Below are 226,836 nucleotides of genomic sequence, written 5' to 3' on the forward strand. Positions count from 1 at the left end.
GGCCGCCTTCCACGCGATGCGCTGGTCCACGGGCCCGGGCATCATCTGGCCGGGCAGCCACTCGTGCGCGTCGTAGACCCACGGCACCGGCGACAGCCCGCGCGCGGCGCGGTAGCGGTCGTAGGCGGCCGCGGCGGGCAGGGGATGGCGGTCGTGCACGTGGACGAGGTCGGGCGCGAGGTCGATCAGGGCACGCAGGAAGCCGTCCTCGTAGTCCGCGATCAGGGGCCAGACTTCGCGCCAGGCGCCGGTCCGCCCGGCGGCGAAGTTCTTCAGCGCGCGCCGGCCCCGCGCTGCAGCCCGGCCTCGGCGGCCCCGCGCCGGGCCGAGGCGGCCCAGGCGACGGGCGGCCCGGCCGAGTCGGCCGCGGGCCCCGTCGGGCAGGGCGTGGGGCGACAGCCCGCGCACCACGGCCTGGGGCAGGCCCGCCCCTGACTCGTGGGCGAGGTCCCAGGCGGTCATCGCCGCGGCCTCCTCGGGGTCCAGCACGGCGGACCAGTCCGTCGCGTCCGGCCGGGCGGTCCCGTGCAGGGTCTGCCAGGCCAGGTGCCGCCGGAACGTCACGGGCACGCGCAGGATGGGCACGGACCCGTACCGGCCGAGATTGAACGTGGTGCGGTGGGAGACGCCCACCACGACGACGTCGTAGCCGGCGCGCACCGCAGAGACCGCGGCCTTCTCCACGCGCGAGTCTCCGACGACCTGGTTCCCCACCAGCATCGCCATCCGGGGTCGGCGGGGGGCGGGCGTGGCGACGGGCATGGGGCTCCTTCTCAGCAGGGTCAGGTGGCGGCGCTCCCCAGGATCCGACGGACCAGCCGAGGCACGACGTTATCCTCAGCATAGGTGTGCGCCACGTCTCGCCGGGCCTGGGCCACGGCGGACCGCCAGGCCCGCGCGTCGGCCGTCGCCTGGCGAAGGGCCTCGGCCATGGTGGCCACGTCCGGGCTCAGCCACGCGGCGGGGTAGAGCAGGTCGGCGCCCGCCCACGCGAGTGCGGCTGGCAGACAGCCGTGCGCGGCGCCGTCGGGCAGCGTGAAGTGGAACGACTCGAAGTCCGAGACGGAGAGCGCGACGCCCACCCGGGCATACCACGCGGGCATGTCCGGCCCGTGGGGGTCCCAGGCCACGGTTCCGGCGAGCATCGGGTCGGTATCGATGCGGCGCAGCTGCGCCCGGTAGTAGGCCGCCGCGGTGGGGCGCTGCGCCATCCAGCCGACCTCCTCCGGGTGGTGGCCGCGGATCCGGAGCGTGTGGCGGGGCTCGACCCGCCGGAGCGTGGCCAGCAGGTCGAGGGCGCGGTGCAGTCCCTTCCGCTCGGGCAGCACGCCCACCAGCCCGAGCACGAAGCGCCGCTCGTCGTCGCCGTCCGGGAGCGTGGGCGGCACGGCCACCGCGTTCGGCACCACCGAGGTCCGCGCGGCCGGGAAGCGGATGTCCCGCAGCACCTGGGCGCGCACGTGCTCGGCCACGAACACCCACTCGTCCAGGGCGTCCTGACGCACCCGGGACGGGAACGCGGTGCCCGCCTCCTGCAGGTGGAGCCTGCTGGTCAACCGCGTGGTGCGGTGCGGAGAGTCCAGGTGCCGGGAATACCAGGCGAGATTGCCGAGGCTCCATTCGCAGTGCACCACGTCCGCCCACGCGGCCAGGGCGCGGCTGCGCTCGACGTCGTGGCGGGCATGGCCCCGCCAGGCGTCCACGCGCACCTCGTGCCCGTCCGCCCGCAGCCGGTCCATCAGCGCGCCCGCGAACTTCAGGTCGTGGCCCGCGACGACGACGCGGCGCGGCTCCGCGGTCACCCGCACCCGGGGTGCCGGCGCGGCGGGTGGGCCGGCGGCCTCGGCGGGCGTGAGCGAGTCCAGGCGCGCCGCCCGGCCGGCGGCGGCCAGGCGCTCCCACGTCTCAGCTGCCCGGTCCGGTCCGATCACGGCGCGGCCCGCGCGTGCGGCCGCGCGGGCGAGCGGGGGGTCCAGCCGGGTTCCCTCCGGGGCGAGGACCGCGTCGACGAGCCCCAGTGCGGCCAGGACCCGCGCCCGGCCGGTCGCCGTCGCCGGGTCCGGGCACGCGACGACGAGCACCCCGGGGAGGCGGCCGCCGGCGGTGCGCAGGGCGGCGGTCAGGGCCCGGCGGGAGGCCGGGTCAGACATCAGCACCGTGTGCAGGCCGGGCGCGCCGGCGGGCATCTCCAGCTCCGCGCAGCGCCGGCCGGCCAGCTCGGCGGCCGCCTCGACGGACCAGCCGCGCCCGGCCGGCCCGTCCACCGGCAGGAGCAGGACGGCCGGCGCGTCGGCCGGCCGGGGCCCGAGGGGGGAGAACGCGTCGAGGGAGGGGACGCGCGCACCCGTCAGGGCGCGGCGCAGCGCCGCCGCCGCCGGGAGCGGGAGCGCGGCCGACGCGTCCGGCACGTGCACGTCCGCCGCACGCCAGGTGCGCTCCGGGAGGGTGGCCAGGCTCCGGGCGCCGCGTGCCGCGCGGAGGGCCGAGGCGCCGGCGTCGCCGGCCGTGGCGGCCGCGCGCTCGCCCACGATGCGGGCCCGGCCCGCCCAGCGACGCAGCCGCGGTCCGGCCATGTTCACAGCGCGGTGATCCCGGTGGGCCGCTCGCCGCCGGTCCACGCGATGCGCTCCCGCACGAGCTCTGACTGCTTGCGCTCGAGGATTTCCTGGGCCTCCTCGGTCCGCCCCTGGGCCATGGCCCGGGCGTAGAGGTTGTAGCCGCGCGTCACGGCGCGAGGGCTGCCGTCCATCGTCAGGACGCCCCGCTCGATCCAGATCACGCGCTGGCACATCTCCTGGATGGTGCTGAGGGAGTGGCTGACCAGGAACACGCAGCCGGCCTGCTCGCGCAGCTCGTCGAGCCGCTGGCGCGTGCGCTCGCGGAACTGGGCGTCGCCCGTGTTGAGCGCCTCATCGATCACGAGGATGTCCGGGTCCACCGAGGTGGCGATCGCGAACTGCAGGCGCGCGGCCATGCCCGAGGAGTACGCCTTGAGCGGCAGCTGGAGCGCGTGGTCGTCGAGGCCGGACAGGGCGACGACGGCGTCCCGCTTGGCCTCCGCCTCCGCGCGGGACATCCCCATCGCCAGGCAGCCCAGACGGATGTTGTCCTCACCGGAGACCTGGCGCACGAGCGCGGCGTTGACGCCCAGCATCACGGGCGTGGAGGTCGCGTAGATGTGGCCGGTGGTCGGGCGCATCTGGCCGGTGATGAGCTTCATCAGGGTGGACTTGCCGGACCCGTTCGTGCCGATCACGCCCACGGACTCGCCGCGCCCCACCACGAACGACAGCGGCTGCAGCGCCTGGACCTCCGTGGTGCGCACGCCGCGGGCGGCGCGGACCCGACCCCGCAGGCCCCGGTGGGGCTGGACCGCTTCGGCCGAGAGGACGCGGTAGGTCATGGACGCCTCGTCGACGACGACGGAGGGGGTCAGCGGCTCCGCGCTCATCGTTCCTCCCCGTAGGTCTCCTCGGCGCGCCAGAACACCACGGTCCCCACCACGAGCAGGGCCGCCGTCCACGCCGCGAGGACGATCCACCGCATCGGGTCCGCGTCGGAGGCGTACAGCAGGGACTGTCGCGCGATGTCCAGGACGCAGAACAGCGGGTTCAGATGCATGGCGGTCATCATCGGCGGGAAGTCCGCGAAGCGGTCGGCGCTGAAGAACACGGCGGACACGTAGAGCCAGATCCGGGTGCCGAACGCGATGAGGTTGGACAGGTCGGACCAGCGGGCCACGTAGCGGGCCAGCAGGAGGGAGGCGCCGACGTTGAACAGCGTCTGCAGCGCCAACAGCGGGATCAGCAGCAGCCAGCGCCACGTGATCTGCTCCATCGGCGGGATGGCCAGGACCAGCACCAGCATCACCACCAGTGTCGGGCCGAAGAGCATCAGCTCGCGGATGTTCGTCGCGATCGGCAGGGTGGCCCGCGGGAAGCGGAAGGCGCGGACGATGGAGAGGTTGGTCGAGATCGAACGCGACCCCGCCGTGATCGCGCTCGAGGTGTAGCGGAACAGGAACACGCCGATGATCAGGTAGCCGAGGAAGTTCGGCACGCCACGGCCGGTGCCCAGCAGCAGCCCGAACACGAGGAAGTACGCCGCGCCGTCGAGGATCGGGTTGAGGACCATCCAGACGCGGCCGAGCGCGTTGACGGAGTTCGCCCCGGCGATCCGGGAGCGGGAGTCGAACAGGATGAACGAGCGGTACTCCCAGAGGGAGGCCAGGTAGCGCGCCAGGCCCGGGCGGGCGCCCACTCGGCGCAGGGTGGCTCCGTCCACGGTGAGGACCGCGGTGCCGCTCGGGACGCGGGGATCGCCGGTGTCTGCCATGCCGTCGCGGCCTCTCTTCATGCAGGCGGGAAGGCGGGCCGGGGCGGCCCGCCGCGAGTCGCCACTCTAGCAACCGGCGGTGCCGCGGCGCCGTCAGTAGACTGGCGACAGCTCGCGCCCGCGTCGAGCCTGATCGGGCCGCGGTCCGTCGTCCACTCAAGAGGAGCAACTGTGCCCAAGGTCATGCCCATCTACGGAACCCGCCCGGAGGCGATCAAGGTGGCCCCCATCGTCAAGGCGCTGCAGGCCGACGAGCGGTTCGAGTGCGTGGTGACCGTCACGGGGCAGCACCGCGAGATGCTGGACCAGGTCAACGAGCTGTTCGGCATCGTCCCGGACCACGACCTGAACATCATCCAGCCGCGCCAGACCCTCAACGGCGTGTTCGCCCGCACCCTCGACGGGCTCGACGCCGTCCTCGAGCAGGAGCGGCCGGACGCCGTCGTCGTCCAGGGCGACACCACGACCTCGACGGCGGGCGCCGTCGCCGCCTTCAACCGCGGCATCCCCGTGGTCCACGCCGAGGCGGGCCTGCGCAGCTTCGACATCCTCTCCCCGTTCCCGGAGGAGGCCAACCGCAAGATCACCAGCCAGATCTCGGCGCTGCACCTGCCTCCGACCACCGTGAGCCGGGACAACCTGCTGCGTGAGGCCGTGGCCGCGGAGGACGTCTACGTCACGGGCAACACCGTGATCGACGCGCTGCTGGAGGCCGTCGGCCACCAGGTGCCGTTCGAGGACGAGCGTCTGGCCGAGCTGGAGTCGTCCGGCCGTCGCGTCGTCCTGGTGACGACCCACCGGCGCGAGAACCAGGGCGACGCGATGCGCGGCGTCGGGCGCGCCCTGGCCCGCCTGGCCGCGGACCACCCCGACGTCACCTTCGTCCTGCCGGCGCACCGCAACCCGGTGGTGCGCGAGGCGATCCTGCCGGAGATCGAGGGCCGCGAGAACGTGCTCGTGACCGAGCCCCTGGCCTACGGCGAGTTCACCCACCTGCTGTCCGTGGCCACCGTCGTGCTGACGGACTCCGGCGGCGTCCAGGAGGAGGCCCCGTCGCTGGGCAAGCCCGTCCTCGTGATGCGCGAGAACACCGAGCGTCCCGAGGCCGTGACCGCCGGCACCGTGCGTCTGATCGGCACGGACGAGGAGGTCGTGGTCACCGAGGTCACCCGCCTGCTGACGGACGAGGCCGCGTACAGCGCGATGTCCCAGGCGGTGAACCCCTACGGCGACGGCCGCGCGGCCGAGCGCACGGTCTCGGCGATCGCCGAGCTGCTCGGCGTGGGCGAGCGGCTGCCGGCCTTCGACGGCGCCTGAGCCGCACCACACCCCCGGACGGGGACACCCACCCCGTCGACGCCACGAGGCCGCCGTCCCCGCGGGGACGGCGGCCTCGTGCGTGCCCCCGACTTCACCCGTCCTCGCGCGGGGTCACCCGGGCGTCCTCCGGGCGGACCAGCGGCAGGGACCCGGTGCGGGGCCCACCGGGCACGATCGGCAGATTGGTCTCCGGGGCACGCCACCACGCGAGCGCGCCGAGCAGGATGACACCGCCGGTGAGCGCGAACGCCCATCCGTAGCCGGCGGTGTCCACCACGAGCCCGGCCAGCAGCGGACCGGAGATGGCGCCCAGGTCGGCGGACATCTGGGCGGTGGACATCACAGCGCCGGAGCGCCGTCCCTGGCCCACGACGTCGGCGATGGCCGCCTGCTGCGGGGCGTTCAGGGTGCCCGTGCCCGCGCCGGCCAGCAGGCACGCGAGCAGGAAGAGCGCGGGCGAGCTCATCCAGCCGATCACCCCGGTGGTGACGGCCATGACGAGCAGGCCCGTCAGGATCAGCGGCCGGCGTCCATGCCGGTCGGACAGCCGCGAGCTGAACGTCACGGCCGTGACGTTGCCGAGCGCGAACACGGACAGGGCCAGGCCCGCCATGAGCGCGCCGTCCACCTCCCAGCCCAGCAGCGCCGTGCCGGCGAACGCGCTCGCCGCGAACAGGGGCATCACCGAGTTCCGCACCCCGAACGTCGCCCAGCCGTTGGCGAAGAAGGAGACCAGCGCCGCCCGGTAGGACGGGTTGGCCAGGGCCTCCCGGACCGGCATGGCCGGGCGCGCGTCCCGGACGGCGCGGTCCGCGAGCCGGGTGTCCTTGAGCAGGAAGAACACGAGGGCCGCCGCCACCACCAGGGAGCTGCCGTAGATGAGGAACGGGGCCCGGTACCCGAACACGGACAGGGCGGAGCCCACGATCGGACCCACGATGTTGCCGATCAGGAACGCGGACGCGTAGGCGCCCGAGATCCGGCCGCGCATCGTGGGCGGGGACTTGCGGGCCAGGAACGCCATCGCGGACACGGTGAAGAGGGTGGAGCCGACGCCGCCGAGCGCCCGGAAGAGGAGCAGCTGCGGGAAGGTCTGCGCGAAGGCGACCAGGAACATGGACGCGGCCACGATCAGCACGCCCGTCATGTACACGGGCGTCTCGCCGAGCCGGTTCGTCAGCCTGCCGGAGACCGGGGCGAACAGGAGGCGGGTCAGCCCGAACACGGACACGACGGCGGCCACCCCGACGGCGGACGCGTCGAACGTCGCCGCGTACTGCGGCAGCAGCGGGGCGATGATGCCGAAGCCGATCGCGATGACGAACGCGGCGGCGACGAGGACCTTGATCTCACGGGGCAGGGGGACCCGCAAGGAGCGGGCGGACGACGACGGCATGACCGCCATCTTCGCACGGCGCCGGGTGGGCGGCCCGGGGCGACGTCCGCCACGCCTCGTGGGACACTGGTGAGATGGATCACCGGTCTTCCTCCGGCCGTCGTCGCCGGATGTTCCGCGTCTGCGCCGGCCTGTTGGCCGCTGCTGTCGGGTTGGCGGGCTGTGCACCTCAACCTGCCGCGGCGCCCGGCGACGAGTCCGGGGATCCTCCCCAGACAGCTGGCCACCCCATGACCGCCGTCGAACGCGCAAGCCTCTCTCCGTGTCGAGGCTATGGGCAGCTCCAGAGATTCAACACCGTGGAGACCAACGCGCGGGACGTTTACGGGTGGCGCCAGTTCGATCCCGTCGCGGTGGGTGACGGATCGGGTGACATCGACTGGGATGTAGATCCTTACCAGGACGAAGGCTGGCGTCTGTGGCTGTCTTCCCTCAAGTGGATCGGGCCCAGCATCGAAGCCGGCCGGGAAGGCGACGAGGAGGCCCTCGGTGTCGCTGAGCGGGTCATACGCGATTGGCGGGCTGACCACGAGGGCGGATGGGGCGGCGACCATGATGATGCGGAGGCCAACCATCATCGCATGGGGGTCCTCCTCTGCTTCCGTGAAGTGGTCGCCGACCGCGCAGCACGTTCTGTTGAACTTGCCAAGGACGGCAGTCTGCCGGAGGAGTATGCCTGGCTGGATGATCTGATCGGCCAGCACGCAGCGCAGAACATGGCGCGCTACTCGAAGCGGCACAATCACGGGTCGATGGAGAATCTGGCTCTTCTGGGCGCCGGGTGCGTTCTGGGCCGACCGGACTGGATGGAGCACGCCATGGAGCGCGCCGAAGGAGATATCCCCTTCCAGGTGGACGACCAGGGCCTCAGCAATGAAGCGGCACCGCATTACGCGCAATTCAACTATGTGCTCTTCCAAGCCATCGATGAGACGGCAGCCCGATGCGGGGTCGAATCCGGCGCCTTCGAGGATGGGGTGGAAAAAATGGGTCAAGCCCTTCCTCATATGGTTGATTCGACGGGCTCATACTGGCAATACGGGGACAGTGCAGAGTTCCCTGTCAAGCCATTCGACGGCATGAGCGATGAGCTGCGCTACGCGGCCACCGACGGGGCGGAGGGCGTCGCGTCTGCCGACCGTGTCCGGGCTTTCGACTCCGGCCCCGTATTCGGCCGGTCATCCTGGGGAACTCCCGACGACGGCTTCGCGGACGCCGCCGCGTGGATGCTGCGCACGGGCACGGGGCGGGAGACGAAGTCCCACCGCGGTGATCTGATGCAGTTCCTGTACACGGCGCGCGGTCGCCAGATCGTCGAAGACGGGGGACATCCCGGCATCGTCGAGGACAGCTGGCGACCGTGGGGTCTGGGACCGACTGCGCACAACGTGATCCACATTCCGACGCTCGACGAGTACCCGGGCGCGGGTCCTGCCGAGCGGGGTGATGTGTGGGTGTCGTCGGATGGCTCTGCCGACGGTGCGACGGCGCGCCAGAATCTGGACGTCGGCGGGGAGCGGGCCCGTTCTGTTCTCGTGCTCACCGACCCGGACGCCGCCGTCATCGTGGATCGCACTCGCATCCTCGACGGCCGGACGGACCATGTGGTCGAGACGCTGTGGAATCTTCCGGCGGAGTTCTCGGCGGAGAGGGTCTCCGAGGACACCGTCCGGGCGGTGGACGCAGACTCCGGCGAATCGACGACCCTGGTGCAGGTGCGCATGGACGGTGAGCCGGTGTCGCGTGGCGGCGTGCACCTCCGCCGGGGCGAGACCGACGTCGAGGGCGGCCACGCCCACCACGGATGGCACTACCCCGCAGAGCAGGAACGGGAGGAGGCGACGCAGGTCGCGTTCCGTTCGACCGGAGCCGAGTCCGCGATCGTGAGTGTGCTTGTCCCCGCCGCCGCGGGCGACGCCGTGCGGGTGGACAGTGAGAGCGCCCCCGACGGCTCCGTCATCCTCACGGTCCGGAGCGAGGATGGGCACGCCCGAGTCTTGGTGCAGCAGGACGGCACCCTCTCCCGCCTGACGTGAGCGGTGCGACCCGGGGCGGGCGACGGCCCGTGTGACAGACTGGGCCCGTGGAAATCGTGCTCATAGTCTCAGTCGTGGCCGCCCTGCTGCTGGGCGGCGTGCTCGTCGGCCTGCTGGACCGGCGCCCCGCCCCGCCGAAGGGGTCGTACCAGGAAGTGCGGGACGCGGACGACCCGCGCCCGAGCCCGCGGCACGCGGCCCCGTCGGGCTCCACCGCCGTCCTGGAACGCCCCGAGGTCGACGAGGCGCCGCCCGTCGTCGCCGAGCCGGAGCCCGCCGTCGTCGAGGAGGCGGAGACCGCCCCGGCGAAGCCCGAGTACGAGCGGCCCGAGGCCGCCGGCTCGCGCCTGGCCCGCCTGCGGGCCCGCCTGCTCAAGTCCAACAACGTCTTCGGCAAGGGCCTGCTGGCGCTGCTGTCCCAGGACCGCATCGACGACGACGTGTGGGACGAGATCGAGGAGACGCTGTTGATGGCGGACCTCGGCACCGAGCCCACCCTGGAGCTCGTCGACCGCCTCAAGGCCCGCGTCACGGTCGAGGGCACGCGTGACCCCGAGCAGGTGCGCACCCTGCTGCGCGAGGAGCTCGTGGCGATGGTGGACCCCTCGATGGATCGCCGTCTCGCCGCGACCCGCAGGGGCGACCGCCCCGCCGTGACCATGGTCGTGGGCGTCAACGGCGTCGGCAAGACCACCACCGTGGGCAAGCTCGCCCGTGTGCTCGTGGCGGAGGACCGCACCGTCATGCTCGGCGCCGCGGACACCTTCCGCGCCGCCGCCGCCGAGCAGCTCGCCACGTGGGGTGCCCGCGTGGGCGTCGAGACCGTCCGCTCCGAGAAGGAGGGCGCCGACCCGGCGTCCGTCGCCTTCGAGGCCGTGGAGCACGGCATCGCCGAGGGCGTCGACGTCGTGCTCGTGGACACCGCGGGCCGTCTGCAGAACAAGGCCAACCTCATGGACGAGCTCGGCAAGATCAAGCGCGTCATCGAGAAGCAGGCCGAGGTGGACGAGGTCCTGCTCGTCCTCGACGCCACCACGGGCCAGAACGGCCTGACCCAGGCGAAGGTGTTCGCCGAGGTCGTGGACGTCACCGGCATCGTGCTGACCAAGCTGGACGGCACCGCCAAGGGCGGCATCGTGATCGCCATCCAGCGCCAGCTCGGCGTGCCCGTCAAGCTGATCGGCCTCGGCGAGGGCCCCGACGACCTCGCACCGTTCACCGCCGAGGGCTTCGTGGACGCGCTGCTGGCCGACTGACGTCCCGCACCCCGGTCCAGGGCCCCTCCCGACGACGTCGGGAGGGGCCCTGTTCAGTCACGGAGACGTCATCGACGTGTGGCGCGGCCCACGCCTCCGGTATCTTCCTTGCATCGGCCCCGATCGGGGCCGGGCAGCGACGCCGCGGGACGGGCGTTCGCCCCCGGCTCGCGGCCCGGACCGAAGGAGACCCCCATGGAGGAGTCGAACGTCCTGGACGCAGGGACAGTGTGGATGGTGACGAGCGCGGCGATGGTCCTGCTCATGACACCCGGACTGGCCATCTTCTACGGCGGCATGACCCGCGCGAAGTCCTCGCTCAACATGATCATGATGTCCTTCGTCTCGATGGGCCTGGTCGGCGTCGTCTGGGTCCTGTGGGTCCACGGGATGACCGGCGGCGACGGGTGGGCCGGGGTGGTGGGGAGCCCCGCCGGTGACCTCGGGCTGACCGGCACGATGGCCGAGGGCGGGCTCGTCGCGGCGGCCTACGGCGCCACCTTCGCGATCATCGCGGTCGCCCTCATCTCCGGCGCGGTGGCCGACCGCTTCAAGTTCGTCACGTGGTGCGTCTTCGTGCCCGTCTGGACCACCGTCGTCTACGCCCCGCTGGCCTACATGGTGTGGGGCGGCGGGCTCCTCTCCGAGGACGGCGCCATCGGCGCCCGCCTGGGGGAGGCCCTCGACTTCGCCGGCGGGCTCGTGGTGCACATCAGCGCCGGCGTGGCCGCCCTCGTGCTCGCGCTGATGCTGGGCAAGCGCCACGGCTTCGGCGTGGACCCCGGCCACCGGCCGCACAACGTCCCGTTCACCATGCTCGGCGCGGCCCTGCTGTGGTTCGGCTGGTTCGGGTTCAACGGGGGCGCTGCGGGCGGTGTCGACGAGCTCGGACTGATCTGGGTGGACACCCTCGCCGCCGGCGCCGCCGGCATGCTCGGCTGGGTGTTCGTGGAGTGGCTGCGCCGCGGTCGGCCGACCTCGATCGGCACCGCCTCCGGGATCGTCTCGGGCCTGGTCGCCATCACGCCCGCGTGCGCCTATGTAAGCCCCCTGGGGGCCGTGGTGATCGGCCTGGTCTCCGGTGCGGCCAGCGCGCTCGCGGTCAACCTCAAGTACCGCCTCGGCTTCGACGATTCGCTCGACGTCGTCGGCGTGCACCTCACCGCCGGCATCCTGGGCACCGTGCTGATCGGCTTCTTCGCCCTGCCGGACGAGGGCCGGGCGGGCCTGTTCTACGGCGGAGACGCCGGTCTCCTGGTGGCCCAGACGGTGGCCGTGCTCGTCGCCGTGGTCTTCACCGCCGTGGTGACCACGGTCATCGCCCTGGTCCTGCGCGGGACCATGGGCCTGCGGGTGAGCAAGGAGGACGAGGAGCGGGGCGTCGATCTGACCCTGCACGACGAGTCGGCCTACGACGTCGGCTTCGGCGGGGTGCCCGTCCCCGCGGAGGCGCGGTGAGCCGCCGCGGACGGGTGAGGCCGGTCGGTTGCTAGGCTTGGCGGGCGCCGCAGTGGATGCCGCGGCGCCCGCGACCGACCGCGTCCGGATCAGTCGACCCCGCTTCGAAGGATCACACCCGCCGTGTTCAACTCCCTGTCCGACCGCCTCACAGCCACCTTCCGCAGCCTCAAGGGCAAGGGGCGGCTGAGCGAGGCGGACATCGACGCCACCGCACGCGAGATCCGCCGCGCCCTCCTGGACGCCGACGTCGCCGTGCCCGTGGTCCGCCAGTTCATCGCGCAGATCAAGGAGCGCGCCCTCAGCGCCGAGGTCGCCCAGGCCCTGAACCCGGGCCAGCAGGTCGTGAAGATCGTCAACGAGGAGCTCGTGGGCATCCTCGGCGGCGAGACCCGGCGCATCCAGCACGCCAAGACGGGCACCACCGTCATCATGCTCGTGGGCCTGCAGGGCGCCGGCAAGACGACCCTCGCCGGCAAGCTCGCCCACCTGCTCAAGTCCCAGGGCCACACCCCGCTGCTCGTGGCCTGCGACCTCCAGCGCCCGAACGCCGTGAAGCAGCTGCAGGTCGGCGGCGAGCGCGCCGGCGTCCCGGTCTACGCGCCGCACCCCGGCGTCTCCTCCGAGTTCGAGGCCGCCACCGGCGACCCGGTGCAGGTGGCCCGCGACGGCGTCGCCGAGGCCAACACGAAGTACCACGACGTGGTCATCATCGACACCGCGGGCCGCCTCGGTGTGGACGCCGAGCTCATGCAGCAGGCCGCGGACATCCGCGCCGCCGTGGACCCGGACGAGGTGCTCTTCGTCATCGACGCGATGATCGGCCAGGACGCCGTGGCCACGGCCCAGGCGTTCAACGAGGGCGTCGGCTTCACCGGCGTCGTGCTCACCAAGCTCGACGGCGACGCGCGCGGCGGCGCCGCGCTGTCCGTCCGCCACGTGACCGGCAAGCCGATCATGTTCGCCTCCACGGGCGAGGGCCTGAAGGACTTCGAGGTCTTCCACCCGGACCGCATGGCCTCGCGCATCCTCGACATGGGCGACGTGCTCTCCCTGATCGAGCAGGCCGAGCAGAACTGGGACCGCAGCGAGGCCGAGAAGATGGCCCGCAAGTTCGCGGACCAGGAGGACTTCACCCTCGACGACTTCCTCACCCAGATGCAGCAGCTCAAGAAGATGGGCTCGCTGAAGAAGATGCTCATGATGATGCCGGGCGCCCAGGGCATGCGGCAGCAGCTCGAGCAGTTCGACGAGTCGTCGATCGGCCGCGTCGAGGCGATCATCCACTCGATGACCCCGCACGAGCGCGTGGCCCCCAAGATCATCAACGGCTCGCGCCGTGCCCGCATCGCCCGCGGCTCGGGCGTGAGCGTGTCCGAGGTCAACGGCCTGCTCGAGCGCTTCGCCGAGGCGCAGAAGATGATGAAGCGCATGGCCGCCGGCGGTGGCATCCCGGGCATGCCCGGGATGCCGGGCGGCGCCTCCCGCAAGACGAAGGGCAAGGGCAAGAACGCGAAGCGCGATCGCGTGAAGTCCGGCAACCCGGCCAAGGCCGCGGCCGAGCGCAAGGCGATCGAGGAGCGGCGCGCCCGCGCCGCCCAGGCGCAGGCCGGGGCGGTGTTCGGCCGCGACGGCGCGGGCATGGAGGGCTTCGACCCGTCCACCCTCAACCTGCCGGCGGGCTTCGAGAAGTACCTCAAGGACCGCTGAGCCGCCCGCTGCTCGGTCGCGGCGCGGCGGGTGTGCACCGGCCCGCCCGATCTGGCAGAATGGCACGGTACTGAGCGTGAGCCCGGACGACCCTCTATCCTCCGCTGCGCTCCGTTCCGTGTGCCAGGTCGTCGACGCCCGCTGCCCCCACGCGGCGTCGTGCCCCGGCCCCCCAGATCCACTGAAGGAGAACCACACTCGTGGCTGTCAAGATTCGTCTGAAGCGGTTCGGCAAGATCCGCGCCCCGTTCTACCGCGTCGTCGTCATGGACTCGCGCACCCGCCGCGATGGCCGTGCCATCGAGGAGATCGGCAAGTACCACCCCACCGAGGAGCCCTCGTTCATCGAGATCGACTCGGAGCGCGCCCAGTACTGGCTCTCCGTCGGCGCCCAGCCGACCGAGCAGGTCGCCGCGCTGCTGAAGGTCACCGGTGACTGGCAGAAGTTCAAGGGCGAGTCGGGCGCCGAGGGCACCCTGAAGTCCAAGTCCGAGAAGGAGGCCTTCGTGGCCCCCGAGAAGGGCTCGGTCATCCTGCCGGAGGAGCCGAAGCAGGAGGAGGCCCCGGCCGAGTCCGAGCAGGCCGCCGAGGCTCCGGCCGAGGAGGCCGCTGAGGCTCCGGCCGAGGACGCCGAGAAGTCCGAGTGACCATGCTGACCGAGGCCCTCGAGCACCTGGTGCGCGGCATCGTGGACACGCCCGAGGCGGTCCGCGTGGACGCCCGCTCCCAGCGGCGCGGCGACATGCTGGAGGTCCGCGTGGCCCCCGAGGACCTGGGTCGCGTGATCGGCCGCCAGGGTCGCACCGCCACCGCGCTGCGCACCGTGCTGGACGGCCTGGCCGGCCACCCCGTCCGCGTGGACGTGGTGGAGACCGACCGCCGCTCCTGACGGCCCGTGACGCACGGCCCGCCCGCCCCTCACCGGGCCGGCGGGCCGTCGTCGTCTGCGGCCCCGCCCCCTCCCGCCACCGACCGTCCCACCCAGGAGAGCCCATGAGTCCCGCAGCCCAGGACGACCTCGTCCGCGTCGCCCGCATCGGCAAGCCGCACGGCATCCGCGGCGAGGTGACCGTGCAGGTCTTCACCGACGACCCGGACGCCCGCTTCGCCCCCGGCGAGCGACTCGTGGTGCGCGACGGCGCCCCGGGCCTGCCGGCGGAGCTCACCGTCACCCGCGCCCGGTGGAACAAGCAGATCCTCGTGGTCGGCTTCGCGGAGTCGCCGGACCGCAACGTCGCCGAGACCCTGCGCGGCGCCCAGCTGTTCGCCGTTCCGGCCGTGCCCGAGGAGTCCGACGAGTGGTACGAGGAGGACCTCGTGGACCTCGAGGTGCGGGTCGAGGGCGAGCGCGTCGGCGTCGTCACGGCCCTGACCACCGGGGCGGTCCAGGATCTGCTGCACGTCGCGTTGGACGGCGTCGAGGAGGAGGCCCTGGTGCCCTTCGTCGAGGAGATCGTCCCGGAGATCGACTCCGAGGCCGGCGTGCTCGTGCTGACCCCGCCGCCGGGGCTGCTCGAGCTCGCCACCGGCGAGGACGAGGGCGCCGTAGACGGGCCCGCCGATGTGGATGCGGAGGACTGAGCGGTGCGCTTCGACGTCGTCACGATCTTCCCCGAGTACCTCGCGGTGCTCGACGTCTCGCTGCTGGGCCGTGCCCGCCGCGAGGGCCTCGTGGACGTGCACGTCCACGACCTGCGCGACTTCACCTTCGACCGGCACCGCACCGTGGACGACACGCCCTACGGCGGCGGCGCCGGCATGGTGATGAAACCGGAGCCGTGGGCGCTCGCGCTCGAGCACGTGGCGGCCCAGGGGCCCGTGTCACCGGCCCCCGCCGAGTCGTCGTCGGCGGAGCCGGGGGACCGCCCCGTGCTGCTCGTGCCGACGCCCTCGGGGGAGCGCTTCACCCAGCGGTTCGCCCGGGAACTGGCGGGCCGGGAGCACGTGGCGATCGCGTGCGGCCGCTACGAGGGGATCGACGAGCGCGTCTTCGGCTGGGCAGAGGAGCTCTTCGAGGTGCGGCTGGTCTCGCTGGGCGACTACGTGCTCAACGGCGGCGAGGTCGCGGCGCTGGCGATGATCGAGGCCGTCGGCCGCCTCGTGCCGGGCGTCGTGGGCAACCCGGCCTCGCTCGTCGAGGAGTCCCACGAGGACGGCCTGCTGGAGTACCCGGTCTACACCAAGCCCGCGGACTGGCGGGGCCGTGCGGTGCCGCCCGTGCTGCTCTCGGGCGACCACGGCAAGGTCGCGGCCTGGCGTCGGGCCCAGCAGGAGGAGCGCACGCGCGAGCGGCGACCGGACCTGTGGGCGGCGTACGGCTCTGAGGCCTGACCCGTCGCGCCCGACGGGCTGGAGGGGCGTCGCGACGTCGTCGGCTGTGGCATAATGGATCCTCGTGTCCGCCGGACGCCCGACCTGCCACAGGGGGCGCGCGTCAACGGATCGGACCCCGGGACCGCACCCCACGTGCGGAGCCCGGCCCTCGGCTCGGGACCCGGCCCCCTCGTCATGCGGACGTGGACGGGCCGTGCGCCCGCATACCACGCGGTTGACCTGTGGCATCCGCCAGGAGAGACGACATGCACATTCTCGACTCGTTCGACAAGAAGACGCTGCGCGACGACATCCCGGAGTTCGCCCCCGGCGACACCGTCAAGGTGCACGTGAACATCATCGAGGGCAAGACCGCCCGCGTCCAGGTGTTCCAGGGCTACGTCATGGGCCGTCAGGGCTACGGCGTGCGCGAGACCTTCCGCGTCCGCAAGGTGTCCTTCGGCATCGGCGTGGAGCGCGTGTTCCCGGTGCACTCCCCGGTCATCGACAAGATCGAGGTCGTCACCAAGGGCGACGTGCGCCGCGCGAAGCTGTACTACATGCGCGACCGCCACGGCAAGGCCGCCCGCATCCGCGAGAAGCGCGCCGACGCCAAGTGATCATCCCGGTCGGCCCCGCCGACCGGTGATCGACCCATGCGCACCTCGGAGCCCCGTGACCCCCGCCGGTCACGGGGCTCCGTCGCGTCCGGGGCCGGCTCCTCCTCGGGCCCGACGGCGGCCCCCGCCTCCGGCACGAGCCGCTGGTGGGCGTGGCTCGGCCTGACCGTGGTGGCCGCCGTCGTGGTGGCCGCGGTGCTGCGAGCCCTCACCGGCCCCGTCTACCTCATCCCCTCCGGGTCGATGGAGCCGACCCTGCAGCCCGGCGACCGCGTGCGGGTGGACGCCGCCGCGGCCGGCGGGCAGGGCCTGCACCACGGCGACGTGGTGGTGTTCGACGGCGCCGGCAGCCTGGCGCCGTACCGTTCGGCCGGATCGCTCGAGCGCGGCCTCGAGGACGTCGCCCGGTGGTGGGGCGTCGGCGCGGCCGAGGACGTCTTCGTCAAGCGCGTGCTGGCCCTGCCGGGGGACCGCCTCGAGTGCTGCGCCCCGGACGGCCGGCTGCTGCGCAACGGCGAGCCGCTGGACGAGCCGTATCTCGGCAGGCCCGTGACCGCAGACGAGCCGGCCGCGGCGGGGACCTGGTCCTTCGAGGTGCCCGACGGGCGCATGGTCGTCCTGGGCGACCACCGCGCCGCCTCCCGGGACTCCCGCGCACTGCTGGGCGCCCCCGGCGGCGGGCTGATCCCGCTCGAGCGGGTCGAGGGCCGGGCCGCGGAGATCGTGTGGCCCCTGTCCCGCCGCGGGACCGTGGACGCCCCCTCCGGGGACACGCCGTGACGGGGCGCCGCACCGCGCTGATCGCGGCCGCCGTGACCGTACTCGCCTGCGTGCTGGCGTGGGCCTTCCTGGCGCGCATGTACGCCATCCCGTCCTCGTCCATGGAGCCCGGGCTGCGGGCCGGCGACCGCGTGGTCGCCACGCTGCTCACCCCGGATCCGTTCCCGGTGCGCCGCGGTGACGTGGTGGTGTTCGAAGACACGAAGGGCTGGCTGCCCGGGGGCGGCCACGTGATCAAGCGGGCCGTCGGGCTGCCGGGGGACATCGTCTCCTGGACACCCGGCGAGGAGACGCTGCGCGTGAACGGGGTGCCCGTGGAGGAGCCGTACCTCGCGCCGGGGGAGACGCCCGCGCAGGAGGCGTTCGAGGTGACCGTGCCTGCGGGGCGACTGTGGGTGCTCGGTGACCATCGCTCGGCGTCGGCGGACTCCCGCGCGCACCGCGCCGGGCCCGGGGGCGGGTTCGTGGCCCTCGACGACGTGGTGGGCCGCGCCCGGTTCGTGGTCTGGCCGCTGGACCGGATCGGCGGCGCCGGCACCGACCCCGACGCGTTCGCCACCGTGCCGGACGCGCCCGCGCCGGAGGCTCGCACGTGACCGCCCGCCGGGGCGGTGGCCGGCCGACGGTGCGCGCCGGCCTGGACGTCGAGGCGGGGCTGGCCGCGCCGGCCCTCGCCGCGCGGGGAGCGGACCGGGTGCTGGTGGCGGGCATGGACGAGGTGGGCCGGGGCGCGCTGGCCGGGCCCGTCGTCGTCGGGGTGTGCGCCGCGTGGCTGCCCGCCGCCGGGCAGATCCCTCCGGTGCGCGACTCCAAGGCGCTCACGGACCGACGCCGGCGCGCCCTGGTCCCGCAGATCGAGGACTGGGCGGCCGGGGTGGCGCTGGGCGAGGCCGGCCCCGCGGAGATCGACGCGCTGGGGATCTCGGCGGCCCTCGGCCTCGCCGGGCGACGGGCGTGGGCGGCGCTGTGCGCCGCGGTGGGGCAGGAGCCGGTCGCCCTCGTGCTCGACGGCCGGGACGACTGGCTGAGCCGCTCCGATCCCGACGCCGGCCCCGCGCCCGCGCCGCGCCCGCTGCCGCCCGAGCCCACGATGCTGGTGCGGGCCGAGGACCGGTGCGCGACGGTGGCGGCCGCGTCGATCGCCGCGAAGGTGGCCCGCGACGACGTCATGATCGCCCTCGACGCGGCGCACCCGGGGTACGGATGGGCCGGGAACAAGGGGTACGGCTCGGCCGCGCACCGGGCCGCCCTGGCCGAGCGCGGGGCGAGCGAGCAGCACCGGCGCAGCTGGAACCTCGGGCTGCCGGGCGCGCCCGCGCAGGCGCCGCCCACGCTGTTCGACTGAGCCCCCGGGGCCGGGCGAGGCCGCCCGTTCGACGTGCGACCCCCGGACGGGGGAGGATGGAGGCCGTGCGTGCCCGGACTGTCGCGGGTGCGCGGCGAACACTGAGGAGGCATGTCATGAGCGCAGACGACGTCGAGGACTTCGAGGCCGAGGCCGAGCTGCTGCTCTACCGCGAGTACCGGGACGTGGTGGGCCTGTTCCGCTACGTCGTGGAGACCGAGCGGCGCTTCTACCTCGCCAACGACGTGCGGCTGACGCCCCGCCAGGCGGACGGGGACGTGTTCTTCGAGATCCTGCTCGAGGACGCGTGGGTGTGGGACGTGTACCGCACGCAGCGGTTCATCAAGCGCGTGAAGGTGCTGACCTTCAAGGACGTGAACATCGAGGAGCTGCCCACCGAGGACCTGACGGTCCCGCCGGACGGCCAGCTGCCGAGCTGACCCACCCCTGATCGGCCCCGAGGGCGGGACGCCGACGTCCACTCCTGCACAGGCGTCCGGCCCCGCACAATCCCCGCCGCCACCCACCCGGCGACCCCGCCCGGGACCACCCTGGTGCCCAGGAGGTGGTCGGGATGACGGGGACCGCGGAACGGATCGGGGCACAGCCGCCCGGAGACAGGCGCGCCAGCCGCGCGCACACGGCACTGGGCCGGTTCGGCGAGGACGCCGCCGCGCGCTGGCTCGCCGAGCGCGGTTACGTGATCGCCGACCGCAACTGGCGGGGCGAGGCCGGAGAGCTGGACATCGTGGCCCACCACGCGGGCTGGTGGGTGGGCGTCGAGGTGAAGACCCGCTCGGGCCTGGCCTTCGGCGACCCGTTCGAGTCGATCGACCGGCGCAAGCTCACCCGGCTGCACCGCCTCACCGCGGCGTGGGTGCGGGCCCACGCCGCGGACCGCCGGGGGACGCCCTGGCGCGTCGACGCCGTCGCCGTGCTGGTGCCGCGCACGGGCGGGATCCGCTTCGATCTGCTGCAGGACGTGCGGCCGTGAGCGGCATCGGACGCACCCGCTCCATCACGCTGGCGGGTCTGCGCGGGGAGGTCGTGCACGTCGAGGCGGACATCGCCCAGTCCCTGCCCGGGTTCACCCTCCTCGGCCTGCCGGACCAGGCGCTGCAGGAGAGCCGGGACCGCATCCGCTCCGCCGCGCGCAACGCCGGACTGCCCCTGACCCGGCGGCACCTGACCGTGAACCTGCTGCCGGCGGGGGTGCACAAGCGGGGTGCGTGCCACGACCTGGCGATCGTCCTGGCGGCCTACGCCGCGGACGGGCGGGTGCGGAACGTCGAGGGGCCCGTGTTCCTGGCCGAGCTCGGCCTCGACGGCGCCCTGCACCGCTCGCCGGAGACCGTGGCGATGGTGATGGCCGCCGTCGACGCGGGGTGCTCCGAGGTGGTCGTCGCCGAGGATGCGGAGGCCGAGGCCCGACTGGTCCCCGGCGCCGAGGTCCGCGGCTTCGCCCATCTGCACGACGTCATCCGCGCCTTCGGCGGGGAACCGGACGGAGAGCCGCCCCACCGCCCGGCCCGACGGCAGGTGACAGCCCCGGAACCGGAGCCGGCCCGTGCGGTGCCCGACCTCGCCGAGGTCGCCGGACAGGCCGAGGCCCGGTTCGCGCTCGAGGTCGCAGCCGCCGGCGCCCACCACCTGCTGCTCATGGGCGCCCCGGGGGCGGGCAAGACCATGCTCGCCGAGCGCCTGCCCGGAATCCTGCCTCCCCTGGACCGGCGCACCGCGCTCGAGTGCGCCGCCCTGCGCTCCCTCCGCGGCGGCGACGCCCGTGTCCGGCGCAGGGGCGGGACGGCCCAGGGGTTCGACGGTGACATCGACCGGACCCCGCCGTTCGAGGCACCCCACCACTCGGCGTCCCGCTCGGCCCTCGTGGGCGGCGGCAGCGGCCTCGCCCGGCCGGGAGCGGCCTCCCTCGCCCACGGCGGCGTGCTGTTCCTGGACGAGGCCCCCGAGTTCGAACGGCGCACCCTCGAGGCGCTGCGCCAGCCCCTCGAGTCCGGGGAGGTGCTGCTGCACCGGGCCCTCGGCGCCGTCGTCTACCCGGCCCGGTTCCAGCTGGTGCTGGCCGCCAACCCCTGCCCGTGCGGCAAGGGCGGTGGCACGGGCGTCGAGTGCCGGTGCAGCGTGCCCGAACGCCGCCGCTACGCCCAGCGGCTCTCCGGGCCGCTGCTGGACCGCGTCGACCTGCAGGTCACCGTGCGGCCCGTCGAAGCGCGGCAGCTCACGGGGGCGCCCGCGTCCGAGACCACGTCGCAGGTGGCCGCCCGGGTCGCCGCGGCCGCCGACCGCCAGGCCCGGCGCTGGGCCACCGCCGCCGAGCGCGGGCTCGCCCCGTCCGGGCTGCGCCGCAACGCGCACGTCCCCGCCGGGGTGCTGCGGCACGGCCCGTACGCCGTGCCCCGGGCGGCCCGCCGGCCCGCGGACGACGCCGTCGACCAGGGCCTGCTGAGCGCGCGCGGCCACGCCCGCGTCCTGCGCCTCGCCTGGACCCTGGCAGACCTGCGCGGCGCCGAACGGCCCGCACCCGAGGACACCGACGTGGCACTCACGCTGCGCCACCAGAACGAGGAGGACGCATGACCACCTACGTCACCCCGGCGGCAGACCACGTCGCCGGGCCGCGCCGGCCGGACGCCGCCCGGCTCGCCCGCGCCGCCCTGACCCGGCTGCTCGAGCCCGGGGACGCGCTCGCGGTGCAGACCGTCACGGCGCTGGGGCCGGAGCGGGCGCTCGCCCTGCTCACGGGCCGGGAGACGATCCAGCCCGCCGAGCGCGATCTGCTCGCCGATCGCGCCGGCGCGCCCGACACGCTGCCCCGGCGCTGGGCCGCGGGGCTGGCCCGCTGGGCGCCCCGGGCCGCCCGGCTGGAGCCGGAGCGTGACCTCGTGACTCTGCACCGGCTCGGGGGAGGCCTGCTGATCCCCGAGGACGACGCCTGGCCCGCCGCCCTGGCGGACCTGGGCGAGGAGGCGCCCCTGGGCCTGTGGTTCCGCGGCTCCGGAACGCTGCCTCCCGCGGACCGGATGCTCGCCGTCGTCGGCAGCCGGGAGGCGACCGCGTACGGGCGGACGGTGACCGCCCGCTGTGCCGCCCACGCCGTCCAGCAGGGCGCGTGCGTGATCTCCGGCGGCGCGTACGGCATCGACGGCGCCGCCCACCGGGCCGCGCTGCAGGCGCTCGCCGCACCGGAAGACGCGGCGGATCGCGACGGCGTCCCGCCCACGGTGGCGGTGCTGGCCGGCGGCCTCGACCGGTTCTACCCGGCCGGCCACGAGGACCTGCTCCGCGCGGTGATGGCCGCCGGGCTGCTCGTGTCCGAGATGCCGCCCGGGGCGAGCCCCACGCGCTACCGGTTTCTGCAGCGCAACCGAGTCATCGCCGCGCTCGCGGGGGCCGTGCTGGTGGTCGAGGCGCGCTGGCGGTCGGGAGCGCAGAACACGGCGGGCCACGCGTTCGGCCTCGGCCGCGAGGTGGGCGTCGTCCCCGGCCCCGTGACCTCGCCCAGCTCCGCCGGCTGCCACCGTCTGCTGCAGGAGAGCCCCGCCCGTCTCGTGACCACCGAGCAGGAGGCCCTCGCCCTGCTCGGTCAGGCGCCCGCCCGGAGCGGCGGCGCGGGCGGGCGGGCCTCCACCCGGGCAGCTCCCGAGTCCGCCGCGCGGCCCACCGACGGGCTCACGATGGAGGAGGCCCTCGTCCACGAGGCGCTGCCCCTGCGCCAGGCCGTGCCCGCCGACCGGATCACCGTCAGCGCCGGGCTCGCGCTGCCCACCGTCCTGGCCTGTCTGTCCCGGCTGCAGCGGGCGGGCCTGGCCGAACGGGTCGAGGACCGATGGCGGCGGGGATGACCTCCGGCCGCGTGCTCCCGGGCCCCGTCGCCCGGGGCGCGGATGGCAGAGTGGGGGGATGACCCCGTCGTCCTCCGCCCGTCCCGCCCCGGCCCCGCGCGCCCCCTCGCCCCGGGACACGGCCTGGCTCGAGGCGTTCGAGGAGCACCTGCGCCACGAGCGAAACCGCAGCCCCCAGACCGTGCGCGCGTACCTCGCCGATCTGCGCGCCCTCATCGACCACGTCGCCGGCACAGCCGGCACCGCGGCGGCGCCCGCCGCGGACGACGACGCCCCCGCCCGCCACGTGCCCAGCGCACCGGACGTCCTCGCCGAGCTGGACATCGAGGACCTGCGTGGCTGGCTGGCGGCCATGAGCGGGGCCGGCCTCGCCCGCGCGACCCTGGCCCGACGGGTGGCCGCCGTCCGCACCTTCACGGCCTGGCTGCGCCGCGAGGGCCTGCGCTCGGACGACCCCGCCCTGCGGCTGCGCTCGCCCCGACCCGAGGGGACGCTGCCCCACGTGCTCCAGGAGCAGCAGGCGACCCGGCTCCTCGCGGCGGCCCAGGACCGGGTGGACGCCGCCGCCGCGGGGGACGACCCCGCCGCCCACGCGCTGGCCCTGCGGGACGCCGCCCTGCTCGAGCTGCTCTACGCCACCGGCGCCCGGGTGGCCGAACTCTCCGCCCTGGACGTGGACGACCTCGAGGCCGGCCGCGGCGTCGTCCGGCTGACCGGCAAGGGAGACCGGCAGCGCACCGTCCCCTACGGCGCACCCGCGGGCCGCGCCCTCCAAGCGTGGCAGCGGCTCGGTCGCCCCCGCCTGGCCCGTCCGGACTCCGGCCCCGCCCTCTTCCTCGGCGCGCGCGGCGGCCGGCTGGGGGTGCGCCAAGCGCGCACCGTCGTCGACCGGGCACTCGAGGGCCTGGGGGACACCGCGGCGCGCGGGCCGCACGCGCTGCGCCACACGGCCGCGACCCACCTCCTCGACGGCGGCGCCGACCTGCGCAGCGTGCAGGAGCTGCTGGGCCATGCGTCCCTGCGCACCACGCAGGTCTACACACACGTCTCGATCGATCGCCTCCGCGAGGGCTACCGGCAGGCCCACCCACGCGCCTGACGCCTCCCCGGAGCACCCCCGGCCCGTCCCCTCCGCCGCCACGACACGCAGGGCGCCGCGCCGCCTCGTTGCCGGCCCAGCATCCCTGGTGCACAATGGCCCCAGGATCCACCGGAGCCGCGACGTGGTCGTAGGGGAAGACGCACCGCATCGCACCCTCGGAGGCATCCATGACCAGCACCCATACCCGCGGCGTGGTCCACATCCTCTCCGCCCCCACCGCCCTCTGCCCCCACGTCGAGTGGGCGCTGAGCTCCGTGCTCGGCCCCGCGACCTCGGTGGAGTGGGAGGGTCAGCCGGTCGCGCCCGGCCAGCACCGCGCCGAGGTGCACTGGACGGCGCCCGCCGGCACCGGCGCGCGTCTGGCCTCCGCTCTGCGTGGCTGGCCGCACCTGCGCTTCGAGATCACGGAGGAGCCGTCCGCCGGGGTCGACGGCTCGCGCTGGTCCCACACCCCGGACCTCGGCATCTTCCACGCCACCACGGACGTCTCCGGCAACATCATGGTCTCCGAGGACCGCATCCGGTACGCCTACGAGGCCGGTGCGGGCGACCCCAGCGTGCTGATGCACGAACTCTCCCTCGCGCTCGGCGAGGCCTGGGACGATGAGCTCGAGCCGTTCCGGCTGGCCGCCGCCCACGCCAACGTGCGCTGGCTGCACCGCGCTGTCTGAGCCTTCGCCCGGCCGGCGGCGCTCCGGCTCAGACGCTGCGGAACACGGCCACCGCGTTGTGGCCGCCGAACCCGAACGAGTTCTTCACGGCCACGCGCGGCCCCTCGGGCAGGCGGGCGGGGGAGCCGGTGACCACGTTCAGCGGGATCTCCGGGTCCTGGTGGTCCAGGTTGATGGTCACGGGCGCCTGGCCGTGGTGCACGGCGAGCACGGACAGGATCGACTCGATCGCGCCCGAGGCGCCCAGCAGGTGGCCGGTCTGGGACTTCGTGGCCGAGACCTGCACCTGATCCAGGTGCTCGCCGAACACGGCCCGCATGGCCAGGTACTCCGGGGCGTCGCCCTTGGGCGTGGAGGTCGCGTGGGCGTTCACGTGGCACACGTCCTCGGGGGCGATGTCGGCCGACCTCAGGGCGGCGCGCATCGCACGGGTCGCGCCCAGGCCCTCGGGCTCGGGCGCGGTGATGTGGTGGGAGTCGGAGCTGACGCCCGCGCCGGCCAGCTCGGCGTACACGCGGGCGCCGCGGGCCTTCGCGTGCTCCTCGGACTCGATCACCATGACGCCGGCGCCCTCGCCGAGGACGAAGCCGTCGCGGTCCACGTCGTAGGGGCGGGACGCGGCCTGCGGGTCGTCGTTGCGCTTGGACAGCGCCTGCATCGCGGCGAACGCGGCCATCGGCAGCGGGTGCACGGCGGCCTCGGCGGCGCCGCAGATCACGACGTCGGCCTGGCCGGAGCGGATGAGCAGCAGCGCGGTCTCGAGCGCCTCGGTGCCGGCGGCGCACGCGGACACCACGGTGCGGGCGCCGGCACGGGCGCCGAACTCGAGGGAGAGCGCGCCGGCGGCGCCGTTGGGCATGAGCATCGGGACGGTCATGGGCAGCACGCGGCGCGGGCCGCGCTCGCGCAGGGTGTCCCAGCCGTCCAGGAGGGTCCACACGCCGCCGATGCCGGTGCCGAAGGCCACCGCGAGCCGGTCGCCGTCGACCTCCGCGCCCTCGAGGCCGGCGTCCTTCCAGGCCTCGCGCGCGGCGACGGTCGCCATCTGGGTGGCCGGGTCCTGGCGTTTCTGCTCCACCTTGGAGAGGACCTCGGAGGTGGGCACGGCCAGCTCGGCCGCGAAGGTGACGGGCAGCTCGTACTTCTCCACCCAGTCGTGTTCCATGGTGCGCGCACCGGAGACGCCCTGCAGGGCGTGGGACCAGAAGGTGGGCACGTCGCCGCCGATGGGCGTGGTGGCGCCGAGGCCGGTGATCACTGCGGTGCGGGTCATGGGTCTGCTGCCTCTGGGTCTCGAGTGGGGATCGGGCGGAGGGGTGTCGTCGGCACGATGCGCGGCGCTCGCCGGGGTACCGGAAGTCGAGGGTGTCGGGGGCCGGGGGCGCTCACGCGCCCCCGGCGCTCACCGAGGGGACGGGGCGGGCCGGGCCCGCCGCCGTCGTGGGCCGATCAGGCCTGGGCGCCGTCGATGAAGTCGACGGCGTCCTGGACGGTCTTGAGGTTCTTGACCTCCTCGTCCGGGATCTTCACGCCGAACTTGTCCTCGGCGTTGACCACGATGGTCATCATCGAGATCGAGTCGATGTCCAGATCGTCCGTGAAGGACTTCTCCGGCTGCACCTCGGCGGCGTCGAGGCCGGTCTCCTCGTTCACGATCTCGGCGAGGCCGGCGAGGATCTCTTCCTTGGAAGCCATGGGGCGTCTCCTTCGGTAGGGGTGTGGGGTGTACGTGGACAGTGAATCAGACGGCGCCGCCTCAGGGGAGGCGGACCACCTGGGCGCCGTAGACCAGCCCGGCGCCGAAGCCGATCTGCAGGGCCAGGCCGCCGGAGAGCTCGGGGTTCTCCTCCAGCAGACGGTGCATGGCCAGCGGGATGGACGCGGCCGACGTGTTGCCGGCGTCCGCGATGTCCCGGGCCACGACGACGGACTCCGGCAGCTTCAGCTGCTTGGCGAACTCGTCGATGATCCGCATGTTGGCCTGGTGCGGGATGAACGCGGCGAGGTCCTCGGGCTCCACGCCCGCGGCGTCGAGGGCCTCGCGGGCCACCTTCGCCATCGACCACACGGCCCAGCGGAAGACGGAGGGCCCGTCCTGGCGCAGCGTGGGCCAGAGCATCCCCTCCGCGCCGGTGATCGCCGAGGCGTCGCCCGTGGTGCGGGCGTGCTCCACGGCATCGCGCAGCTCCAGCTGCGAGTGCGTCATGGAGATCGTGGACCAGCGCTCCCCGTCCGAACCCCACACCGAGGGGGAGATGCCCGGCTCGTCCGCGGCCGACACGATCACGGCGCCCGCGCCGTCGCCCAGGAGGAAGGAGATGGAGCGGTCCGTGGGATCCACGACGTCGGAGAGGCGCTCGACGCCGACCACGAGCACGTGCCGCGCGGTGCCGGAGCGCACGAGCGCGTCGGCCTGCGCGACGCCGTAGCAGTAGCCGGCGCACGCGGCGGAGACGTCGTAGGCGGGCGCCGGGGTGGCGCCGATCTCGTGCGCCACGAGGGCCGCGGCCGAGGGGGTGGCGTGCGGGAAGGTGACGGTCGAGACGATCACGGCGTCCAGGTCCGAGCCCTGCAGGCCGGCCCGCTCGAGGGCCTCCCGGGCGGCGCCCACGGCCATGACGGGCACGGTCTCCTCCGCCGTGGCGCGCTGGCGCGTGACGATGCCGGTGCGCTGGCGGATCCACTCGTCCGACGAGTCGATGGGGCCGACGAGGTCCTCATTGGGGACCAGGTTCGCCGGGCGGTAGGCGCCCACGGCCACGATGCGGCTGGCCGCGGGGCGCTCGTGCTGCTTCAGGGTGACGGTCATGGTGCTTCTCTCTGCCGGGCGGTGCGCGGGGTTCAGGCCGAGTGCTCGGCCAGGAACGCCCGCGCGGCGTCCAGGTCCTCGGGGGTCTTCACGGCGAGCTGCGCGGTGCCCTTGAGACCGCGCTTGGCCAGTCCGGTCAGTGTGCCACCGGGCAGCAGCTCCAGGACGCCCGTGACCTGCCGCGTGGCCATGGTCGCCATGCACAGGTCCCAGCGGACCGGGCGGGTGACCTGGTCCACGATCCGGGCGAGCACGTCCGTGCCGGACTCGACGGCCTCGCCGTCCCGGTTGGACAGCAGGGGCAGGCGCGGGTCCGAGGGGGAGAGGCCGGCGACGTGGGCCGCGAGGTCGTCCACGGCGGGGCGCATGTGCTCCGTGTGGAACGCGCCGGCCACCTTGAGCGGGATCACGCGGGCGCGGGCGGGGGCGGACTCGGCGAGCGCGCCGAGGGCCTCCGCGGTGCCGGCGGCGACGATCTGGCCGGCGCCGTTGACATTGGCGGGCGTCAGGCCCGCCGCGTCGATGGCCGCGAGGACCTCGTCCTGGTCCCCACCCACGACGGCGGCCATGCCCGTGGGCGTGGCCGCGGCGGCCCGGGCCATGCCGGTGGCGCGCACGCGCACCAGGGAGAGGGCCTCGGCGGGGGACAGCACGCCGGTGACGGCGGCCGCGGTGACCTCGCCCACGGAGTGGCCGGCCACGACGGTCGACTTCGGTGCGGCGGCGTCCGCTTCGAGGGCCGCGGCGGCCACCAGGCCGGCCGCCACGATCAGCGGCTGGGCGACGGCGGTGTCCTTGATGGTCTCCTCGTCCGACTCGGTGCCGTGGCGGATCAGGTCCACGCCCGCGGCGTCGGAGAGGGACGCGAGCAGGTCGCGGGTCCCGTCCAGCTCGAGCCAGGGGGCGAGGAAGCCGGGCGTCTGGGACCCCTGTCCGGGGCACACGATGGCAAGCATTCCTCCATCGTGTCAGGATCGGCCGCCATCCCGGGCAGATCGCGCCACGAAGCACGGCGAGTCGGTTTGGAGGGTTTCTACAAGTGGGGGGTGTGTGCCGCCCCGGCTCAGTCCGACCCTGCCCCGGTCGTCGGCCGCGCCCCCGCGAGCCGGCCCAGGGTGATCGCGGTCTGCAGGACGTACGCGTCGCGGGGGACCAGCGGGTCCCAGCCGGTCACCTCGGCCACCCGCTTGAGGCGGTACCGCACCGTGTTCGCGTGGACGAACAGCTCGCGGGCCGTGCCCTCGAGCGAGTGGCCCAGCGCGCCGTATGCGTCCACGGTCTCCAGCAGGGAGGTGCCGGCGTCGGCCAGGGGCGTGAACACCCCGTCCACGAGGGCCTCCCGGGCCGTGGGGTCGCCCAGCAGCGCCCGCTCGGGCAGCAGGTCCTCCGCCGGGGTGGGCCGGCTCGCCCGGGGGTGGGCGGCCGCCGCGCTGAGCCCGGCGAGGGTGTGCCGCGCCGAGACGTGCACCGAGACCAGCGAGTCCACGACGGGTCCAACGATCACCGGTCCCGGCGCGAACCAGGGCGCGAGCGCCTCGCCCACCGCCCGCGCGTCCCGCACCGAGCCGACCACGAGGACGAGCCGTTCGGACTGCACGCCCACGAGCAGGTCGCAGTCGAGCCTCGCCGCGGCCCGCCGCAGGTCCGGGATGAACGCGGGCTTGTCCTGCCCCGGGGCGAGACCCGCCATGACCATCACGTCGTGGTCCCCACGCCAGCCCAGCGCCGTGGCCCGATGCCGGATCTCGTCCGGGTCCTGCCCGCGCAGCACCGCGTCCAGCAGGACCGACTCGAGCCGCGAGTCCATCGCGCCGCGCATCTCCGCGGCCCGGGCGTACACGTCTGCGAGCGCGAACGCGACCTCGCGCGAGTAGTGGAGGATGTGCTCGCGGACGGGCGCCTGGTCGCGCTCGGCCAGCAGCTCCGGCACCCGCGTCTCGACGACGTCCACCATCGTCCGGATGAGCTGGAGGGCCCGCTGCAGCGAGATCGCCCGGGTGAGATCGGTGGGCGCGGGCCCGAAGACGTCCTGCAGGACGTGGCCCGTGGAGGTGGGCCGCTCGAACCACGTGAGGAAGCCCTGCAGGGCGCGCTGGGCCACGAGCCCGAGGGCGCTGCGCTCGTCCGGGGTGAGTCGGCGGTACCAGGGCAGGGTGGCGTCCAGCCGCTGCAGCACCGCCGTGTTCAGTGCCCCCAGGTGGCTCCGGAGGCGGGCCAGCCCGTCGGTGCTCACGGGGCGAGGGGCGGCGGGGCGGGGCTCGGGCATGCGCTTCATCCTAGGCGCGTGTTGTGGGGTTCCTACAGCGACGACGCCGGCCGCCCGCCTCCGTGGCGGAGGCGGGCGGCCGGCGTCGGGACGGGAGGGCGTCGGCCTCCCCGCGGCATGCGGGTCAGGCGTCGCCACCCGCGATGCCGGTGGTGCCGGCGTTGACGTCGTCCAGGCGGTACTTCTCGTGCGCCTTCGCGGCCGTGCCCCGCTCGACCTCGCCCTCCTCCTCGAGGAGCTGCAGCGCGCGGACCACCATCGAGTGGGTGTCGATGAGGAAGTACCGACGGGCGGCGGCGCGGGTGTCCGCGAAGCCGAACTCGTCGGCGCCGAGCGCCGAGAAGCGGTTCGGCACGAACGGGCGGATCTGGTTCGTCCACGAGGTGGAGTAGTCCGAGGTGGCCACGATCGGGCCCTCGGCCCCCTGCAGCGCCTGCGTCACGTAGGGCACGCGCGGGGTGGCGGACGGGTCCTTCAGTGCGTCCTTCTCCGCCGCGACGGCGTCGCGGTACAGCTCGTTGTAGGAGGTCACCGACCACACGGAGGCGTTCACGCCCCACTCCTCGGAGAGGATCCGCTGGGCGTCGAGCGCCCACGGCACGGAGACGCCGGAGCCCAGGAGCTGGACCTTCGGGCCGTCGCCCTGGCCCTCGGAGAGACGGTAGATGCCCTTGAGCAGGCCCTCCACGTCGAGGCCCTCGGGCTCCTCGATGTGGGTGATCGGCTCGTTGTACACCGTGAGGTAGTAGATGACGTTGCGGACGTCGTCCCCGCGGTCGTGGTCGCCGTACATGTCCTCCAGGCCCTGGCGCACGATGTGGGCGATCTCGTACGAGTACGCCGGGTCGTAGTGCTTCACGGCCGGGTTCGTGGACGCCAGGACGGGGGAGTGACCGTCCATGTGCTGCGTGCCCTCGCCGGCGAGGGTGGTGCGCCCGGCGGTGGCGCCGATCATGAAGCCGCGCGCGAGCTGGTCGCCTGCGGCCCAGATGTTGTCCGCGGTCCGCTGGAAGCCGAACATCGAGTAGAAGATGTACACCGGGATCATCGGCTCGCCGTGCGTGGAGTACGCCGTGCCGATCGCGTTGAACGCCGCGGTGGCGCCGTCCTCGTTGATGCCGACGTGGTAGATCTTCCCCTGCGGGGACTCCTTGTAGGACAGGAACAGGTCCCGGTCCACGGACAGGTAGTTCTGGCCCTTGGGGTTGTAGATCTTCGCGGTCGGGAAGAACGAGTCCATGCCGAAGGTGCGGGCCTCGTCCGGGATGATCGGCACGAAGCGCGGTCCCATGTTCTTGTCCCGCATCAGGTCCTTGAGCAGGCGCACGAACGCCATGGTCGTGGCGGCCTGCTGCTTGCCCGATCCCTTGCGGGCCTGCTTGTACGCGGACTCCGGGGGCAGCGGGATCGCGTGGTAGTCGCTGCGCCGCTCCGGCACGAAGCCGCCCAGCTCCTTGCGCCGCTCCATCATGTACGTGATCTCCGGGGCGTCGGCGCCCGGGTGGTAGTACGGGATGTTGTACGGGTCCTTCTCGATCTGCTCGTCCGAGATCGGGATGCGGTGGCGGTCCCGGAACACCTTGAGGTCGTCCACCGTCAGCTTCTTCATCTGGTGCGTGGCGTTGCGGCCCTCGAAGGACTTGCCCAGGCCGTAGCCCTTGATGGTGTGGGCCAGGATCACGGTGGGCTGGCCCTTGTGCTCCATGGCGGCCTTGTAGGCGGCGTAGACCTTCTTGTAGTCGTGGCCGCCGCGCTTGAGGCCCCAGATCTCGTCGTCGGTCATGTCCGCCACCATCTCCTTGGTGACGGAGGACCGGCCGAAGAAGTGGTCGCGCACGAAGCCGCCGGACTCGGCCTTGTAGGTCTGGTAGTCGCCGTCGAGCGTCTCGTTCATGATGCGCACGAGCTCGCCCTCGTCGTCGGCCTCGAGCAGCGGATCCCACTCGCGGCCCCACAGGACCTTGATGACGTTCCAGCCGGCGCCCCGGAAGTAGGACTCCAGCTCCTGGACGATCTTGCCGTTGCCGCGCACCGGCCCGTCGAGACGCTGCAGGTTGCAGTTGATCACGAAGGTGAGGTTGTCGAGCTTGTCGTTGGCCGCGACGTGCAGCTGACCGCGCGACTCGGGCTCGTCCATCTCGCCGTCGCCGAGGAAGGCCCACACGTGCTGGTCGGAGGTGTCCTTGATGCCGTTGTTGTGCAGGTACCGGTTGGTCTGCGCCTGGAAGATGGCGTTCATCGGCCCCAGGCCCATGGACACGGTGGGGTACTGCCAGAAGTGCGGCATCATCCGCGGGTGCGGGTAGGAGGGCAGGGCGTGGCCCTGGCGGGACTTCTCCTGGCGGAAGCCGTCGAGGTCCTGCTCGGTCAGGCGGCCCTCGAGGAACGCGCGGGCGTAGTTGCCCGGCGAGGAGTGGCCCTGGAAGAAGATGTGGTCGCCGCCGCCCGGGTGGTCCTGGCCGCGGAAGAAGTGGTTCAGGCCCACCTCGTAGAGGGTCGCCTGGCCCGCGTAGGAGGAGATGTGGCCGCCGACGCCGACGGCGTCGCGCTGGGCGCGCTGCACGAGGGCCATGGCGTTCCACCGCAGGTAGTTGCGGTAGCGGCGCTCGAGCTCCTCGTCACCCGGGTACTCCGGCTCCTGGTCCGCCGGGATCGTGTTCACGTAGTCCGTGGTGGTCACGTAGGGCAGGGCGACGGACTGGGCGCTCGCGCGCTGCATGAGGGAGCGCATGATGTACTGCGCCCGCTCCGTGCCGCGCTCCTCGATGAGTCCGTCGAGGGACTCGATCCACTCCGACGTCTCCTGGGGATCCTTGTCCGGGAGCTGGTCGGTCAGACCGCTGCGGATCTGCGAGCTCTCTTCGGCTGCGCTCACGGTGCCTCCTGGTTCTCGTGCGGAGGGGTGCTCCGCGGTGGGCTGCGGGCAGACGATCCGGTCCGGGCCCGCGACGCCGAGCCGGGCGCGTCGCCCGGAGAGTGCGTCTGTTCCTCCCCAGAGTAGACCGGAGCCGTCGCGTCCGCCCGGCCGGAGGCCCCGGAACGGCGGCGTCCACGGCGTATGGTGGTCATCATCACCCGCTCGACGGCGCGGGCCGCAGTGCCCGCCACCATCAAGGAGGACCGGACACTATGCAGGCTGGGTCGACGCCGACCTCGACGGACAGCGCCCTGCTGGCGGAGCTCGCCCTCTCGAGGGGCGACCTGGTGCAGGAGTGGGGGTACGACGACGACGTCGACGTCACCTTCCGTGACGCGCTCGAGGACGCGCTCGGCGAGGAGCTGCTGACCGAGGAGGATCAGGAGCCGGCGGACGCCGTCCTCTTCTGGTGGCGCGCGGACGACGGCGACGTTATGGATCTCGCGGACGCCCTCGTGGACGCCCAGCGCTCCCTCGATGCCGGCCCCGTCTGGATCATGACCCCCCGCAAGGGTCGCGCCGGCCACGTCAGCCCGGCGGACGTCGCCGAGGCCGCCTCCACCGCGGGCCTGCACGCCACCACCGGGGCCGGCGCCTCCGAGGACTGGGCCGCTCAGAAGCTCGTCCAGAAGCGCGGTGGCTGAGGCTCCGTCCGGCGGGACGCGGGGCGCCGACGACGTCCCCGCGCTGCGCGACGACCACGGCCAGACGTGGCCGTGGCCGCCGACGCGCGGGCCCGAGGACGCCGCCGGGCCGCGGGGCACGTGGCTCGTCTTCCTGCCCGGGGCGTTCACGCCGGTGTGCACGGACGAGCTCGGCTGGATCGGGGCGCTCGCCGAGGACGTGGCGGTCCACGAGGTGACTGTCCGCGTGGTCTCCTGTGACGCCGCCCCCGTGCTGCGCCGCGTCCGCGAGGAGCTGGCACTGCCGGAGCCGCTCACCCTGCTCTCCGATTTCTGGCCCCACGGCGCGGCCTGCCGTGCCCTCGACGTCTTCGACGCGGAGACCGGGCGGCCCCGCCGCGTCTCCGTGCTGCTCAACGCGGACGGGGTCGAGGCCGCGCGCGTGGTCGCCGCCCCGGGACAGGCACGCACCCGGAGCGAGCACGAGGCGGCGACGCGCGACCTGCTCGCGGACCGGTAGCCTGGACGGACACCGGCACCCGTAGCTCAGTCGGTCAGAGCATCTCGTTTACACCGAGAGGGTCGGGGGTTCGAGTCCCTCCGGGTGCACCGATCGCGGGGCCATGACACGGCGTGACGCCGCGGCTCCGTCATGCCGACCGCCCGTCAGGCGCCTATGAGAGCATGCTCACCATCATGGGCTCCTCGTCAGCGTCCTCGCGCGCCTCCGCTCCGCCCTCGCGGTGGGCCGAGGTGCGCTCCGGCGTCGCCGTGACGTTGGGCGCCGGCCTCGGCCTGTTCCCTCTGGGCATGGCCTTCGGGATGCTCGTGGTCCAGGCCGGGCTGCCCGCGTGGGTCGCACCCCTGTTCTCCGTGGTCGTGTTCGCCGGGTCCGTCGAGCTGCTGCTCGTCCCGCTGGTGGTGGCGGGCACGCCGCTGCTCACGATCGCCGTGACGGTGTTCCTGGTGAACTTCCGCCACGTGTTCTATGCGTTCAGCTTCCCGCTGCGCGTGGTCCGGGGGCGCCTCGCGCGGATCTACTCGATGGGTGCCCTGATCGACGAGGCCTACGCCATCGCCGCCGCCCGGCCCCGCGGCTGGACCGGCCCCCGACTGGTGGCCATGCAGGTCGCTTTGCAGGCGTACTGGGTGCTCGGGGGCCTCGCCGGGGTGGCCGTGGCCTGGCTGCTGCCCGGGCCGGTGGAGGGCCTGGAGTTCGCGCTCGTCGCCCTCTTCATCGTGCTCGCCATGGACGCCGCCCGCACACGCGCCCAGCTGCCCCTCGTGCTGGCGGCCGCGGTCGCCGTCGGGGTGGCCCTGCTGCTGGCACCGGCACAGGTGCTCGTCGTCGCGTTCGCCCTCTACGCCGCGGTACTGATCGCGTTCCACGTGCTCGCCGCGCGCGGGACCGCCCTGCCGCTGCCCGAGCCCGTGCCCGTCACCGGACCGGTGCCCGTCGTCGCCGCGGTGGGGGAGCGGGCCGTCACGGATGCCGAGCCCGACGCCGAGGAGGATCCCCGATGACCGGCGCCGCCTACCTGGTGGCGGCGGCCGTCGTCGCGGGCCTCGTGACCTTCTGCCTGCGCGCGGTGCCGTTCGCCCTGCTGCAGCCGCTGCGGGAATCCGTGCTCGCGGCGCGGCTGGCGGTGTGGATGCCCGCCGGCGTGCTGACCATCCTGGCCCTGGTGATGCTGCTCGACGCCGCGGCGCTGGCCCCCGGAGAGCCCGTGGACGGGACGCGGGTGGCCCACGCGCTGTTCGCGGCTGCGGTGACCGTCGTCGTGCATCTGCTGGCCGGGCGGCGGACCCTTGTCTCGATCGCCGCCGGCACGCTGGCCTACGTGCTGTTGGTCAACCTGGCCTGACCGGCGGCGGGGCGGGCTCGCCCAGGCGTTCGGCCCATGCGCGGCTCGCCGCGGCGAGGCGCCGGCCGTAGGCGGTGACCCCGTCGGACAGCGTCCCGGCGTTGTAGAGCGTCCCCGCCCGGGCGATCCCCTCCGCGGAGAGGTCGCCGCGCAGGTGACCGCGCAGGATCTCCAGCCCGAAGGCCAGGTTGTCCTCCGGCTCCCACAGGTGGAGGCCGTGCTCCGCCGCCTGCGCGAAGTACGGCGGCCACGTGATCTGCGCGGGCCCCACGCCGTTGGACTTCTCACCCTGCGCCACCCGGGCCACGAGCTCCTCGTAGCGCTCCCGGGTTACGGGGACGTCCGTCCCGCGCGGGGCGCTGTGCACGCCGCCGGCGTCGTGCCCGAAGACGTTCCGGCCGCCGGACTCGAGCTCGGCCAGGGCCGCCGCCACCGCGAGCGGAACGTCCGCCCGGCGTGCGGCGGCCACGATCGCCGCGGCGTTGTCGAGGTGTCGGCCGAGCGTCGCCGGCGGGTCGGAGGAGCGGTCGCGGGCGGAGCGGCGGGTGAGGAGGTCGCGGAGCAGGCCCATCGGCCCACCCTCCCGCATCCCGGGTTGAGTTGTCGCGGGTGACGGGCCCGCGCACCCGCGACAACTCAACCCGGGATGCGGGGCAGGGGCCGGGCGGCGGCGCGTCGTCGGCGTCCGGGGCGCACTAGGGTGGAGCGCATGTCCGCGACCCCCCTCGGCTTCTGGAAGCTGCCCGCACGTCCCGACGGCGCCGCCCGTCACCTCGCCGTCATCACCGGGGGCGAGGCGCAGCAGACCATGCTCTTCCTCCAGGACGGGCAATGGTCCATCCTCGCCCTCTTCCAGGACGAGCTGGCCGGCAAGGCCGCCGCCCGCACCCTGGACGCGCTCCTGCAGTCCGTCACCTGTCTGCGCATGGGCGGCCGTGACGTCCTCGACGGTGCCGACACCCCGCGGCCCGGTATCGAGTGGGCCGGCTACGACCGCGAGTTCGAGGAGGCCGACGTGGCCGAGCAGCGCGACGTCGAGCCGCGCGGCCGGATCTGGATCCTCCCCGCCACGGACGGCGCCTCCGTCGGCCTCAAGCTTCCCGGGCACCGCCGGTACGACGACGCCGTCGCGCAGTTCGCCGACGTCGACGCGGCGCGTGCCGCCGTCGCGGCGATCGACGAGCTCCTGGGCGTCGGCCCGCGCGGCTGAGCAGGCCGACACTCGTCGGCCCGGGGCCGCGACCGTTCGCCTCCCAGGGTTCACCTGCTGTTCACGCGGCTGCGCTGCCGGGCCCGGCTTCCTCGTCCGCCGCCCGCCCATAATGGTGGACAGAGCACAGGCCGCGGCCCGCCGCCGTCGTACCGAGGAGGGGGACGGACGGGCACGGTGACGCACCCAGTGAAGGAGACGGTCCATGGAGCTGCTGCAGCCCGACGCCCCCCGCGAGAACCTCCGCGAGTTCATCGACAAGCTGCGCGACGGCGGCTACACCGTCTCGGACGGCCACACCAACGATCCCGACCTGATCGATCCGCAGGGCCGTGCCGTGGAGACGTGGAGGGAGGACTACCCGTACGAGACGCGCATGACGCGCGAGGAGTACGAGCTGGAGAAGTACCGCCTGCAGATCGAACTGCTCAAGCTGCAGTACTGGGGCGAGGACACCGGCCAGCGCCACATCATCGTCTTCGAGGGCCGCGACGCCGCCGGCAAGGGCGGCACCATCAAGCGCTTCACCGAGCACCTGAACCCCCGCACCGCCCGCGTCGTGGCCCTCAACAAGCCCTCGGACCGCGAGCTCGGCCAGTGGTACTTCCAGCGCTACATCCAGCACTTCCCCACGGCGGGCGAGATCGTGCTGTTCGACCGATCGTGGTACAACCGCGCCGGCGTCGAGCGCGTGATGGGCTTCGCCACGGACGAGCAGTACCGCCGCTTCATGAACCAGGTGCCGCTGTTCGAGAAGATGCTCGTGGACGACGGCATCCACCTCACCAAGTTCTGGTTCTCCGTGACACAGACCGAGCAGCGCACGCGCTTCGCGATCCGCCAGATCGACCCGGTCCGCCAGTGGAAGCTCTCGCCCATGGACCTCGAGTCCCTGGACCGTTGGGAGGCGTACACGGAGGCCAAGGAGGCCATGTTCCTCCACACGGACACGGACCACGCCCCGTGGATCTCCATCCGCTCCAACGACAAGAAGCGGGCCCGCCTCAACGCGATGCGCTACTTCCTGTCCCAGTTCGAGTACGAGGGCAAGGACCACGAGGTCGTCGGCACCCCGGACCCGCTGATCGTGCGCCGCGGCCGCGACGCCGTGGGGGACTGACCGCGGTCGACGTAGGCTGGGGGCGGGTCCGTGTCCGGCACGGCCCGTCCCACCGTCCGAGCCACAGGAGGCCACCCGCGATGACCGAGCAGACCACCACCGTCCCCGTCGGCGCCGCCGACATCGGCGTCACGGGCCTGGCGGTGATGGGCGCGAACCTCGCCCGCAACTTCGCCCGCCACGGCTACACGGTGGCCCTGCACAACCGCAGCCGGGCCCGCACGGACCAGCTCGTGGCCGAGCACGGTGACGAGGGTGCGTTCGTGGCGACGGAGACGCTCGCCGAGCTCGTGCAGTCCCTCGCCGTGCCGCGCCGGGTGCTCATCATGGTCAAGGCGGGCGCCCCCGTGGACGCCGTCATCGACCAGCTCGTCCCCCTGCTGGACGAGGGCGACATCGTCATCGACGCCGGCAACTCCCATTACGAGGACACCCGCCGCCGCGAGGCGGCCCTCGCCGAGAAGGGCCTGCACTTCGTGGGCGTCGGTGTCTCCGGCGGCGAGGAGGGTGCCCTGCACGGTCCGGCGATCATGCCCGGCGGTCCGGAGAAGTCCTACGAGGCCCTCGGTCCGATGCTCGAGAAGATCTCCGCGCAGTTCGAGGGGGAGCCGTGCTGCGCCTGGGTCGGCACGGACGGCGCCGGCCACTACGTGAAGATGGTCCACAACGGCATCGAGTACGCGGACATGCAGGTCATCGGCGAGGCCTACGACCTGCTGCGCCGCGTGGGCGGCCTCGAGCCCGCCGAGCAGGCCGAGGTCTTCACGGCGTGGAACCAGACCGACCTGGCCTCCTACCTCATCGAGATCACGGCCGAGGTGCTCGCCCAGGTGGACGCGGCCACGGGCCGCCCGCTCGTGGACGTGATCGTGGACGAGGCCGGCCAGAAGGGCACCGGCCGCTGGACCGCGATCTCGGGCCTCGACGTCGGCTCCCCGGTGGCGGCGATCGCCGAGTCCGTCTTCGCCCGCTCGCTGTCCTCCCAGCGCGCGGTGCGCGAGGTCGCCCGTGAGACCCTCGCGGCCGGCGTCGACGAGGAGGCGCAGCGCGCCCCGCAGGACACGGACGCGTTCGTGGAGGACGTGCGCCAGGCGCTGTTCGCCTCCAAGCTCGTGGCCTACGCGCAGGGCATGGACATGCTCGCGGCCGCCGCCGAGGAGTACGGCTGGTCGCTGGACCTGGGCACCATCGCCTCGCTGTGGCGGGACGGCTGCATCATCCGCGCCGACCTGCTCGACGTGATCATGCAGGCCTTCGGCGGCCGCGACACCTCCCGCCATCCGGCGCCGGGCACCCGCGCCCCCGGCCAGCCGCTCAACCTGCTCTTCGCCCCCGAGTTCGCCCAGGCGATCGCCGAGGCCCTGCCGGCCTGGCGCCGCGTCGTCGGCACCGCCGTCGCCGCGGGCGTGCCGGTGCCGGTGTTCTCCTCGGCCCTGGCGTACTACGACGGCCTGCGGGCCGACCGCCTGCCGGCCGCCCTCGTGCAGGGCCAGCGCGACTACTTCGGCGCCCACACCTACCTGCGCGTGGACCGCGAGGGCTCGTTCCACACGCTGTGGTCCGGCGACCGCACCGAGGTCGACGGCGAGGGCGTGCCCGTGGTCATGCCGCAGCCGACCGAGGGCGACCCCACGCAGGACTGACCCGGCGGGGGCCCGGCCCTCAGATCCAGAGGGCCGGGTCCACGTACTCCGCGGGGTCCACGAGCGGCTTGCCCTCGGACGGGCCCTTGCGCGGTCGGACGGTGGCCGGCACGCCGGTGGCGATCGCGTCGGCGGGGGTGTCCTTCACGACGACGGCGTTGGCGCCCACCGCCGTTCCCTCCCCGATCTCGACGGGTCCGAGGATCTTGGCGCCGGCCCCCACCACGACGCCGTCGCGCAGCGTGGGGTGCCGCTTCACCTTGGCCAGGGAGCGGCCGCCGAGGGTGACCCCGTGGTACAGCATCACGTCGTCGCCGATCTCCGCGGTCTCGCCGATCACGACACCCATGCCGTGGTCGATGAAGAACCGACGACCGATCGACGCGCCGGGGTGGATCTCGATGCCCGTGGCCGCCCGCGTGACCTGCGAGAGCACGCGGGCGGGCATCTTCAGCCGGTCATGCCGCCACATCCGGTGCGCGACGCGGTGCGCCCACACTGCGTGCAGACCCGAGTAGACGAGGGCCACCTCGAGGTCACCGCGCGCCGCTGGGTCATGGCTGCGGACGGTCGCGATGTCTTCCTTGATGCGGGAGAACAGTCCCACGGGCGGCCCCTTCGGGTCGGTGCGGTCGGTGAGCGGGCGGCGGTCAGCCGCGGATGTCCTCGAAGAGGGCGGTGGAGATGTAGCGCTCGCCGAAGTCACACACGATGGCGACGATCAGCTTGCCCTCGGACTCGGGCTTGGCGGCCTCCTTGAGGGCGGCCGAGATGATCGCGCCGGTGGAGATGCCGCCCAGGATGCCCTCCTCGGTCCCGAGCCGACGGGCGGTCTCGATGGACTCCTCGAAGGTGGCCGGGTAGACCTCGTCGTAGAGGTCGGTGTCCAGGATCTCCGGCACGAAGTTCGCGCCGATGCCCTGGATCTTGTGCGGGCCGGCCTGGCCGCCGGAGAGGATGGGGGAGTCGGCCGGCTCGACGGCGATGAGCTTCACGTCCGGCTTCTGCTCGCGCAGGTACCGGCCCGCGCCCGTGATGGTGCCGCCGGTGCCGACGCCGGCGATGAACACGTCCACGGCGCCCTCGGACGCGTCCCAGATCTCCGGGCCGGTGCCCCTGTAGTGGGCCTGGACGTTGGCCTGGTTCGCGAACTGCTGGGCCCAGATGGAGTTCGGGGTGCTGCGGACGATCTCCTGGGCGCGCTCGAGGGCGCCGCGCATGCCGTCTGCCCCGGGGGTCAGCACGATCTCGGCGCCGAACGCCTTGAGCATCACGCGGCGCTCGGTGGACATGGTCTCGGGCATGGTCAGGATCACGCGGTAGCCGCGTGCCGCGCCGACCATGGCCAGGGCGATGCCGGTGTTGCCGGAGGTGCCCTCCACGATGGTGCCGCCGGGGGTCAGCTCGCCGGCCGCCTCCGCGGCGTCGACGATGGCGGTGCCGATGCGGTCCTTCACCGAGTTGGCCGGGTTGTAGAACTCGACCTTCACGGCGACGTCGCCGGGCAGGTCCTTCGCGAGGCGGTTCAGCCGGACCAGGGGCGTGTTGCCGACCGCCTGGGTGATGTCGTCAAGGATGCGGGCCATGGTGATACCTCCGGTGGTGGTGCGCCTCGGGGCGCGGGCGATCTAGTGGGTGTTCCTGCGTCAGGCTATCGAGCCGCGGCGGCGCTCAGGCGTCCACGAGCCACGCGGAGTAGTTCCGGCGCACCTTCGCGAGCTTCGGATCGATGACCACACGGCAGTATCCGTTGGAACGGCGCCGCGCATAGAAGTCCTGGTGGATGTCTTCGGCCGGGTGCCACGCGGACGCCGGCTCGACGCGTGTGACGATGGGGCTGTCATAGTTCGCCTGTGCCCGGGCGATCTCGTCCGCGAAGAACCGGGCCTCGGCCTCGTCGTGGGCGAAGACGGCCGATCGGTACTGGGTGCCGACGTCGGCCCCCTGGCGGTTCAACGACGTGGGGTCGTGGCCGGTGAAGAACAGGTCCATGATCACCTCGGGCGGCACGACGGCGGCGTCGAAGCGCACGCGGACCGCTTCGGCATGGCCGGTGGTCCCGGTGCACACGGACTCGTAGCTCGGGGCGGGGTCGTCGCCTCCGGTGTAGCCGGACTCGACGGCGAGCACGCCCCGCACGCGACGGTAGACGGCGTCGAGGCACCAGAAGCAGCCGCCGGCGAGCGTCAGCTCGCGGACGTCGGCGGGCGCGTCGGAGGCGCCGAGGGGCTCGGTACGGGGGGAGTCGGTCATGGCAGGCACAGCAACGCGGCCCGCGCTTTTCATTCCCGACGTCGCCGCGCCGTGCCCTCACCCAGGGCAGCCGGGTCGTGCGTGCCCGGGCCGGGTGGGCCATCATGGCCGGTATGACCGTGTCCCGTCCCACCGTCCCCGCCTCGCCGGAGCACGCCCTGGCCCCGCCGACGCTCGGGCAGGTCCTCGAGGTCGTCCAGGGGCTGTGGCCGCGGGAGCTGGCGGAGCCGTGGGACGCCGTCGGGCCGGTGGCCGGGCGCCCGGAGGCCCCGGTGCGGACCGTCCTGTGGGCGCTGGACCCGGTGCAGGCCGTGGCCGACGAGGCCGTCGCCCGCGGGGCCGACCTCGTGGTCACCCACCACCCGCTCCTGCTGCGCGGGACCTCGTCCGTGGCCGCCGTCGGGCATGCCGCCGCCGCGAAGGGCCGCCTGCTGCACACCCTGATCGAGCACCGCGTCGCCCTGCTGGCCGCGCACACCAACGCCGACGCCGTCGTGGGCGGCGTCTCGGACGTGCTGGCCCGTGCCGTCGGCGTCACCGGAGCGCTCTCGCCCCTGACGACCTCCGCCGCCGGTACCGGGGCCGAAGGCATCGGCCGGGTGGGCGACCTGCCCGAGGAGACCGACCTGGCCGCCTTCGCCCGCGCCGTGCACGCGGCGCTGCCCGCCACGGTCGGCGGCGTACGCGTGGCGGGCGACCCCGCCCAGCGCATCCGCCGCGTCGCCGTGTGCGGCGGCGCCGGAGACAGTCTCTTCGACGCGGTCCGCGCGTCCGGCGCGGACGTCTACGTGACCGCCGATCTGCGCCACCACCCGGCCTCGGAGGCCCAGGAGACGGCGGTGTCGGGGGGTGGACGTCCCGCGCTCGTGGACGTCTCGCACTGGGCGAGCGAGTCCCTGTGGCTCGAGCACGGCGCCCGCGCCCTGGAGGCCGCCCTGGCGGAGCGGGGACTGGGCGTCACCACCCTGTTCTCAGATCACCGCAGCGACCCCTGGGACTTCCTGGTCGGGGGAGAGCGGGCCGACGAGGGGAGTCACGCATGAGTGAGGTCACCGCACCGCCGGCCGTCCAGGCCCGGCTGCTGGAGCTGCAGGAGCTCGACACGGCCCTGGACCAGGCCCGCGCCGCCGTCCGTCGGCTCAAGGCGGACCCGGAGCACGCCCGGCTGCGCGCCCGCGCGCAGGAGTTCGAGGAGGCGCTGCCCGGTCTGCAGGACGCCGCCCGCACCGCCGACCGGGCGGGGGCCGAGGCCACCGAGAAGGCCGCCGCCACCCGCGCCCGTCGGGACCGGACCCGGGAGCGGCTCGAAGCGGGCCAGGGCGGGTCCAAGGAGCTGCAGGCCATGCAGCACGAGGACGACACGCTCACCGCACTGCTCGATGACCACGAGGCCGCGGCGCTCGAGGCCATGGAGGCCGCCGACGCCGCCGAGTCCCGGCTTGCGAAGGGCCACGCCGCTCTGGAGCAGGCACGGGCCGAGGTCGAGGCCCGCGCGGCGGAGGTGCGCCGCGAGGGGCAGGCCGTGACCCAGCGTGGCCGGGACCTCACCCAGCGCCGGGAGGCGTTGGCCGCCGTGTTTCCCGCGTCGTTGCTGTCCCTGTACGAGCAGGCGCGGGAGCGCAACGGCGGCATCGGCGCGGCCCGGCTCGTCGGGAACCGGTCCGCGGCCGCGGGCACGGAGCTGTCACCGGCGGAGGTCGCGCGCATCCGAGCCCTCCCGCCGGCCGCCGTCGCCCGCTGCCCCGAGTCCGGCGCCATCCTCATCCGGGACTGACCCCGGGCCCCGCCCCCGCGCGGTCAGTAGAGTGGGGGGCCGCGTCGGACGGCGCGACCACGGACACGAGGAGGCGCACGGTGAGCGGACGAGTCCTGCAGGTGGAGGCCGACGGCGGGTCGCGGGGCAACCCCGGCGTCGCCGGCTACGGCGCCCTGGTGCGCGACCCGGCCACAGGCGAGATCCTCCGGACCGACGCCGCCCCGCTGGGGAAGGAGTCCAACAACGTGGCCGAGTACTCCGGGCTCGTGGCCGGGCTGCGGATGGCCCGGGACCTCGACCCGGAGGCCCGGGTGCACGTGCTGATGGACTCCAAGCTCGTGGTGGAGCAGATGTCCGGGCGGTGGAAGATCAAGCACGAGGACATGCGGCGCCTCGCGGCCGAGGCCCGGGCCGTGCTGCCCCCCGAGCGCGTCAGCTACGAATGGATCCCGCGCAACCGGAACAAGGACGCCGACCGCCTCTCCAACGAGGCCATGGACGCCGGCGCGCGGGGCGGGCAGTGGGACGCCGGCGCCTCAGAGGTGCCCGTTGCGGCCCCCACGGCCGCGGGGTCGACCGCCGCACAGGCGTCCACGGCCTCCGCACCGGCGGTGGCCGGGTCCGGCCTCGACGCGGACGCGGACGTCCGGGCCGTGGAGGCGGACGGGCCCGACGCCGTCGCCTCGCCGGAGGGTGCGACCCCGGCGCCCGCGCCCACGGGCCGGCTGCATCACGTGGAGATCTGGGTCGCCGACCTCGCGGCGGCCGAGGCGAGCCTCGGCTGGCTGTTCGGCGAGCTCGGCTACGTGCCGGGCGAGGGGTGGGCCGAGGGCCGGACGTACCAGGGGGCGGGGGAGTACCTCGTGCTCGAGGCCGGGCCCGACGTCGCCGCGGGCGCCCACGAGCGCACCCGCCCGGGCCTGAACCACCTGGCCTTCCGGGCCGGATCGCGCGCCCGCGTGGACGAGCTCACCGCCGCCGCGCGCGACCGGGGGTTCCGCCTGCTCTTCGAGGACCGCCACCCGCACGCCGGGGGAGCGGACCACTACGCCGCCTACCTCGAGACCGCGGACGGCTTCGAGGTGGAGCTGGTGGCCGTCGAGGACTGAGGCCGCGTCCGGGCAGACCGCGCCTCGCCCGGGGTCACCCCTCGGGCAGGATCACCCTCAGCGCACCGGGCTTCGCGCCGGACGGCCGGGCCAGCTCGACCTCCCAGCCGGGGCCGTCCCCGGCCCGCGCGACCACGTCCGCGACGCGCTCCAGCGTCGAGGTCTCCCGCGCCCCCGCCTCCAGCAGCGCGCGGGCCACGAGGCCGCGGGTGTGCTTGGCGAAGTGCGAGACGACCGTCCGCTGGCCGTCGCGCAGCTGGAGCACGTCGACCGCGAGGGTCCGCTCCGCCGGTGCCCGCCACTGGGCCGCGTAGCCGCCGGAGCGGCAGTCGACGACGGGCCCGCCGTCCTGTGCGGCGAGCGCGTCGAGGGCGGGGGTCAGGACGGGGCGCCAGTGCGCGGCCAGCCCGGGCAGCCCCGGCAGCTTCGCGCTGACGGACAGCCGGAAGGCGGGGATCCGGTCCGCCAGCGCGGTGGCGCCGAACAGCGCGGAGAAGACCAGCACGGACGCGCGGGCGCGGCGCTTGGCCGCCGCGGACAGGGAGGCGTGGTCGAGCGCGTCGAAGAGCACGCCCGTGAACACCCGGTGACCGGGCGCGGCAGGGGCCGAGGCCAGGCGCGTGTTCGCCTCGACCTCGCCGGTGAGCGACGCCCCGACGCCGAGGGCCGCCAGGGCATCCGGGGCGGCCGAGACCGCGGCGAGCCGCGTGAGCAGGTCCGCGCGGGCGCCCGTCACCGCGGCGTCGTCGGCCAGCGCGAGGGCGTCGAGGTCGAGCGGGGCCCCGGAGCGGGGCGCGGTCTTGCCCTCGGAGGGCGGCAGCAGGATCAGCACCGGGCCAGCCTAGCCAGGCGCCCCCGGACCGACGCGCGGACGGGCCGGGCCAACGTCGTCGTCCGGACCTGGCACAGTGGTGGGGTCCGCACAGCCGCCCCGCATCCCAGGAGTCGCCCGATGACCGCCATGAACGTGTTCGGCGTGGTGTACCCGTTCGTCCTGCTCGTGATCGCGGCCGCCGTGTGGCTCGGGGTCCGCTCCAGCGGGCGGGAGCGCACGCACGCCTCCGCTCTGGAGCACCGCCTGCGGGAGCGCACCTTCACGGGGCAGGACCGCGTGACGCTCGAATGGCCCCGGGACCGGCGACGCCCGAGCCTGGCGAAGGTCGTCTCGATCGGCGAGTCGTACGGGTACCGGTTGCTGGACAAGCGGGAGCGCGAGCACGTGGTGGAGCTCGAGTTCGAGCGGATCCTCGACGACGAGGGGTTCTGACCCTCGCCGGGGGCCGTGAGGCGGGACGGACCGGCTGTAAGCCGGGTTCTGTGCCTCGCGCGCGTTGCCCCGCGCGAGGTGACGGCCATCCATCTGGGCCCGCCATCGCTGACGGGCTCGAGCGGCCAACCCGGACGCTGGGGCGAGCAGCCCTCGTGACGCGTCCTGTTCGGCCTTGCACCGGATGGGGTTTACCGAGCCGGCCCCGTCACCGGGGCCGCTGGTGGTCTCTTACACCACCCTTTCACCCTTACCGCCGCGCACACGGCGCGGAGGCGGTCTTCTCTCTGTGGCACTGGCCCGCGGGTCTCCCCGGGTGGATGTTGTCCACCATCCTGCTCTGCGGTGCCCGGACTTTCCTCGCACCCCCGCAGGGGCACGCGGCCGTCCGCCGATCCGTCCCGACCGACCAGTCTACGCCCCGCCGAGGCCGCGGAGGCGCTCCGGACGCGTCCTCACCTAGAATGGAGGCGCCCGCCGACAACGAGGTCGGGGGATGGGGCCTGCCCAGGACGGCCCCGCCAGGTTTCAAGGAAGGACTCCCGTGGCAGACACCGCCTCGACCCAGACCCCCGAGTGGAACACGCAGCAGAAGCTCGCGGAGAGGATGGTCCCCCTGCTGGGCACCCTGTACCGCGAGCACAACGTGGTCACCTCGATCTACGGGCGCTCCCTCGTGAACCGCGGCGTGATCGACATCATCAAGGCCCACCGCTACGCCCGCCGCGTGCAGCAGGCTCCGCTGAGCGTCGAGTCCACCTACCCGCTGGTCGAGGCCATGGCTGCGATGGACCTGGGCGCCGCCACCATCGACCTGGCCGAGCTGGCCGCCAAGCAGAAGGCCTCGGGCCAGGACGTCCAGGCCTTCCTGGACGCCGAGCTCGCCGAGGTCAAGGGCAAGGCCGGTGAGGGCCTGGGCGAGACCCAGGACGTCGTGCTCTACGGCTTCGGTCGCATCGGCCGCCTGCTGGCCCGCATCCTCCTCGACCACGCCGGCGGTGGCTCCAAGCTGCGCCTGCGTGCCGTCGTCGTGCGCAAGAACTCGGAGGACGACCTGATCAAGCGCGCCTCCCTGCTGCGCCGCGACTCGATCCACGGCCCGTTCGACGGGACGATCGTGGTGGACGAGGACCGCGACGTGATCACCGCCAACGGCACTGAGATCCAGGTCATCTACTCGAACGACCCGACCACGGTGGACTACACCTCCTACGGCATCAAGGACGCGCTGGTCGTCGACAACACCGGACGCTGGCGCGACGACGAGGGTCTGTCCCAGCACCTGCAGGCCAAGGGCGCCGCGAAGGTCCTGCTGACCGCCCCGGGCAAGGGCGAGATGAAGAACATCGTGTACGGCGTGAACTCGGACGACATCACGCCCCAGGACACCATCATCTCGGCGGCCTCCTGCACCACCAACGGGATCACCCCGGTGCTCAAGGTCATCCAGGACGACTACGGCATCGACCACGGCCACGTGGAGACCGTGCACGCCTACACCAATGACCAGAACCTCGTGGACAACTTCCACAAGGGCGCCCGTCGTGGCCGTGCCGCCGGCATGAACATGGTGCTCACCGAGACCGGTGCCGCCAAGGCCGTGGCCAAGGCCCTGCCCGAGCTCAAGGGCAAGCTCTCCGGCAACGCCATCCGCGTCCCCACCCCGGACGTGTCCATGGCCATCCTGAATCTCGAGCTGACCAAGCCCACCTCGGTGGAGGAGCTGAACGCCCGCCTGAAGCAGGAGTCCCTCACCGGCCCCCTGCGCGGCCAGGTCGGCTACGTGGACTCCCCGGAGGTCGTGTCCACCGACTTCGTCGGCTCGGACCGCGCCGGCGTCGTGGACGGCCTGGCGACCCTCGTGAACAACGACGGCAAGAACGCGATCCTCTACGTCTGGTACGACAACGAGTACGGCTACTCGCACCAGGTGATCCGCGTGGTGGAGAAGATGGCGGGCCAGCAGGTCCCCGCCTTCCCGCAGGCCTGACCCGCCGATGACCGATGGCCCGTCCCCGCGGAGGGGACGGGCCGTCGTCGTGTGCCGACCGGGTCGGACGTGGAGCCGAGGCTCAGGCCTCGTCGTCCCCGTGGTCGCCGTCGGGGCCGTGCTCGTGGTCTTCGTGGTCGTCGGCGTCGTGGCCGAAGGGGTCCTCGTCCGTGCCGGGCAGCCACGTCACACCGGGCACGTTCAGACGCTCGGCCCGCTGCGCGCGCTTCCAGCGCCGCTGCCATTTGCCCTCGAGCCGGTTCACGTAGAGGGTGCCGTTGAGGTGGTCGTACTCGTGCTGCATGATGCGCGCGAACCAGCCCTCGGCCTCGAACTCGAACATCTCGCCGTCCACGCGCTGGCCGGACAGGCGCACGCGGGTCGGGCGCTGCAGGGGGAAGCCGAGCCCGGGCACCGAGAGGCAGCCCTCGGTGTGCTCGTCCGGGTGAGGCTCCTCCCGCGGCGCCTTGTCCAGGTGCGTCAGCACCGGGTTGATCACGTGGCCCACGTTCGGCGCGTCGCCGGAGTCCGGGAACGTCCACGTGAAGATCCGCAGCCCGACCCCGACCTGCGGGGCGGCCAGGCCCACGCCGTGCGCGGCGTCCTGCGTGACGTACATGTCCTCGATCAGCTCGCGGATCTCGTCGTCGATCACCTCCACCTCGGCCGCGCGCCGGTGCAGCACGGGCTCGCCGTAGACGGTGATGGGACGGATGGAGGCCATGGCACTGCGCTTCCCGGCCCGGGCTGCGGGCCTGCGTGGGTGGGGGGACGGGGGAGTCCCCAGCCTACCGCCGGGGACACCACGACGACGGCCGTCATTCCGCGGCGAGGGCCTCCAGCGCATCCGGGTCCAGCAGCGTCACCCGCGGGCCCGCCATGGCGATCAGGCCGTCGTCGGCGAGGCGGCGCAGCCCGCGGCTGAACGCCTCGGGGGTGGTGCCCAGCAGCGAGGCGACGTCCTTCTTCGGCGCGGCCAGCACCACGACGAGGTCGGCCTCGTCCCGGAGGGCCGGCAGGCCGAGCAGATGTCCGGCGATCCGTGCGGTGACAGGCTGATGCTCCCGGGCCAGCCGTTGTTCCGCCTCGGCCAGGCGGACGGCCAGCGTCCGCATCACGCGTCCCCCGATGCCCGGATGCTGGGCCAGGAGTCGGGCGACCTCGGCGTGGGAGAAGGTGCACAGGCGGGTCGCGGCCACGGCGCGCGCCCCGTGCCGGGCCGGCTCGCCCGTGAGGAACTCGTGCTCGCCCACGGAGTCCCCGGGCTCGACCATCCGCACCACGCGTTCCCGGCCGGTCGCTGAGCCGAGCGTCAGCGCCAGGCGGCCGCTGTGCACGACGCACAGGCGGTCCGTGCGGTCACCGGCCAGGTGCAGGGCATCGCCGGCCTCGAGCACGAGCGGCCGCGCCAGGGCGGAGACCCGGCGCAGCTGCTCCAGATCCAGCCCGGTGAACAGCGGGACCCGGGCCGCGCACGGCTCTGGTTCGTCCATGGGGGCGAGGGGCAGGTCCATACGCACGCCATCAGCCTCCCACACGGCGGCTTGACCGCGGTCAAGGCGGGCCCGCCGTCCCCTTCGTAGCGTCAGTGACATCCCCGGAGGCCGGGGATCGGACCGGGCACCCGCCCGTCCGCTCAGCCTCATCGGCGGCCGCGCCGGTGACGACCCACAGGAGTGACCATGACCGCCACCACGCACACCCTGCTCCGCGCCGAGGGCTTCAGCTGCCCCTCGTGCGTCCGGAAGATCGAGAAGGCCCTCGACGCCCTGCCCGGCGTGACCGGCGCGCAGGTCCACTTCGAGACCCAGCGCATCGAGGTCGACCACGACCCGCAGACCACCACTGCCCAGGACCTCGTCGAGGCCGTCGCCAAGGTCGGCTACACCGCCCGGCCGTCGGCCTTCTGACACCGCCCCGCCCCCGACGAACGGAGTCCGCCATGTCCACCCCCGCCGTCACACGTCCGGGCCGCCCTCGTGCCCGGTTCGCGTTGTCCCGCCGCTGGCGGCGCCCCGTGGTGGCCGGCCTGCTGATCGCCGTCTCGCTCGTGCTGGCGCCCGAGCAGCTGGCCCACGGGACCGGACACCTCGTGGCGGCGGGCCTGATGCTCGCCGCCGCCGTCGTGGCCGGCCTGCCGATCGCGCGCGACGCGATCGCCGCCCTGCGGGTGAAGACCGTCGGCATCGACCTGCTCGTCGCCACCGCCGCGATCGGCGCGTCACTGCTCGGCAATTTCTGGGAGGCCGCCGCCGTGACCTTCCTCTTCGCCCTCGGCCACGCCCTCGAGGACGCGACCCTGTCTCAGACTCGCTCGGCGCTCGCGGACCTCGTCTCCACGGCGCCCGAGACCGCCGTCGTCGTGGACGCAGACGGGACCCAGCGCACCGTGCCTGCCCACGAGGTGGCCCCCGGCGCGACCGTCCTCGTCAAGGCCGGCGCTCGGGTGCCGGTGGACGGCGTGGTGCTCACCGGGGTCGGCGCCGTGGACGAGGCATCCATCACGGGCGAGTCCATCCCGGCGGAGAAGACCGACGGTGACGCCATGTACGCGGGCACCGTCGCCACGGCCGGCCTGCTGCAGGTGCAGGCCCGGGGCGTCGGCGCCGACACCACGCTGGCGCGCATCATCCACCGCGTCGAGGCGGCGCAGGAGGCCCGTGCGCGGACCCAGCAGTTCATGGACCGCTTCTCCCGCTGGTACACCCCGGCGATCATGGTGCTGGCCTTCGCGACCGGCCTGATCACGCGGGACGTCCCCCTGGCCCTGACCCTGCTGGTCATCGGCTGCCCGGGCGCCCTCGTGATCTCCATCCCGGTCGCGATCGTGGCAGGGATCGGCCGCGGCGCCAAGGACGGCGTGCTCATCAAGGGAGGGGAGTTCCTTGAGCGCTCCGCGAAGGTCGACGCCGTCGCCGTCGACAAGACCGGCACCCTCACGTCGGGCACCCCCGAGCTGACAGACGTCGTCGCGTTCGAGCCCGGGGCCGAGGACGAGGTGCTGCGCTGGGCCGCACGGCTCGAGGCGGCCTCGGACCACCCGCTGGCCGCGCCGGTCGTCGCGGCGGGCCGGGACCGCGGCCTGCTGGACGGCCCGCTGGCCACGGATGTGGACGTCGTCCTCGGCCGCGGGCTCACCGGAGAGGTGGACGGCCGCGTCGTCGCCGTGGGCAACGTGGCGATGCTGCGCGAGCGCGGCGTGGATCCGGCCGCGACCGACCGGGTCGAGACCGTCGCGGCCGAGCTCGCGGAGGCGGGCCGGACCCCGGCGGCGGTCGTCGTCGACGGCATCCCGCTCGGCGTCCTCGCCATCGCAGACACCCTCCGGCCCGAGGCCGCGGGCATGATCCGGGCGCTGCACGGGATCGGCGTCCGCGAGGTCGTGATGCTGACCGGCGACCAGCCCGGCGTCGCGCAGGCCGTGGCCCGGCAGGTGGGCGTCGACGACGTGCGGGCGGGCCTGCTGCCCCAGGACAAGCTCGAGGCGATCGAGGCCCTGCAGGCCGAGGGCCGCGTCGTCGCGATGGTCGGTGACGGCGTCAACGACGCCCCGGCCCTGGCGACGGCGGACATCGGCGTGGCCATGGGCGCGGCCGGCTCCGGTGTGGCCATCGAGACCGCGGACATCGCCCTGATGGGCGACCGGCTCGAGCGGCTGCCGCAGGCGCTCGATCTGGCCCGGCGCACGGTGCGGGTGATGCGGCAGAACATCGCGATCTCCCTCGTCACCGTCGCGGCCCTGCTGGCCGGCGTCTTCACCGGCGGCGTCACGATGGCCGTCGGCATGCTCGTGCACGAGGCGTCCGTGCTGCTGGTCATCGTGAACGCGATGCGCCTGCTGCGGCGCCGCGATTAGCCCAGGTCCACGACCTCGAATTCGAGCAGGTCGGCGCCCGTGGCGACCGGCGCCGGGCGGCCGCCCTGCTCGGCGGCGTGAGCGGCGGGCATGCGCCCGTCCCGCCAGCGCCGGAAGTCCTCCTCCGACGCCCACGTCGTGACCACGAAGTAGCGGTCCTCGCCCGCAGTGGGCCGGAGCAGCTGGAAGCCCTCGAATCCCGGCTCCTGGTCCACCGCGTGCTTGCGGGCGGCGAACCGCTTCTCGAGCTCCGGGCCGGCGCCCTCGGGGACGCTGATGGCGTTGATCTTCACGACGGACACGGGGAGGCCTCCTCGTCGGCGGGGGTGCGGCGTCGGGTCGACGCCCTCACCGGCCGACTCTACGCCCGGCTGCGGACCGGGAGTCCGTCGATCGGTTGAGGCCCGGCGGCGTCGTCCCTGCGAAGTTGGAGCCGTGGGACCGGCCGCCGTGGGACCTCGGGCGGTCCCGCTCGCCATCATCGGCGACCTGCACTTGGACCTCACTGACGCGCAGTGGGTGAACAGCCTCTATGCCGTGCTGCTGGCCGCCCTGTTGCTCTCCACCGGCAACCTCGCGGACCGATGGGGTCGCAAGCGGCTCTTCCTCACCGGGTCCGCGCTGATCGCCCCGTATCCGCGCCGCCCTGCGGCACAACACCCCCTTTGTTGCTACCGTTTCGGTGTCCACTTCCACGCAACAGCGGGTGTCCGAGGTCGGTTGCTCCCTTTGGCATCGCACCGCAGATTGGTCGCCATGAACGACATGCACTCGCTGGGCCGACTGATCGCCTCAGCCCAGGAGCGGAACGGCTGGTCCCTCCGCGACCTCGCCGCCCGCGCCGACCGCGCAGGGTACGACATGAGCCACACCAGCTTCGCGCGGCTCAAGTCCACCCCGGTCACCTCGATCAAGGGCGAGAACATCACGATGCTCGCGCTCGTGCTGAAGGTTCCCGTGGCCCACGTGGCCACCGCAGCGCTGGAGTCCATGGGGGTGGAGCTCGACTCGGCTCTTCACCCGTCGGTCCTCGACGACGTTCAGGAATCCCCTGACCTATCGACGTATGACCAGGAGCTGCTCACCGCAGTCCTCCAGGTCATGCTCGACCGACGTAGGACGTACCACCATGATGAGCATGTCCACGCAGACCAGCACCAGGACCGCGAGCGCGGCACGGCCGAGCGCGGGGCAGCGCGCTGCGGTGACGCTGGCGCTGAACAGAAGACCGCCGCGGCCGGCGCGCCGGCCGACTTCGATCTGGCAGCACACGCCGACCTCGAGCCGGCCCGCGACCGGCAGGCCCGGGAGTGGGGCGACGTCGGCGAGGAGAACCAGGACCCCGGCGACGAGGCCGGCGCATGAGCGCCAACACGAACTTCTTCACGTCGCAGCAGCCCGCCGCGGTCTTCAAGCTCAAGGTGCTGGAGGACTACCTCACACCGTGGGCCATGAAGGTTGCTAGCAAGGCCCCTCGGGAGGTGGCCTATGTCGATGGCTACGCCGGCGCGGGGCAGTACGACGACGCGCACAAGGGGTCGCCGCTCTACGCGGTGGACATCGCACGCAAGCTTGCAGCGCAGAACCGCATCATGCACATCCACCTCGTGGAGCGAGATAGGGCTCATGCGGAGACCCTCCGGCACGCGGTCGCCGCGCAGGGGCAGGGGGCCGGTCCCGTCTATCTGCACCACGGCGCCGTGGAGGAGCAGATCGACGCGATCCTCAACGACATCGGCACCCGCCCAGCTCTGTTCTTTCTCGACCCGTTCGGCACGGCCCTGCCGTACGACGTCGTCGCCTCGAAGCTGCTCCTGCGGCCAGCGCGGTCGACCGAGGTCCTCTTGAACTTCAGTCTCTCCACCGTGTGGCGCATCGGAGGGATCGTCCGGAAGGGAGCCTCCGCCTCAAGTGGCGAGACCGTCACCCTCCTCCGCGGTGACCGTTTTCTTGGTGGGCCGTGGTGGCGGGAGGTCTTCGCTGAGGCTCGGCGGCAGGCTGACGTGAGTGGCGACAGCTCCTCCGCCGCTACAGCCGCCTCCTACGTGGCGCGCGAGTACATGCAGCGCATGACCGGAGAGACCGCCCACAACGTCATCTCCGTCCCAATCCGCCGGACCCCGTCTGAGGGGCCGATCTTCACGCTGATGCTCTTCTACCAGCACTTCGCTGCGCCCATGCTCTTCGCTGACGCCGCGGCTCGGGCTCACAGGAAGTGGCGGCAGGTCAACTCCGAGAACTACTACCAGGGACTGCTCGACGACACCCAGGGGTCGCTCTTCGACCTGCAGGAGACGTTCGACCAGCAGGTGGTCGCAGAGCAGACCGACGTCAGAAACCGGGCCATCGCCGCTATCCAGACGAGGCTCTCGTCTCACCTCGGTCAAGGCCAGGCGGTGCGGATCTGCGACGACGTGCCCCACTGGCTAGGCGAACACCTCGGCACGGCAGGCGCCTCAGAGGTACGGCAGGCCATCAAGAATCTCCAGAAGGCCGGGATCACCCAGGGCTACACCAAAGACATGGTGGATGGGCGCGCGGTCATCCTGCCAGCGCGGCGCGGGAGGTAGGCATCTCGTCCCAGGTGCGCCCCTCCAAGAGCCGCCCGTTGGCCTTAGGCGTCCGCCCACCCCACTGCTTGAAGAAGAACGCCACGTCGGCAGACACGCATTGGTCGCGGATGTCCTCCACCCAGGCCTGGTCCATGGGGCGATGGTTCGCACCAGACTCGCCGCCCGCGATGACCCAGTCGATGCCGGCCAAATCCAGATCCCGCAGGGGTCCGATGAGGGGCTCGCAGGAGAGGAACCGGACCGCTGCCGGCACCTCGCGGAGATGGTCGATGCGGCCCGTCACAGTCTCGTCCTCCACGGAGACGCCCATCCACAAGTTGGCCGGCCAGTCGAGGCGATCGGCTAGACGGGCCATCCGCAGTGAGCGCTTCGTCAGCGCCTGATATGTGTGCTGCGGCGTCTCGCGCATGACGTCGAAGATGTCCCGGATGAACCCCAACGGAACTTTGGCGTGGAAGAGATCGCTCATGGAGTTCACGAACACCACGCGCGGGGCCTTCCACGAGCGGGGCTGGCCCAGGGCCTTCGGATGGAGGGTGACGCCAAACCCGGGGCCGGACGTCACCGGGTTCCCATCGTTCTGGTACTTCTCAGCACCCATCGCCTTGAGCCGCTTGGCTAAGGTCAGCGCGTAGCAGTTGTCGCAGCCGGCCGCCACGCGGTCGCAACCGGTCACGGGGTTCCACGTCACCTCGGTCCACTCAATCGCTGAGGTGTTCGCCATCGCGATCGCTCCTTCCCTGGAAGACCTGCTCCAGTCGAACAGATGTTCGACCCTTTGTCACGCAGGCGCGCTCAGTCCACCACAGTCCAGCTCGTGCTCACCCATACCGTGTCCGTCCCCACAACGACGATGGTCGCATGTTCCACCCCTGGCGGGCGCTGCGCACGCTGACGTACGTCGTCGTGGTCTGGGCCCGCCCACACCCGACGGCGCCAGCCGCGACCGATGGCGCGACGGTGATCTGGCTCGACCCCCGCATGACGCAGGCCGAGCGGCGGTGCGCGCTCACCCACGAGCTCGTGCACCTCGAGCACGGCCACCGCGGCTGCCAGCCGCCGGCCGTCGAGCACGCCGTACGCGCGGCCGCGGCCCGGCAGCTGATTACGCTCGAGCAGCTCGCCGACGCCCTGCCTTGGTCCATGAGCCTGGACGAGCTCGCCGACGAACTGTGGGTGACCCCGCTCGTGCTTACCGACCGACTGGCCGGCCTCACCCGGACCGAGCGGGAGCATCTCGCCGCGTTGGCCACCGAGCACTCTGCCTGAGCGCCTGCTAGGCGGGGGCCATCGGCTAGGTCAGAATCAAGGCAACGCGCCGCGCAGGGCGCACCACCAAGGAGGGCGACATGGCGAAGACGACCAAGTACACGGCGGAAGTGTCAGAGGGGCGAGACGAGCTGCTCGACGGCAAGACGATCGCACGCCTACGCACCATCGCAGTGAAGAACCAGCGCGGCGAGACCGTACGGGAGCTCAAGGCCGCGGACAACGACGAGGACGTGCGCGCGAAGCTGCGCGCCGCGGGCTACACCCTCAAGGACTGGGCCGGCGGCACTACGCCCGCCACCCTGGAGCGTGGGCGCAACCCGCTCGTCGCGGGCTGCCTCTGGCCCCTCGTGGCCGTGATGGCACTGCTCGCGTGGGCAATCTTCTCTGCCTTCAGCAACGCCAGCCCTGACGAGCCGGAGGAGTGGGACGCGAAGATTGCCTGCCAGACCCTCGTCAAGGAGAAGCTGCGCGCCCCCAGCACCGCCAAGTTCTCCCGCGAGACGGCATCCGGGGGGCCGAAGGCATGGACAGTGACCGGAGCGGTCGAAGCGGAGAACGCGTTGGGCGGCACGGTTGGGCACCGGTACTCCTGCTCGGTGACCTTTACCGGCGACGACGAGTACCGCGGAACGGCCACCATCACGGACCGCTGATCCCACGTACTACGTCCACCCCCGGGCGTACCGTCCCGACATGACCACCACCACCCAGGCGCCCGCGTGCGCCGGCCACCTGTCCGTTCGTGACCACATGGCGCTGCAGCTGTGGGGGCGGCGGTGGCGGCACGGGGCCGCGCGTGACCGGGCCGCTGAGCATCTGGTCGGGTTGCAGGGCACGGCGCTGGCGATGCGCGTGGCCACGCTCGCCGAGGACCCGGTGGCGATCGCCGCCTACCCGGTGATCACGCGGCGGGCCCGGGAGGCTCGGCAGACCCGCGAGCGCGCGGTACGGGTGCCAGCTGCTTAACGTGTCCGCCCCCTCGGGGAGCGTGGAGGCCGCGAAGGGAAGCGCAAGAGAGGCCCCGTCCAGCAGCCAGCTGGACGGGGCCTCTCGCTGCGCCAGGGGTCAGGCGCCGGGGGGAGGCTCCCAGCCGATCGCGTCGACCGCGGCACGCTGGGCGTCCAGCAGCAGGTGCGCGTACACGCGGGAGGTGGTCTGCAGCGACTCGTGACCGAGGCGGTGCTGGACGACCTGTGCGGGGACCCCATCCATGAGGGCCCACGAGGCGAACGTGTGCCGCAGGCTGTGCGGGGTCAGGTGCTTGGCGATCCCGGCGGCCGCGAGCGCCGGCTTCCAGTGGCGCTCGACGAAGTTCGTGCGGTGGATGACGCCGCCGCCGGGGGCGGTCAGGAGGAACTCGTCGGCGGCACGGCCGGCGGCCAATGGCTCGAGTGTTTCGACGGCCCAGTCGGGGAGCATGATCGTGCGGCGGCCGCGGGCGGTCTTGGGGACGCCGAGGACGGCGCCCTCCTTGCCCTTCTTCCAGGCGCGGCGCACGTGGATGACGCTGGCTGCGACGTCGAGGTCGCGGACCTGCAGGGCGGTGGCCTCGCCCCAGCGGGCGCCGGTGACGAGCAGGACGATCAGCAGCGGCTGGTACGACTCGGATATGGCTGCGTAGAAGCGCGCCCACTCGGCTCGGCTGAAGATGCCGCGCTCCTCCTCGACGTCGTCGTCGGGCAGGTCGGCGCCGCGCGCGGGGTTGGCTGGCAGGATGCCCTCCTGGACGGCGAGGCCGAGGACCGCGGAGAGCAGGGCGTGCGCGTTGCGGACCGTCTTCGGAGACACCGTGGCCAGCGGCGGCTCGGGCCGCGGGGGAGTGGCGGCCGCGGCGCGGGCGGCGGCCGCGCGCCAGCGGGCCGTGGGCTGCTGCAGCTGCCACCGGATCCACTCGGCCACCGTGCGGCGGTCGATCATGTCCACGGGCAGCTCGCCGAGGCGGGGCAGGAACGTGCGCGCGGCCTCTGCCTCGTACCCGGCCAGGGTGCCCGGGGTGCAGCGGAGCCCGCGGTGCTCGATGTACCGCGGGAAGAACTCGGCGAGCGTGGGCATGCCCGGGGCACTGTCCACCTGGGCCTCGAGGATCCGGCGGGCCACCGTGGGCCCCTGCCGCGGGTCCTCCACGATCGCCTTGACGCGCTGGGCGCCGGCCTCGCGGGCGAGGGCCGGCAGCCACTGGAACCGGCCGGCCTCGTAGAAGCCGACCCGGTACGTGGTCCGGCCGGCCTTGTTCGTGCGCGTCTGGATGGTAGCCAACGCATCTCTCCTGGTGCTCTCCGATGATGTGCGTACCCCGTGGGGACCGAGCACTACCCAACAGCACTACCAAGACGAGATAAGGCCCGGAATCATCCGCATGATTCCGGGCCTTACGGTGGGGTGAGCGACGGGGATTGAACCCGCGACCTTCTGGACCACAACCAGACGCTCTGCCGACTGAGCTACGCCCACCATGCCTGCTCCACACGGACGGATCCGCGCGGCGCAGCGGGGTCCACAGTACACGAGATCCCGCGCAGCGCCGAATCGGGGCGGCGAGGCCGGGGTGCCGGCTCAGGCCTGCGCCCCGGACACCACCTCCGCAATGGCGCGGGCCTCCTCCGTGGTGGGGCCGGGGGCGGGGGCCATGACGGCGGCCCGGTAGTAGCGCAGCTCGGTGATGGAGTCCTTGATGTCCCCGAGAGCGCGGTGGCCCCCGGTCTTGGCGGGGGCCTGGTAGTAGGCGCGCGGGTACCAGCGCCGGGCCAGCTCCTTCACGGTGGACACGTCCACGATCCGGTAGTGCAGATGGTCGACGACGGCGGGCATGTAGCGGGCGAGGAACAGCTTGTCCTGGCCCACCGTGTTGCCGGCCAGCAGGCCCTTGCCGGCCGGCACGCGGGCCGCGATGTACTCGAGGACGCGCGCTGCGGCGTCGTCGAGCTCGAGGCCCTCCGCCAGCTCCGGCAGCAGGCCGGAGGTGGTGTGCATGTCCCGGACGAACGGGTCCATCTGCTCGAGGGCCGCCGCGGAGGGACGGATCACCAGGTCGATGCCCTCGTCCAGGATGTTCAGCTCGGCGTCCGTGATGAGCACCGCCACCTCGACGAGCTCGTCGACCTGGGGGTGCAGGCCGGTCATCTCGCAGTCGATCCAGACCAGGGGGGCGCTCTCCGGCGCGGGGGTGCTCGTCTCGCTCATGCCCCCAGGCTACTCGCGTGTCACGATGGTAGATTCGAGCGAGCCGCGCCCTCGCGCGCCCTCGCAGGACCGCACGGAAGGACCCGTCGCATGAGCGTGTCGACCCCGCGTCCGTCCGGGTCCACGGCCCACCGGCCGGAGTACGTCGGCGTCGGCGGCCTCCGCGCGGACCCCCAGGTCGCCGGCGCGGACTGGTGGCCCATCCTGGTGGGGACCCTCGGCTCCCTCCTCCTGGTGGTGGGCTCGTACTCCGTCGGCTGGCTGGCCTCGGCCTCCCCGATCAACCGCTGGCAGTGGCTGATCCCGTGGCGCACCCAGGAGACCGGCGTGCTCGCCGGCACAGCGCTCCTCACCCTCGGCTGCTGGGTGATGTTCTGGGCCTGGCTGCGCCTGGGCCAGACGATCCGCCCCTTCGGTCGCGGCGCCCTGCGCACGGTCAACCTCGCCACCGTCCTGTGGTGCCTGCCCCAGGTCGTGGCCCTGCCGATCTTCAGCCGGGACATCTTCGCCTACGTGGGACAGGGCCGTCTCATGGAGGCGGGGCAGGACCCCTACGTGGACACGATCTCCTCGCTGTCCAACTGGTTCCAGCTCGGAGCGGACGCCACCTGGGCGGACTCCGAGACCCCGTACGGTCCGATCTTCCTCTGGATCGAGCAGGCCGTCGTCGCGATCTCGGGGGACATGAACCCGGACCTGGCGATCTTCCTGTTCCGCCTGGTGGCGGTGGCCGGCGTCGCGCTGATCATGGTCTTCGTGCCGTTGCTGGCCCGCCGGCTGGGCGTCAACGGTGCGTGGGCGCAGTGGATCAGCGTCGCCAACCCGCTCTTCACCATCAGCTTCGTCGCGTCCGGGCACAACGACGCCCTCATGGTCGGCCTCGCCCTGGCCGGCACGTGGTGCGCGCTGCGCGCCGGGCATCCGCTCCGCCCCCAGCGGCCCGGGCAGTCCGTCGCGTGGGGGGTGGCCGGCGTCGTGCTGGTCACCCTGTCCCTGGGCATCAAGCCCATCACGCTCGTGCTGCTCCCGTTCATCGGCCTGCTGTGGGCCGGCCCGACGGCCCGATGGCCGCGCCGGTTCGCCTTCTGGGCCCTCACCGCCGGGATCTCCTTCGGCCTCATGGCCCTGGTGGGGGTGCTCAACGGCTTCGGCTTCGGCTGGGTGGCCGTCATGGTCGGCACGGGCACGGGCACCGTGCCGTGGGGGCCGATCGGCATGCTGTCCCTCATCACGGTGGGGGCGAGCGAGCTCTTCGGACAGGGGGCGGACGTGCAGGCCGTCGAGGGCGTGTACAAGACCGCCGGACGCGCGCTCTCGGTGCTCATCGTGCTGGCCCTGATGTTCCTCGGCCGCCAGGACCGCGTGATGACGCGCATGACCTGGGCGTTCACCGCGCTGGTGATCCTCTCGCCCATCATCCAGCCCTGGTACCTGCTGTGGCTGCTGCCGTTCTTCGCCGTGCTCGGCATCCGGGACAACTGGCAGATCAAGTGGGTCGTGTTCACGGTCGGCTACTTCCTGGCGTTCGGCGCCGCGGACCAGCTCTTCACCTGGCAGTTCCTGGACATCGCGGACCAGGTCAAGGCCGTGTCCCTGATCGTCTCCGCCGTGTGTCTGCTGTGGATCCTCGTCGTGGACCGCCGCACCAGCCGGTTCGTGAAGGACCACTGGCACGTGCGCCCCGCCGTACGCGCCGGCCTGGCCCGGCTCCGTGGCGCCCCTCGACCCGCGGAGCCGGCGGAGTGAGGCCCGCCGCCTCCGCGACGACCGGCGCCCGAGGGCCCCGTCCGAGCCGCGTGACGGCGCAGCCCGAGCCGGAGGCGGCCGTCCGCCGGGGCACGTGGGCGTCCGTGCTCATCACGGTGGGCTCCTGGGGCGTGGGGTGGCTGCCGATGACGCCCGACTCGGTGTTCTCCGGCACCACCCTGCTCAACCCGCTGCGGGTCTACCTTCCCGGCGTGCTGCTCAGCACCGTGCTGCTGGCCGCCGGCTCGCTGCTCCTCGTCCGATCCTGGCTCGAGCTGGGGCGCGCGCTGCGGGGCCGCTGGGAGGAGCACGGCCGCCTGGTGGCCCGGGCCGCCTGGTGGTGGTCCGCCCCGCTGATGCTCGCGCTGCCGATCTTCTCCCGCGATGTGTTCTCCTACCTCCAGCAGGGCCGGCTCCTCGCGTCGGGTCTCGACCCGTATTCCCAGGGCGTGTCCGCCCTGCCCGGCTGGTTCATGCAGGGAGCGGACTCCATCTGGGCCGAGTCCCCGTCCCCCTACGGGCCGCTGTTCCTGCTGTTCGCCGAGACGACGTGGCGGGCCACGGGCGGCAACATCGAGCTCTCCGTCACGGCGTTCCGGCTCCTGGCGCTCGCGGGCCTGGCGCTGTGCCTGTGGGCGGTGCCGCGGCTGGCCGCCGTCGCGGGCCGATGCGGGGTGTGGGCCACGTGGGTGGCCGTGGCGAACCCACTGTTCCTGCTCTACATGATCGCCGGCGCCCACAACGACGCGCTGATGTCGGGGCTGATGCTCGCGGGCATCCTGCTCATGGTCCGCCCGCCCCGCCGCCGCGTGCATGCGCTGTGGGGGATCGTGCTGATCGCCCTGTCCGTTGCGATCAAGCCCCTGACAGCTTTGGTGCTGCCCTTCGTGGCCCTGCTCCTGCCCACCGGCTGGGCCCGGTTCCGCGCGGCCGATCCGCGCCTGCGCCGGCGGGACCGGCTCGGCCCGTGGTTCACGACGGCGGTGATCTCCCTGGCCGTCCTCACGATCCTCGGCGCCGGCTCCGGCCTCTGGTTCGGCTGGGTCCCGGCCATGCTCACGAGCGGGGACGCGGCGTTCCCGTATGCCCCCGTGGGCCTGCTCGGCCTGCTGCTCGGCGCGGTCGTCGAAGCCGTGACGCCCCTGGGGGCGCGCGACGTGGCCGCGGCCTTCTACACCGCGATGACGGTGTCGGCCCTCGGCTTCACGGCCTGGCTGGCCCTGCGCCGCCGGCCCCTGGACCCGGTGTTCAGCGCGGCGGCCGTGCTCGTGGTGGCCGTCGCCACCGCCCCGATCGTCCAGCCGTGGTACCTGCTCTGGGTCCTGCCGCTGCTGGCGTGCGCCCTCCGCCCGCTGCCGTGGGGCGCCGACCATCCCCGCTGGCTCGGGTGGGTCACCGCGCTCGCGGTCCTGTTGCTCACCGGCGTCGGCGTGGTGGACCAGCTCTCCGTGGCGCAGTGGCTGCCGGTCCTGGCCGTCCGCGTGTTCACCCTGGTCCTGATGCTCGCGGGGATCGGATGGATCATCCACCGCGATCCCGTCACCGCGCCCCTGTTCCCCGGGCGGCGGCGTCCTCCCCTGGAGGTGGTCGAGCCGCGGGCCGCGGCGGCGTCGCCGACGCCTCCGGAGGCGGGCGTGCCGCCGGACGCGCCGCCCGACGGGCCGCCGTCGACCGCCGCGCACCCCGCCTCCTCGTCCACCCGCATCCCCCAGGAGAGACCGTGACCTCCCACCCCCGCAGTCCCGCCCCGTCCCGTCCGAGCGGCCGCTGGGTCGGCCTGCTCGTCGGCCTGACCGTGGTGGCCGCCGCCGTCGGCGTGCTGACCAAGCAGTGGTGCCGCGTGAACGGCTGGGCGGCCCCCGGCGTGCACGCGCACATGTGCTATTCGGACTTCGCCCAGCTGTTCCCCACGCGGGGCCTCTCGGACGGCCACTTCCCCTTCTACACGCCGCTGCCGCCCGAGCAGTGGATGGAGTACCCGGCGTTGCTGGCCGTGGTCGCGGGTGTGACCATGTGGCTCGTGCCCGCCTCCGGCGACCTGCACGAGCGCACCGTGACCTACTTCGACGTGAACGCGATCGGCGTGGTGCTGTGCTGGATCGTGCTGGTCGTCGCGACCGCGTACACCGCGCGCGGTCGCTCCCGGGACGCCCTGCTCGTGGCCCTGGCCCCGGGGATCATCCTGACCTCGATGCTCAACTGGGACCTGTGGGCCGTGATGCTGGCCGCCCTGGCCCTGTGGGCGTGGACGGCGGGCCGTCCGACCCTCGCCGGCCTGCTCATCGGGCTCGGCACCGCCACGAAGCTCTACCCGCTGTTCTTCTTCGGCGCGATCTTCGTGCTGGCGCTGCGCACGGGCCGCTGGGCCGGGTTCGTGAAGGCGGCCCTGGCCGGGGCCGCGGCCTGGCTCGCGGTGAACCTCCCGTTCATGCTGACGGCGTTCGACCAGTGGTCGCGCTTCTACACGTTCTCGGGGGACCGCGCGGTCTCCTTCTCCTCGACCTGGCTGGCGCTGGCCTGGACAGGATGGTCCGGGGAGACGTTCACGACGCTTCAGAACGGCCTGTTCCTGGTGTGCTGCGTGGGGATCGCCTACCTCGCCCTCGCGGCGCGGCACCGTCCGCGCATGGCCCAGCTGTGCTTCCTGATCGTGGCGTCCTTCATCCTGTGGGGGAAGGTGTACTCGCCGCAGTTCGTGATGTGGCTGATCCCGCTCGTGGTCCTCGCGACGCCGCGGTGGCGCGCGTTCTGGATCTGGCAGGCCGTGGAGGTCTACCACTGGGGCGGGGTGTGGATGGAGTCGGCGCGCATCACCTCCGACGGGGCGTTCGCCGGCGGCGCCTGGTGGATCACCGCCTGGTATGCCTCGGGGATCGTGGCGCACATCGTCGCCCTCGTGTGGCTCATGACCACGGTGGTCAAGGACATCCTGGACCCCGTCCGCGACCCGGTGCGCCGCACCGCACTCGACCAGGGGGCCCCCGAGATCGCCCCGGGGGTGGCCGAGGACCCGCACGCCGGCGTCTTCACCGGTGCCCGTGACCGACTGCTCCTGCCCCCGGCCGGACGCGGCCTGCAGCCACTCGGCGAGTCCGCGGGCCGCTGACGGCGGAGCGGGTCCGCCGGCGCCGTGGGGTTCCGCTCAGCGGTGCTCGAGGTACGTCGTGCAGGTGGGCGAGACCGCGCGGTCCGGGTGGTGCAGGACGACGACGTCGCCCGCGGACCAGACCCGCTCGAAGCCGAGCCGCTCGGCGCGGGCCAGCGCCTGCTCCGGGGTGAGGGGGTCCCAGCCGCCGAGCTCGGGCACCGAGGTGTCCACGATCATCCACGTGGCCAGCTCGTCGCCGATGTCCCCGTGCAGCCCGACGTGGGTGCGGGCCGTCAGGTGCGGCACGGCGTTGTCGGCGGCCTCGACGCACACCCCGTCCGGGATCAGCCCGACCGCGTGGTCGAGGTCGCGGGCGTGCTGCGTCATCGTCATGTCGCCGGCGATCGTGCGGTGCAGCGGGTACACCTGCGGGAAGAACGCGGTGCCGATCAGACCGGCGGCCAGTGCCGCGGAGACGAGGACGGCGGGCAGCCGGCGCAGCGTGTCCCGGCGTCCGGCCAGCCGGTGGGCCGCCTCGAGCGCGGCCATGAGCAGCAGCGGGGCGAGGATCGCGTCGTACTGGTACACGGGGGCCCACACGTTGAGGCGGTCGTTGAACAGCCGCGAGAGCAGGATCGGCAGGGCCATCAGCGTGAGCGGGCTCAGGACCGGCAGGAACAGCAGCGGGACGAAGTGCAGGAGCCAGAGGGCCACCTTCAGCGGGTGGTCGAACAGCACCGCGACGGCGTTCCACGGCTGGGTCAGCAGGAACAGGACCGAACTGCGCATGTCCGGGCCCAGGGCGGTGAACTGCCAGTAGCCGAACGCGCCGGTGGGGGAGTAGTGGGGGATCACCACGGACGTGGCGAACCAGTAGCCGAGCACGCCCAGCACGGCGGTGACCGCGGCCTGCGGCCAGAAGCGACGGATCGCCATCACCAGGGCCACGGCCAGCAGGGTCACGCCCATGTCCTCTCGGACCGTGAGCAGCAGCGCCGCCAGGCCGGTGGCGAGCCACGCCCGCTGCCCGTCCAGGGCCCACACGAGCCAGGCGAGGATCGGCACGCCGAGGGTGACCTCGTGGAAGTCCCAGTTCACCATCGCCTGGAAGGGCCAGGAGAGCAGCAGGGCGGCGACGGCGGCCAGGGCCACCCCGTGTCCCGCGCGACGACGGGCGAACAGGTACACCGGCACGGCGGACGCGGCGAGGGCCAGCGCCATGACCACGCCGAGCATGCGGGGGTCCGGCCATACCCAGTAGAAGGGCGCCAGCAGCGCGAGGATCGGGTGGAAGTGGTCGCCGAGGATGTGGAAGTCCACGCCCTTGACGGAGCTGAGGGGGGCGTTGAACAGCGCGTACTGCCGCACCACCTGGTCGAAGATGCCCAGGTCGTAGCCCTTGGCCTCGTAGGTGGCGTACCGGAGGAAGGAGTGCGTCACGTACAGGGCCGCGGCCGCGACGAGCAGGGCGGCCAGCTGGACGCCCTCGCGACGGGTCACACGGACCTCGGGGACGGCGGGTCGCGGGGCGCGGAGCCAGGAGCGCAGACGGTCCAGGACGGTCTCCTTCGGGCGGTCGTCGGGCGTGCTCGGACGGCTCCGCCCCTGGTCTGGGTGCCCCAGGAGGGATTCGAACCCCCGACCGGCGGATTAGAAGGCCGCTGCTCTGTCCAGCTGAGCTACTGGGGCTGGGCCGTGTCAGTCTAACGGCCGCCGGCCGCGGCGCCGTCGGCTCCTGCACAGTCGCCCGGGGACCTCCGCGCGTCCCCAGACCGGCCCCGATCCTGCCGGGGTGCCCCGCGGTGGGGTTGTCTGGCCATGGCGGATCAGCCGATGCGCCGACGACCCGCCCCGGCGCCCACCGGGGCCCAGCCCAGGAGGCACACCATGCAGGACCTCATCACCGTGCGCGGCTTCGTGGCCACGGACCCCGCCACCCGCCACACCGCATCGGGGGCCGCCGTGACCGGCTTCCGCCTGGCCACCACCGAGCGGCGCTTCGACCGCGAGACCGCTGAGTGGGTGGACGCCCACACCAACTGGTACAGCATCTCGGCGTTCGGCCAGCTCGGCTCGAACACCGCCCAGTCCGTGAAGAAGGGCAACCCCGTGATCGTCACCGGTCGACTCCGGGTCCGCGACTGGTCCTCGGGCGAGCGCTCCGGCACGTCCGTGGACGTGGTGGCGGACGCCGTCGGGCTGGACCTGGGCTTCGGCTCGGCGGCGTTCCAGCGCAGCCAGCGCGCGGCCGTGCCGCGCCCCGAGTCGGCCCCGCGCGACGACGACGCGTCGGGCGGGCGGGCCGGCGCGGTCGGCGACGGGTTCAGCGCGGGCCTGCCGGACGGGTTCCAGGGTGGCGACGCCCCGGCCTCGCCCGGCCCGGACGAGTCGGACGCGGGCGCCCCCGGGCGCGAGCCGGCGGCGGCCGGCGTCGCCTGACCACGGGGCGGCACGGAGCACGGAGGGGGAGCGGGCTCGGTGGTCGCGGGATCGGCACGATGAGTGGAATCCCGCGGCCACCGACTAGCCTGGGCCGCATGGCGGAATTCATCTACACGATGGTCAAGGCCCGCAAGAAGGTGGGCGACAAACTGATCCTGGACGACGTCACCATGTCGTTCTACCCCGGGGCGAAGATCGGCATGGTCGGCCCCAACGGCGCCGGCAAGTCGACGATCCTGAAGATCATGGCCGGGCTGGACGAGCCCTCGAACGGCGAGGCGCGGCTCTCTCCCGGCTACTCGGTGGGCATCCTGATGCAGGAGCCCAAGCTGGACGAGTCCAAGACGGTGCTCGAGAACGTCCAGGAGGGCGTCGGCGAGATCTACGGCAAGATCCAGCGCTACAACCAGATCTCCGAGGAGATGGCGAACCCGGACGCGGACTTCGACGCCCTCATGGAGGAGATGGGCGAGCTGCAGTCCGCCATCGACGCCGCGGACGCGTGGGACATCGACTCCCAGCTCGAGCAGGCGATGGACGCCCTGCGCACGCCCCCGGGGGACGAGCCGGTCACGAACCTCTCCGGCGGCGAGAAGCGGCGCGTCGCACTGTGCAAGCTGCTGCTGGAGAAGCCCGACCTGCTCCTGCTCGACGAGCCCACCAACCACCTGGACGCCGAGTCCGTGCTGTGGCTCGAGCAGCACCTGGCCTCCTACCCGGGCGCCGTCATCGCCGTCACCCACGACCGGTACTTCCTCGACCACGTCGCGGAGTGGATCGCGGAGGTCGACCGCGGCCGCCTCTACCCGTACGAGGGCAACTACTCCACCTACCTGGAGACCAAGCGTGCCCGCCTCGAGGTGCAGGGCAAGAAGGACGCCAAGCTCGCCAAGCGCCTGGCCGAGGAGCTCGACTGGGTCCGCTCCAACACGAAGGGCCGTCAGGCGAAGTCCAAGGCCCGCCTGGCCCGCTACGAGGAGATGGCGGCCGAGGCCGAGAAGACCCGCAAGCTGGACTTCGAGGAGATCCAGATCCCGCCGGGCCCGCGGCTGGGCACCGTCGTGATCGAGGCCAAGGACCTGAAGAAGGGCTTCGGGGACCGCGTCCTCATCGACGGCCTGTCCTTCTCCCTGCCCCGCAACGGCATCGTCGGCGTGATCGGCCCGAACGGCGTCGGCAAGACCACCCTGTTCAAGACCATCGTCGGCCTCGAGCCCCTGGACGGCGGTGAGCTGAAGATCGGCGAGACCGTGAAGATCTCGTACGTGGACCAGTCTCGCTCCAACATCGACCCCGAGAAGTCGCTGTGGGAGGTCGTCTCGGACGGCCTGGACTACATCAAGGTCGGCAACGTCGAGATGCCCTCGCGCGCCTACGTGTCCGCGTTCGGCTTCAAGGGCCCGGACCAGCAGAAGAAGGCCGGCGTGCTCTCCGGCGGTGAGCGCAACCGCCTGAACCTGGCCCTGACCCTCAAGGAGGGCGGCAACCTGCTGCTCCTCGACGAGCCCACCAACGACCTCGACGTGGAGACCCTGACCTCCCTCGAGAACGCGCTGCTCGAGTTCCCGGGCTGCGCCGTCGTCGTCTCGCACGACCGCTGGTTCCTGGACCGCGTGGCCACCCACATGCTGGCCTACGAGGGCACCGCGGAGGACCCGGCCAACTGGTACTGGTACGAGGGCAACTTCGAGTCCTACGAGGCCAACAAGGTCGATCGGCTCGGCCCCGAGGCCGCCCGCCCGCACCGGATGACGCACCGCAAGCTCACGCGCGACTGAGCCGACGCGCCCCCGGGCGCCGCGCCGACGACGGCCCGCCGCGATCACGTGATCGCGACGGGCCGTCGTCGTGTCGGGGCGGGGTCAGCGCCGCCAGCTGCGGCGCAGCACCGTCCGCAGGGCCATGCGCTGGGCCGCGCCACGCACGCGCGCCCGCCGGGCGGCGGCCCCCTCGGGCAGGCGGATCATGCCCTCCTGGGCGACCGTGGCCACGAGCGTCCCGTCCTCGGTGAACACGGCGCCCGTGCCGAGGCCGCGCGCGCCCTGGGCGCTGGGGGAGTCCTGGACGTAGAGCAGCCACTGGTCGACGCGGGCGGGCCGGTGGAACCACATCGCGTGGTCCAGGGACGCCACGGACATGCCGGGCTGGATCCAGGCGACGCCGTGCTGCCGCAGGATCGGCTCGAGAAGCGTGTAGTCCGAGGCGTAGGTGAGCGCCGCCCGGTGCAGCGCGGGGTCGTCGGCCAGCGGCGTGAACGTCTTCATCCACACCATGTTGCGGTTCTCGGTCTCCGGGGCCGGGTCCACGTAGAGGGCCGGGGTGACGTGACGGATGTCGAACGGCCGGGCCCACGCCCACTCCTGGGCCACGGGGTGGTTGATGCCGCCCAGCACGTCCGCCGTCGTGGGCAGGTCCTCGGGCCGGGGCACTCCCTCCGGCATGGCCACCTGGTGGTCCAGCGCGCTGCCGGCGGGCTCCTGGAAGGAGCAGGTCAGGGCGAGGATGGCCTTCTCGTTCTGGGAGGCCAGCACCCGGCGGACGGAGAAGGAGCGGCCGTCCCGCAGCGTCTCGACGGTGAACGTGATGGGCTGCAGCGCGTCCCCGGGGCGGATGAAGTAGCCGTGGAGCGAGTGGGCGGGGCGGGCGCCCGGCACCGTGCGGGAGGCGGCCGCCAGCGACTGGGCGAGCACCTGGCCGCCGAACACCCGGCCGCGCGTCTGCCGGGGAGTCGTGCCCGTGAAGCGGACCTGACCCGTCACCGGGTCCGGCGCGGCCGGCGTCAGCTCCAGGATCCCGCGCAGCACGTCGGTGGGGTCCTTCGGGGCCGAGGCCGGACGGCCCGGTGCGCGACTGGGGCGGGGACGGGGATGGCGCTGCGGCACGAACGGCTCCTTCGACGTGGATGGACCCCGCGACGGCGGGGCGGCCCGGGACGCGACGGACCTGGGACAATGCTTGCATGACCGAGCACTCCGCCGCCGCACCAGTCCTCCGCTTCGTCGACGACCGCGCTGTGCGGGACCTCGAGCAGCTGGCCACCCGCGCCCGTCGCGTCGCCGACACGGGGATGCGCCTGCACGTCGTGCCTGAGGCAGGGCGCTCCCGCACCCCGATGCTCGCCCAGTGGGTCTCCGTGCTGCAGCCGGCCGGGCTCGGAGACGGGGTGCCCGTCGTCCTGGGGCTGCGCACCGTGCCCCTGGCGACCGCCGACGGCGTGGCGGACCTGGACGCCGTCGTCGCCCTGGGCTCCGTCACCGAGCGCACCGCCCGGATGCGCGGCCAGGACCCCGTCGACCTGGCGTTCGCCGTGCCGCCGGGCCGCGAGCACGTCACCTGGACCGCGCTGACCCCGCCCCGCGGCGGCTGGACGCCCGTGGCCGAGGTCGCCGACGAGGAGCTGGCCGAAGTGGCCACGCGCGGCGCCGACGCCGTGCGGGACGCCCTGCCCGAGAACCCGGGGGAGGCGCTGGTCCGCAAGATCCGGGCGCAGATGTGGGGACCCCTGCTCGGGGGCGACGCTCTGCAGTTCCCGGCCGGCATGGCCTTCGGCGCGCACGCGCTGGGCTTCCTGCGGCCCGGCGGCCGCGCCCGGCTCAGCACGGCGGGGCCATGGACGCGCCTGGACGCCCCCGGCGGCTTCGTACTGGGCCGCCCCGCCATGGCGGTGTGAGCCCGCGCCCCATGTCGGGGCGCGGACCGCGGGCCGGTCAGGCCGAGTTCTGCAGGGAGTGGGCGGCCCGCTCCAGGTAGTCCCAGAGTTCGGCCTCGTGCAGCGGTGACAGCTCCAGCGTGTCCACGGCGGCGCGCATGTGCCGCAGCCACGCGTCGCGCGCGGCCGGGTCGATCCGATACGAGGCGTGGCGCATGCGCAGGCGGGGGTGGCCGCGCTCCTCGGAGTACGTCCGCGGTCCGCCCCAGTACTGCTCCAGGAACATCAGCAGCCGGCGCTGGGCGCCCTCGAAGTCGTCCTGCGGATACATCGGGGCGAGGATCTCGTCTTCGCGCACGCGGGCGTAGAACTCGGCGGTCAGCCGGTCGAAGGTCGGGCGGCCGCCGACGGCGTCGTAGAAGCTGGTGGCCTGACCGGGCGCGGCCGGGGTCCCCGGGGTCGCACCGGCGGGGCCCGCCGCGGCGTCGCGGGCGCGCACCTGCTCCACCGGGGCGGGCGTGCCCTCCTGCATCACCGGCTCGACCTCGGTGGGCCGCTCCGCCAGGCCCGTCACACGGGACGGGCCCTTGGCGACGCGCGGCCGCAGCACCGCCAGGGGGGCGCCCAGGCGCGCGGAGTGGTCCGGCAGCGTCGGCGTGCCGGTGGGCAGGGCCTCGGGGCGGACCGGCTCGACGGTGACCGGGGCCGAGAGCGAGTTCGCGATGAAGCACAGCCGGTGCGCCTCGGCGTGGAGGGCCTCGGCCCGCTCCCGGTCGGCCTCGTCCTGCAGCGTGACCTCGGGCCGCAGCGTGATCGCGATGAACCGCCCGGCGCCGTCGCCGTCCACCTCGAGCTCGCCCTCGACCCCGCACGTCATCCCCGTGACCACGACCCCGGAGGTCGCCGCGACATGGAGGTACGAGAGCACGTGGCACTCGGCGAGCGCGCCGAGCAGGAGGGTCTCCGGGTTCCACTTCGAGTCGTCGCCGCGGAAGGGGCGGGCGGCCGAGGCCTGGATCTCGCCGACGGCGGCGTCCTGGATCACCACGGAGCGGTCGTAGTCGCGGACGCCGGAGGTGCCCGAGCCGCGGTCGCCCGTCCACTCGGTGCGCAGGGAGAAGGTGTGCTTCATGGGTTCCAGCCTAGCCAGCCCGCGCCTCGACGGCGGCCGGGGCGGTGCTGGAGGGCATCTTCCGTGGAATGCCCACCAGCACCGCCCCGCAGGCGCCAGCAGAGGCGTCAGCCGCGGCTGCCGCCGCCGTCCGGCTCAGGCCCCGGCGTGGACCTGATGCACGTGCGCCGTCGCGTGCTCGCGCGCGGCCAGGGCGCGGACGGTCTCGTCCCGGCCCTCGGCGAGGACGCGGGACAGCCCCGCGCGGGTGCCGGCCAGCCGCTCGGACAGGGCGGTGGCGCGGTCGGCGATCTCCCGGGTGACCTGGGCGGTCGGGTAGCCCAGCGTCGCGGCGGTCTCGGCCATCTCGTGAGAACGGGAGTCCCACATCGCCTCGACGCCTTCGAAATAGGAGTCCGCGAAGGGCGCGATCAGCGCGGCGTCGTGGACCCGCGCGAACCCGATCAGGGCCTGGCGCTGCTCCGTGTTGGACAGCTCGCCGGCCATCACTCGGTCCCAGGCCGCGCGCTTGGCCTCGGCCGTCGGCACGGCGGCCCGGGCCTGGATCGCGGCGAGCGCGCCCGTGGCGGTCGCGTCGGCGCGCTCGGCCTCGGCGATCTCGGCCTCCCCGGCACGGCTGGCCGCCACCAGCGCAGTGAGCAGCTCCCAGCGCAGGTCCGTGGTGAGGTCCAGCCCGGGCACGGTGCGGGTGCCGTCCACGAGGGCCGCCAGGCGGTCCAGCTGCGCCGTGGTGCGCGCGTGCAGGGCGAACGCCTTGACGAACTGCAGCTGGTTGTCCGAGCCGTCCTCGGCCTCCGCGACGAGGCCCCACAGACGGTCGGCCGCCGCGACCCGCACGGCCTCGGCCTGGTCCTCGGGCAGGTACAGGCCGATCGCCGTCGCGAGCTGGCGCAGCAGCGTCTGCACCACGGACGAGTCCCGCTCGTGGCCGACGTTGGCGAGGACGAGGTCGACGAACCAGGCGGCGGAGGCCTCGCCGTCGCGCACGGTGTCCCAGGCCGCCCCCCACAGCAGCGTGCGCGCCAGCGAGCCGTCCACATCCTTCAGACGGGTGGACGCGGCCTCCCACGAGGCGTCGTCGAGGCGCAGCTTGGCGTAGGCCAGGTCGTCGTCGTTGGGCAGGATCACGGCGGGACGACGGCGGCCGGCGGCCTCGGCGACCTCGGTCACCTCCCCGGCCACGTCGAGCTCGAAGCGCTCGGTGCGGGTCAGGCGGCCCGTGGCCTCGTCCACGTCGTAGAAGCCCACGGCCAGGCGGTGGGGGCGGAGCACGTCGTCGCCGGGCGCCGACGGCGAGCCGTCCGGGGCGCTCTGGCGCAGGCGCAGCGCGGTGATGGTGCCGGCCTCATCCGTCTCCACCTCCGTGCGCAGCGTGTTCACGCCCGAGGTCTCGAGCCACAGGCGGGTCCACTCGGACAGGTCTCGGCCGGACGCGGCCTCGAGCTCGGACATGAGGTCCGGCAGCTCGGTGTTGCCCCACGCGTGCTGGGCGATGTACGCGCGGACGCCGGCCATGAAGTTCTCCTGGCCCACCCAGGCCACGAGCTGGCGGAGCACGGAGGCGCCCTTGGCGTAGGTGATGCCGTCGAAGTTGACGAGCACGTCGTCGAGGTCGCGGATCCGGGCCTTGATGGGGTGCGTGGAGGAGAGCTGGTCCTGACGGTAGGCCCAGTTCTTCTCCATGGAGGAGAAGGTGGTCCAGGCGCCGGTGTACTGCGTGTTCTCGGCGGCGGCGAGCGTGGACATGAACTCGGCGAAGGACTCGTTGAGCCACAGGTCGTTCCACCAGCGCATGGTGACCAGGTCGCCGAACCACATGTGGGCGAGCTCGTGGAGGATCGTGATGGCGCGGCGCTCGATCAGCGCCTCCGGCACGGTCCCGCGGAAGACGTACGACTCGAGGAAGGTCACGCAGCCGGCGTTCTCCATGGCGCCGGCGTTGAACTCGGGCACGAACAGCTGGTCGTACTTCTCGAACGGGTAGGCGTGGCCGTACTGGGCCTCGAAGAACTCGAAGCCCTGGCGGGTGAGCTCGAAGACGTTCTCCGCGTCCAGGTGCTCCACCAGCGACGCGCGGCAGTAGACGCCGAGGGGGATCGTGCGGCCGTCGGCGCTGGTCAGCTCCGAGTGCACGGAGGCGTACGGGCCGGCGACGAGCGCGGTGATGTAGGAGGAGATGCGCGGGGTGGGGGTGAACTCCCAGACCGCGGCATCCACGCCCTGCGGGTTCTCCTCGGTCGCCACGACGCCGAGGGTGCGGCGGGAGGCCTCCGGCTGGTTGGACACCACGGCCCAGTGCGCCGGCGCGGTCACCGTGAAGCGGAAGGCGGCCTTGAGGTCGGGCTGCTCGAACACCGCGAACATGCGGCGGGAGTCCGGCACCTCGAACTGGGTGTAGAGGTAGACCTCCTGGTCCACGGGGTCCACGAACCGGTGCAGGCCCTCGCCGGTGTTGCTGTAGTCTCCGAGCCCGTCGACCACGAGGGTGTTCTGCGCCGCCAGCGGGCCGATCCGCAGTCGGGCGCCGTCGAAGTCCGCCACGTCCAGCGCCTCGCCGTTGAGGGTCACCGTGGGAGCCTGCTCCGCCACGAAGTCGATCCACGTGTGGGTGCCCACCGCGTCCTGCGTGGCCGCGAACGTCACGGTGGTGGCCGTGCGGAAGTGCTCCGCTCCGCGGGTGAGGTCCAGGCTCACCTCGTACGCGTCCACGGTGAGGGCGGCCGCGCGCGCGGCGGCCTCTTCACGGGTGATGTTCATGGCGGCGGCGGTGGTCACGGTCGGACTCCTCCTGGGGTCGGGTGGATGCGGCACGGCCGGGCGCCTGTGATGGGGGCCATGGCACGGTGCTCCCCAGTGTGCCACCTGGCCCGGGCGTCGTGGACGGCCGCGGAAGGGCGGGCCAGCCGGCGTGCTCAGCCCCCGATCTCGGCCAGTCGGGTCGCCGCCGCACGCAGCACCTCAGCCACCTCGGGCACGCGTGCCGGTGGCATCCGCTGCTCGGCCGCCGAGGCCGTGAGGGACACCTGGGGGATGCTTCCCGTCCGCGCCGGAACGCCACAGGCGACTCCGGCCACCCCGGGCACGACCGGCACACCGCCGCACCACCCCTGCTCGTCCATCTGACGCAGCAGGGTGTTCAGCAGGTCGTGCAGGGCCCCGTCATCCGTCAGGTTCCAGCGGCGGGGAGGCCGGGCGACGACCGCGTCCACCTCCGCTCGCCGGCGCTCGGGCGGCAGGGCGGCCAGGAGCGCGATGCCGGCGTACCCGGCGGCAAGCCGCTTGACCTCGCCGACCTCCACGGTGAAGACGCGCACGGGGGAGTCGCCGTCGCATCGCAGGAGGTAGGCCACTCCGCCCGCAGCCCGTGCCGCCAGGTAGACCGTGTCCCCCAGCTCGTCCGCGGCGGCCTGGACCACGGCCCGGCTGGCCTCGCGTTCGATCAGGCACCGCGGCGTCACCGGTTCGAACCCGACCGGGCCCCACCGATCACCGAGTGCATAGGCGGCCCCGCGCCGGGTCACAGCACCCTGCTCCGCCAGGTCGGCCAGCAGCCGATGGGCGGTGGGCTGGGGCAGACCCGTCCGCTGGACGAGCTGGCTCAGCCGCAGGCCGGCGGGTCCGGCCTCGTGCAGCAGACGCATCACGAGGGCGGCACGGGGCAGGACGCCGGTGGGCGGGGGCAAAGGGGTCACCGGTCCATCGTGCCGCAGCTCCGGCGTCAGAGCTAGTTCCATTAGATGGACTGAGCGACCTAGCCCCCTGCTTGCATTGCTGGGCCTGATAGCGCCATGCTGGGAAATGTAGGGCGCGTCACATCGCAGGTGTCGGGCCCCATAGTCCACATATCGGTTTCCAGGAGGAGCCTCATGCCACTGACCGCATCGACCGTCACGCGCACCGTCAGCGTGGACGGTGCCTCCGTCACCTGCCACGACTCGGTGACACCCGGGGAGCTCGACCGGCCTCTCGTGCTGGTCCACGGCACGGGCGGGACGACCGCCTCGCACTTCGGCCACCTGTTCCCGATGATGGCCACGCGGACGCGCGTCATCGCCGTGGACTGGGCGCCGACGGCCGACCCCGCCGCAGACCTGACCGTCGACCTGCTGGTCGGCCAGGTGCGGGCTGTCGTCGACGAGCTCCTCGGCCCCGACGCCGCGTTCGACCTGCTGGGCTACTCACTCGGCGCCGTCGTGGCCGGGCAGCTGGCCGCCGACCTCGGTCGCCGTGTGGAGAACCTCGTGCTCGTGGCCGGCTGGGCGACGACGGATGTCCACCAGCGCCTGCGCAACGAGGTCTGGCGGCACCTGTACGCCACGAGCCCTGATGCCCTGGCCCGTTACACGGCCTTCTGCGGCCTGTCCCCGCTGGCCCTGCGCTCCCTGACCCCGGCCATGCTCGACGGGGCGCTCGCCTCCCTGACCGCGGACGAGTTCACCGCCCGGCAGATGGACCTGAACGCCCGCGTGGACGTCGCCGACCGTCTCTCCGCCGTCACCGCGCGGACACTGATCGTCTCCTGTGCCGAGGACATCATGGTCCCGCCCCATCACCAGTACGAGCTGCTCGGCATCATCGACGACGCGCGGCTGACGACCATGACGAGCGGCCACGCCTTCTTCCTCGAGCGCCCGGCCGAACTCATGCAGATCGTCGACCTGTACCTGCGCGAGCCCGACCGCCACCCGGCCGGCGCGATCATCCCCGAGACCCACGCCTGAGAGAGGGGCCAGCCATGACCACCGCCATGACCACCACCACCGACGTGCGCCCCGCACCGCGCGACGAGTCCGCCGAGATCCTCATCATCGGCTCCGGATTCGCCGGCCTCGGCATGGGCGCCCAGCTGCGGCGTCACGGCCGCGAGGACTTCCTCATCCTGGACCGCGCCCAGCAGGTCGGCGGGACCTGGAGGGACAACACCTACCCGGGTGCCGCGTGCGACGTCCCGAGCCACCTCTACAGCTTCTCCTTCGCGCCGAACCCGCAGTGGTCGGGCTTCTACACACCGGGTCCGGAGATCCAGGACTACCTCGTGCGCTTCTCCGAGGACGAGGGCCTCACCCCGCACCTGCGTCTCGGGGCGGACATGCTCGAAGCGCACTGGGACCCCGAGACGGAGCGGTGGACGGTGCGGACGCCGCGCGGGACCTACACGGGACGCTGGCTCATCATGGGCACCGGGCACCTCGCCGACCCCCGCCTGCCGGACGTCCCGGGTCTCGACGCCTTCGAGGGCGAGGTCATCCATTCCGCCCGCTGGGACCACACGGTGGACCTGAAGGGCAAGCGTGTCGCCGTCGTCGGCACCGGCGCCTCCGCGATCCAGGTCATCCCCGAGCTGGCGGCGACGGCGGCCGAGCTCGTCGTCTTCCAGCGCACCCCCGCGTGGGTCACCCCGCGCGTGGTCAAGCCGTACTCCGCGGCCGTGCGCCGCATGTTCGAGCGCGCCCCGCACACCATGCAGCGCGAGCGCGACGACATCTTCTGGTTCGCCGAGTCGAACTATGCCCAGCGCCGCGGTGTGCCGGCCGCACTGGACCAGGTCCGGGCCCAGGCCCTCGGGCACCTGGCCGCCGCGGTCTCTGACCCCGAGCTCCGCGAGCGCCTCACGCCGCGGTACCTGCCGGGCTGCAAGCGTGTGCTCGTCTCCAACGACTACTACCCGGCCATGGCCCGGGACAACGTCACCCTGGAGGACAGCGCGCTGGACCGCGTCGAGGGGAGCCGGCTGTTCGGCGTGAGCGGTCACGGGTACGAGGTCGACGTCGTCGTCCTCTGCACCGGCTTCGAGGCGGCCCAGCCGCCGTTCGCCGAGCGCGTCCACGACGGTGAGGGCCGTTCCCTGGCCGATCACTGGAGCAGCGGCATGGCGGCGTTCGACTCCACGGCCGTGGCGGGATTCCCGAATCTGTTCGCCATCAACGGGCCGAACACCTCGCTGGGGCACAACTCGATCGTCTACATCATCGAGTCGCAGATCGCGTACATCTTGGAGGCCCTGGACCGGGTGGAGCACGAGGGAATTAGGACGATGGTCCCCGAGACACTCGCCCAGGAGGAGTACGTGGACCGTCTCCAGGAGCGGGCCGCCACCTCGGTGTGGCTCGTGGACGGCGGCTGCCACTCCTGGTACGTCGACCCCCGCTCGGGCAAGTTGACGCTGATCTGGCCCGACTACGCCTACGACTTCCGCGCCCGCAACGGCCACTTCACCGGGGAGGGCTTCCTCTCCTCGGCGAGTGGGGAGCCCGAGCCCATGCCGGTGCGCGAGCCCGAGCGATCGGTCGCGCTGATCTGAGCCGGCCCGCCCCGGGGCAGGGGGTCGGGTGGGGCCGTCAGTAGACTGACCCCACCCGACCGTCGTCCTTCTGGAGGAGTCTGCGCATGCGCGTCCACATCGCCACCGACCACGCCGGCATGGAGCTGTCCGCCCACCTGGTGGAGCACCTCACCGCCGCTGGCTACGAGATGGTGGACCACGGACCCACCGAGTACGACGCGCAGGACGACTACCCGGGCTTCTGCATCAACGCCGCCCGCGCCGTCGTCGCCGACCGCGAGCAGGGACTGGACTCGCTCGGCATCGTGCTGGGCGGCTCCGGCAACGGCGAGCAGATCGCCGCCAACAAGGTGGCCGGCGTCCGAGCCGCCCTGGCCTGGAACCTGGACACGGCGCGGCTGGCCCGCGCGCACAACGACGCGAACGTCGTGGCCGTCGGCGGTCGACAGCACTCGCTCGAGGAGGCCACCGAGCTCATCGAGGCGTTCCTGGCCGAACCGTTCTCCCAGGACGAGCGCCACGTGCGCCGCATCGGGAAGATCGCGCACTACGAGACCACCGGAGAGGTGCTGATGTGAGTGCCTGAGGGCCACTCCGTCCACCGTCTCGCGCGCCAGTTCACCGACGTCTTCGGCGGCCGCCGGATCCGCGCCACGAGTCCGCAGGGCCGCTTCGCCGAGGGGGCCGCCCTGCTCGACGGCCAGGTCCTGAAGCGCGCCCGGGCCCACGGCAAGCACTTCTTCGCCGACGTCTCCGGCGGCCACGTGCTCCACGTCCACCTGGGCATGTACGGGGCGTGGACCTTCGGCGGGGATCAGGACTTCGCGGCCGCGTCCTCGATCGGCGCACCCCGCCGGATCGGCGAGCGGGAGGTCCACGACGACGGCGCCCCGGCCGCCGAGCCCGCTCGCGACGCCAACGGCTGGGTCCAGCCCCCGCCGCCGGCCGCCACGGTCCGGCTGCGACTGCGCGCCGAGCACGGCTGGGCCGACCTGATCGGCGCGAGCCGGTGCCGCGCGCTCACTCCGGCCGAGGCTGCCGACGTCGTCGCCGGCCTGGGCCCGGATCCGCTGAGCGACGACGATCCCGCGCCGTTCTACGACCTCGCCCGGCGGACACGGCGGCCGATCGGCGTCGTGCTGATGGACCAGGCGGCCGTCAGCGGGATCGGCAACATCTTCCGGGCCGAGGCGCTGTTCCGCGCCGGCATCGACCCGTGGCGGCCGGCCCGGGAGGTCTCCGCGTCGGACCTGGCATTCCTCTGGGCGGACAACGCCGCGCTCATGCGGGAGGGCGTGCGGCTCGGGCGGATCGTCACCACGCGGCCCGAGCACCGGCCGGGGATCCCTGCCGAATCGGCCTGGCCCGAGCACGCGAACTACGTGTACCAGCGGCAGGGCCTGGCCTGCCTCGTGTGCGGGCGCGAGACGATCGTGGTGGAGGAGATGGCGGCCCGGAAGCTCTACCGGTGCCTCACCTGTCAGAGCTGAGGGGCCTGTAGCAGGCCCGACCGGGCACAGCGGTCAAGGCACCGGCGCGGACGACGACGCACCCGAGAAAGCCATGAGCCGGGCCATCGTGTGCACACGATGACCCGGCTCATGAGGTCCGGAGGGGATGACGGGAATCGAACCCGCGTAGCCAGTTTGGAAGACTGGGGCTCTACCATTGAGCTACATCCCCGCGGGGCCGCGCTCGGCGCGGACCAGCGGCTGACACCGTATCACGGCGGGCCCGCGTCGGCCGTGGGGGAAGAGGCATGATGCACGGCTCCCGTCCCGCCCTCCGCAGGGCCGCGTCCGCCCTCGCCGGCCGTCGTCCCCTGTCCCTGCGCGGCGCCACCGTCCTCGTGACGGGCGGCGCGTCCGGCATCGGTCGACTGATCGCCCTGGGGGCCGCCCGCCGCGGCGCGGGCCGCGTCGTCGTCTGGGACCTCGACCTGCAGGGGGCTGAGGCCGTCGCCGCCGAGATCCGGTCTCAGGGCGCGGACGCCCAGGCCGAGCGCGTGGACGTGACGGACGCGGCCGCCGTCGAGGCCGCCGCCGCCCGCGCCGGAGAGGTGGACGTCGCCGTGAACAACGCGGGCGTCGTGACGGGCGTGCGCCTCGAGGACGCCACGGAGGAGGGCATCCGCCGCACCTTCGAGGTGAACGCACTCGCGCCGTACTGGCTGACCCGGGCGGTCCTGCCCGGAATGCGGGCCCGGGACCGCGGGGCCGTGGTCACGGTGGCCTCGGCCGCGGGGTTGGTCGGCGTCGCGCGCCAGACGGACTATTCCGCCACCAAGCACGCCGCGGTCGGCTTCGCCGAGTCCCTCGCCGCGGAGCTGCGCAAGGACGGCAGCCGCGTCACCTCCCTCGCCGTCTGCCCCTTCTACATCGACACCGGGATGTTCGCGGGCGTGCGCAGCCGGGTGCCCTGGCTGCTGCCCGTGCTGGATCCGCGCCACGTGGCGCAGGAGGTGCTGGACGCCGTCGAGGCCGGCCGCACCCGCCTGCTGCTGCCGCGCGCCGTCGGTCTGATCGCGCCCCTGCGCGCCCTGCCGGCGCCCGTCTTCGACCGCGCAATGGACGTCCTCGGGGTCAACGCCACGATGGACGGCTTCACGGGCCGGCGGTCGCGGCTTTTCGCGGGGCGCGAGACGGCGCGCTAGGATTCCACAGTCTGCCCTCGGGCAGTCCCTCGGGTGTCCGGCGAGCCTCCACCGCGTGAGCCCGCCGGCGTCGGGGACGACGGCGGGGTGTAGCTCAGCTTGGTAGAGCGCGCGCTTTGGGAGCGTGAGGCCGCAGGTTCAAATCCTGTCACCCCGACTCGACGTCAAGACCATCCACCACCACCAACAGGAGTCATCCGTGGTCAAGTCCACCGCAGAGAACCTCAGCCCGACCCGCGTCAAGCTGACCGTCGAGGTGCCGTTCGAGGAGGTGAAGCCCGCCCTGGACAAGGCGTTCAAGGACATCGCCAACCAGGTCCAGATCCCGGGCTTCCGCAAGGGCAAGATCCCGGCGCGCCTGATCGAGCAGCGCTTCGGCCGCGAGATCGTCGTGGACCAGGCCGTCAACGAGGGCCTGAACACCTGGTTCTCCGCCGCCATCGCCGAGGCCGAGGTCACGCCGATCTCCCGCCCCGAGGTCGACGTGACCGCCACCCCGGACGCGGAGAACGCCGAGGGCCCGGTGGCCTTCACCGCCGAGTTCGACGTGCGCCCGACCATCGAGCTGCCCGACTACAAGGGCCTCAAGGTGACGGTGGAGCCCGCCCAGGCCACCGAGGAGGACGAGCAGAAGGCCCTCGACGCCCTGCGCTCGCGCTTCGGCTCCCTCAAGGATGTGGACCGCCCGGCCGCCCAGGACGACTTCGTCACGATGAACCTGACCGCCACGGTCGACGGCGAGCAGGTCGACCAGGCCGAGGGCCTGTCCTACCAGGTGGGCGCCGGCACCATGCTCGAGGGCATCGACGAGGCCCTCGACGGCCTGTCCGCCGGCGAGGACGCCACCTTCGAGACCACGCTCAACGGCGGCGAGCACGACGGCGAGACCGCCGTGGTCAAGCTGGAGCTGACGGCCGTCAAGGAGCGCGAGCTGCCCGAGGCCGACGACGAGTTCGCCCAGCTGGCCTCCGAGTTCGACACCATCGCCGAGCTCAAGGAGGACCTGAAGAAGCAGGCCGCCGAGGAGGCCGTGAACCGCCAGGGCGTCGAGGCCCGCGACAAGGTCCTCGAGGAGCTGGCCAAGCTCGTCGAGGTCCCGGTGCCGGACGGCGTCATCGCCGAGCAGGTCGAGCAGCACTTCTCCGCCGGCGGCCACACCGCGGGCGACGACCACGACACCGCCGAGCACCGTGCCGAGCTCGAGCAGAACACCCGCGAGGCGTTCGCCAACGAGGTCATCCTGGACGAGGTCGCCGAGGCCGAGGAGGTCACGGTCGACCAGGGTGAGCTGATCGAGTACATCATCGCCACCTCCTCCGAGTACGGCATGGACCCGAACCAGTTCGCCATGATGCTCGACCAGGGCGGGCAGATCCCGATGATCATGGGCGAGGTCCGCCGCCGCAAGGCCCTGGCCAAGGTCCTCGAGTACGCCGAGGTCACCGACACCGACGGCAAGGCCGTCGACCTGACGGCGTTCGTGACCCCGGGCGGCCAGGAGGCCCTCGACGCCGAGGCCGAGGCCGACGACGCCGCGGCGGCCGAGCAGGCCTGATCCCGGCCGGTGGGGACGCACCCCCGCCGAGCCACGACGACGGCGCCCCCGCCCACGCCGGTGGGGGCGCCGTCGTCGTCCCGGGGCCCCGGTGGGCGGCCCCGGGCGGGGTCCGCGACAACCTGCGCCAACAGCGAAACGCCGACGGCGTCCCGCGCGCTGGCCCGGACGCCCGGCTAGTGTCGGACTCGATCAGGGACCCGTCCGTCCGCGCGAGCGGCCGCCGTTCGGGAGGCCCGTGGACATCTCGACAGGAAGGCGGAAGTGATGACCGACATCACCCCCAGCATGCGTTCGGTGGACCCGGCGCAGCGCGAGGATTTCCTCTACACCCAGCTGCTGAAGTCGCGCATCGTCTGGCTGGGCGAGGACGTCCGTGACGACAACGCCAACGCGATCTGCTCCCAGCTGCTCCTGCTCTCGGCCGAGGACCCGGAGAAGGACATCTACCTGTACATCAACTCCCCGGGCGGCTCCGTCACCGCGGGCATGGCGATCTACGACACGATGCAGTACATCCCCAACGACGTCGTGACGGTGGCCACCGGCCTCGCCGCGTCCATGGGCCAGTTCCTGCTCGCCTCCGGCACCAAGGGCAAGCGCTACGCCACCCCCCACGCCCGCGTGCTGATGCACCAGCCCTCCGGCGGCATCGGCGGCACCGAGTCGGACATCCGCATCCAGGCCCAGCTGATCCTGCACATGAAGCAGGTGATGGCGGAGCTGACCGCCGAGCAGACCGGCCAGTCCGTGGAGACCATCCTCGAGGACAACGCGCGTGACAAGTGGTTCACCGCGCAGGAGGCCCTCGAGTACGGCTTCATCGACCACATCGCCGACCGTGCCGCGTCCGTGACCGGCGGCGGCGGCGTCCGGGGCTGAGCCCGGCCCGGACCGTCCCGACCCTCTCCAGGAGACCAAGAATGACCCAGTTCCCCGCCGGGCTCCCCACCGGGATGCCCTCCCTGCCCACGCCGGACGCGCGCTACATCCTCCCGCAGTTCGAGGAGCGCACCCCCTACGGCTTCAAGCGTCAGGACCCCTACGCCAAGCTCTTCGAGGACCGCATCGTCTTCCTCGGCGCGCAGGTGGACGACGCGTCGGCCGACGACGTGATGGCCCAGCTGCTCGTGCTCGAGGCGATGGACTCCGAACGTGACATCACCCTGTACATCAACTCGCCGGGCGGCTCGTTCACGGCCATGACGGCGATCTACGACACCATGCAGTTCATCCGCCCCGAGGTGCAGACCGTGTGCCTGGGCCAGGCCGCCTCCGCCGCGGCCGTGCTGCTGGCCGCGGGCGCCCCCGGCAAGCGTCTGGCGCTGCCCAACGCGCGCGTGCTGATCCACCAGCCGGCGATGCAGGGCGACCGCGGCACCGCCACGGACCTGCAGATCCACGCCCAGGAGATCAACCGGATGCGCGTGTGGATGGAGGAGACGCTGGCCTCCCTCACCAACCGCACGCCCGAGGAGGTCTCGCAGGACATCGACCGGGACAAGTTCCTCTCGGCCGAGCAGGCCCTCGAGTACGGCCTCGTGGACGAGGTCCTCGCCTCCCGCAAGATCACCCGCCCGTCTGCCTGACCGACGACGCCCGCCGAGGGGTCCGGCCGCGCGGCCGGGCCCCTCGGCGCCGACCGGGGACCCGGTCCCTTAACGTGTCCGTCCACGGCCGTATGCTGGACGGAATCTGACAGCGACGACGCCCGCGCGGGGCGGACGTCTCCGCCCGGCCTTCGAGGAGTACCACCATGGCGCGTATCGGAGAGAGCGCTGACCTGCTGAAATGCTCGTTCTGCGGGAAGAGCCAGAAGCAGGTGCGCAAGCTCATCGCCGGCCCGGGTGTCTACATCTGCGACGAGTGCATCGAGCTGTGCAACGAGATCATCGAGGAGGAGCTCGGCGAGGCGGCGGAGGCGGACGAGACCGTCCTGCCCACCCCGCAGGAGATCTTCGACCACCTCGAGAGCTTCGTGATCGGTCAGGAGGCGGCCAAGCGTTCCCTCGCCGTCGCCGTGTACAACCACTACAAGCGCGTGCGTGGGCCGCAGGCGCGGGGCGGTGACCTGGCCGACCGCCTCACCGAGCGGGACGACCTCGCGGACGTCGAGGTCGGCAAGTCGAACATCCTCATGGTCGGCCCCACCGGCTCCGGCAAGACGTATCTCGCGCAGACCCTCGCCCGGCGGCTCAACGTCCCGTTCGCGGTCGCGGACGCCACCAGCCTCACCGAGGCCGGCTATGTGGGCGAGGACGTGGAGAACATCCTCCTCAAGCTCATCCAGGCCGCGGACTACGACGTGAAGAAGGCCGAGCAGGGCATCATCTACATCGACGAGATCGACAAGATCTCGCGGAAGTCCGAGAACCCCTCCATCACCCGGGACGTCTCCGGCGAGGGGGTGCAGCAGGCCCTGCTGAAGATCCTCGAGGGCACGGTGGCGTCGGTGCCGCCGCAGGGCGGGCGCAAGCACCCCCACCAGGAGTTCCTGCAGATCGACACGTCCAACGTGCTGTTCATCGTGGCGGGCGCGTTCGCGGGCCTGGACGAGATCATCGGTTCCCGTGCCGGACGCAAGGGCATCGGGTTCGGCGCGCCCCTGAACCACCTGGGCGCGGGGGACGTCACCTACGCGGACGTGCGGCCGGAGGACCTGCTGAAGTTCGGCCTCATCCCCGAGTTCATCGGCCGCCTGCCCGTGATCACCACTGTCGAGGACCTCACGCACGAACAGCTCGTGCGGGTGCTGACCGAACCGAGGAACGCCCTGCTCAAGCAGTACCAGAAGATGTTCCTCATGGACGGCGTGGAGCTCGAGTTCGAGCAGGACGCCCTGGACGCCGTCGTCGCCCAGGCCGAGGCCCGCGGCACCGGCGCCCGCGGCCTGCGCTCCATCATGGAGAACGTCCTCAAGCCCGTGATGTTCGAGCTGCCCTCCCGTTCGGATGTGGGCACGGTCGTCATCTCCGGGGACGTGGTGCGCGGCGAGGCCGAGCCCACGCTCATCCCGGCCGAGGTGGAACGACGTCGACGCGGCCGGAGCGCCTGACCGCCGTCGCCCAGCAGGACCGACCGGAGCCGAGACGGCTCCCTGACCGCAAGGAGCACAGCATGACCGACACCACGCAGCAGCCCACCGTCGACTTCTACTTCGACGCCACGTGCCCGTTCGCCTGGATCACCTCCCGGTGGATCCTGGAGGTCCAGAAGGTGCGCGACGTGCGGGTGGTCTTCAAGATCATGTCGCTCGCCGTCCTGAACGAGGGCCGCGACCTGGACCCCGACTACCTGGCCCGCCTCGAGAAGGCCTGGCTGCCGGCCCGCGCCGCCGTGCAGGTGCGCGAGCGGCACGGTGCCGAGGCGCTCGGCCCGTGGTACACCGCGGTCGGCACCCGCATCCACGAGCAGGGCCGCACGGACTACGAGGCCGTGGTGGCCGAGGCCCTCGAGGAGCTGGGCCACGACGCGGACATCCTGGACGCCGCCCGCACCGACGTGGCCGACGAGCAGCTGCGCGCCAGCCAGAAGGAGGCGGAGGACCTCGTGGGCAACGACGTCGGCACGCCCGTCGTGGCGTTCAACGGCACGGCCTTCTTCGGTCCCGTGATGACCCGCATCCCGCGCGGCGAGGAGGCGGGCCGCATCTTCGACGGCGCCGTCGCCCTGGCCGACTTCCCGTACTTCTACGAGATCAAGCGGGCCCGCACCACGGATCCGCAGTTCGACTGAGCCCCCGGCTCGCACGAGACCGGCCCCACACCTTCAGCGCGAAGGTGTGGGGCCGGCGTCGTCGGGGTGCGGGGCGGCGGGGGTCAGCTGCGCGCCACTCTGCCGGCCGCGCGGATCAGGGGGACCTGCAGGGGCAGCCGCCCGAGGGAGACCAGTTGCGCCGGCCAGGGCCGGCGTCGCCACCGCCAGGCCATCCACGCATTGCCGGGCCACACGCCGAGGAAGAGCGCCTGCGCGGCGCGTCCGCCCGCGCGCCGGGTGCGCGGGACGGCCAGCAGACCCGCCACGGCCAGCTCGGCCACGCCGGAGCCGTGGGTCCACGCGCGGGCCGAGCCGGGCAGGAACGGCGGGATCAGCCCGTCGAAGGGCTCAGGTCGGACGAAGTGGAGCACGCCCATGGCGGCGAGGGCGGCGGACATCCGCCGGGCGGAGGAGTCGCAGGCGCGGCGGCCGGCCGGGGCGGGATCGGGTGTCGGTCTCATCCTCTCAGTGTCCACCCCTGCCGCGGTGACCGCACTGCGACATGCGGCAGGAGCACGACCGGGAGGTGCACCACGACACCCCCGGGAGGGCCGCCTCCCGACGAACTCCGATCCGGCGGCGGACTGTCCGACGCGTGCTGTGCCCTACCGGATCCGGGCCACGAACATCCCACGCTGACGGCAGACTCGGGTTTGCAGCACGGGCGCGACGACGGCCCCGCCGCCCGTGATGGGCGACGGGGCCGTCGTCGTGCCGCGTGCGCTCCCGAGACACCGTCCGGGAACGCGCGGCGCGGGTCAGTCGTCGTCGACCGGTGCGAGCTGCACGTCGGAGACGGTCAGGGGCGCGGACTCGCCGGCCTCGCCCTGCGTGAGGGACAGGTCCGCGATGTTGCCGGCCGCCTTGAGGTCCGCCAGGCCGCCGCGCAGCTTCTCGAGCCAGTCGGCCGGTCCGGTCACCACGGCGGAGCGCACCTCGGTCCGCTGCTTCACCTTGGCCTCGGACTTCGCCTTGCGGATGCCACCCAGGACCTGCGCCACGGTGGGCAGGACCTCGGCGTCGCCGGCGGAGGCGGCGAAGGACAGGGACGCCACCTCGTCCGCGGCGCCCGGCCACGCGGCGGTGTGCACGGAGCCGGCGCGCCACCAGCTCCACACCTCCTCGGTGGCGAACGGCTGGAACGGGGCCAGCAGACGCAGCAGGGCGTCCAGGGTGGTGGCCAGCGTGGTCACCACCGAGGCCTGCTCGGCCTCGCCGTGGCCACCGTAGGCACGGTCCTTCACGAGCTCCACGTAGTCGTCCGTGAAGGCCCAGAAGAACTGCTCGGTCACGTTGAGGGCACGTGCGTAGTCGTAGGCCTCGAACGCGCGGGTCGCCTGCTCCACGGTGGCCGCGAGGCGCGTCAGCAGGGAGGCGTCCAGCGGGTTGGTGACGGCCGCGGCGTCGTCGGCCGTACGGATGACGGCGTCCTGCGTGGCGCCCAGGTTCAGCACGAACTTGGCGGCGTTGAGCAGCTTGATGGCCAGGCGGCGGCCGATCTTCATCTGCGCCACCTCGTAGGCGGTGTCCGCGCCGAGGCGGGCCGAGGCGGCCCAGTAGCGGACGGCGTCCGAGCCGAACTGGTCCAGGATGTCGGTCGGGACCACCACGTTGCCCTTGGACTTGGACATCTTCTTGCGGTCCGGGTCGAGGATCCAGCCGGAGAGCGCGGTGTCCGTCCACGGCACGGAGCCGTTGAGGGCGTGGGCGCGCACCACGGTGGAGAACAGCCAGGTGCGGATGATGTCGTGGCCCTGCGGGCGCAGATCGAACGGGAAGACGTTGTTGAAGAACGCCTCGTCACGGGACCAGCGGCCCACGATCTGCGGGGTCAGCGAGGAGGTGGCCCAGGTGTCCAGGACGTCCGGGTCGCCGGTGAAGCCGCCGGGGACGTCGCGCTGGTCCTCGGAGTAGCCCGGGGCGGCCTCGGCGGCCGGGTCCACGGGGAGCTGCTCGTCGGCCGGGAGGATCGGGTTCTCATAGTCGGGCTCACCCTCCGCGTCCAGCGGGTACCAGACCGGGATCGGCACCCCGAAGAAGCGCTGGCGGGAGACGAGCCAGTCACCGTTGAGGCCCTCGACCCAGTTCTCGTAGCGGTGGCGCATGTGCTCCGGGTGCCAGGAGAGCTCGCGGCCGCGCTCGATCAGCTCCGCGCGGCGGTCGGCGTCGCGGCCGCCGTTGCGGATGTACCACTGGCGGGAGGTGACGACCTCGAGCGGCTTGTCGCCCTTCTCGTAGAAGTTCACGGCGTGCATGATCTTCTTCGGCTCTCCGTCCAGCAGGCCGGCCGCGGTGAGGGCGTCCACCACACCCTGCTTGGCGGAGAACACGGTCTTGCCGGCCACGGTGTCCGCATAGGCCTGTCGGCCGGCGTCCGTGGTGATCCACTCGGGGGCGTCGGCGGCGAACCGGCCGTCACGGCCGATCAGGGTGCGGGTGGGCAGCTGCAGCTCGCGCCACCAGGTGACGTCGTTGAGATCGCCGAAGGTGCAGACCATGGCGATGCCGGAGCCCTTGTCCGGCTTGGCCAGCGGGTGCGGGAAGACCTCCACCTCCACGCCGTACAGCGGGGAGGTGACGGTCGTGCCGAACAGGTGCTGGTAGCGCTCGTCGTCCGGGTGGGCGACCAGGCCGGAGCAGGAGGCCAGCAGCTCGGGGCGGGTGGTCTCGATGAAGACCTGCTCGCCGTCCGCAGCGGTGAAGGCGTAGCGGTGGTAGGCGCCGGGGACCTCGCGGTCCTCGAGCTCGGCCTGGGCCACGGCGGTGCGGAAGGTCACGTCCCACATGGTGGGGGCCTCGGCCAGATAGGCGTCGCCCGAGGCGATGCCGGCCAGGAAGGCGCGCTGGGAGACGGCGCGGGAGACGTCGTCGATGGTCCGGTAGGTCATGTCCCAGTCGACGGACAGGCCGAGACGGGTGAAGAGGTCCTCGAAGACCTTCTCGTCCTCGACGGCGAGCTCCTCGCAGAGCTCGATGAAGTTCCTGCGGGAGATCACGTCCCAGTCGCGCTGGTTCTTCGCCGGCTTCTCCGGCGGGCGGTAGCCCTCCACGTACGGCTTGGCGGGGTCGCAGCGGACGCCGTAGTAGTTCTGCACACGGCGCTCGGTGGGCAGGCCGTTGTCGTCCCAGCCCATCGGGTAGAACACGTTCTTGCCGTTCATGCGCTGGTAGCGGGCGAGCACGTCGGTCTGCGTGTAGGAGAAGACGTGGCCCACGTGCAGCGAGCCGGAGGCGGTCGGCGGGGGAGTGTCGATCGAGTAGACCTGTTCGCGGGTGGTCTGCGTGTCGAACGCGTAGGTGCGCTCGTCGGCCCAGCGGGCGGTCAGCTTCTCCTCGAGGCCTTCGAGGGCCGGCTTGTCCGGCACGGCCACGGCGCCGGCGGCGGGGGTGGACGGGGTCGATGCGTCGATGGGCGTGTCTGTGCCCTGCGTGTTCTCAGCCATGCCTGCCATCCTCCCATGACCGGGGCGGCGGGCCGGGCCTGCGACGATGCCCGGGACGTCCCGCCCTTCCAGTCGGTCGACCTGGCGGAGGTGAACGGGGCGGTGCTCCGAACGGCACGGCTCGGCTACGGTCGGAGGCGTGAGCCACACCCATGAACCTGCGAAGAACCCCGCCCGCGCCGCCGTCGTGACGGGGGCCACGAGCGGCATCGGCCGCGCCACGGCCCTCGAGCTCGCCCGCCGCGGCTGGCGCGTGTACGCCGTCGGCCGCCGGGCCGAGCGCCTCGAGACCCTCGCTGCCGACGCCCGGGCCGAGGGCGTGAGCGGCGACGTCGTCCCCGCCGCCCTGGACGTCACGGACGAGGCCGCCGTCGCCGCGCTGGCCTCGCGCGTCGAGGCCGACGGCGGCGCCGACACCCTCGTCAACATCGCCGGCGGAGCGCTCGGCACGGACGCGGTGGGCGTGGGCGACCGCGCCGACTGGGAGTGGATGTACCGCGTCAACGTGCTCGGCACCCTGACGATGTGCCAGGCGTTCCTGCCCATGCTCCGCGCCCACGGCGAGGGCACCGTGCTCAACCTGACCTCGACCGCCGCCGTCACCGCCTACGAGGGCGGCGCCGGCTACAACGCCGCGAAGATGGGCCAGCACGGGCTCACCGGCGCGCTGCGCCTGGAGGAGGCCGAGCACAACGTGCGGGTGATCGAGGTGCTCCCGGGCATGGTCCACACCGAGGAGTTCTCCCGCAACCGCCTGGGCGGCGACCAGTCCGCCGCGGACGCCGTGTATGCGGGCGTGGAGAAGCCGCTCACCGCCGAGGACGTCGCCGAGGTGTGCGTCCACGCCGTCGAGCTGCCCCACCACGTGAACCTGGATCAGATCGTGATGCGGCCGGTCGCCCAGGCCGCCCAGCACAAGGTGATCCGCCGGTGAGCGGCGGGCCGCAGAACGTGTGGGCCGACGCGGTGGGCTCGGCATGAGCGCGCCCGTGCTGCACGTGATCGCCTGCGCCCACGGCACGCACGACGCGGCCGGCCGCGACGTGATCGACGGCCTCCGTGCCGACCTGGCGGCCCTCCTGGCCGCCGAGGGGCCGGGCGCCCAGGTCCACGAGGCCTACGTGGACGTGCAGAGCCCCTCCCTCGACGAGGTCGTGGCGGCCCTGCCCCCGGGGGAGCCGGCCGTGATCGTGCCGCTGCTGCTGTCCCTGGGCCATCACGTCCACCACGACATCCACCACGCCGCAGCCGCCCGACCCGGCACGATCGCCGCCGCACCGCTGGCCGGGGCCGGGGACGACGTCGAGCCGCGCCTGGTGACCGTTCTGGCCGAGCGGGTGGCCCGGGCGGTGCCGGCCGGTGAGGCCGCGACATCGGACGTCATCCTGGCGGCGGCCGGCACCCGCGCCGCGGACGGCCAGGCCCAGGTGCACGCCCTGGCCGGGGCCCTGGCCCGGGCCACGGGACTGCCCGTGACCGCTGCGTTCGGGGCGGCGGCCACCCCCCGTGTGCCCGACGCCGTCTCCCGGGTGCGCGCCGCCGGCCGTCGCGCCGTGGTGGCCGCCCACCTGCTGGCCCCCGGGTACTTCCACGACCGACTCGGCGAGGCCGGCGCGGACGCGGTCACCGACCCCCTGCTGCCGCATCCGCTGGTGGCGCGGATCGCCCTGGACCGGCTGCGGTCCGCCCTCGCCGAGGCCCCGAGGGGAGCCGCCGGAGGCCGCTGAGCCGTTCGTCACACGACCGGGGCCGGGCCGGGCACCGACCGCGGCCCGGCCCCGGGAACGTGACGAACCGCGTCGACGATCTTGGGGGCGGCATGCCGGGTTCCTAGCGTGGCGGCCATGACCCAGGTGAACGAGACGTCGAGGCCGGCGCGCACTCCGCGCCGTCCCTCCGCCAAGCCGCACGGCCAGTGGAAGGTGGACGGGACCGCCCCCCTGAACCACAACGAGGAGTTCAAGCAGCAGGACGACGGCCTGAACGTCCGCGAGCGCATCGAGCAGGTCTACGCCCGGGAGGGCTTCGACTCGATCCCCTCGGACGACCTGCACGGCCGCTTCCGCTGGTGGGGCCTGTACACCCAGCGCCGGCAGGGGATCGACGGCGGCAAGACCGCCACCCTGGAGCCCCACGAACTCGAGGACCGCTACTTCATGCTGCGCGTGCGCATCGACGGCGGCGACCTCACCACCGAGCAGCTGCGCGTGATCGGCGGGATCTCCACCGACTTCGGCCGTGACACCGCGGACATCACGGACCGGCAGAACGTCCAGCTGCACTGGATCCGCGTCGAGGACGTCCCCGAGATCTGGCGGCGCCTGGAGTCCGTGGGCCTGTCCACCACCGAGGCCTGCGGCGACGTGCCGCGCGTGATCCTCGGCTCACCGGTGGCCGGGATCGCCGCGGACGAGATCATCGACCCCACGCCCGTGATCCGGGAGATCGCGGACCGCTGGATCGGCGACCTCGAGGTCTCCAACCTGCCCCGCAAGTTCAAGACCGCCATCACCGGGCACCCCTCCCAGGACGTGGTCCACGAGATCAACGACGTCTCCCTGATCGGCGTGGTGCACCCCGAGCTGGGCCCCGGCTACGACCTGTGGGTCGGCGGCGGCCTGTCCACGAAGGCGCGCCTGGCCGACCGGATCGGCGCCTTCGTCTCGGCCGAGCGCGCCCCCGAGGTGTGGCACGCCGTCGTGAGCATCTTCCGTGACTACGGCTACCGGCGCCTGCGCAACAAGGCCCGCATGAAGTACCTGCTCGAGGACTGGGGGCCGGAGAGGTTCCGCACCGTGCTGGAGGAGGAGTACCTCGGCTACGCCCTGCCCGACGGACCCGCCCCGGCCCCGCCCACGCGCCCCGGCGACCACGTGGGGGTCCACGAGCAGAAGGACGGCCGCTTCTACATCGGTGCCGCCCCCGTCGTCGGCCGCTCCAGCGGCACCACCCTCACCGCCCTCGCGGACCTGCTCGAGGCCCACGGTTCCACCCGGCTGCGGACCACCCCGCACCAGAAGATCGTGGTGCTGGACGTGGAGCGGGACCGGGTGGACGCCGTCGTGGCCGGCTTGAAGGAGCTGGGACTGGACCCGGAGCCGTCCGTGTTCCGCCGCTCCACCATCGCCTGCACGGGCCTGGAGTTCTGCAAGCTCGCCATCGTGGACACGAAGGACACCGCCACCGCCGCGATCGCCCAGCTCGAGGAGCGCCTGGCCGACCTCGCCGACCGCCTCCCCGAGCGGCTGAGCCTGCATGTGAACGGCTGCCCCAACTCCTGCGCCCGCATCCAGACCGCGGACATCGGTCTGAAGGGGCAGCTGCTCCCGGACGACGACGGCGGCCAGACGCCCGGCTTCCAGGTGCACCTGGGCGGCGGGCTGGCCTCCGTGGACCGCGCCGAGGCCGGCCTCGGACGCAGCGTCCGCGGCCTGAAGGTCCGCGCGGACGGGCTGGTCGACTACGTCGAGCGCCTCGTCCGCCGGTACGACGAGCAGCGCGAGCCGGGCGAGACCTTCGCCCGGTGGGCGCACCGAGTCGACGAGGAGGCCCTCCGATGAGCACCGTTCCCCCCACCCGTCCGACCGAGGACCTCGAGCGCCTGCAGGCACTCGCGGAGTCCGGCGCCGCCGAGCTCGGCTGGGACGCCCCCGCCGCGGCGGTGGTCGACTGGGCCGCCCGCCATGTGGACCTCCGCCGGGCCGCCGTCGCCTGCTCCATGGCCGACGCCGTCCTGCCGCACCTGGTGGCGCAGCGGATGCCCGGCGTGGACGTCCTCTTCCTGGAGACCGGCTATCACTTCACCGAGACCCTCGCGACGCGCGACGAGGTGGCCCGCCGCCTCGACGTCACCGTGGTGGACGTGCTCCCGGAGCTGACCGTGGCCGAGCAGGACGAGCGCCACGGCAAGGACCTGTTCGCCCGTGACCCGGGGCTGTGCTGCGCGATGCGCAAGGTCGAGCCCCTCAACCGGGCGCTGGCCGGATACGACCTGTGGTTCACCGGCGTCCGCCGGGACGAGGCGCCGACGCGCACGAACACCCCGCTGGTGGGCTGGGACGAGGCCCACGGCATGGTCAAGGTCAACCCCGTCGCCCCGTGGAGCTTCGACGACCTGGTCGGCTACGCCACGGACCACGACGTGCCCGTGAACCTGCTCCTGCAGAACGGCTACCCGTCGATCGGCTGCCGTCCCTGCACCCGCCCCGTCGCCCCCGGGGAGGACCCCCGAGCCGGGCGCTGGGCCGGGACCGCGAAGACCGAGTGCGGCATCCACGTCTGAGCGCCGCACCCGAGACAGACCAAGGAGACACGATGACCCTCACCCATGCCCCCGACCCGGGGACCGTGAGCCCCGCCGGGCCCGACGTCCAGGACGCCCTGGAGGCCGAGGCGATCCACATCATCCGCGAGGTGGTGGCCGAGTTCGAGCGCCCCGCCATGCTCTTCTCGGGCGGCAAGGACTCGGTGGTGATGCTCCACCTGGCCGCGAAGGCCTTCTGGCCGGGCAGGATCCCCTTCCCGGTGGTCCACGTGGACACCGGCCACAACTTCCCCGAGGTCCTCGAGTTCCGCGACCGCACGGTGGAGCGGCTCGGCCTGCGGCTCGTGGTGGGCTCCGTGCAGGAGTACATCGACCGCGGCGAGCTGCGTGAGCGCGCCGACGGCACCCGCAACACCCTGCAGACCACCCCCCTGCTGGACACGATCCGGACCAACCGGTTCGACGCCGTCTTCGGGGGAGGCCGCCGTGACGAGGACAAGGCGCGGTCCAAGGAGCGGATCATCAGCCTGCGCGACGCGTTCGGGCAGTGGGACCCGCGCAACCAGCGCCCCGAGCTGTGGAACCTCTACAACGGCCGTCACACCCCCGGCCAGCACGTCCGCGCGTTCCCCATCAGCAACTGGACCGAACTGGACGTGTGGCGGTACATCGCCCGCGAGGGCATCGAGCTGCCCCCCATCTACTACGCGCACGAGCGGGAGGTCTTCCGCCGCGACGGCATGTGGCGCGCCGTGGGGGAGCACTCCCGCCCGACCGAGGGCGAGGAGGTCACCACGCGGACGGTGCGCTACCGCACGGTGGGCGACATGTCCTGCACCGGCGCCGTCCTCTCGGACGCCGCCACCGTCGAGGACGTCGTGCTCGAGGTCGCCGCCTCCACCCTGACCGAACGCGGGGCCACCCGCGCCGACGACCGCATCTCCGAGGCGGCCATGGAAGATCGCAAGAAGGACGGGTACTTCTGATGAGCACCGCACTGCTGGACCGGCACGCCCCCGCCGGGACCCTGTTCCGCCTGGCCACGGCCGGCTCGGTCGACGACGGCAAGTCCACCCTCGTGGGCCGCCTCCTGCACGACTCCAAGGCCGTCCTGGCCGACCAGCTCGAGGCCGTGGCCCGCACCTCCGCCGAGCGCGGCTTCGGCGGCGCCGAGGGCGGGCTGGACCTGGCGCTGCTGACCGACGGCCTGCGCGCCGAGCGGGAGCAGGGGATCACGATCGACGTCGCGTACCGGTACTTCGCCACGGACCGGCGCACCTTCGTGCTGGCCGACTGCCCCGGGCACGTGCAGTACACCCGCAACACCGTCACGGGCGCCTCGACGGCCGACGCCGTCGTGCTGCTCGTGGACGCCCGCAAGGGCGTGGTGGAGCAGACCCGACGCCACCTCAGCGTGGTGGCCCTGCTGCGGGTGCCGCACGTGATCGTCGCCGTCAACAAGATCGATCTCGTGGACTACTCCGAGGAGGTCTTCACCGCGATCGCCGAGGACGTCCGGCGCGTGGCCCGGGAGCTCGGCCTCTCCGACGCGGTGAGCGTCCCGGTGTCCGCCCTCCAGGGCGACAACGTGGTCACCCGCTCCGAGCGGACGGACTGGTACACCGGCCCCACGCTCATGGAGCTGCTCGAGTCCCTGCCCGGGGCGGACGCCGAGGACGACGCCGCCGCCTCCTTCCGCTTCCCGGTGCAGCTCGTGGTGCGCCCCCAGGGCGCCCTGGCCCCCGGCCTCGACCCCGAGGTGTTCCGCGACTACCGCGGCTACGCCGGGCAGGTCGTGGCGGGCACCGTCCGGCCCGGGGACGCCGTCGCCGTCCTCAGCCCGGGGCAGCCGGCGCGCACCACGACCGTGGTGGGCGTGGACGCCGCCGGGGAATCCCTTGAGGAGGCCTCCTCCCCACAGTCGGTGGTCCTGCGCCTGGCCGACGAGGTGGACGTGGCCCGCGGGGACACGATCGCCGCCGCGGACACCGCCCCGCGCCCCACCACGGAGGTGGCCGCCGCGCTGTGTTGGCTCTCCGCCGCACCGCTGCGCGTCGGGCAGCAGGTCCTCGTCAAGCACGGCACCGCCGTCGTCCGGGCGCTCGTCCAGGAGGTGGCCGGTCGGCTCGACCTCGACACCCTGCGGCTCGACCCGGCCGAGACCCTCGGGCTCAACGACATCGGACAGGTGCGCCTGCACCTGGCCGCGCCGCTGCCCGTGGAGCCCTACGCCGTGCATCGGCGCACCGGGGCGTTCCTCGTGATCGACCCCCAGGACGGGGCCACGCTCGCCGCCGGCATGGTGCGCGGCGGCGACGAGGCCTGATCCGGATGACGACGGGGCGACGGGAGCGGTCATGACAGTGGTGATGGAGGACGTGGGCAAGAGCTTCGGCGGGCCCACGCCCGTGCTGGAGGACGTCTCCGTGCGGATCGAGCCGGGCGAGTTCGTCTGCCTGCTCGGCGCGTCCGGATGCGGCAAGTCCACCCTGCTGAACATCATCGCCCGGCTCGAGGCGCCCACCGCGGGCGTCGTCAAGACCCCCCGGGAGGGGGCCGCGTTCATGTTCCAGGACGCCGCCCTCTTCCCGTGGCTCACCGCCCGCGGCAACATCGAGCTCGCCCTCCGCTTCGCCGGTGTGGCCGCGGGGGAGCGTCGGGAGCGTGCCGGGGAGCTGCTGCGCCTCGTCCACCTGGACGACGCCGCCGACCTGCGACCCCACCAGCTCTCCGGCGGCATGCGCCAGCGCGTCGCCCTGGCCCGGGCCCTCGCCCAGGACCGCCCCCTGCTGCTCATGGACGAGCCGTTCGCGGCCTTGGACGCGATCACCCGCGACCTGCTGCATGGGGAGCTCGAGCGCGTGTGGCGGCAGACCGGCCGGACGGTCGTGTTCGTCACCCACAACGTGGCCGAGGCCGTCCGCCTCGGCCAGCGGGTGCTGCTGCTGTCCTCACGTCCGGGTCGCGTCGTCGCCGAATGGGACGTGCCCGCAGCCGCCCGCCACGACGCGCCCGCCGCGGCCGCCCTCACGGCCGCCATCACCGCCCGACTCGGTCAGGAGATCCGTCGCCATGCGCACTGACACCCCCACCCTCGACGCCCCCGGCCGCGCGCCGGGGGCCGCCACCGACGACGAGCTGCGCGAGCTCGACAGCGGCCTCGACGCGCTCCAGGCCGTCGACTCGACCCGTCGGACGGGTCTGGCCGGGTGGGACTGGAGCCGGGTCCTGCTCCCGGTGGCCGCCGTCGTCCTGCTCGTGGCGATCTGGCAGGCCTTCGCGTGGCTGGCCGGTGCGCGCGGCGAGCCGATCACCGGTCCCGGCGACGTCCTCGGGGCCTTCGGGACGCTGTGGGCCCAGGGTCTCGTCCAGCAGGCAGTGGCGACGTCGGTGGGCCGCGCCGTCGTCGGCTTCGCACTCGCCGTGGTCGTCGGCGTCGGGCTGGGCCTGCTGCTCGGACAGGTCAGCGTCCTGCGGCGGGCGTTCGGCCCGCTGCTCACGGCCCTGATGGTGCTGCCCAACGTGGCCTGGGTGCCGCTCGCGGTGCTGTGGTTCGGCCTCAGCGACGCCACCGCGTACTTCGTGATGCTCACCGGCGCCGTCCCCGCCGTGGTCGCCGGCCTCACCACCGGCACGGACCAGGTGCCGCCGCAGCTGCGTCGCGCGGCCCGGGTGCTGGGCGCCTCGCGTCTCGAGACCGCCCTGCTGGTGGTCCTCCCGGCCGCCCTGCCCGCCTTCGTCTCCGGCCTGCGCCAGGGCTGGGCCTTCGCGTGGCGAGGCCTCATGGCCGCCGAGATCATCGCCGTCGGCGGGCCCATGGGCGTGGGACTCGGGACCCTGCTCCACGAGGGACGGGCCGAGTCCGACCTCGCCGTCGTCCTCTGCGCCGTCCTGGCCATCCTGGCCGTCGGCGTCCTCGTCGAACTGACCGCATTCGGCCCCGCCGAGCGGCGCATGCTGCGCCGCCGGGGGCTGCTGGAAGGGAGCACGCGATGACCGCGTCCGATCTGTACCCCACCTCCCTGCGTCTGCTCGGCCGTCCCGTCCTGATCGTGGGCGGCGGCCGGGTGGCCGGGCGCCGCGTGGGCGCCCTCCTCGACGCCGGCGCGCTCGTCAGCGTGGTGGCCCCGGAGCCGGGGGAGGAGGTGGAGCGGCTCGCGGCGGCCGGCCTGCTCACCCTGCACAGCCGCCCCTACCGCCCGTCCGACCTCGACGGGGTCTGGTTCGCCCAGACCGCCACCGGCGACCGGGCCGTGGACGGGGCCGTGGCCTCCGACGCCGAGGCCCGCCGCGTCTGGTGCGTCGACGCCTCCGACGCCGAGTCCTCCGCCGCCTGGACGCCTGCCGTCGTCCGGGCCGGGGACGTGACCGTGGCCGTCAACGCCGGGGGAGACCCTCGCCGCGCCCGCGCCCTGAAGGACGCGATCGCCCTCGCCCTGTCCACGGGGCGGCTGCCGCTGCGCCGGCGGCGCGCGTCCTCCGAGCCCGGTCGCGTGGCCCTCGTCGGCGGCGGCCCCGGCGACTCCGGGCTCATCACCGTGCGCGGCCGACAGCTGCTCGCGGAGGCCGATGTGGTGGTCGCCGACCGGCTGGGCCCGCGCGCCCTCCTGGCCGAGCTGGACCCGGCGGTGCCCGTGATCGAGGTCGGCAAGGCCCCCGGGAACCACCTGGCCACGCAGGACGAGATCAACGCCGTCCTGGTCCGGGAGGCCCGGGCCGGCCGCCTCGTCGTCCGGCTCAAGGGCGGCGACCCGTACGTGCTCGGCCGCGGCGGCGAGGAGGCGGCGCACTGCCGCGCCCACGGCGTCGACGTCGAGGTGGTCCCCGGTGTCACGAGCGCCGTCTCGGTGCCCGCCGCCGCGGGGATCCCGGTCACGCATCGCGGCGTCGCCACCGGCTTCACGCTGGTGACCGGCCACGAAGAGCTGGCCGAAGTGCCCACCCGGGCCGACCACACGCTCGTCCTGCTGATGGGCGTGCGCCGGCTCGCGGACACCGCGCGCCGACTGACGGAGCGCGGCCTCGACGGCGCGACGCCCGTGGCGATCATCGAGCGCGGCTGGATGCCGGACCAGCGGGTCACCGTGGGCACGGTGGAGACCATCGCCGCGCAGGCGGCCGCCGTCGGTGTGGAGAACCCCGCCGTGATCGTCGTGGGCGACGTCGTGCGCCTGAGCTCTTACGCCACCGGCGCGCCGGCGGCCGGCATCCCTGCCCCGATCTCGACCCTGAACCCGACCTCCGAAGGAGCACGAGCATGACCCCGACCCCCTCGTCCTCGAGGCCTGACCGCCCGTTGCGCATCGCCATCATCGGTGCCGGACCCGCCGGGGTGTACACGGCGGACATCCTGACCAAGGAGGAACGGGACTTCCGTGTCAGCATCGACCTGTTCGACCGGTACCCGGCCCCGTTCGGCCTGATCCGCTACGGGGTGGCCCCGGACCACCCGCGCATCAAGGGCATCGTGACCGCGCTGCACAAGGTCATGGACCGCGGGGACATCCGTTTCCTGGGGAACGTGGACTACGGCACGGACCTGAGCCTGGCGGATCTGCGTCGGCATTACGACGCGATCGTGTTCTCCACCGGTGCCGTGCGGGACGCGGCCCTGGACGTGCCGGGGGTGGAGTTGGCCGGCTCGTTCGGTGGCGCGGATTTCGCGTCCTGGTACGACGGGCACCCGGATGTGTCGCGGCACTGGCCGTTGGAGGCCACGCAGGTGGCGGTGATCGGCAACGGGAACGTGGCCCTGGATGTGGCCCGGATCCTGTCCAAGCATGCCGAGGACCTGTTGCCCACCGAGATCCCGGACAACGTGTACCGGGACCTGGCCGCCTCCCCGGTCACGGACGTGCACGTGTTCGGCCGGCGCGGGCCGGCGCAGGTGAAGTTCACCCCGTTGGAGCTGCGGGAGCTGGCGCATTCCCGGGATGTGGACATCGTGCTGTACGAGGAGGACTTCGACTTCGATGAGGCCTCGGAGAAGGCGATCGAGGAGAACAACCAGGTCCGCACGATGGTGGGGACGTTGACGAACTGGCTCATGGAGCAGGAGGACCGTCAGCAGAGCGCCTCGCGTCGGCTGCACCTGCATTTCCTGCAGGCCCCGGAGGAGTTCCTGGACGAGGACGGGGACGGCCGGGTGGACGGTCTGCGGATGCGCCGGATGGAGCTGGACGGCTCCGGTGGGGTCCGTCCGACGGGGGAGACCGTGGACTACCCGGTGCAGGCGGTGTACCGGGCGGTGGGCTATTTCGGGTCCCCGGTGGAGGGGGTGGAGTTCGATGAGGTGCGCGGGGTGATCCCGAACGCGGAGGGTCGTGTGCTGGACGCGGACGGTGCCCCGGTGCCGGGTCTGTATGCCTCGGGGTGGATCAAGCGGGGCCCGGTGGGGTTGATCGGGCACACCAAGGGTGACTCTCTGGAGACGATCAAGCATCTGATCGAGGACGAGCCGGGGTTGTGGAGGGCTCAGGAGCCCTCGGAGGAGTCGGTGATCGAGCTGCTCGAGTCCCGCGGCGTCCCGTACACGACGTGGGCCGGTTGGCATGCTCTGGATGACCACGAGAAGTCCCTGGGTGCGCAGGCCACGCAGGCCGGGCCGGTGGCGCGGGAGCGGGTGAAGGTCGTGGACCGGGAGGAGATGACCCGCATCTCCCGGGAGAGCGTCCTCCTCGGCGCCGGAGGCTGAGTCCTCCCGTCGGGCGGATTCGCGGCCGCGGCGCGGCCCACCCCTCGCCCGCGCCGCGGCCCGCTCCCTACCGTGGTGCCCATGACCACCTTCGCCGCAGCCGAACGCGCCCGTCTCGCTGACCTCCTGCTCGAGAAGGGCCCCCACGCGCCCACCCTGTGCGGCGGCTGGAGCACCCGCGACCTCGCCGCCCACCTCTGGCTGCGGGAGAGCCGGCCCGACGCCTTCGCCGCCCTGTTCATCCCGCCGCTGTCCCGCCACCTCGACCGCCTGACCGCGGACACCAAGCGCCGCGACTACGCCGAGGTCGTGCGGGAGTGGGCCGCGGGCCCGTCGGCGCTGAACCCCATGCGGGCGGCGGACAGGCACGTGAACGCGGCCGAGCACTTCATCCACCTCGAGGACGTCCGGCGCGGCGAGTCCGCGACCGGCGGCTCGCTGCCCGCCCCGCGCCCGTTCTCCCCGGACGAGGAGGACGCCCTCTACCGCTCGCTGCGTCGCATGGCCCCGCTGTTCCTGCGCACGTCCACGGCGCCGGTGGTCCTCCAGGGCCCGGGTCGCGCCCCGGTCACCGTCACCCGTGGGGCCGTGGCGCTGCGGGCGCCCGTCACGGTGACCGGCGAGGTCGGGGAGCTCCTCCTCTGGGCCTCGGGCCGGGACGCCGTGCACGTGGAGATCGACGGCGACGCGTCGGCGGCCGTGCGCACCGCCCTCTGACGCGCTCCGGCCCCGCGGCCACGGGCCGGCGCAGCGTCCACTACACTGGCGGGCACAGGCGTCGACCCGGCCATCACCGGCGAGCCTCCGGAAGAACGGGCCGCACGGCCCCAGTAGAACCGGACGGGTAAGCCCGTCACAGCAGTCATCAAGCGGCCAGCACCCCGGGGACCTCCCGACGCCGGCAAGCAAGGTGGTACCGCGTCCGCGGCCGGCCGGAGGGTCGGGCCCTCGGGCGTCCTTGCACGGAACCGACGCCCCGGACGCAAAGGACCCCCGTGTACCCCCTCGCCTCCTCCGCCCCTGACGGCCGCACCCCCGCCTCCCCGCGCTTCCCGGAGATCGAGCGCCGCATCCTGGCGTACTGGGACGAGGACGGCACCTTCCAGGCCTCGATCGACCAGCGTCCCACCCGGAACGAGGACGGCTCGCAGAACGAGTTCGTCTTCTACGACGGCCCGCCCTTCGCCAACGGCCTGCCGCACTACGGCCACCTGCTCACCGGGTACGTCAAGGACCTCGTGGCCCGCTACCAGACGCAGCAGGGCCGCCGCGTGGAGCGCCGCTTCGGCTGGGACACCCACGGCCTGCCCGCCGAGCTCGAGGCGATGAAGCAGCTGGGCATGACGGACAAGTCCGAGATCGAGGCCATGGGCATCGACACGTTCAACGACGCCTGCCGCTCCTCGGTCCTGAAGTACACGGACCAGTGGCAGGACTACGTGACCCGCCAGGCCCGCTGGGTCGACTTCGAGAACGACTACAAGACCCTCACCCCGGACTTCATGGAGTCCGTGATCTGGGCCTTCTCCGAGCTGCACCGCAAGGGCCTGACCTACCGCGGCTTCCGCGTCCTGCCCTACTGCTGGAACGACGAGACCCCGCTGTCCAACCACGAGCTGCGCATGGACGACGACGTCTACAAGATGCGCCAGGACCCCTCGGTCACCGTCACGTTCCCGATCACCGGCCTCCCGGCGGACCCCGCCCTCGTGCCCGACGGCGGCGCCGACGCGGCGCTCGCCGCGCACCTGGCCGGCGTCCACGTCCTGGCCTGGACCACCACGCCCTGGACGCTGCCGACCAACGCGGCCGTCGCCGTCGGCCCCCAGATCCAGTACGCCGTGGTGCCGGCCGGCCCCGAGGGCGCGACCGCGGACGGGGACCGCTTCCTCCTGGCCGTGGACCTGGTGGGCGCCCACGCCAGGGAGCTCGGCTACGCCGATGCCGACGCCGCCCGCGCCGCGGTCACCGAGACGATCCCCGGCGCCCGCCTCGGCGGCCTGGCCTATGCGCCGCTGTTCACGGACGTGTTCGACGCCCACCGCGGGGAGACCTTCACCGTCAACGGCCGTGACCTCGGCGTCGAGGGCGCCCACCGCATCCTCGTGGACGACTACGTCTCCACCGAGGACGGCACCGGCGTGGTCCACCAGGCGCCGGCCTACGGTGAGGACGATCAGCGCGTGTGCGAGGCCAACGGCATCCCCGTGCTGCTCTCCGTGGACTCCGGTGCCCGGTTCCTGCCGCTGTTCGCCCGCGAGGACGTCGGGCGCGGCGACCTGCGCGAGATCGCCGGCGTGCAGGTCTTCGAGGCCAACCGCACGATCATCCGCGCCCTGCGCGCCCTGGGCCGCGTGGCCCGCGAAGCCTCCTACGAGCACTCCTACCCGCACTGCTGGCGGTGCCGCACGCCCCTGATCTACCGCGCGGTGACGTCCTGGTACGTCAAGGTCACCCAGATCAAGGAGCGCATGCTCGAGCTGAACGAGGAGATCACCTGGATCCCAGGCAACGTGAAGCACGGGCAGTTCGGCACGTGGGTCGCCAACGCGCGCGACTGGTCCATCTCCCGCAACCGGTACTGGGGCTCGCCCATCCCGGTGTGGGAGTCCGACCACCCCGACTTCCCCCGCCAGGAGGTCTACGGCTCGCTCGCGGAGATCGAGGAGGCCTTCGGCCGCCTGCCGCGCAACGCCGAGGGCGAGGTGGACCTGCACCGCCCGTGGGTGGACGACCTCACCCGCCCCCATCCGGACCCCGAGGCCGCCGCGGCCGGTGCGGTCATGCGCCGGGTCGAGGACGTGCTGGACGTCTGGTTCGACTCCGGCTCCATGCCGTACGCCCAGGTGCACTACCCGTTCGAGCGCGCGGACTGGTTCCCCACGCACAACCCGGCGGACTTCATCGTGGAGTACATCGGCCAGACGCGCGGCTGGTTCTACACCATGCACATCCTGGCGACCGCCCTGTTCGACCGGCCGGCGTTCTCCCACGTGATCTCGCACGGCATCGTGCTCGGCTCGGACGGGCAGAAGATGTCCAAGTCGCTGCGCAACTACCCGGACGTCACGGAGGTCCTGGACCGCGACGGCGCGGACGCCATGCGCTGGTTCCTCATGGCCAGCCCCATCCTGCGCGGCGGCAACCTGATCGTCACGGAGGAGGGCATCCGTGAGGGCGTCCGCCAGGTGCTGCTGCCGGCGTGGAACGCGTACCACTTCTTCACCCTGTACGCGAACACCGCGCACGACGGCGGCGCCCGCCCCGAGGGGTACCGCGCGCAGGAGCGGCACACCGCCGAGGATCCCCTGGACCAGTACATCCTGGCCGCCACGGGCCGCATGCTGCGGCAGGTCAAGACCGGCCTGGACGCCTACGAGGTCTCGGACGCCACGGACGCGCTGCGCGGCTTCATGGACACGCTGACCAACTGGTACATCCGCCGGTCCCGTGAGCGGTTCTTCGACGAGGACACCGTCGCCTTCGACGTCCTCTACACCGTCCTGGAGGCCTTCGCCCGGGCCGCCGCACCGCTGATGCCGCTGATCGCCGAGGAGATCTGGCGCGGTCTCACGGGCGGCCGCTCGGTCCACCTGACCGACTACCCGGACGCCGACCTGTTCCCGCACGGGCCCGAGGCGGACTCCCTCGTGGCCCGCATGGACGCGGTGCGCCGCATCAGCTCGGCCGGCTCGGCCCTGCGCAAGGGGGCCGGGCGCCGGGTGCGCCTGCCCCTGCCCCGCCTGTCCGTCGTCGTCCCGGACGCGGCGGGCCTCGAGGGCACCTACGCCCGCATCGTGGCGGACGAGCTGAACCTCAAGGACGTCGAGCTCACCGAGCTCTCGGAGGAGGCGATCGCCCGCTACGGCATCGGCACGGAGCTGAAGCTGAACTTCCGCGAGCTCGGCAAGGCGTTCGGCCGGCAGGTGCCGCTCGTGAAGCAGGCGGTCGACGCCGGCGCGTACGAGGAGACGGCCGAGGGCCTGGCGGTCACGCTCGCCGACGGCGAGACCGTGACCCTGGCCCCCGCGCTCTACGAGCTGCGCACCGTCTCCACCGGTGCCCCCGAGGGGACCGCGGTGGGCGTGCTGCCCGGCACCGCCGGCTTCCTCGTGCTGGATACCGAGGTCTCCGCGGAGCTGGCCGCCGAGGGCACCGCCCGGGACGTGGTCCGCGCCGTCCAGGCGGCCCGCAAGGACGCCGGCCTGGACGTCTCCGACCGCGTGCGCACGCGGATCGAGGGTCCCACCGCCGTCGTGGCGGCGCTCGAGGCCCACCGCGGTCTCGTGGCGGAGGAGACCCTCACGGTGGACCTGGAGCTCGTGGACTCCGGCGCGGCCGACCCGCGCGAGGACCCGGCCGACGACGCCATGAAGACCGTGGCCGTCACCGTCGCGAAGGCGGACGCGTGATGCGCGGGGACGTCCCGGGCACGGTCGAGGAGGTCTACCGGGACCTGCTCGCCCGCGCCCCGGAGAACACGATGCAGCCGCGGCTCGAGCCGATGCGGCGCGTGCTCGCGCTGCTCGGCGACCCGCAGCACGCGGCCCCCGTGATCCACCTGACCGGCACCAACGGCAAGACGTCCACGGCGCGGATGGTCGAGGCCGTCCTGCGCGCGTACGGGCTGCGCACCGGGCGCTACACCTCGCCGCACCTGCAGCGCGTCACGGAGCGGATCAGCATCGACGGCGCCCCCGTCGCCGACGAGACCTTCGTGCGCGTGTGGGGGGAGATCCTCCCGATCGTGCAGACCGTGGACGCGGAGCTCGAGGCCGCGGGCGAGGTCCCGCTGACGTACTTCGAGGCGCTCACCACGCTGGGCTTCGCGGTGTTCGCGGACGAGCCCGTCGAGGTCATCGTCCTCGAGGTGGGCCTCGGGGGCGTGACGGACGCGACCAACGTCGCGGACGCCGTCGTCTCCGTGGTCACCCCCATCTCCCTGGACCACACGGACCTGCTGGGGGAGACCGAGGCCGAGATCGCCGAGGAGAAGGCCGGCATCATCAAGCCCGGCGGCGCCCTCGTCTCCGCCGCCCAGGAGCGCGACGCCGCCCAGGTGCTGCTCGAGGCGGCTCGGGCGGCCGACGTGCCGTTCCGCTTCGAGGGCGTCGAGTTCGGCGTGCTCGAGCGCTCCCTGGCCGTGGGTGGCCAGCAGGTGTCCGTGCGTGGCCTCGCGGCCGAGTACCGGGACCTGTTCCTGCCGCTGCTCGGGGAGCACCAGGCGCAGAACCTCGCGGTCGCCGTGGCGGCCCTGGAGATGTTCCTGGGCGGCGGCGACCGGCCGCTGGACGAGGAGCTGCTGCGCGAGGGGCTGTCCCAGGTCACCTCGCCCGGCCGGCTCGAGGTGCTGCGCACCGCCCCCACGCTCATCGTGGACGCCGCCCACAACCCGGACGGCGTGCGGGCCACGGCCCGCGCGGTGCAGGAGGCGTTCGGCTTCACCCGCCTCTCGCTGGTCGTCGGGATCCTCCAGGAGAAGGACGCGCCGGGCATGCTCGCGGCGCTCTACCGGGCGTTCGGCGACGACGTGGAGGACCTCGCGGTGACGCAGTCCTCCTCGGCCCGCGCCATCCCGGCCGGGGAGCTGGCCCGCATGGCCGTCGACGCCGGCTGGCCCGAGGATGACGTGTACGCCACCGAGTCCGTGCCGGACGCCCTGGAGTGGGCGGTCGGCCGCGCGGAGGCCCTGGAGACGAGCGCGGACGAACTGGCCTCCGGCACCGGCGGCGGCGTGCTCGTGCTCGGCTCGATCACCCTGGCCGCGGAGGTCCGCACCCTCGTGGGCGAGCCCCGCCACGCCGGCCCCGTCACCGTGGCCGCCCGCGGCCTCGACCCCGCCGACCTGCTCGACGCCGTCGGGCTGGCGGACGCCGACGAGGACGACCTGGACCCGGAGATCCTCGAGCTGCTCGAGGACCGCGACGACGCCGGCGCCCGCCGCCGGCCGGAGGAGGACCGATGACCCCCGACCAGCCGGAGACCGGAGGCGCCACGGAGCAGGGGCGCTTCGGCGACGAGTCCTGGCGCCCCGCGCGTGAGACGCGAGCCCAGCGGCAGTGGCGCCCCGGCACTCGTCGGCGCCGCCGCTCCGTGCGCGCCCTGTTCACCTCCACGATCCTCATGCTCGAGGCGGTGCTCATCTTCTTCCTCGGGCTCATGCTGTTCGGCATGCACCGGGACGAGCCGGGCGCCTGGTGGTTCGTGGCGGGCTACTCCGCGCTGGCCGTCGTCGCGGTGCTGACCTGCGCCCTGGTGCGCAAGCCCGTCGGCATCGCGATCGGCTGGGCGATCCAGGCCGTCCTGCTGGCCTCCGGCTTCTGGGAGTACTCGATGTTCGTGGTGGGGGCCCTCTTCGCGCTGACGTGGGCGTACGCCGTGATCAAGGGCGGTGCCATGGACGTCGAGAACGCACACCGGGACCGCCTCGAGGCCGCCTGGGAGGCCGAGCACGGACGCTGAGACCCGGGCCCCACTAGGGTGGGGCGGGAACCGGACCGCGCTCGCGGCCGTCCGACGACGCTAGGAGCACACCCCATGACGCACCACACCGAAGAGACCCTCGTCCTCATCAAGCCGGACGGGGTGGCCCGCAACCTGGTCGGCGAGATCCTCGCGCGCATCGAGCGCAAGGGCTACGTGATCGCCGATCTGAAGATGCTCACGCCCACCCGCGCCATGCTGGAGCGGCACTACGAGGAGCACCAGGGCAAGCCGTTCTTCGAGCCGCTGGTCGCGTTCATGGCCTCCGGCCCCGTGGTGGCCGCGCGCGTCACGGGCGACTCGGTGATCGAGGGCTTCCGCTCGCTGGCCGGCAAGACCGATCCCACCGTGGCCGCCCCGGGCACCATCCGCGGCGACCTGGGCCGGGACTGGGGCGAGGCCGTCCAGAAGAACCTCGTCCACGGTTCGGACTCGACCCTCTCGGCCGAGCGCGAGCTCGCGATCTGGTTCGGCTGAGCCCGGTCCGGGCCCGCACGACGGCGGCCGGTCACCCTGGTGGGGTGACCGGCCGCCGTCGTCGTGTCCGGTGGGGGAGCTTAGGCTCAGTCGATCCCGACGACCCCGAGGCCCAGTTCCAGCAGGATCGAGGCGAACACCAGGACGTAGAGGAGCACGATCACGGGCCAGGCCAGCTCCCGGGCGAGGCGGACGAGACCGGCCGGGGCCGGCAGCGTGCCGGTCTGCAGGTTCCGGGACGTCACAAGCACGAGCTGGGCGATGACCATGGCCCACACGATCATGCAGTAGAGGCAGAGCGTGCCGATGCTGTAGACGGCCGAGTACCAGAGCCACACGCAGAATGCGAAGCCCGCCAGGATCCCCGCGTTCATCAGCAGCCAGTACCAGCGGGCGAAGCGGGCGCCGGCGAGCAGGGACACCGCCACGGTGATGAGCACGGAGAACGCGACCACGCCGATGTACGTGTTCGGGAAGCCGAAGGTGTGGGCCTGCCACGACTGCATCACCTGGCCGCAGGACACCCACGGGTTGAGGTCGCAGGACGTGCGGTGCGTCGGGTCCGCGGTGAGGAGGGCGCGCTCGACGATGATGACGATCGTCGCCGTCAGCGCCACGAGCGAGGTGATCAGCAGCAGCGCCGCCATGCCCGCGGGCCGGGCGTACCAGGTGAGCCGGGCCTCCTCGGCGGGGACGTCGTCGGCAGGGGAGAGGCGGACGTCGTCCGTCGGCGGGGTCGCAGGCATGGACACGATTCTAGGCGCGTGCCCGGGGCGGATGTGAGACAATCGGCCCTGGCCGTCCCGTGGCCACACCGCGGGGCAGCCCGCTGCGCGCCCGACGTCGGGCCGCCGCCGAGGCGCCCCCGCGTCGAGCATCGTGCGGGAGGTGGACGCCGGGCCTCGCCCGTGTGCGTCCGTGCGCCGGCCGGCGGACGGCACGTGACGCCCAGGCCCCGATCTCGAGGGCGCAGCGGTTCCGCGCCGGGCCCTGACGGTCGACGCGGTCCACCCGATGACTTCTCGGAGTCCGCCTCCCGGCGCACCCGTGGCGCACGGCGCCCGGGGCAACGCGGCCGGCGGCGGACGCGGACACGCCGGGCGGCGGCGAGTGTGGCGTCGTCGGTCGGCGGGAGGTGCTGCCATGGCGGCCAACAACGAGGACACGACCCGCGCAGACGAACGCGTGGAGGAGACGGCCGAGCAGGCCGTGACGCAGACCGCGGCGGACACCGCCGACGGGGCGGAGCCGGAGCGGACCGCCGCGTCCGACGACGCCGCGGACCCGGCCGAGGAGCCGAGCGCGCCGACGCTGCAGGTCGACCCGACCGACCCGTTCGCCGTGCCGGCGAACCTGATCGAGGTCCTGCGCACCGAGACCACGTCCCGGCAGCGCTCCGAGGACGAGGACGCCGGAGAGTCCGAGGACCGGGCCGAGGGCGCCGTGGTCTCCCGGCGGCGCCGCCGACGCCGCCGCGGCGAGGTGGACATGGAGCTCGACGGCGGCGAGGCCGGCGATCCCGAGCACACCGTCACCCGCGTGCGCGCGCCGCGCCAGGCCGTCGGCACCGCCTCGGACACCGTCCAGAGCGTCAAGGGCTCCACCCGGCTCGAGGCGAAGCGCCAGCGCCGCCGCGACTCCCGCTCGGGCGGGCGTCGCCGCACCGTGATCACCGAGGCCGAGTTCCTGGCCCGCCGCGAGGCCGTGGACCGCAAGATGCTGGTGCGCCAGCGCGACCAGCGCATCCAGATCGCCGTGCTCGAGGACGGCGTGCTGGCCGAGCACTTCGTCTCGCACACCACGCAGGACTCGATGATCGGCAACGTGTACCTGGGCAAGGTCCAGAACGTGCTGCCGTCCATGGAGGCCGCGTTCGTGGACATCGGCCGCGGACGCAACGCCGTGCTCTACGCGGGCGAGGTCAACTGGGACGCCGCCCAGCTGGACGGCAAGCCGAGGAAGATCGAGAACGCGCTCAAGTCCGGCGACACCGTGCTCGTCCAGGTCACCAAGGACCCGGTGGGCCACAAGGGCGCCCGTCTGACCAGCCAGGTCTCCCTGCCCGGCCGCTACCTCGTGTACGTGCCGGGAGGCTCGATGACCGGCATCTCCCGCAAGCTGCCGGACGTGGAGCGCTCGCGTCTGAAGAAGATCCTCAAGGACCACCTGCCGCAGGACGCCGGCGTGATCGTGCGCACCGCGGCCGAGGGCACCTCCGAGCAGGAGCTGCAGAACGACATCAACCGTCTGCGCGCCCAGTGGGAGGGCATCCAGGAGAAGGCGTCCGGCACCAAGGTGCTCGCCCCCGAGCTGCTCTACGCCGAGCCGGACCTGACCATCAAGACGGTCCGCGACGTCTTCAACGAGGACTTCTCCGCCATGCTCGTGCAGGGCGAGGCCACGTGGGACAACATCGAGGCCTACGTGACCTACGTGGCCCCGCACCTGCTGGACCGTCTGCACCACTGGGTGCCGGAGGACCACGACGGCGAGGACCTGTACGCCACCCACCGCGTGGACGAGCAGCTCCACAAGGCGCTCGAGCGCAAGGTGTACCTGCCCTCCGGCGGCTCGCTCGTGATCGACCGCACCGAGGCCATGACCGTGGTGGACGTGAACACCGGCAAGTTCACGGGCTCCGGCGGCAACCTCGAGGAGACCGTCACCAAGAACAACCTCGAGGCCGCCGAGGAGATCGTCCGGCAGCTGCGCCTGCGGGACATCGGCGGCATCATCGTCATCGACTTCATCGACATGGTGCTCGAGGCCAACCGCGACCTCGTGCTGCGCCGTCTCGTGGAGTGCCTGGGCCGGGACCGCACGAAGCACCAGGTCGCCGAGGTGACCTCGCTCGGCCTGGTCCAGATGACGCGCAAGCGCATGGGCACCGGGCTCGTGGAGGTGTTCTCGGAGACCTGCGAGCACTGCGCCGGCCGCGGCATCATCATCAAGGACACCCCCGTCGAGCGGGGCCGCTCCGGCGGTGAGCAGCGCGGCGAAGCGGAGGGCCGCCGTCGTCGCCGGCGCCGGGGCAACGGCGAGGGCGAGCACGCCCACGCCGCCGCGGCCACGACGACGGGCGCCGAGCACGTCGACTCCGAGGACGAGCGGCAGCGCCGTGAGCGGGCCGAGGCCGCCCGGGTCGCCCTGCACTCGATCGCGAAGGCCTCCGGCAAGGTGGCCGAGGACGAGACCCCCGCCCAGGAGTCCGCCCCCGCCGAGCAGGAGTCCGCCCCCGCCGAGGACTCCGCGGCCGAGGCCGTCGAGGCCGCGTCGGCCGGGCCCGCGGAGGCCGGGCAGCCGGCCGGGACGGACGAGGAGGAGACGCCGCGTCGCCGGCGTCGTCGGGGCCGCCGCCGTGGCCGGGGCCGCACCGAGGAGTCGGCGGACACCGGCGCCGAGGCCGCGGGCTCCGAGGATGCCGCGCGGTCGCACGACGACGGCACCGCCGCGTCCGCCGATCAGCCCCGTCAGACCGAGGAGGAGGCCGCCGAGCCGGCCGCCTCCGAGGTCCCCGAGCACCAGGACCCGGTCGCGCAGGCCGAGGAGGCCGTGGCCGCCGTCGCCGAGGCCGAGTCCCCGGAGGACGCGGAGGCGCAGGACGACCGTCCCCGCCGGTCCCGGCGTCGCCGGGGTGGCCGTGGGCGGTCCCGGCGGGACGGCGAGGCGGCCTCGACCGAGACCGACGCCGAGGACCAGGGCGCGGAGCGCGCCACGCCGTCGCGACACGACGCCGCGGACGCCGAGTCCTCGGCGGCCGCGCCCGCGGAGGACGCATCGGAGCCGGTGCCCGCCGAGGATGCCCCGGCGCCCCGGCGCCGCCGGTCCCGCCGGGCCTCGAGCGACGGTGTCGTCCGTACGGCCGCCGGTGCGGACGCGTCCGCCGAGCGGACGGCCGACCGCACGGACGCGGCTCCGGTGGAGGCCACCGAGCCCTCGCCCGAGGAGTCCACGGACGCCACCGAGGTCCACGAGCAGCCCGCCGCCCCGGCCGCCGTCGAGGAGGCCGTGATGGTGGAGCCTGCGGCGACCGACCCGACGGCGGAGCCCGCGGCGGACGCGGAACAGGCGTCCGCCGCGGACGCCCCGGCCGAGGCCCAGGCGGCCCCGGCGCCCGGATCGCCGCGCCGGCGCTCGCGTCGCGCCGTGTCGTCCGACGGCGTCCACGTCCAGGTCCAGGCCGCGCCCGGCGGCGCCCAGGGCGGCCGCTTCACCGCGGCCGTGGCCGAAGCGTCCACCCCCGCCGAGCCGCAGGGTGCCGCCCCGGTGATGCTCGGCGTCGGCGTGAAGGCCGCCGACCTGGCCCGTCGCGGCCGCTGACCGTCGTCGGTGCCGCCGTCCCGGGTCTGCCCCGGGCGGCGGCGACGCGCCGACACGCCTCTGTTTGGTCCGGACGCCCGGCAGCGAGTATGCTGGACCATCGGTGTTCACCGCCCGCACGCTCCCGCATGTCCCGGTGAGGGACCGCCGGACCCGGACGCAGCCGCGGTCGAGGTGCGGGCGAGCAGAACCCGATCTGATCCATTGAAACGTCGAGAGAAGTGAGTCCCAAGTGGTGTACGCGATTGTCCGCGCTGGCGGCCGCCAGGAGAAGGTTTCCGTCGGAGACCTCGTTACCCTTGACCGCGTTCCCGCTGAGACCGGTGGCTCCGTCGAGCTGCCCGCTCTGATGCTGGTGGACGGGGACGAGGTCAAGGCTGGCGCCGATGCCGCCGGTGTGAAGGTGACCGCCGAGGTCGTCTCCCACTCCCGTGGCAAGAAGGTCGTCATCATGAAGTACAAGAACAAGACCGGCTACAAGAAGCGCCAGGGCCACCGCTCTGAGCTGTCCACGGTCAAGATCACCGGGATCGCCTGAGCCGTCACCGGCACCAGCGAAACCGAGCATCCGAGAGGTTAGGCAACAGCAATGGCACATAAGAAGGCCGGCAGTTCCTCGAAGAACGGCCGCGATTCGAACCCGCAGTACCTCGGCGTCAAGCGCTACGGCGGCGAGGACGTTAACGCCGGCGAGATCATCGTCCGCCAGCGTGGCACCAAGTTCCACCCGGGCCGCAACGTCGGCCGCGGCAAGGACGACACCCTCTTCGCGCTGTCCGCGGGCTCCGTGGCCTTCGGCCAGCGCCGCGGCCGCAAGGTCGTGGACATCGTCCCCGCCGCGGAGTGATCTGACACTCGTGCGGTCTGCGTGCGGACCCTCGCCCGGCGAGGACACCCGCACCCCCTGACGCCCCGGCGGGGGCGGGCCCGGCATCCACCGGACCCGCCCCCGCCGTCGGCGTCTCCGGCCCCTGGGCCGTCTGAGTCCGATCCCTCCAGCCCCTAGGAGCACTCCCATGGCAGCCTTCGTGGACCGCGTGGTCCTCCACCTCACCGCCGGCAACGGCGGGCACGGGTGCGTCTCCGTGCATCGCGAGAAGTTCAAGCCCCTGGGTGGCCCCGACGGCGGCGACGGGGGCGACGGCGGCGACATCACCCTCGTGGTGGACTCGCAGACCACCACGCTGCTGGACTACCACCACGCCCCGCACAGGTCCGCCGAGAACGGCCAGCCGGGCATGGGAGACCACCGCGAGGGCAAGAACGGCCAGTCGCTCGTGCTCCCCGTGCCGGACGGCACGGTAGTCAAGGACGAGCAGGGCAACATCGTGGCCGATCTCGTGGGGGAGGGCGCGACCTACGTGGCTGCCGCCGGCGGTCAGGGCGGCCTCGGCAACGCGGCCCTGGCCTCGGTGAAGCGCAAGGCGCCCGGCTTCGCGCTGCTCGGCCTGCCGGGGGAGAGCCGGGACCTGACGCTCGAGATCAAGACCGTGGCGGACGTCGCGCTCGTGGGCTTCCCCTCGGCCGGCAAGTCCTCCCTCATCGCGGCCCTGTCTGCGGCCCGCCCCAAGATCGCGGACTACCCGTTCACCACGCTCGTGCCCAACCTCGGGGTCGTGCAGGCCGGCGACGTGCGCTTCACCGTGGCCGACGTCCCGGGCCTGATCCCCGGCGCCTCGGAGGGCCGCGGCCTCGGCCTGGAGTTCCTGCGCCACGTGGAGCGCTGCGCCGCGCTCGTGCACGTCCTCGACTGCGGCAGCCTCGAGTCCGACCGGGACCCGATCGCCGACTTCGAGGCCATCGAGGCCGAGCTCGAGGCCTACGCGGTGGAGCCCGTCTTCTCCCAGGGCGGGGAGGGCGTCGTGCCGCTGAACGAGCGGCCCCGCCTCATCGCCCTGAACAAGACCGACCTGCCCGACGGCGCCGCGATGGCGGACATGGTCCGCGACGAGCTCGAGGGCCGCGGCCTGCGGGTCTTCGACATCTCCGCGCTGGCCCGCGAGGGCCTGGACGCCCTCAAGTACGCCATGGCCGAGCTCGTGGCCGAGGCCCGTTCCCGGGTGGTCGAGCCCGTGCCGGCCGCGCCCGTCGAGGTGCCGCGCCGGCATCGCCGCCGTGGCGAGCGGGCCGAATTCACGATCCGCCGCGAGGAGCGCAACCTCGAGCCGCTGTTCCGCGTGCGCGGCGAGAAGCCCGAGCGGTGGGTCGCCCAGACGGACTTCCAGAACGACGAGGCGATCGGCTACCTTGCGGACCGGCTCCAGCGGGCCGGCGTCGAGGACGGCCTGTTCAAGGCCGGTGCGAAGCCGGGCGACGCCGTCGTGATCGGCGACGACGTCACGGGCGTCGTCTTCGACTGGGAGCCCACGCTGTCCGCGGGGGCCGAGCTGCTCGCCGGGCCCCGGGGCACCGACCTGCGGCTCGACGAGCGCACCCGCGCGACCCGCGCGGAGAAGCGCGCCGAGCAGGATGCCCGGCGCGCCGCCCGTGCGGCGACCCGGGCCGAGATGGAGGCCGAGCGACGCTCCGGCCTGTGGAACGGCACCGACGATCGAGAGGGATGATCCATGTCCGTGCGGCGCACCGTCGTCACCCGCTATCCGACCCCCGCCACGCGCGGCTCCGAGGACCCGCGGGCCAACCCCGTGACCTCGCGGGAGACGATGCAGGCCGCACGCCGGGTGGTCGTGAAGATCGGCTCGTCCTCGTTGACCACCCCGGACGGCCTGGACGTGGAGGCCATCGACCGCCTCGTGGACGTCCTCGCCGCTGAGCGGCAGAAGGGCACCCAGGTGGTGCTCGTGTCCTCCGGTGCCGTCGCGGCCGGCTTCCCCCACCTCGGGCTGGGCCGACGCCCCAAGGACACCGCCACCCAGCAGGCCTCGGCGGCGGTCGGACAGAGCAAGCTCATGGCGCACTACACCACGAGCTTCGGCCGGCACGACACCGAGGTGGCCCAGGTGCTGCTGACCGCCGAGGAGCTCATGCGGCGCACCCAGTACACGAACGCGCACCGCGCTCTGTCGCGGCTGCTCACGCTCGACGTGATGCCGATCGTGAACGAGAACGACGCCGTGGCCACGCGCGAGATCCGCTTCGGTGACAACGACCGCCTCGCGGCCCTCACCGCCAACCTCTGCAAGGCGGACCTGCTGGTCCTGCTCTCGGACGTGGACGCCCTCTACACGGGCCACCCCTCGAACCCGGACGCACGGCGCATCCCGGAGGTCACCTCGGACGACGATCTGGCCGGCGTCGACGTGCGCGTGCCCGGTTCCGCGGGCGTGGGCACGGGCGGCATGGTGACCAAGGTGGACGCGGCCGGCATCGCGGCCACCACCGGCATCCCGACCCTGCTCACCTCGGCCGCGAACGCGGGCGCCGCGTTCGCGGGGGAGGACGTGGGCACGTGGTTCTCCGCCACCGGCCGCCGCCGGTCCGCGCGCGCGGCGTGGCTCGGCCTCACGGCGGAGGTCCGGGGCCGGCTCGTCATCGACGACGGCGCGGTGGCCGGGGCGATCGACCGCGGCCGCTCCCTGCTGGCCGCGGGCATCACCGGCTGCACGGGCGACTTCACGCCGGGCGACGTCGTCGAGATCGTGGACGCGCACGGCCGGGTGCGGGCGCGCGGCCTCGTGCAGTACTCCTCGTCGCAGCTGCCCGCCATGCTCGGGCGGACGACCGCCGACCTCCGCGAGGACCTGGGCGCGGGCTACGACGGCGTCGTCGTGCACGCCGACGACTGGGTGCGCCTGGCTCCGCCGCAGCGCTGACCGGCACGGGCTCCGGCCGCGGCGACGGACCGGGGCCTCGTGCCTCGTCCGGGGCGCTCGATAGGCTGGGGGCATGCAGACCACCGAGAGCACCGCACCCCAGGATCAGTCCGGCCGCCAGGACGCCGAGGCGCCGACGCCCGAGGTCGAGGAGGCCGTCCGCCAACGGGCCGAGTGGGCGCGTCAGGCCGTGCCCGAGCTGGCCACCGCCGGCCGCGTCCGCAAGGACGCCGTCCTGCGCCACATGGCCGAGGCCCTGCGCGCCAACGCGGCCGCGATCATCACGGCCAACCGCGAGGACCGCAGCCGCGGCCGCGAGGCCGGCACCTCGGCGGCCATGCTGGACCGCCTCAAGCTGGACGAGGCGCGCGTCGAGGCGCTGGCCCTCGCCCTGGAGACCCTGGCCGGCCTGCCGGACCCCGTGGGCACCGTGGTCCGCGGCGGCCCGCTGCCCAACGGCGTGCGGATGAGCCAGGTGCGGGTGCCCCTGGGCGTCGTGGGCGCCGTGTACGAGGCCCGTCCGAACGTCACGGTGGACATCGCCGGCATCGCCCTGAAGTCGGGCAACGGCGTGATCCTGCGCGGCGGCTCGGCCGCGGAGTCCACCAATGCGGTCCTGATCCAGGTGCTGCGGGAGGCGCTCGTGGACCAGGGCTTCGACCCCAACATCATCCAGGGCATCGACGACCTCGGACGTCCTGGCGTCGCCGCCCTGATGGCCGCCCGTGGCGCGGTGGACGTCCTCGTCCCGCGCGGCGGCCGTGAGCTGATCCAGCGCGTGGTCCGTGAGGCCCGGGTGCCCGTGATCGAGACGGGTGAGGGCAACGTGCACCTGTACGTGGACGCCTCCGCACCCAAGCAGATGGCGGTGGACATCGTGCTCAACTCGAAGACCCACCGCACCTCCGTGTGCAATGCGGCCGAGACCCTGCTGCTCCACCGGGACGCGGAGGAGGTGGGCCGAGAAGTGCTGCGCGCCCTCACCCGTGCCGGCGTGCTGCTGCACGTGGACGAGGCCGCGCGGGCCTGGCTGCCCACGCTCGCCGACCGCGGCGACCACGCCCGGGACGCCGTGGACGCCACCGAGGAGGACTGGGGCACCGAGTACCTGGACATGGAGATGGCCGTGCGCGTCGTGGACTCCCTCGACCAGGCGATCGAGCACATCGGCCGGTGGTCCACGGGCCACACCGAGGCCATCGTCACGAACGACCTGGCCGCGGCCGAGCGGTTCATCACCGAGGTGGACGCCGCGGCCGTCATCGTGAACGCGTCCACGCGCTTCACCGACGGCGGCGAGCTCGGCCTCGGCGCCGAAGTGGGCATCTCCACCCAGAAGATGCACGCCCGCGGGCCCATGGGCCTGGAGGAGCTCACGACCACCAAGTGGATCCTGCGCGGCGACGGGCAGATCCGCCGCTGAGCCGGGCTACGATGGACACCAGGACCCCTTCGGCCCGGCCCCGGCCCGGCCGTCTGACCCGCTGCACCGAGGAGCATCCATGCTGAACACCTCCCTGATCCTGGCCGCCGCCGAGGAGGGCCACCACGTCGTCAACGAGCTGCCGATGGACCCCATCTGGTACGGCCTGCTCGTCTTCGCGCTGCTGATGGCCGCCCTGGCCGCCACCATGTCCATGCGCTCCCGCGCGCTGCGCCTGCCCGAGCCCACCACCGCGGTCCAGCACCACGGCACCGGCCGCGGCTCGCACACCTCCGGTCACTGACGTCTCACCGGCCCGCCGCGTCGCCGCCTCCGCCGGGGGCGACGCGGCGGGCCGTCCGTTCGTCTCCTGAGCGCATGACCGTCGCCTCCCGCACACCCGTCCCCGCGCCCACCGCCGGGGGCGCGCACCGTCGTCGCCTCGGCATCATGGGCGGCACCTTCGACCCGATCCACCACGGGCACCTCGTGGCCGCCTCCGAGGTGGCCGCCGAGTTCGAGCTGGACGAGGTCGTCTTCGTCCCCACGGGCCAGCCGTGGCAGAAGTCGGACCGGCAGGTCTCCCCGGCCGAGGACCGCTACCTCATGACCGTGGTGGCCACCGCCTCCAACCCCCGGTTCACCGTCTCCCGCGTGGACATCGACCGCCCCGGCGTGACCTACACCGTGGACACGCTGCGGGACCTGCGCCGCCTGCACCCGGACGCCGAGCTGTTCTTCATCACCGGCGCGGACGCCATGGGCCAGATCCTCACGTGGAAGGACGTGGACGAACTCTGGGACCTGGCGCACTTCGTCGGTGTCACCCGTCCCGGCCACGACCTCTCGGACATGGGCCTGGGCGCCGACGTCTCCCTGATGGAGATCCCCGCCATGGCGATCTCCTCCACGGACTGCCGGGAGCGCGTCCGCCGGGGCCGGCCCGTCTGGTATCTCGTCCCGGACGGCGTCGTCCAATACATCGCCAAGCACCACCTCTACGTCTCGGAAGAGGAGACCTCGTGACCGTTCCCCAGACCACCCTGGACGCCCTCACCACCGCCGCGGCCGCCGCCGCGGACAAGCTCGGCACGCACATCGTCGCGTTCGACGTCGCCGAGCGGCTCGGCCTCACCGACGCCTTCCTGATCGCCTCCGGCGCCTCGGAGCGTCAGGTCAACGCGATCGTCGACGGCGTCGAGGAGGCGCTGCTGAAGGACGAGCAGCTCAAGCCGTTGCGTCGCGAGGGCCGGTCCGACGGCCACTGGGTGCTGCTCGACTACGGACACTTCGTGGTGCACGTCCAGCATCGCGAGGACCGCGAGTTCTACGCGCTGGACCGCCTGTGGAAGGACACCCCGGCGATCGACCTCGGCCTGCCGGAGGAGAGCACCCGACCGGACGCGGCCACCCAGGACGACGGCGCCTCCGCCTCGCACGCCTCCTGAGCGGGCCGGGAGATGCGCCTGATCCTGCTGCGACACGGCGAGACCGACTGGAACGCCCTGGACCGGTACCAGGGGCACACGGACATCGAGCTGAACGCCGAGGGGGAGGGCCAGGCGCGTCGCGCCGCCGGCGGGCCCGTGGGCGACCTGATCGAGGACGCGGAGGAGCTCGTGGCCGTGTGCTCCCCGCTGGCCCGGGCGCGGCGCACGGCCGAGATCGTCCTCCAAGCCCGGGTGGGCGCGGCGTCCGTGGCCGTCGACCCGGAGCTGATGGAGCTGGCCGGGGGAGAGTGGGAGGGCCTGGAGCTCAGTTCCATCGCGGAACGCTGGCCGGACGAGCACCGCCTCTGGCGGCCCGAGCCGGCTCTCGACGCCGGCCCCGTGGGCGGGGAGACCCTGCGCGGGGGCGGCGAGCGGGCCCTGCGTGCGCTGCGCGGACACGTGCCCCCGCACTGGGCAGACACTCCGCGCGACGGTGGTGCCCAGACTCTGCTCGTCGTGGCCCACGGTGCGCTGATCCGCGCGGCCACGGGGCTGCTCCTGCGTCACGAGGGCGAGGCCTTCGCGGCGATGGAACGGATCGGCAACGCTCGCGCCGCCGTGCTGCAGGGCGCGTTCACTGCCGACACCGGGGCCGAGGGCTGGGGCGACTGGACCTTCGAGGGCTACAACATCTGAGGGCGCCTCGGCCCGGACGCCGATTTGGTGCCCGCGCGGGGACCGTGTACGCTGGTCGAGTTGCCAGCGAGGCGAACGGGCCGGAAACGGCGCGTGAACATCGCGGGCGACGCCCACATCTGGGGGTATGGCGCAGTTGGTAGCGCGTCTGCATGGCATGCAGAAGGTCAGGGGTTCGAATCCCCTTACCTCCACCAGTCAGGAGGCCCGGTCCGTACGGACCGGGCCTTCGTCGTCGTCGGACTCCCGTGCGGGGCCGGGAGGCGACCGCCGCCCCGCGACATCACCGCGGTTCTGCACTGCGGTGATGTCGCTCCGCCGCGGTCGGTGCGGGGGACACGCCCGGGAACGCGGCGCGCTCCACCGCCGTGAGTGCGGGTTCCACCGCACGGCCCTCCCGCGCCGAGGCGACGGCGGCCTCGAGCACCGCCATCACGGCGACGGCCTGGTCGGGGGTGGCGGCGTCGCTGCCCGGGCGGCCCAGGATCGCGTTGCGCACGCCCGTGTAGGACCGCTGCTGGGCTCCGGTCGGCGCAGGGACGCGCTCGATGTTCCCCTCCACGTCGTGCAGGAGGATCGGGTCCGGGTCGACGCCCCAGCCCTCGGCGCCGGGGAGCAGACCCGCGCGCAGCTGCGCCTCCTGCTGATCCGGCAGTTCCTTCACCGCGGAGCCGCGCGTCCCGTGGACCGCGAAGCGCGGGCTGCCGCCGGCCACGAGCATCGACGCCTGCAGGACGACGCGCCGGCCCGGGTACTGCAGCACGCAGTGCGCCCAGTCCTCGACCGGGGCGCCCGGACGCAGGACCGCGAGGTTGGCGTCCACGCGATCGGGGACACCGAAGAGCAGGAGCGCCTGGTCGACCAGGTGCGGGCCGAGGTCGAACCAGATGCCGCCCCCGGGCACCGCGGCTTCCCGCCAGCGGTCCCGGACGGTCGGGCGGAAACGGTCGATCCGGGACTCGAGGTGGACGACGTCCCCGAGCCGGCCGGAGCGGACCAGCTCGGCGATGCCCAGGAAGTCGCTGTCGAAGCGGCGGTTCTGGAACACCCGCAGCACCCGCCCCGTCTCGGCCGCGAGGTCGCGCAGCTCCCGCGCCTCGGCGAGACTCAGCGTGAACGGCTTGTCCACCACCACGTGCCTACCCGCCCTCAGGGCCGTGCGCGCGAGCGGCGCGTGTTGGTCGTTCGGGGCGGCGATCACCACGAGGTCCACGTCGTGGCACGCCAGGAGCGCGTCCACGTCAGGCACCACGACGACGTCCGGCAGGTCCGCGTGCACCGCGTCCGGGCGGCTCGAGACGACATGGGTGAGAGCGAGTCCCTCCGTGGCGTGGAGCAGGGGGACGTGGAACGTCTTCCCGGCGAACCCGTAGCCGATCAGCGCGGTGCGGATCGGTGCGTCGGTGGGGGACATGCAGGACCTCCTGGGCTGGCGGCGGGCATGGGAGCGTCCCCTGCACGCTAGGCCGTGGGACCGCGGCGGTCCATCGACGCCGCCCGGCCGGTTTGCGCGGTCCCTGCAGGCCGGATATTCTATTCAGGTGCTCCGGCCGGTCCACCGGAACCGGAGTCACCACCCACCTGGGGGTATGGCGCAGTTGGTAGCGCGTCTGCATGGCATGCAGAAGGTCAGGGGTTCGAATCCCCTTACCTCCACCAGGCAGAAGGCCCGGTCCATACGGACCGGGCCTTCGTCGTCGTAACGGCCAGCTCGCCGTCGAGACCCGCCGGTCACGACCGGGTTGCGGTCCAGCGTCGATCACGCATCGACGTCGCACAGCCCTTTCACGGCAGGCTCTCGGCGGACAGACTCGAGGCGTCCCCACCCGTGGAGCCCGGAACACCGGCGCTGCAGAGGCGGGGACCGCCACCCCTGTCCGGCCGACTCAGTGAGGAGCTGCCATGTCCGTCATCCGCACCCGTCGTCCCTCCCTCCGTCACCTGCCCGCCGCCGTCGCCGCCGCCGGCCTCATCACCACCGTCGCCCTCGCCGGCCCCGCCGCCGCCTGGGACGACGCCCACGGCCCCCAGGCCGGCTACTTCCAGGCCGTCGACCACGAGAACGTCACCACCGCCTTCTTCCAGACCTACGACGGCTACGACCCGGAGGACCTCACGCTCACGCTCACCCCGGTGGCCGAGGACGGCACCCGCCTGGAGGGCGGCCAGGAGGTCGAGTTCACCGCCCTGGACGTCATCGACGGCGGCGCCGTAGACGTCCTCGAGACCCGCCGCGCGCTCGGCGCGGCCGGTGAAGGCCTCGTGCGGTACGACGTCGTGGCCGACGGGCAGATGCTGAACATGGGCATCACGCTCCAGGCGGACGCCGACCTCACCGACGATCAGGGGGCGGCCGTGCACTCCGTCGACGGCCCGCAGATGGCCCACCTCGGGGACCGGCCCCTGGCCTGGGATTCGGCCATGCAGTTGGCACCCGGGGTGGAGGGCGCCGAGATCGTCCACCTGGTCGCCGCGCCGACGATGGAGAACACCTACGCGACGGTCGTGGCCGAGCCGGCCCACGGTGAGGTCTTCGCGTTCCGTGACTCGGAGCGCTCCGAGCTCCGTGCCTGGTACATCCCCGAGGAGGGCTTCGTCGGCACGGACACCTTCACCGTCGACTTCCACAGCGAGCACGTCGCCCATGTCCAGACCGTCACCGTGCACGTCGGCGAGGAGATCCCCGCCGCGTACGACGGCTTCCTCGATGCCGAGGACGGCGTCCTCAACGGGAAGCCGCTCGACCTGACCGACCCGGACAACGCCGCGGCGCTGGCCGCGTTCCGGGGCGACGAGGCCGCCCCGGCTCCGGAGGACGAGGAGGAGCGGCCTGCGCCCGCGCCGGTGGAGGAGGAGGAACGGCCCGCTCCGGTCGAGGACGACGGCGACGCCGACGAGCAGCACACGACCCCGGACACCGTCGAGACGGGGCAGTCCACCGGCTGGTGGCTGGCCGGCCTCGGCGCCGCCGCCGCGGGGGTGCTGGTCGCGGCCCGCCGTCGTCTGGGTCTGACCGACTGACAGCCTGCCGCGCACAGATCCGTCGACGCGCCGCCCCTCTCACACGCAGGGGCGGCGCGTCCGTGCCGGCGTCGGGACGGCGCCGGGTCGGAAGTCCGCGCGTCAGTCGCCGAGGCCCGCGAGCAGCAGGTCCAGTCCCTCCTCGAAGGGTGCGTCCGCGTAGGGGTTCCGCGCCCCCGTCGCGCGCGTGCCCCCGCCCGCCCGGAAGGCCTCGGCGGCCGCGCCGAGCGCGGGCAGGCGCTCCTGCGCCCCCGCCACCTCGAAGATGTCGGCCGGAGCGTCGACGTCGTACGCAGACCCGTAGATGAACGACTCGAGCGCGATCACCCGGGCCAGCACCTGCTCCGGCGCCAGACCGGTCCGGGCCAGCACCGCGCACACCGTCTCATAGACGCGCTGCGTCGACGGGGCGCCCTCGATCGGCAGGGTGGCGATGAGCGGGATCAGCGGCGGATGGGCCGCGAAGACGTCGCGGTAGGAGCGCGCCCACGCCCGCAGGGCGGCGACGACGGGCGCCTCGCCCAGGATCGCGGCCTCCAGCTCTACGAGTGAGACCTCGCCCATCACGGCGTCCTGCAGCAGGACGAGCAGTTCATGTTTGCCGCTGATGTGGTTGTAGAGCGCGCTCGGCGCCACGCCCAGGCGACGGCCGACCGCCGCCATGGTGAGCCCTTCGTATCCCTCGGTGCGGGCGACCACGAGCGCCGCGTCCGCGATCGCTTCGCGGCTCAGAGCGGGGGAGAGAGGTCGTCCGCGGCGGCGGCGCGTCCGGGGCGGTTCAGGGGTCTCGTCCATCCGGCCATTCTGACCCGTCGGACGGACAGGAGGTGTCAGGCCGGCCACGGACCGGCCTTCCCTTCCCGGCGCGCGGCCCGTACAGTGAGCGCCGACACTCTAAATGAACGGCATTCACCCGGGCTCTGCCCGATGCCCCGTCCCCGCCAGAGGAGCACCCCCATGACCACCGCCCCCGCCACCGCCGGCCGCGAGCGCCGGACGAGCGACGTCGTCGTGATCGGCGCCGGCCCGGCCGGCCTCATGGCCGCCCGCACCGCGAAGGCCCAGGGCCTGTCCGTCACCGTCCTGGAGGCTCGCCGGCGCGTCGGCGGCCGCACCTGGAACGGCCTGGTCGAGGGCGCCGACGGCAAGGACCACTTCATCGAGATCGGCGGCCAGTGGATCTCCCCGGACCAGACCCGCCTCATCTCCCTGGTGGAGGAGCTCGGCCTGCCGACGTTCTCCCGCTTCCGCGACGGTCGCAACGTCTACGTGGACCCGCGCGGAGAACGCCACGTCTACGACGGCCTCGACTTCCCGGTGGCCGAGAAGACGGACCGGGAGATGGATCGCCTGATCGCCAAGATCGACGAACTGACCGCAGAGATCGACGCCGCCGCCCCGTGGGAGCACCCGCGGGCCGCCGAGCTGGACAAGATCTCCTTCCGGCACTGGCTGGAGCAGCAGTCCGACGACCCGGAGGCCATCGACAACGTCTCCATCTACATCGCCTCCGGCATGCTGACCAAGCCCTCCCACACCTTCTCCCTGCTCCAGGCGCTGCTCATGTCCGCCTCGGCGGGGTCGTTCCGCAACCTGGTGGACGAGGACTTCATCCTGGACAAGCGCGTCGAGGGCGGCATGCAGTCCGTGTCCCTGGCCATGGCCGCCGAGCTGGGCGACGACGTCGTCCTCGGCCAGCCGGTGCGCACCCTGCGCTGGGCCGAGCCGGACCCGTCCACCGCGGACGAGAAGAACGGTGTGGCCGCAGACGTGCGCAACGGCGTGGCGCACGACGGCGCCGCCGGCGACGTCGTGGCGCTCACTGACGACTACGAGGTGCACGCCCGCTACGCGGTCCTGGCCGTCCCGCCGAACCTCTACAGCCGCATCTCCTTCGAGCCGCCGATGCCGCGCGAGCAGCAGATCGCGCACCAGCACATCTCCATGGGCCTGGTCATCAAGGTGCACGCCGTGTACGAGACCCCGTTCTGGCGCGAGGAGGGCCTGTCCGGCACGTGCTTCGGTGGGGGCCGTCTCGTCCAGGAGATCTATGACAACACCAACCGCGGCGAGAACCTGGCCGGTGGCGCCCCGGGCAAGGAGGACCCGCACGGCACCCTCGTCGGCTTCGTGTCCGACGTGTACGCGGAGCAGATGTGGGCCCTGCCGGAGGAGGAGCGCAAGGCCGCGATCCTCGGCGCCATGGCCGAGTACCTCGGCCCCCGGACCCTCGAGCCGATCGCGTTCTTCCTCTCGGACATGGCCGCCGAGGAGTGGACCCGAGGCGCCTACGCCACCAGCTACGACCTCGGCGGGCTCTCCCGCTGGGGCCACCTCCAGAACCGCCCGACCGGTCCCATCCACTACGCGTGCTCGGACATCGCAGCCGAGGGCTACCAGCACGTGGACGGCGCGATCCGCATGGGCGAGGCCGCCGCCCTGGCCATCGCCGAGCGGGAAGCCACCGACGCGGGGCAGCCCACCGGCTGACCGGCCCGACGGACAAGGACATCCTCATGAGCGCATCCACCCCACGACGCCGCGTCGTCGACAATGAGGGACACGAGCACGTGTACCCGACCACCTCCGCCATCGAGCAGGTCAACCTGCTCAACCCGGGCGGGGTGAGCAACAAGGGGCTCCAGGCCGGCAAGGTCGGCCTGCTCGGGGCGGTGGTGATCGGCGTCTCCGTCGTCGCCCCCGCCTACACGTTGACCTCGGGCCTCGGGCCGACCATCAGCACCGTCGGCACCCACGTGCCCGCGATCCTGCTGCTCGGCTTCATCCCGATGCTCCTGGTGGCCCTCGGCTACCGGGCGCTGAACACGCGGGTGCCGGACTCCGGCACGTCGTTCACCTGGGCCACGCACGCCTTCGGGCCGTATGTCGGGTGGATGGGCGGCTGGGGGCTCATCGCCGCCTCCGTGATCGTGCTGTCCAACCTGGCGGCCGTCGCCGTCGACTTCACGTTCCTGCTGCTCGCCCAGATCACCGGGAGCCAGGCCATCGCGGACCTGGCCGGCAACCTGTGGGTCAACATCCCCCTGACCCTGGTGTACCTGGCCCTGGCCGGATGGATCTCGCACCGCGGCATGGAGACCACCAAGCACCTGCAGTACATCCTGGTGGCCTTCCAGATCCTGGCCCTCGGTGCGTTCGCGGTCGCCGCCCTGACGCAGTCCTCCCGTGGCGCGGGCTTCGACCCCACCCCGGTGCAGCTGGACTGGTTCAACCCGTTCACCGCGGGCGACTTCAGTGTGGTCGCGGCCGGCGTCTCCCTGTCCATCTTCCTGTTCTGGGGCTGGGACGTGACCCTCACGATGAACGAGGAGACCAAGGACCCCGAGCGCACCCCCGGCCGGGCCGCCGCCGTCACCGTGTTCGTCATCATCGCCGTCTACATCCTGTCCGCCCTGGCCGTGATCTCCTGGGCGGGCATCGGCTCCGAGGGCCTGGGCGCGGGCAACCCGGACAACCAGGAGTCGATCTTCGCGGTCCTCGCCGGCCCGATCCTGGGCCCCTTTGCCGTGATCATGTCCAGCGCGATCCTCGTCAGCTCCCTGGCCTCCCTGCAGTCCACCATGGTCTCCCCGGCCCGCACCCTGCTGGCGATGGGCTTCTACCGGGCTGTGCCCGCGCGCTTCGCCGAGCTGAGCCCCCGGTTCAACAGCCCGGCCTTCGCGACCTGGGTGTGCGCGGGCTTCGCCGGCCTCTTCTACGTCGTCACGCGGCTGCTCTCCGAGAACGCCCTGTGGGACACCATCACCGCTCTGGGCCTGATGATCTGCTTCTACTACGGCATCACCGCCCTGGCCTGCGTCTGGTACTTCCGCCGCGAGTGGTTCACCTCGGTGGGCAACGCCCTCACCACCTTCCTGTTCCCGCTGATCGGCGGCCTCGTGCTGCTGGTGATGTTCTGCGTGACCGCGATGGACTCCACCGACCCCGACTACGGCTCCGGCTCCTCCGTGTTCGGTGTCGGCACCGTGTTCATCCTGGGCATGGGCGTGCTGGCCATCGGCGTGGTACTGATGATGTGGACGCGGCTGCGCCACCCGGCCTACTTCCGTGGCGAGACCCTGCCGCAGACGGACTCGACCCGACCCATCCCGATCATCCGTCCGGACGACGACGGCACTGCCGTGGTCCGGGACCCCAACGAGAGGACCCACTCATGAGCACCCCCACCGGCTATCGCGTGCAGGACCCCAGCACCGACCAGGTCGTGGAGACCTTCCCCGCCCTCGCCGACGGTGAGGTCGACCAGGTGCTGGCCGCCGCCGAGACCGCCCAGCGCGCATGGGCCGCCCGCCCCATCGAGGAACGCGCCACCATCGTGCAGAAGGTCGCGGACCTCTTCGAGGAGCGCAAAGACGAGCTCGCGCAGATCATCGCCACCGAGATGGGCAAGCGCGTGACCGAGGGCGTCGAGGAGGCGGAGTTCAGCTCGGCCATCTTCGGCTACTTCGCGGACAAGGGCCCCACCCTCGCCGCGGACCGCCCCATCGAGACCTACGGGGGCGGCCGCGCCATGATCCGCCACCTGCCCCTGGGTGTGCTGCTGGGCGTCATGCCGTGGAACTTCCCGTACTACCAGATCGCCCGTTTCGCCGCGCCGAACCTCATGCTCGGCAACGCGATCGTGCTCAAGCACGCCGAGATCTGCCCGCGCTCGGCCCTGGCCGTGCAGCAGATCATGGACGACGCCGGCGTGCCGGCCGGCGTGTACACCAACGTGTTCGCCACGCACGACCAGATCGCCGAGTTCATCGCCGACCCGCGCGTGGCCGGCGTCTCCCTGACCGGCTCCGAGCGGGCCGGCTCCGTGATCGGCGCGCTCGCGGGCCAGCACCTCAAGAAGGCCGTCCTCGAGCTCGGCGGGTCGGACCCGTACATCGTGCTCGACGCCGAGGATCCGGCCGAGGCCGCCCGCACCGCGTGGGCGACCCGCATGTACAACATGGGCCAGGCCTGCAACTCCAACAAGCGCATGATCGTCTCGGCGGACATCCATGACGCCTTCGTGGCCGAGCTGGTGTCCCTGGCCGACGCCATGAAGCCCGGGGAGGCCGCCGACGAGGACCCGACGGTGTTCACCCCGCTGTCCTCGCGCGGTGCCGCCGAGGGCCTGGCCGAGCAGGTGGAGCGGGCCCGTCAGCAGGGCGCGACCGTCCACGTCGGCGGGACCGTCACGGACGAGGCGGGCGCCCGCTTCGCCCCGGCCGTGATCACGGGCGTCACCTCCGAGATGGACGCCTACCGCGAGGAGCTCTTCGGCCCCGTCGCCGTCGTCTACAAGGTGGAGTCCGCGGACGAGGCGCTCGCCCTCGCCAACGACTCCCAGTACGGCCTGGGCGGCGCCGTGTTCTCCCAGGACGAGGCCCAGGCCGAGCGGATCGCCCGGCAGCTCGAGGTCGGCATGGCCAACGTCAACACGCCGGCGGGCGAGGGGGCGGAGATCCCGTTCGGCGGCGTCAAGCGCTCCGGTTTCGGCCGCGAGCTCGGCCCGCTCGGCATGGACGAGTTCGTCAACAAGCAGACGTACTTCGTCCAGGACTGACACCCCACGACGACGACGGGCCCGCCTCCGGTGACCGGAGGCGGGCCCGTCCGCGTCCCGCCGGCGTGGCGGGAGCAGTGGGTCAGCGACGCGCCAGACGTTCCAGCAGACGCTCCTCTGCGTCCTCGCCCGGGGTGATCCCGCGCGGGATGCGGAACAGGAAAACGAAGCCGAGCAGCCACCACAGGCCGAAGAAGGCATAGGCCATCGGGGCGATGGAGGCGGGCATCCCCGGAATGTAGAGGCTGAGCAGCCCCGCAGTGAGGATCACACCGGTCACGCCCAGCACTCGCCCGGCGGTCGCGCCGCCCGCGCGGAAGGGGCGGTCCATCTCCGGCTCGCGGCGGCGCAGGAGCAGGAACACGACGCAGACCATCATGTAGGTGAACACGATGGACGGGGATCCGGAGTCGACGAACCAGCCCAGGGCGCCCGCGCCGAAGAACGGCGCCGCGATGGAGAGCACGCCGATGAACAGCACCGCGTTCGACGGGGTCCGGTACTTCGGGTGGATGTGTCCGAACCAGCGGGGCAGCATGCCCGAGACGCCCATCGCGTAGAGCAGGCGAGCCGCGCCCATGAGCAGGGCGATCCAGGAGGTGAGGATGCCGGCCATGCCGCCCACGAGCAGCACGTTGGCCATGGCCGGGCTGTGGAACAGGGCCGCCATGGCGTCAGCCGTCACGAGGTCGGAGTTCACGAGCTGCTCACGGGGCATCGAGGACGCGTTCGTCAGGATCACCATGATGTACCAGAGGGTCGCGGCGGCCACCGAGACGATGATCATCACGCCCATGCGGCGAGGGGGCATGTTGAGCTCCTCGGCCGACTGCGGGATGACGTCGAAGCCCACGAAGAGGAACGGCACGACGACCATCACCGTGAAGAGGCCCCGGGCGTCCGTGAAGAGGGGCTCGAAGTTCGCGACGGAGCCACCCGTTCCGGCCCCGAACACCAGGAGAGCGCCGATGACGAGCAGCGTGGCGACGACGATCGTCTGCACGATGCCGGCCAGTTTGACGCCGATGTAGTTGATCCAGGTGATGACCACGGCGGCCCCGGCGCCGACCAGCGCCCAGACGAGGTAGACGTCCGAGCCGAAGGCGTTCCACAGCGGGATCGACTCGATCTCGGGCCAGATGTACGCGGCGGTGCGGGGGAGGGCGACGGCCTCGAACGCGACGATCGAGATGTAGCCGCCCGTGATGCCCCACGAACCGAGGAAGCTCCACCGCGCGCCCATGCCACGCAGCAGGTAGTGATGCTCGCCGCCGGCCTTCGGGATCGCTGCGACGAGCTCGGCGTACACCAGCGCGACGACGGTCATGATCAGGCCGCCGGAGACGATCGCGATGATCGAGCCCATGGTGCCGGCGTCCTTGAGCCAGCCGCCCACGAGGACGACCCAGCCGAAGCCGATCATGGCGCCGAAGCCCATGGCGTAGGCGTCGAGCGACGAGAGGGTCTTCTTGAGACCCGGCCCTGTCGCGGGCGGGGAGGAGGTCACGTGGCTCATGGAGCCCCCTTTCTCGGGGGGTGGGGAAGTGATGACCGCCATATTCTCCCCGATCGTCGGCCGGGGCCGTCTCCGTCAGTGACGCGCCTGTCACACAGCGGGTTCTAGGCTGGCGCGCCCTTGTCCCTTCATCCGGGGCGTGGCCATCATGGACCGGATCCCCGTCGAGAACTGCAGAATCGAGAATGTCTGATGTACCCCACCCCGATTACCTTCGACGTGGCGCGCGCCGGCCGCGCTCTCGCCCAGGTCAGTGTCCGCACCCTGGCCACCGCGGCCGGCCTCGAGAAGGAGCAGCTGCGCCGCTTCGAGAAGGGGCTGGCCGACCTGCGGGTGGACGAGCGTCTGCGTCTGGAGAAGGCCCTGCGGAAGTACGGCGTCGGGCTGGTCCCGGAGGACGAGTTCGGCGGCACGGGGGTCCGCCGGATCTTCACCGCCGAGAAGTCCCGGCGCCTCGAGGCCCTGGAGAACGAAGGCGGCCCCGCGTACGAGGACGACATCTGAGTCCTCCACCGACAGGCGGACGGCCCCGCATCCCGGGCAGGGATGCGGGGCCGTCGTCGGTCCGCCGATGGCGGGGGCTCAGGCGGACTGCAGCGCCTTCGTGACCTCGCTCAGGCCCTCCTTGAGGAGGTCTTCACCGATGGTCAGCGGCGGCAGGAAGCGGACGACGTTGCCGTAGGTGCCGCAGGTGAGCAGGATGACGCCGGCGGCGCGCACGGCCGCGGCCACGGTGGCGGTCAGCGTCGCGTCCGGCTCGCCGGTGGCGGGGTCCACGAACTCGATCGCCATCATCGCGCCGCGGCCGCGGACCTCGGCGATGCGGTCGTCGGCGTTCTGCGCGAAGTGCTCGCGGATGACCTGCTCGATCCGGCGGGCCTTCTCCAGGAGACCGTCCTCCTCGACGGCCTCGAACACGGCGAGCGCCGCCGCCGTGGCGACGGGGTTGCCGCCGTAGGTGCCCCCGAGGCCGCCCGGGTGCACGGAGTCCATCACCTCGGCGCGGCCGGTGACGCCGGAGAGCGGCATGCCGCCGGCGATGCCCTTGGCGGTCGCCATCAGGTCCGGCTCGATGCCCTCGGTCTCGGAGGCGAACCAGGCGCCGGTGCGGGCGATGCCGGACTGGACCTCGTCCGCGATGAACAGGACGTCGTTGGCCTTGCACCACTCGACCACGGCCGGCAGGAAGCCCTCGGCCGGGACGATGAAGCCGCCCTCGCCCTGGATCGGCTCCATGATCACGGCGGCCAGGTTGTCGGCACCGATCTGCTTCTCCAGCGCGGAGATGGCGCGCTGCGCGGCCTCGGCGCCGGACAGGCCGTCCCGCAGCGGGTAGGAGCCGGGCACGCGGTAGATCTCGGGGGCGAACGGTCCGAAGCTGTGCTTGTAGGGCATGGACTTGGCGGTCAGCGCCATCGTCAGGGTGGTGCGGCCGTGATAGGCGTGGTCGAACGCGGCCACGGCCTGCTTGCCGGTGTAGGCGCGGGCCACCTTGACGGCGTTCTCCACGGCCTCGGCGCCGGAATTGAACAGGGCGGTGCGGGTCTCGCCGGGGATCGGGCTGGTGCGGTCCAGCTGCTCGGCCACGGCCACGTAGCCCTCGTAGGGCGTGATCATGAACGAGGTGTGGGTGAACTGCGCGACCTGCTCCTGGACGGCGGCCACGACGCGCGGGTGGGAGGCGCCCACGGAGGTGACGGCGATGCCGGAGGCCAGATCGATCAGGCGGTTGCCGTCCACGTCCTCGAGGATGCCGCCCGCGGCGCGGGCCGCGTACACCGGCATCGTGGTGGCCACGCCGGCTGGGACGGCGCGCTTCTGGCGCTCGGCGAGCTCACGGGAGCGTGGGCCGGGCAGCTCGGTGGCCAGATGGCGGGTCTGCTCGAGGTCGGGGGTGGCGGTCATGGGGATGCCTCCTGGGGACGGCTCACGGGGAGCGGGGACGACGGGTGGGCACGACGACGACGCGTCGGGCCGCGTCCTCCCATGGTGGGGCGTCGAGGCCATGCCGTCCAGTGATGATCCGGCATGGAGGCTATGCTTATCCGGCATGGAGGAGAAACTGCTCAGGGCCTTCGTCACGGTGGCCGAGGTCGGCACGGTCTCGGGGGCCGCGATCCGCCTGGATCTCGTGCAGTCCGCGCTCAGTCGGCAGCTGCAGCGGCTTCAGCGTGAGCTGCGCCTGCCACTGTTCGCCCGGGTCGGCGGCCGGCTCGAGCTGACGACGGCCGGCGAGGCGTTCCTCCCGGTGGCGCGCGAGGTCCTCGTCGCCCATCGCCGGGCGGAGCAGGCGGCCCGCACGCTCGCCTCCGGTCGGCTCACGGACGTGGCCGTGGCCGCACCGGGCACCACCCTCATCGACGTCGTGCTGCCGTTCGTGGCCACCTTCGGGGAGGAGGACCCGCGCCCGCGCGTCGCGGAGACCCAGCTGGACGACTCGCTGCTCGACGCCGTCGCGCGGCACGACCTCGTGGTGATGCCGACGGTGCCGCCGCCCTCCGTCGCGTCGCTGCCGCTGATGGACCTGCCGGTCTGGGCGTACGTCGCCCCGGGCCACCCCTGGGCGGGCCGGACGCGGGTGTCCCTCGACGACCTCGTGGCCCAGCCGGTCGTCGCACCCGCCCGCACCTTCATGGCGCGGCGCGTCCTCGACGGCGCCGTGGCCGTGGCGGGCCTCACGCCGCCGGCCCTCGTCGAGGCGAACTCCGGGCGGGTGGCCCAGGCCCTGGTCGCGACGGGGGCGGGCGTCGCCGTCGTCACCGAGGACCCGGCCTTCGAGCTGACGCCGGTGCGGGTCATCGCGCAGGGGCGGGCGCTCGCGGTGCGACTGCACGCGGCGTGGCGGGAGGACCACTTCGCCACCGCGACGCTGGAGAAAATCGCCCGTCGGCTGCAGGCCTTCGTCCGGGACCGCTATGCCGAGCCCGGGGACGACGCGCCGCGCTGAGGCCGGAGCGCGTGAGACCATGCCGTCGTCGGACGCGGCCCCGGGCGGGCCGCGTCGATGCACACGAGGGGAGAACCCGGATGAACACCACCGTCCGACGCGCCCTGTGGGTGGTCCTGGTGCTGCTGTGCCTGGGACTCGTGTTCCTCGCGCTGCGCGGGGTGCTGGCGGTCGGCGCCGTGCCGATCAGCGCCGCCCCCACCCTCAGCGCCACGGCGTCCGCGACCCCGTCGCCGTCGCCGTCGCCGTCCTCGGCACGCTTCACGCCCAGCCCCGCAACGACGGCCACCCCGACCCCGACGCCGAGCCCGTCCTCGGCGTCACCCACGCGGGAGGCGGCGGTTCCCGTCGAGACCCAGGAGCTCGCCGGCACACCCACGCCGTCCGAGGAGCCGACCCCCACCGAGGAGCCGGCGCCGTCCGAGGAGCCGGCACCGTCCGAGGAGCCGACCCCCGCCGCGGCCGCCCACCTCTCCGGCCCCGCCGCCCCGTGGGACGAGGTCACGGCGACGCCCGTGCACGTGGACGTCCACCAGGACGGCGAGCAGATCGTCGGAGCGGGGATCGACCTCACGCAGTTGGATGAGGGCGGCGACCTGGACCCGGAGCCACAGACGGTCGGCTGGTACGGCCCGCCGCAGTGGGGCACCACGCCGGGGGAGCGGTCCCGGTACGCGGGGGTCCTGGCCGGGCACGTCGTCTACCACGGCGTGCGGGACGTGTTCTGGAACCTGGGCGACGTGCGCGCGGGTGCCGTCGTCGTGGTGACATACGACGACGGCACGCAGGCCGCCTTCGAGGCGGACGCGGACGCGGTCTCGGTGGAGAAGGAGGCGCTCACCCAGGATCCGTCGCACCGCTGGGCATGGGAGCCCGGGGGCGACGACGCGAAGGTCACGCTGATCACGTGCGACCTCGTGCCGGGCACCGGGATGGCCGGGAACGCCTTCAACAACTGGGTGGTGCAGGCCACCCGCGTCGCCTGAGGCCGCGGCGACCCCGGGGCCGGGAGGCCGGAGGGGTACCCTGGGGAGGCCGGGGCGGCCGACCGCGTCGGACCGCCCTTGACCCCGTGACCGGGTGACGACCGCCGAGAGGACCTGCGCCCATGAGCCGAGCCGACATCGCCCCCGCCCGCGTGCACCCCCGCCGCTGGAGCGTGGCCGTCGGAGGGGCGCTCCTGAGCATCACCCTGGCCACCGGCGGCTGCAGCGTCGCCGAGGAGCCCGGACAGACCGGTGGCACGGAGGCGGGGAACACCTACCTGGAGGGCGTGCTGGCCAGCCCCAGCCAGACGTCCGCCGACCCGCTCGCGGCGGACATCCAGTTCGCGGGTCTGCTGCTGCGCAACCACCGCGACGCGATCCAGCAGTCCGATCAGGTGCTGGGCAAGGACGGCGTGGACCAGGAGATCCGGGCCACCGCCGAACGGATGAAGTCCGAGCACGAGGAGCGGGCGGGCCGGCTCGAGTCGATGCTCGAGGGCTGGGGCGTCCCCTCGGATGACGTGCGCGGTGCGGGTGCCGAGGCGACCCCGTCTGCGCAGCCCGAGTCCACGGAGGACGCGGAGCCGGCGGAGATCGTGGGCGACGAGCTGCGCGCCGGACTCCTGTCCGACCGGGAGAAGAACGTGCTGGCCGCCGCCGAGCCGGAGGAGGCAGGACGGATCTACCTGCTCCAGATGCGCCGCCTCTATCAGGGCGCGCTGACGATCTCCGCCACGGAGGCGGAGGACGGCTCGGACGACGCGGCGAAGGAGCTGGCCTCCAGCGTGGTCGAGGGCCACCGCAAGGAGCTGGAGAGTTTGGCCGCGACGCTCGCGGAGATGGGCGTGATCGGGTCGAGCGGGGCGCGCACGGCGGAACCGTCCGGGTTCACCGGCCCCATCAAGATCGAGGGCACCGGCGCCGACGGCGGCTCCGTCCCCTCGGACTTCGTCCCGGAGCCGCTGCAGCGGGTGCGCAACTTCCGCGCCACCCAGAAGCCGGTGCTGCCGTCGTCGAGCTCGCCCAGTTCCTCCAGCGCGTCGGGCTCCGCCAGCGCCTCCGGCCGGGACGCCGAGGACCAGCGGGGGCGGGACGCCGCGTCGGCGAGCCCGTCGCCCAGCCCGGCCGACACGGCGCAGGCCACCCCGCGCCCCTCCTCCGGGGCGAGCCCCTCGCCCAGCGCGTCCCGCTGACGCGCGGCGCCGGCCGGCCCGATCCGCATCGCGCGTCGCCGTGACCGAGTCGATAGCGCTTCGTCACCGGACAGTGACCCGCCTCACGTCCGCGCGGCGTAGATTCGTGCCGAAGCGGCGAGTGCGGCATCCGGTCGACCTCGGGCGTCCGAGCCGGAGAACCCTTCGGCCCGTCGCAGCACCGCACCCCTGGAGGAGCACGATGCGCACCGCCCGACCGACCCGCCTTGCCGCCGCCCTGGGCGCCGGCGTCCTTCTCACCGGCCTGGGGGCGACCCCTGCCCTCGCCTCACCCGCCCACCCCGCTGGATGGACCGCCGAGCACGGCCTGCCCGGCGGATCCTTCCTCGTGGCCGGCGCGGAGGGTGAGACCGGTGCCTCCTTCGGCACCGAGTTCGAGGTGGACGAGTCCGACGTCCGCCTGACGGTGGCTCCGGTGCTGGAGGGGGAGGCCCGCGGCGCCGAGACCGAGGTCCCGTTCACGTACGACGACGAGTTGGAGCGCGGTGACTTCGACGTCGCCGCGGCCCGGCGGAGCCTGGGCGAGTCGGGGACCGGTCCCGTCGTCTACACCCTCTACGTCCTGGGCGGCGAGGTGGCCGCCCTCACCTACGGTCCGGACGCCGACCTCACCGACGCTGACCCGGGCGAGCCGCTGCGCGCCGACCAGCGTCATGAGCTCGGCTTCCACATGCTCCCCACCGCCTGGGACACCACCCTGCTCGCGGCGCCGGGGGAGCGACACGTGTTCATCTCCTCGTACACGGGCGATGAGGCGGCGCCGCTGACGCTCGTCGCGGGCCCGGCCGAGGGTCGGGTCGTCGAGGTGACGGAGGAGGAGACCGGCGGGCCGCGCGGCTACGTGTACCAGGCGCCCGAGGGCTTCACCGGATCCGACACCGTCACCCTGCGGGCCACGAGGGACGGCGTGACGACGACGCGGACGGTGACCGTGCGGTTCGGCGATCCCCGCGTGGACCTCTACGACTGGGAGAACGGGCGGATCCCGGGGTTCGTGACCTTCCCCGTGGCCGGCCCGTTCGACGACGCTCCGGGCCAGCCGGCCGATCCCGACACTCCCACCTCGCCGGCGGAGCCCGAGACCCCTGCGGATCCGGCCGACGGCGAGCACACGGTGCCGGACACGGTCGAGACCGGGCGTGGTCCGGCGGCGTGGCCCGTCGCCGTCGCGGTGCTGGCCGCGGGCGTCCTGGCCGTGGTGCGCCGGCACCGCGTCGCGGCCTGACCGCGCCGGTCAGCGGGGCGCGAGCAGCGCGCTCTTCTCCGGGTGCTCGTCGAACCACTGGGCGACGTACCAGCACATCGGCACGATGCGGCGGCCCCCTGCGGGGCCGCCGTTCGTCGCGATGTCCTCGACGGCGCCCGCGGTCAGCGCGGCGGCGTGGCCCCGGCCGCGGTGCACCGGGATGGTGAACGCGCGGTTCAGGGAGACGGCCGCGCCGTTGTCCCGGAAGTCGAGGACGGCGAGCAGTGTGCCGCCGTCGTGGAGCTCGTAGCGGGACTCGGCGTCATTGCGGGTGACGGTGGGGGAGGTGCTCATGCCGGGGCAACCCCCGGTGGTCACGGGGTATTCCGACGCCGGCCGGCGGCGGGCTCCTACATGTAGTGGTCCGCGGGGGCCGGACACGCCGCTCGCGGACGTGGCGAACCCGACTTTCCGGCTGTGGGAACCCGGCCCCGAGATCTCCACCGGCTGTGGACAGTCGACCTCGGTCCCGGCGTGTCCCGCATGTCCGCGCGGATCGTCTCGCACAGCAGGGTGTGGACAGGATGGGCAGAGGGTGGGGATACGTAACTACAGCGGTGTGACTACTACATGTAGGGATGGTTCCCGGCTGTGATCACTAGATGTAGTATCGACGCAGATGTTCGGCACGCCCCGTGATTCACCTCGCGGGCGCCGCGCCGACACCCGCAGACCACCAGAGACCACGAAGGAACAGGGATCGCCATGACCGTCACCGTGTACACCAAGCCGGCCTGCGTGCAGTGCAACGCCACCTACCGTGCACTGGACAAGAAGGGCATCGCCTACGAGGTCGTGGACATGTCCCAGGACCCCGCCGCCCTCGAGCGCGTCCGTGCCCTCGGCTTCATGCAGGCCCCCGTCGTCGTCACCGAGACCGACTCCTGGTCCGGCTTCCGCCCGGACAAGATCGCCGAGCTCGCCGAGTCCGCCGCGGCATCGGTGGCCTGACCGGAGTCGACATGACCGTCGCCGCGGACCCGAGCCACATCCGCTCGGCCGAGGCGCAGGGGCTCGTCCCCACCGACGCGGGACTGATCTACTTCTCCTCCGCCTCCAACTACACGCACCGCTTCGTCGAGAAGCTCGAGCTGCCCGAGGACCGGGTGGCTCGACTGCCGTTGATCACCCGGGAGCCCACCCTCGGGGCCACCGCCCCGTACGTCCTGATGACCCCCACCTACGGCGGGGGCAGCGGGCCGGGCGCGGTCCCGAAGCAGGTGATCAAGTTCCTCAACGTCCCGGAGAACCGTCACTGGATTCGGGGTGTGATCGCGTCCGGGAACACCAACTTCCATGAGGGCTACTGCCTGGCCGGCTACATCATCTCCCGCAAGTGCCAGGTGCCCCTCATGTACAAATTCGAGCTGATGGGCACGCCCGACGACGTCGAACGCGTCCGCGGCGGCCTGGAAGGACTGTGGACATGACCACCACCGCACCCACCGAGGCGGACCTCATCCGCCAGGCGAAGAACATGCCCGCCGAGTGGCAGAACCTCGGCTACCACGAGCTCAACGCCATGCTGAACCTCTACGGCGCCGACGGTCGCATCCAGTTCGAGGCCGACCACGCGGCCGCGCGCCAGTACTTCCTGCAGCACGTCAACACCAACACGGTGTTCTTCCACGACCTGGAGGAGAAGCTCGACTACCTGCAGAAGAACGACTACTACGAGACCGAGACGTTCGAGCAGTACCCCTTCGAGTTCATCCGGGGCCTGTTCGATCGTGCCTACAAGGCCAAGTTCCGCTTCCCGACCTTCCTCGGCGCGTTCAAGTTCTACACCTCGTACGCCCTGAAGACCTTCGACGGCAAGCGCTACCTCGAGCGCTACGAGGACCGCGTCGCCGTCGTCGCCCTCCACCTGGCCCGGGGCGACCAGGAGCTGGCCACCCACCTGGTGGACGAGATGATCGCCGGCCGCTTCCAGCCGGCCACCCCCACGTTCCTCAACTCGGGCAAGAAGCAGCGCGGTGAGCTCGTCTCCTGCTTCCTGCTGCGCATCGAGGACAACATGGAGTCGATCGCCCGCGGCATCAACTCCGCCCTGCAGCTGTCCAAGCGCGGCGGCGGCGTGGCCCTCTCGCTGACCAACATCCGCGAGCACGGCGCGCCCATCAAGCAGATCGAGAACCAGTCCTCCGGCGTCATCCCCGTGATGAAGCTCCTCGAGGACTCCTTCTCCTACGCCAACCAGCTCGGCGCGCGCCAGGGCGCCGGCGCGGTGTACCTCAACGCGCACCACCCGGACATCCACCGCTTCCTCGACACCAAGCGCGAGAACGCGGACGAGAAGATCCGCATCAAGACCCTCTCCCTCGGCGTCGTGATCCCGGACATCACGTTCCAGCTGGCGAAGAAGAACGAGGACATGTACCTGTTCTCGCCGTACGACGTCGAGCGCGTCTACGGGGTGCCGTTCTCCGAGATCTCCGTGACCGAGAAGTACTACGAGATGGTCGACGACGCGCGGATCAAGAAGACCAAGATCAGCGCGCGTGAGTTCTTCCAGACCATCGCCGAGATCCAGTTCGAGTCCGGCTACCCGTACGTCGTGTTCGAGGACACCGTGAACGCCGCGAACCCGATCAAGGGCCGCATCACCATGTCCAACCTGTGCTCCGAGATCCTGCAGGTCTCCGAGGCCTCCGAGTACAACGAGGACCTGAGCTACGCCCACGTGGGCCAGGACATCTCCTGCAACCTCGGCTCGATGAACATCGCCAAGACCATGGACTCGCCGGACTTCGGCCGGTCCGTGGAGACCGCGATCCGTGCGCTGACGGCCGTGTCGGTCATGTCCGACATCCAGTCGGTGCCGTCCATCGCCAAGGGCAACGCGGCCTCCCACGCCATCGGCCTGGGGCAGATGAACCTCCACGGCTACCTGGCGCGCGAGCGCGTCCACTACGGCTCGGAGGAGGGCATCGACTTCACGAACATGTACTTCTACGCGGTGCTGTTCCACGCGCTGCGGGCCTCGAACCGGATCGCCATCGAGACCGGCCAGCGGTTCGGCGGGTTCGAGGACTCGAAGTACGCCTCGGGGGAGTTCTTCGACAAGTACACGGACCAGGAGTGGGCGCCCGCCACCGAGCGCGTCGCCGAGCTGTTCGCCGAGGCCGGCATCGCCCTGCCCACGCAGGACGACTGGCGTGAGCTGAAGGCCTCCGTCATGGAGCACGGCATCTTCAACCGCAACCTGCAGGCCGTCCCGCCGACGGGCTCGATCTCCTACATCAACAACTCGACCTCCTCGATCCACCCGGTGGCCTCGAAGATCGAGATCCGCAAGGAGGGCAAGCTCGGCCGCGTGTACTACCCGGCGCCGTACCTCACCAACGAGAACCTCGAGTACTACGAGGACGCGTACGAGATCGGCTACGAGAAGATCATCGACACGTACGCCGCGGCGACGCAGCACGTGGACCAGGGCCTGTCCCTGACGCTGTTCTTCAAGGACACGGCCACCACCCGTGACCTGAACCGCGCGCAGATCTACGCGTGGACGAAGGGCATCAAGACGATCTACTACATCCGCCTGCGCCAGCTCGCGCTGGAGGGCACCGAGGTCGAGGGCTGCGTCAGCTGCATGCTCTGACAGCCAGCCCTTCGAGGCGGGAAATCCGGCGTATTCCGCGCTTCTGAGCGCAGGTGCGCTCGATTTCCCGCCGCGAAGTGGAGCGGCGCGCCTGGCCGGGCGGGGCGGGCCCACGACGTCGTGAGCCCGGACCTGCCCGAGTGGCTGCCGCTGCCCCTGCGGGCCTAGACTGTCCCGGACCCGCGCCCCGCTGACCGTGCTCTCGAGAGCCCCCGGAATCCGCGGATTCTCAACGAATTCTTCTGAAGGATGTGCCCTGCCGTGACCGAGACCCAGCAGTCCCACCTCGTCGAGGCGATCAACTGGAACCGCATTCAGGACGAGAAGGACGTGGAGGTGTGGAACCGCCTCGTCAACAACTTCTGGCTGCCGGAGAAGGTGCCGCTGTCCAACGACGTCCAGTCCTGGTCCCACCTCACGGATGAGGAGCGGCTGCTCTCCATGCGCGTGTTCACGGGCCTGACCCTGCTGGACACGATCCAGGGCACCGTGGGCGCCGTCTCCCTCATCCCGGACGCCATGACCCCGCACGAGGAGGCCGTCCTCACGAACATCGCGTTCATGGAGTCGGTGCACGCGAAGTCGTACTCCTCGATCTTCTCCACGCTGGCCTCCACCCCGGAGATCGACGAGGCGTTCCGCTGGTCCCGTGAGAACCGGAACCTGCAGGCCAAGGCCCGCCTGATCGTGGAGCGCTATGACGGCCAGGACCCGTACAAGAAGAAGATCGCCTCCACCCTGCTCGAGTCCTTCCTCTTCTACTCGGGCTTCTACTGGCCCATGTACCTCTCCGGGCACGCCCGCCTCACCAACACCGCCGACCTGATCCGCCTGATCATCCGCGACGAGGCGGTGCACGGGTACTACATCGGCTACAAGTACCAGCGGAGCATCGAGACCCTGCCGGAGGAGAAGCGGGAGGAGCTCAAGGCGTTCACCTTCGAGCTGCTGTTCGAGCTGTACGAGAACGAGGTCGAGTACACCCATGACCTCTACGACGCCGTCGGTCTGGCCGAGGACGTGAAGAAGTTCCTGCACTACAACGCGAACAAGGCGCTGATGAACCTGGGCTACGAGCCCATGTTCCCGGCCGAGACCACGAACGTGAACCCCGCCATCCTCTCCGCGCTCTCCCCGAACTCGGACGAGAACCACGACTTCTTCTCCGGCTCCGGCTCCTCCTACGTGATCGGCAAGGCCGAGAACACCGAGGACGAGGACTGGGACTTCTGATCCCGTCCGCCTGAGCCCCGTCCCGACGACGGCCGGTCGCCTCCCCGCGGAGGCGCCCGGCCGTCGTCGTCTCGCGGGGGCATCACACGTCGGCCCCGGGCCCCGCAGTATGACGCTGCGCGTCACCGCCCTGCCCGATGGAGCGCACACGCTGCGATAGGCTTGGGCCCAGCTTCAGGAGAAGCGGCTGTGGACCCCGCCTCGGCGGGTCCACGTGGTCCCACGACGAGCCGCTCGCCAACCCCATGTTCACGGGTGGCAACGGACCGAGAAGCGGCCCGCCTCCGCTGCGTGCAGACCCCTCGAGGGGAGCCCGCGGTGACTGGGGGACGGGCAAGAGCAGCGTTCGAAAGGATCCCGGCCTCCGGCTCGGGGCGTCTCTCGCCCCCCGCCCGCCGTGCTGTGCCCCGCGGGGAATCACCCACCGCACGGCCCACCCCGCACCGTTCCGCACCCGCCGTGCCCACCCGCGCCGGCGACGTCGCACCGTCCTCCAAGGAGAACCCCATGACGACCCCCTCGAACATCTCCCGCCGCTCCTTCGCCGGCCTGTCCTTGGCCGCCGTCGGCGCGTTCGCCCTGACCGCCTGCAACTCGCAGGCCGAGGAGAAGAGCGACGACGGCGCCCAGACCGTGCGCATCGGCGTCGTGTCCGAGAACGAGTCGCACCGCGCCCTGGTGAAGCTCGCGAAGGAGAAGCACGGCATCGACGTCGAGATCCGCAACTTCACCGAGTACACGCAGCCGAACCCGGCGCTGGACAACGGCGACATCGACATGAACTGGTTCCAGCACATCGCCTACTTGGCCGACTACAACCAGGCCTCCGGCAAGGACCTGACGATGATCGGGACCACCGAGATCATCCCGCTGCCCCTGTACTCCAAGAAGTACACGGACGTCTCCGAGTTCAAGAAGGGCGACACCGTCGCCATCCCGAACGACACCGTGAATCAGGCCCGTGCCATCAATGTGCTCGTCGCCGCCGGCCTGTTGAAGCTGTCCAATGAGACCATCCGCCCGGAGGTCCGCGACATCGACGAGGCCGCCTCCACCGTGACGGTGCAGCCCGTGGCCGCGCAGCAGACCGTGAACGCGCTCGAGTCCGTGCAGGGCGCGGTCATCAACAACACCTTCTCGGCGGACGCCGGCATCGACACGAACACCGCCCTGTTCAAGGACGACCCCGAGGACGACTCCGCCAAGCCGTACGTCAACGGCTTCGCCGTGCGTCGCGAGGACCGCGACAACGAGACCTACAAGAAGATCGCGGCCCTGTACCACGAGCAGCCCGTGCTGGATGAGTCCGCGAAGCTCTCCTCCGGCACGAGCGTGCCGGTGCAGCTCGACACCGCCCAGATCGACGAGACCCTGAAGCAGTACCAGGACGCGATCGCGAAGCAGGGCGCCTGATCCATGGCAGGTTCCCATACGTCCGACCGTGACGCGGTCACCCCGGGGCGCCCCTCCGCGGGCGCCCCGGGGGAGCCGGTCATCGTCTTCGACCACGTCAGCCGCGTCTACGCCGCCAAGAAGGGTGCCGGTGTGAAGGCCGTGGACGACGTCTCGCTCGCCGTGAACCGCGGCGAGGTCTTCGGCGTCATCGGCTTCTCCGGCGCCGGCAAGTCCACCCTGATCCGCATGATCAACGGGCTGGAGAAGCCGACGTCGGGCACCGTCACGGTGCTGGGCCAGCAGGTCTCCCATCTCTCCGAAGCGAAGCTGCGTCCGCTGCGCACCCGCATCGGCATGGTGTTCCAGCAGTTCAACCTGCTGACCTCCCGCACGGTGGCCGGGAACATCGAGTTCGCTCTGGACACGGCCGGCTGGCCGCGGTCCAAACGCCGCGCTCGCGTGGCGGAGCTGCTCGAGTTCGTCGGCCTGGCGGACAAGGCCAAGCACTACCCGGAGCAGCTCTCGGGCGGCCAGAAGCAGCGCGTCGGCATCGCCCGCGCCCTGGCCGCCGAGCCGGAGATCCTGCTCGCAGACGAGGCCACCAGCGCCCTGGATCCCTCGACGACGCACGAGGTGCTCTCCGTGCTGCGCCGCGTCAACGAGGAGCTCGGGGTCACGATCGTGGCCATCACCCACGAGATGGAGGTCATCCGCTCGATCGCCGACCGCGTCGCCGTGATGGACAGCGGCCGCGTGGTGGAGTCCGGCAAGGTCTACGACCTCTTCTCTCGGCCCGCCCACTCCGCCGACGCCGCGTCCTTCGTGGCCACGGCGCTCAAGGACCGGCCGAATGCCGAGGAGGTGGCCCGCATCCGGGCGCGCACCGAGGGTCGGCTGATCATGGTCTCGCTCAAGGACTCCGCCGCGGTCTCGGCGGTGCTCGGCACCGCATCGACGCGCGGCGTGGGCTTCGAGATCGTCCACGGCGGCATGTCCGCCACCAAGGACTCCGCGTACGGCCTGCTCACCGTGGCGCTCACGGGCGAGGCCGCCGCGGTGGACGCGTTTGTCGCGGACCTGGCCGGCGCCGGAGACGTGCAGGAGGTGCACCAGTGATCGACCGATTCCAGAACCTCGACTGGGGGTACTACGGCCCCGAGCTGATGACCGCCGTGGGGGACACCCTCTACATGGTCGGCTGGTCCTTCATCCTCGGCGGCATCCTCGGCCTGCTGGTCGGGCTCGTCCTCTACACCACGCGCCCGGGCGGCATCTTCGCCAACCGTGCCGTCTACCTGGTCACGAACTTCATCGTGAACCTCATCCGGCCCATCCCGTTCGTCATCCTCATCGCCGCCCTGCAGCCGCTGACCATCGCGGTGCTCGGCACCGGCATCGGCAACACCGCCGTGGTGTTCTGCATGATCTGGGCGTCCACGTTCGGCATCGCCCGCATCGTGGAGCAGAACCTCGTCTCGCTGGACCCCGGCGTGATCGAGGCCGCCCGCGCGATGGGCGCCTCCCGCATGCGGATCGTGCGCGCCGTGGTGCTGCCCGAGGCCCTCGGCCCGCTGATCCTCGGCTTCACGTTCGTGATCATCTCGCTCGTGGACATGTCCGCGATGGCGGGCATCATCGGCGGCGGCGGCGTCGGCAACTTCGCCATCGTGGAGGGCTACAACCGGTTCCGTCCGGAGGTCACCTGGCTGGCCGTGATCGTGGTGATCGTGTTCGTCCAGGCGCTGCAGCTGATCGGCAACGGCATCGCCCGCAAGGTCATGCGCCGCTGAACCCCGGCTCGGTCCGCACGACGACGGCCGGTGACATCCCCGCGGGGACGTCACCGGCCGTCGTCGTCGTTCTGGCAGACTTCGGCCCATGACCGACATCACCTCCACCCCCGCGGCCTTCGTCGCCGACGATCCCCTGGCCTTCTACGTGCGCCTCGGCGAGCCCACCGTGGACGCCGACGGCGTCCGCACCTCCCGCGTGCGCTCCACCGTGCACGCCCAGGGCGCATGGCGGGAAGAGGAGATGCACATGGCCGCCGTCTCGGGCCTGCTGCTGCACGAGGTGGCCGCGCACGAGACCACTCCCGGGCTGCGGGTGGGACGGCTCTCCTACGACATCCTGGGCACGCTCTGGTCGGGCGAGCTCGAGGTGGTCACGCGCACCCTGCGTCCGGGCCGGACCATCGAGCTCGTCGAGTCCGTGCTCCACGCCCGGGGCCGCACCGTGCTGACCCTGCGGGCCTGGCTGCTGTCCACCTCGGACACCTCCGCCGTCGCCCAGCTGCCGGACGAGCCCCTCCCGCCGCGCTCGCAGGCGCAGTCGCACAACGCGCTCCACGGATGGGGAGGCGGGTACATCGCCTCTCTCAACGGCGTCATCCTGCCCGGCCACGGGCCGGGCCACGGCCGGGTGTGGCTCACCACGGACCGCGAGATGGTGGCGGGGGAGAGCACGAGCGACCTGGTGCGCCTGATCAGCCTCACCGATGCAGCCAACGGGATCGCCCCGGCCCTGCCGGCGAAGCCGGGCGGGTGGTTCTTCCCCAACGTGGACCTGCAGATCCACCTGTACCGCGAGCCCACCGGCCACTGGCTCGGCCTCGCGGGGCAGGTCACGGTGGGCCCGGACGGCGTGGGCCTGACCAGCACCGTCCTCCACGACGACGACGGCCCCTTCGCCCACGTCGAGCAGACCCTCACCCTGCGCTCCTGGCCGGTCGAGGGCGGCCTGTGAGCGTAGCCCCCCGGCTGCGCTGGGCTGTGCAGGAGCGGACCCTCGGGGCCGTCGAAGACCTCGACTGGGCCATGGGCGAGCTGGCCGTCTTCCGCGCCGCCGCGGCCGAGGGAAGGGCCCTCGACGATCTGATCCGCGTCTACGTGCCCGAACCGACGGTCGCGTTCGGCCAGCGCGACGCGCGGCTGCCCGGCTTCGCGGCCGCGGCTGCGGCGGCCCGGGCCCACGGCTTCGCGCCGGCGGTGCGCCGGGCCGGCGGGCGGGCGGCGGCCTACCATCACGGCTGCCTGGTGGTGGACCACCTGAGCCAGCAGGAGGACGCGGCGCTCACGCAGCAGGCCCGGTTCGCGGAGTTCGCCGACCTGTTCGTGCGGGCGTTCGCGCGCATGGACGTGCCCGCCTCCGTGGGCGAGATTCCGGGGGAGTACTGCCCGGGCGAGTTCTCCGTGCAGGGTCCTGCGCCGACATACCCGGTGAAGCTGGCCGGCTCCGCGCAGCGCGTGGTGAAGGGGGCGTTCCTGTTCTCCACCCACGTGGTGGTGTCCGACCCCGCTCCGCTGCGGGCCGTGCTCGTCGACGTCTACCGGGAGCTCGGTCTGGACATGGATCCCCGTACGGCGGGCGCGGCCGAGGACGTGCGTCCCGGGGTGAGCGTTCCCGCGTTCGCCGCGGCCCTGCGGGAGGAGTACACGGCGTGGGCGGCCGCCGCCGGGATCGAGGTCGTGGCCGAGCAGCTCGCCGTCCTCGGCGCGCGCACCTCCGGCTGAGGGCACGGACTGGCTGCGGGCGGGCCGTCAGGCCGTGAGATCCGCGATGATCTCCCGCTTGCGTCGCGGGGTGAAGCCGGCCGCCACGGCCGCCGCCCGGCGCGCCGCGTCCGTCCGGTACAGGGACCAGCCCCGCTGCACGAGGAACGGCACCGGCTTGCGGCGTTCGGCGACATCGCGCACGAACCGGCGGGCCGCCGTCGTGGTCCGCGCCTGGTCGATGTACCAGGCCGCGTAGCGGACTCCGGCCCGGTCCAGGGCGGCGGGCATGCGCTCGGCGAAGATGCCCTCCGCCACGATCACCCCGCCCGGCTCGAGCGCGACGGTGCTGTGCCCGCGGACGGAGGACGTGGAGATGTCGTAGGCGGGCACGCGCGTGGCGCCCTCCTCGAGCAGTTCGACGACCGCGTCCACGGCCGCCTGCTCATCCCACGTTCCGGGGTGGTCCCAGTCGATCTCGCCGTACGGGGTGCGCGGGAACACGGGGCCGGGCCCACCCGCGGCGCCGTCGTCGGACTGCGGACGGTAGAACGCATCGAGCGAGAGGTGGGGCCGGCCGTGCCGCCGGGCCAGGTAGGACTTGCCGGAGCCCGACGCGCCACCGAGCAGGATCACGGAGGGAGGGGGCGAGGCGGGGAGGATGGTCACGGGGGACCATTCTTCCCCACCTCGGCGCGTCCTCAGTGGCCGCGGTCGATCCACTCCTGCAGGTGCGGCTTCTCCGTGCCGATCGTGGTGGAGTCGCCGTGGCCGGTGTGGACCACGGTGGCCTCCGGCAGCGGGAGCAGGCGCTCGCGGATGGACTCGATGATCGTGTCGAAGTCCGAGTACGAGCGGCCGGTGGCGCCGGGCCCGCCCTGGAACAGGGTGTCGCCGGAGAACACGACGCCGGTCGGGGCGCCGTCGTCGCCGGCCTCGCCCAGGGCGGGGGCGTACAGGCAGACCGAGCCGGGGGAGTGACCGGGGGTGTGCAGCACCCGCAGCTCGACGTCGGCCACGCGCAGGACGTCGCCCTCGGCGAGCGCGCCGTCGGGCTCCTCGTCGGGGAAGACGTCGTCCCAGAGCATGCGGTCTGCGGGGTGGAGCAGCACGGGGGCGTCCACCATCTGGCGGAACTCCTGGACCTGGCGGATGTGGTCGTCGTGGCCGTGGGTGAGGACGATGGCCAGCACCTGGCGGCCGTTCACCTTCTTCCAGACGGCCGAGGCGTCATGGGCCGGGTCGATGACGACGCACTGCTCCGCGCCGCCGACGATCCACACGTTGTTGTCCACGTCGAACGTCTCCCCGTCCAGGGAGAACGTGCCGGAGGTGACCAGGTGATCGATGCGCGCCATCAGAGCACCACCACCGAGCGCAGGACGTCGCCGGACTTCATCGTCTCGAAGGCCTCGTTCACCTCGTCCAGGGCGATGGTCTCCGTGACGAACTCGTCCAGCGGCAGGCGGCCCAGGCGGTACTGGTCCACGAGCATGGGGAAGTCGCGCTCCGGCAGGCAGTCGCCGTACCACGAGGACTTCAGCGCGCCGCCGCGGCCGAACACCTCCGGCAGGGGCAGCTTCAGCTCCATGCCGGGGGTGGGCACGCCCACCAGGACGACGCGGCCGGCCAGGTCCCGGGCGTAGAACGCCTGCTCATAGGTCTCCGGGCGGCCGACCGCATCGATGACCACGTCGGCGCCGAAGCCGCCGGTCGCCGCGCGGATGGCCTCCACGGGGTCCTCGTCCTTCGAGTTCACGGTGTGGGTGGCGCCGAGCTCCTTGGCCTTGGCGAGCTTCTTGGCGTCGATGTCCACCGCGATGATCGTGGTGGCGCCGGCGAGCGTCGCCCCGGCGATCGCGGCCACGCCGACGCCGCCGCAGCCGATCACGGCCACGGACTCGCCGCGCTTGACCTCGCCGGTGTTGATGGCCGCGCCGATGCCGGCCATGATCCCGCAGCCGAGCAGGCCGACCGCGGCCTGTTCCTCGGGAGTGTCGACGCCGTCGACCTGGGTGCACTGCTTGGCGTGGACGAGCGTCTTGGCCGCGAACGCCCCGATGCCCAGGGCCGGGGACAGCTCCGTGCCGTCCTCGAGGGTCATCTTCTGGGTCGCGTTGTGGGTGTTGAAGCAGTACTTCGGCTCGCCCTTGCGGCACGCGCGGCACTCGCCGCACACGGCGCGCCAGTTGAGGATCACGGTGTCGCCGACCTTGACGTGGTCGACGCCCTCGCCGATCGCGGAGACCACACCCGTGGCCTCGTGGCCGAGCAGGTACGGGTACTCGTCCCCGATCCCGCCCTGCTGGTAGTGCAGATCCGTGTGGCAGACGCCGCAGGTCTTGATGTCGACGACGGCCTCGCCGGGTCCCGGATCGGGGATGACGATGGTCTCGATGGTGACGGGGGCGTCCTTCGCCATGGCGACGACGCCGCGGACCTTCTGGGACACGCTGTTCCTCCTGGTGGTGGGGATCTGCCCGATGCCGCGCATGCGTGGGGCGGCGCGGCGTGCGGGCTCGTTCTGCCCATCCCATCACAGGACCCTGTGCGACGCATCGGTGAGCAGCCGGGGGGCCTGGTGTGTGGCGTCACCATGGCGGCCAGGGGAGACTGCAACCTGACCCGCAGCACCGATGTGAACGGAGGGGCGAACCGTGGCACGACATGGCAGAGACGAGGACGAGGCGCACGAGGCTCCGGCCGGTGCCGACACGCTCGCGCAGTGGCGCATCCCACTGGTGGGGCTGCTGATCGGCGTCGGCCTGGGGGTGGTGTTCGGACTGGGCACCGAGAGGCCCTGGGGCACTGTGCTCGGCTGCGCGATGATGGGCTTCGCCCTCGGCATCGCGTGGATGTACATCGAGCGTGGCCGGGACGGGAAGGGGCACTGACATGTGCGGCCGCTACGTGATGGCCCGCGCCACGAGCGACCTGGTGGCCCTGGGTGACGCCGAGACGAATGAGGATCTGGTGCTGCGCCAGAGCTGGAACGTGGCGCCGACAGCCGAGGTGCCGATCCTCGTGGCGCACGCGGACGACGTCGGCGCCGGAGGCTCCCGCGGGGGCGATGGCGGTGCCGGTGCCGGGCTGACCCGGCGGATCCACGTGGCACGCTGGGGCCTGGTGCCGCCGTGGGCGAAGGAGCTGTCCGTGGGGTCCCGTGCGTTCAACGCGCGCTCGGAGACCGTGGCCTCCAAGCCGACGTTCCGGGCCGCCGTCCGCGCCCGCCGCTGCGCCGTGCCGGCGGAGGGCTACTACGAGTGGAAGACGCCGGAGCCTGGCGCCAAGGGTCCCGACGGGCGGGCCGCGAAGAAGCAGCCCTACTACGTGCACCCGGCCGGGGCCGGGGACGGCGAGGGGCCGGTCATCTGGTTCGCCGGCCTGTACGAGTGGTGGCAGGACCCCGAGGCCAAGGCCGCGGGGGAGGACGCCTGGGTCCTCTCGACGACGATCCTCACCATGGCCGCGCCCGACGCGGACGACGACGATCCGGTGCTCGCCGCACTCGGCCAGCTGCACGACCGGATGCCCGTGCCCATGGGCGCCGAGACGATGGACCGGTGGCTCGCTCCGGACACGCTCGGGTCCGCCGAAGAAGCCGACGCCCTCGTGGGCCAGGTGTGCGCCGGCGCGTACGACGTCGCGGCGGGCTGGTCGCTGCGGCCCGTGGGGGGCGCCGTGGGGAACGTCCGGAACAACGGGCCGGAGCTGATCCAGGAGATGAGAGAGCAGCAGGGCACGCTGCTCTGAGAGACGGGGCGACGACGGTGATCGGCCCGTGAGACGCGGGAGCGCGGTGCCGCGGCATCGTGACCGGATCGAGACGGATCCGAGACCGTTCTGAACTCCCCCTGAGAATGGGCTCTGCGTAGCGTGGGTGTCACCGGGCCGGTATGAGCGCCGCATCTTTTGGAGGGGTGCCACGGTGAGGCCGGTGAACCGCAGTCCGTCACCCGAGCCCGCGTGGCCATTCACCAGGAGCGTCCTGCCATGATGTCGTCCCCGTCCTCGTTCAAGGTGTCCACCCGCCCGTTCGTCCCGACCACCCGCCCCGCCCGTCTCGCCGCCGCCGCGATCCTGACCGTGAGTCTCTTCGCCGGGGCCGCGCCCGCCGTCGCCGTGGAAGAGGCGGGACCCACCGTCTCCGAGGGGGTGTGTGACTGCGCGTGGGGCCCGGAGCCGGCGCCCGGCCCGGGCTTCGAGCTGCCTGACCTGGCCTCCCGCTGGACTCCCGAGCAGGGCATCCGTTCCGGCACGTTCCGCCAGATGGTGCCGGGCCTCGTCGTCATGGAGGGCTTCTTCGACCTGCGTCAGGACCAGATCGCGCTCACCGTCGCCCCGTACAGCATGGAGACCGGCCACGGTGACCAGGTGGCCGTCCCGTTGGTGTACGACGACGTCTACTCAGACCTCGGTGCGGTGCGCGTGGCGGATGCGCGGGCGCTGCTCGGCGAGGCCGGAGACGGTCATCTCCTGTTCACCCTGTCCGTGGACGGTACCCCGGTGGCCGCCGCCCTCTATGACGAGGCCGCCGGCACTCCGGAGGGCAACATAGGCCCCTCTGCCGGACTCGTCTACGCGTGGGGCGAGCACAGCCTGGCCGACCCCGTGTTCGGGGACTACCCCGAGCGGTTCCTCACGCTGGAGCACGCCGAGTCGGGCGTGCTGCTGCCGTTCCGGTCCGAAGGCCTGGGCGACGACGCGGCGGTCGCGGAACTCTCGTGGGGTCCGCGCTGGGGTGCCCTCTGGCGCGACACCACGGTGGACTCCTTCACCGGGTTTCACTACCTCGCCGACGCGACATACCCGACCGACGACCGCCTCGTCCTCGACTGGTCGCTGGACGGGATGACCAAGAGTGAGGACGTCATCATCACCCAGGACGCGGCGCGGTCCGACGTCTTCGCGCTCGTCGAGTTGCTCGCGGACGGGCAGAAGCCCCGGGCCCTGAACGTGCCGGCGGGGGAGGACGCCCCGTCTCCCGGCGAGGCGGACCCGGTGCCGCCCGCCGAGCAGGAGCCCGTCGACACTCCGGCGCCCGTGGCCGGGGAGGAGCCGGGAGAAGGAACGGGCGGGGAGGAGACCCACACGACCCCGGACACGGTCGAGACCGGGCGTGAGGTTCCGGCGGGCGTGCTCGGAGCACTCGCGGCCCTCGGCGCGGGACTCGTGCTCATGGCCCGGGGGCGGGTGCGCCGGGTCTGACACACCCGGCCGACGAGGGGGCCGCGGGGCGGTGGACGGGAGACCGTCGGCCGCCCCGCGGTCCGTCCTCAGCCGGCCGGGGCGGATTCGATGGGGCCGGCGCAGCCCCAGGCTGAAGAGTCGACGCTGCAGTCATCGGCGACATTGCGGGTGATGGTGCGCCAGATGTTCGCGGTGACGGGGGCCGAGTCGAGGCTGATGGTGCCCGGGATGAGCACCCACTCGCCCCCGGCCTCCCGGTATTCGCCGATGTAGACGGTGGTGAGGCGGACCGTGTACTGCCCGGTGTCCTCGTACACGTGGCTCGTGGGGGTGGGGACGTTGAACTCCGGCTGGCTCTGGCCTGCGACCGAGGTGGTCTTGGTGGGGGACCCGTCCCCGTAATCCCAGTGGAAGCTCACCGGCGTGGCGCGGAGTTCGACCTCGACCCCGTTGAGGGTGGTGACGAGCGTGCGCGTCTCGGCGTCTGCGTAGAAGTTCGTCTCCGCATTGCGGATCCCGCGTCCGCCGTTGTCCGACCGGATCTCAGGCTCCAGCACGAGGAGCGTGCGGACCTCGTCGATGGAGACGGGCGGGGCGCCGTCTGCTGCTGGGGCTGGCGAACCCGCAGTAACGCATTCCGGCCGGCTGTAATAGGGATCCCTATCTGGGCGAGTTGTGTCGACGAACTGCTCACGTACCCATGCTCCTTCTGGGCAAAAGGCCTCGGTCTGTTCGCGACACGTCCCAAAATCGGAATTGTTTTCTTGATTCGGGAAACAGGCGTCTACAGTGCGCTGCTCGATTCCCGGCTTTTCTCTGGCTCCTGGAGCGGTAACTTCGGATACCGGTTCGGAGGCCGGCTGAGGAGGCTGTGTTCGCGACTGTTTCTTGCACTGCGTTCGAATCCTAAATTCGACGTCTTCTCGCTTGCCACTAATGGGAACATCGGTGCAGGGCTTCGCTCGCTGTGCGTGTGCCGATGGCGCTTGAATCAGCGTTAGGGCAATGCAGGCAGTTGCTATCGCAATCAAAATACGCGAGATGGAAGGCATCATTGAGCATCCTGGTGATTTTGCATCTCATCGATCACCCAGTGGCCCTTGGAGGGTTCGTAGACTACGTCGGCCAGCCAGGTCTCGTCGTGAGTTTCCGCCCCACTGGCAGAGTCGTCTCTAACGCCCTGTGAGTCGAAGACCTCTACAGCGGATGCGTCACGAACAAGAGTAGCGGTGTAGCCAAACTCTGACGGGGTGAGAGTTAACGATTTGATCGAGGTGCGCTCTCCCGTTGACCAGCCACCTTCTTTGTAGTGCTGGGTAGTTGAGTCGGATACGGCTTGGCAAAGCTCGCAGTATTCGCTGTATGTCGAATCAAAATCAGCAGTCTCTCCGGTCTGGTCGGTGTAGTAAATGGCCTCCCAGAAGTAGCGAATCGCCGCCTCGGCGCCCTCCTTGGTCTCTTCCTTCATGGCGGCGGGCATCTTCGGCTTGGGTACGTTCTGAGCGGGACCGTCGGCAGACGCAGGCACGTATTCGCCGGACCCGCTCGTCTTGGCCGCGGGGGATGAGCTGACGCCCGCGGTCTCGCTCGTGCTCGCGGGCGCGGACGTCTCGACGGCGGGCTTGGCGGACGAGGGCGACGTCGTCGACGACTCGGCGGGCTCGGACTGTCCGCCGCAGGCGGTCAGTGTGAGCGCCAAGGCCACGCTGAGCGTGCCCGCCTGGGCGAATCGGTGGCGGCGCAGGGCGCGCCCGGGTGCGGTGAGAGACATTTCCCCTCCAACTGGACGTCCGTCGTGTGTCCGCGCCTCCCGCGCTGATCCCGCAGCGCGGTGCCCGTGGCATGCGAGGCCCGGTTGGTTCGGAGTATACGCAGACGGATTGTGGTCCTGCTCGCATTGTCCACAGGACCGTGCCGGCGCACTTCTTCCGGCCCAAGAGACGATTTTCTCGTGCGTGTGCGCCCCAAGGTCGGGTTTGAGGCCTACGGCCAGGACTCGGCCAGCCGGCCTCACGAAAAGGGCGTTCCCGGCCTCGCCCGTCTCGGGGCGATGCGTCCTTAACGTGTCCGGCGGGCGCCCTACCTTCGCACACATCGCATTCGAACACGTGTTCGAGTACGATCGGGGGTGCGGCCCCACCTTCCCACTTCTTCCCCGCGTCCGGTCCGCCGGACGGGCCGCGCTCCCATCGCCCGACGGCACCCCGTCGTCGGTCCGGTCAGCAGTGCACAGGGAGAGAAGCAGAATGGGAGTCCTCACACAGTCGGTGGCGGTGGAGTGCGGGGCAGACGGTACCCCGCAGGGGCTGCGCTGGAACGGGCGGGACTACGTCCTCGCAGAGCGCCCCGTGCGCTGGTTCGAGCGGCGCCGCTGGTGGGCGGAGGAGGTCCGCGCGGAGAAGGGCCGCGGCGCCGGTCTCGTCGACCACGAGATGTGGCGGCTGCAGGTCCGCCTGGCCCGGGCCGGCGCCGCGCCCCTGCAGACCCTCGACGTCGCCCACCACCTGGACTCCGGCCGGTGGCGGCTCGTGCGCGTCCACGAGCACGCCCAGGACCTGAGGCGGTCGGCATGAGCCAGGCCGCCGCGGCCGGACGCACCGCCGCCCCCTTCGCCCACCTGCACGTCGCCTCCGCGTTCAGCGCCCACTATGGGGTCAGCTGGCCCGAGGACCTCGTGGCCGCCGCCGCGGCCGCGGACATGGACCTGCTGGCCTGCACCGACCGGGACGGGCTCTACGGCATGGCCAAGCACGTGGGCGCCTGCCTGCGCCACGGCATCACCCCGATCGTGGGCGTGGACCTGGCCGTCCGGTGGAGCGAGGACGAGAACGCCGGCCGCGTGGTCGTGCTCGCCCGAGGAGGCTGTCATGGCTCCGGCTACCGCTCCCTGTGCGAGCTCGTCTCCGCCGCCCACGCCCGCACCACCGGGGGAGCGGCAGGCGGCAGCCCGTGGGCCAGCGTCGCCGAGCTCGCCGCCGCGGCGGCCGGCCGGGTCCCCACCACCGCCAACCGAGACAACCCGCCCACCCCCGAGCTGTTCGTCCTCCTCGGCCCGGACTCGGACGTCGGCCGCCACCTGGCCCGCCGCCGGTACGCGGCCGGCCTCGCCGCCCTGCGCCGCTGGAAGGCGGCCCTGCCCGCAGGCAGCCCCCACGCCGACGTCGTCACGCATCTCTCCGCCCCCGGCCGGCGCCTCGACACCGGGCACGCCGTGAAGACCCTCCGCGCCGCCCGCCAGGCCCGTATCCCCGCCGTCCTGACCAACGCCGTGCGCTACGCGGCCCCGGACGGTGCCGCCACCGCGGACGTCCTCGACGCCGTCCGCGCCCTCAGCTCCCTCGACGCCCTCCACGACCTGCAGCCCAACGGGCAGGGCTGGCTCAAGTCCACCGCCGCCATGCACCGCATCGCCCACGAGGTCGCCTCCGCCGCCGACGACCGCCCCGCCCCCCTGCTCGAGGCCACCCGCCGCCTCGCCGAGGCCTGCGCGCTCGACCCCGAGACCGACCTCGGCTGGGGCGTGCCCCGCGTCCCCGAGGCCGCCGTCATCGGCATCGACGGCCCCCCGGAGCACGTGCTGCGCGAGCGCACCCGCACCGGCCTCCTCGCCCGCTACCCCCACCTCCACACCGGGGGAGGCCTCCCCGGCACCAGCCAGGCGGCCCGGGATCTGCAGGACCGCGCCGAACACGAGCTCGGCATCATCACCCGACTCGGCTTCTCCTCCTACTTCCTCACCGTGGCCGCCGTCGTCGACCTCATCGAGGGCATGGGCATCCGCGTGGCCGCCCGCGGCTCCGGCGCCTCCTCCCTCGTCAACCACGCCCTGCGGATCTCCCATGTCGACCCCATGGCCAACGGCCTGATCATGGAGCGCTTCCTCTCCACCGACCGCTCCACCCTCCCGGACATCGACATCGACGTGGAGTCCGCCCGCCGCCACGAGATCTACCACGCCGTCGTCGAGCGCTTCGGCGCCGAGCGCACCACCCTCATGAGCATGCAGAACGCCTACCGGGCCCGCGGCGCCGTCCGCGACGCCGGCCTCGCCCTCGGCATGCCCGAACCCGAGGTGGACGCCATCGCCAAGCAGCTCTGGCGCTTCTCCGCCTCGAACTTCCGCGAGGCCCTCCAGCGCATGCCCGAACTCGGCGGCCTCTCCCGCCGCATCGAGTCCGGCCGCGCCGAGGGCGACCGCCAGCTGGACCTGCTCGTCGACCTCACCGAACGCCTCGACCGCCTGCCCCGCCACATCTCCATGCACCCCTGCGGCGTCATCCTCGGCGACGCCACCCTGCTGCACCGCACCCCCGTCCAGCCCTCCGGCATGGGCCTGCCCATGAGCCAGTTCGACAAGCACGACATGGACCCCATGGGCTTCCTCAAGCTCGACATCCTCGGCGTGCGCATGCAGTCCGCCATCGCCTACACGATCGCCGAGGTCGAACGCACCACGGGCGAGCGCATCGACCTCGAACAGGTGCCCCTCGACGACGACGCCACCTACGCGATGATCCGCACCACCCACACCCTCGGCTGCTTCCAGATCGAGTCCCCGGGCCAGCGCGAACTCGTCGGCAAACTCGCCCCCCGCGAGTTCAACAACCTCACCGTGGACATCTCCCTCTTCCGCCCCGGCCCCATGCAGTCCGACATGGTCCGACCCTTCCTTGAACAGCGGCACGGCTGGGCACCCGCCCACTACCCGCACCCCGACCTGCGGCCCGTCCTCGCCGAGACCCACGGGGTCACCGTCTTCCACGAACAGGTCCTACGCACCATGGACGTCATGACCGGCTGCGGACTGGCCCGCGCCGACGAGCACCGCCGCCTCCTCGGCGGCCCGCAGGAACACCTCGTCGAAGAGGCCTTCCGCACCGGCGCCCTCGCCCGCGGCTACTCCCTCGAAGTCATCGACGAGGTCTGGGCCACCCTCTCCGCCTTCGGCTCCTTCGGCTTCTGCAAGGCCCACGGCGCCGCCTTCGCCGTCCCCACCTACCACTCCGCCTGGCTCAAGACCCACCACCCCGCCGCCTTCATGGCCGCCATCCTCGAACACGACCCCGGCATGTACCCCGCCCGCCTCATGGTCGCCGAGGCCCGCCGCATGGGCATCCCCGTCCTGCCCGTGGACGTCAACGCCTCCTCGCGCCACGTCCACGTCGAGTGGGTCCCCGCCCACCCCGAGGTCGACGACGGCGCCCCCGGCCGCTGGGGCATCCGCCTGCCCCTCACCAGCCTCTCCGGACTCAGCGAAGCCGAGACCGACCGCCTCGACGCCGGCCGTCCCTACCGCTCCCTCGCCGACGTCCGCGACCGCGCCCGCCCCACCGCCGGCAACCTCGAACGCCTCGCCCAGCTCGGCGCCCTCGACTGCCTCCTCCCACCCGGCGGCGCCTCCCGCACCGACCTCGTCCACCACCTCGAACTCCAGCACTCCACCACCCGCGGCACCGCCCCCGGCCGCACCGCCCCGCGCTCGCGGTCCGCCCGTCCACGGCAGGTGGAGGGCCAGCTGGCCCTGGACCTGCCGGACACCGAGCTCACCGCCCTCGCCCCGCTCTTCCCGGACCCGGGCCCGGCCGCCCGGGTCCGCACCGAGCTGGAGCTCACCGCCCTGGACGTCACCGCCCACCTCATGGACTCCCACGCCCCGTACCTGGACGCGCTCGGCGTCACCCGGGCGAAGGACCTGCTCGGGCTGCGCACGCAGTCCCGGGTGCTCGTGGCAGGGGTGCGCGTGGCCACCCAGACCCCGCCCATGCGCAGCGGCAAGCGGGTGGTGTTCCTCTCCGTGGACGACGGCACCGGCTGCGTGGACGCCTCCTTCTTCACCGAGGCCCAGCACGCCTCCGGGGAGATGCTCTTCTCCGCCCGCCTCCTGCTGATCGAGGGCACCGTCCGGCGCACCGGCGACCGGGCCGTGTCCGTCCAGGCCGTGCGCGCCTGGGACCTGCACCGGCCCGAGACGCTCCCGGACCCCGACTACCTGGACGCCACCCGGCAGCAGTGGCGGGACTGGCTCGCGGCGGACCGCCGAGCCGCCGCCGCGCGCCGCAGCGGCCGGGCGGGCACCGGGGCGCAGCCCCTGCCGGACATCCCGCACCACGGCACGGGCGGCTGGCCCGTGAAGGTGCGTACCGACGTCGGGCCGGCCGGCGGGGCCCGCCCCGGCCGCACGGCACCCGATCGGCCCGCTCCGGAGCACACCCCGATCCCGGTGCCCCACCCGGAGACGTGGGAGCTGCTGCCCACCCCGGACAGATGAGACCGCTCGCCTCCGTGCCCCGCCGTCCGGCCGCGCCCCTAGAATGGGACGCGGCCGACGGTGGCCCCCGTACGCCACCGATCCCGAAGCCAGACCTCGAAGGAGCACCGTGTCGGAGCCGAAGAACATCCTGCTGACCGTGGACGGAGAGCTGCGGGAGGTGACGCACGGCACCACCGGCCTCGACCTCTTCCGCGAGAAGCCGACCACCGCCGTGATGCGGGTGGACGGCCTGCTCTGGGACCTGGCCCGCGAGATCCCCGCCGGCGCGTCCGTCGAGTCGGTGGACATCACGGAGCCCGAGGGCCTCGAGGTGCTGCGGCACTCCACCGCCCACGTGATGGCCCAGGCCGTGCAGCAGCTGCGCCCGGGCGCCAAGCTCGGCATCGGCCCGTACATCACGGACGGCTTCTACTTCGACTTCGACGTCGACGATCCCTTCACCCCCGAGGACCTCAAGCAGATCTCCTCGCTCATGCAGAAGATCGTGAAGTCCGGCCAGACCTTCCGCCGCCGCGTCGTGGACGAGGAGACCGCCCGCGCCGAGATGGCGGACGAGCCCTACAAGCTCGAGCTGCTCGGCAAAAAGGACGCCGCGGACACCGCCGGCGAGGGCGCCTCCGTGGAGGTCGGGGCCGGGGAGATCACCATCTACGACAACGTGGACCGCAAGACCGGCGACGCCGTGTGGTGCGACCTCTGCCGCGGCCCGCACCTGCCCTCCACCAAGCTCATCGGCAACGGCTTCGGGCTCACCCGCTCCGCCGCCGCCTACTGGCTCGGCAACGAGAAGAACAAGCAGCTGCAGCGCATCTACGGCACCGCGTGGGCCAGCAAGGACGACCTCAAGGCCTACCAGGAGCGCCTCGCCGAGGCCGAGCGCCGCGACCACCGCAAGCTCGGCGCCGAGCTGGATCTCTTCTCCTTCCCGGACGAGCTCGGCTCCGGCCTGCCCGTGTTCCACCCGCGCGGCGGCATCATCCGCAAGGAGATGGAGGACTACTCCCGTCGGCGCCACACCGAGGCCGGCTACGAGTTCGTCTACACCCCGCACATCACCAAGCAGCACCTCTACGAGGTGTCCGGCCACCTCGACTGGTACGCGGACGGCATGTTCCCGCCCATGCGCATCGACGAGGTCCGTGATCCCGAGACCGGCGAGATCACGCGCCAGGGGCAGAACTACTACCTCAAGCCGATGAACTGCCCCATGCACAACCTGATCTACCGCTCCCGCGGCCGGTCCTACCGTGAGCTGCCGCTGCGGCTGTTCGAGTTCGGCTCCGTGTACCGGTACGAGAAGTCCGGCGTGGTCCACGGGCTCACGCGCGTGCGCGGCATGACCCAGGACGACGCCCACATCTACTGCACCCGCGAGCAGATGAAGGAGGAGCTGACCACCACGCTCAACTTCGTCCTCGACCTGCTCAAGGACTACGGCCTCAACGACTTCTACCTCGAGCTCTCCACGAAGGACCCGGAGAAGTTCGTCGGCTCCGACGAGATCTGGGAGGAGGCCACCCGCACCCTCGCCGAGGTCGCGGAGGCCTCCGGTCTGCAGCTCGTCCCGGATCCGGGCGGCGCCGCGTTCTACGGCCCGAAGATCTCGGTCCAGGCCCGGGACGCCATCGGCCGTACGTGGCAGATGTCCACCATCCAGCTGGACTTCAACCTGCCCGAGCGCTTCGACCTCGAGTACCAGGCCGCCGACGGCACCCGTCAGCGCCCCGTGATGATCCACCGCGCCCTCTTCGGCTCCATCGAGCGCTTCCTGGGCGTCCTCACCGAGCACTACGCCGGCGCGTTCCCGGCCTGGCTTGCCCCGGAGCAGGTCGTGGCCATCCCGGTGGCCGAGGCATTCAACGACTACCTGGACGACGTCGTCGCGAAGCTGCGTGCCGAGGGGATCCGGGCGCGCCTGGACGACTCCTCGGACCGCTTCCCGAAGAAGATCCGCACCGCGGCCAAGGAGAAGGCGCCGTTCGTGCTGATCGCCGGCGGCGAGGACAGGGAGGCGAACGCCGTGTCCTTCCGCTTCCGCGACGGCACCCAGGACAACGGCGTGCCGGTGGAGGAGGCGATCGAACGCATCGTGAAGGCGGTGCGCGAGCGCGAGGTCACCCCATGACCAGCCCCGGCACCGGCGGATCCGACGCGCGGGCGCAGGCCCGCGCGTCGGCGGACGCCGCCGCCACGGACGGCTTCGAGCTGCCCGGCGCCCCGGACGCCTTCGAGCGGTTCTGGAACGCCCACCGCATGGCGTACGTGTCCAAGGGGACGGGCCAGGTCAAGGACGAGCACACCTGCCCGTTCTGTGCGGCCCCGCAGCGCGACGATGAGGACTCCCTCATCGTCCACCGCGGCCGCACCGCCTACGTGGTGCTGAACCTGTACCCGTACAACCCCGGTCATCTGCTCGTCTGCCCCTACCGCCATGTGCCCCTGTACACGGACACCACCACGGAGGAGGCCGCCGAGATGGCGGAGCTGACCCAGACGGCGATGCTCGCCCTCGGCCAGGCCGCCGGCGCGTCCGGCTACAACCTCGGCATGAACCAGGGGGCGGTGGCCGGCGCCGGGATCGCGGCCCATCTGCACCAGCACGTGGTGCCGCGGTGGACCGGCGACGGCAACTTCCTGCCGATCATCGCTCGGACCAAGAACATGTCGCAGACCCTGGGGGAGACCCGGCAGATCCTCGCGGGCGTCTGGGACCGGGCCGCCCGGGACCACGCCGCGCGCCGGGCGGCCAACGCCCGTGCCGCGGCCGAGCATCCTCGCCCGGGGGCCGGAGACCCCGCCTGATGCTGGACCGTCACGCGCGCGGCGTCACCACCCGCCTGTTCACCCCGGTGGCCCGTACGCTCCTGCGGGCCGGGGTCAGTCCGGACACCGTGACGGTCGTCGGCACACTCGGCGTGAGCCTGGGCGCGCTCGTGCTCTTCCCCCTGGGGCACCTGTTCTGGGGCACGCTCTTCATCACCGCGTTCGTGTTCTCGGACCTGGTGGACGGGATCATGGCGCGCGAGGCCGGGTCCACCGGCCGCTGGGGCGCGTTCCTCGACTCCACCCTGGACCGCGTGCAGGACGCGGCCGTGTTCCTCGGGCTGTGCCTGTGGGGCTTCGGCGTCGGCGCCGCACCCGCGGTCGGCGCGCTCTCCGGGGCCTGCCTGGCCCTGGGCATGCTCGTCTCCTACGTGCGCGCCAAGGCGGAGGCCCTCGGCTGGGACGCGCACGTGGGCATCGCCGAGCGCGCCGAACGGCTCGTGGCCACCCTCGTGGTCGCCGGCCTCACCGGCCTCGGTCTGCCCCCGGTCGTCCTGGCCGTCACCTTGGGGCTGCTCGCCGCAGCCTCCCTGGTCACCGTCGGCCAGCGCATGGCTGTGGTGCGCCGCCAGGCGCGCGACGACGTCTGACCGGCCCGGCCGCAGGACCCGCCCGTCAGTCCGCCGCGATCTCCGCGACGACGGCGCCCGTCACCTGCACGAGGTCGGCGGGCGCGATCTCCACATCCAGGCCGCGTTGCCCGCCGGAGACGTACATGAGCTCCGCGTCGAGGGCGGAGGAGTCCAGGACGACGGGGTGGGGCCGGCGCTGGCCCAGGGGAGAGACGCCGCCCCGCACGTAGCCGGTCCGGCGTTCGACGACGGCCAGATCGGCCAGGGCGAGTCGCTTGACGCCCAGCACCGCGGCGGCGGCCCGCAGGTCCAGCTGACCGGACACGGGCACCACGCACGCGGCGAGCGCGCCGTCGGGGTCCGCCACCATCAGCGTCTTGAACAGTCGGTCGGCGGGCACGCTGAGCGCCCGGGCGACCTGGACGCCGAACCGCTCGCCGCCGGCGTCGAGGGCCACGTCGAAGGTGTGCAGCCGGTACGGGACCCCGGCGGCCTCGAGGGCGGCGACGGCCGGTGTGGCCGCCCCGTGCCGGGCGCTGCGATCCTTCTTGCGCTGGCCCACGGCGGACTCAGGCGATCCCGGCCTGCTCGCGCACGTTGCGCTTGATGCGGCCGAGCATGGCGGACATTCCGCGCAGGCGCAGGGGGGTGAGGGCCTTGGCCAGACCGAGGCGGGTGGGGATGTCCTCGGGCACGTCCAGGACCTCGAGGGCGCTCAGCCCGTCCAGGCCCTGGGTGAGCACGGAGGCGAAACCGCGCGTGGTGGGCGCCTCCGGGGGAGCGGTGATGAAGAGGCGGACCGGGGCCTGCGGACCGGGCTCACCCTCGAGCTCCACGGCCAGGAACAGCGGGGTCTGACACTCCACGACCTGCTCCATCTCGGCCTCGTGGCCGTCGTAGCGCTCCGGCAGCGCCGGCAGCTCGTCCGAGAATTCCAGCAGCAGCTCGAGCTTCTCGGGATCGGGCACCCCGGCGAAGTCGTCGATGATCTCGGCCAGGGCGGCGGGCACGGCGTGGTTCTCGGTCATGGTGTCCCAGTCTAGTGATCCACGCCGTGCCGGGGGCTCAGCGCGCGGGGGCCTCGCCCGGCTCTTCGCCGACGGCGATCGGCAGGCGCACGGCGTTGCCCCACTCGGTCCAGGAGCCGTCGTAGTTGCGGACGTCCTCGTGGCCGAGCAGGTACTTGAGCACGAACCAGGTGTGGGAGGACCGCTCGCCGATGCGGCAGTAGGCGATCACGTCGTCACCCTCCTGCAGCCCGGCGCCGGCGCGATAGACCTGCTCCAGCTCGGCGCGGGACTTGAAGGTGCCGTCCTCGTTGGCCGCGGACGCCCACGGCACGGACGCCGCCGTGGGGATGTGGCCGCCGCGCAGGGTGCCCTCCTGCGGGTAGCCGGCCATGTGCGTGGTCTCGCCCGTGTACTCGGGACGGGAGCGGACGTCGATCAGCGGGGTGGTCCCGATGGCCTGCAGGACGTCCTCGCGGGCGGCACGATCTGTGTGGTCGTCGCGCTCGATCACCGGGTACTCGGCGCGGGCCACGGTCGGGACCTCGCGGGTGGTCTCGCGTCCCTCCGCGATCCACTTGTCACGGCCGCCGTCCATCAGGCGCAGGTCCTCATGGCCGTAGAGGGTGAACACCCACAGGGCGTAGGCGGCCCACCAGTTGGACTTGTCGCCGTAGAACACCACGGTGGTGTCCCGGGAGATCCCCTTGGAGGCGGCGAACTCGGCGAAGGCCTCGGGGCCGACGAAGTCGCGGGTGACGGGGTCGTTGAGCTCGGTGTGCCAGTCGACGCGTTGGGCGCCGGGGATGTGGCCGGTGGAGTAGAGGAGAGCGTCCTCGTTGGACTCGAGGACCACGACGTCCTCGTCGCCGACATGGTCGGCGACCCACTGCGTGGACACCAGCTTCTCGGGGTGGGCGTACTCGGAGAACTTCGCGGCGGTATCGGTCATGGCACTGCCTTCCTTCGCGTCGGGGCGGGCCCGCACGGGCCCGGGGCGGGCGGCACGACGACGGCGGGTTCCGTGTCCGTGCCCTGCGCGCCAGATTACGGCACGTCGGTGTCACGTAAGAGGGTAGGGGCCCCTCAGTCCGGGACACGCGAGGTCACATGGGTCGGGTCCGCGGCCCGATAGCATGGCCCGGAATCCCCGTCGTCGACCCTGGGAGTGTCCCGTGGCTCAGATCGTCCACCTCGCCGACCGTTCGCCGCAGGTCACCCCGGACCAGCTGTTGTCCGGCTTCCACCCGTCGTACCGCTTCGGCACGGTGTCCTTCGACACCTACATCCCGGACCCCGCGCACCCCTCGCAGGCACAGGCCGTGGAGCGGCTGCGCCGGTTCGCGGCAGACCTCGGCCGGGGCGGTTCGGGCGGCGGGTTCCTCGGCGGCCTGTTCGGCGGGAAGAAGCGGGCGGCAGGGCCGGCCGGCATCTACCTCGACGGCGGTTTCGGCGTCGGCAAGACCCACCTGCTGGCCTCGACGTGGCACGCGGCCCCCGGGCCCAAGGCGTTCGGCACGTTCGTGGAGTACACCAACCTCGTGGGCGCCCTGTCCTTCCGCAAGGCGGTGGACGAGCTCAAGGAGTACACCCTCGTGTGCATCGACGAGTTCGAGCTCGACGACCCGGGGGACACCGTGCTGATGTCCCGCCTCATGCGCGAGCTGGCCGACGCCGGCGTGCGCCTGGTGGCGACCTCCAACACCCTGCCGGGCTCGCTCGGCGAGGGGCGCTTCGCGGCGCAGGACTTCAAGCGCGAGATCCAGGTCCTGGCCGACCAGTTCGAGGTCATCCGCGTGGACGGCGAGGACTACCGCCACCGCGGCCTCTCCGCCGCCCCGTCGCCGCTGGACGACGCCGCCGTCGAGGCCACCGCCCAGGAGAACTTCCCCGACGCGGGTGTGCTCGCCGTGGACGACTTCGCGGACCTCACCGCGATGCTCTCCCGCGTGCATCCCTCCCGCTACCGCGAGCTCGTCAAGGACGTGGACGTGCTCGCCCTCCACGACGTGCACACCATCACGGAGCAGGCCACGGCCCTGCGCTTCGTGGTGTTCGCGGATCGCCTGTACGACAAGGACGTGCCCGTCCTCGCCTCCGGTGTGCCCTTCGACGCCCTGTTCACGCAGGAGATGATGCACGGCGGCTACATGAAGAAGTACTTCCGCACGGTCTCCCGCATGACCGCCCTGGTCCGGGAGGGCCAGACGGGCGTGGCCGAGCACAAGTGAGCCACCGCCCCTGACCGGCACGACGACGGCGCGCGCCGAGGCGGGTGCGCGCCGTCGCCGTGTGCGGGGCAGGGTCAGTGCACGGCGCGGAAGCACAGCGCCGCCCGCTTGCCCGGCAGCTCGACCTCCCGGTCCACCGTGAAGCCCAGAGCCCGGGCGGTCTTCACGGCCCGCGTGTTGCGGACGTCCGGCTCGATCACGAGCCGACGCGTGCCGGGGCGTGCGCCCAACCAGTCCACAATGCTCCGGTAGGCCGTGGCGCGGGCGCGCCCCTGCAGGCCGCCGGGGGCGGTGATGAAATGGAATCCGAGGTCCCCGTCCCGCACCTCGTAGGCGCCGCCGACCTCCTCCGCGCGAGGGTCGTAGGTCTGCACGAGGGCCACGAGGGTCCCGCCGTGCCACACGAGGTGGTTCGCGTGGGTGGGCTGGAACTCGAGGAAGTCGTAGACCTCCTCGACGTCCTGCACGCTGTGCCCGCGCATCCCGTAGAACTCCGCCCGCGGCTCCGTGACGAGTGCGTGGATCAGCGGGGCGTCCAGGGCCGGGCGGACGCGCGTCATGGTCAGGCCCAACGCCCCGACGCCGACCTCGGCCACGATGCGTCCCGGAGGGGCCCCGCCGGGGACGGAGCGGGCGGGTGCGACGCCGCTGCCGGCGGACGGGGGGACGGGACCGGACGGCACGGGCAGCAGGCGGCCGGCGGCCCACGCGTCCAGCTGATCCGTCACGTGCCCGCCTCCGAGACTGGAGGCGCCGAACGGGACGACCCACCGGCTGCGGGTGCGGTCGCCGAGGTCGAACACGACCCGGGCCACTGGCCCGCGGTGGGTGCCGACGGCCAGGCCGGGGGCGTGCGAGGTGGCGCAGACCGCGTCCGCGGTGCCGCCCACCCGGACGGACCCGATCGTGTCGAGCACGTCGGCGAGCCCCGGCACATCCGGCCCGCCGGGATGCTCGTGCGTGAACAGGAACGGGGTCAGGGCATGCGCCGCACCCCACGTCCGAGCCGTGTCGTCGGGGCCCGGCGGCTCAGCGGCGTCGCCGACGGCGGCGACGGCGGCCCGCACGAGGTCCCTCGTCGACGCTGCGACCCCCAGGGCCGCGCGCAGCGGCTCCGGCCCGCGCTCGGCGAGCGCCGCGCCGACCCATGCGGCGGCGTCGCCCCACGGTGCCCACGGGCCGCCGAGCAGGGCCCGCGAGGCGGGCGGCAGGTGCGCGATCAGGGCGGCGGCCACCTCGTGCTCCACGAGGAGCCACCAGCGGGCCGCGGCCGATCCGGCGGCGGCGTCGCCGGCCCACGCCGGGACGGACTCCGCGGCCAGCACGCCGTCCGCGACGAGCGCGTCGACGGCGTCGGCGAGCCAGGCCCGCGGCGCGCCCGGGGTCCGGGTGTCCGTCTGCAGGGCGGCCATCGCGTCCACGGTCCGCTCCTGCGGTGCCAGCGCCTCGAGGGCCTCCCGGATGCGGCGGGACCGCCACGGCGCGCACGCGTCCACGGTGAGGCAGGCGGTGTCCGGGTGGGGCTCGTTGGCCGCCACCACGACGTCGTCCGCCGCGGCCGGCGCGGGCCAGCGCACCCAGCGCTGATCGAGGGACCCGTCGGCGGAGCCCCGGCCCAGCGCGGAGGCCCGCGCCGCACCCCAGGCCGAGCGTCGATCCCGGCGCCGCACGGCCCCGGCGTGCCGGGTGAGCACCGTCCGCCGGTCCGCGACGATCACGCGATTGACCGGCTCGACGTGCCCGTCCAGCACCGCGCAGGCCTCCGCGGCGCTCGCGGCCGTGAGCAGCCGGCGCGCGCTCGGCAGGCCGGTGTCGGCGCGGTCCCAGGCGGGGAACCGCATGCTCACCGGGCCGGCGCCGGGCACGTCCACGAGCCGCCCGCGCGGGGTGTGGGCCACCCGCAAGTCCACGGGGTCGCCGCCGCGCACGTGCACCCGCTCGGTCCGGGCGTCGAGGACCTCCGGCCCCTCGGGGGCGTCCTCGAGGACCATCTCGAGCGAGGACACCATCGCCGAGGTCGTCACCCACGCGACGTGCTCGGACTGCCCCACATGCGGGACGCCCGGCACACCGGGGAAGGCCAGGCCGACGACGTCGACGCGGTCCCGGGGACGCTCGGCCTCCACCACGAGGCGCACCTGCTGGTAGACGCCGGGCAGCTCGAGCAGCCGGTGCGGGTCGGCGGCCACGAGCGGAGCGCCCTCGGCGCCGACGCGCACCGCCCAGGCGTTCGAGCCGTCCGCGTCGGGGCGCGGCGAGATCAGCGCCGCGGCGAGCGCGGGGAAGCGCTCGGCCAGCAGGGTGCGGAACAGGGCGGCCGGCGCGTTGGTCAGCCAGACGTTGTAGCCCAGGTGCAGGGCGAGCGCCGTGTGCGGGTCGAACGGCAGCGGCTTCACCCCGTGGGCGGCGAACTCGGGCGCGCGCCGGGCCCCGGCGTCCAGCCCCGCGTTCACGCCGTCGGCGAACCGGGTGAACCAGGCCCGGTCCTCCGCGTCGTCGAGGGCGTTGAACGCCTGGCGGGCCGCGCCGTCCAGGTCCATCTGCCGGGCGGCGACGTCGTTCGCCACCGCCGGCGGGCCGAACACCTCGGCGCTCATGCCGGTGACCCGGCGGTGCTCGCAGTCGACCTGCCAGGCCCGCTCCGTCGCCACGTGCCACCCCTGGAGGTAGGCCAGCTCGGGCAGGGACGCGGCCACGAGCGTCGGCACGCCGTGCGCGTCCCGGTGGCAACGGCCCGCCACGTCACCCGTCGCCGTCCCGGTCCACGCGTCCGCGCTCATGCCGCGGCGTCCTGCCGGAGCTCCGCCAGCGCGCGGCGCAGCGGCGCGGCCACCGGGTTGGCCAGGCGACCGGCGTAGAGCAGCGAGCCCGACGGGTCCGTCAGGTCCACCATCTGCGTGGCGTTCCGCAGCTGCAACCGGTTCAGGCACGAGTGCGCGAAGTCCTCCGCGTCCAGGCCGAGGCGCTCCACATCCGCGAGCCCCAGGGCCGTGTACTCGGCGAGGACCCGCCCCACCACGGCGTAGAACTCCTCCGCCGGCAGCAGGGCGTCCGCGTCCATCACGTCGGCCAGATGGCGCAGCACGCCGTCCAGCATGTCCGTGAAGAAGGAGAGGGAGAGGTCCTCGTCGGTGAGGTCGATGCGGATGCGCCGGGTCTGCTCCGTGAGCGGGACGCCGTCCGCGCCGACCACCACCTCCTCCCCGATGTCCTTGAGGAAGGCGCCGGTGACCCGTCCCTCCCGCAGGCGGAGCACGATGTTCTCCCCGTGGGGCATGAACACGGTCGAGTAGGCGGCGGCCAGATGCACCAGCGGGGTCACGTAGGCCGTCACCACCCCGTGCAGCCACTGCGCCGCCGTCAGCCCCGAGCGCTCCACGAGCGCCCCCGCCACGGAGCGGCCCCCGCCGTCCCGGTGCAGCAGCGCCGCCATGGTCATGACCCGCTCGCCCTCCGCCAGGCGCGGCAGCGGACTCTCCCGCCACAGGGCGGCGAGCATCTTCGTGTGAGGACCCTTCGAGCCCACGGCATGGAAGGCGTCCCCGGTGTACCCGGCCGAGGCGTACTCCCGCAGCACCCCGAAGCCCCACCTCGCGAGCAGGGGGTCGGAGTCCACGAGGTCGGCCACCACCGCGTTGATCGCCGGGGTGACGGACATGTACGCGGGGGAGAGGCCGCGCACGAACCCCATGTTCTGCACGGACAACGCCGTCTTCAGCTGCGGGGCGTGCGGGTCGCTCGCGTTGAACAGGGTGCGCACCGCCTGCATGGCCGTGAACGCGTCCGGGTCTTCGCCCACGTGCACCAGCCGCCCCGCGGCGAGGTCGGGGGCGAACGCCACCTGGATCCGGTGCTCCCACTGCCACGGGTGCACCGGGATCAGCGTGTACGCCTCCGGATCGACGTCGAGCGCCGCCGCCCGCTCCGCCCACAGGCCCGCCACCGCCTCGGTGATCGGCGGGGGCGGCGCCGGCACGGCGGCGCCCGCGCTCGCGGTCTTGGGCCAGGTCCACCGTCCCCCGAGCTCGGAGGGGAACGCGAGCCACACCGGGTGCAGCGCCCGCCCGCCCTCGGGGGCGAACATCGCGTACTCCGTGGCCCCCCAGCCGATGCGGCCGTTGGTGGCCACGAAGCCCGGGTGTCCCTCGCTCATGGCGGCCTCCACCGCCGTGTAGTCCGCGTCCACCAGGTCGGCGGCGGACGGGCGCTCGCCGGCCAGGGTGTGGCACCGGGCGGCGAAGGTGGAGGCGAGCTCCTCGAGATAGACGTCCAGCGCCTCGCCGGCCAGCCCGAGCACCTCGGCCGCGTCGAGGACGAAGCGGTCGACGGCCACCGCGTCCGGATCCCCGGCACGGCACACCGAGTCCGGATCCACGCCGAGGTGCTCGAGCGGGAGGGCACGCGCGGTGAACGTCCACCGCACCCCGCCCAGGGTGAGCGTGTAGGCGTGGCGGCCGGCGTCGTCGACCCGCTCGCCGCGCACCGGCGTCAGGAGCCGCTCATGGGTGAACTCGCGGATCGCCTTGGCGACGAGCAGCCGGTGGGCGTGCCGGGCGGTCGGCGCCGTCAGCGCGTCCAGGCGGGACGGGGAGGACGGGGGGACGGGGGTCATGCGGACACCTGCCTGTCGGGGGTGAGGAGGAGCGGGGGCTCGGGGAGGGTGAGGTCCAGCCCGGCGGCGAGGACGCCGATCCGGCTGGCAGTGAAGGACTCGGGCGTGGCGATCGAGAGCATCGCCGTCTTGGATCCCAGCGCCACGGGACCGAGCTCCGTGAACCCGGCGGCCAGGTTCTTCGCCCGGATGGCGGCGTTGCGCTCGTCCGGCTCGACGACGACGCGCCGCGCCCCCGGCTGGGCCAGGCACCAGCGCACCACCGCGGCCATCACCAGGTCCGTGGTCCCGGGCACCGGGGTGTCCGTCGGGGCGACGAGCACGTGCAGGCCGACGTCGCCCGGCGCGCCCGCATACCGTCCGGCCAGCTCCGAGTGGGCCGGGTCGTAGACCTCCACCAGGAAGGTCGCAGTCCCGTCCACGAGCCCCACGTGCGCGTGGTGGTGCGGGTGCGCGGCGATCGCCTCGTACTCGGCCACGACGTCGGCCAGACCCGCCTCCGTCATCTCCCAGTACACGGCGTGCGGGGACGTCACCCACCGGTGCAGCAGCGGATGGTCCTGCGCGCCCACGGGACGGAGCTCCACACGACGGGCCGCGCTCGCGGCCGCACCGTCCACGGTGGTCTGCGGCGGCGTCACGGCGCTCACCGGACGCCCGCCGCGACGGCACCGAAGTCCTGGAACGCGATCGACTCGGCCTGCGCGTAGACCTCACGGCCGGCGATCGTGCTGAGGATGCGGCCGCTGTGCTCCGCCGCCATGCCCAGGTCCGGGCCGGTGAGCCCCAGGGGCTGTTCGGCGGTGTTGTGCACGAAGATCCGGCGGCCGCTCACGTCGATCGCGTGGTCCGCGTTCGCCGTCGTCCGACCGTCCTCCGCGCGCAGCAGGTGCCGCACCGGCTCCAGGAACGGATGGTCCGGGTGGCGGTAGCCCGTGCCCGCGACGACACGGTCCACCACGTGCCGCCCGGTCACCCCGGTCTCCTCGTCGCGCAGGGTGACCTCCACCCGGGGCGCACCCGGGCCCGCGACCAGGCGGGCGTCCGCCACCGACGTGCCCGGCCACAGCCGGGCCGGGTCCAGCGGACCCACCTGGCGCTCGTACAGCGCGTGGTAGACGTCCTCGATCGTGTACTCGCTGATCCCCTTGTACAGGGACCGGTGGGATGCGTTGATCTCATCCCGCCGCGCCCGGGGCAGAGTGGCGAAGTGCCGCTCATAGTCCAGCGAGGTCAGCTCGAGCGTGAGCTGGCCGACCTCCATGCCGAAGAACCGGGGTGAGCGCGTGACCCACGTGAGGTCCGGGTGGCCCGCGTTCAGCAGGTCCAGGGCGCACTCCGCCGCCGACTGGCCGCTGCCCACTACCAGGACCGACCCGGCCCCGGCGATGTCCTCGCGACGGCCCATGTACTCACCCGTGTGCACCACGGGGGACGCGCCGACCCGGGCCGACTCCTCCGCGACGCGCGCGAGCGGCGCGGGCAGGGACGGCACCGTGCCCGTGCCCACCACCACGTGGTCGGCCCGGTGCGTGCTGGTCCCGGCCGCGGAGGCCGCCTCCACCACGAACTCGTCCGCCTGATCGTCCCACCGCACCGCCGTCACCGTGGTCGCGTAGGCGATGCCGGGCAGCTGGGCTGCCACCCACGCGCAGTAGTCCGAGAACTCCCGCCGCAGCGGGTACCAGGAACCCCGGATGTAGAAGCGGTGCAGCCGGCCCATCGCCTTGAGATACGCCAGGAACGAGTACGGGGAGGTCGGGTCCGCGAACGTCACCAGGTCCGCGAGGAACGGCACCTGGATCTGCGCGCCCGGCAGCATCATGCCCGGGTGCCACACGAACGCGTCGCGGCTCTCCACCACCTCCACCTCGACGTCGGGCAGCGGGTGGGCCAGCGCGGCCAGGCTCAGGTTGAACGGGCCCAGCCCGATCGCGAGCACGCGGCGGGGGGACGTGGACGCCGGGCTCATGCGCACACCTGCTCTCCGTGCTCGTCCACGCGCGCCGCGGACGGACGTGGCCCCGCCGAAGCGGGGAGCGTGCAGGACACGGCGACCGACGGGCCATGCGGACGGTTCCGCCCCGCCCCGCGCCTCCGGTGACGGCCGGCCCGCACCGCGTCGGCGTGCCGCAGCGCCGCCTCCTCCACGACGTCGACCAGCGCCTCCAGCTCGCCCGAGGTGACCGCGGGGTTCAGGATCGTGAACTTCAGATGGGGCACCCCGTCCACCACCGTCGTCGCGATCAGCGCGCGCCCGCCGGCCACCAGCTCCCGGTGCATCGCCGCCTGCACCGCCGTGCACTCCTCCTCCGACAGTCCCTCGGCCCGCACCCGGAACAGCACCGTCACCAGCGTCGGATCCTCCAGCACCGCGAACATCGGCCGGGCCCGCAGGATCCCGCACGCCTGCCGCGTGCGCTCGCGCGCCCCCGCGAACAGGGACGCCACCGCCTCGGCCCCATGCTCACGCAGCGTCAGCCACAGCTTGAGCGAATCGAACCGGCGGCTCGTCTGCAGCGACCGATCCGCCAAGTTCGGATGGACGCTGTCCTCCGGGTTCAGGTAATCCGCGTGCACCGTCACATGGCGCAGGCTCTCGGCATCCCGCACCACCAGCGCGCTGCAGGCCAGCCCCACGTAGAACGTCTTGTGGAAGTCCATCGTCACCGAGTCCGCACGGTGCAGTGCCGGCAGCTCGTGGCGCGTCGCCGCGCTCGCGGCGAGGATCCCGCCCACGGCCGCGTCCGCATGGACCCACATCCCGTGGCGTTCGGCGACGTCGGCGATGGCCGGCAGCCGGTCGATGGCGCCGCGGTCGGTGGTCCCCAGCGTCGCGACGACGGCCATCGGCACGGCACCGGCGGCCACCTCACGCTCGACCGCCGCGGCCAGGGCCCCGGGGTCCAGGCGCCCGGCGGCGTCGGTGGGGACGACGACCACGGCGTGGCGGCCCAGCCCGAGCAGGCCGGCTGCCTTGGCGATGCTGTAGTGCGTGGCCGCGCTGACGAAGACGCGCAGCGAGCCGAGCACCTCGGCGGGCAGGTCGGCGAGCCCGGCGTGGCCGGTGAGACGCTGCACGGCGCGGCCGCGGGCCAGCGTCATGGCCTGCAGGTTGGAGGCCGACCCTCCGGAGGTGAAGACGCCGTCGCCCGCGGCGAACCCGCACCAGCGTCCGACCTCGGCCAGGAGCCGCTGCTCCATGAGCGCCGCGGAGCGGGCCTGGTCCCAGGACTCGACCGCCGTGTTGAGCGCCCCGAGCACGGTGTCCGCTGCGGTGCTGGAGAGCAGGACCGGGCAGTTGAGGTGAGCGGCATAGCGCGGGTGGTGGTAGGCGGTGGTCTGGTGGGCGTAGAGCTCCGCGACCTCGGCGAGGGCGTCGTCGAGGCTGCCCGTCGGCTGCGAGAAGTCGACGGCGCCGACGGCGTCGGCCAGGTGCGTCGACGGGGTGTCCGGGTGGACCCCCGCGCGGTCGTAGGCGGTGTCGACGGCCACCCGGGCCGCCCTGCCGGTGGCGTCGAGGTAGGCGGCGGGATCGCCGAGTCCGAACAGGCGAGGGAGCATGGGAGGGCCTTCCGTGAGGGGGTCGTCGGCTCCGGGCGGCGTGCGCCACGGACGTCCCGCACAGTAGGGAAGCCTTACCTAAGAAAGCAAATACGCAACAATGACGTGACGTATTCAAAGGGAGGACTCCAGCAAAGGTGGGGCTCACCTATGCTGACCGGATGACGAGCTCCTCCGTCCTCCCCCCGCCTGCCGCCCGTCCCTCGCGTGTCGAGGCCCTGCAGATGAAGGCCTACCGCGGGCTCGCGGCCCTCGGCCAGGCGATGCCCGTTGACCGCGACGAGTATCCGCAGTGGACCATGACGGTCCGCGCCACGTGGCTGCTCGCCCCCCGGCTGCGTCGTCTCACGTTCGCCGCGGAGGAGTTCCGCACGTTCACCCCGCAGGGCTGCGACGAGTACTTCGGGCTGCTCACCCCGCCCCCGGGGCGGGCGCTCGTGATGCCCGATCCCGCGGCGCTCAATGCGCGGCGAGCGGTCGGGCGGATCCCCGAGGACGTGCGGCCGGATCTGCGGTGGTACACGGTCGCCGAGCACCGGCCCTCCGTCGGTGAGATCGACGTCGACGTCGTCGTGCACGACCATGCGGGCCCCGCCGGCACGTGGGCGCGCACCGCACGTCCGGGCGACGTCGCCGGCTTCCGCACCGGGACGGGCGCCTATCGTCTGCCGGCGGCGGGGGAGTCGCACCTCGTGGTGGGGGACGAGACCGCAGTCCCGAGCATCGCCGCCGCCCTCGCCGCGCAGCGTCGCACGCCGCGCGGGGGCCGGATGGACGTCGTCCTGGAGGTGCCCGGCCGTGACCACGTCCCCGCCCTCGAGGTCCCGGAGGGCGCCACGCTCACGGTCCTGCACCGCGGAGACGCCGTGCCGGGCGCCCTGCTCACGCCGCACCTCGAGGACCTCCCCGCCGCGCCCCGCGACCACGTGTGGGCGTGCGGCGAGCAGTCGCTCGCGACGGCGGCGCGGCGGGTGATCGTCCGCCGCGGCATCGCACCGAAGCGCGCGATCATGTTCAGCGGCTACTGGCGGGTGGAGGGCCCGCGGCTCTGATCCCGTCCGACGGTCGGCGTCCGTGCTCCGAGCACGAGGCCGACCGCACGCCCCGGAACGACGAAGGGCCCCTCCGCCAGGAGGGGCCCTTCGTGTGTGGAGCGGATGACGAGATTCGAACTCGCGACCTCCACCTTGGCAAGGTGGCGCTCTAGCCAACTGAGCTACATCCGCCTGAGTCGATCCTCACGGATCGTCTCCGTGCGCGATACTGGGTTCGAACCAGTGACCTCTTCCGTGTCAGGGAAGCGCGCTACCGCTGCGCCAATCGCGCTCGTCCACCTCCGAGGAGGTGGTGAACATGCCGCCACTCCCGGTCGGAGAAGCCTGCGAGGTCGGGACGGGATTCGAACCCGCGTATACGGCTTTGCAGGCCGCTGCCTCGCCTCTCGGCCACCCGACCAGGGGTGAAGGTTGAGCGAGCGGATGACGAGATTCGAACTCGCGACCTCCACCTTGGCAAGGTGGCGCTCTAGCCAACTGAGCTACATCCGCGCGTCGGTGCCGCCGGGATCCGCTCGTCCGAGCCGCTCACCTGCGTTTTCCAACGAGAAAGAACTCTAGGCCATCTCCGCCCGGATGCAAAATCGGCGTCCGGAGGCGTGTCGGGCCACCCCGTCGGGGGTCCGGGGACCCTGCCAGAATGGCTGACCATGACCCAGCCACGCCTCGCGCATCAGACCCCCCACGGACGCATGTACGCGCGCTCCCTCTCGGGCCTGCCCGAGGTCCCGTCCATCACCACCGTGATCGGCATGGAGAAGACGGACCTGGACGGCTGGGTTGGGTGGATGGCGGCCCAGTCCGTGACCCAGGATCCGCGCCTGGCGGAATCGGTGGGCTCCGCGGCGCGCCTGAAGCAGGTGGCCCGGCAGTCCGCCGACGCCGCCGCCCGCTACCGGGACGCCGCGGCCGAGCGCGGGGACCGCGTGCACGACTACGCCGAGCAGGTGGCCCAGCGCGCCCTCGGCCGCCCCCACACCATGGCGGAGGCCCGGGCCCGGCTGATCGAGCACGGCGAGGGCGCCTACGCGGACCGCTTCGACGAGTGGTGGGACCTCTACGACGTCCGGCCGATCGCGGCCGAGATCACCGTCTGGAACCACACGGTGGGCTACGCGGGCACGCTGGACCTCGTCGCCCGGATCGGCGGCCGGCTGTGCCTGATCGACTACAAGACGAAGGGCACGGGGCGGGACGGACGGGTCAAGGCGCTCGATCCCAAGGTGGTCATGCAGCTGACCGCCGGCCTGAAGGCGGAGGAGTCCCTGGTGGACCCCGAGGCCGGCACCTGGGAGGAGTGGCGGCACGGCCAGGCCGAGATGCTGCTCGGCGTCGCCCTGGGGGAGACCGAGGTCGCCGTGCACCAGGCCAACCCGGGCGTGCTGCCCCGCCACTGGCACAAGTTCTGGGCCCTGCGCCAGGTCTGGAAGCACGCGCAGGCCGTGGACGACGCCGGCCCCGCGCTCCGTGTCATCGGCCCCCCTCCGCCGTCGGTCCCGGTGTCGGCGGCCACCGGCCTGCAGGCCGTGCGCGCCGCGGCGTTCGGCGGCGGCTCCCACGCCGCCCCGGACGTGGCGCCCGACGGGTCGTCGTCGCGCCCGGCGTCTGCCGAGGGCGGCGATAGGGTGACGGCGTGACCGTCCTGCCCGTCCGCACCATCCCCGACCCCGTCCTGCGCACCGCCGCGTCGCCCGTGCCCCCGGGCGCGGATGTGCGCGCCCTCGTGGCGGACATGATCGAGACGATGCACGCCGTCGGGGGCGTGGGCCTGGCCGCGCCCCAGGTGGGCGTGGGCCTGCGCGTCTTCGTGTTCGACGTCGCCGGCGTCGCCGGGCACGTGGTCAATCCCGTACTCGAGACCGCCGGCCAGGCGCTGCGGGAGCCGGGCGAGGGGTGTCTGTCCGTGCCCGGGCTGCGCTACCACCCGGCGCGCGCCGCCGAGGCCGTCGTCCGCGGCACCGACGTGGACGGGAACCCGGTGGAGCACCGGGGGACCGGCCTGCTCGCCCGCTGCCTGCAGCACGAGACCGACCACCTCGACGGGATCCTCTACGTCGACCGCCTCGACGGCGAGGAACGCCGTGAGGCCCGCCGCCGCATGCGCGCCGGCGAGGTGGACCGCGCCGCTCGTCGCATCGGGGCCGCGCGCGCGGCCGCCGTCAGCTCGGTCTTCGGCGCCCCCGCCGTCCCCGCCGCCGGAACAGGAGCCGCCCGATGACCGCCCCGACGCCCCTGCGCGTGCTCTACGCCGGCACGCCCGAGACCGCCGTGCCCGTGCTGCGCGCCCTGCTCGACTCGCCCCACGAGGTCGTCGGCGTGCTCACCCGGCCGGACGCCCCGGTCGGGCGCCGGCGGGTGCTGACCCCGTCGCCGGTCGCGGTCACGGCAGAGGAGGCCGGCCTGCCCGTGCTCAAGGCCGACCGACTCCGCGGACCCGAGGGCGCCGATGCCCTCCAGGCGATCCGGGTGCTCGAGGCGGACGTGGCCGTCGTCGTCGCCTACGGGGCGCTCGTGCCCGTCGAGGCCTTGCAGATCCCCCGTCACGGCTGGCTCAACCTGCACTTCTCCGCGCTGCCGGCCTACCGCGGCGCCGCCCCCGTCCAGCGCGCCGTGATGGCCGGGGAGACCGAGATCGCCGCCGACGTGTTCCAGCTCGAAGAGGGCCTGGACACCGGGCCCGTCTTCGCCCGGCTCACCCGCCCCGTCGCGGCCGACGAGACCGCCGGGGCCGTGCTCACCGACCTCGCCGAGCGCGGCGGCCCACTCGTGATCGACGTGCTCGACCGCCTGGCAGACGGCACCGCGACGGCCACGCCCCAGCGCGGCGAACCCACCCACGCGCCGAAGCTCACGGCCGCAGACGGCCTGGTGGACCCCGCCCGCCCGGCCGCCGAGGTGGCCGCCCGGATCAACGGCGTCACCCCCGAGCCCGGCGCCTGGGGCTGGCTGACCGCGGACGACGGCGCCGCCCCGGCCCGTTTCAAGCTCGACGGCGTCGCCCCGGTCCGCGCCGGCGACGACGGCTGGCCCTCCGCCCTCGACGCCGCGGTTCCCGGGCAGATCCTGGTGGCCGCGAAGGCCGCCTGGCTGCGCACGGCCGGCGGGGCCGTCCGGCTCTCCCGCGTCCAGCCGGCGGGCAGGAAGCTGATGCCGGCCGCCGACTGGGCGCGCGGCGCCGCCGCCGGGGCCGCGCTGCTGGCCGGGGAGGCGCTCGCCCACCACGAAGAACAGGCCCGCCAGGAGGCCGCCGCCCGGGCGGCGGCACGCGAGGCCGCGCGGAACGCCGCGGCACAGGACGAGGAGGCACGCGCATGAGCCGCGAAGGACAGGCAGGACAGGGCCGGGGCGAGCGAGGGGCCCGCGGAGAACGCGGCCGCGCACCCCGGCCGGACGCCCAGGACCGCCGCGACGCGCAGGGGCGCACCCGCAACCGGGGTCGCTCCGGCGCCGGGCGGAAGTACTCGGCGCAGGCGCCGTCGCAGCGCTCCCGCACCGCTGACCCGGCGCGCCGCGTCGCGTTCGGGGTGGTCCGCTCCGTCCATGCCGAGGACGCGTACGCGAACCTGGTCCTCCCGGCGCGCATCCGCCAGGCCCGCCTCGACCGGCGCGACGCCGGCTTCGCCACCGAACTCGCCTACGGCACCCTGCGCGGGCTCGGCCTGTACGACGCGATCCTGACCCGCTGCGTGGACCGCCCGCTCGAGAAGATCGACCCACCCGTGCTCGACGCCCTGCGGCTCGGCGCCCACCAGCTGCTGGGCATGCGCGTGCCCGCCCACGCCGCCCTCGACGCCACCGTCTCCCTCGTGCGCGCCGAGATCGGGGCCGGCGCCTCCGGGTTCGTGAACGCGGTGCTGCGTCGGGTTGCCGAACGCCCCCTCGAGGAGTGGCTGGCCGACGTCGCCCCTGCCGACGGCGGCGACGCCGCCCTGGCCGTCCGTGCCTCGCACCCGGTGTGGATCGTCCGCGCGCTGCGCCAGGCCCTGGCCGCCCACCGCGGCACCCGCCACATCGCCGACCGCGACGCCGAGCTGGCCGCCCTGCTCGAGGCGGACAACGCCCCGCCCGTGGTCAACCTCGTCGCCCTGCCCGTGGCCGGTGGGGCCGAGGCGCTCGCCGCGGCCCTCGACGACGGCGCCGAACCCGGGCCGCTGGCCCCGGACTCCGCCCTGCACTCCGGCGGCGATGCCGGCCGTCTGCCCGGGGTGCGCGAGGGCGTGCTCCGCGTCCAGGACGCCGGCTCCCAGCTCACCGCCCGTGCCCTGGCCCAGGCACCCGTCCCCGCGGCCGAGGGGCGGGCCGAGCGCTGGCTCGACCTGTGCGCCGGCCCTGGCGGCAAGGCGGCCCTGCTGGCCGCCCTCGCCGCCGAGCGGGGGGCGACGCTCGTGGCCAACGAGGTCGCCCCGCACCGCGCCGACCTCGTCCGGCAGGCACTCGCCGCCGTGCCCGCCGGCGCCTGGACCGTCCGGACCGGGGACGGCCGCACGATCGCCGACGCCCCCGAGGCGGCCCCGGCGTTCGACCGCGTCCTCGTGGACGCCCCCTGCACCGGCCTCGGTGCGCTGCGCCGCCGACCCGAGTCGCGCTGGCGCCGCACCCCGGCCGACCTCGCCGAGCTCACCGGCCTGCAGGCCGAGCTGCTCGACGCGGCGGTCGCCGTCCTGGCCCCCGGCGGGGTGCTCGCCTACGTGACCTGCTCCCCGCACGTCGCGGAGACCGTCGTCCAGGTCCAGGACCTCGTGCGCCGCCACCCCGAGCTGGAGCTGCTCGACGCCCGCACCGCCCTCGACACCGTCGCGCTCGACGACCTGCGCCTGGACGAGGCAGAACCCGCCGGCGCGCCGAAGCCGGGAGACGTGGTCGCCCGCACGGCCCAGCTCTGGCCGCACCGGCACGGCACCGACGCCATGTTCCTGGCCCTGCTGCGCGCCCCCGGCGCCTGACCGAGAGGACCCGACCATGACCGCCCGCGCCCCGCGCCTGCACCCCTCGATCCTGTCCGCGGACTTCGCCCGCCTCGCCGACGAGCTGGCCCGCATCCCCAGTGCGGACGCGGTGCACGTGGACGTCATGGACAACCACTTCGTCCCGAACCTCACCCTCGGCCTGCCCGTGGTCGAGGCGATCCGACGCGCCACGGACCTGCCGCTGGACCTCCACCTGATGATCGAGGACGCCGACCGCTGGGCGCCCGGCTACGCGGAGGCGGGGGCCGAGTCCGTGACCTTCCACGCCGAGGCGTCGGCGGCGCCCGTCCGGCTGGCCCGGGAGCTGCGCGCGGCCGGAGCGAAGGCCGGCATGGCGCTGCGGCCGGCGACCGCGGTCGAGCCCTACCTGGACATGCTCCCGGAGCTGGACATGCTCCTGCTGATGACCGTGGAGCCCGGCTTCGGGGGGCAGGCGTTCCTCGACGTCGTGCTGCCGAAGATTCGCCGGGCCCGCCGCGCCCTCGACGGCGGGCCCGCCCCGCTGGCCCTCCAGGTCGACGGCGGCGTGAACCGCGAGACCATCGAACGCGCGGCCGAGGCCGGGGCCGACGTGTTCGTGGCCGGCTCCGCGGTGTTCGGCGCCGAGGACCCCGACGCCGCGCTCGCCGGCCTGCGCACCGCCGCCGCCCGCGCCTGCCACTGAGCCCGGCGACGCCGTCGCCCGCCCGCCGCGCCGGACGTCGCCCGGCGTCGTCCGGCGACGTCCGGCATGCGCGGCCGGCCGGGCGTGCGATACTGCTGGACAGCAACGTGCTCCGAGATGCGGTGGAAGTCCGCACCGGCGGTGACAGCCCGCTAACCGCGCGGCCCGTCCTCATCCGAGGCGGTGCAGAGCGGCCTGACCGGTGGAATTCCGGTGCCGACCGTACAGTCGGGATGGGAGAGGCACGCGGCGGAGCCGTTCCGCGCCCTGCGCGGGAGGGCTGCGGAGCGCACCCCTCGGAGTCCCGATCCGAGGAGGTGGCGTCACGGTCATGGACTGGCTGGTGGACGCGTTCAACTGGACCGTCCCGGTCGCCGGCGGCGGCCTGCTCATGCGCGAGGTGCTGGGCAACGTCTTCGGCCTCGCCTCCGCCCTGGGCGGCATGGCGCGCAGGGTCTGGGCCTGGCCCGTGGGCATCCTCGGCAACCTCATCCTGCTGACGGTCTTCCTCGCCTCCCTGTTCACGGGGGCCGATCACGCCACCCTGCTCGGTCAGGCCGGCCGACAGGTCATGTTCATCGCCGTCTCCGTCTACGGCTGGGTGCGCTGGCGTCAGGCCCGTCGGGGCCACGCCGAGGACGCTCCCGCCATCACCCCGGAGTGGGCCGGCTGGCGCGGGCGCGTGTTCCTCGTGACGGCCATGGCGGTCGGCACCGTCGCCCTCACCCCCGTGTTCCGCGCGCTGGGTTCGTGGGAGCCGGTGTGGGCGGACGCCTGGACGTTCGTGGGATCGCTGCTGGCGACCTACGGCATGGCGCGCGGCTGGGTGGAGTTCTGGCTGATCTGGGTGGCCGTGGACGTCGTCGGCGTGCCCCTGCTGTGGAGCACCGGCTACTACGCCTCGGCCGTCATGTACGCCTTCTACGGCGCCTTCACCCTGATCGGCTTCTTCGTGTGGCTGCGCGCCACAGACCGGGACAAGCCCGCCGTGGAGACGCTGCTGCCGGACGGCCCCGAGGGGGACGTCGCCCGATGAACGCCGCCGAGACCCCGTCCGCCGACCCCATGGACCTCGCCGTCGGCGCCGCGCTGCGCGGCGTGCGCGGCGCCAACCCCCTCGTCGGGGCCGTCCTGACCGACGCGGCCGGCCGCATCCTGGCCGTCGGGCACCACCGCGGACGGGGGACCGCCCACGCCGAGGTCGACGCCCTGACCCGCTGGCGGGCCGCCCGCGCCGCGGATCCGGCCCTGGCCACCCTCGACCCCGCCGGCCTGACGCTGCACGTCACCCTCGAGCCCTGTGACCACACCGGCAGCACCGGCCCCTGCTCGCAGGCCGTCCTGGACGCGGGGATCGGCGCACTGCGCTACGCCGTCGCGGACCCCACCGGTCACGACGGCGGCGGCGCGGCCCGCCTCGCCGCGCACGGGGTGCACGTCACCGGCCCCACCGGCGAGGCGGCCGCCCTCGCGCTCACCGCCCGCTGGCGCGAGGTCCGCGACGCGGGCCGCCCGTGGGTGACCGGACACCTCGCCCAGTCCCTCGACGGCCACGCCGCGGCCGCCGACGGCACGAGCCAGTGGATCACCGGCCCGGACTCCCGCGTCCACGCCCACGAGGTGCGCTCCCGCGTCGACGCCATCGTCGTCGGCACGGGGACCGTCCTGGCCGACGACCCCCGCCTCACCGCCCGTGACGCCGCCGGCGCCGAACTCGCGCACCAGCCCGTGCCCGTCGTCCAGGGTCACCGGCCCGTGCCCGACGGCGCCGCCCTGCGCGCCCACCCGGTCCTGCTGCACGTGCCGGACCACGACCCGCACGCCGTCCTCGCCGCGCTCGCCGCCCATCCCGGGCCCTGGCCCCACGGCCGCCGTGCCGAGCACGTGCTCATCGAGGGCGGGCCCCGCGTGCTCGGCGCGTGGCTGCGCGCCGGCCTCGTGGACGAGCTCATGGTCTACACCGCGCCCCTGCTGCTCGGCCCGGGCCGCGCCGCCGTCGCCGGCCTGGACGTCGCCACGCTGTCCGAGGGACCGCGCTGGCATCCCGACCCCGCGGAGGGCGGCCCCGCCCGTGCCCTCGGCGACGACGTCTGGACCCACCTGAGCCCGGTGCCGGCCCCGCGCCTGCCCACCGCCCCCGCCCCGACCCGTTTCCAGGAGGACTGAGTGTTCACCGGCATCGTCACCCATCTCGGCACCGTCGTCGCCCTCGAGCACGACGCGGCCGCCGACACCGCCCTGCTGACCCTCGACGCCGGCCGCGCCCTCGACGGGCTGCCCGCCGGCGGCTCGCTCGCCGTCGACGGCGTGTGCCTCACGGCCCTCGACGGACCCACGGAGCGCCCCGGCGTGTTCCGTGCAGACCTCATGGGCCAGACGCTGCGGATGACCAGCCTCGGCGACCGCGCCCCGGGGGACCGGGTCAACCTCGAGCGCTGCCTGCGCCCCACCGACCACCTGGACGGGCACGTGGTCCAGGGCCACGTGGACGGGACCGGCGAGGTCCTCGCGGTCACCCCGCACGGGGCCTGGACCACCCTGCGCATCGGCCTGCCCGCCCGCCTGGCCCGCTACGTCCCCGCGCAGGGGGCCATCGCCCTGCAGGGCGTCTCCCTCACCGTCACCGCCGTCTCCGACCCGGGCGCGGCCGCGCACTGGTTCGAGATCGGCATCATCCCGGCCACACTCGAGGCCACCACCCTGGGCGCCCTGCGGCCGGGCGACCGCGTCAACCTCGAGACCGACGTGCTCGCCCGGTACGCCGAGCGCCTCGCGCTCATCCCCTCCGCCCCCGCCGCACCCACCGAGGAGGCCCGCCCGTGAGCGAGCACATCCGTCTGGACCCCGTCCCCGCGGCGATCGCCGCGATCGCCGCCGGCCGGCCCGTCGTCGTCGTGGACGACGCCGACCGCGAGAACGAGGGCGACCTGATCTACGCCGCCGCCCTGGCCACCGACGAGGTCACCGCCTTCACCGTCCGCCACACCTCGGGCGTCATCTGCGCGCCCCTGCCGGCCGGCCTGGCCGACCGCCTGGCCCTGCCGCCCATGACCACCGTCAACGAGGACCCCAAGGGCACCGCCTACACCGTGAGCGTGGACGCCGCCGCCGGCGTCACCACCGGCATCTCCGCCGCCGACCGCACCCGCACCCTCCGCCTGCTCGCCGACCCCGGTGCCGCCCCCGGCGACCTGACCCGGCCCGGTCATGTGTTCCCCCTGCGCGCCGTCCCCGGCGGCGTCCGGGCCCGCCGCGGCCACACCGAGGCCGGCGTCGAGCTGTGCCGCCTGGCCGGCGTCGCGCCCGTGGCCGCCATCGCCGAGCTCGTCCACGACGACGGCACCATGATGCGCCTGCCCGCCCTGCGGGAGTTCTCGGACGAGCACGGCCTCGTGCTGATCTCCATCGAGGACCTCGTGGCCCACCTGGAGGAGACGACGCCGGCCCTGACCGCCGTCCCCGCCGAGGCCACCCTGCCGACCCGGCACGGCCTGTTCCGCGTGAGCGTGCACGTGGACGCCGAGACCGGGGCCGAGCACCTGCTGCTCGTGGCGGGGGAGACCGACTCGGAGCGTCCCCTCACCGTCCGCGTGCACTCGGAGTGCCTCACCGGCGACGTCCTCGGCTCCCTGCGCTGCGACTGCGGCCCCCAGCTCGAGGACGCCCTCGCCCGCGCGGCGGCCGAGGGCGGCGCCGTCCTCTACCTCCGGGGCCACGAAGGACGCGGCATCGGCCTGGCCAACAAGATCCGCGCCTACCGGCTCCAGGAGGAGGGGATGGACACCGTCGAGGCCAACCTCGCCCTCGGTCTGCCCGCCGAGGCGCGCGACTGGGCCGGGGCCGCCGCCGTCCTCACGGCCGCCGGCCATCGGCGCATCCGCCTCGTCACCAACAACCCCGCGAAGGTCGCGGGGCTGCGGGCGGCCGGCATCGACGTCGTCGAGCGTGTCCCGGCCCCCACGCCTGTCACCGAGCACAACGTGGTCTACCTGCGCACCAAGCGGGACCGCATGGCCCACGCCCTGGCGGACCGCGTGCTCGAACCGCCGACGGCCACCGGCGGCCCCGCCACGCCGGCCGATGACCCGACCACCGACCCGACCCACCCCACCCACCAGGAGGACACCCCATGAGCGGCGCCGGAGCCCCGACCTTCACCCCCGACCCCGCCGCTGCGAGCGGCCTGAACGTGGCGATCGTCGCCGCCCAGTGGCACACGGAGATCATGGACGGGCTGATCGCCGGGGCGCAGGCCGCCGCGGCCGACCTGGGCCTGGAGCCCGTGCTCGTGCGCGTGCCCGGCACCGTCGAGCTCACCGTCGCCGCGGCGCGGCTGGCGGAGCGATTCGACGTCGTCGTGGTCCTGGGCGTCGTGGTGCGCGGGGACACCCCGCACTTCGACTACGTGTGCCAGTCCGTGACCCAGGGCGTGACGGAGGTCTCGGTGCGCACCGGCGTTCCCGTGGGCTTCGGCGTGCTCACCGTGGACACCGACCAGCAGGCCCGCGACCGGGCGGGCCTGCCCGGATCCCGAGAGGACAAGGGACGCGAGGCCCTCGAGGCGGCCGTCCTCACCGAGCTCGCGCTGCGCTCGGTCACGCCACGGGACTGAGGGTGGCCGGGCGGGGCTGCCTGCTGGGTCGGCTGCTCTCGACGTGGACCCTGTCCCCGGGGCCGGTGGGGTGATCGCAGGCCGGTCAACCGGGCCCGTCCGGAACGCCGGCAGCCCCGCGCCGTCATGGATGGGGTCGGCCGGAGGGCGCGGGGACCCGACGATAGAGGCGGAGACGCGAAGCCCCCGCCCTTCGTCTCGCTCGCGGCATCCACAGCTCGTCGTCCACTGCCCCGACCGTCAGGGCGGGCCGTTGACCCCCAACGCGTTCACCGCCGCAGACGGGTGATCTATGCGGCCCGCCCCGCCTCGGACGACTGCGTCGGGGTGCACGGAGCCTGCCGCAGCGTGGCCGCGTTCAAACAGTCCATGGCCCTGCTGGGAGCTGCGCGAGACCGGGCTGCTGCTCACCCCCCTGGTGCCGGCCCGCTCCATCGTCCCCGGTGCACGTCTGGCCTGCGACTGGCTGGGCCACTATGAGAAGCGCGAACCCGTCGCCTCCGCCTACGCCGACCTGGCCGGCCTCATCTTCGAAAGGATCACCGCATGAACGAGAAGCAGCTTGAGCCCGACCTGAGTCTGCGAGCACAGCGACGCAAGCCCACCCCGGCCCCCCAGACCCCGGCTCCCGGAGCGGTGATCCCCGCAGAACCGGCAACGACCTCGGACCCGGCCGGTGGGTATGCGCCCCTGGCGCGGCGTGGGGCGCCGACCGTGGCCCTGAACGTGCGAGTGCCCGAAGCGATCCGCGACGCGGTGCGTCGAGAGGCCGCCACGAACCCGGCAACGCCCAGCCAGGCCGCGGTCATCGAAGCCCTAGGGCGTGTCTGAGAATAGATGCACGAGTCAGCTGAGACCCTGGGGACATGTCCCGGTTCCAGATGCTCTCTGACACCCAATGGGAGTTGATCGCCCCGATGCTCCCGACCCGGACCGGCCGCGCCGGCAGGCCGTTCGCCGACGCCCGCACCATGGTGGAGGCGATCATCTACCGGTACCGGTGCGGAATCGCTTGGAGGGATCTGCCCGAGGTCTACGGGCCCTGGCAGACCGTGTGGACCTGGCATCGGCGCTTGGCCGAAGAAGGCACATGGGACACGGTGCTGGCCACGCTGACCGCCGCCGCTGACGCCGAAGGCCTGATCGATTGGTCGGTCTCGGTGGACTCCACGATCGCCCGCGCCCACCAGCACGCGACGAACATCACCCGCCACACAGGGGGATGGATCGAACTACAAGAATCCGCATGAGGAACCGGCCGATCACGGCATCGGGCGCTCCCGTGGCGGGCTGAGCACGAAGATCCATCAGCTCGTGGACGGGACCGGGCTGCCGCTGGTCAGCCTGATCACCCCCGGCCAGGCAGGGGACTCCCCGATGCTGCTTCCTCTTCTGGAGCAGCTGCGCGTGACCCGGCCAGTAGGGCGGCCCCGGACCCGCCCTGCGGCGGTGCTGGGCGACAAGGCGTACTCCTCCCGGGCGATCCGCACCCACCTACGCGCCCGTGGGATCAAAGCGGTCATCCCCGAACCGGCCGACCAGCAGGGCCACCGCAGACGGCGCGGTGCCCGCGGCGGGCGCCCCGTCAGCCTCGACGCGGCCGCCTACAAGGGCCGCAACGTCATCGAGCGTCAGTACGCGCACCTGAAGCAGTGGCGGGGTCTGGCGACCCGGTATGACAAGTACGCGATCATCTACAGGGCCGCTGTGGTCCTGAATGCTGTGCTCGCATGGTCAAAACGATTGTCAGACATGCCCTAGGTCGCGGGCGAGTACCGCCGGGTAGCTCGGGCCCTCGAGGAGTGTCATGAGGATGCGGGAGCGGGTCGGGTCGGCCATCGCCCGGCCCAGCCGGTTCATCACGTCCAGCCGCGAAGCAATAGTCAGCATGCGCTGAGCATACAGAACCTGCTGACCTCTCGTGTGTGGCTCCCGCTGCTGATATCTGCACATCTGCATAGGTGTATGGTCGTGGCATGAGTGTGACGCCGTTGGATTCGTGTCAGGTCACCGCCGTCCATCCGGAGAAGGTGGCGCTGACCCGGGAGAGGATCCCCGACGAGCGCGAGGCCGGCAGGTTGGCCGGGCTGTTCAAGCTCCTGGGGGACCCGCGCCGTGCCCGGGTGCTGTATGCGTTGCTGGAGGCCGGCGAGCTGTGCGTGTGTGACCTGGCGGCGTCGGTCGATGTCGCGGAGGCGTCGGTGTCCCAGGTGCTGCGGGTGCTGCGTTCCGCTGGGGTGGTCGAGAACCGCCGGGAGGGGCGGATGGTGTACTACCGCCTCGCTGACGGGCATGTGCGGATGCTGCTGGACGTCTCCCGTGAGCACGCCCGCCACGAGGGGCAGGGCTGATGGGGGCGGGACACAGCCATGCCCCGGCGACCGGGCATGCCGGTGGCCGCTACCGTCGGCGGCTGGCGGGGGCGTTCGCCCTGACGGCGGGCTTCTTCCTGATCGAGCTGGTCGCGGGGCTGGTGTCGGGGTCGTTGGCGCTGCTGTCGGATGCCGGGCACATGGCTGCCGATGTGGTGGTGCTGGGTGCGGCGCTGCTGGCGACGCGCATCGCGAGCCGGCCGGACTCCACGGGGCGACGCACCTATGGCTCCTACCGGGCCGAGGTGTTCGCCTCGGCGTTGGCGGTGCTGGCGATGCTCGCGGTCGGGGTGTACGTGGTGGTCGAGGCCATCAGCCGGCTGGGCGACGCGCCGGAGGTGGCCTCCGGCGCCATGCTCGCGGTCGGCTTCGCCGGCCTGGTGATCAACATCATCTCCATGCTGCTGCTGCGCAGCGGGGCCAAGGACAGCCTGAACGTCAAGGGCGCCTACTACGAGGTGATCGCCGACGCCGCCGGGTCGGTGGGTGTCATGGTCGCCGGCGTGCTGATCATTCTCACCGGCCAGCCGATCTGGGACGTCGTGGTCGCGGCGCTCATCGCGGTCTTCGTCATCATCCGGGCGGTGGTTCTGGGCAGGCAGGTGATCGCGGTGCTGGGCCAGCACGCCCCGGAGGGGGTGGACCCGGAGGACGTCGCCGGTGACCTGGACGCGGTCGAGGGGGTGGAGGAGGTCCACGACCTGCACCTGTGGACCCTGACGTCGGGGATGAACGTGGCCACGGCCCACCTGGTCGCTGACCAGGGCGCGGACCACGGCGCCGTGCTTGCCGGCGCGCGCCGGGTGCTGCGCGACCGTTACGGTATCGCCCATGCCACCTTGCAGGTGGAGGGCGCCGGCAGCGACGGCTGTCACGACCTGAGCTGGTAGCACTCGGCACGGAAGCCCGCTCGCGAGAGCCGCACATGCTTGAGCAACGTCTTAGGAGCGCGCGATGGCCGCGAAGCACGGCAAGGGCCCCGGGCCGGACGAGGGCCAGCGGCCGGCCCGGCGCGGGGTGGTGCTCACCCTGCTGGGGATCGGTCTGGTCGCCGCGGCTTACGTGGTGACGATCGTGGTCATGGTGGTGCGGTGACGCGGCCCAAACGGACCGCGGCCTCATGGCGGCGCCGCAAGGCGGTCATCGCGTCGTCCAGTGCTGTCCTCGTCGGGTCGAGCACGTAGAGGTCGTGAAGACGTCCAGATATAGGCCTGGGACGGGAGTTCTTGCATCGACTGAACTCCCCGGTGGTTGCAGGTCCGATACGCAGGGGTGCCAGTAAGTAGGGCTGATCGGCGCCCATTTTCTTGTCTCGCGCCCCGGGGCGAGGCGGTCCCCTATCGGTGTCCCTGTGTGCGGGGCAGGTTCACGCCGCGCAGCAGGAGAGCTTGGCGATGTCGGTGGTGAAGGCCTGCGCGGTGAGCTTGAGGCCTTCGGCCATGGTCAGGTAGGGGCTCCAGAGGTTGGCGACCTGGCTGGTGGTCATGCCGGCCTCGAGCATGTAGACCCCGGCGGCGGCGAGGTCGCCGGCGTCCTGGGCCAGGGCGGTAATGCCGATGATGCGGCCGGTGTCGGCGTCGGTGACCATCTTGATGAACCCGCAGGTGTCGCGGTTGACGATCGCGCGTGGGACGTGCGCGAGTGACAGGACACGGCTGTCGTAGCGGATCCCGGCAGCGGAGGCCTGCCGTTCGGTCATCCCGACGGCGGCCAGGGCGGGGCTGGTGAACACGACCCGGAGCAGGTGGCGGTAGTCGACCTCGAGGCCGGCGCCGGTGAGGGCGTTGTCGGCGACGAGGGCGCCGTGGGCCGCGGCGACGTACACGAACTGACGGTGGGCGGTGACGTCACCGGCAGCCCAGACGCGCGGGTTGGTGCTGCGCAGATGGCTGTCGACGACCACCTCGCCGTGGTCGCCGGTGCGCACGTCGACGGTGTCGAGACCGAGCGTGGCGGTGACCGGGCGGCGCCCGGTGGCGACGAGTACCTCGGCCGCCCGGAGTTCCTGTGAGCCGTCAGTGGTGGTGGCAGTGACCGTGACCTCGCCGGTGGCCGGGTCGCGGCGGACCGCGCTGGGCACCGCGCCGCGGATGATCTGGATGCCTTCGTCCGTGAAGATCTCATCCAGGGCGGTGGACGCCTCGGGTTCTTCCTGGGACGCCAGCCGTGAGCGGACCAGCATGGTGACCCGGACGCCGAGCCGAGCGAAGAGCTGGGCCTGCTCCATCGCGACGTAGCCGCCGCCGATGACCAGCAGCGACTCCGGGACGTGGTCCAGTTCCATCGCGGTGGTCGAGGTCAGGTAACCGGCCTCCTGCAGGCCGGGGACCGGCGGCGCCCAGGGCCTGGAGCCGGTGGCGATGAGGTAGTGCGCGGCCCGGACCGTCTCCACCGTGCCGTCAGGGCCGGTGACGCGCAGTGCCGGCTCGCTGGGTGTGCCGACGAACGTGGCGTCCCCGGGGTGGAGATCCCATCCGTACTCGGTGGCCAGGTCCAGGTACTTCTCGCCACGCAGTGACCCGACGAGCCGATCCTTGCCGGCGATCAAGGCGGGCATGTCGACCGGCCGGACTTCGGGGAGCGGCAGCCCGGGGAACCGGGAGGCGTCGAGTGTGACGTGGCGGGCCTCGGCGGTCGCGAGCAAGGCCTTGGAGGGCACGCACCCGGTGTTCACGCAGGTACCGCCGACGGTGCCACGCTCGATCATCACCACCCGTCTGCCGAGGTTGGTGGCGCGGATCGCGGCCGCGAACGCCGCCCCACCGGACCCGATCATTGCCAGGTCATACGACCTGCTGTTAGCCGTTGCCGTCATGAACTCCTCCTTCATCGCCCTCAGGATCGACCTTCCAGTGCACTGGAAGGTCAAGGGGGAGAATGAGTGGCATGCGGATCGGTGAGGTGGCTCGGGCGTCGGGCACGACGAGCAAGACCCTGCGGTACTACGAGGAGGTCGGGCTGCTACCCGCCGCGGACCGCACCCCGGCGGGCTACCGGGACTACGGCGCCGAGGTGCTCGACCGGCTGGACTTCATCCGCCGGGGGCAAGCGGCCGGGCTGACCCTGGCCCAGATCGGTCAGGTGCTGGACATCCGCGACCGGGGGCAGGCCCCCTGCCGGCACGTCACCGACCTGCTCGACACCCGCCTTGATGTGATCGACCGGCAACTCGCCGAGCTCGCGCAGCTACGCACCACGATCGCCGACCTGCGCGAGGACGCCGCCGCCGGCGACCCGGCCATGTGCTCCCCCGAGGATGTCTGCCGCTACCTGTGACACCGAAGTCACGGGCCCGTGGCAGCGCATGGCGGCCCACTCTGTTGCGTTGGGGTGTTAGACCTTTCGCAACGGTTCTGTTGCGCGGGGTGCACCCTATCGCGACGCCTATTCCTCCGGCCTGCCGTCGGCCGCTGTCCCGGTGAAGGATCGGCTTGCGGAACGTGAGCCTCACTCGCAGCGCCCTCTTGCCCGCGTGCTTGGAGGCCGCCACTGAGCTCCGACAGAACCCCGCCATATAGCGGCGCAAGCCACACATGACACCGGGCGGCACACCGAGCAGCCGCCACAAACGACCGATTTAGCCGTTACACGCCCGTGAGTCGGAGCATGACTGAGCCCATTGAGGCCGGAATGGGGGGCGAGGCCACTGTGCCGATTCTGATTCTTTGTCCACACCACCGCGGGGGCCGTTTCAGCGGCCCCCGCGGTGGTGTTGCCGAGGTGTGGACTCAAGCCGCGCGGGGCAACACTCCGCGCAAGACGTCGGTGAGGGTGACGACCCCAGTGAACCGGTTGTCCTGGGTCACTGCGGCCAGCTGGCGGCTGTTGCGGCGCATGGAGGCAAGTGCTTCGTGCAACGGTGTGGTGGAGGGCAGCGTCAGAGCCTGCTGGATAAGCGGCTGGATTGGCGCAGAAGGCTCCATCGTGAGGGTGTCCCGCACGTGGACGACGCCCGGAACGCTCTCAGGGGTATGGTCCGGCTGGACCAGGATACGCAAGTGCCCTGAGCACGCAGCGGCATTCTGGACCGCCTCGACGTCGGCGTCGGGGGCGACCTTGACCGGGTGCTGACCCTGGGGGAGGAGGTCCCCGAGAGTGAGGGTCTGAAGGTCCAGGGCACCGGCCAAGGCTTCATGGTTCTGCCGGTCCAGGGTGCCGGCGGCGGCGGAGTGCTCAACCAGCTGACGAATGGCCGCTGCGTCGTAGCCGCCCACGGCGGCTTGGTCCACGGGGGTGACGCCGCTGAGGGTCACCAGGCGGTTGGCCAGCCGGTTGGCCAGCAGCAGCAGGGGGCGAACGGTCCAGACGAAGGCGCGTGCGGGCACGGCCACGGCTTTGGCTGCGGTCTCGGGGTGGGCAATGGCCCAGGACTTGGGGGCCATCTCCCCGATGACCAGGTGAAGGAAGGTCACGGCCAGCAAGGACAGGACGAAGGAGGCGGTTCCGGCTGCCGCTGCGGGGATGCCCCAGTCCTCCAGGACGGGGCCGAGCCATGCGTCGACGGCCGGCTTGGTGATCGCCCCCAGGGCGAAGGTGCACAAGGTGATGCCCAACTGGGCTGCGGCGAGCATGAGGGTCAGCTCGTCGACTCCCTTGAGAGCGGCCCGCGCGGCGCGGCTGCGTCCTGCCTCGGCCTCCAGTCGGTGCCGGCGGGCGCCCAGCAGGGAGAACTCCATGATGACGAAGATCGCGCTGAGCACGATCAGCGCTGTGGTCACGAGCATGACGATCAGTGGACCGTGCATCATCGCTCCTCGTCCGTGGTGGCGTCGGGCTGGGCCTCGTGGGCGGCATGGCTGCCGGCGGTGTCAGAGCGGGGCACCTCGATGAGGTGGATCCGCAGTCGAGCTGGGACCCTGCGTTGGATGGAGAGGACCTCGACCTGCAGGTGGCGGTCGTAGACCTCCTCAGCCCCGAAGTCTCGTGGGTCCTCGGGCAGGTCGATCGTGATGACCTCGCCTTCCCGGGGCAGACGGCCCAGAGCGTCGATGGTCAGACCGGCGGCGGACTCGGCCTCGGTCACGGGCAGGGGGTGCCCGACGAGGCGCTCGAGCTCGTCCAGGTGGGCCTCTGCGCTCAGGACCCAGGAGTGCAGGCCTGTGGCGGTGATCTCCTCCTGGGGGTGCAGGTCGTGCTCGTCCGTGAGCTCGCCCACGAGCTCCTCCGCGAGGTCTTCCACTGTGAGCACGCCGACGAAGCCGCCGAACTCGTCCACGATGCACGCCATCTGCTGCCCTGAGCCGTCGAGCTCCCGGGCTGCGTCGGGCAGGGACATCATCGTGGGCAGCACCAGTGCAGGGCGCATCAGGGCGGACACGGGGGTGTCCGGGGCCATCCGGGTCTCACCGAGCAGGTCGGTGAGGTGGACTACCCCGAGCGGTTCGTGTTCGTTCGAGATCACCGGGTAGCGGGTGTGGCCGGTGGCCATCAGGTCGCGCACCTGAGCCAGGGAGGTCTGGGGCTGAACCTCGTCCACACGCGAGCGGGGCACCATCGCGTGCTGCACGTCCTGGTCTGGGAAGTCCAGCACCCGGTCGATCAGGACGGAGACCTCCGCGGGCAAGGATCCGGAAGCTCTGGAGTCCAGGGCAATGCGGTCCAGGTCCTCGGCGGAGGCGGTGCTGTCGACGTCGTGCACTGGCTCGATGCGCAGGAGCTTGAGCAGCACCTCGGCCGCCTTGTCGAAGACCCAGATGAGCCAGCCGAACAGGCCGAGGTAGATCTGTGTGGGCCGGGCCAGAGCGCGGGCCAGGGGCTCGGGGTTGGCGATGGCCAAATTCTTGGGGTACAGCTCGCCGATGATCATCTGCACCAGGGTGGCCACCACCAGTACGCCCAGCGTGGAGATGGCGATGACCACTTCAGAAGGCAGTGCGGTGCCGCCGAGCAACTCGGTCAGGGCCGCACCCACCATCGGCTCTGCCACGTAGCCCACCATGAGGCCTGTGACCGTGATCCCCAGCTGCGCGCCGGAGAGCATGAAGGAGGTGCGGCGAGTGACCTGCAGTGCGCGGGCGGCGGCGCGGTCGCCGGCCTTGGCGGCGGTCTGCAGGCGGACGCGGTCTACAGACATGTACGCGAATTCCTGGGCCACGAAGAAGCCGTTGGCGGCGATGATCGCCAGGATGATGAGGGATCCGAGGATCAGTGTCAGGACTGGATCCATGCCTGAGTCACCTCCCCACGAGGTGCAGGCGACCCCGCCAGCTGCGGGGTGGGGTGGGGGTGACGCTCGGACTGTCACCAGGGCAGGCGGCTGGGCCGTCGCTCATGTATTCAGGGGCTCCATAAGGGGTCGAATGAATAATGGCGGCACATTACCACCGGTAACCGGTCGCAGGGCAAGGTGGGGTGTGGCCTCGCCGCCGACATCGGGCATCTGCCCGCCAGGATGTCCAGCCGGGTATACCCCTTTACACGCCCCGTCCGCCCACGAGAGCATCACGTCAGAAACGGTCCCAAACCGAGCTGTTGGACAGAAGTGTCGGAGGGTTTGAGACGTGGTGGGACAGACCGTCGGGTGCGTGTGAGGCCACCCCCGTGGGAGTCGGCCGACGCCCCGCACCCACGAACGTCGGCTCACGTCAGGGCGAGCATGGCGACGCGCCGAGGGGACGGGCGCCGAAGCCTTCTCCCGATAGAACGAGCACGTGGCGAGCCGGTGGTTGAGGGGGCCCGGCACCAGGTCTGCGACGAAGGCCCATGAGGATCTCCAGCCCCGGAAGCCAGGCTCCAGCGCTGGGCAGCTCGGCACTGCTGGGCAGCCGAGCCATCTCCACGAGCTGCGCATCACCGGGATCCCGCTCCCATTCCATGCCTTCCACCGCATTGCCCGTGGCCACCCGCCAGCGGGAGAGGATCTTCTGCGCTCGCTGCAACCGGGCGCTCACTCGGTGTGCGGGACGGGATGGGTCGCCTTCATCGTGGTGGGTCATGCTCCAGTTCGCGGGTCCGAGCGCGGGGCTCTGCTCCTCGTCCGGGAAGGGGAGGAGGGCCACGACGGCTACCCCCAGATCCTCTCGCCGCATCATTCCTGTTCCCCGTCGGCGACGTGGGCGCGGCCGCGCCGCCCGCCGGTGACCTCCAGGGCCTGGACCCGAGGCCCGGACGCGTGGACAGTCGACGAGATGGATGTGTGCGTCGCGGAAGAGATCTGGTGCGGTGGGCCCGGGCGGGGTTCGGGGCAGTGATCGACCTGGTGGTGTCTCAGGTGTGCAAGGAGCGGTGTCGTCGCTGGGGTCAGAAACGAGCGTGTCGTGCCCACCTGTCGGAGGTCGCCCGGGCCATGCGTGCGGACCGGACGGGCACGTTCAGCCCGTCATCCCCACGTCCACGGCCGCCTCGCGCGCGTGCCCCGATGGGAGTGAAGGAACGTGCAGACATGGGAGGGGGAGGACGCTGAGCGGCCGGCACGTCCCACGTGGGCCCGTAGGTGCAGCGCGTGGCGAAGACCCCGCCGTCCCGTACGTCACAATGACCGACTCCGGTCTGGGCTGGAGGGGCAGGGTCGCTAGGGTGGTCCCGTGAAGACCTTCGACGAGCTGTACGCGGAACTGACGCGCAAGGTGCAGGAGCGCCCCGAGGGCTCCGGCACCGTGGCCCAGATCGACGCCGGCGTCCATGCGATCGGCAAGAAGGTCGTCGAGGAGGCGGCCGAGGTCTGGATGGCCGCCGAGTACGAGTCGGATGAGGCCGCCGCCGAGGAGATCTCGCAGCTGCTGTACCACGTGCAGACCATGATGATCGCCCGCGGCATCAGCCTCGAGGACGTCTACCGCCACCTCTGAGGCCGCCGGCCCCGTTCCCCGCCCGCCCCACCGCACCCCGAGGAGACCGACGCGTGCTGCGCATCGCCGTGCCCAACAAGGGCGCCCTGTCCGAGTCCGCCCGCGAGATCCTGACCGAGGCCGGCTACCGGCAACGCCGGGACTCCCGCGAGCTCGTCCTCGTGGACCCCGAGAACAACGTCGAGTTCTTCTACCTGCGTCCCCGGGACATCGCCGTCTACGTCGGCCAGGGCACCCTCGACGTCGGCCTGACCGGCCGCGACCTGTTCTGCGACGCGCAGGTGGGGGACACCGCCGAGGAGATCATGGCGCTCGGCTTCGGCCGCTCCGTGTTCCGTCTCGCTGCCCCCGTCGGCTCCTTCACCTCCGCCGAGCAGCTCGCCGGCAAGCGCATCGCCACGAGCTACGACGGCCTGCTCTCCGACTACCTGGCCCGCACCGGCCTGGACGCCACGGTGGTCCACCTCGACGGCGCCGTGGAGTCCTCCGTCAAGCTCGGCGTGGCGGACGCGATCGCCGACGTCGTGGAGACCGGCAGCACTCTGCGCGCCGCCGGCATGGAGGTCTTCGGCGAGCCCATCCTCGACTCGGAGGCCGTGCTGATCGGCCGCGCAGGGGAGCGCCCCGAGGGCCTCGACGTGTTGCTGCGCCGCCTCAAGGGCGTGCTCGTGGCCCGCCGCTGGGTCATGATCGACTACGACATCCGCCGTGACCTGCTGGAGGCGGCCACCGCGGTCACCCCGGGGCTGGAGTCACCGACGGTCTCCCCGCTGCGGGACGAGACGATGGTCGCCGTGCGCTCCATGGTCCGCAAGCCGGACGCCAACCGCGTCATGGACGAGCTGTACGCCCTGGGCGCCCGCGGCATCCTGATCTCCGCGATCCACGCGATCCGCCTCTGACGGCCCGCGCCGTCCCGCCCGAGCCCCCCGAGACGAAGGAGCCGACGTGAGCCTCGCCGTGCGTGTCATCCCCTGCCTGGACGTGGACGCCGGGCGCGTGGTCAAGGGCGTGAACTTCGAGAACCTGAGGGACGCGGGCGACCCGGTCGAGCTCGCTCGCCGCTACAACGCCGCGGGCGCCGACGAGATCACGTTCCTCGACGTCACCGCCTCCACCTCGGACCGCGCCACGACCTACGACGTCGTGACCCGCACGGCAGAGGAGGTCTTCATCCCGCTGACCGTGGGCGGCGGCGTGCGCACCGTCGAGGACGTGGACCGGCTGCTGCGCACGGGGGCGGACAAGGTCTCCGTCAACACGGCGGCCGTGGCCCGGCCCGAGGTGATCACGGAGATCACCCGGCGCTTCGGGTCCCAGGTCCTCGTGCTCTCCCTCGACGCCCGGCGCACGGAGGACCCGGGATGCGCCTCCGGCTATGAGGTCACCACCCACGGCGGCCGCCGGGGCACCGGCATCGACACCGTCGCCTGGTGCCGGGAGGCCTCCGAGCGCGGGGTGGGGGAGATCCTGCTCAACTCGATCGACGCGGACGGCACCCGCGAGGGCTTCGACCTGGAGATGATCCGGGACGTGCGCGCCGTGACGCGGGTGCCGCTGATCGCCTCCGGCGGCGCCGGCGAGCCCGAGCACTTCCCGCCCGCCGTCGCGGCCGGTGCGGACGCGGTGCTCGCCGCCTCCCTGTTCCACTTCGGCCCGGACGACATGCTCGCCCGCGTCAAGGACGCCCTGCGGCAGGCGGGGCACCCCGTCCGCTGACCCCGGCGGCCACGCCCCGCTCCGGCTCCCTAGACTGGACCTCCATGAGCATCTCCCCGCCCGACGACCTCGTGGCCACCGTGACCTTCGACGACCGGGGCCTGGTGCCCGCCATCGCCCAGCAGGAGGGCACCGGCGAGGTGCTCATGATGGCGTGGATGAACGAGGAGTCCCTGCGCGCGACGCTCGAGACCGGCTGGGCCACCTACTGGTCCCGCTCGCGCGGCGAGCTGTGGCGCAAGGGGGAGACCTCGGGCCACCTGCAGCGGGTGCGCGCGGTCCACGCGGACTGCGACGGCGACACCCTGCTGCTCACCGTGGACCAGACCGGCCCCGCCTGCCACACGGGCACCCGCACCTGCTTCACCGGCCGCGAGATCGTCATGCCGGCGGCCGCCGTCGACCCCGAGGAGGCCGCCCGATGACCGCCGCCACCACTCCCTCCCGTGCGGAGTTCCTGCGTCTGGCGGACACCGCCCGCGTGATCCCTGTGGTCCGCACGGTGCTGGCGGACGGCCTCACGCCGCTGGCGATCCATCGGCGCCTGGCCGGCTCCCGCCCCGGCACCTTCCTGATGGAGTCCGCCACCCCGGGCGCGGCGTGGTCCCGGTACAGCTTCATCGGGGCCGGCTCATCCGTCACCCTGACCTCGCGGGACGGCGAGGCGCACTGGCAGGGCACCCCGCCCGAGGGGCTGCCCACGCAGGGCCGCGCCCTGGACGTGCTCGCGGCATGCCTGCGCCTGCTGCGCACGGACGTGCGCGCCGAGGTCGGAGGCGTTCTGCCGCACCTCGTCTCCGGCATGGCCGGCTTCCTGGGGTGGAACACGGTTCGCGCGTGGGAGCGCCTGCCGCACCCGCCCGAGGACCACCTCGGCCTGCCCGACCTCGCGATGAACCTCGTCACCGACCTGGCCGTGCACGATGCCCTGGACGGCACCGTGACGCTGATCGCCAACGCGGTGAACGGCAACGGCCTGGCCACCGGCGCGGACCGCGCCTACGACGACGCGCTCGCCCGCCTGGATGCCATGGTCGAGCGCCTGGCCGCCCCGGCCGCGGACCCGGTCAGCGACGTCCCGCGCCGCTGGCTCGAGGCGGACGCGGACGAGGTCGCCGCCCAGGCCGAGGACCGGTGGGGTGCCGAAGGCTTCCGCGAGGCCGTCGCGAAGGCCCAGCGGGCGATCCGTGACGGCGACGTGTTCCAGGCCGTCGTCTCCCGCCGCCTCTCGGTCACCACGGACGCCACCGGTCTGGACGTGTACCGCGTCCTGCGCATGGTGAACCCGAGCCCCTACATGTACCTCTTCTCCTTCGAGACCCCGGACGGGGAGCCGTACGAGATCGTGGGCTCCTCACCCGAGGCGCTCGTCACCGTGCGGGACCGCCGCGTGGTCACCCATCCGATCGCCGGCTCACGGCGGCGCGGGGCCACCGAGGAGGACGACCGCCTCCTCGGCAAGGACCTGGTGGAGGACGAGAAGGAGCGGGCCGAGCACCTCATGCTCGTGGACCTCTCCCGCAACGACCTCTCGCGCGTGTGTCGCCCCGGCACCGTCGAGGTCACCCAGTTCATGGAACTCGAGGCCTTCAGTCACATCCTCCACCTGGTCTCGCATGTGGAGGGCCGCATGCGCGACGATGTCGACGCGCTCGACGTCCTCCGCGCCGCCTTCCCCGCCGGCACGCTGTCCGGCGCCCCGAAGCCCCGCGCCCTGCAGCTGCTGGACGAGTGGGAGCCGACCGAGCGCGGGCCCTACGGCGGCGTGGTCGGCTACTTCGACCTGGCGGGCAACATGGACATGGCGATCAACATCCGCTCGGCCACGCTGCACCGCGGCCAGGCGCACGTGCAGGCCGGCGCCGGCATCGTCGCCGACTCCGATCCCGACGCCGAGACCGCCGAGACCGTCACCAAGGCGACGGCGCCGCTGCGGTCCGTGCTGACCGCGGGCGAGCTGGGGCAGGCGTGATGCGCCGCCGCACCGTGGTCCTCGCCGCGCTGGCCGCCGGCGCGCTCGTGCTCCTCACGGCGGGCCGCACGTGGGTGACCGCCACGGGCCTGTCCGGCGGGATCGCCTCCGAGACGACGACGTCGGGCGGGGCCGCCGCGCCCGTCGCCACGGCCATGGCCCTGGTCGTGATGGCCGGTGCCCTCGCCCTGACCACCGCCCGGCGGCTCGGCGCCGTGATCGTCGGGGTGCTCATGGCGCTCGCCGGGGTCGTCATCGCCTCGACCTCGGTCACCGCCGCCCTGGATCCGGCGACGACGGCGGCCGCCGCGGTCGCCGACGCGACCGGGACCACCGCGCTCGCGCAGGACTACGCCGTGACGGCGTGGCCGTGGGTCGCGGCGGCCGGCGGCGTGCTCGCGGCGCTGTGCGGCGTCGCGGCGGCCGTGGCGGGCCGCGGCTGGCGTTCGTCCCGGCGCTACGAGAAGACGCCTGCGGCCTCCGAGCCCGGCCCGGCCGCCGCAGCGGAGCAGCCCGCGCAGTCCGCCCGCGAGGCGGCCCAGCGCCGGCGCGTGGACCAGATGGACGCGTGGGACGAGCTGTCCCGTGGCAACGACCCCACCTGAGCGCCCGTCTCTCGGCGCGCCCCACACCGCCCGGGTCGTCCCGGGTCACGCGGGCCCGGCCCCGTGCCCGCATGGCACAATGAGGGACAGTCGTCATGTACACCACGCACCAGTGAGGGACAGCCATGAGCCACACCGCGCACACCGAGCCCACCACCCGTCGCGCCGCCCGCCGCGGCGCCGTCGAGGACGTCGTCGTCACCGAGGACGGCCGGGTGCTCAACGACCCGACCCACCTCGAGCTGCCGGGCCACGGCAACTCGCCCGGCGCGTGGGCCATGGTGGCGCTCGTGCTCGTCGGCTTCGTGGCCGGCTGCGTCGGCCTGCTCGCCGACTGGAGCGTCGTCGTGTGGATCGGCCTGGCCCTGATGGCCGTGGGCGTCGTCGTGGGCATCGTCGCCGGCAAGGCCGGCGCGGGTCGCGGCCAGCACGGTCACTGATCCGCGTGTCCGTCCTCCAGGAGATCATCGACGGCGTCCGCGAGGACCTCGAGCCTCGTCGGCGTGCCGTGCCCGAGGCGCGCCTGGCCGAGCTGGTGGCCGCCGCCCCCGCGCCGCGTGACGCCCACGCGGCCCTGCACGGCGGACGCACCGACCCGGCGGGGATCCGGGTGATCTCCGAGGTGAAGCGGGCGAGCCCCTCCAAGGGCGCGCTCGCCGAGATCCCCGAGCCGGCCACCCTGGCCCGCGCGTACGAGCGCGGCGGCGCCAGCGCCGTCTCCGTGCTCACCGAGGCCCGCCGCTTCGGCGGCAGCCTGGCCGACCTGGACGCCGTGCGCGCCGCCGTCGATCTGCCGGTCCTGCGCAAGGACTTCACCGTCACCGAGTACCAGATCCACGAGGCCCGCGCCCACGGGGCCGACCTCGTCCTGCTGATCGTGGCCGCCCTCGACGACGCCGAGCTGGCCGGCTTCCTGCAGCTCACGGAGTCCCTGGGCATGCACGCCCTCGTGGAGGCCCACACGCCCGAGGAGATCGAGCGCGGCGTCGCCGCCGGCGCCCGCATCCTCGGCGTCAACGTGCGCAACCTCAAGACCCTGGACGTCGACCCGGCCCGCTACGCCGCGCTGGCCGACGGGCTGCCCGAGGACGTCGTCCGGGTCGCCGAGTCGGGCGTCGAGTCCGAGGCGCAGATCAAGGCCTACGCCGCCGCGGGCGCCGACGTCGTGCTCGTGGGCGAGGCCCTCGTGCGCCACGGCGCCCCCGAGGAGGCGCTGCGCGCGTTCCGCGCCGCGTCCCTCACCGTCCGCTGACCGAACCAGACCCGAGGAGCGTGGTCACCATGAGCGCCGACCGTCCGAGCACCGAGCCCGCGATCGAGTTCGAGGGGCCCTATCAGGGTCAGGCCGGGCCCTACTTCGGCGACTACGGCGGGCAGTGGATGCCCGAGTCCCTCATGGCCGCGCTGCAGGAGCTCACCCGCACCTACGAGGAGGCACGGCAGGACCCCGCCTTCGAGGCCGAGCTGCGGACCCTGTTCCGGGACTACGTGAACCGGCCCTCCCTGTTGAGCGAGGTGCCGCGGTTCGCCGCGGACACCCCCGGCGTGCGTATCTTCCTCAAGCGCGAGGACCTCAACCACACCGGCTCGCACAAGATCAACAACGTGATCGGCCAGGCGCTGCTCGCCCGCCGCATGGGCAAGACGCGTCTGATCGCGGAGACCGGCGCCGGCCAGCACGGCGTGGCCACGGCGACGGCGGCCGCGCTGTTCGGCATGGAGTGCACCGTGTACATGGGGGAGGAGGACACCCGCCGCCAGGCCCTGAACGTGGCCCGCATGCAGATGCTCGGCGCTGAGGTGATCCCCGTGGCGATCGGCGCCCGCACCCTCAAGGACGCGATCAACGAGGCCCTGCGGGACTGGGTCGCCTCCGTGGACACCACGCATTACCTGATGGGCACGGTCACGGGCCCGCACCCGTTCCCCGCCATGGTGCGCTACTTCCACTCCGTGATCGGCGAAGAGGCCCGCGAGCAGATCCTGGCGCAGGCCGGCCGCCTGCCGGACGCCGTCGCGGCGTGCGTGGGCGGCGGGTCCAACGCGATGGGCCTGTTCCACGGCTTCCTCGACGACCCTGAGGTGGAGCTCTACGGCTTCGAGGCCGGGGGCGAGGGCCTCGAGACCGGTCGCCACGCCGCGTCCATCACGCTCGGACGCACCGGCGTGCTGCACGGCGCCCGCACGTACCTGATGCAGGACGAGGACGGGCAGACGATCGACTCCCACTCGATCTCCGCCGGCCTGGACTACCCGGCCGTCGGCCCGGAGCACGCCTTCCTGCACGACACGGGCCGCGCCGTCTACGAGCCGGTCTCGGACACCGAGTGCATGGACGCCTTCCTCCGGCTCACGCGCACCGAGGGCATCACGCCCGCCATCGAGTCGGCCCACGCCCTGGCCGGTGCGCTGCGCCTGGCCCGCCGCTGGGCGGATGAGGGCCTCGTGGGGCCGGACGCCCCGGAGGGGGAGGAGCGGATCATCATCGTGAACCTCTCCGGCCGCGGGGACAAGGACGTCGCCACGGCGGCGGCCTGGTTCGGCCTCGGCACGGCCGCGGAGGAGAAGGACCCGCTCGAGGAGATGACCCCCGGAGAGGAGCAGTGACCGGCATGACCGTGCACTCCAAGACCGCCGCGGCCCTGGACGCCGCGAAGGCGGCCGGCCGCACCGGCCTCGTCGCCTTCCTGCCGGCCGGCTACCCGTCCGTGGACGAGTGCGTCGAGGCCGTCGTCGCCGCCGCGGAGAACGGCGCCGACGTCATCGAGCTGGGCCTGCCCTACACGGACCCCGTGATGGACGGCCCCGTGATCCAGGCCGCGACCCAGGCGGCGCTGCAGGCGGGTTTCCGCGTGGCCGACGTGTTCGACATCATCCGACGGGTGACCCAGCGCACCGACGCCGCGGTGCTGGTGATGACCTACTGGAACCTCGTGGACCGCATGGGCGTCGACGAGTTCGCGCGCCGCCTCGCCGAGGCCGGGGGCGCCGGTCTCGTCACCCCTGACCTCGTGCCCGAGGAGGCCGGCGCCTGGATGGAGGCCTCGGACCGTCACGGCCTGGACCGCGTGTTCCTCACCGCGCCCTCGTCCACGGACGAGCGGGTGCGCCTCACCGTCGACTCCTCCCGCGGCTTCGTGTACGCCGTGTCGGTCATGGGCGTCACCGGCGCCCGCGACGCGGTGTCCACCGTGGCCGAGACCGTGGTCCGCCGGGCTCAGGATGCCGGGGCGGAGCACGTGTGCGTTGGCCTCGGCGTCTCCCGGGCCGCGCACGTCCGCGAGATCGGCGCCTACGCCGACGGCGCGATCGTCGGCACGGCCCTGGTGCGCGCGCTGACGGACGGCGGGCCGCAGGCCGTGGGCACGCTGACCCGCGAGCTCGCCGCCGGCACGGTCCGAGAGGGCTGAGGGTGACCGCCGCCCTGGCCCCGCTCGCCGCCTTCCCCGCCCCCGGGTGGGACGGGTTCCAGCTGGGCCCGGTGAAGATCCACGCGTACGCGCTGTGCATCATCCTGGGCATCGTCCTGGCGCTGTGGCTCGCCGAGCGTCGGTGGCGCGCCCGCGGCGGCCCCGAGGACCGTGTGCTCGACATCGCCCTGTGGGCCATCCCGTTCGGCTTCGTGGGCGGTCGGCTCTACCACGTGTTCTCCTCACCGGACCGGTACTTCGGGCCCGGCTTCGACGGCACGGGCGACCCGATCCAGATCCTGTACGTGTGGAACGGTGGACTGGGCATCTGGGGCGCGATCGCCCTCGGCGCCGTGGGCGCGTGGATCGCGTGCCGCCGCTACGGGCTGCGGCTGACGGCCTTCGGCGACGTCGTCGCGCCGGGCATCCTGCTGGCCCAGGCCATCGGCCGGTGGGGCAACTGGTTCAACCAGGAGCTCTTCGGCGGCCCGACGACCCTGCCCTGGGGGCTCGAGGTCGACCCGGCCAGCCCGAACTTCCCGGCCGGCTACGCCCCGGACACGCTGTTCCACCCCACGTTCCTCTACGAGTGCCTGTGGAACCTGGCCGGGGTCGCGCTGCTGCTCCTCGTGGACCGCGCGCTGCACCTGCGCCACGGCCTCATGCTGTGGTCCTACGTCGCCTGGTACACCGCGGGCCGCACGTGGATCGAGATGCTGCGCATCGACGACGCCGAGATGGTCACGCTCTTCGGCGTCACCCAGCGGCTCAACGTGTGGACGTCCCTGCTGGTGTTCGTCATCGCCCTCGCGTTCATCGTCGGGATCCTGCTGCGCCATCGCGGCGCGGCCGCCGGCCCCCACGCCCACCAGAGCGTGTGGCGCGCCGGGCACGCCCCCGAGGGCGACGACGGCGCCGCCGTCGCCGCGGGCCGCTCCGGGTCCCACGCCGTGGGCGCGGCGGAGGACGACGCCGTCCGGCGCTGACCCGCTCCCCGGCGCGCCCGCGAGGGGCGCCCGGGGCCCCGGTGTCCCACATGGTGGACATTCGGCGTGTCACAGAACGTCCGGTTCCGCACAGTGGGACGTCGCGCCCGGTAGCGTCTCTTCCACCTCGGGGCCGTCGGCCCCGAGCGTCGGGGCCAGCGCCGTCCCCGTCCGAGCCCCTGCTCTCCGGAAAGGACGGCACCATGCCCGTGGCATCCTCGCCCGCCTCGGCCCCCCGCGCGGGGGGACCGGTGGATCCCTTCGTCCGCTATGCGGACATCCCCGCCGCCCAGGGCCTCTACGACCCGTCCCGGGAGACCGAGAACTGCGGCCTCGCCGTCATCGCCACCCTGCGGGGCACCCCGGGCCACGACATCGTCCAGCACGCGCTGACCGCCCTGCGCGCGCTCGAGCACCGCGGGGCGGTGGGCGCCGACGAGGGCACCGGCGACGGCGCCGGCCTGCTGACCCAGATCCCCGACGAGCTGTTCCGTGCCGTCGTCGACGCCGAGCTGCCCCCCGTGGGCGAGTACGTCGCCGGCACCGCCTTCCTGCCGCCCGTCGACGGCGAGCGCGCCGAGGCGAAGGAGGCCGTCGAGCGGCTGGCCGAGGAGGAGGGGCTGCAGGTCCTGGCGTGGCGCGAGGTGCCCACCGACCCCTCGGCCCTGGGCGTCGGCTCCCGGGCGGCCATGCCCGCGTTCGAGCAGCTGTTCCTGTCCCTGGCGGACGGTCAGGACGGCACCGAGCCGGGGCAGTCGCTGGACGTGCGGGCGTGGCGGGTGCGCCGCCGCGCCCAGTCCCGCGCCGGCGTCTACTTCCCCTCGCTCTCGTCCCAGACGATCGTCTACAAGGGCATGCTGACGACGGCCCAGCTGGAGCCGTTCTACCCGGACCTCTCCGACGAGCGGTTCACCACCCGGCTGGGCGTGGTCCACTCGCGGTTCTCCACCAACACGTTCCCCTCGTGGCCGCTGGCCCAGCCGTTCCGCACCATCGCGCACAACGGCGAGATCAACACGGTCAAGGGCAACCGCAACTGGATGCGCGCCCGTCAGGGCCAGCTCAAGCACCCGATGCTCGGCGAGGTCCCCGAGGACCTGTTCCCGCTGATCAGCCCCATCGGCTCAGACTCGGCCTCCTTCGACGAGGTCGCGGAGCTGCTCATGCTCTCCGGGCGCCCGCTCACCCAGGCGATCATGATGATGATCCCGGAGGCGTGGGAGAACCACGCGACCATGGACCCGGCCCGCCGCGCCTTCTACCAGTACCACTCCATGCTCATGGAGCCCTGGGACGGACCGGCCGCCGTCGCCTTCTCCGACGGCACCCAGGTGGGCGCCGTGCTGGACCGCAACGGCCTGCGCCCCGCCCGCTGGTGGGTCACCGACGACGGCCTCGTCGTCCTGGCCTCCGAGGTCGGCGTCGTGCCGATCGAGCCCTCGGCGGTGGTGCGCAAGGGGCGCGTGGCCCCGGGGCGCATGTTCCTCGTGGACACCGAGCAGGGCCGGATCATCGGCGACGACGAGATCAAGGCCGAGGTCGCCTCCGCCCAGCCGTGGGAGGACTGGGTGCGCCAGAACCTCCTGGACCTGGAGTCGCTCCCCGAGCGCGAGCACGTCCGCCACACCTCCGAGTCGATCCTGCAGCGTCAGCGCATCTTCGGGTACACCTCGGAGGAGCTGCGCATCCTCGTCGGGCCGATGGCCCAGACGGGCGCCGAGCCGCTCGGTGCGATGGGCACGGACACGCCCATCGCCGTCCTCGCCAAGCGGCCCCGGCTGCTCTTCGACTACTTCGTGCAGTCCTTCGCCCAGGTGACGAACCCGCCGCTCGACGCGATCCGCGAGGAGCAGGTGACCTCGATGCGCACCGCGATCGGCCCGCAGGGCAACGTGCTCTCCCTCGAGCAGGTGCGCACCCGCCAGGTCGACGTCCCGTTCCCCGTGATCGACAACGACCAGCTGGCCCGCATCCAGCACCTGCGCGACGCCGACGGCACCCGCCTGACCCTCAAGGTGAACGGCGTGTACCGGGTGGCCGGAGGCGTCGAGGAGCTCCGCGCCCAGCTGAAGGCGATCTGCGAGCAGGTCTCGGCCGCCGTCAACCGCGGCGTGGAGTACGTGGTGCTGTCCGACCGCGGCGCCACCGCCCAGTGGGCGCCGATCCCGTCCCTGCTGCTGACCTCCGCCGTGCACCACCACCTGCTGGCCTCGGCCAACCGCACCAAGAGCTCGCTGATCGTCGAGGCGGGCGACGTGCGCGAGGTCCACCATGTGGCCGTCCTGCTCGGCTACGGGGCCTCCGCGGTCAACCCGTACCTGGCCATGGAGTCCGCCGAGGAGCTCGTGCGCACGGGGGAGGTCTCGGGCGTCACCGCCGAGCAGGCCGTGGCGAACCTGATCAAGGCGCTCGGCAAGGGCGTCCAGAAGATCATGTCCAAAATGGGCATCTCCACGGTCGCCTCCTACACCGGCGCCCAGACGTTCGAGGCGCTCGGCCTGTCCCGGCGCTTCGTGGACCGCTACTTCGTGGGCACCACGAGCCCGCTCGACGGCGTGGGCATCGACGTCGTCGCCGCCGAGATCCAGGCGCGCCACGAGTTCGCGTATCCGCCGGACGGCAACGACATCAACCCGTACCGCGAGCTCGAGGTGGGCGGCGAGTACCAGTGGCGGCGCGAGGGCGCGCCGCACCTGTTCAACCCCGAGACCGTGTTCCGCCTCCAGCACTCCACGCGGGAGCGGCGCTACGACGTCTTCAAGGACTACACGCGTCGCGTGGACGACCAGGCGGAGGAGCTCATGACCCTGCGCGGGCTCATGCGCCTGCGTACGGGCGAGCGGCCGCCGGTGCCCGTCTCCGAGGTGGAGCCCGTCGAGTCGATCGTGCGCCGCTTCTCCACCGGCGCGATGTCCTACGGCTCCATCTCGCAGGAGGCGCACGAGACCCTCGCGATCGCCATGAACCGCCTCGGCGCCCGCTCGAACTCGGGCGAGGGCGGCGAGGACCCCGAGCGCCTGCTGGACCCGGAGCGCCGCTCGAAGATCAAGCAGATCGCCTCGGGCCGGTTCGGCGTCACCAGCCTGTACCTGGCCACCGCGACCGACCTGCAGATCAAGATGGCCCAGGGCGCCAAACCCGGCGAGGGCGGCCAGCTGATGGGGACCAAGGTGTACCCGTGGGTCGCCCGCACGCGGCACTCGACCCCGGGCGTCTCCCTGGTGTCCCCGCCGCCGCACCACGACATCTACTCGATCGAGGACCTGGCGCAGCTGATCCACGACCTCAAGCGGGCCAACCCGACCGCGCGGGTCCACGTCAAGCTCGTCTCCGAGTCCGGCGTGGGCACGGTGGCCGCGGGCGTCGCCAAGGCGCGCGCCGACGTCGTGCTCATCTCCGGCCACGACGGCGGAACGGGCGCCTCCCCGCTGAACTCCCTCAAGCACGCGGGCACCCCGTGGGAGATCGGCCTGGCCGAGGCGCAGCAGACGCTCATGCTCAACGGCCTGCGCGAGCGCGTCACCGTCCAGGTGGACGGGCAGCTCAAGACCGGCCGGGACGTCGTGATCGCCGCACTGCTCGGGGCCGAGGAGTTCGGCTTCGCGACCGCCCCGCTCGTGGTCTCCGGCTGCATCATGATGCGCGTGTGCCACCTGGACACGTGCCCCGTGGGCGTGGCCACCCAGAACCCCGAGCTGCGCGCGCGCTTCACGGGCAAGCCCGAGTTCGTCGTCAACTTCTTCGAGTTCATCGCGCAGGAGGTCCGCGAGATGCTCTCGCAGCTGGGCTTCCGCACGCTCGACGAGGCGATCGGCCACCGCGAGCTGCTCGACGTGGACGCGGCCCTGCACCACTGGAAGTCCGAGGGCCTGGACCTCTCGGGCATCCTCGCGGACCCCTCCGTCGGCCGGCGTCCGGGCCACGAGGACGCGCCCATGCGCCGCACCACCGAGCAGGACCACGACCTCGCCTCCCACATCGACCACCGGTTCATCGCCCGGCTGGGGGACACGCTCACGACGGGCACGCCCGTCGTGATGGACGAGGCCGTCGTGAACACGGACCGGTCCGTGGGCACGCTGCTGGGCTACCACGTCACGAGCACGCGGCTCGCCGACGAGCTGGACGACGACACGATCACCGTGCGCCTGACGGGCGAGGCCGGCCAGTCCCTCGGCGCCTTCCTGCCCGCCGGCGTCACCCTGCGGCTCTCGGGCGACGCCAACGACTACGTCGGCAAGGGCCTGTCGGGGGGACGCGTGATCGTCCGCCCCGACGCCGAGGCCCCGTTCGTGGCCGAGGAGAACACCGTGGCCGGCAACGTGATCGGCTACGGCGCCACCTCGGGCCAGCTGTTCCTGCGCGGCCGCGTGGGGGAGCGGTTCCTCGTGCGCAACTCCGGCGCCACCGCGGTGGCCGAGGGCATCGGCGACCACGGCCTGGAGTACATGACCGGCGGTGAGGCGCTGATCCTCGGCGAGACCGGCCGCAACCTCGCCGCCGGCATGTCCGGCGGGCGGGCCTGGGTGCTGGACCTGGACCGGGAGGACCTGAACCCACTCGCCGTCCGCGAGGACGCCCTGATCCTCGAGGCGCCGTCCGCGCAGGACCGGCTGCGGATCGCCGAGCTGCTGGAGCTGCACCGCGCGGAGACGGGCTCCGCCGTCGCCGCCGCGCTGCTCGCCGACCTGCGGGCCGGCGGGGACGCCGCCGACGCCGCGTGGGACCGCTTCACGACCGTCCTGCCCCGGCAGTACGACCTCGTGCTGCGCACCCGTCAGGCCGCGACGGCCGAGGGACTCGACCCGGACGGGGAGGCCGTCTGGGACCGACTGCTGGAGGTGACCCGTGGCTGATCCGCGCGGATTCCTGAAGAACCGGGAGCGCGTCGAGCGCCCCACGCGTCCGGTGCCGGTGCGCATCATGGACTTCAAGGACGTGTACGTCCGCCAGGACGAGGCGATCGTGCGCACCCAGGCCGGCCGGTGCATGGACTGCGGCATCCCGTTCTGCCACTCCGGGTGCCCGCTGGGCAACCTCATCCCGGAGTGGAACGACCTGGTCCGGCGGAGACGCTGGGACGAGGCCGCCGCGCGACTGCACTCGACCAACAACTTCCCCGAGGTCACCGGGCGGATCTGCCCCGCCCCGTGCGAGGACTCCTGCACCCTGGGCATCAACCAGCCCGCGGTCACCATCAAGCAGACCGAGGTGGCGATCGCGGAGCAGATCTTCGACAACGACTGGCTCGAGCCGGTCGTGCCGGCCCGCCTGAACGGCCACACCGTGGCCGTCGTCGGCTCGGGCCCGGCGGGACTGGCCGCGGCGCAGCAGCTCACCCGCGCCGGCTTCACCGTGGTGGTCTACGAGCGCGACGAGCGCCTCGGCGGCCTGCTGCGGCTGGGCATCCCGGACTTCAAGCTGGAGAAGGACGTCCTGGACCGGCGCCTGGCGCAGATGGAGGCCGAGGGCACCCGGTTCCGCACCGGCGTGGAGATCGGCGTCGACCTGCCCTGGGACCAGCTCAAGGCCCGCTTCGACGCCGTGATCGTGGCGACCGGCGCCCCCGTGGCCCGCGAGCTGCCCGTCCCCGGCCGCGGCCTCGACGGGATCCACCTCGCCATGGACTACCTCGTGCAGTCCAACCGCGCGGTCGCCGGCGACGAGGTCCCGGACCAGATCTCCGCCGAGGGGCGCCACGTGGTGATCCTCGGCGGCGGCGACACGGGCGCGGACTGCATCGGCACCGCGCACCGCCAGGGGGCGGCGTCCGTGACGACGCTGGCGATCGGCCAGCAGCTGCCGGTCGAGCGCCCCGTCCACCAGCCGTGGCCCACGATCCCCAAGGTCCACCAGCAGACCACGGCCGACGCCGAGGGCGGCGCCCGCGCGCACCTTGCCTCCACGGTCGAGTTCCTCGGCGACGAGCACGGCCGCGTGCGCGCCCTGCGCGTGGCGGAGACCGAGTACCGCGAGGACGGCACGCGCGGGCCCAAGGCGGGCACCGAGCGCGAGGTCCAGGCAGACCTGGTGCTGCTGGCGCTGGGCTTCACCGGCATCGAGGAGGGGCTGCTCACGCAGCAGCTCGGCGTGCACGTGACACGCGGGCTCGTGGCCCGGAAGGACGGGTACGAGACCGACGAGCCGGGCGTGTTCGCGTGCGGCGACGCCGGGCGCGGCGCCTCCCTGGTGGTCTGGGCCATCGCCGAGGGGCGTGCGTGCGCGCAGGAGGTCGACGAGTCGCTCGAGCGCTGGTCCCGACTGCCGCACCCCGTGGACCCGGACGACCGCGGCCTCGTCCTCGGCTGAGTCCTCCGTCTCATCTTCCGACGCCACGCGGGCCCGCCCTCCACCGAGGGCGGGCCCGCCCCCTATCGTGGGTCGCATGCGACACGCGAAGATCATCGCCACCTTTGGGCCCGCCACCGACTCCGACGAGACCACCCGCGCCATCATCCGCGCGGGGGCGGACGTCGTCCGCCTCAACATGAGCCACGGCGACCACGCGGTCCACGAGACGTCCTACGAGCGGGTGCGCCGCCTCAGCGTGGAGGAGAGCCGCCCCGTCGCGATCTTCGCCGACCTCCAGGGCCCCAAGATCCGCCTGGGCCGCTTCACCGACGGCCCTCATCTGCTCGAGAGGGGCGATCGGATCACCATCACCACCCGGGACGTGCCCGGGACCCGTGAGCTGGTGGGCACCACCCACAAGGGGCTGCCCGGAGACGTCGCCCCCGGTGACGTGCTCCTGGTGGACGACGGCAAGGTGCGCCTGCGCGCCGTCGAGGTCACGGACACGGACGTGCTGGCCGAGGTCGAGGTGCCGGGCACGGTCTCGGACAACAAGGGGATCAACCTGCCCGGCGTGGCGGTGAACGTGCCCGCCCTGTCCGAGAAGGACGAGCGGGACCTGCGCTGGGCGCTGCGCACCGGCGTCGACATGGTGGCGCTGTCCTTCGTGCGGGACGCCGCGGACGTGGACCGGGTGCACGAGATCATGGACGAGGAGGAGCGCCGGGTCCCGGTCATCGCCAAGATCGAGAAGCCCCAGGCGGTGGAGAACCTCGAGGCCATCGTGGACGCGTTCGACGCCATCATGGTGGCCCGCGGCGACCTCGGCGTGGAGCTGCCGCTCGAGGACGTGCCCGTGGTGCAGAAGCGCGCGGTGGACCTCGCCCGCCGCTGGGCGAAGCCGGTCATCGTGGCCACGCAGGTGCTCGAGTCGATGATCGACAGCCCGCGCCCGACGCGCGCCGAGGCCTCGGACTGCGCCAACGCCGTGCTCGACGGCGCGGACGCCGTCATGCTCTCGGGCGAGACCTCGGTGGGCGCGTATCCGGTCGAGACGGTCCAGACGATGGCCCGGATCATCGAGTCCACCGAGACCCACGGCCTCGAGCTCATCCACCCGCTCGGCTCGCGTCCCCGCACGCGCGGCGGCGCGATCACCCGGGCCGCCGTCGAGGTCGCGAACCAGCTCGAGATCCCGTTCCTCGCCACGTTCACCGAGTCCGGCGACTCGGCCCGTCGGCTCAGCCGCCTCCGGCCGCGTCAGCCGATCTACGCGTTCACCCACCACGAGCACACGCACAACATCCTGTGCCTGACGTGGGGCGTCTACCCGAAGATGGTCCCGTTCCAGGACTCCACGGACAAGATGACCCTCCAGGTGGAGCAGTCCCTCACGTCGGAGGGCATCGCCCAGCACGGCGACCTCGTGGTCATCGCCGCCGGGTCCCCTCCCGGGGCCGTGGGCTCCACGAACACGCTGCGCGTGCACCGCGTGGGCGACGACGCCGCGGGCGGCTCGTCCGCCGCCTCGCCGCAGACGCGCGAGCCGCTCGGCTTCTGGCCGGCCCGCTCCCCGCTCTGACGGGCGCGCGGGCGCCGCTCAGCCGACCTGGTCGATGACGGCCTGCGCGACCTCCCGCATGGTCAGGCGCCGGTCCATGGAGGTCTTCTGGATCCAGCGGAAGGACTCGGCCTCGGTCAGGCGCATCCGCTCCTGGAGCAGCGCCTTGGCCCGGTCCACGATCTTGCGGGTCTCCAGGCGGTCACCCAGGTCCCGCACCTCGGCCTCGAGGCTGCGCAGCTCGTCGAAGCGGGCCACGGCCAGTTCGATGGCGGGGACCAGGTCGGCCTCGGTGAAGGGCTTGACCACGTAGGCCATGGCCCCGGCCGTCCGGGCGCGCTCCACCAGCTCGCGCTGGCTGAAGGCGGTCAGCATGACCACGGGGGCAAGCCGTTCCCCGGCGATCTCGCCGGCGGCCGCGATGCCGTCCATCACGGGCATCTTCACGTCCATCACCACGATGTCCGGCCGGTGCTCGCGCACGGCCTCGACGGCGGCCCGGCCGTCGCCGGCCTCGGCGACCACCCGGTAGCCCGCCCCGGTGAGCACCTCCACCAGGTCGAGGCGGATCAGGGTCTCGTCCTCGGCGACGACGGCCCGCAGGCCGGTCTCCTCGGGAGGCGTCAGCGTGGACACGGCAGCTCCTTCGTGCGGGCCGGGACGGCGTCAGTGCGGCGCCGCTGGTGGTCCACCAGGCTACCGTGCGCGATGGGCGCGGCGCGGGCGCGGCGGCGGGGACCCTCGCCGGAAGGCCGAGGACGCCGGGTCGGGGCGCTGATAGGGTGATCGAGTCCCGCCTCCGGGCGGCACTGCCCGAATGGTGGAATCGGTAGACACGCCGCACTCAAAATGCGGTGCCGAGAGGCGTGTGGGTTCGAGTCCCACTTCGGGCACCGTCGGCGCGCGGCCACCCGCCGTGTGCGCCGTGTCCGTGATCGATCGACCCGAGCTGAGTGGTGTCCTGTGCTCCTGACCAGCCTCCTGCTGACCCTCCTCTCGGTGGTGGCGGCCGTCCCGGCCTCCCGGGCGCTGGGCAGGGACGCGGGCTGGGTCCTGGCCGCACCCCTGCTCGCCGCCGCCGGCGTGCTGATCGCGGCGTGGACGGGCGACGTCCGGACGGAGCACCATCCGTGGATCCCCGCGGTCGGGGTGGACCTCGACCTCCGGCTCAACGGCCTGGCCCTGGTGTTCGCCACGATCGTCCTCGTCATCGGCGCCGCGATCCTCGCCTACTCCAGCCGGTACCTCAGTCGGGACCGCACGGAGAGCCGCCCCGGCTCCTTCTACCTGTTGATGACCACGTTCGCGGCGTCGATGCTGCTGCTGGTGCTCGCCGACAACATCGTGGTCCTCTTCGTCGCGTGGGAGTTCACCTCCTTCACCTCCTTCTTCCTCATCGGGCGCTCGGGGGACCATGCCCGCGACCCCGCGATCCGGACCCTGCTCGTGACCGTGGGCGGCGGCCTCGCGCTGCTGGCCGCCGTCGCCGTCATGGCCGTGCGGACCGGCACTGCCTCGCTGTCCGGGGTGTTGGCCTCGGACGTGTGGTCCGAGGCGGGCTTCACCACCACGGTCGCCGTCCTGCTGGCGGTGGCCGCGTTCACCAAGTCCGCCCAGTTCCCGTTCCAGGCGTGGCTGCCGGACTCCATGGTGGCCATCTCCCCGGTCTCCGCCTACCTGCACGCCGCGGCGATGGTCAAGGCCGGCATCTTCCTGCTGCTGGTGTTCAGCCCGGTCCTGGCCGGGAACCCGGTGTGGTCCGCGCTGTTGATCGGCTCGGGCCTCATCACGGCCCTGCTGGGCGCCGTCTCCGCGATCCGTCGCCACGACCTCAAGGGTCTGCTGGCCTACTCCACGATGAGCCAGTTGGGCCTGCTGGTGACCGCCATCGGCATCGGCACCCCCGTCGCGCTTACCGCGGCGATCGTGCACACCGTGGCGCACGCGCTGTTCAAGTCGGCGCTGTTCATGCTGATCGGCGTGGTCGACCACGAGGCCGGCACCCGCGACCTGCGAGAGCTCGCGGCCCGCCACGTGCGCATGCCGGTCACCGGCACGGCGATCGCCGTCGCCGCCCTATCGATGGCGGGCATCCCGCCGCTGTTCGGGTTCATCTCCAAGGAGGGCCTGGTCGAGGCCGCTCTCGGGACCCCCGGTCCCGCATGGCTCCCCGTCCTCGTCACCGCCGGCATCGCCCTGACCTCCGTGTTCACCGTGGCCTACTCCGGCCGTCTCGTGCTCGGCGCCCTGGGCCTCTGGGGTCCAAGCCCGGACGGGGCCGCCCATTCGTGGCCGACCGGCCGGGAGGACGAGGTCCACGAGGCTCCTGCCACCTTCTGGGGCGTGCCCGTGCTGGCCGCGGCCGCGGGCGTGGCCCTGGGCCTGCTGCCCGGTGTGCTGGACACCCCCGTCTCCTACGCGGCCGAGGCCGCCTCCGGCGCGGAGGTGCACGCGCACCTGGCGCTGTGGCACGGCGTGAACACGGCCCTGCTCGTCTCCGCCGCCATCATCGTGCTCGGTCTGCTGCTGGTGGCCTTGCGCCGCCCGGTGGAGCGCGTGGCCTCCCACGCCGCCCTGCCGTTCTCCGCCCTGGATGCGGTGGACGAGGTTCGGCACCGGCTGATCGGCGTCGGCGCGGTCGTCTCGCGCGCCTCCGGCACCCTGGCTCCCCGCCCCCACCTCCTCATCCCCGCCCTGGTCCTGGGGCTCCTCGCCGTGGCCGGTGTCGCCACGATCGAGGATTTGCCCGCCGTCGTCGGCCAGCCCTCGCGCTGGCACGACTGGGTGCTGGTCGTCTTGGTGGGTGCCGGCGTGATCGCCACCATCCGCGCCAAGACGCGCATCGCCGCCATGGTGGTGGTCGGCGTCGTAGGGTTCGGCATGACCCTGTGGTTCCTCACCCTCGGCGCCGTGGACGTGGCCCTGACCCAGCTGATGGTCGAGGTGCTCACGGTGTGCGTCATGGTGCTGCTGCTGCGCCGCCTGCCCGCCCGCTTCAGCGACGAGCCGACCCCGCGCAGGATGCAGGCGGTCCTCGCCGCCTCCGTCGCCGGCGTCGCCGCGACCCTGGGCGTGCTCGCGTTCACCGGCCGCTCCAGCATGTCGGAGATCGCCCACTTCTACCTGACCCAGAGCTATGCCCAGGCTGGGGGGACCAACGTGGTGAACGTGATCCTCGTGGACTTCCGCGCCGTGGACACGTGGGGCGAGATGACCGTGCTCGGGGCGACGGCGCTGACCATCGCGGCCCTGTTGCTCAACCGTCGGCCGACGCCTCCACAGCCCTCCGCCGTGGACATGCGCTCCCCACTCGCCCACGTGCGCGAGAACCTCGTCCACATCCGGGTGTTCGGCCGTGTCTTCGGCGTGCTGATCATCCTGCTGTCCGCGTTCCTGCTGCTGCGCGGGCACTACGAGCCCGGCGGCGGCTTCATCGCCGCACTGGTCGCCGGTGCCGGCTACGCCCTGCTCTACCTGGCCGCCGACTCGGACACGGCCCCGGAGTTGCGGTGGCCGTACCTGGCCTTCATCGGCTCGGGCATCGCCGTCGGCACCGCGACGGGGATCGTCGGTTACCTCACCGGCAAGGGCTTCCTCGGAGCCGCGGGAGTGAAGGTCCTGGACTACGGGCTCTCCACCACGCTCGCGTTCGACATGGGCGTGTACCTGGCCGTGATCGGCCTGATCGTGGCCGCGTTCTCCCTGCTCGGCCCCGAGCGGCCGGGTGAGGACCCGCTCCGCGCCTCGAGCCGTGACCCCGGCGTCGCGCCGGCGGCCCCGTCCTCCGATCCCTCGGCCCCGACCACCACGACTGCACGAGAGGAGGTCACCCGATGACCGTCGCCCTTACCGTGGGACTTCTGACCTTCGGCGCGTTCTACCTGTTCTCCAAGCGCGAGCTGCTGCGCGTGATCCTCGGCATGGTCCTGCTGGGCCACGCCGCCAACCTGGCCATCATCGCCGCGGGCGGCACCGACCGCCGCGGGCTGCCCTTCGCGGGGACCTCAGACGTCGAGGTGCAGGCCGATGCCCTGCCGCAGGCCTTCGTCCTGACCGCTATCGTGATCGCCTTCGCGATCACCGTGCTGCTGCTCGCGCTGGCCGTCACCGGGCGCGCGGACGACGCGGTGGCCTCGCCGGGGGAGACCCGCGACTCCCTGGAGCAGGCCGCCGCCGACGCACGCTTCCCGCGCGAGGAGCGGCACGCCGCGGCCGGCCGGATCGCGCAGCACTACGCCGGCCAGGGCCCGGAGGTGCGTCGATGAGCGCCGTCCCGCTGGGCCAGCTGCTGCCCCTCTTCGCCGCCGTCCCGCTGCTGTCCGCCGGTCTGCTCGTGCTGGCGGGGGAGCGTCCCCGCCTCCACCGGGCAGTCCTGTTCGCGGTGCTCGGACTCGTCACCACCGGCGGGCTGGCCCTGGGCGTCCACGCCCTCGACGGGTCCGTGCTCGCCACCTCGCTGGGCGGCTGGCCCGGGGGCATCGGGATCGGCTTCGCAGCGGACATGCTGTCCGCCCTGATGCTCGTGCTCACGAGCGCCCTCACGATCGTGGGCGCGGCGTTCGCCTACGGCTCCCGCGTCGCTAACTCCCAGTTCTTCGCCCCGCTGCTCCTGATCCTCATCGGCGGAGTCAACGGCGCCCTGCTGACGGCGGACCTGTTCAACCTGTTCGTGTTCATCGAGGTCATGTTGGTGCCCAGCTACGGCCTCTACGTCCTCTCCGCCAACCGCCGTGAGCCCCTGCGCCGAGTGGACGGGGCGCGGCTGTACGTCACCCTCAACCTGCTAACCTCCACGATCCTCCTGGTCGGCGTCGGCTTCGTCTACGGGCTGACCGGCTCGGTGAACCTCGCGATGCTCGCCGGGTCCGCCGCGGCGGACCCACGCATCGCGATCGCCGCGGGCATGGTGCTGTTCGCACTGTCCATCAAGGCCTCGGTGGCCCCGCTGCACGGCTGGCTGGCCTGGGCGTACTCCTCGACCTCCCCGGCGGTGACGGCCCTCTTCGCCGCCCTGCACACCAAGGTCGCCGTGTACGGGCTCTACCGGATCTACTCCGTCATGTACGACGGCGATGCGCGTCTGCTGCCGCTCATCCTGGTCCTGTCCCTCGCCACCCTCGTGGTGGGTGCGCTCGCCTCGGTCGGTGAGCACGGTGTGCGCGCCGTGTTGTCGTGGCAGATGGTGAGCGGCATCGGCGGCATCCTCGTCGGACTCGGGCTCTCCACGCGCCTGGGTCTCGCGGCGGGCCTGTTCTACCTCGTGCACCACATGGTGGCGATGGGCTGCCTCCTGATGGCGGCCGGCGCGATCGAGGTGCGCTACGGCACCGGCCGTCTCGCGGACCTGCAGGGCCTGGCCCGGCGCGAGCCGCTGATCGCCGTCGCCTTCTTCGTGGGCCTGCTCTCCCTGGTCGGCATCCCGCCCTTCTCCGGGTTCGTGGGCAAGCTCATGCTCGTCAGCGCCGGCCTGGACGCCGGCCGCGGTGTCACCGCTGCGCTGGTGCTGGGCGCCTCCCTGGTGAGCCTGTGGGCTCTGCTGCGGGTGTGGGACGCCTGGTTCTGGGGCGCTCCGACGGCCCCACACGGGCACCGCGAGCGCCTGGCCACCGCGGCCATGCCCATCGTGGGCCGGGCGGGCTCCGTGCCGTCGCCCTCCGGCCGCGGCTCGAGCACCGACCACGAGCGCACCGAGTCGTGGGCCTCGCAGGAAACCCTCGATCCGCCCACGGGCGTGCTGCCGGTGACCGTGGATCCGGACGAGGACGTCACGCGCTCCCGCATCCCAGGCCGGCTGGCCGCCCCCGCCGTCGTCCTAGCTATGGCCACCCTCGCCCTCGGGCTCGGCGGTCAGGCCCTGTGGACCGTCACCGACCTCGCGGCTCAGGGCCTGATGGACCCCAGCAGGTACATCGAGGCGGTGCTCAACCCATGAGCACCGCACTCCCGCAGCCTCCGGAAGGAGACGCCCCCATGCACACCGTCGCCCCCGCCGACGGGACCGTCGACCTGGCGCCCGGCACGGCCTCCGCCGTGTCCTGGCCTTGGCGGTGGCTCGTGTTCTGGTGCTGGTACGCGTGGGCCCTGGTGACCTCTTCGAAGGCGGTCATCAAGGACCTCGTCACCCCCGGCGTCCAGGCGCGCTCGGGCATCGCCCGCGTGCGCAGCAACTGCCGCACGGACGCCGAGGTCACCCTGCTCTCGGCGCTGATCACCCTGACGCCCGGCACGTTGACGCTGGGCACCCGGCGTGCCGGCGCCGTCGGTGACGAGGACGGTGACCCGGACGCGCGGCGCCTGCTCTACGTGCACGGCCTGTACGCTGACGACGCCGACGCCCTGCGCGCGGAGATCCACGACATGGAGGCGCGCATGCTCCACGCGATGCGGAAGACGGGGGTGGCATGATGCCCTTCGCCTACGACTGGTCCCTGGTGGGGATCGACCTGGCCATCGCGCTGCTGACCGTGTCGGCGCTCGTGTCCGCGTACCGGATCGTGGTGGGCCCGCTCGACGCGGACCGCGCGGTCTCGGGCGACCTGCTCACGTTCAGCGTGCTCGGGATGCTCGTGCTGTTCGGCGTCCGGGCGGACAACCCGTGGACGTTCGACTTGGTCCTGATCGCCGCGGTCGTGGCCTTCCTGTCCGGCATGTCCCTGGCCCGCGCGCTCACGCGCGGCAAGCGTTGAGGAGGTCGCACCCGTGGACGTCGTCCTGACCGCCGCCGGCTCCGTGCTCGTGGTGATCGGAGCCCTTGCGTTCGTCACCGCGGGACTCGGTCTGATCCGGTTCCCCGACCCCTACACCCGCGTCTCCGCCGTGGGCACCGCCGGCGGCGTCGGGATGATCCTGATCGTGGTGGGCGCCCTGCTACTGGCCCCGGGGGTGGCCGCGTTCGTGAAGGTGGCCCTGATCGTGGTGCTGCAGCTGGGCTCGGCCTCGGTGGCCACCATGGCCCTGGGCCGCTCGGCCTACCTCACTGGGGTGCCCATGAATCCGGGGCACTACGACGAGCTCGCCGAGGATACCCCGGGGCGCGAGCACGGCGAGCCCGCTCCCCGCGCGCCGGACGAGGTCTGAGACCGCTCGCACGCGGCGTCGGACCGGCCCGTCCCGTCTCCCGGGGCGGGCCGTGCCGCCTCAGGGGCGCGGCGCCAGGACCAGGTTAGTGATGCGGGCGGTCGAGAGCCGCCGGCCCTGCTCGTCCGTCATCACCACCTCATGGGTGACGAGGGTGCCGCCCAGGTGGACGGCGGTCGCGGTGCCGGTCACGAGGCCCGAGCGGACGGCCCGGTGGTGCGTGGCGCTGATCTCGACCCCGACGACGTTGCGGTCCGGCCCGGCGTGGATCTTCGCGGCCATCGAGCCCAGGGACTCGGCGAGCACGAGGTGGGCGCCGCCGTGCAGCAGCCCGACGGGCTGCTCGTTGCCCGCCACGGGCAGGGTGGCGACGGCGCGCTCGGCCGTGAGCTCGAGGAAGCGCAGACCCATCTTCTGGGCCAGGGGGCTGATCGCCGCGCCGCCGAGGGCGGCGACGAGCTCGGGCGTCAGACCGGCCTCGGCGCAGGCCGCCTCCAGCTCGGCGGGGCTCAGCTCGGGGGTGACGCCGGGGCGGTACACGCGCTCGGAGGCGGCGGGGGTGGTCTCGGTGTGCTCACTCATGAGCACTAGGCTGGCACACGCGACCGGCGCGCCCCGCGCCGCGCGCCGAGAGGAGACGTGAGCACCCATGGCGGCAGATCCGACCCCAGAGGCCCCGCAGCGGCTGCTGGTCCTGGACGGGCACTCGATGGCGTTCCGCGCGTTCTACGCGCTGCCCGCCGAGAACTTCGCCACGGACACGGGCCAGCACACGAACGCCGTGTACGGCTTCACCGCCATGCTCCTGACCATGATCCGGCAGCAGCGGCCCACGCACGTGGCCGTGGCGTTCGACCTCTCCGGGCCCACGTTCCGCTCCGAGGAGTACGGTGAGTACAAGGCCGGCCGCTCCGAGACGCCCGCGGAGTTCGCGGGCCAGATCGAGCTGACCGTGAAGGTCATGGAGGCCCTGGGCATCCCCACGCTCACGCTGGAGGGCTACGAGGCCGACGACATCGTGGCCACTCTGTCCGCGCGCGCCGAGGAGGCGGGGTGGGAGGCCGTCGTCGTCTCCGGTGACCGGGACGCGTTCCAGCTCATCTCCGAGCGCACCACCGTGCTCTACCCCAAGAAGGGCGTCTCCGACATCCCGCCGATGGACGCGGACGCCGTCATGGCCAAGTACGGGGTCGCCCCCGCCCAGTACCCCGAACTCGCGGCCCTCGTCGGCGAGGCCGCGGACAACCTGCCCGGCGTGCCCGGCGTCGGTCCCGGGTTCGCCGCGAAATGGCTGAAGCAGTACGGGGACCTCGACGGCGTGCTCGCACACGCGCACGAGATCACGGGCAAGAAGGGGGAGGCGCTGCGCGAGCATCTCGAGGACGTGCGCCGCAACCGCCGCCTCAACGCCCTCGTGCGCGACCTCGACCTGCCGATCGGGCTCGAGGCGATGCGGCTCGAGATGCCCGAGCGCGAGCCCGTGGAGGAGCTGTTCGACGCGCTGCAGTTCAACCGCATCCGGGAGCGCGTGTTCGAGGTGTTCGGCGAGCGGGTGGGCGAGGACGCGCCGCCCCCCGAGGTCGAGGCCGCCCCGGAGTTCGCCGAGGCGACGACGGCCGAGGACGTGCGTGCGTTCCTGGCCGCAGAGGCCGGCAACCTGCTCGGCGTCCATGTGGACGTCGAGGGCCCGGCCCTGCTGCCCCGCCGCAAGGTGCCCGTGCCCGGCACGTTCGGCACGCCCGTCGGCGTCGCGCTGGTGGGCGAGCACGCGGGCCTGCACGTCACCCTCGACGGCGACGCCCCGGACCCGGCGCTGGTGGCCGCCGTGCGCGAGGCCCTGGGCGAGGGCGGACTGGCCAAGGCCGTGCACGACCTCAAGCGCACGCTCAAGGCGCTGGCCGCGCCCACCGAGGGGGACGGGCTCGGCCGGGACGCGGCCCTGGACGGCGTGGTGGACGACGTGCTGCTTTCGGCCTACCTGATCCAGCCGGACCGGCGGGACACCTCGCTCGAGGCGCTGGCGGAGGCGCATCTGCACACCCCCCTCACCGCCCCGCGCGAGCCCGCGCAGCAGCGGGCGCAGGGGACGTTCGACCTCGACGGGGGTCAGGCCGCCGCCGAACGCGCGGACCGCGCCGCGGACGCCGTGAGGGCCGCCTGGGTGGTGCGCCGTCTCTCCACCCAGTTCACGCCCCAGGTGCTCGACCGCGGGGCCCAGCGGCTGCTGCAGGAGCTCGAGATCCCGCTCTCGCGGCTGCTCGCCCGGATGGAGCTGACCGGCATCGCCGTCGACGTCGACGCCCTGACCGGCCTGCGCGAGGACTTCACCGACGCCGCCGACGCCGCCAAGGAGTCCGCGTGGGCGTCCGTCGCGGAGGAGACCGGCGGGATGCAGGTCAACCTCGGCTCGCCCAAGCAGCTGCAGGAGGTGCTGTTCGAGCGGCTCAACATGCCGCGCACGCGCAAGACGAAGACCGGCTACTCCACGGACGTGGACTCGCTGCAGGACCTGCTCGAGCAGACCCGGCACCCGTTCCTCGAGAACCTGATGGCCCACCGTGACGCCTCGAAGCTCCGGCAGACCGTGGAGGGGCTGCTCGAGACCGTCGCCCCGGACGGCCGCATCCACACCACCTACTCGCAGACCGCCGCCGCCACGGGCCGGCTGTCTTCGCTGCACCCGAACCTCCAGAACATCCCGGTGCGCACCGAGGCGGGCCGCCGCATCCGTGAGGTGTTCGTGGCGGACGAGGTGGCCGGCGAGCAGGCCGTGCTGCTCTCGGCCGACTACTCCCAGATCGAGATGCGCATCATGGCGCACCTGTCCGAGGACGAGGGGCTGATCCAGGCCTTCCGCGAGGGCGAGGACCTGCACTCGTTCGTCGGCTCGCAGGTGTTCGGGGTGGACCCGGACGACGTCACCGCCGAGCAGCGCGCCAAGGTGAAGGCGATGAGCTACGGCCTGGCCTACGGGCTGTCCTCCTTCGGGCTGTCCAAGCAGCTGAAGATCTCGGTGGACGAGGCGCGCGGCCTCATGAAGGGCTACTTCGACCGCTTCGGCGGCGTGCGCGACTACCTGCGCGACGTCGTCGCGCAGGCCCGACAGGACGGGTACACCTCGACGATCGAGGGGCGCCGCCGCTACCTCCCGGACCTCAGCTCGGACAACCGTCAGCTGCGGGACATGGCCGAGCGCGCCGCGCTCAACGCCCCCATCCAGGGCTCGGCCGCGGACATCATCAAGCGCGCGATGCTCGACGTGCAGGCCGGCCTCGAGGAGCACGGGCTGGCCTCGCGCCTGCTGCTGCAGGTCCACGACGAGCTCATCCTCGAGGTCCCGGCCGCCGAGCTCGACAAGGCCACGGCGCTCCTGAAGGAGCGGATGGGCCGGGCCGCCGAGCTCTCCGTGCCGCTCGACGTGCACGTCGGCCAGGGAAGGAGCTGGCATGACGCCGCACACTGACGCGCCGGAGGGTCCGTCGCTGCGGCGGCTGGCCGACGCCGCCGAGGACCGGCTCGGCGAGCACGGCCTCGCGCTGCGCGACCTCGGGGTCCTCGGCCCCGAGGACCCCGCCGCATCGCACTTCGCGGCCGCGGTCGAACGGGGCTTCTACGAGACGGTGCCCACGGGCGCCGCGCTCCGCCAGCAGCTCGAGGCCCACGCGGCCGACGGACGGCGCCGGCTCGGCGTCTACGCGCCGGGGGACGACCCGGCGGCCCGCCGCCCCGCCGCCACCTTCGAGGACTTCGTGCAGCCGCTGACCACGTGGCCCGGCCGCACCGTCGACGCCTGGCTGATCACCGACGTGACCGTCTCGCCGGACGCCCGCCGGCGCGGCGTGCTGCGGGCCATGATGCTCAGGTCCCTCGCGGACGCCCGCGACGCCGGCCTGTGCGCGGCCGCCCTGACCGCGACCGAGGCCGCCATCTACGGCCGCTTCGGCTTCGGGGCCGCCACCCGGTGGCACGCCGTGCGGATCGACGTCTCGGGCGCCCCCGCGTTCACGGGCGCCCCGGCCGGCGGGCGGGTCACGGTCGAGGAGCCGCGGGAGATCCCCGGCCTCGTGGACGAGCTGTACGGGCGGGTGCTGCCGGCCACCCCGGGCTCGGTCCAGCGGACCTCGTTCAGCGTGCCTCGCTGGGAGGACCGCGAGGCGAGTCGGAACGAGGGGCGCGGCTCGGGGCTGTACGCGGCGGTCCACCGCGACGACGACGGGCGGGTCCAGGGCGTCGCGCTGTATCGGTTCGAGGGCTGGGAGAAGGAGCCGCCCACGATCACCGTCACCGCGTTCCTCGCGGCGACCGCCGACGCGCGGCGCGGGCTCGTCCACCACCTGGCCCGGCTGGACCTGGTCGAGCGGATCGAGTGGGGCCGCGCACCCGAGCCCGGTTGGCTCGAGGCGCTCTTCGTCGACGAGCGGCGGGTGAGCCGGCACCGCGGCTCCGACGACCTGTACCTGCGGGTCCTGAACCTGCCCGCCGCCATGGCGGCCCGTGGCTGGGCGGGCGACGGGGAGGTCGTCGTCGCCGTCGAGGACGCGCTCGGCGCGATCGACGGGACGTGGCGGCTCACCGTCCGCCGGGGGCGCGGCGCCGCCGAGCGGCTGGGCCCCGCGGCCGACGCCGTCCGCATGGGCGCGGGGCTCCGGCTCGACGCGGCCCGGTTCTCCGCGCTCTGGCTCGGCGGGCACTCCCGCGGGGCCGGCGCCGCGGTGCTGGCGGAGGCCGGTGTCGTGGCGGAGCTGCGGGCCGGCGCGGCGGAGGCGTTCGACGGGCTTGTGCGACCCAGCCGACCCCTGCACACCCTCGTCGGCTTCTGATACGCTAGACGAGCACATTCGTGCGCATTTGATACATGTCCATCACGACCCACGCCGGGTGGGGCCCCTCTGGTGCCCGGATGCCGCCCACCGGCGGCATCGATCCCGACGTGACCCCCGATCCCAACGGAGTCCCTCCTACATGACCACCACTTCCAACGCCCCGCAGGTCGCCATCAACGACATCGGCTCTGCCGAGGACCTGCTCGCCGCCATCGACGCGACCATCAAGTACTTCAACGATGGCGACCTCGTCGAGGGCACCGTCGTCAAGGTGGACCGCGACGAGGTCCTGCTCGACATCGGCTACAAGACCGAGGGCGTCATCCCGTCCCGCGAGCTGTCCATCAAGCACGACGTGGACCCGGACGAGGTCGTGGCCGTGGGCGACACCGTCGAGGCCCTGGTCCTCACCAAGGAGGACAAGGAGGGTCGCCTGATCCTCTCGAAGAAGCGCGCCCAGTACGAGCGCGCCTGGGGCGACATCGAGAAGATCAAGGAGGAGGACGGCGTCGTCGAGGGCACCGTCATCGAGGTGGTCAAGGGCGGCCTCATCCTCGACATCGGCCTGCGCGGCTTCCTCCCGGCCTCCCTCGTGGAGATGCGCCGCGTGCGCGACCTGGCCCCCTACATCGGCCAGAAGCTCGAGGCGAAGATCATCGAGCTGGACAAGAACCGCAACAACGTGGTCCTGTCCCGCCGCGCCTGGCTCGAGCAGACCCAGTCCGAGGTCCGCTCCAACTTCCTCCACAAGCTGGAGAAGGGCCAGGTCCGCAACGGCACCGTGTCCTCCATCGTCAACTTCGGCGCCTTCGTGGACCTGGGCGGCGTGGACGGCCTCGTGCACGTCTCCGAGCTGTCCTGGAAGCACATCGACCACCCGTCCGAGGTCGTCGAGGTGGGCCAGGAGGTCACCGTCGAGGTCCTCGAGGTGGACATGGACCGCGAGCGTGTCTCCCTGTCGCTGAAGGCGACCCAGGAGGACCCGTGGCAGCTCTTCGCCCGCACCCACGCCCTCGGCCAGGTCGTGCCGGGCAAGGTCACCAAGCTCGTGCCGTTCGGTGCGTTCGTCCGCGTGGAGGACGGCATCGAGGGCCTCGTGCACATCTCGGAGCTGGCCTCGCGCCACATCGACACCGCCGAGCAGGTCGTGTCGGTCAACGACGAGCTGTTCGTCAAGGTCATCGACATCGACCTCGAGCGTCGCCGCATCTCCCTGTCCCTCAAGCAGGCCAACGAGGGCGTGGACCCCGAGGGCACCGAGTTCGACCCGGCGCTCTACGGCATGGCCGCGGAGTACGACGAGGAGGGCAACTACAAGTACCCCGAGGGCTTCGACGTCGAGACCAACGAGTGGATGGAGGGCTTCGAGACCGAGCGCGCCGCCTGGGAGCAGCAGTACGCCGACGCTCAGGCCCGCTGGGAGGCCCACAAGGAGCAGGTGCGCCGCTCCCTCCAGGAGGAGGCCACCGCCGGCGCCGACGCCGGTGCGGGCCTGGGCGGCTCGTCCTACTCCTCCGAGGCCCCGTCCTCGGACGGAGGCACCCTGGCCTCCGACGAGGCCCTCGCCGCCCTGCGCGAGAAGCTCACCGGCAACTGATCGCCGCGGTGCGTGACCGTCCCTGACGGCCCGCGCCGAGCACCCGACGCCCCGTCCCTCCCTCCGGAGGGGCGGGGCGTCGTCGCGTCCCGGGGGGCTGGCCGTGGGGGAGCGGACGGGACCCGACGGCCGCGCTCAGCGGCGCTCGGAGACCGTCACGGTGAACGTGCGGTCGCGCGCCGTCTGCCGGGTCGGCCCGACGAGGTCCTCCAGCACCGGCCGGTACCGCAGGTGCGAGTTCCAGACGCACCACAGCCGGCCGCCCGGCTCCAGCACCCGCGCCGCGGCCGCCACCAGCCGGTGGGCCACGGAGGGGTCCACGGCGTTGCCGTCGTGGAACGGGGGATTCAGGAGCACGCACTCCTCCGTCCCGTCCGGCCACGTGGTCAGGGCGTCGTCGCGCACGGCCCGGACGCGGTCCGCCACGCGGTTCGCGCGGGCCGTGGCGAGCGTCGAGGCGACCGCCACGGCGGACTGGTCGGTGGCCAGCACGGTGACGTGCGGCCACAGCCGCGCCGCCCCGACCGAGAGCAGCCCGTTGCCGCACCCCAGGTCCACGAGGCGCCCCGGCGGGCGCGGGTCGTCGGCGAGCGAGGTGAGCAGCAGACGGGAGCCCGGGTCGGCGGCGGCTCCGCCGAAGGTGCCGGCGTGGGCCACCAGGTGCAGGCGCCCCACGCCGGGGACGTCGCGGTCGGCCTCCTCCGGCGGCCGGGGGGTCACGCCGGGACGCGGGCCCCGGGCCGTGAGCACGCGCGCCTTGCGGCGTCCCCGTCCGGCGACGACGTCCTCGAACGCCGCGCCGAGCACCGCGTTCATGCGCGGACTCATGTGCTTGTCGCGGCCGCCGGCCAGCAGGACCACGCCGGGGTCGGCCACGGCTGCGACGATCCGGGACAGCCGGTCGAGCTCGTCGAGCGAGCGGGGCAGCGGCAGCAGGACCGTCCGGGCGCCCCGGGCCGCCTCCTCAGGCGTGGCCGTTCGCTCGAGCTCGCCCGTCTCCCCGCCGAGGCGACCGGCGGCGCGCCACGCGGCGAGGTTCGCGTCCAGCGAGCGCTCGGCGGAGGCGTCGTCCTGGTGGATCCGCACGTCGTGGCCGGCCGTGAGCAGGGGCAGGGTCAGCGCGCCGTGCCGGTCCTCCAGGACGGCCACCGGGCCGGGGACGTGCCCGCTCGCGATCCACCCGGCCAGGGTGTCGAGCAGGAGCAGGTCCGCCGCGTCGTGGGCCTGGCGGTCGGGCTCGGTCGGCAGCGGCCACCGATCCAGCGCCGCGAAGTCCACGCCCGCGGTGAGGTCGTCCGGCAGCCCGCCACGGGCGACATCGGGGGTGACCCCCCGGGGCAGCGGTTCACTCATGGTCCACCCAGTCCTCTCCGATCCGTTCCGCACGCCCCGCGCCGGCCGTGACGTCCGCGAGCCGCGCCGCGAACGCCGCGCGGGCCTCCTCGGTGTCCGGCACGCCGACCGTCAGGCGGACCGCCGCGGCGCCGTAGCTCGCTTCCAGCACCGACACGCCCGCCGCGCGCAGCTCGTTCTCCCACCGGCCGGCGTCGGTGTGGGGCGCCTCCACCGCGAGCAGGGCCAGCCGGGAGCGGGTGCGCAGCGGGGCGGCGTCGAGTGCCCCGGACACCGAGTCCGAGTAGGCGCGCACCAGGCCCCCGGCGCCCAGCTTGATCCCCCCGAACCAGCGCACGACGACGGCGCACACGTCCGTCAGGTCGGTCCGGCCCGGCGCGGTCTCGCGCTGGAGGACGGCCTCGAGCATGGGGACGCCGGCCGTGCCGGCGGGCTCGCCGTCGTCGCTGGAGCGCATCCGGTCCCGGGCGGGGCCGAGGACGAACGCGCTGCACACGTGCCGCGCGTCGTGGTGCCGGCGCCGCAGGACGGCGACCATCTCGCGCGCCTGCGCCTCGTCCTCGACGCGCCCGAGGTAGGTGAGGAAGCGGCTGCGGCGGATCTCCACCTCCCGTTCCAGCCAGCCGTCGGGGTCGCGGGCGGACGCCGGCAGGACCGTGCAGCGCGCGGTCGGGGCGGGGGCGGGATCGGGCATGACCCCACCCTAGGGGCTGGCCGAGGACGGGCACGCCGTCGAGCCCCGACGTGAGCTTCGGTACAGTGGAAGACCGTGCCACCCGGCACCGGCCCACCGGTGAGCGAGCACGCGTGCCGCCGCGGGCCTCCCATGACCCTGTCCCGGGAGACTCATGACTTCCCCGCTCACTCGCCTGCACGACACGTTGGGGCTCCGCACGAGTCCGGCGATCTTCTTCGGCTCGGCCGCCGCGGTCGTGCTCTTCACCGCCGCGATGGGCCTGTTCCCTGGCCCGGTCCAGGCGGCCTTCGGCGTGGTCTCGAGCTGGCTGCGCTACGACGTCGGCTGGATCTACACCCTCAGCCTGACCCTGCTGGTGGCGTTCCTGTTCATCCTCGCCGTGACCCGGTACGGCCGGGTCAAGCTCGGCGACGACGACGCGGTGCCGGAGTACTCCGGCCTGACCTGGTTCGGCATGATGTTCGCCGCCGGCGTCGGCGCGGTGCTGATGTTCTGGGGCATCGCGGAGCCGATGAACCACTACGCCAACCCGCCCATGGCGGGGACGGAGCCGTTCTCCGACCGCGCGGCCTCGGAGGCCATGGCGATCGCGAACTTCCACTTCGGCATCCACATGTGGGCGATCCTGCTCGTCCCGGGCCTGTGCTTCGGCTACTTCACGTACAAGCGCAAGCTGCCCCCGCGCGTGTCCTCCGCCTTCCAGCCCCTCCTCGGCGATCGCATCCACGGCCCCATCGGCAAGACGATCGACATCATCGCCGTGGTCTCCACCGTGTTCGGCCTCGGCGTGTCCGTGGGCCTGGGCGCCCTGCAGATCAACGCGGGCATGAACTACGTGCTGGGCACCCCCGTGGCCGGCTGGGTCCAGGCGCTCATCCTGGCCGTCGTCACCGCCGTGGGCACGGCCTCCGTGCTGGTCGGCATGGACAAGGGCGTCAAGCGGCTGTCCTACGCCAACATCCTGCTGGCGATCGCCCTGCTCGTGTACGTCCTGATGTGGGCCGTCTCCAGCATGGACGTCATCCGCGGCACCGTGCAGGCGATCGGCGAGTACGCCTCCATGCTGCCCGTGCTCTCCACCTACAACGACACGTACAACTCGGGCCAGTGGTCCGGTGACTGGACCGTTTTCTACTGGGCCTGGACCGTGACGTGGGCGCCCTTCGTGGGGATGTTCTTCGCCCGCATCTCACGCGGCCGCACCATCCGCTCCTTCATCATGGCCGGCCTCGGCCTGCCCACGGCGTTCGTCATCATCTGGATGGGCATCTACGGCTACTCCGCGTTCCAGTCGGACCGCGCCACCGCGCCGGCGCCGGGCCAGGGCGGTGACCTCACGCAGACGATCGTCACCGACGGCAACGTCCAGGCCGCCCTGTTCCAGCACCTGCAGGGCACGCCGCTCTACACGGTGGCCGCGGTCGTGGCGCTCGTGGTCATCACGCTGTTCTTCATCACCTCGATCGACTCGGGCGCGCTCGTGATGGACGCGATGGCCAATGGCCACGAGGATGCCGCGCCCCGCCGCCAGTCCGTGTTCTGGGCCGTGTCCATCGGCGCGGTCTGCGCGGCCATCATCCTCACCGCGGGCGAGAACGGCCTGGCGGCGCTGCAGGAGGTCATCATCGTGATCGGCCTGCCCATCCTGCTCATCACCGTCACGCAGGCCGCACTGCTGCTGCAGGCCCTGCGCGAGGACGCGGGTGCCGCGCGGCCCATGCGGACCCGCCAGTGGAAGCAGGTGCTGCCGGTCGAGGAGTACCGCCGCCGCGCCACCGAGGACGGCGTGGACGTCTCGGACTTCGTGATCCGCCCCGAGTTCGAGGTCGGCACCGAGCCGGAGAACGACACGCACACCCCGAAGACGTGGCACCAGCAGCGCATCGACGCGGCCAAGGCCCTCGTCACCGTCGGCCTGACCGGCGGCATCGCCGCGGGCCGCACCGAGGTCGGCGCGGAGCTCGAGCGGCTGGGCGCCGTCGTCGTGGAGTTCGACGACCTGATGGGGGAGATCCTCGTGCCCGGCAACCCCGTGCTCGAGGAGCTCCGCTCGGTCTTCGGCGAGGACATCGTCCGCGCGGACGGCACCCTGGACGCGCGCACCCTCAACCGGCTCACCACCGAGAGCTCGACCGCCCGGACGCGCATGTACGAGATCGTCTCCCCGGCGGTGCGCGACGAGGCGAACCGCCGGGCCCGCGAGATCGGCGAGGACTCCGTGCTGGTGGTCGACCTGGCCCTGCTGGCCGAGACCGGCTCCGGACAGGACTTCGACCAGGTGCTGGCCGTCTCCGCTCCCGCCGAGGTGCGCGTCGCCCGGCTCATGGAGTCCCACGACATGACCCGCGAGCGGGCCTGGGCCTTCATCGACGAGGAGGCGGCGGACGAGGAGCGGGCCGAGATCGCGGACACCGTGATCGAGAACGACGGCTCGCTCGAGGACCTGCAGGAGGCCGTCCGGGCATACTGGGAGGCCAAGATCCAGCCTCAGCTCGAGGCCGCCCGAGGAGAGCGCGTATGACCGAGACCGACCCGGTGGCCGAACGGCCGCGCGTCCATGTGGGCCTGACCGGCGGGATCGCCGCCGGCAAGTCCGCGGTGGCCCGTGTCCTGCAGGAGCGTGGCGCGCTCCTGGTGGACTCGGACGCCCTCGCCCGGCTGGTCCTCGAGAAGGGCACCGACGGGCTGGCCGCCGTCCAGGACGAGTTCGGGGACCGCGTCATCACCGCGGACGGTGAGCTCGACCGCGTCGAGATGGCCCGCATCGTCTTCGGGGACGAGGGCGCCCGACAGCGCCTGAACCGCATCGTGCACCCCCGGATCCGGGCTGCGGCCCGGCGCATCGTCGCCGAGGCCGGGCCGGACGCCGTCGTGGTCCAGGACGTGCCGCTGCTGGTGGAGACCGGGCAGGCGGACGCGTTCGACCTCGTGATCGTGGTGGAGGCCCCGCTCGAGGAGCGCCTGCGCCGGATGGTGGAGGACCGCGGCATGAGCCGCGCGGACGCCGAGGCGCGGATCGCGGCCCAGGCCACGGACGAGCAGCGGCGCGCCGTCGCGGACGTGGTCATCGTCAACGACGCCGACCTCGAGCGGCTCGCGTCCGTGGCGAACCAGGTGTGGGACCGGTTCCTCGCCCCCGGCGCGGCTGAGCCCTCGGCGGACTGACCGCCGGGGTGTCCGGGGCGCGACGTAGGGTTCTGCCATGAGCCTGGCCCAGAAGATCAACCGCGTCGTCGCCCCGTTCGAGGTCATCTCCCCCTACCAGCCCTCCGGTGACCAGCCGAAGGCCATCGCCGAGCTCGCCGAGCGCGTGGAGGCGGGGGAGAAGGACGTCGTCCTGATGGGCGCCACCGGCACGGGCAAGTCGGCGACGACGGCGTGGCTCGTCGAGCGCCTCCAGCGGCCCACGCTGGTGATGGTGCAGAACAAGACGCTCGCGGCGCAGCTGGCCAACGAGTTCCGGGAGCTGCTGCCCAACAACGCGGTCGAGTACTTCGTCTCCTACTACGACTACTACCAGCCCGAGGCGTACGTCCCGCAGACGGACACCTTCATCGAGAAGGACTCCTCCATCAACGAGGAGGTCG

General features: G+C 72.9%; 203 protein-coding genes, 12 tRNA genes, 1 other RNA gene, 3 pseudogenes and 1 riboswitch (2 of these 220 only partly in view). Of the genes and pseudogenes, 154 read left to right on the forward strand and 65 right to left on the reverse strand.

Translation table 11 applies throughout. The annotated features are described in order from the left end of the window. The 4 genes in view from AC0VX0_RS04175 to AC0VX0_RS04190 are tightly spaced (at most 20 nt apart) and all read right to left on the reverse strand, a layout consistent with a single transcriptional unit that may run on beyond the window. Window positions 1-762: the 5' end (the start) of a glycosyltransferase family 4 protein gene (locus AC0VX0_RS04175; RefSeq protein ID WP_221848011.1), read on the reverse strand. 1,824 nt of this gene lie to the left of the window's left edge; the window shows 762 of its 2,586 coding nt (coding positions 1-762); the start codon lies at window positions 760-762; its stop codon lies off the left edge, out of view. A gap of 20 nt (window positions 763-782) precedes the next feature. Beyond that, on the reverse strand, window positions 783-2,573 hold the full coding sequence (locus AC0VX0_RS04180; RefSeq protein WP_242679276.1) for a glycosyltransferase family protein: 1,791 nt from the start codon (window positions 2,571-2,573) through the stop codon (window positions 783-785). A gap of 2 nt (window positions 2,574-2,575) precedes the next feature. Further along, window positions 2,576-3,451, reverse strand: coding sequence for an ABC transporter ATP-binding protein (locus tag AC0VX0_RS04185; RefSeq protein ID WP_144861648.1), 876 nt, complete (start codon window positions 3,449-3,451; stop codon window positions 2,576-2,578). After that, window positions 3,448-4,335, reverse strand: coding sequence for an ABC transporter permease (locus tag AC0VX0_RS04190; protein WP_073115597.1), 888 nt, complete (start codon window positions 4,333-4,335; stop codon window positions 3,448-3,450). Before AC0VX0_RS04190 ends, AC0VX0_RS04185 begins: the two co-directional genes overlap by 4 nt. 171 nt (window positions 4,336-4,506) lie before the next feature. On the opposite strand from AC0VX0_RS04190, the gene wecB reads away from it, so the two are divergent. Beyond that, window positions 4,507-5,652, forward strand: a complete 1,146-nt coding sequence (gene wecB / locus AC0VX0_RS04195) for a non-hydrolyzing UDP-N-acetylglucosamine 2-epimerase (RefSeq protein ID WP_207476381.1) — start codon at window positions 4,507-4,509, stop codon at window positions 5,650-5,652. A gap of 94 nt (window positions 5,653-5,746) precedes the next feature. Here the strand turns inward: wecB and AC0VX0_RS04200 are convergent, their stop codons facing one another. After that, a complete protein-coding gene (locus AC0VX0_RS04200; protein WP_221848202.1) occupies window positions 5,747-7,051 on the reverse strand; it encodes an MFS transporter in 1,305 nt (434 codons plus the stop codon). Window positions 7,052-7,350: 299 nt separating this feature from the next. On the opposite strand from AC0VX0_RS04200, the gene AC0VX0_RS04205 reads away from it, so the two are divergent. The 18 genes from AC0VX0_RS04205 (at window position 7,351) to AC0VX0_RS04290 (ending at window position 24,202) form a co-directional block, all read left to right on the forward strand. Then, the gene (locus tag AC0VX0_RS04205; RefSeq protein ID WP_475451934.1) at window positions 7,351-9,087 is read left to right on the forward strand and encodes an alginate lyase family protein; all 1,737 of its coding nucleotides are present in this window, start codon (window positions 7,351-7,353) and stop codon (window positions 9,085-9,087) included. Window positions 9,088-9,134: 47 nt separating this feature from the next. Beyond that, window positions 9,135-10,343, forward strand: a complete 1,209-nt coding sequence (ftsY, locus tag AC0VX0_RS04210; protein WP_176726096.1) for a signal recognition particle-docking protein FtsY — start codon at window positions 9,135-9,137, stop codon at window positions 10,341-10,343. 195 nt (window positions 10,344-10,538) lie between these two features. Further along, on the forward strand, window positions 10,539-11,801 hold the full coding sequence (locus tag AC0VX0_RS04215) for an ammonium transporter (protein ID WP_069941901.1): 1,263 nt from the start codon (window positions 10,539-10,541) through the stop codon (window positions 11,799-11,801). A 123-nt stretch (window positions 11,802-11,924) separates the two neighbouring features. Next, a complete protein-coding gene (gene ffh / locus AC0VX0_RS04220; protein ID WP_069941902.1) occupies window positions 11,925-13,511 on the forward strand; it encodes a signal recognition particle protein in 1,587 nt (528 codons plus the stop codon). Window positions 13,512-13,711: 200 nt separating this feature from the next. Beyond that, complete coding sequence (rpsP, locus tag AC0VX0_RS04225; RefSeq protein WP_020628324.1) at window positions 13,712-14,158, forward strand: 30S ribosomal protein S16; 447 nt, start codon at window positions 13,712-13,714, stop codon at window positions 14,156-14,158. A 2-nt stretch (window positions 14,159-14,160) separates the two neighbouring features. Further along, window positions 14,161-14,400 (forward strand): RNA-binding protein, encoded by a 240-nt coding sequence (locus tag AC0VX0_RS04230; RefSeq protein WP_029248213.1) that lies wholly within the window; start codon window positions 14,161-14,163, stop codon window positions 14,398-14,400. A 104-nt stretch (window positions 14,401-14,504) separates the two neighbouring features. Continuing rightward, window positions 14,505-15,092, forward strand: a complete 588-nt coding sequence (rimM, locus tag AC0VX0_RS04235; RefSeq protein ID WP_069941903.1) for a ribosome maturation factor RimM — start codon at window positions 14,505-14,507, stop codon at window positions 15,090-15,092. A 3-nt stretch (window positions 15,093-15,095) separates the two neighbouring features. Continuing rightward, complete coding sequence (gene trmD, locus AC0VX0_RS04240; protein WP_069941904.1) at window positions 15,096-15,842, forward strand: tRNA (guanosine(37)-N1)-methyltransferase TrmD; 747 nt, start codon at window positions 15,096-15,098, stop codon at window positions 15,840-15,842. Between the two features lie 248 nt (window positions 15,843-16,090). Further along, a complete protein-coding gene (gene rplS, locus AC0VX0_RS04245; RefSeq protein WP_002853821.1) occupies window positions 16,091-16,444 on the forward strand; it encodes a 50S ribosomal protein L19 in 354 nt (117 codons plus the stop codon). Between the two features lie 36 nt (window positions 16,445-16,480). After that, window positions 16,481-17,224, forward strand: a complete 744-nt coding sequence (lepB, locus tag AC0VX0_RS04250) for a signal peptidase I (protein ID WP_069941905.1) — start codon at window positions 16,481-16,483, stop codon at window positions 17,222-17,224. Next, complete coding sequence (gene lepB / locus AC0VX0_RS04255) at window positions 17,221-17,820, forward strand: signal peptidase I (RefSeq protein ID WP_036312832.1); 600 nt, start codon at window positions 17,221-17,223, stop codon at window positions 17,818-17,820. Before lepB (AC0VX0_RS04250) ends, lepB (AC0VX0_RS04255) begins: the two co-directional genes overlap by 4 nt. Continuing rightward, window positions 17,817-18,569, forward strand: coding sequence for a ribonuclease HII (locus AC0VX0_RS04260; protein ID WP_036312829.1), 753 nt, complete (start codon window positions 17,817-17,819; stop codon window positions 18,567-18,569). The genes lepB (AC0VX0_RS04255) and AC0VX0_RS04260 overlap by 4 nt, the downstream gene beginning before the upstream one ends. 116 nt (window positions 18,570-18,685) lie before the next feature. Then, window positions 18,686-19,009 carry a DUF2469 domain-containing protein gene (locus tag AC0VX0_RS04265; RefSeq protein WP_002853817.1) on the forward strand — a complete coding sequence of 108 codons (324 nt, stop codon included), beginning with the start codon at window positions 18,686-18,688 and terminating at the stop codon, window positions 19,007-19,009. Window positions 19,010-19,143: 134 nt separating this feature from the next. After that, window positions 19,144-19,563 carry a YraN family protein gene (locus AC0VX0_RS04270; protein ID WP_002853815.1) on the forward strand — a complete coding sequence of 140 codons (420 nt, stop codon included), beginning with the start codon at window positions 19,144-19,146 and terminating at the stop codon, window positions 19,561-19,563. Beyond that, entirely contained in the window at window positions 19,560-21,164 is a 1,605-nt protein-coding gene (locus AC0VX0_RS04275) for a YifB family Mg chelatase-like AAA ATPase (RefSeq protein WP_101965521.1), read from the forward strand. The genes AC0VX0_RS04270 and AC0VX0_RS04275 overlap by 4 nt, the downstream gene beginning before the upstream one ends. Further along, window positions 21,161-22,429: a DNA-processing protein DprA gene (locus AC0VX0_RS04280; protein WP_475451938.1), complete on the forward strand. Its 1,269-nt coding sequence runs from the start codon at window positions 21,161-21,163 to the stop codon at window positions 22,427-22,429. The genes AC0VX0_RS04275 and AC0VX0_RS04280 overlap by 4 nt, the downstream gene beginning before the upstream one ends. 58 nt (window positions 22,430-22,487) lie before the next feature. Then, window positions 22,488-23,528, forward strand: a complete 1,041-nt coding sequence (locus AC0VX0_RS04285; protein ID WP_475451940.1) for a tyrosine recombinase XerC — start codon at window positions 22,488-22,490, stop codon at window positions 23,526-23,528. Between the two features lie 170 nt (window positions 23,529-23,698). Further along, on the forward strand, window positions 23,699-24,202 hold the full coding sequence (locus AC0VX0_RS04290) for a DUF3145 domain-containing protein (RefSeq protein WP_036340144.1): 504 nt from the start codon (window positions 23,699-23,701) through the stop codon (window positions 24,200-24,202). Between the two features lie 28 nt (window positions 24,203-24,230). On the opposite strand, the gene fabF is transcribed toward AC0VX0_RS04290, so the two are convergent. From fabF to aceE, 6 genes are all read right to left on the reverse strand, one after another. Continuing rightward, a complete protein-coding gene (gene fabF / locus AC0VX0_RS04295; protein WP_122054238.1) occupies window positions 24,231-25,475 on the reverse strand; it encodes a beta-ketoacyl-ACP synthase II in 1,245 nt (414 codons plus the stop codon). Between the two features lie 176 nt (window positions 25,476-25,651). Beyond that, on the reverse strand, window positions 25,652-25,897 hold the full coding sequence (locus AC0VX0_RS04300) for an acyl carrier protein (RefSeq protein ID WP_002858017.1): 246 nt from the start codon (window positions 25,895-25,897) through the stop codon (window positions 25,652-25,654). A gap of 61 nt (window positions 25,898-25,958) precedes the next feature. Beyond that, window positions 25,959-27,011, reverse strand: a complete 1,053-nt coding sequence (locus tag AC0VX0_RS04305) for a beta-ketoacyl-ACP synthase III (RefSeq protein ID WP_073115556.1) — start codon at window positions 27,009-27,011, stop codon at window positions 25,959-25,961. Between the two features lie 32 nt (window positions 27,012-27,043). Further along, a complete protein-coding gene (locus AC0VX0_RS04310) occupies window positions 27,044-27,967 on the reverse strand; it encodes an ACP S-malonyltransferase (RefSeq protein ID WP_113914178.1) in 924 nt (307 codons plus the stop codon). Window positions 27,968-28,074: 107 nt separating this feature from the next. Beyond that, window positions 28,075-29,277 (reverse strand): PucR family transcriptional regulator, encoded by a 1,203-nt coding sequence (locus AC0VX0_RS04315; protein WP_095353762.1) that lies wholly within the window; start codon window positions 29,275-29,277, stop codon window positions 28,075-28,077. 124 nt (window positions 29,278-29,401) lie between these two features. Beyond that, window positions 29,402-32,152 (reverse strand): pyruvate dehydrogenase (acetyl-transferring), homodimeric type, encoded by a 2,751-nt coding sequence (aceE, locus tag AC0VX0_RS04320; RefSeq protein WP_101967210.1) that lies wholly within the window; start codon window positions 32,150-32,152, stop codon window positions 29,402-29,404. Window positions 32,153-32,406: 254 nt separating this feature from the next. On the opposite strand from aceE, the gene AC0VX0_RS04325 reads away from it, so the two are divergent. The 5 genes from AC0VX0_RS04325 to AC0VX0_RS04345 all read left to right on the forward strand — a co-directional run bounded on the left by AC0VX0_RS04325 (window position 32,407) and on the right by AC0VX0_RS04345 (window position 34,682). Further along, a complete protein-coding gene (locus tag AC0VX0_RS04325; protein WP_044659132.1) occupies window positions 32,407-32,838 on the forward strand; it encodes a DUF3052 domain-containing protein in 432 nt (143 codons plus the stop codon). Continuing rightward, complete coding sequence (locus AC0VX0_RS04330) at window positions 32,831-33,337, forward strand: redoxin domain-containing protein (protein WP_044659131.1); 507 nt, start codon at window positions 32,831-32,833, stop codon at window positions 33,335-33,337. Before AC0VX0_RS04325 ends, AC0VX0_RS04330 begins: the two co-directional genes overlap by 8 nt. Before the next feature lie 15 nt (window positions 33,338-33,352). Beyond that, window positions 33,353-33,426 (forward strand) — tRNA-Val (locus tag AC0VX0_RS04335). 75 nt (window positions 33,427-33,501) lie between these two features. Beyond that, window positions 33,502-34,341: an AzlC family ABC transporter permease gene (locus AC0VX0_RS04340; RefSeq protein ID WP_036312790.1), complete on the forward strand. Its 840-nt coding sequence runs from the start codon at window positions 33,502-33,504 to the stop codon at window positions 34,339-34,341. Next, window positions 34,338-34,682 carry an AzlD domain-containing protein gene (locus AC0VX0_RS04345; protein ID WP_036312787.1) on the forward strand — a complete coding sequence of 115 codons (345 nt, stop codon included), beginning with the start codon at window positions 34,338-34,340 and terminating at the stop codon, window positions 34,680-34,682. Before AC0VX0_RS04340 ends, AC0VX0_RS04345 begins: the two co-directional genes overlap by 4 nt. On the opposite strand, the gene AC0VX0_RS04350 is transcribed toward AC0VX0_RS04345, so the two are convergent. Next, on the reverse strand, window positions 34,669-35,253 hold the full coding sequence (locus tag AC0VX0_RS04350; RefSeq protein ID WP_475451945.1) for a hypothetical protein: 585 nt from the start codon (window positions 35,251-35,253) through the stop codon (window positions 34,669-34,671). The genes AC0VX0_RS04345 and AC0VX0_RS04350 overlap by 14 nt on opposite strands. Window positions 35,254-35,391: 138 nt before the next feature. On the opposite strand from AC0VX0_RS04350, the gene AC0VX0_RS04355 reads away from it, so the two are divergent. The 3 genes from AC0VX0_RS04355 (at window position 35,392) to gndA (ending at window position 38,655) form a co-directional block, all read left to right on the forward strand. Then, on the forward strand, window positions 35,392-35,892 hold the full coding sequence (locus tag AC0VX0_RS04355) for a hypothetical protein (RefSeq protein WP_036312781.1): 501 nt from the start codon (window positions 35,392-35,394) through the stop codon (window positions 35,890-35,892). A 205-nt stretch (window positions 35,893-36,097) separates the two neighbouring features. Then, the gene (ppk2, locus tag AC0VX0_RS04360) at window positions 36,098-37,012 is read left to right on the forward strand and encodes a polyphosphate kinase 2 (protein WP_010078895.1); all 915 of its coding nucleotides are present in this window, start codon (window positions 36,098-36,100) and stop codon (window positions 37,010-37,012) included. Window positions 37,013-37,092: 80 nt separating this feature from the next. Next, a complete protein-coding gene (gene gndA, locus AC0VX0_RS04365; protein WP_095346858.1) occupies window positions 37,093-38,655 on the forward strand; it encodes an NADP-dependent phosphogluconate dehydrogenase in 1,563 nt (520 codons plus the stop codon). Between the two features lie 19 nt (window positions 38,656-38,674). Here the strand turns inward: gndA and epsC are convergent, their stop codons facing one another. The 3 genes from epsC to msrA all read right to left on the reverse strand — a co-directional run bounded on the left by epsC (window position 38,675) and on the right by msrA (window position 40,908). Beyond that, window positions 38,675-39,262, reverse strand: a complete 588-nt coding sequence (epsC, locus tag AC0VX0_RS04370; protein WP_036340179.1) for a serine O-acetyltransferase EpsC — start codon at window positions 39,260-39,262, stop codon at window positions 38,675-38,677. 43 nt (window positions 39,263-39,305) lie between these two features. Further along, the gene (gene cysK, locus AC0VX0_RS04375) at window positions 39,306-40,241 is read right to left on the reverse strand and encodes a cysteine synthase A (protein ID WP_101967215.1); all 936 of its coding nucleotides are present in this window, start codon (window positions 40,239-40,241) and stop codon (window positions 39,306-39,308) included. Between the two features lie 85 nt (window positions 40,242-40,326). Beyond that, window positions 40,327-40,908 (reverse strand): peptide-methionine (S)-S-oxide reductase MsrA, encoded by a 582-nt coding sequence (gene msrA, locus AC0VX0_RS04380; protein WP_036312770.1) that lies wholly within the window; start codon window positions 40,906-40,908, stop codon window positions 40,327-40,329. Between the two features lie 113 nt (window positions 40,909-41,021). On the opposite strand from msrA, the gene AC0VX0_RS04385 reads away from it, so the two are divergent. The 3 genes from AC0VX0_RS04385 (at window position 41,022) to AC0VX0_RS04395 (ending at window position 43,773) form a co-directional block, all read left to right on the forward strand. Continuing rightward, complete coding sequence (locus AC0VX0_RS04385) at window positions 41,022-41,951, forward strand: Nif3-like dinuclear metal center hexameric protein (protein ID WP_069941179.1); 930 nt, start codon at window positions 41,022-41,024, stop codon at window positions 41,949-41,951. Then, window positions 41,948-42,682, forward strand: a complete 735-nt coding sequence (locus AC0VX0_RS04390) for a zinc ribbon domain-containing protein (RefSeq protein WP_069941178.1) — start codon at window positions 41,948-41,950, stop codon at window positions 42,680-42,682. The genes AC0VX0_RS04385 and AC0VX0_RS04390 overlap by 4 nt, the downstream gene beginning before the upstream one ends. A gap of 80 nt (window positions 42,683-42,762) precedes the next feature. Then, window positions 42,763-43,773, forward strand: a complete 1,011-nt coding sequence (locus AC0VX0_RS04395) for a reverse transcriptase-like protein (protein WP_144860395.1) — start codon at window positions 42,763-42,765, stop codon at window positions 43,771-43,773. Window positions 43,774-43,807: 34 nt separating this feature from the next. Here AC0VX0_RS04395 and AC0VX0_RS04400 read toward each other — a convergent pair whose 3' ends face one another. Beyond that, window positions 43,808-44,605 (reverse strand): YaaA family protein, encoded by a 798-nt coding sequence (locus tag AC0VX0_RS04400; protein WP_020624784.1) that lies wholly within the window; start codon window positions 44,603-44,605, stop codon window positions 43,808-43,810. Window positions 44,606-44,725: 120 nt separating this feature from the next. On the opposite strand from AC0VX0_RS04400, the gene AC0VX0_RS04405 reads away from it, so the two are divergent. Beyond that, a complete protein-coding gene (locus tag AC0VX0_RS04405) occupies window positions 44,726-45,040 on the forward strand; it encodes a hypothetical protein (RefSeq protein WP_036381307.1) in 315 nt (104 codons plus the stop codon). Between the two features lie 21 nt (window positions 45,041-45,061). Here AC0VX0_RS04405 and rnpB read toward each other — a convergent pair. Then, window positions 45,062-45,440, reverse strand: an RNA gene (gene rnpB / locus AC0VX0_RS04410) — RNase P RNA component class A. 144 nt (window positions 45,441-45,584) lie between these two features. Here rnpB and AC0VX0_RS04415 point away from each other — a divergent pair. Beyond that, on the forward strand, window positions 45,585-47,030 hold the full coding sequence (locus AC0VX0_RS04415) for a glyceraldehyde-3-phosphate dehydrogenase (RefSeq protein WP_475451951.1): 1,446 nt from the start codon (window positions 45,585-45,587) through the stop codon (window positions 47,028-47,030). A gap of 82 nt (window positions 47,031-47,112) precedes the next feature. Here AC0VX0_RS04415 and def (AC0VX0_RS04420) read toward each other — a convergent pair whose 3' ends face one another. Beyond that, on the reverse strand, window positions 47,113-47,754 hold the full coding sequence (def, locus tag AC0VX0_RS04420) for a peptide deformylase (protein ID WP_044659107.1): 642 nt from the start codon (window positions 47,752-47,754) through the stop codon (window positions 47,113-47,115). A 94-nt stretch (window positions 47,755-47,848) separates the two neighbouring features. Beyond that, window positions 47,849-48,544, reverse strand: coding sequence for a Crp/Fnr family transcriptional regulator (locus tag AC0VX0_RS04425; RefSeq protein WP_061867780.1), 696 nt, complete (start codon window positions 48,542-48,544; stop codon window positions 47,849-47,851). Between the two features lie 168 nt (window positions 48,545-48,712). Here AC0VX0_RS04425 and AC0VX0_RS04430 point away from each other — a divergent pair, with 168 nt between their 5' ends. After that, complete coding sequence (locus AC0VX0_RS04430) at window positions 48,713-48,940, forward strand: heavy-metal-associated domain-containing protein (RefSeq protein WP_010078881.1); 228 nt, start codon at window positions 48,713-48,715, stop codon at window positions 48,938-48,940. A 32-nt stretch (window positions 48,941-48,972) separates the two neighbouring features. After that, a complete protein-coding gene (locus AC0VX0_RS04435) occupies window positions 48,973-50,886 on the forward strand; it encodes a heavy metal translocating P-type ATPase (protein WP_060974045.1) in 1,914 nt (637 codons plus the stop codon). Here AC0VX0_RS04435 and AC0VX0_RS04440 read toward each other — a convergent pair. Next, window positions 50,883-51,188: an antibiotic biosynthesis monooxygenase family protein gene (locus AC0VX0_RS04440; protein ID WP_044659105.1), complete on the reverse strand. Its 306-nt coding sequence runs from the start codon at window positions 51,186-51,188 to the stop codon at window positions 50,883-50,885. The genes AC0VX0_RS04435 and AC0VX0_RS04440 overlap by 4 nt on opposite strands. 148 nt (window positions 51,189-51,336) lie before the next feature. Here AC0VX0_RS04440 and AC0VX0_RS04445 point away from each other — a divergent pair, with 148 nt between their 5' ends. After that, entirely contained in the window at window positions 51,337-52,251 is a 915-nt protein-coding gene (locus tag AC0VX0_RS04445; RefSeq protein WP_475452051.1) for a hypothetical protein, read from the forward strand. After that, a complete protein-coding gene (gene tcmP, locus AC0VX0_RS04450; RefSeq protein ID WP_095346851.1) occupies window positions 52,248-53,456 on the forward strand; it encodes a three-Cys-motif partner protein TcmP in 1,209 nt (402 codons plus the stop codon). The genes AC0VX0_RS04445 and tcmP overlap by 4 nt, the downstream gene beginning before the upstream one ends. Here tcmP and AC0VX0_RS04455 read toward each other — a convergent pair. Further along, complete coding sequence (locus AC0VX0_RS04455; RefSeq protein WP_010078876.1) at window positions 53,428-54,183, reverse strand: DUF5131 family protein; 756 nt, start codon at window positions 54,181-54,183, stop codon at window positions 53,428-53,430. The two genes, tcmP and AC0VX0_RS04455, sit on opposite strands and share 29 nt — an antisense overlap. 137 nt (window positions 54,184-54,320) lie before the next feature. On the opposite strand from AC0VX0_RS04455, the gene AC0VX0_RS04460 reads away from it, so the two are divergent. From AC0VX0_RS04460 to AC0VX0_RS04470, 3 genes are all read left to right on the forward strand, one after another. After that, window positions 54,321-54,728 (forward strand): ImmA/IrrE family metallo-endopeptidase, encoded by a 408-nt coding sequence (locus tag AC0VX0_RS04460; protein ID WP_134417058.1) that lies wholly within the window; start codon window positions 54,321-54,323, stop codon window positions 54,726-54,728. An 80-nt stretch (window positions 54,729-54,808) separates the two neighbouring features. Continuing rightward, window positions 54,809-55,384 carry a hypothetical protein gene (locus AC0VX0_RS04465; protein ID WP_095346850.1) on the forward strand — a complete coding sequence of 192 codons (576 nt, stop codon included), beginning with the start codon at window positions 54,809-54,811 and terminating at the stop codon, window positions 55,382-55,384. Window positions 55,385-55,424: 40 nt separating this feature from the next. Continuing rightward, entirely contained in the window at window positions 55,425-55,697 is a 273-nt protein-coding gene (locus AC0VX0_RS04470) for a DUF3263 domain-containing protein (RefSeq protein ID WP_010078873.1), read from the forward strand. A gap of 99 nt (window positions 55,698-55,796) precedes the next feature. Here AC0VX0_RS04470 and AC0VX0_RS04475 read toward each other — a convergent pair whose 3' ends face one another. From AC0VX0_RS04475 to orn, 3 genes are all read right to left on the reverse strand, one after another. Further along, window positions 55,797-56,987: a tyrosine-type recombinase/integrase gene (locus AC0VX0_RS04475; RefSeq protein WP_010078872.1), complete on the reverse strand. Its 1,191-nt coding sequence runs from the start codon at window positions 56,985-56,987 to the stop codon at window positions 55,797-55,799. A 119-nt stretch (window positions 56,988-57,106) separates the two neighbouring features. Continuing rightward, window positions 57,107-57,182, reverse strand: a tRNA-His gene (locus tag AC0VX0_RS04480). A 102-nt stretch (window positions 57,183-57,284) separates the two neighbouring features. Continuing rightward, window positions 57,285-57,911 (reverse strand): oligoribonuclease, encoded by a 627-nt coding sequence (gene orn / locus AC0VX0_RS04485; protein ID WP_002857127.1) that lies wholly within the window; start codon window positions 57,909-57,911, stop codon window positions 57,285-57,287. 90 nt (window positions 57,912-58,001) lie between these two features. Here orn and mptB (AC0VX0_RS04490) point away from each other — a divergent pair, with 90 nt between their 5' ends. From mptB (AC0VX0_RS04490) to AC0VX0_RS04500, 3 genes are read left to right on the forward strand one after another with little or no spacing between them, the layout of a single operon-like run. Further along, window positions 58,002-59,657, forward strand: a complete 1,656-nt coding sequence (gene mptB, locus AC0VX0_RS04490; protein ID WP_061867779.1) for a polyprenol phosphomannose-dependent alpha 1,6 mannosyltransferase MptB — start codon at window positions 58,002-58,004, stop codon at window positions 59,655-59,657. Between the two features lie 50 nt (window positions 59,658-59,707). Beyond that, the gene (gene mptB, locus AC0VX0_RS04495) at window positions 59,708-61,381 is read left to right on the forward strand and encodes a polyprenol phosphomannose-dependent alpha 1,6 mannosyltransferase MptB (RefSeq protein WP_230297487.1); all 1,674 of its coding nucleotides are present in this window, start codon (window positions 59,708-59,710) and stop codon (window positions 61,379-61,381) included. Continuing rightward, window positions 61,378-62,763, forward strand: a complete 1,386-nt coding sequence (locus AC0VX0_RS04500; RefSeq protein ID WP_475451956.1) for a glycosyltransferase family 87 protein — start codon at window positions 61,378-61,380, stop codon at window positions 62,761-62,763. Before mptB (AC0VX0_RS04495) ends, AC0VX0_RS04500 begins: the two co-directional genes overlap by 4 nt. A gap of 36 nt (window positions 62,764-62,799) precedes the next feature. Here the strand turns inward: AC0VX0_RS04500 and AC0VX0_RS04505 are convergent, their stop codons facing one another. Then, entirely contained in the window at window positions 62,800-64,245 is a 1,446-nt protein-coding gene (locus tag AC0VX0_RS04505) for a DUF2079 domain-containing protein (RefSeq protein ID WP_061867776.1), read from the reverse strand. A 115-nt stretch (window positions 64,246-64,360) separates the two neighbouring features. After that, window positions 64,361-64,434: transfer RNA gene (locus AC0VX0_RS04510), tRNA-Arg, on the reverse strand. Between the two features lie 198 nt (window positions 64,435-64,632). Between AC0VX0_RS04510 and AC0VX0_RS04515 the strand changes: the two genes are divergently transcribed. Together AC0VX0_RS04515 and ettA are read left to right on the forward strand one after the other, a co-directional pair. Next, window positions 64,633-65,184, forward strand: a complete 552-nt coding sequence (locus tag AC0VX0_RS04515) for a single-stranded DNA-binding protein (RefSeq protein ID WP_036381125.1) — start codon at window positions 64,633-64,635, stop codon at window positions 65,182-65,184. Window positions 65,185-65,282: 98 nt separating this feature from the next. After that, entirely contained in the window at window positions 65,283-66,965 is a 1,683-nt protein-coding gene (ettA, locus tag AC0VX0_RS04520; RefSeq protein WP_036341629.1) for an energy-dependent translational throttle protein EttA, read from the forward strand. Window positions 66,966-67,049: 84 nt separating this feature from the next. On the opposite strand, the gene AC0VX0_RS04525 is transcribed toward ettA, so the two are convergent. Further along, on the reverse strand, window positions 67,050-68,069 hold the full coding sequence (locus tag AC0VX0_RS04525; RefSeq protein WP_036316850.1) for an acyl-CoA thioesterase: 1,020 nt from the start codon (window positions 68,067-68,069) through the stop codon (window positions 67,050-67,052). A gap of 77 nt (window positions 68,070-68,146) precedes the next feature. Between AC0VX0_RS04525 and AC0VX0_RS04530 the strand changes: the two genes are divergently transcribed. Beyond that, a complete protein-coding gene (locus tag AC0VX0_RS04530) occupies window positions 68,147-68,857 on the forward strand; it encodes a DUF8185 domain-containing protein (protein ID WP_044659098.1) in 711 nt (236 codons plus the stop codon). Between the two features lie 37 nt (window positions 68,858-68,894). Here the strand turns inward: AC0VX0_RS04530 and AC0VX0_RS04535 are convergent, their stop codons facing one another. The 4 genes and pseudogenes from AC0VX0_RS04535 to AC0VX0_RS04550 form a co-directional block, all read right to left on the reverse strand. After that, entirely contained in the window at window positions 68,895-69,368 is a 474-nt protein-coding gene (locus AC0VX0_RS04535) for a globin (protein WP_158184944.1), read from the reverse strand. Between the two features lie 168 nt (window positions 69,369-69,536). Further along, a pseudogene (locus tag AC0VX0_RS04540) lies at window positions 69,537-69,968 on the reverse strand (OsmC family protein); the annotation flags it as partial. A 135-nt stretch (window positions 69,969-70,103) separates the two neighbouring features. Beyond that, window positions 70,104-72,725, reverse strand: a complete 2,622-nt coding sequence (gene pepN, locus AC0VX0_RS04545; protein ID WP_254184110.1) for an aminopeptidase N — start codon at window positions 72,723-72,725, stop codon at window positions 70,104-70,106. Window positions 72,726-72,880: 155 nt separating this feature from the next. Next, a complete protein-coding gene (locus AC0VX0_RS04550) occupies window positions 72,881-73,660 on the reverse strand; it encodes an IclR family transcriptional regulator (RefSeq protein WP_169577766.1) in 780 nt (259 codons plus the stop codon). A 174-nt stretch (window positions 73,661-73,834) separates the two neighbouring features. Between AC0VX0_RS04550 and AC0VX0_RS04555 the strand changes: the two genes are divergently transcribed. From AC0VX0_RS04555 to AC0VX0_RS04570, 4 genes are all read left to right on the forward strand, one after another. Beyond that, window positions 73,835-74,689 (forward strand): alpha/beta fold hydrolase, encoded by an 855-nt coding sequence (locus AC0VX0_RS04555; RefSeq protein ID WP_049146105.1) that lies wholly within the window; start codon window positions 73,835-73,837, stop codon window positions 74,687-74,689. Window positions 74,690-74,703: 14 nt separating this feature from the next. Further along, entirely contained in the window at window positions 74,704-76,269 is a 1,566-nt protein-coding gene (locus AC0VX0_RS04560) for a flavin-containing monooxygenase (RefSeq protein WP_049146108.1), read from the forward strand. Between the two features lie 86 nt (window positions 76,270-76,355). After that, the gene (locus tag AC0VX0_RS04565; protein ID WP_044659097.1) at window positions 76,356-76,829 is read left to right on the forward strand and encodes a ribose-5-phosphate isomerase; all 474 of its coding nucleotides are present in this window, start codon (window positions 76,356-76,358) and stop codon (window positions 76,827-76,829) included. Then, entirely contained in the window at window positions 76,830-77,741 is a 912-nt protein-coding gene (locus AC0VX0_RS04570) for an Fpg/Nei family DNA glycosylase (RefSeq protein WP_475432725.1), read from the forward strand. A gap of 122 nt (window positions 77,742-77,863) precedes the next feature. Here AC0VX0_RS04570 and AC0VX0_RS04575 read toward each other — a convergent pair. After that, window positions 77,864-77,934: transfer RNA gene (locus AC0VX0_RS04575), tRNA-Gly, on the reverse strand. A gap of 76 nt (window positions 77,935-78,010) precedes the next feature. Here AC0VX0_RS04575 and AC0VX0_RS04580 point away from each other — a divergent pair. The 7 genes from AC0VX0_RS04580 to AC0VX0_RS04610 all read left to right on the forward strand — a co-directional run bounded on the left by AC0VX0_RS04580 (window position 78,011) and on the right by AC0VX0_RS04610 (window position 84,194). Further along, window positions 78,011-78,904: an SDR family oxidoreductase gene (locus AC0VX0_RS04580; RefSeq protein ID WP_036316872.1), complete on the forward strand. Its 894-nt coding sequence runs from the start codon at window positions 78,011-78,013 to the stop codon at window positions 78,902-78,904. Window positions 78,905-78,987: 83 nt separating this feature from the next. Further along, window positions 78,988-79,061: transfer RNA gene (locus AC0VX0_RS04585), tRNA-Pro, on the forward strand. Window positions 79,062-79,103: 42 nt separating this feature from the next. After that, window positions 79,104-80,459, forward strand: coding sequence for a trigger factor (tig, locus tag AC0VX0_RS04590; protein WP_101965505.1), 1,356 nt, complete (start codon window positions 79,104-79,106; stop codon window positions 80,457-80,459). Between the two features lie 267 nt (window positions 80,460-80,726). Then, window positions 80,727-81,341: a ClpP family protease gene (locus AC0VX0_RS04595; RefSeq protein ID WP_169577765.1), complete on the forward strand. Its 615-nt coding sequence runs from the start codon at window positions 80,727-80,729 to the stop codon at window positions 81,339-81,341. 41 nt (window positions 81,342-81,382) lie between these two features. Further along, window positions 81,383-82,048, forward strand: coding sequence for an ATP-dependent Clp protease proteolytic subunit (locus AC0VX0_RS04600; protein WP_041104792.1), 666 nt, complete (start codon window positions 81,383-81,385; stop codon window positions 82,046-82,048). A 167-nt stretch (window positions 82,049-82,215) separates the two neighbouring features. Next, entirely contained in the window at window positions 82,216-83,514 is a 1,299-nt protein-coding gene (gene clpX, locus AC0VX0_RS04605; RefSeq protein ID WP_036316877.1) for an ATP-dependent Clp protease ATP-binding subunit ClpX, read from the forward strand. A 62-nt stretch (window positions 83,515-83,576) separates the two neighbouring features. After that, window positions 83,577-84,194: a mycothiol-dependent nitroreductase Rv2466c family protein gene (locus AC0VX0_RS04610; RefSeq protein WP_036316880.1), complete on the forward strand. Its 618-nt coding sequence runs from the start codon at window positions 83,577-83,579 to the stop codon at window positions 84,192-84,194. 83 nt (window positions 84,195-84,277) lie between these two features. Here the strand turns inward: AC0VX0_RS04610 and AC0VX0_RS04615 are convergent, their stop codons facing one another. Beyond that, window positions 84,278-84,613 (reverse strand): DoxX family protein, encoded by a 336-nt coding sequence (locus AC0VX0_RS04615; protein ID WP_036316984.1) that lies wholly within the window; start codon window positions 84,611-84,613, stop codon window positions 84,278-84,280. 360 nt (window positions 84,614-84,973) lie between these two features. Continuing rightward, window positions 84,974-87,658 (reverse strand): valine--tRNA ligase, encoded by a 2,685-nt coding sequence (valS, locus tag AC0VX0_RS04620; RefSeq protein WP_230282425.1) that lies wholly within the window; start codon window positions 87,656-87,658, stop codon window positions 84,974-84,976. A gap of 139 nt (window positions 87,659-87,797) precedes the next feature. Here valS and AC0VX0_RS04625 point away from each other — a divergent pair, with 139 nt between their 5' ends. The 15 genes from AC0VX0_RS04625 to ndk all read left to right on the forward strand — a co-directional run bounded on the left by AC0VX0_RS04625 (window position 87,798) and on the right by ndk (window position 105,576). Then, window positions 87,798-88,592 carry an SDR family oxidoreductase gene (locus AC0VX0_RS04625; protein ID WP_044659094.1) on the forward strand — a complete coding sequence of 265 codons (795 nt, stop codon included), beginning with the start codon at window positions 87,798-87,800 and terminating at the stop codon, window positions 88,590-88,592. 43 nt (window positions 88,593-88,635) lie between these two features. After that, window positions 88,636-89,385, forward strand: coding sequence for a sirohydrochlorin chelatase (locus AC0VX0_RS04630; protein WP_044659093.1), 750 nt, complete (start codon window positions 88,636-88,638; stop codon window positions 89,383-89,385). A gap of 117 nt (window positions 89,386-89,502) precedes the next feature. Beyond that, entirely contained in the window at window positions 89,503-91,218 is a 1,716-nt protein-coding gene (locus AC0VX0_RS04635; protein ID WP_044659109.1) for a nitrite/sulfite reductase, read from the forward strand. Next, window positions 91,215-91,940 (forward strand): phosphoadenylyl-sulfate reductase, encoded by a 726-nt coding sequence (locus tag AC0VX0_RS04640; protein ID WP_041104785.1) that lies wholly within the window; start codon window positions 91,215-91,217, stop codon window positions 91,938-91,940. Before AC0VX0_RS04635 ends, AC0VX0_RS04640 begins: the two co-directional genes overlap by 4 nt. A gap of 32 nt (window positions 91,941-91,972) precedes the next feature. Then, on the forward strand, window positions 91,973-92,908 hold the full coding sequence (gene cysD, locus AC0VX0_RS04645) for a sulfate adenylyltransferase subunit CysD (protein ID WP_070709669.1): 936 nt from the start codon (window positions 91,973-91,975) through the stop codon (window positions 92,906-92,908). Then, window positions 92,908-94,248 carry a sulfate adenylyltransferase subunit 1 gene (locus tag AC0VX0_RS04650; protein WP_101965503.1) on the forward strand — a complete coding sequence of 447 codons (1,341 nt, stop codon included), beginning with the start codon at window positions 92,908-92,910 and terminating at the stop codon, window positions 94,246-94,248. The genes cysD and AC0VX0_RS04650 overlap by 1 nt, the downstream gene beginning before the upstream one ends. Window positions 94,249-94,279: 31 nt before the next feature. Beyond that, complete coding sequence (locus tag AC0VX0_RS04655) at window positions 94,280-95,005, forward strand: ABC transporter ATP-binding protein (protein WP_010078844.1); 726 nt, start codon at window positions 94,280-94,282, stop codon at window positions 95,003-95,005. Continuing rightward, window positions 94,995-95,918 carry an ABC transporter permease gene (locus tag AC0VX0_RS04660; RefSeq protein ID WP_101965502.1) on the forward strand — a complete coding sequence of 308 codons (924 nt, stop codon included), beginning with the start codon at window positions 94,995-94,997 and terminating at the stop codon, window positions 95,916-95,918. The genes AC0VX0_RS04655 and AC0VX0_RS04660 overlap by 11 nt, the downstream gene beginning before the upstream one ends. Then, on the forward strand, window positions 95,915-97,183 hold the full coding sequence (gene cobA, locus AC0VX0_RS04665; protein WP_101965501.1) for a uroporphyrinogen-III C-methyltransferase: 1,269 nt from the start codon (window positions 95,915-95,917) through the stop codon (window positions 97,181-97,183). Before AC0VX0_RS04660 ends, cobA begins: the two co-directional genes overlap by 4 nt. Continuing rightward, entirely contained in the window at window positions 97,180-98,616 is a 1,437-nt protein-coding gene (locus tag AC0VX0_RS04670; RefSeq protein WP_136939776.1) for an FAD-dependent oxidoreductase, read from the forward strand. The genes cobA and AC0VX0_RS04670 overlap by 4 nt, the downstream gene beginning before the upstream one ends. Before the next feature lie 81 nt (window positions 98,617-98,697). Continuing rightward, window positions 98,698-99,333: a TIGR03085 family metal-binding protein gene (locus tag AC0VX0_RS04675; RefSeq protein WP_101965499.1), complete on the forward strand. Its 636-nt coding sequence runs from the start codon at window positions 98,698-98,700 to the stop codon at window positions 99,331-99,333. 278 nt (window positions 99,334-99,611) lie between these two features. Continuing rightward, window positions 99,612-103,028: an isoleucine--tRNA ligase gene (gene ileS / locus AC0VX0_RS04680; protein WP_136939775.1), complete on the forward strand. Its 3,417-nt coding sequence runs from the start codon at window positions 99,612-99,614 to the stop codon at window positions 103,026-103,028. Beyond that, window positions 103,028-104,581 carry a bifunctional folylpolyglutamate synthase/dihydrofolate synthase gene (locus tag AC0VX0_RS04685; protein WP_036384997.1) on the forward strand — a complete coding sequence of 518 codons (1,554 nt, stop codon included), beginning with the start codon at window positions 103,028-103,030 and terminating at the stop codon, window positions 104,579-104,581. The genes ileS and AC0VX0_RS04685 overlap by 1 nt, the downstream gene beginning before the upstream one ends. Next, window positions 104,578-105,078: a DUF4233 domain-containing protein gene (locus tag AC0VX0_RS04690; protein ID WP_036316917.1), complete on the forward strand. Its 501-nt coding sequence runs from the start codon at window positions 104,578-104,580 to the stop codon at window positions 105,076-105,078. Before AC0VX0_RS04685 ends, AC0VX0_RS04690 begins: the two co-directional genes overlap by 4 nt. A gap of 75 nt (window positions 105,079-105,153) precedes the next feature. Continuing rightward, window positions 105,154-105,576 carry a nucleoside-diphosphate kinase gene (gene ndk / locus AC0VX0_RS04695; protein WP_012750845.1) on the forward strand — a complete coding sequence of 141 codons (423 nt, stop codon included), beginning with the start codon at window positions 105,154-105,156 and terminating at the stop codon, window positions 105,574-105,576. 86 nt (window positions 105,577-105,662) lie between these two features. Here the strand turns inward: ndk and AC0VX0_RS04700 are convergent, their stop codons facing one another. Then, window positions 105,663-106,322: a vitamin K epoxide reductase family protein gene (locus tag AC0VX0_RS04700; RefSeq protein WP_036316920.1), complete on the reverse strand. Its 660-nt coding sequence runs from the start codon at window positions 106,320-106,322 to the stop codon at window positions 105,663-105,665. Window positions 106,323-106,719: 397 nt separating this feature from the next. Between AC0VX0_RS04700 and AC0VX0_RS04705 the strand changes: the two genes are divergently transcribed. The 11 genes and pseudogenes from AC0VX0_RS04705 to AC0VX0_RS04755 all read left to right on the forward strand — a co-directional run bounded on the left by AC0VX0_RS04705 (window position 106,720) and on the right by AC0VX0_RS04755 (window position 117,415). After that, complete coding sequence (locus AC0VX0_RS04705) at window positions 106,720-109,896, forward strand: Rne/Rng family ribonuclease (protein ID WP_230297497.1); 3,177 nt, start codon at window positions 106,720-106,722, stop codon at window positions 109,894-109,896. Window positions 109,897-110,128: 232 nt separating this feature from the next. Next, a complete protein-coding gene (gene rplU, locus AC0VX0_RS04710; protein WP_002853919.1) occupies window positions 110,129-110,434 on the forward strand; it encodes a 50S ribosomal protein L21 in 306 nt (101 codons plus the stop codon). Window positions 110,435-110,485: 51 nt separating this feature from the next. Further along, the gene (gene rpmA, locus AC0VX0_RS04715; protein WP_002853915.1) at window positions 110,486-110,743 is read left to right on the forward strand and encodes a 50S ribosomal protein L27; all 258 of its coding nucleotides are present in this window, start codon (window positions 110,486-110,488) and stop codon (window positions 110,741-110,743) included. Between the two features lie 169 nt (window positions 110,744-110,912). Further along, window positions 110,913-112,433, forward strand: a pseudogene (obgE, locus tag AC0VX0_RS04720) (GTPase ObgE); the annotation flags it as partial. Between the two features lie 30 nt (window positions 112,434-112,463). Beyond that, complete coding sequence (proB, locus tag AC0VX0_RS04725; protein WP_036316929.1) at window positions 112,464-113,669, forward strand: glutamate 5-kinase; 1,206 nt, start codon at window positions 112,464-112,466, stop codon at window positions 113,667-113,669. A 73-nt stretch (window positions 113,670-113,742) separates the two neighbouring features. After that, complete coding sequence (locus tag AC0VX0_RS04730) at window positions 113,743-115,092, forward strand: glutamate-5-semialdehyde dehydrogenase (protein WP_036316932.1); 1,350 nt, start codon at window positions 113,743-113,745, stop codon at window positions 115,090-115,092. A 79-nt stretch (window positions 115,093-115,171) separates the two neighbouring features. Beyond that, window positions 115,172-115,396, forward strand: a complete 225-nt coding sequence (locus AC0VX0_RS04735; RefSeq protein ID WP_036316935.1) for a hypothetical protein — start codon at window positions 115,172-115,174, stop codon at window positions 115,394-115,396. Window positions 115,397-115,470: 74 nt separating this feature from the next. After that, window positions 115,471-116,118, forward strand: coding sequence for a nicotinate-nucleotide adenylyltransferase (gene nadD / locus AC0VX0_RS04740; RefSeq protein WP_036316939.1), 648 nt, complete (start codon window positions 115,471-115,473; stop codon window positions 116,116-116,118). Next, window positions 116,115-116,540 (forward strand): ribosome silencing factor, encoded by a 426-nt coding sequence (gene rsfS, locus AC0VX0_RS04745; protein WP_036316941.1) that lies wholly within the window; start codon window positions 116,115-116,117, stop codon window positions 116,538-116,540. Before nadD ends, rsfS begins: the two co-directional genes overlap by 4 nt. Window positions 116,541-116,552: 12 nt before the next feature. Then, a complete protein-coding gene (locus AC0VX0_RS04750) occupies window positions 116,553-117,218 on the forward strand; it encodes a histidine phosphatase family protein (protein WP_036316944.1) in 666 nt (221 codons plus the stop codon). 121 nt (window positions 117,219-117,339) lie between these two features. Next, window positions 117,340-117,415 (forward strand) — tRNA-Ala (locus AC0VX0_RS04755). A gap of 86 nt (window positions 117,416-117,501) precedes the next feature. On the opposite strand, the gene AC0VX0_RS04760 is transcribed toward AC0VX0_RS04755, so the two are convergent. Further along, a complete protein-coding gene (locus AC0VX0_RS04760; RefSeq protein WP_475432746.1) occupies window positions 117,502-118,632 on the reverse strand; it encodes an oxidoreductase in 1,131 nt (376 codons plus the stop codon). A 169-nt stretch (window positions 118,633-118,801) separates the two neighbouring features. Here AC0VX0_RS04760 and AC0VX0_RS04765 point away from each other — a divergent pair. Beyond that, a tRNA-Ala gene (locus AC0VX0_RS04765) sits at window positions 118,802-118,877 on the forward strand. Window positions 118,878-119,120: 243 nt separating this feature from the next. Further along, window positions 119,121-120,239, forward strand: coding sequence for a hypothetical protein (locus tag AC0VX0_RS04770; RefSeq protein ID WP_475451966.1), 1,119 nt, complete (start codon window positions 119,121-119,123; stop codon window positions 120,237-120,239). A 102-nt stretch (window positions 120,240-120,341) separates the two neighbouring features. Here the strand turns inward: AC0VX0_RS04770 and AC0VX0_RS04775 are convergent, their stop codons facing one another. Continuing rightward, window positions 120,342-121,034 carry a TetR/AcrR family transcriptional regulator gene (locus tag AC0VX0_RS04775; protein WP_043276383.1) on the reverse strand — a complete coding sequence of 231 codons (693 nt, stop codon included), beginning with the start codon at window positions 121,032-121,034 and terminating at the stop codon, window positions 120,342-120,344. A 162-nt stretch (window positions 121,035-121,196) separates the two neighbouring features. Here AC0VX0_RS04775 and AC0VX0_RS04780 point away from each other — a divergent pair, with 162 nt between their 5' ends. Genes AC0VX0_RS04780 through AC0VX0_RS04790 form a run of 3 tightly spaced genes read left to right on the forward strand, consistent with a single transcriptional unit; the run spans window position 121,197 to window position 125,799 of the window. Continuing rightward, a complete protein-coding gene (locus AC0VX0_RS04780; RefSeq protein ID WP_041103003.1) occupies window positions 121,197-122,729 on the forward strand; it encodes a flavin monoamine oxidase family protein in 1,533 nt (510 codons plus the stop codon). Between the two features lie 26 nt (window positions 122,730-122,755). After that, a complete protein-coding gene (locus AC0VX0_RS04785) occupies window positions 122,756-124,417 on the forward strand; it encodes an APC family permease (protein WP_036316957.1) in 1,662 nt (553 codons plus the stop codon). Then, window positions 124,414-125,799: an NAD-dependent succinate-semialdehyde dehydrogenase gene (locus tag AC0VX0_RS04790; protein WP_036340938.1), complete on the forward strand. Its 1,386-nt coding sequence runs from the start codon at window positions 124,414-124,416 to the stop codon at window positions 125,797-125,799. Before AC0VX0_RS04785 ends, AC0VX0_RS04790 begins: the two co-directional genes overlap by 4 nt. 82 nt (window positions 125,800-125,881) lie before the next feature. Here the strand turns inward: AC0VX0_RS04790 and AC0VX0_RS04795 are convergent, their stop codons facing one another. Then, window positions 125,882-127,315, reverse strand: a complete 1,434-nt coding sequence (locus tag AC0VX0_RS04795; protein WP_073115388.1) for an APC family permease — start codon at window positions 127,313-127,315, stop codon at window positions 125,882-125,884. Window positions 127,316-127,507: 192 nt separating this feature from the next. Between AC0VX0_RS04795 and AC0VX0_RS04800 the strand changes: the two genes are divergently transcribed. Then, complete coding sequence (locus AC0VX0_RS04800; RefSeq protein ID WP_100057717.1) at window positions 127,508-127,819, forward strand: hypothetical protein; 312 nt, start codon at window positions 127,508-127,510, stop codon at window positions 127,817-127,819. Window positions 127,820-127,897: 78 nt separating this feature from the next. Here the strand turns inward: AC0VX0_RS04800 and gabT are convergent, their stop codons facing one another. Then, window positions 127,898-129,220, reverse strand: coding sequence for a 4-aminobutyrate--2-oxoglutarate transaminase (gene gabT / locus AC0VX0_RS04805; protein ID WP_036316964.1), 1,323 nt, complete (start codon window positions 129,218-129,220; stop codon window positions 127,898-127,900). Between the two features lie 145 nt (window positions 129,221-129,365). Here gabT and AC0VX0_RS04810 point away from each other — a divergent pair, with 145 nt between their 5' ends. From AC0VX0_RS04810 to AC0VX0_RS04825, 4 genes are all read left to right on the forward strand, one after another. After that, entirely contained in the window at window positions 129,366-130,262 is an 897-nt protein-coding gene (locus AC0VX0_RS04810; RefSeq protein WP_123244151.1) for a LysR family transcriptional regulator, read from the forward strand. Window positions 130,263-130,342: 80 nt separating this feature from the next. Then, complete coding sequence (locus tag AC0VX0_RS04815; RefSeq protein WP_063189606.1) at window positions 130,343-131,248, forward strand: class F sortase; 906 nt, start codon at window positions 130,343-130,345, stop codon at window positions 131,246-131,248. A gap of 122 nt (window positions 131,249-131,370) precedes the next feature. After that, window positions 131,371-132,441 carry a DUF305 domain-containing protein gene (locus tag AC0VX0_RS04820; protein ID WP_123244150.1) on the forward strand — a complete coding sequence of 357 codons (1,071 nt, stop codon included), beginning with the start codon at window positions 131,371-131,373 and terminating at the stop codon, window positions 132,439-132,441. Between the two features lie 202 nt (window positions 132,442-132,643). Further along, window positions 132,644-133,687 carry a hypothetical protein gene (locus AC0VX0_RS04825; RefSeq protein ID WP_036338930.1) on the forward strand — a complete coding sequence of 348 codons (1,044 nt, stop codon included), beginning with the start codon at window positions 132,644-132,646 and terminating at the stop codon, window positions 133,685-133,687. Between the two features lie 9 nt (window positions 133,688-133,696). Here AC0VX0_RS04825 and AC0VX0_RS04830 read toward each other — a convergent pair whose 3' ends face one another. Then, window positions 133,697-134,002 (reverse strand): GNAT family N-acetyltransferase, encoded by a 306-nt coding sequence (locus AC0VX0_RS04830; RefSeq protein WP_036338933.1) that lies wholly within the window; start codon window positions 134,000-134,002, stop codon window positions 133,697-133,699. A 411-nt stretch (window positions 134,003-134,413) separates the two neighbouring features. Here AC0VX0_RS04830 and nrdH point away from each other — a divergent pair, with 411 nt between their 5' ends. From nrdH to AC0VX0_RS04875, 9 genes are all read left to right on the forward strand, one after another. Then, complete coding sequence (gene nrdH / locus AC0VX0_RS04835) at window positions 134,414-134,659, forward strand: glutaredoxin-like protein NrdH (protein ID WP_036313172.1); 246 nt, start codon at window positions 134,414-134,416, stop codon at window positions 134,657-134,659. Between the two features lie 11 nt (window positions 134,660-134,670). Then, entirely contained in the window at window positions 134,671-135,138 is a 468-nt protein-coding gene (gene nrdI, locus AC0VX0_RS04840) for a class Ib ribonucleoside-diphosphate reductase assembly flavoprotein NrdI (protein ID WP_004167610.1), read from the forward strand. A 47-nt stretch (window positions 135,139-135,185) separates the two neighbouring features. Further along, window positions 135,186-137,312, forward strand: a complete 2,127-nt coding sequence (gene nrdE, locus AC0VX0_RS04845) for a class 1b ribonucleoside-diphosphate reductase subunit alpha (protein WP_182488475.1) — start codon at window positions 135,186-135,188, stop codon at window positions 137,310-137,312. 249 nt (window positions 137,313-137,561) lie between these two features. After that, window positions 137,562-138,545, forward strand: coding sequence for a class 1b ribonucleoside-diphosphate reductase subunit beta (gene nrdF, locus AC0VX0_RS04850; protein ID WP_152743901.1), 984 nt, complete (start codon window positions 137,562-137,564; stop codon window positions 138,543-138,545). A gap of 507 nt (window positions 138,546-139,052) precedes the next feature. Next, window positions 139,053-139,958 (forward strand): MetQ/NlpA family ABC transporter substrate-binding protein, encoded by a 906-nt coding sequence (locus AC0VX0_RS04855; RefSeq protein ID WP_073115374.1) that lies wholly within the window; start codon window positions 139,053-139,055, stop codon window positions 139,956-139,958. 3 nt (window positions 139,959-139,961) lie between these two features. Next, complete coding sequence (locus tag AC0VX0_RS04860) at window positions 139,962-141,056, forward strand: methionine ABC transporter ATP-binding protein (RefSeq protein ID WP_078026103.1); 1,095 nt, start codon at window positions 139,962-139,964, stop codon at window positions 141,054-141,056. Beyond that, window positions 141,053-141,730, forward strand: coding sequence for a methionine ABC transporter permease (locus AC0VX0_RS04865; RefSeq protein WP_036313181.1), 678 nt, complete (start codon window positions 141,053-141,055; stop codon window positions 141,728-141,730). Before AC0VX0_RS04860 ends, AC0VX0_RS04865 begins: the two co-directional genes overlap by 4 nt. 88 nt (window positions 141,731-141,818) lie before the next feature. Then, window positions 141,819-142,685: a thioesterase family protein gene (locus AC0VX0_RS04870; protein ID WP_158184471.1), complete on the forward strand. Its 867-nt coding sequence runs from the start codon at window positions 141,819-141,821 to the stop codon at window positions 142,683-142,685. Continuing rightward, on the forward strand, window positions 142,682-143,452 hold the full coding sequence (locus AC0VX0_RS04875) for a lipoate--protein ligase family protein (protein ID WP_078026105.1): 771 nt from the start codon (window positions 142,682-142,684) through the stop codon (window positions 143,450-143,452). The genes AC0VX0_RS04870 and AC0VX0_RS04875 overlap by 4 nt, the downstream gene beginning before the upstream one ends. A 27-nt stretch (window positions 143,453-143,479) precedes the next feature. Here the strand turns inward: AC0VX0_RS04875 and AC0VX0_RS04880 are convergent, their stop codons facing one another. From AC0VX0_RS04880 to AC0VX0_RS04890, 3 genes are read right to left on the reverse strand one after another with little or no spacing between them, the layout of a single operon-like run. Further along, a complete protein-coding gene (locus tag AC0VX0_RS04880; RefSeq protein ID WP_475451974.1) occupies window positions 143,480-144,100 on the reverse strand; it encodes a uridine kinase family protein in 621 nt (206 codons plus the stop codon). Between the two features lie 32 nt (window positions 144,101-144,132). Beyond that, the gene (locus AC0VX0_RS04885; RefSeq protein WP_158184470.1) at window positions 144,133-144,789 is read right to left on the reverse strand and encodes an MBL fold metallo-hydrolase; all 657 of its coding nucleotides are present in this window, start codon (window positions 144,787-144,789) and stop codon (window positions 144,133-144,135) included. After that, a complete protein-coding gene (locus AC0VX0_RS04890) occupies window positions 144,789-145,883 on the reverse strand; it encodes an S-(hydroxymethyl)mycothiol dehydrogenase (protein WP_060973838.1) in 1,095 nt (364 codons plus the stop codon). The genes AC0VX0_RS04885 and AC0VX0_RS04890 overlap by 1 nt, the downstream gene beginning before the upstream one ends. Window positions 145,884-146,088: 205 nt before the next feature. Here AC0VX0_RS04890 and AC0VX0_RS04895 point away from each other — a divergent pair, with 205 nt between their 5' ends. The 3 genes from AC0VX0_RS04895 to AC0VX0_RS04905 all read left to right on the forward strand — a co-directional run bounded on the left by AC0VX0_RS04895 (window position 146,089) and on the right by AC0VX0_RS04905 (window position 148,639). Continuing rightward, the gene (locus AC0VX0_RS04895; protein WP_475451977.1) at window positions 146,089-146,325 is read left to right on the forward strand and encodes a hypothetical protein; all 237 of its coding nucleotides are present in this window, start codon (window positions 146,089-146,091) and stop codon (window positions 146,323-146,325) included. Between the two features lies 1 nt (window position 146,326). Continuing rightward, window positions 146,327-147,184: an SOS response-associated peptidase gene (locus AC0VX0_RS04900; protein WP_475451979.1), complete on the forward strand. Its 858-nt coding sequence runs from the start codon at window positions 146,327-146,329 to the stop codon at window positions 147,182-147,184. 240 nt (window positions 147,185-147,424) lie between these two features. Continuing rightward, window positions 147,425-148,639 (forward strand): hypothetical protein, encoded by a 1,215-nt coding sequence (locus AC0VX0_RS04905; protein WP_241250924.1) that lies wholly within the window; start codon window positions 147,425-147,427, stop codon window positions 148,637-148,639. Between the two features lie 68 nt (window positions 148,640-148,707). On the opposite strand, the gene AC0VX0_RS04910 is transcribed toward AC0VX0_RS04905, so the two are convergent. Together AC0VX0_RS04910 and AC0VX0_RS04915 are read right to left on the reverse strand one after the other, a co-directional pair. Beyond that, on the reverse strand, window positions 148,708-149,178 hold the full coding sequence (locus AC0VX0_RS04910; protein WP_185194707.1) for a PKD domain-containing protein: 471 nt from the start codon (window positions 149,176-149,178) through the stop codon (window positions 148,708-148,710). 494 nt (window positions 149,179-149,672) lie between these two features. Beyond that, a complete protein-coding gene (locus tag AC0VX0_RS04915) occupies window positions 149,673-150,392 on the reverse strand; it encodes a DUF6318 family protein (RefSeq protein WP_475451982.1) in 720 nt (239 codons plus the stop codon). Between the two features lie 475 nt (window positions 150,393-150,867). On the opposite strand from AC0VX0_RS04915, the gene AC0VX0_RS04920 reads away from it, so the two are divergent. From AC0VX0_RS04920 to pgsA, 5 genes are all read left to right on the forward strand, one after another. Further along, window positions 150,868-151,194, forward strand: coding sequence for a DUF6504 family protein (locus tag AC0VX0_RS04920; RefSeq protein ID WP_036338972.1), 327 nt, complete (start codon window positions 150,868-150,870; stop codon window positions 151,192-151,194). Further along, a complete protein-coding gene (locus tag AC0VX0_RS04925; protein WP_475451983.1) occupies window positions 151,191-154,889 on the forward strand; it encodes a DNA polymerase III subunit alpha in 3,699 nt (1,232 codons plus the stop codon). The genes AC0VX0_RS04920 and AC0VX0_RS04925 overlap by 4 nt, the downstream gene beginning before the upstream one ends. A 109-nt stretch (window positions 154,890-154,998) precedes the next feature. Then, on the forward strand, window positions 154,999-157,017 hold the full coding sequence (gene thrS / locus AC0VX0_RS04930; protein WP_036383787.1) for a threonine--tRNA ligase: 2,019 nt from the start codon (window positions 154,999-155,001) through the stop codon (window positions 157,015-157,017). Continuing rightward, window positions 157,014-157,694 carry an HIT family protein gene (locus AC0VX0_RS04935; RefSeq protein ID WP_044659662.1) on the forward strand — a complete coding sequence of 227 codons (681 nt, stop codon included), beginning with the start codon at window positions 157,014-157,016 and terminating at the stop codon, window positions 157,692-157,694. The genes thrS and AC0VX0_RS04935 overlap by 4 nt, the downstream gene beginning before the upstream one ends. Next, window positions 157,694-158,305, forward strand: a complete 612-nt coding sequence (pgsA, locus tag AC0VX0_RS04940) for a phosphatidylinositol phosphate synthase (RefSeq protein ID WP_044659663.1) — start codon at window positions 157,694-157,696, stop codon at window positions 158,303-158,305. Before AC0VX0_RS04935 ends, pgsA begins: the two co-directional genes overlap by 1 nt. Before the next feature lie 25 nt (window positions 158,306-158,330). On the opposite strand, the gene AC0VX0_RS04945 is transcribed toward pgsA, so the two are convergent. Genes AC0VX0_RS04945 through AC0VX0_RS04955 form a run of 3 tightly spaced genes read right to left on the reverse strand, consistent with a single transcriptional unit; the run spans window position 158,331 to window position 160,246 of the window. Next, window positions 158,331-158,849 carry an aminoacyl-tRNA deacylase gene (locus tag AC0VX0_RS04945; protein WP_044659664.1) on the reverse strand — a complete coding sequence of 173 codons (519 nt, stop codon included), beginning with the start codon at window positions 158,847-158,849 and terminating at the stop codon, window positions 158,331-158,333. 7 nt (window positions 158,850-158,856) lie between these two features. Then, window positions 158,857-159,315 carry a SufE family protein gene (locus AC0VX0_RS04950; protein WP_004167585.1) on the reverse strand — a complete coding sequence of 153 codons (459 nt, stop codon included), beginning with the start codon at window positions 159,313-159,315 and terminating at the stop codon, window positions 158,857-158,859. Window positions 159,316-159,352: 37 nt separating this feature from the next. After that, window positions 159,353-160,246, reverse strand: coding sequence for a sulfurtransferase (locus AC0VX0_RS04955; protein WP_044659665.1), 894 nt, complete (start codon window positions 160,244-160,246; stop codon window positions 159,353-159,355). A 223-nt stretch (window positions 160,247-160,469) separates the two neighbouring features. Between AC0VX0_RS04955 and zapE the strand changes: the two genes are divergently transcribed. Further along, window positions 160,470-161,525 (forward strand): cell division protein ZapE, encoded by a 1,056-nt coding sequence (zapE, locus tag AC0VX0_RS04960; RefSeq protein ID WP_080981737.1) that lies wholly within the window; start codon window positions 160,470-160,472, stop codon window positions 161,523-161,525. Window positions 161,526-161,599: 74 nt separating this feature from the next. Here zapE and AC0VX0_RS04965 read toward each other — a convergent pair whose 3' ends face one another. From AC0VX0_RS04965 to AC0VX0_RS04985, 5 genes are read right to left on the reverse strand one after another with little or no spacing between them, the layout of a single operon-like run. Next, window positions 161,600-164,305 (reverse strand): GNAT family N-acetyltransferase, encoded by a 2,706-nt coding sequence (locus tag AC0VX0_RS04965; protein WP_113914430.1) that lies wholly within the window; start codon window positions 164,303-164,305, stop codon window positions 161,600-161,602. Next, window positions 164,302-166,137: an IucA/IucC family protein gene (locus AC0VX0_RS04970; RefSeq protein ID WP_020624757.1), complete on the reverse strand. Its 1,836-nt coding sequence runs from the start codon at window positions 166,135-166,137 to the stop codon at window positions 164,302-164,304. Before AC0VX0_RS04970 ends, AC0VX0_RS04965 begins: the two co-directional genes overlap by 4 nt. Beyond that, a complete protein-coding gene (locus AC0VX0_RS04975; protein ID WP_223246401.1) occupies window positions 166,134-166,778 on the reverse strand; it encodes a GNAT family N-acetyltransferase in 645 nt (214 codons plus the stop codon). The genes AC0VX0_RS04970 and AC0VX0_RS04975 overlap by 4 nt, the downstream gene beginning before the upstream one ends. Before the next feature lie 5 nt (window positions 166,779-166,783). Continuing rightward, window positions 166,784-168,109 carry a lysine N(6)-hydroxylase/L-ornithine N(5)-oxygenase family protein gene (locus AC0VX0_RS04980; protein ID WP_043279265.1) on the reverse strand — a complete coding sequence of 442 codons (1,326 nt, stop codon included), beginning with the start codon at window positions 168,107-168,109 and terminating at the stop codon, window positions 166,784-166,786. Then, entirely contained in the window at window positions 168,106-169,701 is a 1,596-nt protein-coding gene (locus AC0VX0_RS04985) for a pyridoxal phosphate-dependent decarboxylase family protein (protein ID WP_475451988.1), read from the reverse strand. The genes AC0VX0_RS04980 and AC0VX0_RS04985 overlap by 4 nt, the downstream gene beginning before the upstream one ends. 161 nt (window positions 169,702-169,862) lie before the next feature. Between AC0VX0_RS04985 and AC0VX0_RS04990 the strand changes: the two genes are divergently transcribed. Beyond that, the gene (locus AC0VX0_RS04990) at window positions 169,863-170,753 is read left to right on the forward strand and encodes a siderophore-interacting protein (protein WP_221844820.1); all 891 of its coding nucleotides are present in this window, start codon (window positions 169,863-169,865) and stop codon (window positions 170,751-170,753) included. Window positions 170,754-170,850: 97 nt separating this feature from the next. On the opposite strand, the gene AC0VX0_RS04995 is transcribed toward AC0VX0_RS04990, so the two are convergent. From AC0VX0_RS04995 to AC0VX0_RS05010, 4 genes are all read right to left on the reverse strand, one after another. Next, window positions 170,851-170,927: transfer RNA gene (locus AC0VX0_RS04995), tRNA-Gly, on the reverse strand. A gap of 28 nt (window positions 170,928-170,955) precedes the next feature. Then, window positions 170,956-171,027: transfer RNA gene (locus AC0VX0_RS05000), tRNA-Val, on the reverse strand. Window positions 171,028-171,085: 58 nt separating this feature from the next. Further along, window positions 171,086-171,156 (reverse strand) — tRNA-Cys (locus AC0VX0_RS05005). Between the two features lie 18 nt (window positions 171,157-171,174). Then, window positions 171,175-171,248: transfer RNA gene (locus tag AC0VX0_RS05010), tRNA-Gly, on the reverse strand. Between the two features lie 158 nt (window positions 171,249-171,406). Here AC0VX0_RS05010 and AC0VX0_RS05015 point away from each other — a divergent pair. From AC0VX0_RS05015 to AC0VX0_RS05070, 12 genes are all read left to right on the forward strand, one after another. After that, on the forward strand, window positions 171,407-172,393 hold the full coding sequence (locus tag AC0VX0_RS05015; RefSeq protein ID WP_036340783.1) for a PD-(D/E)XK nuclease family protein: 987 nt from the start codon (window positions 171,407-171,409) through the stop codon (window positions 172,391-172,393). Further along, window positions 172,390-172,974, forward strand: a complete 585-nt coding sequence (gene def, locus AC0VX0_RS05020; RefSeq protein WP_144879175.1) for a peptide deformylase — start codon at window positions 172,390-172,392, stop codon at window positions 172,972-172,974. The genes AC0VX0_RS05015 and def (AC0VX0_RS05020) overlap by 4 nt, the downstream gene beginning before the upstream one ends. Beyond that, a complete protein-coding gene (locus AC0VX0_RS05025) occupies window positions 172,971-174,071 on the forward strand; it encodes a methionyl-tRNA formyltransferase (RefSeq protein ID WP_144820087.1) in 1,101 nt (366 codons plus the stop codon). The genes def (AC0VX0_RS05020) and AC0VX0_RS05025 overlap by 4 nt, the downstream gene beginning before the upstream one ends. Further along, a complete protein-coding gene (locus tag AC0VX0_RS05030) occupies window positions 174,068-175,699 on the forward strand; it encodes an RsmB/NOP family class I SAM-dependent RNA methyltransferase (protein ID WP_144820088.1) in 1,632 nt (543 codons plus the stop codon). The genes AC0VX0_RS05025 and AC0VX0_RS05030 overlap by 4 nt, the downstream gene beginning before the upstream one ends. Window positions 175,700-175,715: 16 nt before the next feature. Further along, entirely contained in the window at window positions 175,716-176,387 is a 672-nt protein-coding gene (gene rpe, locus AC0VX0_RS05035) for a ribulose-phosphate 3-epimerase (RefSeq protein ID WP_141842770.1), read from the forward strand. Window positions 176,388-176,491: 104 nt separating this feature from the next. After that, a riboswitch (FMN riboswitch) is annotated at window positions 176,492-176,636 on the forward strand. An 82-nt stretch (window positions 176,637-176,718) separates the two neighbouring features. Beyond that, window positions 176,719-177,423 (forward strand): nicotinamide riboside transporter PnuC, encoded by a 705-nt coding sequence (gene pnuC, locus AC0VX0_RS05040; RefSeq protein ID WP_069941988.1) that lies wholly within the window; start codon window positions 176,719-176,721, stop codon window positions 177,421-177,423. After that, window positions 177,420-178,553, forward strand: a complete 1,134-nt coding sequence (gene ribD, locus AC0VX0_RS05045) for a bifunctional diaminohydroxyphosphoribosylaminopyrimidine deaminase/5-amino-6-(5-phosphoribosylamino)uracil reductase RibD (RefSeq protein ID WP_144820089.1) — start codon at window positions 177,420-177,422, stop codon at window positions 178,551-178,553. Before pnuC ends, ribD begins: the two co-directional genes overlap by 4 nt. Further along, entirely contained in the window at window positions 178,554-179,210 is a 657-nt protein-coding gene (locus AC0VX0_RS05050; protein WP_063189646.1) for a riboflavin synthase, read from the forward strand. Next, a complete protein-coding gene (gene ribB, locus AC0VX0_RS05055; protein ID WP_136939758.1) occupies window positions 179,207-180,520 on the forward strand; it encodes a 3,4-dihydroxy-2-butanone-4-phosphate synthase in 1,314 nt (437 codons plus the stop codon). The genes AC0VX0_RS05050 and ribB overlap by 4 nt, the downstream gene beginning before the upstream one ends. After that, window positions 180,517-180,999 carry a 6,7-dimethyl-8-ribityllumazine synthase gene (ribH, locus tag AC0VX0_RS05060; protein ID WP_036383758.1) on the forward strand — a complete coding sequence of 161 codons (483 nt, stop codon included), beginning with the start codon at window positions 180,517-180,519 and terminating at the stop codon, window positions 180,997-180,999. Before ribB ends, ribH begins: the two co-directional genes overlap by 4 nt. Before the next feature lie 546 nt (window positions 181,000-181,545). After that, a complete protein-coding gene (locus tag AC0VX0_RS05065) occupies window positions 181,546-181,830 on the forward strand; it encodes a hypothetical protein (RefSeq protein WP_122054294.1) in 285 nt (94 codons plus the stop codon). A gap of 35 nt (window positions 181,831-181,865) precedes the next feature. Further along, window positions 181,866-182,760, forward strand: a protein-coding gene (locus tag AC0VX0_RS05070) for an IS5 family transposase (protein WP_377651721.1) whose coding sequence is annotated in 2 segments (ribosomal slippage) — window positions 181,866-182,222 and window positions 182,224-182,760 — 894 coding nt in all. Because the reading frame shifts where the segments join, the coding sequence is not laid out codon by codon here. On the opposite strand, the pseudogene AC0VX0_RS05075 reads toward AC0VX0_RS05070, so the two are convergent. Continuing rightward, window positions 182,758-182,889, reverse strand: a pseudogene (locus AC0VX0_RS05075) (ArsR family transcriptional regulator); the annotation flags it as partial. The gene AC0VX0_RS05070 and the pseudogene AC0VX0_RS05075 sit on opposite strands and share 3 nt — an antisense overlap. 86 nt (window positions 182,890-182,975) lie before the next feature. On the opposite strand from AC0VX0_RS05075, the gene AC0VX0_RS05080 reads away from it, so the two are divergent. The 3 genes from AC0VX0_RS05080 (at window position 182,976) to AC0VX0_RS05090 (ending at window position 184,466) form a co-directional block, all read left to right on the forward strand. Continuing rightward, entirely contained in the window at window positions 182,976-183,350 is a 375-nt protein-coding gene (locus AC0VX0_RS05080) for an ArsR/SmtB family transcription factor (protein ID WP_041103922.1), read from the forward strand. Further along, window positions 183,350-184,261 (forward strand): cation diffusion facilitator family transporter, encoded by a 912-nt coding sequence (locus tag AC0VX0_RS05085; protein WP_002854089.1) that lies wholly within the window; start codon window positions 183,350-183,352, stop codon window positions 184,259-184,261. The genes AC0VX0_RS05080 and AC0VX0_RS05085 overlap by 1 nt, the downstream gene beginning before the upstream one ends. Window positions 184,262-184,325: 64 nt before the next feature. Beyond that, entirely contained in the window at window positions 184,326-184,466 is a 141-nt protein-coding gene (locus AC0VX0_RS05090) for a hypothetical protein (protein WP_165381393.1), read from the forward strand. A 271-nt stretch (window positions 184,467-184,737) separates the two neighbouring features. Here the strand turns inward: AC0VX0_RS05090 and merA are convergent, their stop codons facing one another. Next, on the reverse strand, window positions 184,738-186,186 hold the full coding sequence (gene merA / locus AC0VX0_RS05095) for a mercury(II) reductase (RefSeq protein ID WP_371441091.1): 1,449 nt from the start codon (window positions 186,184-186,186) through the stop codon (window positions 184,738-184,740). A gap of 71 nt (window positions 186,187-186,257) precedes the next feature. Between merA and AC0VX0_RS05100 the strand changes: the two genes are divergently transcribed. Then, on the forward strand, window positions 186,258-186,647 hold the full coding sequence (locus tag AC0VX0_RS05100) for a heavy metal-responsive transcriptional regulator (protein WP_101966230.1): 390 nt from the start codon (window positions 186,258-186,260) through the stop codon (window positions 186,645-186,647). Between the two features lie 452 nt (window positions 186,648-187,099). On the opposite strand, the gene AC0VX0_RS05105 is transcribed toward AC0VX0_RS05100, so the two are convergent. After that, on the reverse strand, window positions 187,100-188,116 hold the full coding sequence (locus AC0VX0_RS05105) for a CNNM domain-containing protein (RefSeq protein ID WP_036337237.1): 1,017 nt from the start codon (window positions 188,114-188,116) through the stop codon (window positions 187,100-187,102). Next, window positions 188,116-189,537, reverse strand: a complete 1,422-nt coding sequence (locus AC0VX0_RS05110; protein ID WP_036337238.1) for a hemolysin family protein — start codon at window positions 189,535-189,537, stop codon at window positions 188,116-188,118. Before AC0VX0_RS05110 ends, AC0VX0_RS05105 begins: the two co-directional genes overlap by 1 nt. A 1,357-nt stretch (window positions 189,538-190,894) precedes the next feature. Here AC0VX0_RS05110 and AC0VX0_RS05115 point away from each other — a divergent pair. The 14 genes from AC0VX0_RS05115 (at window position 190,895) to pyk (ending at window position 207,723) form a co-directional block, all read left to right on the forward strand. Further along, window positions 190,895-191,158, forward strand: a complete 264-nt coding sequence (locus tag AC0VX0_RS05115; protein WP_010078767.1) for a phosphoribosyl-ATP diphosphatase — start codon at window positions 190,895-190,897, stop codon at window positions 191,156-191,158. A 53-nt stretch (window positions 191,159-191,211) separates the two neighbouring features. Next, window positions 191,212-192,060, forward strand: a complete 849-nt coding sequence (gene hisG / locus AC0VX0_RS05120) for an ATP phosphoribosyltransferase (protein WP_036315380.1) — start codon at window positions 191,212-191,214, stop codon at window positions 192,058-192,060. Between the two features lie 46 nt (window positions 192,061-192,106). Next, window positions 192,107-192,877 carry an imidazole glycerol phosphate synthase subunit HisF gene (gene hisF / locus AC0VX0_RS05125; RefSeq protein ID WP_036315377.1) on the forward strand — a complete coding sequence of 257 codons (771 nt, stop codon included), beginning with the start codon at window positions 192,107-192,109 and terminating at the stop codon, window positions 192,875-192,877. A gap of 44 nt (window positions 192,878-192,921) precedes the next feature. Beyond that, window positions 192,922-193,302: a phosphoribosyl-AMP cyclohydrolase gene (gene hisI / locus AC0VX0_RS05130; RefSeq protein WP_036315375.1), complete on the forward strand. Its 381-nt coding sequence runs from the start codon at window positions 192,922-192,924 to the stop codon at window positions 193,300-193,302. Further along, window positions 193,299-194,849 carry a chorismate-binding protein gene (locus AC0VX0_RS05135; RefSeq protein ID WP_036315373.1) on the forward strand — a complete coding sequence of 517 codons (1,551 nt, stop codon included), beginning with the start codon at window positions 193,299-193,301 and terminating at the stop codon, window positions 194,847-194,849. The genes hisI and AC0VX0_RS05135 overlap by 4 nt, the downstream gene beginning before the upstream one ends. Continuing rightward, complete coding sequence (locus tag AC0VX0_RS05140) at window positions 194,849-195,454, forward strand: Trp biosynthesis-associated membrane protein (RefSeq protein WP_036315368.1); 606 nt, start codon at window positions 194,849-194,851, stop codon at window positions 195,452-195,454. Before AC0VX0_RS05135 ends, AC0VX0_RS05140 begins: the two co-directional genes overlap by 1 nt. Before the next feature lie 125 nt (window positions 195,455-195,579). After that, window positions 195,580-195,894: an HGxxPAAW family protein gene (locus tag AC0VX0_RS05145; protein WP_036315364.1), complete on the forward strand. Its 315-nt coding sequence runs from the start codon at window positions 195,580-195,582 to the stop codon at window positions 195,892-195,894. A 5-nt stretch (window positions 195,895-195,899) separates the two neighbouring features. Further along, complete coding sequence (gene trpC, locus AC0VX0_RS05150) at window positions 195,900-196,706, forward strand: indole-3-glycerol phosphate synthase TrpC (protein ID WP_036315361.1); 807 nt, start codon at window positions 195,900-195,902, stop codon at window positions 196,704-196,706. A 29-nt stretch (window positions 196,707-196,735) separates the two neighbouring features. After that, window positions 196,736-198,061 (forward strand): tryptophan synthase subunit beta, encoded by a 1,326-nt coding sequence (trpB, locus tag AC0VX0_RS05155; RefSeq protein ID WP_129866778.1) that lies wholly within the window; start codon window positions 196,736-196,738, stop codon window positions 198,059-198,061. Beyond that, window positions 198,058-198,864 carry a tryptophan synthase subunit alpha gene (gene trpA, locus AC0VX0_RS05160; RefSeq protein WP_129866777.1) on the forward strand — a complete coding sequence of 269 codons (807 nt, stop codon included), beginning with the start codon at window positions 198,058-198,060 and terminating at the stop codon, window positions 198,862-198,864. The genes trpB and trpA overlap by 4 nt, the downstream gene beginning before the upstream one ends. 2 nt (window positions 198,865-198,866) lie before the next feature. Then, window positions 198,867-199,850: a prolipoprotein diacylglyceryl transferase gene (gene lgt, locus AC0VX0_RS05165; protein WP_010078757.1), complete on the forward strand. Its 984-nt coding sequence runs from the start codon at window positions 198,867-198,869 to the stop codon at window positions 199,848-199,850. A gap of 203 nt (window positions 199,851-200,053) precedes the next feature. Further along, complete coding sequence (gene gltB / locus AC0VX0_RS05170) at window positions 200,054-204,706, forward strand: glutamate synthase large subunit (RefSeq protein WP_129866776.1); 4,653 nt, start codon at window positions 200,054-200,056, stop codon at window positions 204,704-204,706. Further along, a complete protein-coding gene (locus AC0VX0_RS05175) occupies window positions 204,699-206,159 on the forward strand; it encodes a glutamate synthase subunit beta (RefSeq protein ID WP_020624213.1) in 1,461 nt (486 codons plus the stop codon). Before gltB ends, AC0VX0_RS05175 begins: the two co-directional genes overlap by 8 nt. A 76-nt stretch (window positions 206,160-206,235) precedes the next feature. After that, complete coding sequence (pyk, locus tag AC0VX0_RS05180; RefSeq protein WP_069941451.1) at window positions 206,236-207,723, forward strand: pyruvate kinase; 1,488 nt, start codon at window positions 206,236-206,238, stop codon at window positions 207,721-207,723. Window positions 207,724-207,741: 18 nt separating this feature from the next. Here the strand turns inward: pyk and AC0VX0_RS05185 are convergent, their stop codons facing one another. Next, on the reverse strand, window positions 207,742-208,338 hold the full coding sequence (locus tag AC0VX0_RS05185) for an ANTAR domain-containing response regulator (protein WP_010078752.1): 597 nt from the start codon (window positions 208,336-208,338) through the stop codon (window positions 207,742-207,744). Window positions 208,339-208,513: 175 nt separating this feature from the next. Between AC0VX0_RS05185 and AC0VX0_RS05190 the strand changes: the two genes are divergently transcribed. From AC0VX0_RS05190 to AC0VX0_RS05220, 7 genes are all read left to right on the forward strand, one after another. Continuing rightward, window positions 208,514-208,595: transfer RNA gene (locus AC0VX0_RS05190), tRNA-Leu, on the forward strand. 70 nt (window positions 208,596-208,665) lie between these two features. Next, window positions 208,666-211,539: a DUF4040 family protein gene (locus tag AC0VX0_RS05195; RefSeq protein ID WP_036315350.1), complete on the forward strand. Its 2,874-nt coding sequence runs from the start codon at window positions 208,666-208,668 to the stop codon at window positions 211,537-211,539. After that, on the forward strand, window positions 211,536-211,967 hold the full coding sequence (locus AC0VX0_RS05200) for a cation:proton antiporter subunit C (RefSeq protein ID WP_010078750.1): 432 nt from the start codon (window positions 211,536-211,538) through the stop codon (window positions 211,965-211,967). The genes AC0VX0_RS05195 and AC0VX0_RS05200 overlap by 4 nt, the downstream gene beginning before the upstream one ends. Beyond that, window positions 211,964-213,634, forward strand: coding sequence for a monovalent cation/H+ antiporter subunit D family protein (locus AC0VX0_RS05205; protein WP_010078749.1), 1,671 nt, complete (start codon window positions 211,964-211,966; stop codon window positions 213,632-213,634). The genes AC0VX0_RS05200 and AC0VX0_RS05205 overlap by 4 nt, the downstream gene beginning before the upstream one ends. Window positions 213,635-213,672: 38 nt before the next feature. Continuing rightward, window positions 213,673-214,107, forward strand: a complete 435-nt coding sequence (locus AC0VX0_RS05210; RefSeq protein WP_010078748.1) for a Na+/H+ antiporter subunit E — start codon at window positions 213,673-213,675, stop codon at window positions 214,105-214,107. Continuing rightward, entirely contained in the window at window positions 214,104-214,388 is a 285-nt protein-coding gene (locus tag AC0VX0_RS05215; protein WP_010078747.1) for an MrpF/PhaF family protein, read from the forward strand. The genes AC0VX0_RS05210 and AC0VX0_RS05215 overlap by 4 nt, the downstream gene beginning before the upstream one ends. A gap of 13 nt (window positions 214,389-214,401) precedes the next feature. Further along, a complete protein-coding gene (locus AC0VX0_RS05220; protein ID WP_036315347.1) occupies window positions 214,402-214,779 on the forward strand; it encodes a cation:proton antiporter in 378 nt (125 codons plus the stop codon). Window positions 214,780-214,839: 60 nt separating this feature from the next. On the opposite strand, the gene AC0VX0_RS05225 is transcribed toward AC0VX0_RS05220, so the two are convergent. Next, window positions 214,840-215,361 (reverse strand): PaaI family thioesterase, encoded by a 522-nt coding sequence (locus AC0VX0_RS05225; RefSeq protein ID WP_036315345.1) that lies wholly within the window; start codon window positions 215,359-215,361, stop codon window positions 214,840-214,842. A gap of 67 nt (window positions 215,362-215,428) precedes the next feature. Here AC0VX0_RS05225 and polA point away from each other — a divergent pair, with 67 nt between their 5' ends. From polA to rpsA, 3 genes are all read left to right on the forward strand, one after another. Continuing rightward, window positions 215,429-218,242, forward strand: a complete 2,814-nt coding sequence (polA, locus tag AC0VX0_RS05230) for a DNA polymerase I (protein WP_376174026.1) — start codon at window positions 215,429-215,431, stop codon at window positions 218,240-218,242. After that, the gene (locus AC0VX0_RS05235; RefSeq protein WP_376174029.1) at window positions 218,226-219,599 is read left to right on the forward strand and encodes a GNAT family N-acetyltransferase; all 1,374 of its coding nucleotides are present in this window, start codon (window positions 218,226-218,228) and stop codon (window positions 219,597-219,599) included. The genes polA and AC0VX0_RS05235 overlap by 17 nt, the downstream gene beginning before the upstream one ends. 142 nt (window positions 219,600-219,741) lie before the next feature. After that, complete coding sequence (gene rpsA / locus AC0VX0_RS05240; RefSeq protein ID WP_036315338.1) at window positions 219,742-221,199, forward strand: 30S ribosomal protein S1; 1,458 nt, start codon at window positions 219,742-219,744, stop codon at window positions 221,197-221,199. 135 nt (window positions 221,200-221,334) lie between these two features. Here rpsA and AC0VX0_RS05245 read toward each other — a convergent pair whose 3' ends face one another. Both AC0VX0_RS05245 and AC0VX0_RS05250 read right to left on the reverse strand, forming a co-directional pair. Then, window positions 221,335-222,552 carry a class I SAM-dependent methyltransferase gene (locus AC0VX0_RS05245; RefSeq protein WP_228062711.1) on the reverse strand — a complete coding sequence of 406 codons (1,218 nt, stop codon included), beginning with the start codon at window positions 222,550-222,552 and terminating at the stop codon, window positions 221,335-221,337. Further along, window positions 222,545-223,246: an IMPACT family protein gene (locus tag AC0VX0_RS05250; protein ID WP_041102704.1), complete on the reverse strand. Its 702-nt coding sequence runs from the start codon at window positions 223,244-223,246 to the stop codon at window positions 222,545-222,547. The genes AC0VX0_RS05245 and AC0VX0_RS05250 overlap by 8 nt, the downstream gene beginning before the upstream one ends. A 154-nt stretch (window positions 223,247-223,400) precedes the next feature. Here AC0VX0_RS05250 and coaE (AC0VX0_RS05255) point away from each other — a divergent pair, with 154 nt between their 5' ends. The 3 genes in view from coaE (AC0VX0_RS05255) to uvrB are tightly spaced (at most 37 nt apart) and all read left to right on the forward strand, a layout consistent with a single transcriptional unit that may run on beyond the window. Further along, a complete protein-coding gene (gene coaE, locus AC0VX0_RS05255; RefSeq protein ID WP_041102705.1) occupies window positions 223,401-225,770 on the forward strand; it encodes a dephospho-CoA kinase in 2,370 nt (789 codons plus the stop codon). Then, a complete protein-coding gene (gene coaE / locus AC0VX0_RS05260) occupies window positions 225,767-226,414 on the forward strand; it encodes a dephospho-CoA kinase (protein ID WP_036315330.1) in 648 nt (215 codons plus the stop codon). Before coaE (AC0VX0_RS05255) ends, coaE (AC0VX0_RS05260) begins: the two co-directional genes overlap by 4 nt. 37 nt (window positions 226,415-226,451) lie before the next feature. Next, on the forward strand, window positions 226,452-226,836 hold the start of the coding sequence (uvrB, locus tag AC0VX0_RS05265) for an excinuclease ABC subunit UvrB (RefSeq protein ID WP_158183754.1). 1,745 nt of this gene lie beyond the right edge of the window; 385 of the gene's 2,130 nt are visible here — the first part of the coding sequence; it begins with the start codon at window positions 226,452-226,454; its stop codon lies off the right edge, out of view.

The sequence above is a fragment of the Micrococcus sp. iso_26 genome (genome assembly GCF_056172975.1).

Coding starts and splice junctions, on each gene's coding strand:
- AC0VX0_RS04870 (WP_158184471.1), top strand. CDS start 141,819: ATGACCGACATCACCTCCACCCCCGCGGCCTTCGTCGCCGACGATCCC.
- AC0VX0_RS04770 (WP_475451966.1), top strand. CDS start 119,121: ATGTCCGTCATCCGCACCCGTCGTCCCTCCCTCCGTCACCTGCCCGCC.
- nrdI (WP_004167610.1), top strand. CDS start 134,671: ATGACCGTCGCCGCGGACCCGAGCCACATCCGCTCGGCCGAGGCGCAG.
- AC0VX0_RS04775 (WP_043276383.1), bottom strand. CDS start 121,034: ATGGACGAGACCCCTGAACCGCCCCGGACGCGCCGCCGCCGCGGACGA.
- AC0VX0_RS05100 (WP_101966230.1), top strand. CDS start 186,258: ATGCGGATCGGTGAGGTGGCTCGGGCGTCGGGCACGACGAGCAAGACC.
- AC0VX0_RS04345 (WP_036312787.1), top strand. CDS start 34,338: ATGACCGGCGCCGCCTACCTGGTGGCGGCGGCCGTCGTCGCGGGCCTC.
- cobA (WP_101965501.1), top strand. CDS start 95,915: ATGACCGCGTCCGATCTGTACCCCACCTCCCTGCGTCTGCTCGGCCGT.
- AC0VX0_RS04810 (WP_123244151.1), top strand. CDS start 129,366: ATGGAGGAGAAACTGCTCAGGGCCTTCGTCACGGTGGCCGAGGTCGGC.
- AC0VX0_RS04425 (WP_061867780.1), bottom strand. CDS start 48,544: ATGGACCTGCCCCTCGCCCCCATGGACGAACCAGAGCCGTGCGCGGCC.
- AC0VX0_RS04405 (WP_036381307.1), top strand. CDS start 44,726: ATGACCGCCATGAACGTGTTCGGCGTGGTGTACCCGTTCGTCCTGCTC.
- AC0VX0_RS04925 (WP_475451983.1), top strand. CDS start 151,191: ATGAGCCAGGCCGCCGCGGCCGGACGCACCGCCGCCCCCTTCGCCCAC.
- AC0VX0_RS04855 (WP_073115374.1), top strand. CDS start 139,053: ATGACGACCCCCTCGAACATCTCCCGCCGCTCCTTCGCCGGCCTGTCC.
- gndA (WP_095346858.1), top strand. CDS start 37,093: ATGACCGAGCAGACCACCACCGTCCCCGTCGGCGCCGCCGACATCGGC.
- pnuC (WP_069941988.1), top strand. CDS start 176,719: ATGGACTGGCTGGTGGACGCGTTCAACTGGACCGTCCCGGTCGCCGGC.
- hisI (WP_036315375.1), top strand. CDS start 192,922: ATGAGCATCTCCCCGCCCGACGACCTCGTGGCCACCGTGACCTTCGAC.
- cysD (WP_070709669.1), top strand. CDS start 91,973: ATGACCCTCACCCATGCCCCCGACCCGGGGACCGTGAGCCCCGCCGGG.
- AC0VX0_RS04280 (WP_475451938.1), top strand. CDS start 21,161: ATGACCACCTACGTCACCCCGGCGGCAGACCACGTCGCCGGGCCGCGC.
- AC0VX0_RS05135 (WP_036315373.1), top strand. CDS start 193,299: ATGACCGCCGCCACCACTCCCTCCCGTGCGGAGTTCCTGCGTCTGGCG.
- AC0VX0_RS04735 (WP_036316935.1), top strand. CDS start 115,172: ATGCTGAACACCTCCCTGATCCTGGCCGCCGCCGAGGAGGGCCACCAC.
- AC0VX0_RS05235 (WP_376174029.1), top strand. CDS start 218,226: ATGACGCCGCACACTGACGCGCCGGAGGGTCCGTCGCTGCGGCGGCTG.
- AC0VX0_RS04310 (WP_113914178.1), bottom strand. CDS start 27,967: ATGCTTGCCATCGTGTGCCCCGGACAGGGGTCCCAGACGCCCGGCTTC.
- AC0VX0_RS04180 (WP_242679276.1), bottom strand. CDS start 2,573: ATGGCCGGACCGCGGCTGCGTCGCTGGGCGGGCCGGGCCCGCATCGTG.
- AC0VX0_RS04690 (WP_036316917.1), top strand. CDS start 104,578: ATGACCCCCGACCAGCCGGAGACCGGAGGCGCCACGGAGCAGGGGCGC.
- valS (WP_230282425.1), bottom strand. CDS start 87,658: ATGGCTGAGAACACGCAGGGCACAGACACGCCCATCGACGCATCGACC.
- AC0VX0_RS04305 (WP_073115556.1), bottom strand. CDS start 27,011: ATGACCGTCACCCTGAAGCAGCACGAGCGCCCCGCGGCCAGCCGCATC.
- AC0VX0_RS04580 (WP_036316872.1), top strand. CDS start 78,011: ATGATGCACGGCTCCCGTCCCGCCCTCCGCAGGGCCGCGTCCGCCCTC.
- msrA (WP_036312770.1), bottom strand. CDS start 40,908: ATGACCGACTCCCCCCGTACCGAGCCCCTCGGCGCCTCCGACGCGCCC.
- AC0VX0_RS04670 (WP_136939776.1), top strand. CDS start 97,180: ATGACCCCGACCCCCTCGTCCTCGAGGCCTGACCGCCCGTTGCGCATC.
- AC0VX0_RS04750 (WP_036316944.1), top strand. CDS start 116,553: ATGCGCCTGATCCTGCTGCGACACGGCGAGACCGACTGGAACGCCCTG.
- AC0VX0_RS04230 (WP_029248213.1), top strand. CDS start 14,161: ATGCTGACCGAGGCCCTCGAGCACCTGGTGCGCGGCATCGTGGACACG.
- pepN (WP_254184110.1), bottom strand. CDS start 72,725: ATGAACATCACCCGTGAAGAGGCCGCCGCGCGCGCGGCCGCCCTCACC.
- orn (WP_002857127.1), bottom strand. CDS start 57,911: ATGAGCGAGACGAGCACCCCCGCGCCGGAGAGCGCCCCCCTGGTCTGG.
- AC0VX0_RS04675 (WP_101965499.1), top strand. CDS start 98,698: ATGACCACCTTCGCCGCAGCCGAACGCGCCCGTCTCGCTGACCTCCTG.
- AC0VX0_RS04760 (WP_475432746.1), bottom strand. CDS start 118,632: ATGTCCCCCACCGACGCACCGATCCGCACCGCGCTGATCGGCTACGGG.
- AC0VX0_RS04290 (WP_036340144.1), top strand. CDS start 23,699: ATGACCAGCACCCATACCCGCGGCGTGGTCCACATCCTCTCCGCCCCC.
- AC0VX0_RS04950 (WP_004167585.1), bottom strand. CDS start 159,315: ATGACCGAGAACCACGCCGTGCCCGCCGCCCTGGCCGAGATCATCGAC.
- tcmP (WP_095346851.1), top strand. CDS start 52,248: ATGAGCGCCAACACGAACTTCTTCACGTCGCAGCAGCCCGCCGCGGTC.
- rpmA (WP_002853915.1), top strand. CDS start 110,486: ATGGCACATAAGAAGGCCGGCAGTTCCTCGAAGAACGGCCGCGATTCG.
- AC0VX0_RS05145 (WP_036315364.1), top strand. CDS start 195,580: ATGAGCCACACCGCGCACACCGAGCCCACCACCCGTCGCGCCGCCCGC.
- AC0VX0_RS04640 (WP_041104785.1), top strand. CDS start 91,215: ATGAGCACCGTTCCCCCCACCCGTCCGACCGAGGACCTCGAGCGCCTG.
- AC0VX0_RS04815 (WP_063189606.1), top strand. CDS start 130,343: ATGAACACCACCGTCCGACGCGCCCTGTGGGTGGTCCTGGTGCTGCTG.
- AC0VX0_RS04385 (WP_069941179.1), top strand. CDS start 41,022: ATGACCGTGTCCCGTCCCACCGTCCCCGCCTCGCCGGAGCACGCCCTG.
- polA (WP_376174026.1), top strand. CDS start 215,429: ATGGCGGCAGATCCGACCCCAGAGGCCCCGCAGCGGCTGCTGGTCCTG.
- ribD (WP_144820089.1), top strand. CDS start 177,420: ATGAACGCCGCCGAGACCCCGTCCGCCGACCCCATGGACCTCGCCGTC.
- AC0VX0_RS04555 (WP_049146105.1), top strand. CDS start 73,835: ATGCCACTGACCGCATCGACCGTCACGCGCACCGTCAGCGTGGACGGT.
- AC0VX0_RS04455 (WP_010078876.1), bottom strand. CDS start 54,183: ATGGCGAACACCTCAGCGATTGAGTGGACCGAGGTGACGTGGAACCCC.
- ppk2 (WP_010078895.1), top strand. CDS start 36,098: ATGGAGCTGCTGCAGCCCGACGCCCCCCGCGAGAACCTCCGCGAGTTC.
- AC0VX0_RS04430 (WP_010078881.1), top strand. CDS start 48,713: ATGACCGCCACCACGCACACCCTGCTCCGCGCCGAGGGCTTCAGCTGC.
- AC0VX0_RS04185 (WP_144861648.1), bottom strand. CDS start 3,451: ATGAGCGCGGAGCCGCTGACCCCCTCCGTCGTCGTCGACGAGGCGTCC.
- AC0VX0_RS04300 (WP_002858017.1), bottom strand. CDS start 25,897: ATGGCTTCCAAGGAAGAGATCCTCGCCGGCCTCGCCGAGATCGTGAAC.
- AC0VX0_RS04685 (WP_036384997.1), top strand. CDS start 103,028: ATGCGCGGGGACGTCCCGGGCACGGTCGAGGAGGTCTACCGGGACCTG.
- def (WP_044659107.1), bottom strand. CDS start 47,754: ATGGCCTCCATCCGTCCCATCACCGTCTACGGCGAGCCCGTGCTGCAC.
- AC0VX0_RS05250 (WP_041102704.1), bottom strand. CDS start 223,246: ATGCCCGATCCCGCCCCCGCCCCGACCGCGCGCTGCACGGTCCTGCCG.
- ndk (WP_012750845.1), top strand. CDS start 105,154: ATGACGCACCACACCGAAGAGACCCTCGTCCTCATCAAGCCGGACGGG.
- AC0VX0_RS05105 (WP_036337237.1), bottom strand. CDS start 188,116: ATGCACGGTCCACTGATCGTCATGCTCGTGACCACAGCGCTGATCGTG.
- proB (WP_036316929.1), top strand. CDS start 112,464: ATGTCCGTGCGGCGCACCGTCGTCACCCGCTATCCGACCCCCGCCACG.
- rplS (WP_002853821.1), top strand. CDS start 16,091: ATGCACATTCTCGACTCGTTCGACAAGAAGACGCTGCGCGACGACATC.
- AC0VX0_RS04465 (WP_095346850.1), top strand. CDS start 54,809: ATGGCGAAGACGACCAAGTACACGGCGGAAGTGTCAGAGGGGCGAGAC.
- nrdH (WP_036313172.1), top strand. CDS start 134,414: ATGACCGTCACCGTGTACACCAAGCCGGCCTGCGTGCAGTGCAACGCC.
- pgsA (WP_044659663.1), top strand. CDS start 157,694: ATGCTGGACCGTCACGCGCGCGGCGTCACCACCCGCCTGTTCACCCCG.
- AC0VX0_RS05225 (WP_036315345.1), bottom strand. CDS start 215,361: ATGAGTGAGCACACCGAGACCACCCCCGCCGCCTCCGAGCGCGTGTAC.
- AC0VX0_RS05015 (WP_036340783.1), top strand. CDS start 171,407: ATGACCCAGCCACGCCTCGCGCATCAGACCCCCCACGGACGCATGTAC.
- AC0VX0_RS04315 (WP_095353762.1), bottom strand. CDS start 29,277: ATGCCCGAGCCCCGCCCCGCCGCCCCTCGCCCCGTGAGCACCGACGGG.
- AC0VX0_RS05065 (WP_122054294.1), top strand. CDS start 181,546: ATGAACGAGAAGCAGCTTGAGCCCGACCTGAGTCTGCGAGCACAGCGA.
- coaE (WP_036315330.1), top strand. CDS start 225,767: ATGACCGAGACCGACCCGGTGGCCGAACGGCCGCGCGTCCATGTGGGC.
- AC0VX0_RS04650 (WP_101965503.1), top strand. CDS start 92,908: ATGAGCACCGCACTGCTGGACCGGCACGCCCCCGCCGGGACCCTGTTC.
- AC0VX0_RS05245 (WP_228062711.1), bottom strand. CDS start 222,552: ATGAGTGAACCGCTGCCCCGGGGGGTCACCCCCGATGTCGCCCGTGGC.
- AC0VX0_RS05210 (WP_010078748.1), top strand. CDS start 213,673: ATGCACACCGTCGCCCCCGCCGACGGGACCGTCGACCTGGCGCCCGGC.
- AC0VX0_RS04780 (WP_041103003.1), top strand. CDS start 121,197: ATGACCACCGCCCCCGCCACCGCCGGCCGCGAGCGCCGGACGAGCGAC.
- AC0VX0_RS04860 (WP_078026103.1), top strand. CDS start 139,962: ATGGCAGGTTCCCATACGTCCGACCGTGACGCGGTCACCCCGGGGCGC.
- coaE (WP_041102705.1), top strand. CDS start 223,401: ATGACTTCCCCGCTCACTCGCCTGCACGACACGTTGGGGCTCCGCACG.
- AC0VX0_RS04435 (WP_060974045.1), top strand. CDS start 48,973: ATGTCCACCCCCGCCGTCACACGTCCGGGCCGCCCTCGTGCCCGGTTC.
- AC0VX0_RS04610 (WP_036316880.1), top strand. CDS start 83,577: ATGACCGACACCACGCAGCAGCCCACCGTCGACTTCTACTTCGACGCC.
- AC0VX0_RS04270 (WP_002853815.1), top strand. CDS start 19,144: ATGACGGGGACCGCGGAACGGATCGGGGCACAGCCGCCCGGAGACAGG.
- AC0VX0_RS04885 (WP_158184470.1), bottom strand. CDS start 144,789: ATGGCGCGCATCGATCACCTGGTCACCTCCGGCACGTTCTCCCTGGAC.
- AC0VX0_RS05080 (WP_041103922.1), top strand. CDS start 182,976: ATGAGTGTGACGCCGTTGGATTCGTGTCAGGTCACCGCCGTCCATCCG.
- AC0VX0_RS04390 (WP_069941178.1), top strand. CDS start 41,948: ATGAGTGAGGTCACCGCACCGCCGGCCGTCCAGGCCCGGCTGCTGGAG.
- AC0VX0_RS04200 (WP_221848202.1), bottom strand. CDS start 7,051: ATGCCGTCGTCGTCCGCCCGCTCCTTGCGGGTCCCCCTGCCCCGTGAG.
- AC0VX0_RS04800 (WP_100057717.1), top strand. CDS start 127,508: ATGTACCCCACCCCGATTACCTTCGACGTGGCGCGCGCCGGCCGCGCT.
- AC0VX0_RS04820 (WP_123244150.1), top strand. CDS start 131,371: ATGAGCCGAGCCGACATCGCCCCCGCCCGCGTGCACCCCCGCCGCTGG.
- AC0VX0_RS04785 (WP_036316957.1), top strand. CDS start 122,756: ATGAGCGCATCCACCCCACGACGCCGCGTCGTCGACAATGAGGGACAC.
- AC0VX0_RS04830 (WP_036338933.1), bottom strand. CDS start 134,002: ATGAGCACCTCCCCCACCGTCACCCGCAATGACGCCGAGTCCCGCTAC.
- AC0VX0_RS04530 (WP_044659098.1), top strand. CDS start 68,147: ATGACCGAGCACTCCGCCGCCGCACCAGTCCTCCGCTTCGTCGACGAC.
- gabT (WP_036316964.1), bottom strand. CDS start 129,220: ATGACCGCCACCCCCGACCTCGAGCAGACCCGCCATCTGGCCACCGAG.
- AC0VX0_RS05200 (WP_010078750.1), top strand. CDS start 211,536: ATGACCGTCGCCCTTACCGTGGGACTTCTGACCTTCGGCGCGTTCTAC.
- AC0VX0_RS04955 (WP_044659665.1), bottom strand. CDS start 160,246: ATGACCGATACCGCCGCGAAGTTCTCCGAGTACGCCCACCCCGAGAAG.
- AC0VX0_RS04900 (WP_475451979.1), top strand. CDS start 146,327: ATGTGCGGCCGCTACGTGATGGCCCGCGCCACGAGCGACCTGGTGGCC.
- AC0VX0_RS04790 (WP_036340938.1), top strand. CDS start 124,414: ATGAGCACCCCCACCGGCTATCGCGTGCAGGACCCCAGCACCGACCAG.
- AC0VX0_RS04615 (WP_036316984.1), bottom strand. CDS start 84,613: ATGTCCGCCGCCCTCGCCGCCATGGGCGTGCTCCACTTCGTCCGACCT.
- rpe (WP_141842770.1), top strand. CDS start 175,716: ATGACCGCCCGCGCCCCGCGCCTGCACCCCTCGATCCTGTCCGCGGAC.
- lepB (WP_069941905.1), top strand. CDS start 16,481: ATGCGCACCTCGGAGCCCCGTGACCCCCGCCGGTCACGGGGCTCCGTC.
- AC0VX0_RS04340 (WP_036312790.1), top strand. CDS start 33,502: ATGCTCACCATCATGGGCTCCTCGTCAGCGTCCTCGCGCGCCTCCGCT.
- AC0VX0_RS05025 (WP_144820087.1), top strand. CDS start 172,971: ATGACCGCCCCGACGCCCCTGCGCGTGCTCTACGCCGGCACGCCCGAG.
- AC0VX0_RS05085 (WP_002854089.1), top strand. CDS start 183,350: ATGGGGGCGGGACACAGCCATGCCCCGGCGACCGGGCATGCCGGTGGC.
- AC0VX0_RS04600 (WP_041104792.1), top strand. CDS start 81,383: ATGACCCAGTTCCCCGCCGGGCTCCCCACCGGGATGCCCTCCCTGCCC.
- AC0VX0_RS04970 (WP_020624757.1), bottom strand. CDS start 166,137: ATGACCCCCGTCCCCCCGTCCTCCCCGTCCCGCCTGGACGCGCTGACG.
- AC0VX0_RS05205 (WP_010078749.1), top strand. CDS start 211,964: ATGAGCGCCGTCCCGCTGGGCCAGCTGCTGCCCCTCTTCGCCGCCGTC.
- nrdE (WP_182488475.1), top strand. CDS start 135,186: ATGCCCGCCGAGTGGCAGAACCTCGGCTACCACGAGCTCAACGCCATG.
- AC0VX0_RS04565 (WP_044659097.1), top strand. CDS start 76,356: ATGCGCGTCCACATCGCCACCGACCACGCCGGCATGGAGCTGTCCGCC.
- AC0VX0_RS05215 (WP_010078747.1), top strand. CDS start 214,104: ATGATGCCCTTCGCCTACGACTGGTCCCTGGTGGGGATCGACCTGGCC.
- AC0VX0_RS04325 (WP_044659132.1), top strand. CDS start 32,407: ATGCAGGCTGGGTCGACGCCGACCTCGACGGACAGCGCCCTGCTGGCG.
- AC0VX0_RS04460 (WP_134417058.1), top strand. CDS start 54,321: ATGTTCCACCCCTGGCGGGCGCTGCGCACGCTGACGTACGTCGTCGTG.
- trpB (WP_129866778.1), top strand. CDS start 196,736: ATGAGCGCCGACCGTCCGAGCACCGAGCCCGCGATCGAGTTCGAGGGG.
- clpX (WP_036316877.1), top strand. CDS start 82,216: ATGGCGCGTATCGGAGAGAGCGCTGACCTGCTGAAATGCTCGTTCTGC.
- AC0VX0_RS04655 (WP_010078844.1), top strand. CDS start 94,280: ATGACAGTGGTGATGGAGGACGTGGGCAAGAGCTTCGGCGGGCCCACG.
- AC0VX0_RS04635 (WP_044659109.1), top strand. CDS start 89,503: ATGACCCAGGTGAACGAGACGTCGAGGCCGGCGCGCACTCCGCGCCGT.
- merA (WP_371441091.1), bottom strand. CDS start 186,186: ATGACGGCAACGGCTAACAGCAGGTCGTATGACCTGGCAATGATCGGG.
- AC0VX0_RS04965 (WP_113914430.1), bottom strand. CDS start 164,305: ATGAGCGCGGACGCGTGGACCGGGACGGCGACGGGTGACGTGGCGGGC.
- AC0VX0_RS04980 (WP_043279265.1), bottom strand. CDS start 168,109: ATGAGCCCGGCGTCCACGTCCCCCCGCCGCGTGCTCGCGATCGGGCTG.
- AC0VX0_RS04990 (WP_221844820.1), top strand. CDS start 169,863: ATGACGAGCTCCTCCGTCCTCCCCCCGCCTGCCGCCCGTCCCTCGCGT.
- AC0VX0_RS04985 (WP_475451988.1), bottom strand. CDS start 169,701: ATGCTCCCTCGCCTGTTCGGACTCGGCGATCCCGCCGCCTACCTCGAC.
- rpsA (WP_036315338.1), top strand. CDS start 219,742: ATGACCACCACTTCCAACGCCCCGCAGGTCGCCATCAACGACATCGGC.
- AC0VX0_RS04215 (WP_069941901.1), top strand. CDS start 10,539: ATGGAGGAGTCGAACGTCCTGGACGCAGGGACAGTGTGGATGGTGACG.
- ettA (WP_036341629.1), top strand. CDS start 65,283: ATGGCGGAATTCATCTACACGATGGTCAAGGCCCGCAAGAAGGTGGGC.
- AC0VX0_RS04730 (WP_036316932.1), top strand. CDS start 113,743: ATGCAGACCACCGAGAGCACCGCACCCCAGGATCAGTCCGGCCGCCAG.
- AC0VX0_RS05140 (WP_036315368.1), top strand. CDS start 194,849: ATGCGCCGCCGCACCGTGGTCCTCGCCGCGCTGGCCGCCGGCGCGCTC.
- AC0VX0_RS04660 (WP_101965502.1), top strand. CDS start 94,995: ATGCGCACTGACACCCCCACCCTCGACGCCCCCGGCCGCGCGCCGGGG.
- rimM (WP_069941903.1), top strand. CDS start 14,505: ATGAGTCCCGCAGCCCAGGACGACCTCGTCCGCGTCGCCCGCATCGGC.
- AC0VX0_RS04920 (WP_036338972.1), top strand. CDS start 150,868: ATGGGAGTCCTCACACAGTCGGTGGCGGTGGAGTGCGGGGCAGACGGT.
- AC0VX0_RS04705 (WP_230297497.1), top strand. CDS start 106,720: ATGGCGGCCAACAACGAGGACACGACCCGCGCAGACGAACGCGTGGAG.
- nrdF (WP_152743901.1), top strand. CDS start 137,562: ATGTGCCCTGCCGTGACCGAGACCCAGCAGTCCCACCTCGTCGAGGCG.
- AC0VX0_RS04630 (WP_044659093.1), top strand. CDS start 88,636: ATGAGCGCGCCCGTGCTGCACGTGATCGCCTGCGCCCACGGCACGCAC.
- AC0VX0_RS04285 (WP_475451940.1), top strand. CDS start 22,488: ATGACCCCGTCGTCCTCCGCCCGTCCCGCCCCGGCCCCGCGCGCCCCC.
- AC0VX0_RS04915 (WP_475451982.1), bottom strand. CDS start 150,392: ATGTCTCTCACCGCACCCGGGCGCGCCCTGCGCCGCCACCGATTCGCC.
- AC0VX0_RS05090 (WP_165381393.1), top strand. CDS start 184,326: ATGGCCGCGAAGCACGGCAAGGGCCCCGGGCCGGACGAGGGCCAGCGG.
- pyk (WP_069941451.1), top strand. CDS start 206,236: ATGCGACACGCGAAGATCATCGCCACCTTTGGGCCCGCCACCGACTCC.
- AC0VX0_RS04470 (WP_010078873.1), top strand. CDS start 55,425: ATGACCACCACCACCCAGGCGCCCGCGTGCGCCGGCCACCTGTCCGTT.
- AC0VX0_RS05110 (WP_036337238.1), bottom strand. CDS start 189,537: ATGGATCCAGTCCTGACACTGATCCTCGGATCCCTCATCATCCTGGCG.
- cysK (WP_101967215.1), bottom strand. CDS start 40,241: ATGGCCCGCATCCTTGACGACATCACCCAGGCGGTCGGCAACACGCCC.
- ribH (WP_036383758.1), top strand. CDS start 180,517: ATGAGCGGCGCCGGAGCCCCGACCTTCACCCCCGACCCCGCCGCTGCG.
- AC0VX0_RS04190 (WP_073115597.1), bottom strand. CDS start 4,335: ATGGCAGACACCGGCGATCCCCGCGTCCCGAGCGGCACCGCGGTCCTC.
- fabF (WP_122054238.1), bottom strand. CDS start 25,475: ATGACCCGCACCGCAGTGATCACCGGCCTCGGCGCCACCACGCCCATC.
- gltB (WP_129866776.1), top strand. CDS start 200,054: ATGCCCGTGGCATCCTCGCCCGCCTCGGCCCCCCGCGCGGGGGGACCG.
- AC0VX0_RS05030 (WP_144820088.1), top strand. CDS start 174,068: ATGAGCCGCGAAGGACAGGCAGGACAGGGCCGGGGCGAGCGAGGGGCC.
- AC0VX0_RS04905 (WP_241250924.1), top strand. CDS start 147,425: ATGATGTCGTCCCCGTCCTCGTTCAAGGTGTCCACCCGCCCGTTCGTC.
- AC0VX0_RS04560 (WP_049146108.1), top strand. CDS start 74,704: ATGACCACCGCCATGACCACCACCACCGACGTGCGCCCCGCACCGCGC.
- mptB (WP_061867779.1), top strand. CDS start 58,002: ATGAGCGTGTCGACCCCGCGTCCGTCCGGGTCCACGGCCCACCGGCCG.
- AC0VX0_RS04700 (WP_036316920.1), bottom strand. CDS start 106,322: ATGCCTGCGACCCCGCCGACGGACGACGTCCGCCTCTCCCCTGCCGAC.
- AC0VX0_RS04795 (WP_073115388.1), bottom strand. CDS start 127,315: ATGAGCCACGTGACCTCCTCCCCGCCCGCGACAGGGCCGGGTCTCAAG.
- AC0VX0_RS04355 (WP_036312781.1), top strand. CDS start 35,392: ATGTCCGCGACCCCCCTCGGCTTCTGGAAGCTGCCCGCACGTCCCGAC.
- AC0VX0_RS04935 (WP_044659662.1), top strand. CDS start 157,014: ATGACCAGCCCCGGCACCGGCGGATCCGACGCGCGGGCGCAGGCCCGC.
- nadD (WP_036316939.1), top strand. CDS start 115,471: ATGACCGTCGCCTCCCGCACACCCGTCCCCGCGCCCACCGCCGGGGGC.
- AC0VX0_RS04515 (WP_036381125.1), top strand. CDS start 64,633: ATGCAGGACCTCATCACCGTGCGCGGCTTCGTGGCCACGGACCCCGCC.
- AC0VX0_RS04350 (WP_475451945.1), bottom strand. CDS start 35,253: ATGGGCCTGCTCCGCGACCTCCTCACCCGCCGCTCCGCCCGCGACCGC.
- AC0VX0_RS04535 (WP_158184944.1), bottom strand. CDS start 69,368: ATGCAGGAGGGCACGCCCGCCCCGGTGGAGCAGGTGCGCGCCCGCGAC.
- AC0VX0_RS04265 (WP_002853817.1), top strand. CDS start 18,686: ATGAGCGCAGACGACGTCGAGGACTTCGAGGCCGAGGCCGAGCTGCTG.
- AC0VX0_RS04595 (WP_169577765.1), top strand. CDS start 80,727: ATGACCGACATCACCCCCAGCATGCGTTCGGTGGACCCGGCGCAGCGC.
- AC0VX0_RS04825 (WP_036338930.1), top strand. CDS start 132,644: ATGCGCACCGCCCGACCGACCCGCCTTGCCGCCGCCCTGGGCGCCGGC.